Origin of the sequence: Anabaena azotica SJ-1 (assembly GCF_047275885.1) — a bacterium.
GTDB classification, from domain to species: domain Bacteria; phylum Cyanobacteriota; class Cyanobacteriia; order Cyanobacteriales; family Nostocaceae; genus Trichormus_B; species Trichormus_B azotica_A.
This window is the reverse complement of record NZ_CP178454.1, coordinates 1,498,290-1,728,975: the sequence shown is the minus strand read 5'-3', so window position 1 is coordinate 1,728,975 and position 230,686 is coordinate 1,498,290. Positions and strand designations below refer to the sequence as shown.

207 protein-coding genes, 1 tRNA gene and 6 pseudogenes (2 of these 214 only partly in view) are annotated in these 230,686 nt (G+C 38.7%); 105 read left to right on the top strand and 109 right to left on the bottom strand.

Annotation, left to right across the window (positions count from 1 at the left end):
* Window positions 1-504: the start of a glutamate-1-semialdehyde 2,1-aminomutase gene (gene hemL / locus ACLLO5_RS07520; protein ID WP_413174852.1), read on the bottom strand. Its footprint begins 795 nt before the window's first position; the window shows 504 of its 1,299 coding nt (coding positions 1-504); its start codon is at window positions 502-504; its stop codon lies off the left edge, out of view.
* A gap of 194 nt (window positions 505-698) precedes the next feature.
* On the opposite strand from hemL, the gene hisIE reads away from it, so the two are divergent.
* Window positions 699-1,370, top strand: coding sequence for a bifunctional phosphoribosyl-AMP cyclohydrolase/phosphoribosyl-ATP diphosphatase HisIE (gene hisIE / locus ACLLO5_RS07515; RefSeq protein WP_413174851.1), 672 nt, complete (start codon window positions 699-701; stop codon window positions 1,368-1,370).
* A gap of 138 nt (window positions 1,371-1,508) precedes the next feature.
* Here the strand turns inward: hisIE and ACLLO5_RS07510 are convergent, their stop codons facing one another.
* Window positions 1,509-3,248, bottom strand: coding sequence for an iron uptake porin (locus ACLLO5_RS07510; protein WP_413174850.1), 1,740 nt, complete (start codon window positions 3,246-3,248; stop codon window positions 1,509-1,511).
* 919 nt (window positions 3,249-4,167) lie between these two features.
* Here ACLLO5_RS07510 and ACLLO5_RS07505 point away from each other — a divergent pair.
* Window positions 4,168-4,365, top strand: coding sequence for a DUF2811 domain-containing protein (locus ACLLO5_RS07505; RefSeq protein ID WP_413174849.1), 198 nt, complete (start codon window positions 4,168-4,170; stop codon window positions 4,363-4,365).
* Between the two features lie 627 nt (window positions 4,366-4,992).
* Here ACLLO5_RS07505 and ACLLO5_RS07500 read toward each other — a convergent pair.
* Entirely contained in the window at window positions 4,993-5,709 is a 717-nt protein-coding gene (locus tag ACLLO5_RS07500; protein ID WP_413176027.1) for a response regulator transcription factor, read from the bottom strand.
* 700 nt (window positions 5,710-6,409) lie between these two features.
* On the opposite strand from ACLLO5_RS07500, the gene ACLLO5_RS07495 reads away from it, so the two are divergent.
* The 6 genes from ACLLO5_RS07495 to ACLLO5_RS07470 all read left to right on the top strand — a co-directional run bounded on the left by ACLLO5_RS07495 (window position 6,410) and on the right by ACLLO5_RS07470 (window position 9,455).
* On the top strand, window positions 6,410-7,036 hold the full coding sequence (locus ACLLO5_RS07495) for a CPP1-like family protein (RefSeq protein ID WP_413174848.1): 627 nt from the start codon (window positions 6,410-6,412) through the stop codon (window positions 7,034-7,036).
* A gap of 305 nt (window positions 7,037-7,341) precedes the next feature.
* Window positions 7,342-7,635: a hypothetical protein gene (locus ACLLO5_RS07490; RefSeq protein WP_413174847.1), complete on the top strand. Its 294-nt coding sequence runs from the start codon at window positions 7,342-7,344 to the stop codon at window positions 7,633-7,635.
* 381 nt (window positions 7,636-8,016) lie between these two features.
* On the top strand, window positions 8,017-8,253 hold the full coding sequence (locus ACLLO5_RS07485) for a DNA-directed RNA polymerase subunit omega (protein WP_013191574.1): 237 nt from the start codon (window positions 8,017-8,019) through the stop codon (window positions 8,251-8,253).
* Between the two features lie 82 nt (window positions 8,254-8,335).
* The gene (locus ACLLO5_RS07480; protein WP_413174846.1) at window positions 8,336-8,827 is read left to right on the top strand and encodes a hypothetical protein; all 492 of its coding nucleotides are present in this window, start codon (window positions 8,336-8,338) and stop codon (window positions 8,825-8,827) included.
* Between the two features lie 48 nt (window positions 8,828-8,875).
* Window positions 8,876-9,241: a DUF1818 family protein gene (locus ACLLO5_RS07475; RefSeq protein WP_413174845.1), complete on the top strand. Its 366-nt coding sequence runs from the start codon at window positions 8,876-8,878 to the stop codon at window positions 9,239-9,241.
* A 140-nt stretch (window positions 9,242-9,381) separates the two neighbouring features.
* Window positions 9,382-9,455: transfer RNA gene (locus tag ACLLO5_RS07470), tRNA-Pro, on the top strand.
* Between the two features lie 12 nt (window positions 9,456-9,467).
* On the opposite strand, the gene ACLLO5_RS07465 is transcribed toward ACLLO5_RS07470, so the two are convergent.
* The 5 genes from ACLLO5_RS07465 to ACLLO5_RS07445 form a co-directional block, all read right to left on the bottom strand.
* The gene (locus ACLLO5_RS07465) at window positions 9,468-10,061 is read right to left on the bottom strand and encodes a 5-formyltetrahydrofolate cyclo-ligase (protein WP_413174844.1); all 594 of its coding nucleotides are present in this window, start codon (window positions 10,059-10,061) and stop codon (window positions 9,468-9,470) included.
* 144 nt (window positions 10,062-10,205) lie between these two features.
* Window positions 10,206-11,150 (bottom strand): GDP-L-fucose synthase family protein, encoded by a 945-nt coding sequence (locus ACLLO5_RS07460; RefSeq protein WP_413174843.1) that lies wholly within the window; start codon window positions 11,148-11,150, stop codon window positions 10,206-10,208.
* 92 nt (window positions 11,151-11,242) lie between these two features.
* Window positions 11,243-12,322 carry a GDP-mannose 4,6-dehydratase gene (gene gmd, locus ACLLO5_RS07455; RefSeq protein ID WP_413174842.1) on the bottom strand — a complete coding sequence of 360 codons (1,080 nt, stop codon included), beginning with the start codon at window positions 12,320-12,322 and terminating at the stop codon, window positions 11,243-11,245.
* A 460-nt stretch (window positions 12,323-12,782) separates the two neighbouring features.
* Window positions 12,783-13,541, bottom strand: a complete 759-nt coding sequence (locus ACLLO5_RS07450) for a sugar transferase (RefSeq protein ID WP_413176026.1) — start codon at window positions 13,539-13,541, stop codon at window positions 12,783-12,785.
* Window positions 13,542-13,658: 117 nt separating this feature from the next.
* Window positions 13,659-14,795, bottom strand: coding sequence for a glycosyltransferase (locus ACLLO5_RS07445; RefSeq protein ID WP_413174841.1), 1,137 nt, complete (start codon window positions 14,793-14,795; stop codon window positions 13,659-13,661).
* A 160-nt stretch (window positions 14,796-14,955) separates the two neighbouring features.
* Here ACLLO5_RS07445 and ACLLO5_RS07440 point away from each other — a divergent pair, with 160 nt between their 5' ends.
* Complete coding sequence (locus ACLLO5_RS07440; RefSeq protein WP_413174840.1) at window positions 14,956-15,888, top strand: NAD-dependent epimerase/dehydratase family protein; 933 nt, start codon at window positions 14,956-14,958, stop codon at window positions 15,886-15,888.
* A 168-nt stretch (window positions 15,889-16,056) separates the two neighbouring features.
* Here the strand turns inward: ACLLO5_RS07440 and pgsA are convergent, their stop codons facing one another.
* The 4 genes from pgsA to ACLLO5_RS07420 all read right to left on the bottom strand — a co-directional run bounded on the left by pgsA (window position 16,057) and on the right by ACLLO5_RS07420 (window position 17,670).
* On the bottom strand, window positions 16,057-16,566 hold the full coding sequence (gene pgsA, locus ACLLO5_RS07435) for a CDP-diacylglycerol--glycerol-3-phosphate 3-phosphatidyltransferase (protein WP_413174839.1): 510 nt from the start codon (window positions 16,564-16,566) through the stop codon (window positions 16,057-16,059).
* 33 nt (window positions 16,567-16,599) lie between these two features.
* Window positions 16,600-16,758 carry a hypothetical protein gene (locus ACLLO5_RS07430; protein ID WP_413174838.1) on the bottom strand — a complete coding sequence of 53 codons (159 nt, stop codon included), beginning with the start codon at window positions 16,756-16,758 and terminating at the stop codon, window positions 16,600-16,602.
* Between the two features lie 409 nt (window positions 16,759-17,167).
* Entirely contained in the window at window positions 17,168-17,383 is a 216-nt protein-coding gene (locus tag ACLLO5_RS07425; protein WP_413174837.1) for a DUF86 domain-containing protein, read from the bottom strand.
* Window positions 17,380-17,670, bottom strand: a complete 291-nt coding sequence (locus tag ACLLO5_RS07420) for a nucleotidyltransferase family protein (RefSeq protein ID WP_413174836.1) — start codon at window positions 17,668-17,670, stop codon at window positions 17,380-17,382. The genes ACLLO5_RS07425 and ACLLO5_RS07420 overlap by 4 nt, the downstream gene beginning before the upstream one ends.
* 359 nt (window positions 17,671-18,029) lie before the next feature.
* Here ACLLO5_RS07420 and ACLLO5_RS07415 point away from each other — a divergent pair, with 359 nt between their 5' ends.
* The gene (locus ACLLO5_RS07415) at window positions 18,030-19,439 is read left to right on the top strand and encodes an aspartate ammonia-lyase (protein ID WP_413174835.1); all 1,410 of its coding nucleotides are present in this window, start codon (window positions 18,030-18,032) and stop codon (window positions 19,437-19,439) included.
* Between the two features lie 157 nt (window positions 19,440-19,596).
* On the opposite strand, the gene ACLLO5_RS07410 is transcribed toward ACLLO5_RS07415, so the two are convergent.
* Both ACLLO5_RS07410 and ACLLO5_RS07405 read right to left on the bottom strand, forming a co-directional pair.
* Window positions 19,597-22,266 carry a cation-translocating P-type ATPase gene (locus ACLLO5_RS07410; RefSeq protein ID WP_413174834.1) on the bottom strand — a complete coding sequence of 890 codons (2,670 nt, stop codon included), beginning with the start codon at window positions 22,264-22,266 and terminating at the stop codon, window positions 19,597-19,599.
* Between the two features lie 46 nt (window positions 22,267-22,312).
* Window positions 22,313-22,762 carry a pyridoxamine 5'-phosphate oxidase family protein gene (locus ACLLO5_RS07405; protein WP_413174833.1) on the bottom strand — a complete coding sequence of 150 codons (450 nt, stop codon included), beginning with the start codon at window positions 22,760-22,762 and terminating at the stop codon, window positions 22,313-22,315.
* Between the two features lie 456 nt (window positions 22,763-23,218).
* Here ACLLO5_RS07405 and ACLLO5_RS07400 point away from each other — a divergent pair.
* From ACLLO5_RS07400 to ACLLO5_RS07375, 6 genes and pseudogenes are all read left to right on the top strand, one after another.
* Window positions 23,219-23,338 (top strand): annotated as a pseudogene (locus ACLLO5_RS07400) (DUF29 family protein); the annotation flags it as partial.
* Window positions 23,339-23,378: 40 nt separating this feature from the next.
* Entirely contained in the window at window positions 23,379-24,350 is a 972-nt protein-coding gene (locus tag ACLLO5_RS07395) for a DUF362 domain-containing protein (protein ID WP_413174832.1), read from the top strand.
* A gap of 839 nt (window positions 24,351-25,189) precedes the next feature.
* The gene (locus ACLLO5_RS07390; protein WP_413174831.1) at window positions 25,190-25,378 is read left to right on the top strand and encodes a hypothetical protein; all 189 of its coding nucleotides are present in this window, start codon (window positions 25,190-25,192) and stop codon (window positions 25,376-25,378) included.
* A 235-nt stretch (window positions 25,379-25,613) separates the two neighbouring features.
* The gene (locus tag ACLLO5_RS07385; protein WP_413174830.1) at window positions 25,614-26,123 is read left to right on the top strand and encodes an inorganic diphosphatase; all 510 of its coding nucleotides are present in this window, start codon (window positions 25,614-25,616) and stop codon (window positions 26,121-26,123) included.
* Between the two features lie 221 nt (window positions 26,124-26,344).
* Window positions 26,345-26,728 (top strand): aspartate 1-decarboxylase, encoded by a 384-nt coding sequence (gene panD / locus ACLLO5_RS07380; RefSeq protein WP_413174829.1) that lies wholly within the window; start codon window positions 26,345-26,347, stop codon window positions 26,726-26,728.
* Between the two features lie 12 nt (window positions 26,729-26,740).
* On the top strand, window positions 26,741-27,646 hold the full coding sequence (locus tag ACLLO5_RS07375; protein ID WP_413174828.1) for an MBL fold metallo-hydrolase: 906 nt from the start codon (window positions 26,741-26,743) through the stop codon (window positions 27,644-27,646).
* A 69-nt stretch (window positions 27,647-27,715) separates the two neighbouring features.
* Here ACLLO5_RS07375 and ACLLO5_RS07370 read toward each other — a convergent pair whose 3' ends face one another.
* The 3 genes from ACLLO5_RS07370 to ACLLO5_RS07360 form a co-directional block, all read right to left on the bottom strand.
* Complete coding sequence (locus tag ACLLO5_RS07370) at window positions 27,716-28,744, bottom strand: anthranilate phosphoribosyltransferase family protein (RefSeq protein ID WP_413174827.1); 1,029 nt, start codon at window positions 28,742-28,744, stop codon at window positions 27,716-27,718.
* Window positions 28,745-28,788: 44 nt separating this feature from the next.
* Window positions 28,789-29,727, bottom strand: coding sequence for a LysR family transcriptional regulator (locus ACLLO5_RS07365; protein WP_413174826.1), 939 nt, complete (start codon window positions 29,725-29,727; stop codon window positions 28,789-28,791).
* A 142-nt stretch (window positions 29,728-29,869) separates the two neighbouring features.
* Window positions 29,870-30,310: a ubiquinol-cytochrome c reductase iron-sulfur subunit gene (locus tag ACLLO5_RS07360; RefSeq protein WP_413174825.1), complete on the bottom strand. Its 441-nt coding sequence runs from the start codon at window positions 30,308-30,310 to the stop codon at window positions 29,870-29,872.
* A gap of 158 nt (window positions 30,311-30,468) precedes the next feature.
* Here ACLLO5_RS07360 and ACLLO5_RS07355 point away from each other — a divergent pair.
* Window positions 30,469-30,651 (top strand): annotated as a pseudogene (locus tag ACLLO5_RS07355) (DUF433 domain-containing protein); the annotation flags it as partial.
* Window positions 30,652-30,731: 80 nt separating this feature from the next.
* Here ACLLO5_RS07355 and ACLLO5_RS07350 read toward each other — a convergent pair.
* The 5 genes from ACLLO5_RS07350 to ACLLO5_RS07330 form a co-directional block, all read right to left on the bottom strand.
* The gene (locus ACLLO5_RS07350) at window positions 30,732-31,643 is read right to left on the bottom strand and encodes a leucine-rich repeat domain-containing protein (protein ID WP_413174824.1); all 912 of its coding nucleotides are present in this window, start codon (window positions 31,641-31,643) and stop codon (window positions 30,732-30,734) included.
* Window positions 31,644-31,687: 44 nt separating this feature from the next.
* Window positions 31,688-32,680, bottom strand: coding sequence for a WD40 repeat domain-containing protein (locus ACLLO5_RS07345; RefSeq protein WP_413174823.1), 993 nt, complete (start codon window positions 32,678-32,680; stop codon window positions 31,688-31,690).
* Between the two features lie 153 nt (window positions 32,681-32,833).
* Complete coding sequence (locus ACLLO5_RS07340; RefSeq protein ID WP_413174822.1) at window positions 32,834-32,992, bottom strand: hypothetical protein; 159 nt, start codon at window positions 32,990-32,992, stop codon at window positions 32,834-32,836.
* A 77-nt stretch (window positions 32,993-33,069) separates the two neighbouring features.
* Window positions 33,070-33,474 (bottom strand): type II toxin-antitoxin system VapC family toxin, encoded by a 405-nt coding sequence (locus ACLLO5_RS07335; RefSeq protein ID WP_413174821.1) that lies wholly within the window; start codon window positions 33,472-33,474, stop codon window positions 33,070-33,072.
* 4 nt (window positions 33,475-33,478) lie between these two features.
* The gene (locus tag ACLLO5_RS07330) at window positions 33,479-33,775 is read right to left on the bottom strand and encodes a hypothetical protein (protein WP_413174820.1); all 297 of its coding nucleotides are present in this window, start codon (window positions 33,773-33,775) and stop codon (window positions 33,479-33,481) included.
* A gap of 320 nt (window positions 33,776-34,095) precedes the next feature.
* On the opposite strand from ACLLO5_RS07330, the gene ACLLO5_RS07325 reads away from it, so the two are divergent.
* The 10 genes from ACLLO5_RS07325 to ACLLO5_RS07280 all read left to right on the top strand — a co-directional run bounded on the left by ACLLO5_RS07325 (window position 34,096) and on the right by ACLLO5_RS07280 (window position 48,258).
* Window positions 34,096-35,646: a ferredoxin--nitrite reductase gene (locus ACLLO5_RS07325; RefSeq protein WP_413174819.1), complete on the top strand. Its 1,551-nt coding sequence runs from the start codon at window positions 34,096-34,098 to the stop codon at window positions 35,644-35,646.
* A 61-nt stretch (window positions 35,647-35,707) separates the two neighbouring features.
* Complete coding sequence (locus tag ACLLO5_RS07320; RefSeq protein WP_413174818.1) at window positions 35,708-37,033, top strand: CmpA/NrtA family ABC transporter substrate-binding protein; 1,326 nt, start codon at window positions 35,708-35,710, stop codon at window positions 37,031-37,033.
* 101 nt (window positions 37,034-37,134) lie between these two features.
* Window positions 37,135-37,977 (top strand): nitrate ABC transporter permease, encoded by an 843-nt coding sequence (ntrB, locus tag ACLLO5_RS07315; RefSeq protein ID WP_413174817.1) that lies wholly within the window; start codon window positions 37,135-37,137, stop codon window positions 37,975-37,977.
* 49 nt (window positions 37,978-38,026) lie between these two features.
* Window positions 38,027-40,000, top strand: a complete 1,974-nt coding sequence (locus tag ACLLO5_RS07310) for a nitrate ABC transporter ATP-binding protein (RefSeq protein ID WP_413174816.1) — start codon at window positions 38,027-38,029, stop codon at window positions 39,998-40,000.
* Window positions 40,001-40,351: 351 nt separating this feature from the next.
* Entirely contained in the window at window positions 40,352-41,197 is an 846-nt protein-coding gene (locus ACLLO5_RS07305; RefSeq protein ID WP_413174815.1) for a nitrate ABC transporter ATP-binding protein, read from the top strand.
* Between the two features lie 100 nt (window positions 41,198-41,297).
* Complete coding sequence (locus ACLLO5_RS07300; RefSeq protein ID WP_413174814.1) at window positions 41,298-42,797, top strand: NarK family nitrate/nitrite MFS transporter; 1,500 nt, start codon at window positions 41,298-41,300, stop codon at window positions 42,795-42,797.
* Between the two features lie 94 nt (window positions 42,798-42,891).
* Entirely contained in the window at window positions 42,892-45,084 is a 2,193-nt protein-coding gene (locus tag ACLLO5_RS07295) for a molybdopterin oxidoreductase family protein (RefSeq protein WP_413174813.1), read from the top strand.
* Between the two features lie 525 nt (window positions 45,085-45,609).
* Window positions 45,610-46,071 (top strand): phosphate-starvation-inducible PsiE family protein, encoded by a 462-nt coding sequence (locus ACLLO5_RS07290; RefSeq protein WP_413174812.1) that lies wholly within the window; start codon window positions 45,610-45,612, stop codon window positions 46,069-46,071.
* 130 nt (window positions 46,072-46,201) lie between these two features.
* Window positions 46,202-46,654: a nitrate reductase associated protein gene (locus ACLLO5_RS07285; RefSeq protein WP_413174811.1), complete on the top strand. Its 453-nt coding sequence runs from the start codon at window positions 46,202-46,204 to the stop codon at window positions 46,652-46,654.
* A gap of 233 nt (window positions 46,655-46,887) precedes the next feature.
* The gene (locus ACLLO5_RS07280) at window positions 46,888-48,258 is read left to right on the top strand and encodes a PrsW family glutamic-type intramembrane protease (protein WP_413174810.1); all 1,371 of its coding nucleotides are present in this window, start codon (window positions 46,888-46,890) and stop codon (window positions 48,256-48,258) included.
* Between the two features lie 485 nt (window positions 48,259-48,743).
* Here the strand turns inward: ACLLO5_RS07280 and ACLLO5_RS07275 are convergent, their stop codons facing one another.
* From ACLLO5_RS07275 to ACLLO5_RS07255, 5 genes are all read right to left on the bottom strand, one after another.
* Window positions 48,744-49,385 (bottom strand): hypothetical protein, encoded by a 642-nt coding sequence (locus ACLLO5_RS07275; protein WP_413174809.1) that lies wholly within the window; start codon window positions 49,383-49,385, stop codon window positions 48,744-48,746.
* A 144-nt stretch (window positions 49,386-49,529) separates the two neighbouring features.
* Entirely contained in the window at window positions 49,530-51,107 is a 1,578-nt protein-coding gene (locus ACLLO5_RS07270) for a CHAT domain-containing protein (RefSeq protein WP_413174808.1), read from the bottom strand.
* Window positions 51,108-51,216: 109 nt separating this feature from the next.
* Window positions 51,217-53,193, bottom strand: a complete 1,977-nt coding sequence (locus ACLLO5_RS07265; protein WP_413174807.1) for a protein phosphatase 2C domain-containing protein — start codon at window positions 53,191-53,193, stop codon at window positions 51,217-51,219.
* 157 nt (window positions 53,194-53,350) lie between these two features.
* Complete coding sequence (locus ACLLO5_RS07260) at window positions 53,351-53,701, bottom strand: hypothetical protein (RefSeq protein ID WP_413174806.1); 351 nt, start codon at window positions 53,699-53,701, stop codon at window positions 53,351-53,353.
* Between the two features lie 125 nt (window positions 53,702-53,826).
* Window positions 53,827-54,183 carry an NAD(P)H-quinone oxidoreductase subunit M gene (locus tag ACLLO5_RS07255; RefSeq protein WP_413174805.1) on the bottom strand — a complete coding sequence of 119 codons (357 nt, stop codon included), beginning with the start codon at window positions 54,181-54,183 and terminating at the stop codon, window positions 53,827-53,829.
* Between the two features lie 1,015 nt (window positions 54,184-55,198).
* Between ACLLO5_RS07255 and ACLLO5_RS07250 the strand changes: the two genes are divergently transcribed.
* Window positions 55,199-55,480, top strand: a complete 282-nt coding sequence (locus tag ACLLO5_RS07250; protein ID WP_413174804.1) for an Npun_R1517 family heterocyst differentiation transcriptional regulator — start codon at window positions 55,199-55,201, stop codon at window positions 55,478-55,480.
* Between the two features lie 814 nt (window positions 55,481-56,294).
* On the opposite strand, the gene ACLLO5_RS07245 is transcribed toward ACLLO5_RS07250, so the two are convergent.
* Window positions 56,295-57,929, bottom strand: coding sequence for an alpha/beta hydrolase (locus ACLLO5_RS07245; RefSeq protein WP_413174803.1), 1,635 nt, complete (start codon window positions 57,927-57,929; stop codon window positions 56,295-56,297).
* 269 nt (window positions 57,930-58,198) lie between these two features.
* Here ACLLO5_RS07245 and ACLLO5_RS07240 point away from each other — a divergent pair, with 269 nt between their 5' ends.
* Complete coding sequence (locus tag ACLLO5_RS07240; protein WP_413174802.1) at window positions 58,199-58,639, top strand: hypothetical protein; 441 nt, start codon at window positions 58,199-58,201, stop codon at window positions 58,637-58,639.
* On the opposite strand, the gene ACLLO5_RS07235 is transcribed toward ACLLO5_RS07240, so the two are convergent.
* From ACLLO5_RS07235 to def, 7 genes are all read right to left on the bottom strand, one after another.
* Entirely contained in the window at window positions 58,636-59,658 is a 1,023-nt protein-coding gene (locus tag ACLLO5_RS07235) for a M20/M25/M40 family metallo-hydrolase (protein ID WP_413174801.1), read from the bottom strand. The two genes, ACLLO5_RS07240 and ACLLO5_RS07235, sit on opposite strands and share 4 nt — an antisense overlap.
* Window positions 59,659-59,675: 17 nt before the next feature.
* Window positions 59,676-61,985 carry a single-stranded-DNA-specific exonuclease RecJ gene (gene recJ, locus ACLLO5_RS07230; protein ID WP_413174800.1) on the bottom strand — a complete coding sequence of 770 codons (2,310 nt, stop codon included), beginning with the start codon at window positions 61,983-61,985 and terminating at the stop codon, window positions 59,676-59,678.
* Between the two features lie 51 nt (window positions 61,986-62,036).
* Window positions 62,037-62,843: a PD-(D/E)XK nuclease family protein gene (locus ACLLO5_RS07225; RefSeq protein ID WP_413174799.1), complete on the bottom strand. Its 807-nt coding sequence runs from the start codon at window positions 62,841-62,843 to the stop codon at window positions 62,037-62,039.
* Between the two features lie 32 nt (window positions 62,844-62,875).
* Window positions 62,876-67,204 carry a CHASE2 domain-containing protein gene (locus tag ACLLO5_RS07220; RefSeq protein WP_413174798.1) on the bottom strand — a complete coding sequence of 1,443 codons (4,329 nt, stop codon included), beginning with the start codon at window positions 67,202-67,204 and terminating at the stop codon, window positions 62,876-62,878.
* Window positions 67,201-68,625, bottom strand: a complete 1,425-nt coding sequence (locus ACLLO5_RS07215; protein ID WP_413174797.1) for a P-loop NTPase fold protein — start codon at window positions 68,623-68,625, stop codon at window positions 67,201-67,203. The genes ACLLO5_RS07220 and ACLLO5_RS07215 overlap by 4 nt, the downstream gene beginning before the upstream one ends.
* 338 nt (window positions 68,626-68,963) lie before the next feature.
* Complete coding sequence (locus tag ACLLO5_RS07210; RefSeq protein WP_413174796.1) at window positions 68,964-69,167, bottom strand: hypothetical protein; 204 nt, start codon at window positions 69,165-69,167, stop codon at window positions 68,964-68,966.
* Window positions 69,168-69,179: 12 nt separating this feature from the next.
* A complete protein-coding gene (def, locus tag ACLLO5_RS07205; RefSeq protein ID WP_413174795.1) occupies window positions 69,180-69,743 on the bottom strand; it encodes a peptide deformylase in 564 nt (187 codons plus the stop codon).
* Window positions 69,744-69,982: 239 nt separating this feature from the next.
* Between def and ACLLO5_RS07200 the strand changes: the two genes are divergently transcribed.
* Window positions 69,983-70,882 (top strand): cell division protein FtsX, encoded by a 900-nt coding sequence (locus tag ACLLO5_RS07200; protein ID WP_413174794.1) that lies wholly within the window; start codon window positions 69,983-69,985, stop codon window positions 70,880-70,882.
* An 85-nt stretch (window positions 70,883-70,967) separates the two neighbouring features.
* Here the strand turns inward: ACLLO5_RS07200 and aat are convergent, their stop codons facing one another.
* On the bottom strand, window positions 70,968-71,546 hold the full coding sequence (gene aat, locus ACLLO5_RS07195) for a leucyl/phenylalanyl-tRNA--protein transferase (protein ID WP_413174793.1): 579 nt from the start codon (window positions 71,544-71,546) through the stop codon (window positions 70,968-70,970).
* Window positions 71,547-71,762: 216 nt separating this feature from the next.
* Between aat and ACLLO5_RS07190 the strand changes: the two genes are divergently transcribed.
* Window positions 71,763-72,092: a hypothetical protein gene (locus ACLLO5_RS07190; RefSeq protein ID WP_413174792.1), complete on the top strand. Its 330-nt coding sequence runs from the start codon at window positions 71,763-71,765 to the stop codon at window positions 72,090-72,092.
* A 95-nt stretch (window positions 72,093-72,187) separates the two neighbouring features.
* On the opposite strand, the gene rpsN is transcribed toward ACLLO5_RS07190, so the two are convergent.
* The 9 genes from rpsN to ACLLO5_RS07145 all read right to left on the bottom strand — a co-directional run bounded on the left by rpsN (window position 72,188) and on the right by ACLLO5_RS07145 (window position 79,133).
* On the bottom strand, window positions 72,188-72,490 hold the full coding sequence (gene rpsN / locus ACLLO5_RS07185; RefSeq protein WP_413174791.1) for a 30S ribosomal protein S14: 303 nt from the start codon (window positions 72,488-72,490) through the stop codon (window positions 72,188-72,190).
* A gap of 77 nt (window positions 72,491-72,567) precedes the next feature.
* Complete coding sequence (gene nth / locus ACLLO5_RS07180) at window positions 72,568-73,227, bottom strand: endonuclease III (RefSeq protein ID WP_413174790.1); 660 nt, start codon at window positions 73,225-73,227, stop codon at window positions 72,568-72,570.
* A 220-nt stretch (window positions 73,228-73,447) separates the two neighbouring features.
* Window positions 73,448-74,536 (bottom strand): RIP metalloprotease RseP, encoded by a 1,089-nt coding sequence (rseP, locus tag ACLLO5_RS07175; RefSeq protein WP_413174789.1) that lies wholly within the window; start codon window positions 74,534-74,536, stop codon window positions 73,448-73,450.
* A 305-nt stretch (window positions 74,537-74,841) separates the two neighbouring features.
* Window positions 74,842-75,225 (bottom strand): PIN domain-containing protein, encoded by a 384-nt coding sequence (locus tag ACLLO5_RS07170; RefSeq protein WP_413174788.1) that lies wholly within the window; start codon window positions 75,223-75,225, stop codon window positions 74,842-74,844.
* On the bottom strand, window positions 75,218-75,460 hold the full coding sequence (locus ACLLO5_RS07165; RefSeq protein ID WP_413174787.1) for a hypothetical protein: 243 nt from the start codon (window positions 75,458-75,460) through the stop codon (window positions 75,218-75,220). The genes ACLLO5_RS07170 and ACLLO5_RS07165 overlap by 8 nt, the downstream gene beginning before the upstream one ends.
* Before the next feature lie 154 nt (window positions 75,461-75,614).
* On the bottom strand, window positions 75,615-75,935 hold the full coding sequence (locus ACLLO5_RS07160; protein ID WP_413174786.1) for a hypothetical protein: 321 nt from the start codon (window positions 75,933-75,935) through the stop codon (window positions 75,615-75,617).
* A 122-nt stretch (window positions 75,936-76,057) separates the two neighbouring features.
* Entirely contained in the window at window positions 76,058-76,867 is an 810-nt protein-coding gene (locus tag ACLLO5_RS07155; RefSeq protein ID WP_413174785.1) for a DUF6615 family protein, read from the bottom strand.
* A gap of 336 nt (window positions 76,868-77,203) precedes the next feature.
* Window positions 77,204-78,484 (bottom strand): serine--tRNA ligase, encoded by a 1,281-nt coding sequence (gene serS / locus ACLLO5_RS07150; protein ID WP_413174784.1) that lies wholly within the window; start codon window positions 78,482-78,484, stop codon window positions 77,204-77,206.
* A gap of 79 nt (window positions 78,485-78,563) precedes the next feature.
* Window positions 78,564-79,133: a DUF3611 family protein gene (locus ACLLO5_RS07145; RefSeq protein ID WP_413174783.1), complete on the bottom strand. Its 570-nt coding sequence runs from the start codon at window positions 79,131-79,133 to the stop codon at window positions 78,564-78,566.
* Between the two features lie 132 nt (window positions 79,134-79,265).
* Between ACLLO5_RS07145 and ACLLO5_RS07140 the strand changes: the two genes are divergently transcribed.
* On the top strand, window positions 79,266-79,796 hold the full coding sequence (locus ACLLO5_RS07140) for a cofactor assembly of complex C subunit B (protein ID WP_413174782.1): 531 nt from the start codon (window positions 79,266-79,268) through the stop codon (window positions 79,794-79,796).
* A gap of 530 nt (window positions 79,797-80,326) precedes the next feature.
* On the opposite strand, the gene ACLLO5_RS07135 is transcribed toward ACLLO5_RS07140, so the two are convergent.
* The gene (locus tag ACLLO5_RS07135) at window positions 80,327-80,644 is read right to left on the bottom strand and encodes a DUF3155 domain-containing protein (RefSeq protein ID WP_013191616.1); all 318 of its coding nucleotides are present in this window, start codon (window positions 80,642-80,644) and stop codon (window positions 80,327-80,329) included.
* Between the two features lie 559 nt (window positions 80,645-81,203).
* Between ACLLO5_RS07135 and ACLLO5_RS07130 the strand changes: the two genes are divergently transcribed.
* A complete protein-coding gene (locus ACLLO5_RS07130) occupies window positions 81,204-82,553 on the top strand; it encodes a sensor histidine kinase (protein WP_413174781.1) in 1,350 nt (449 codons plus the stop codon).
* Window positions 82,554-82,656: 103 nt separating this feature from the next.
* Here ACLLO5_RS07130 and ACLLO5_RS07125 read toward each other — a convergent pair whose 3' ends face one another.
* The 7 genes from ACLLO5_RS07125 to ACLLO5_RS07095 all read right to left on the bottom strand — a co-directional run bounded on the left by ACLLO5_RS07125 (window position 82,657) and on the right by ACLLO5_RS07095 (window position 90,901).
* Window positions 82,657-83,898: an S-layer homology domain-containing protein gene (locus ACLLO5_RS07125; protein WP_413174780.1), complete on the bottom strand. Its 1,242-nt coding sequence runs from the start codon at window positions 83,896-83,898 to the stop codon at window positions 82,657-82,659.
* A gap of 282 nt (window positions 83,899-84,180) precedes the next feature.
* On the bottom strand, window positions 84,181-84,861 hold the full coding sequence (locus ACLLO5_RS07120) for a conjugal transfer protein TrbI (RefSeq protein ID WP_413174779.1): 681 nt from the start codon (window positions 84,859-84,861) through the stop codon (window positions 84,181-84,183).
* 388 nt (window positions 84,862-85,249) lie between these two features.
* A complete protein-coding gene (locus ACLLO5_RS07115) occupies window positions 85,250-86,887 on the bottom strand; it encodes an iron uptake porin (RefSeq protein WP_413174778.1) in 1,638 nt (545 codons plus the stop codon).
* 154 nt (window positions 86,888-87,041) lie between these two features.
* Complete coding sequence (locus tag ACLLO5_RS07110) at window positions 87,042-87,632, bottom strand: Crp/Fnr family transcriptional regulator (protein WP_413174777.1); 591 nt, start codon at window positions 87,630-87,632, stop codon at window positions 87,042-87,044.
* A gap of 436 nt (window positions 87,633-88,068) precedes the next feature.
* Window positions 88,069-88,734 carry a phosphate signaling complex protein PhoU gene (gene phoU, locus ACLLO5_RS07105; protein WP_413174776.1) on the bottom strand — a complete coding sequence of 222 codons (666 nt, stop codon included), beginning with the start codon at window positions 88,732-88,734 and terminating at the stop codon, window positions 88,069-88,071.
* Window positions 88,735-88,763: 29 nt separating this feature from the next.
* Window positions 88,764-90,095 carry a sensor histidine kinase gene (locus ACLLO5_RS07100; RefSeq protein WP_413174775.1) on the bottom strand — a complete coding sequence of 444 codons (1,332 nt, stop codon included), beginning with the start codon at window positions 90,093-90,095 and terminating at the stop codon, window positions 88,764-88,766.
* Window positions 90,096-90,148: 53 nt separating this feature from the next.
* On the bottom strand, window positions 90,149-90,901 hold the full coding sequence (locus tag ACLLO5_RS07095; protein WP_413174774.1) for a winged helix-turn-helix domain-containing protein: 753 nt from the start codon (window positions 90,899-90,901) through the stop codon (window positions 90,149-90,151).
* A 449-nt stretch (window positions 90,902-91,350) separates the two neighbouring features.
* Here ACLLO5_RS07095 and ACLLO5_RS07090 point away from each other — a divergent pair, with 449 nt between their 5' ends.
* Both ACLLO5_RS07090 and ACLLO5_RS07085 read left to right on the top strand, forming a co-directional pair.
* Window positions 91,351-92,340: a hypothetical protein gene (locus tag ACLLO5_RS07090; protein ID WP_413174773.1), complete on the top strand. Its 990-nt coding sequence runs from the start codon at window positions 91,351-91,353 to the stop codon at window positions 92,338-92,340.
* Window positions 92,341-92,434: 94 nt separating this feature from the next.
* Window positions 92,435-93,538 carry a hypothetical protein gene (locus ACLLO5_RS07085; protein WP_413174772.1) on the top strand — a complete coding sequence of 368 codons (1,104 nt, stop codon included), beginning with the start codon at window positions 92,435-92,437 and terminating at the stop codon, window positions 93,536-93,538.
* Window positions 93,539-93,919: 381 nt separating this feature from the next.
* Here ACLLO5_RS07085 and hisA read toward each other — a convergent pair whose 3' ends face one another.
* From hisA to ACLLO5_RS07070, 3 genes are all read right to left on the bottom strand, one after another.
* Window positions 93,920-94,693, bottom strand: coding sequence for a 1-(5-phosphoribosyl)-5-[(5-phosphoribosylamino)methylideneamino]imidazole-4-carboxamide isomerase (hisA, locus tag ACLLO5_RS07080; RefSeq protein ID WP_413176025.1), 774 nt, complete (start codon window positions 94,691-94,693; stop codon window positions 93,920-93,922).
* Between the two features lie 123 nt (window positions 94,694-94,816).
* Entirely contained in the window at window positions 94,817-95,107 is a 291-nt protein-coding gene (locus ACLLO5_RS07075) for a DUF3593 domain-containing protein (protein WP_413174771.1), read from the bottom strand.
* Complete coding sequence (locus ACLLO5_RS07070) at window positions 95,104-95,439, bottom strand: DUF2499 domain-containing protein (RefSeq protein WP_013191627.1); 336 nt, start codon at window positions 95,437-95,439, stop codon at window positions 95,104-95,106. Before ACLLO5_RS07070 ends, ACLLO5_RS07075 begins: the two co-directional genes overlap by 4 nt.
* Before the next feature lie 33 nt (window positions 95,440-95,472).
* Here ACLLO5_RS07070 and csaB point away from each other — a divergent pair, with 33 nt between their 5' ends.
* From csaB to ACLLO5_RS07050, 4 genes are all read left to right on the top strand, one after another.
* Window positions 95,473-96,519, top strand: a complete 1,047-nt coding sequence (gene csaB, locus ACLLO5_RS07065; RefSeq protein ID WP_413174770.1) for a polysaccharide pyruvyl transferase CsaB — start codon at window positions 95,473-95,475, stop codon at window positions 96,517-96,519.
* Window positions 96,520-96,609: 90 nt separating this feature from the next.
* On the top strand, window positions 96,610-97,065 hold the full coding sequence (locus tag ACLLO5_RS07060) for a hypothetical protein (RefSeq protein WP_413174769.1): 456 nt from the start codon (window positions 96,610-96,612) through the stop codon (window positions 97,063-97,065).
* Window positions 97,066-97,070: 5 nt separating this feature from the next.
* The gene (locus ACLLO5_RS07055; protein WP_413174768.1) at window positions 97,071-97,682 is read left to right on the top strand and encodes a PIN domain-containing protein; all 612 of its coding nucleotides are present in this window, start codon (window positions 97,071-97,073) and stop codon (window positions 97,680-97,682) included.
* 80 nt (window positions 97,683-97,762) lie between these two features.
* The gene (locus ACLLO5_RS07050; protein ID WP_413174767.1) at window positions 97,763-98,341 is read left to right on the top strand and encodes a Uma2 family endonuclease; all 579 of its coding nucleotides are present in this window, start codon (window positions 97,763-97,765) and stop codon (window positions 98,339-98,341) included.
* A 46-nt stretch (window positions 98,342-98,387) separates the two neighbouring features.
* Here the strand turns inward: ACLLO5_RS07050 and ACLLO5_RS07045 are convergent, their stop codons facing one another.
* Window positions 98,388-100,181 carry a WD40 repeat domain-containing protein gene (locus tag ACLLO5_RS07045; RefSeq protein WP_413174766.1) on the bottom strand — a complete coding sequence of 598 codons (1,794 nt, stop codon included), beginning with the start codon at window positions 100,179-100,181 and terminating at the stop codon, window positions 98,388-98,390.
* A 496-nt stretch (window positions 100,182-100,677) separates the two neighbouring features.
* Between ACLLO5_RS07045 and ACLLO5_RS07040 the strand changes: the two genes are divergently transcribed.
* Window positions 100,678-101,364 carry an SDR family oxidoreductase gene (locus tag ACLLO5_RS07040; RefSeq protein WP_413174765.1) on the top strand — a complete coding sequence of 229 codons (687 nt, stop codon included), beginning with the start codon at window positions 100,678-100,680 and terminating at the stop codon, window positions 101,362-101,364.
* A 56-nt stretch (window positions 101,365-101,420) separates the two neighbouring features.
* Here the strand turns inward: ACLLO5_RS07040 and ACLLO5_RS07035 are convergent, their stop codons facing one another.
* Window positions 101,421-101,879 carry a secondary thiamine-phosphate synthase enzyme YjbQ gene (locus tag ACLLO5_RS07035; RefSeq protein WP_413176024.1) on the bottom strand — a complete coding sequence of 153 codons (459 nt, stop codon included), beginning with the start codon at window positions 101,877-101,879 and terminating at the stop codon, window positions 101,421-101,423.
* A 5-nt stretch (window positions 101,880-101,884) separates the two neighbouring features.
* Between ACLLO5_RS07035 and tnpC the strand changes: the two genes are divergently transcribed.
* Window positions 101,885-103,357 (top strand): IS66 family transposase, encoded by a 1,473-nt coding sequence (tnpC, locus tag ACLLO5_RS07030; protein ID WP_413174764.1) that lies wholly within the window; start codon window positions 101,885-101,887, stop codon window positions 103,355-103,357.
* A 114-nt stretch (window positions 103,358-103,471) separates the two neighbouring features.
* On the opposite strand, the gene ACLLO5_RS07025 is transcribed toward tnpC, so the two are convergent.
* Window positions 103,472-104,638, bottom strand: coding sequence for a pyridoxal phosphate-dependent aminotransferase (locus ACLLO5_RS07025; RefSeq protein ID WP_413174762.1), 1,167 nt, complete (start codon window positions 104,636-104,638; stop codon window positions 103,472-103,474).
* A 494-nt stretch (window positions 104,639-105,132) separates the two neighbouring features.
* Between ACLLO5_RS07025 and ACLLO5_RS07020 the strand changes: the two genes are divergently transcribed.
* The 4 genes from ACLLO5_RS07020 (at window position 105,133) to rppB (ending at window position 108,592) form a co-directional block, all read left to right on the top strand.
* Window positions 105,133-105,567, top strand: a complete 435-nt coding sequence (locus tag ACLLO5_RS07020; RefSeq protein ID WP_413174761.1) for a DUF1830 domain-containing protein — start codon at window positions 105,133-105,135, stop codon at window positions 105,565-105,567.
* Window positions 105,568-105,890: 323 nt separating this feature from the next.
* Window positions 105,891-106,352, top strand: coding sequence for a DUF4079 domain-containing protein (locus tag ACLLO5_RS07015; protein WP_413174760.1), 462 nt, complete (start codon window positions 105,891-105,893; stop codon window positions 106,350-106,352).
* A gap of 93 nt (window positions 106,353-106,445) precedes the next feature.
* Entirely contained in the window at window positions 106,446-107,147 is a 702-nt protein-coding gene (gene rppA / locus ACLLO5_RS07010; RefSeq protein WP_413174759.1) for a two-component system response regulator RppA, read from the top strand.
* A gap of 125 nt (window positions 107,148-107,272) precedes the next feature.
* Window positions 107,273-108,592: a two-component system sensor histidine kinase RppB gene (gene rppB / locus ACLLO5_RS07005; RefSeq protein WP_413174758.1), complete on the top strand. Its 1,320-nt coding sequence runs from the start codon at window positions 107,273-107,275 to the stop codon at window positions 108,590-108,592.
* On the opposite strand, the gene ACLLO5_RS07000 is transcribed toward rppB, so the two are convergent.
* On the bottom strand, window positions 108,552-109,853 hold the full coding sequence (locus tag ACLLO5_RS07000; protein WP_413174757.1) for a hypothetical protein: 1,302 nt from the start codon (window positions 109,851-109,853) through the stop codon (window positions 108,552-108,554). The two genes, rppB and ACLLO5_RS07000, sit on opposite strands and share 41 nt — an antisense overlap.
* Before the next feature lies 1 nt (window position 109,854).
* Window positions 109,855-110,940, bottom strand: a complete 1,086-nt coding sequence (locus ACLLO5_RS06995; protein ID WP_413174756.1) for a PLP-dependent cysteine synthase family protein — start codon at window positions 110,938-110,940, stop codon at window positions 109,855-109,857.
* Between the two features lie 135 nt (window positions 110,941-111,075).
* Here ACLLO5_RS06995 and ACLLO5_RS06990 point away from each other — a divergent pair, with 135 nt between their 5' ends.
* Entirely contained in the window at window positions 111,076-111,636 is a 561-nt protein-coding gene (locus ACLLO5_RS06990; RefSeq protein WP_413174755.1) for a hypothetical protein, read from the top strand.
* Window positions 111,637-111,720: 84 nt separating this feature from the next.
* Window positions 111,721-112,476, top strand: a complete 756-nt coding sequence (locus ACLLO5_RS06985) for an ATP-binding cassette domain-containing protein (RefSeq protein ID WP_413174754.1) — start codon at window positions 111,721-111,723, stop codon at window positions 112,474-112,476.
* A gap of 136 nt (window positions 112,477-112,612) precedes the next feature.
* Here the strand turns inward: ACLLO5_RS06985 and ACLLO5_RS06980 are convergent, their stop codons facing one another.
* Window positions 112,613-113,383, bottom strand: a complete 771-nt coding sequence (locus tag ACLLO5_RS06980) for a response regulator transcription factor (protein ID WP_413174753.1) — start codon at window positions 113,381-113,383, stop codon at window positions 112,613-112,615.
* 511 nt (window positions 113,384-113,894) lie between these two features.
* Between ACLLO5_RS06980 and ACLLO5_RS06975 the strand changes: the two genes are divergently transcribed.
* From ACLLO5_RS06975 to ACLLO5_RS06965, 3 genes are all read left to right on the top strand, one after another.
* On the top strand, window positions 113,895-114,149 hold the full coding sequence (locus tag ACLLO5_RS06975) for a DUF6761 family protein (protein WP_413174752.1): 255 nt from the start codon (window positions 113,895-113,897) through the stop codon (window positions 114,147-114,149).
* Between the two features lie 462 nt (window positions 114,150-114,611).
* Window positions 114,612-115,796 (top strand): LeuA family protein, encoded by a 1,185-nt coding sequence (locus ACLLO5_RS06970; protein ID WP_413174751.1) that lies wholly within the window; start codon window positions 114,612-114,614, stop codon window positions 115,794-115,796.
* A 198-nt stretch (window positions 115,797-115,994) separates the two neighbouring features.
* Window positions 115,995-117,497, top strand: a complete 1,503-nt coding sequence (locus ACLLO5_RS06965) for an MFS transporter (RefSeq protein ID WP_413174749.1) — start codon at window positions 115,995-115,997, stop codon at window positions 117,495-117,497.
* Window positions 117,498-117,554: 57 nt separating this feature from the next.
* Here ACLLO5_RS06965 and grxD read toward each other — a convergent pair whose 3' ends face one another.
* The 3 genes from grxD to ACLLO5_RS06950 all read right to left on the bottom strand — a co-directional run bounded on the left by grxD (window position 117,555) and on the right by ACLLO5_RS06950 (window position 119,018).
* The gene (gene grxD, locus ACLLO5_RS06960; protein WP_413174748.1) at window positions 117,555-117,878 is read right to left on the bottom strand and encodes a Grx4 family monothiol glutaredoxin; all 324 of its coding nucleotides are present in this window, start codon (window positions 117,876-117,878) and stop codon (window positions 117,555-117,557) included.
* Between the two features lie 131 nt (window positions 117,879-118,009).
* Entirely contained in the window at window positions 118,010-118,249 is a 240-nt protein-coding gene (locus ACLLO5_RS06955; protein WP_413174747.1) for a BolA family protein, read from the bottom strand.
* 205 nt (window positions 118,250-118,454) lie between these two features.
* On the bottom strand, window positions 118,455-119,018 hold the full coding sequence (locus ACLLO5_RS06950) for a hypothetical protein (protein ID WP_413174746.1): 564 nt from the start codon (window positions 119,016-119,018) through the stop codon (window positions 118,455-118,457).
* A gap of 267 nt (window positions 119,019-119,285) precedes the next feature.
* Between ACLLO5_RS06950 and ACLLO5_RS06945 the strand changes: the two genes are divergently transcribed.
* The gene (locus ACLLO5_RS06945) at window positions 119,286-121,397 is read left to right on the top strand and encodes a S8 family serine peptidase (protein ID WP_413174745.1); all 2,112 of its coding nucleotides are present in this window, start codon (window positions 119,286-119,288) and stop codon (window positions 121,395-121,397) included.
* A gap of 335 nt (window positions 121,398-121,732) precedes the next feature.
* On the opposite strand, the gene ACLLO5_RS06940 is transcribed toward ACLLO5_RS06945, so the two are convergent.
* From ACLLO5_RS06940 to grxC, 3 genes are all read right to left on the bottom strand, one after another.
* Window positions 121,733-122,503, bottom strand: a complete 771-nt coding sequence (locus tag ACLLO5_RS06940) for a lysophospholipid acyltransferase family protein (protein WP_413174743.1) — start codon at window positions 122,501-122,503, stop codon at window positions 121,733-121,735.
* Between the two features lie 111 nt (window positions 122,504-122,614).
* Window positions 122,615-123,097: a tRNA adenosine(34) deaminase TadA gene (gene tadA / locus ACLLO5_RS06935; protein WP_413174742.1), complete on the bottom strand. Its 483-nt coding sequence runs from the start codon at window positions 123,095-123,097 to the stop codon at window positions 122,615-122,617.
* Between the two features lie 202 nt (window positions 123,098-123,299).
* Window positions 123,300-123,620 carry a glutaredoxin 3 gene (gene grxC / locus ACLLO5_RS06930; protein ID WP_413174741.1) on the bottom strand — a complete coding sequence of 107 codons (321 nt, stop codon included), beginning with the start codon at window positions 123,618-123,620 and terminating at the stop codon, window positions 123,300-123,302.
* A gap of 222 nt (window positions 123,621-123,842) precedes the next feature.
* Here grxC and glpX point away from each other — a divergent pair, with 222 nt between their 5' ends.
* Both glpX and ACLLO5_RS06920 read left to right on the top strand, forming a co-directional pair.
* On the top strand, window positions 123,843-124,880 hold the full coding sequence (gene glpX, locus ACLLO5_RS06925; protein WP_413174740.1) for a class II fructose-bisphosphatase: 1,038 nt from the start codon (window positions 123,843-123,845) through the stop codon (window positions 124,878-124,880).
* Between the two features lie 126 nt (window positions 124,881-125,006).
* Window positions 125,007-126,293, top strand: a complete 1,287-nt coding sequence (locus tag ACLLO5_RS06920; protein ID WP_413174739.1) for a glutamyl-tRNA reductase — start codon at window positions 125,007-125,009, stop codon at window positions 126,291-126,293.
* Window positions 126,294-126,426: 133 nt separating this feature from the next.
* Here ACLLO5_RS06920 and ACLLO5_RS06915 read toward each other — a convergent pair whose 3' ends face one another.
* The 3 genes from ACLLO5_RS06915 to ACLLO5_RS06905 form a co-directional block, all read right to left on the bottom strand.
* Complete coding sequence (locus ACLLO5_RS06915; RefSeq protein WP_413174738.1) at window positions 126,427-127,212, bottom strand: ABC transporter ATP-binding protein; 786 nt, start codon at window positions 127,210-127,212, stop codon at window positions 126,427-126,429.
* 99 nt (window positions 127,213-127,311) lie between these two features.
* The gene (locus ACLLO5_RS06910) at window positions 127,312-127,881 is read right to left on the bottom strand and encodes a Uma2 family endonuclease (protein WP_413174737.1); all 570 of its coding nucleotides are present in this window, start codon (window positions 127,879-127,881) and stop codon (window positions 127,312-127,314) included.
* A gap of 124 nt (window positions 127,882-128,005) precedes the next feature.
* Complete coding sequence (locus ACLLO5_RS06905; RefSeq protein WP_413174736.1) at window positions 128,006-129,121, bottom strand: branched-chain amino acid ABC transporter permease; 1,116 nt, start codon at window positions 129,119-129,121, stop codon at window positions 128,006-128,008.
* A 207-nt stretch (window positions 129,122-129,328) separates the two neighbouring features.
* On the opposite strand from ACLLO5_RS06905, the gene ACLLO5_RS06900 reads away from it, so the two are divergent.
* From ACLLO5_RS06900 to ACLLO5_RS06880, 5 genes are all read left to right on the top strand, one after another.
* Entirely contained in the window at window positions 129,329-129,526 is a 198-nt protein-coding gene (locus ACLLO5_RS06900; RefSeq protein ID WP_413174735.1) for a hypothetical protein, read from the top strand.
* A gap of 44 nt (window positions 129,527-129,570) precedes the next feature.
* Window positions 129,571-129,831, top strand: coding sequence for a cytotoxic translational repressor of toxin-antitoxin stability system (locus ACLLO5_RS06895; protein ID WP_413174734.1), 261 nt, complete (start codon window positions 129,571-129,573; stop codon window positions 129,829-129,831).
* Between the two features lie 265 nt (window positions 129,832-130,096).
* Window positions 130,097-131,680, top strand: coding sequence for a glucose-6-phosphate isomerase (locus ACLLO5_RS06890; RefSeq protein ID WP_413176023.1), 1,584 nt, complete (start codon window positions 130,097-130,099; stop codon window positions 131,678-131,680).
* Window positions 131,681-131,888: 208 nt separating this feature from the next.
* Window positions 131,889-132,206, top strand: a complete 318-nt coding sequence (locus ACLLO5_RS06885) for a hypothetical protein (protein ID WP_413174733.1) — start codon at window positions 131,889-131,891, stop codon at window positions 132,204-132,206.
* Window positions 132,203-132,565 (top strand): aspartyl protease, encoded by a 363-nt coding sequence (locus ACLLO5_RS06880; protein ID WP_413174732.1) that lies wholly within the window; start codon window positions 132,203-132,205, stop codon window positions 132,563-132,565. Before ACLLO5_RS06885 ends, ACLLO5_RS06880 begins: the two co-directional genes overlap by 4 nt.
* A 31-nt stretch (window positions 132,566-132,596) precedes the next feature.
* Here the strand turns inward: ACLLO5_RS06880 and ACLLO5_RS06875 are convergent.
* The 6 genes and pseudogenes from ACLLO5_RS06875 to ACLLO5_RS06850 all read right to left on the bottom strand — a co-directional run.
* A pseudogene (locus tag ACLLO5_RS06875) lies at window positions 132,597-132,944 on the bottom strand (DUF1802 domain-containing protein); the annotation flags it as partial.
* Window positions 132,945-132,985: 41 nt separating this feature from the next.
* Complete coding sequence (locus ACLLO5_RS06870) at window positions 132,986-134,080, bottom strand: reverse transcriptase domain-containing protein (RefSeq protein ID WP_413174731.1); 1,095 nt, start codon at window positions 134,078-134,080, stop codon at window positions 132,986-132,988.
* A 223-nt stretch (window positions 134,081-134,303) separates the two neighbouring features.
* Window positions 134,304-135,371 carry an RNA-binding domain-containing protein gene (locus ACLLO5_RS06865; RefSeq protein WP_413174730.1) on the bottom strand — a complete coding sequence of 356 codons (1,068 nt, stop codon included), beginning with the start codon at window positions 135,369-135,371 and terminating at the stop codon, window positions 134,304-134,306.
* Window positions 135,372-135,439: 68 nt separating this feature from the next.
* Window positions 135,440-135,751: pseudogene (locus tag ACLLO5_RS06860) on the bottom strand (hypothetical protein); the annotation flags it as partial.
* 1,064 nt (window positions 135,752-136,815) lie between these two features.
* On the bottom strand, window positions 136,816-137,946 hold the full coding sequence (locus ACLLO5_RS06855) for an aldo/keto reductase (RefSeq protein WP_413176021.1): 1,131 nt from the start codon (window positions 137,944-137,946) through the stop codon (window positions 136,816-136,818).
* 121 nt (window positions 137,947-138,067) lie between these two features.
* Complete coding sequence (locus ACLLO5_RS06850) at window positions 138,068-138,565, bottom strand: bifunctional nuclease family protein (protein WP_413174729.1); 498 nt, start codon at window positions 138,563-138,565, stop codon at window positions 138,068-138,070.
* A 573-nt stretch (window positions 138,566-139,138) separates the two neighbouring features.
* Here ACLLO5_RS06850 and ACLLO5_RS06845 point away from each other — a divergent pair.
* Window positions 139,139-139,816 carry a riboflavin synthase gene (locus ACLLO5_RS06845; RefSeq protein ID WP_413174728.1) on the top strand — a complete coding sequence of 226 codons (678 nt, stop codon included), beginning with the start codon at window positions 139,139-139,141 and terminating at the stop codon, window positions 139,814-139,816.
* A 179-nt stretch (window positions 139,817-139,995) separates the two neighbouring features.
* Here ACLLO5_RS06845 and ACLLO5_RS06840 read toward each other — a convergent pair whose 3' ends face one another.
* Together ACLLO5_RS06840 and ACLLO5_RS06835 are read right to left on the bottom strand one after the other, a co-directional pair.
* Window positions 139,996-141,645 carry a peptidoglycan DD-metalloendopeptidase family protein gene (locus tag ACLLO5_RS06840; RefSeq protein ID WP_413174727.1) on the bottom strand — a complete coding sequence of 550 codons (1,650 nt, stop codon included), beginning with the start codon at window positions 141,643-141,645 and terminating at the stop codon, window positions 139,996-139,998.
* A 44-nt stretch (window positions 141,646-141,689) separates the two neighbouring features.
* Window positions 141,690-142,502, bottom strand: a complete 813-nt coding sequence (locus ACLLO5_RS06835) for a biotin--[acetyl-CoA-carboxylase] ligase (protein ID WP_413174726.1) — start codon at window positions 142,500-142,502, stop codon at window positions 141,690-141,692.
* Window positions 142,503-142,579: 77 nt separating this feature from the next.
* Between ACLLO5_RS06835 and pgeF the strand changes: the two genes are divergently transcribed.
* The 3 genes from pgeF to ACLLO5_RS06820 all read left to right on the top strand — a co-directional run bounded on the left by pgeF (window position 142,580) and on the right by ACLLO5_RS06820 (window position 146,377).
* The gene (gene pgeF, locus ACLLO5_RS06830) at window positions 142,580-143,356 is read left to right on the top strand and encodes a peptidoglycan editing factor PgeF (protein ID WP_413174725.1); all 777 of its coding nucleotides are present in this window, start codon (window positions 142,580-142,582) and stop codon (window positions 143,354-143,356) included.
* A gap of 394 nt (window positions 143,357-143,750) precedes the next feature.
* Window positions 143,751-145,610 carry a DUF3365 domain-containing protein gene (locus tag ACLLO5_RS06825; protein ID WP_413174724.1) on the top strand — a complete coding sequence of 620 codons (1,860 nt, stop codon included), beginning with the start codon at window positions 143,751-143,753 and terminating at the stop codon, window positions 145,608-145,610.
* A 185-nt stretch (window positions 145,611-145,795) separates the two neighbouring features.
* On the top strand, window positions 145,796-146,377 hold the full coding sequence (locus ACLLO5_RS06820) for a Uma2 family endonuclease (RefSeq protein WP_413174723.1): 582 nt from the start codon (window positions 145,796-145,798) through the stop codon (window positions 146,375-146,377).
* Between the two features lie 72 nt (window positions 146,378-146,449).
* On the opposite strand, the gene ftsH is transcribed toward ACLLO5_RS06820, so the two are convergent.
* Window positions 146,450-148,387 carry an ATP-dependent zinc metalloprotease FtsH gene (gene ftsH, locus ACLLO5_RS06815; protein ID WP_413174722.1) on the bottom strand — a complete coding sequence of 646 codons (1,938 nt, stop codon included), beginning with the start codon at window positions 148,385-148,387 and terminating at the stop codon, window positions 146,450-146,452.
* 172 nt (window positions 148,388-148,559) lie between these two features.
* Window positions 148,560-149,228 (bottom strand): DUF1614 domain-containing protein, encoded by a 669-nt coding sequence (locus tag ACLLO5_RS06810; protein WP_413174721.1) that lies wholly within the window; start codon window positions 149,226-149,228, stop codon window positions 148,560-148,562.
* A gap of 521 nt (window positions 149,229-149,749) precedes the next feature.
* On the opposite strand from ACLLO5_RS06810, the gene ACLLO5_RS06805 reads away from it, so the two are divergent.
* Together ACLLO5_RS06805 and ACLLO5_RS06800 are read left to right on the top strand one after the other, a co-directional pair.
* Window positions 149,750-150,868, top strand: a complete 1,119-nt coding sequence (locus tag ACLLO5_RS06805; protein WP_413174720.1) for an AI-2E family transporter — start codon at window positions 149,750-149,752, stop codon at window positions 150,866-150,868.
* A 137-nt stretch (window positions 150,869-151,005) separates the two neighbouring features.
* Entirely contained in the window at window positions 151,006-151,752 is a 747-nt protein-coding gene (locus tag ACLLO5_RS06800; RefSeq protein ID WP_413174719.1) for a hypothetical protein, read from the top strand.
* A 385-nt stretch (window positions 151,753-152,137) separates the two neighbouring features.
* Here the strand turns inward: ACLLO5_RS06800 and ACLLO5_RS06795 are convergent, their stop codons facing one another.
* Complete coding sequence (locus ACLLO5_RS06795) at window positions 152,138-152,314, bottom strand: hypothetical protein (RefSeq protein ID WP_413174718.1); 177 nt, start codon at window positions 152,312-152,314, stop codon at window positions 152,138-152,140.
* 150 nt (window positions 152,315-152,464) lie between these two features.
* On the opposite strand from ACLLO5_RS06795, the gene ACLLO5_RS06790 reads away from it, so the two are divergent.
* Entirely contained in the window at window positions 152,465-153,634 is a 1,170-nt protein-coding gene (locus ACLLO5_RS06790) for a homocysteine biosynthesis protein (protein ID WP_413174717.1), read from the top strand.
* A 93-nt stretch (window positions 153,635-153,727) separates the two neighbouring features.
* Here ACLLO5_RS06790 and ACLLO5_RS06785 read toward each other — a convergent pair whose 3' ends face one another.
* Window positions 153,728-154,747, bottom strand: coding sequence for a hypothetical protein (locus ACLLO5_RS06785; RefSeq protein WP_413174716.1), 1,020 nt, complete (start codon window positions 154,745-154,747; stop codon window positions 153,728-153,730).
* Between the two features lie 382 nt (window positions 154,748-155,129).
* Between ACLLO5_RS06785 and ACLLO5_RS06780 the strand changes: the two genes are divergently transcribed.
* Window positions 155,130-156,035, top strand: coding sequence for a tetratricopeptide repeat protein (locus ACLLO5_RS06780; RefSeq protein WP_413174715.1), 906 nt, complete (start codon window positions 155,130-155,132; stop codon window positions 156,033-156,035).
* A 120-nt stretch (window positions 156,036-156,155) separates the two neighbouring features.
* Here the strand turns inward: ACLLO5_RS06780 and ACLLO5_RS06775 are convergent.
* Window positions 156,156-156,272 (bottom strand): annotated as a pseudogene (locus ACLLO5_RS06775) (UPF0016 domain-containing protein); the annotation flags it as partial.
* Between the two features lie 157 nt (window positions 156,273-156,429).
* On the opposite strand from ACLLO5_RS06775, the gene ACLLO5_RS06770 reads away from it, so the two are divergent.
* Complete coding sequence (locus ACLLO5_RS06770; protein WP_413174714.1) at window positions 156,430-157,026, top strand: type IV toxin-antitoxin system AbiEi family antitoxin domain-containing protein; 597 nt, start codon at window positions 156,430-156,432, stop codon at window positions 157,024-157,026.
* Window positions 157,023-157,964: a nucleotidyl transferase AbiEii/AbiGii toxin family protein gene (locus ACLLO5_RS06765; RefSeq protein WP_413174713.1), complete on the top strand. Its 942-nt coding sequence runs from the start codon at window positions 157,023-157,025 to the stop codon at window positions 157,962-157,964. Before ACLLO5_RS06770 ends, ACLLO5_RS06765 begins: the two co-directional genes overlap by 4 nt.
* 58 nt (window positions 157,965-158,022) lie before the next feature.
* On the opposite strand, the gene ACLLO5_RS06760 is transcribed toward ACLLO5_RS06765, so the two are convergent.
* The gene (locus ACLLO5_RS06760) at window positions 158,023-158,646 is read right to left on the bottom strand and encodes a TMEM165/GDT1 family protein (RefSeq protein WP_413174712.1); all 624 of its coding nucleotides are present in this window, start codon (window positions 158,644-158,646) and stop codon (window positions 158,023-158,025) included.
* A gap of 634 nt (window positions 158,647-159,280) precedes the next feature.
* Between ACLLO5_RS06760 and ACLLO5_RS06755 the strand changes: the two genes are divergently transcribed.
* From ACLLO5_RS06755 to ACLLO5_RS06745, 3 genes are all read left to right on the top strand, one after another.
* Window positions 159,281-159,580, top strand: a complete 300-nt coding sequence (locus ACLLO5_RS06755) for a type II toxin-antitoxin system HigB family toxin (protein WP_413174711.1) — start codon at window positions 159,281-159,283, stop codon at window positions 159,578-159,580.
* Window positions 159,564-159,965, top strand: a complete 402-nt coding sequence (locus ACLLO5_RS06750; protein ID WP_413174710.1) for a helix-turn-helix domain-containing protein — start codon at window positions 159,564-159,566, stop codon at window positions 159,963-159,965. The genes ACLLO5_RS06755 and ACLLO5_RS06750 overlap by 17 nt, the downstream gene beginning before the upstream one ends.
* A gap of 128 nt (window positions 159,966-160,093) precedes the next feature.
* Window positions 160,094-160,387 (top strand): antibiotic biosynthesis monooxygenase family protein, encoded by a 294-nt coding sequence (locus ACLLO5_RS06745; protein WP_413174709.1) that lies wholly within the window; start codon window positions 160,094-160,096, stop codon window positions 160,385-160,387.
* Between the two features lie 28 nt (window positions 160,388-160,415).
* Here ACLLO5_RS06745 and miaA read toward each other — a convergent pair whose 3' ends face one another.
* Complete coding sequence (miaA, locus tag ACLLO5_RS06740; protein WP_413174708.1) at window positions 160,416-161,315, bottom strand: tRNA (adenosine(37)-N6)-dimethylallyltransferase MiaA; 900 nt, start codon at window positions 161,313-161,315, stop codon at window positions 160,416-160,418.
* A gap of 178 nt (window positions 161,316-161,493) precedes the next feature.
* On the opposite strand from miaA, the gene gyrB reads away from it, so the two are divergent.
* Together gyrB and rpoD are read left to right on the top strand one after the other, a co-directional pair.
* Entirely contained in the window at window positions 161,494-164,736 is a 3,243-nt protein-coding gene (gyrB, locus tag ACLLO5_RS06735) for a DNA topoisomerase (ATP-hydrolyzing) subunit B (protein WP_413174707.1), read from the top strand.
* A gap of 1,000 nt (window positions 164,737-165,736) precedes the next feature.
* Complete coding sequence (gene rpoD, locus ACLLO5_RS06730; protein WP_413174706.1) at window positions 165,737-166,909, top strand: RNA polymerase sigma factor RpoD; 1,173 nt, start codon at window positions 165,737-165,739, stop codon at window positions 166,907-166,909.
* Window positions 166,910-167,128: 219 nt separating this feature from the next.
* Here the strand turns inward: rpoD and ACLLO5_RS06725 are convergent, their stop codons facing one another.
* Together ACLLO5_RS06725 and gyrA are read right to left on the bottom strand one after the other, a co-directional pair.
* Window positions 167,129-167,308, bottom strand: coding sequence for a chlorophyll a/b-binding protein (locus ACLLO5_RS06725; protein ID WP_413174705.1), 180 nt, complete (start codon window positions 167,306-167,308; stop codon window positions 167,129-167,131).
* A gap of 256 nt (window positions 167,309-167,564) precedes the next feature.
* Complete coding sequence (gene gyrA, locus ACLLO5_RS06720) at window positions 167,565-170,072, bottom strand: DNA gyrase subunit A (RefSeq protein WP_413174704.1); 2,508 nt, start codon at window positions 170,070-170,072, stop codon at window positions 167,565-167,567.
* 374 nt (window positions 170,073-170,446) lie between these two features.
* Here gyrA and ACLLO5_RS06715 point away from each other — a divergent pair, with 374 nt between their 5' ends.
* Window positions 170,447-170,851, top strand: coding sequence for a response regulator (locus ACLLO5_RS06715; RefSeq protein WP_413174703.1), 405 nt, complete (start codon window positions 170,447-170,449; stop codon window positions 170,849-170,851).
* A gap of 165 nt (window positions 170,852-171,016) precedes the next feature.
* Here the strand turns inward: ACLLO5_RS06715 and ACLLO5_RS06710 are convergent, their stop codons facing one another.
* Entirely contained in the window at window positions 171,017-171,901 is an 885-nt protein-coding gene (locus tag ACLLO5_RS06710; protein ID WP_413174702.1) for a tetratricopeptide repeat protein, read from the bottom strand.
* A 331-nt stretch (window positions 171,902-172,232) separates the two neighbouring features.
* Between ACLLO5_RS06710 and ACLLO5_RS06705 the strand changes: the two genes are divergently transcribed.
* The 9 genes from ACLLO5_RS06705 to arfB all read left to right on the top strand — a co-directional run bounded on the left by ACLLO5_RS06705 (window position 172,233) and on the right by arfB (window position 180,609).
* Window positions 172,233-172,496 (top strand): hypothetical protein, encoded by a 264-nt coding sequence (locus ACLLO5_RS06705; protein ID WP_413174701.1) that lies wholly within the window; start codon window positions 172,233-172,235, stop codon window positions 172,494-172,496.
* Window positions 172,497-172,522: 26 nt separating this feature from the next.
* Window positions 172,523-173,116 carry a TetR/AcrR family transcriptional regulator gene (locus ACLLO5_RS06700; RefSeq protein WP_413174700.1) on the top strand — a complete coding sequence of 198 codons (594 nt, stop codon included), beginning with the start codon at window positions 172,523-172,525 and terminating at the stop codon, window positions 173,114-173,116.
* Between the two features lie 270 nt (window positions 173,117-173,386).
* Window positions 173,387-174,856, top strand: coding sequence for an efflux RND transporter periplasmic adaptor subunit (locus ACLLO5_RS06695; RefSeq protein WP_413174699.1), 1,470 nt, complete (start codon window positions 173,387-173,389; stop codon window positions 174,854-174,856).
* Window positions 174,856-176,073 carry an ABC transporter permease gene (locus ACLLO5_RS06690; protein ID WP_413174698.1) on the top strand — a complete coding sequence of 406 codons (1,218 nt, stop codon included), beginning with the start codon at window positions 174,856-174,858 and terminating at the stop codon, window positions 176,071-176,073. Before ACLLO5_RS06695 ends, ACLLO5_RS06690 begins: the two co-directional genes overlap by 1 nt.
* Window positions 176,074-176,210: 137 nt before the next feature.
* Window positions 176,211-178,670 (top strand): filamentous hemagglutinin N-terminal domain-containing protein, encoded by a 2,460-nt coding sequence (locus tag ACLLO5_RS06685; protein WP_413174697.1) that lies wholly within the window; start codon window positions 176,211-176,213, stop codon window positions 178,668-178,670.
* Between the two features lie 171 nt (window positions 178,671-178,841).
* Window positions 178,842-179,606 carry an ABC transporter ATP-binding protein gene (locus tag ACLLO5_RS06680; protein ID WP_413174696.1) on the top strand — a complete coding sequence of 255 codons (765 nt, stop codon included), beginning with the start codon at window positions 178,842-178,844 and terminating at the stop codon, window positions 179,604-179,606.
* Between the two features lie 78 nt (window positions 179,607-179,684).
* The gene (locus ACLLO5_RS06675; RefSeq protein ID WP_413174695.1) at window positions 179,685-179,942 is read left to right on the top strand and encodes a hypothetical protein; all 258 of its coding nucleotides are present in this window, start codon (window positions 179,685-179,687) and stop codon (window positions 179,940-179,942) included.
* A 2-nt stretch (window positions 179,943-179,944) separates the two neighbouring features.
* Window positions 179,945-180,100 (top strand): hypothetical protein, encoded by a 156-nt coding sequence (locus tag ACLLO5_RS06670; protein WP_413174694.1) that lies wholly within the window; start codon window positions 179,945-179,947, stop codon window positions 180,098-180,100.
* 95 nt (window positions 180,101-180,195) lie between these two features.
* Window positions 180,196-180,609 (top strand): alternative ribosome rescue aminoacyl-tRNA hydrolase ArfB, encoded by a 414-nt coding sequence (gene arfB / locus ACLLO5_RS06665; protein WP_413174693.1) that lies wholly within the window; start codon window positions 180,196-180,198, stop codon window positions 180,607-180,609.
* 186 nt (window positions 180,610-180,795) lie between these two features.
* On the opposite strand, the gene ACLLO5_RS06660 is transcribed toward arfB, so the two are convergent.
* Window positions 180,796-181,431: an HAD-IA family hydrolase gene (locus tag ACLLO5_RS06660; RefSeq protein WP_413174692.1), complete on the bottom strand. Its 636-nt coding sequence runs from the start codon at window positions 181,429-181,431 to the stop codon at window positions 180,796-180,798.
* Window positions 181,406-182,377: a tRNA epoxyqueuosine(34) reductase QueG gene (gene queG / locus ACLLO5_RS06655; protein ID WP_413174691.1), complete on the bottom strand. Its 972-nt coding sequence runs from the start codon at window positions 182,375-182,377 to the stop codon at window positions 181,406-181,408. Before queG ends, ACLLO5_RS06660 begins: the two co-directional genes overlap by 26 nt.
* Before the next feature lie 268 nt (window positions 182,378-182,645).
* On the opposite strand from queG, the gene ACLLO5_RS06650 reads away from it, so the two are divergent.
* Both ACLLO5_RS06650 and ACLLO5_RS06645 read left to right on the top strand, forming a co-directional pair.
* Complete coding sequence (locus ACLLO5_RS06650; RefSeq protein ID WP_413174690.1) at window positions 182,646-183,167, top strand: orange carotenoid protein N-terminal domain-containing protein; 522 nt, start codon at window positions 182,646-182,648, stop codon at window positions 183,165-183,167.
* A gap of 114 nt (window positions 183,168-183,281) precedes the next feature.
* Window positions 183,282-183,701 carry a nuclear transport factor 2 family protein gene (locus ACLLO5_RS06645; protein WP_413174689.1) on the top strand — a complete coding sequence of 140 codons (420 nt, stop codon included), beginning with the start codon at window positions 183,282-183,284 and terminating at the stop codon, window positions 183,699-183,701.
* Window positions 183,702-183,760: 59 nt separating this feature from the next.
* Here the strand turns inward: ACLLO5_RS06645 and ACLLO5_RS06640 are convergent, their stop codons facing one another.
* The 6 genes from ACLLO5_RS06640 to thrS all read right to left on the bottom strand — a co-directional run bounded on the left by ACLLO5_RS06640 (window position 183,761) and on the right by thrS (window position 192,790).
* Entirely contained in the window at window positions 183,761-186,427 is a 2,667-nt protein-coding gene (locus ACLLO5_RS06640; RefSeq protein ID WP_413174688.1) for a Calx-beta domain-containing protein, read from the bottom strand.
* A 617-nt stretch (window positions 186,428-187,044) separates the two neighbouring features.
* On the bottom strand, window positions 187,045-187,485 hold the full coding sequence (locus tag ACLLO5_RS06635; protein WP_413174687.1) for a hypothetical protein: 441 nt from the start codon (window positions 187,483-187,485) through the stop codon (window positions 187,045-187,047).
* A gap of 182 nt (window positions 187,486-187,667) precedes the next feature.
* Window positions 187,668-188,111, bottom strand: coding sequence for an ATP-binding protein (locus tag ACLLO5_RS06630; RefSeq protein ID WP_413174686.1), 444 nt, complete (start codon window positions 188,109-188,111; stop codon window positions 187,668-187,670).
* A gap of 3 nt (window positions 188,112-188,114) precedes the next feature.
* Window positions 188,115-189,788, bottom strand: a complete 1,674-nt coding sequence (locus tag ACLLO5_RS06625; RefSeq protein WP_413174685.1) for a SpoIIE family protein phosphatase — start codon at window positions 189,786-189,788, stop codon at window positions 188,115-188,117.
* 42 nt (window positions 189,789-189,830) lie between these two features.
* Complete coding sequence (locus tag ACLLO5_RS06620; protein ID WP_413174684.1) at window positions 189,831-190,547, bottom strand: response regulator; 717 nt, start codon at window positions 190,545-190,547, stop codon at window positions 189,831-189,833.
* A gap of 422 nt (window positions 190,548-190,969) precedes the next feature.
* Window positions 190,970-192,790 carry a threonine--tRNA ligase gene (gene thrS, locus ACLLO5_RS06615; RefSeq protein WP_413174683.1) on the bottom strand — a complete coding sequence of 607 codons (1,821 nt, stop codon included), beginning with the start codon at window positions 192,788-192,790 and terminating at the stop codon, window positions 190,970-190,972.
* A 406-nt stretch (window positions 192,791-193,196) separates the two neighbouring features.
* Here thrS and ACLLO5_RS06610 point away from each other — a divergent pair, with 406 nt between their 5' ends.
* From ACLLO5_RS06610 to ACLLO5_RS06600, 3 genes are all read left to right on the top strand, one after another.
* Window positions 193,197-193,514 (top strand): DUF2605 domain-containing protein, encoded by a 318-nt coding sequence (locus ACLLO5_RS06610; RefSeq protein WP_413174682.1) that lies wholly within the window; start codon window positions 193,197-193,199, stop codon window positions 193,512-193,514.
* A gap of 320 nt (window positions 193,515-193,834) precedes the next feature.
* Complete coding sequence (locus ACLLO5_RS06605; protein WP_413174681.1) at window positions 193,835-194,164, top strand: DUF2973 domain-containing protein; 330 nt, start codon at window positions 193,835-193,837, stop codon at window positions 194,162-194,164.
* A gap of 119 nt (window positions 194,165-194,283) precedes the next feature.
* Complete coding sequence (locus ACLLO5_RS06600) at window positions 194,284-194,511, top strand: hypothetical protein (protein ID WP_413174680.1); 228 nt, start codon at window positions 194,284-194,286, stop codon at window positions 194,509-194,511.
* 41 nt (window positions 194,512-194,552) lie between these two features.
* On the opposite strand, the gene ACLLO5_RS06595 is transcribed toward ACLLO5_RS06600, so the two are convergent.
* The 6 genes from ACLLO5_RS06595 to ACLLO5_RS06570 all read right to left on the bottom strand — a co-directional run bounded on the left by ACLLO5_RS06595 (window position 194,553) and on the right by ACLLO5_RS06570 (window position 196,833).
* Window positions 194,553-195,065 (bottom strand): hypothetical protein, encoded by a 513-nt coding sequence (locus tag ACLLO5_RS06595; protein WP_413174679.1) that lies wholly within the window; start codon window positions 195,063-195,065, stop codon window positions 194,553-194,555.
* Between the two features lie 178 nt (window positions 195,066-195,243).
* On the bottom strand, window positions 195,244-195,474 hold the full coding sequence (locus tag ACLLO5_RS06590) for a hypothetical protein (RefSeq protein ID WP_413174678.1): 231 nt from the start codon (window positions 195,472-195,474) through the stop codon (window positions 195,244-195,246).
* Between the two features lie 292 nt (window positions 195,475-195,766).
* Entirely contained in the window at window positions 195,767-196,033 is a 267-nt protein-coding gene (locus ACLLO5_RS06585) for a BrnA antitoxin family protein (protein ID WP_190715717.1), read from the bottom strand.
* The gene (locus ACLLO5_RS06580; RefSeq protein WP_413174677.1) at window positions 196,017-196,292 is read right to left on the bottom strand and encodes a BrnT family toxin; all 276 of its coding nucleotides are present in this window, start codon (window positions 196,290-196,292) and stop codon (window positions 196,017-196,019) included. Before ACLLO5_RS06580 ends, ACLLO5_RS06585 begins: the two co-directional genes overlap by 17 nt.
* Before the next feature lie 95 nt (window positions 196,293-196,387).
* On the bottom strand, window positions 196,388-196,543 hold the full coding sequence (locus ACLLO5_RS06575; RefSeq protein ID WP_413174676.1) for a type II toxin-antitoxin system RelE/ParE family toxin: 156 nt from the start codon (window positions 196,541-196,543) through the stop codon (window positions 196,388-196,390).
* Window positions 196,544-196,548: 5 nt separating this feature from the next.
* Window positions 196,549-196,833, bottom strand: a complete 285-nt coding sequence (locus ACLLO5_RS06570) for a hypothetical protein (RefSeq protein ID WP_413174675.1) — start codon at window positions 196,831-196,833, stop codon at window positions 196,549-196,551.
* A 267-nt stretch (window positions 196,834-197,100) separates the two neighbouring features.
* Between ACLLO5_RS06570 and ACLLO5_RS06565 the strand changes: the two genes are divergently transcribed.
* Window positions 197,101-197,466: a papain fold toxin domain-containing protein gene (locus tag ACLLO5_RS06565; RefSeq protein WP_413174674.1), complete on the top strand. Its 366-nt coding sequence runs from the start codon at window positions 197,101-197,103 to the stop codon at window positions 197,464-197,466.
* 14 nt (window positions 197,467-197,480) lie between these two features.
* Window positions 197,481-197,843 (top strand): hypothetical protein, encoded by a 363-nt coding sequence (locus ACLLO5_RS06560; protein WP_413174673.1) that lies wholly within the window; start codon window positions 197,481-197,483, stop codon window positions 197,841-197,843.
* Window positions 197,844-198,126: 283 nt separating this feature from the next.
* On the opposite strand, the gene ACLLO5_RS06555 is transcribed toward ACLLO5_RS06560, so the two are convergent.
* Entirely contained in the window at window positions 198,127-200,400 is a 2,274-nt protein-coding gene (locus tag ACLLO5_RS06555; protein ID WP_413174672.1) for a glycogen debranching N-terminal domain-containing protein, read from the bottom strand.
* A gap of 490 nt (window positions 200,401-200,890) precedes the next feature.
* On the opposite strand from ACLLO5_RS06555, the gene ACLLO5_RS06550 reads away from it, so the two are divergent.
* From ACLLO5_RS06550 to ACLLO5_RS06540, 3 genes are all read left to right on the top strand, one after another.
* The gene (locus ACLLO5_RS06550) at window positions 200,891-202,891 is read left to right on the top strand and encodes a DICT sensory domain-containing protein (protein WP_413174671.1); all 2,001 of its coding nucleotides are present in this window, start codon (window positions 200,891-200,893) and stop codon (window positions 202,889-202,891) included.
* Window positions 202,892-203,405: 514 nt separating this feature from the next.
* Window positions 203,406-203,726 (top strand): hypothetical protein, encoded by a 321-nt coding sequence (locus tag ACLLO5_RS06545; RefSeq protein ID WP_413174670.1) that lies wholly within the window; start codon window positions 203,406-203,408, stop codon window positions 203,724-203,726.
* A gap of 3 nt (window positions 203,727-203,729) precedes the next feature.
* Window positions 203,730-204,206 (top strand): type II toxin-antitoxin system YhaV family toxin, encoded by a 477-nt coding sequence (locus ACLLO5_RS06540; RefSeq protein ID WP_413174669.1) that lies wholly within the window; start codon window positions 203,730-203,732, stop codon window positions 204,204-204,206.
* A 150-nt stretch (window positions 204,207-204,356) separates the two neighbouring features.
* On the opposite strand, the gene ACLLO5_RS06535 is transcribed toward ACLLO5_RS06540, so the two are convergent.
* Complete coding sequence (locus ACLLO5_RS06535; protein WP_413174668.1) at window positions 204,357-205,073, bottom strand: heme oxygenase (biliverdin-producing); 717 nt, start codon at window positions 205,071-205,073, stop codon at window positions 204,357-204,359.
* 381 nt (window positions 205,074-205,454) lie between these two features.
* On the opposite strand from ACLLO5_RS06535, the gene glmM reads away from it, so the two are divergent.
* The 11 genes from glmM to ACLLO5_RS06480 all read left to right on the top strand — a co-directional run bounded on the left by glmM (window position 205,455) and on the right by ACLLO5_RS06480 (window position 220,427).
* Window positions 205,455-206,930, top strand: coding sequence for a phosphoglucosamine mutase (gene glmM, locus ACLLO5_RS06530; protein WP_413174667.1), 1,476 nt, complete (start codon window positions 205,455-205,457; stop codon window positions 206,928-206,930).
* 114 nt (window positions 206,931-207,044) lie between these two features.
* The gene (gene hpsL, locus ACLLO5_RS06525) at window positions 207,045-208,670 is read left to right on the top strand and encodes a hormogonium polysaccharide biosynthesis protein HpsL (protein ID WP_413174666.1); all 1,626 of its coding nucleotides are present in this window, start codon (window positions 207,045-207,047) and stop codon (window positions 208,668-208,670) included.
* Window positions 208,671-208,763: 93 nt separating this feature from the next.
* A complete protein-coding gene (locus tag ACLLO5_RS06520) occupies window positions 208,764-209,918 on the top strand; it encodes a glycosyltransferase family 4 protein (protein WP_413174665.1) in 1,155 nt (384 codons plus the stop codon).
* A gap of 43 nt (window positions 209,919-209,961) precedes the next feature.
* Window positions 209,962-210,942, top strand: a complete 981-nt coding sequence (gene hpsN, locus ACLLO5_RS06515; protein ID WP_413174664.1) for a hormogonium polysaccharide biosynthesis glycosyltransferase HpsN — start codon at window positions 209,962-209,964, stop codon at window positions 210,940-210,942.
* Window positions 210,943-211,078: 136 nt separating this feature from the next.
* Window positions 211,079-212,254: a hormogonium polysaccharide biosynthesis glycosyltransferase HpsO gene (hpsO, locus tag ACLLO5_RS06510; RefSeq protein ID WP_413174663.1), complete on the top strand. Its 1,176-nt coding sequence runs from the start codon at window positions 211,079-211,081 to the stop codon at window positions 212,252-212,254.
* 2 nt (window positions 212,255-212,256) lie between these two features.
* Window positions 212,257-213,423 (top strand): hormogonium polysaccharide biosynthesis glycosyltransferase HpsP, encoded by a 1,167-nt coding sequence (hpsP, locus tag ACLLO5_RS06505; RefSeq protein ID WP_413174662.1) that lies wholly within the window; start codon window positions 212,257-212,259, stop codon window positions 213,421-213,423.
* Between the two features lie 140 nt (window positions 213,424-213,563).
* Window positions 213,564-214,202 (top strand): peroxiredoxin, encoded by a 639-nt coding sequence (locus ACLLO5_RS06500; RefSeq protein WP_413174661.1) that lies wholly within the window; start codon window positions 213,564-213,566, stop codon window positions 214,200-214,202.
* A gap of 437 nt (window positions 214,203-214,639) precedes the next feature.
* On the top strand, window positions 214,640-215,824 hold the full coding sequence (locus ACLLO5_RS06495) for a sigma-70 family RNA polymerase sigma factor (RefSeq protein ID WP_413174660.1): 1,185 nt from the start codon (window positions 214,640-214,642) through the stop codon (window positions 215,822-215,824).
* Between the two features lie 2 nt (window positions 215,825-215,826).
* Window positions 215,827-216,972 (top strand): DUF1822 family protein, encoded by a 1,146-nt coding sequence (locus tag ACLLO5_RS06490; protein WP_413174659.1) that lies wholly within the window; start codon window positions 215,827-215,829, stop codon window positions 216,970-216,972.
* Window positions 216,973-217,167: 195 nt separating this feature from the next.
* Window positions 217,168-219,510 (top strand): CHASE2 domain-containing protein, encoded by a 2,343-nt coding sequence (locus ACLLO5_RS06485; RefSeq protein ID WP_413174658.1) that lies wholly within the window; start codon window positions 217,168-217,170, stop codon window positions 219,508-219,510.
* Window positions 219,511-219,641: 131 nt separating this feature from the next.
* Window positions 219,642-220,427 carry a DUF928 domain-containing protein gene (locus ACLLO5_RS06480; protein ID WP_413174657.1) on the top strand — a complete coding sequence of 262 codons (786 nt, stop codon included), beginning with the start codon at window positions 219,642-219,644 and terminating at the stop codon, window positions 220,425-220,427.
* 134 nt (window positions 220,428-220,561) lie between these two features.
* On the opposite strand, the gene ACLLO5_RS06475 is transcribed toward ACLLO5_RS06480, so the two are convergent.
* The 3 genes from ACLLO5_RS06475 to ACLLO5_RS06465 form a co-directional block, all read right to left on the bottom strand.
* Window positions 220,562-222,853, bottom strand: coding sequence for a calcium-binding protein (locus tag ACLLO5_RS06475; protein WP_413174656.1), 2,292 nt, complete (start codon window positions 222,851-222,853; stop codon window positions 220,562-220,564).
* Between the two features lie 141 nt (window positions 222,854-222,994).
* Window positions 222,995-225,565, bottom strand: a complete 2,571-nt coding sequence (locus ACLLO5_RS06470) for a CHAT domain-containing protein (protein ID WP_413174655.1) — start codon at window positions 225,563-225,565, stop codon at window positions 222,995-222,997.
* Window positions 225,566-225,699: 134 nt separating this feature from the next.
* Window positions 225,700-228,054: a filamentous hemagglutinin N-terminal domain-containing protein gene (locus ACLLO5_RS06465; protein WP_413174654.1), complete on the bottom strand. Its 2,355-nt coding sequence runs from the start codon at window positions 228,052-228,054 to the stop codon at window positions 225,700-225,702.
* 489 nt (window positions 228,055-228,543) lie between these two features.
* Between ACLLO5_RS06465 and ACLLO5_RS06460 the strand changes: the two are divergent.
* Window positions 228,544-228,694: pseudogene (locus tag ACLLO5_RS06460) on the top strand (Uma2 family endonuclease); the annotation flags it as partial.
* A 142-nt stretch (window positions 228,695-228,836) separates the two neighbouring features.
* Here ACLLO5_RS06460 and ACLLO5_RS06455 read toward each other — a convergent pair.
* Window positions 228,837-230,686 carry the 3' portion of a dynamin family protein gene (locus ACLLO5_RS06455; protein ID WP_413174653.1) on the bottom strand. 430 nt of this gene lie beyond the right edge of the window, so only the last 1,850 of its 2,280 coding nucleotides appear in the window; its start codon lies off the right edge, out of view; it ends in the stop codon at window positions 228,837-228,839.

Sequence of the window (230,686 nt, the reverse complement as noted above, 5' to 3'; positions counted from 1 at the left end):
ACCCAGTGTAGCGACACCAGAACCCGCTTTAACGAGGAACATATCAGCGTGTCCGTGATAGCAACCTTCAAATTTGATGATTTTATCTCGTTTGGTAAAAGCTCGCATTAACCGCAGTACGGCCATACAAGCTTCAGTTCCAGAGTTTACAAATCTGACCATTTCGATGCTAGGAACAGCATCTATGACCATTTCAGCTAAGACATTTTCTAGTACACAGGGTGCGCCGAAGCTAGTACCTTTTTCCAAGGCCGTATGTAGTGCTGTGATCACTTCTGGATGGGCATGACCGCAAATAGCCGGTCCCCAAGTACCCACGTAGTCGATGTATTGGTTACCGTCTACATCCCAAATGTATGCTCCGTTAACGCGATCAAATACGATGGGTTGTCCACCCACGGATTTAAATGCACGGACGGGAGAACTAACTCCTCCTGGCATCAAGTTTTGAGCAGCTGCAAAAATTTCTTGTGATTTTGTGGTTTTAATGGTGGTGTTTACCAAGGGTTATCTCCTATAAGTGGTGACTAAATCGGGCTTCTATCTGAGGATAGGGCGAAAAAATGCTTAGAATTTCTATAGTAATAGAATTGATTAAACCAAAAAAAATGACAATATCAATATTATTATTCTTTCTGGTAAACTCCTGTTAGCACCTTGAATTCATTGATTATTGTTAATTTACAAAAATTTTTGGTATGTCTTCTCCCGAACTGCGATACCTTCAGTCAACTTCGCTAACGCTACAATCTGCCATCCCTGTTGAAAAAATCCGCTACGATGACAAGGGTTTAGTACCGGCGATTATCCAAGATTATCTGGATGGTACTGTCTTAATGATGGCCTGGATGAATCGGGAGTCTTTAAATAAGACCCTAGAAACTGGAGAAACTTGGTTTTGGAGTCGTTCTCGTCAGGAGTTTTGGCATAAAGGAGCTACTTCTGGACATATTCAGAAGGTGCAAAGTATTCGTTATGACTGTGACAGTGATGCTTTACTGATTGGAGTTGAACAGCTGGGAGATATTGCTTGTCATACTGGGGAGCGTAGTTGTTTTCACCAAGTCGATGGGAAAATCGTCCCTCCACCAGCGGATATGTTATCGCAGCTTTTCCAGATAATATGCGATCGCCGGGATCATCCCAATGAATCTTCCTACACTTGTAAGTTATTGGCAGGTGGAGATAATAAAATTTTGAAAAAGATTGGTGAGGAAAGCGCCGAGGTAGTTATGGCCTGTAAAGATGATGATGCAGATGCGATCGCAGGTGAAGTTGCCGACCTGTTTTATCATACCCTGGTGGCGATCGCACATCATCAAGTTGATTTAAAAGCTGTATATCGTAAATTGCAAGAACGCAGAAAATAGGCAAGGGAGCGGAGGAGCGGAGGAGCAGGGGAGCAGGGGTGCAGGGGTGCAGGGGAGCAGAGGAGAATAATGTATTGATCACCTATTCCCTATTCCCTATTCCCTTCTTACTGTCACCTGTCACCTGTCACCTGTCACCTAAAAAGTAAAGGTAGTACGCACTAGACCTACAGTTGTAGTTTCGTTAGTGCTGTCTCCTTCAGGATTAAACAACACAAACGCACCAGGGGTAATACTTACATTGTCGTTAATCCGAAAACGATAATAACCTTCTAGATGGTAAGGCGTTGCTCTATTTGTACCTAGTGTAGCTGCACCACTAGCCTCAGTACGATAAAGAGGCTGTCCAAAAATCAAACCTGCATTATTCCCTTTTTTGAGTAAATCATTAAAATGCAAGCCTACCATCCAGCTAGTAAAAGTGGTGGAAGCATCAACAGCCGAAGAAGAATCATCTACAAAAATTGCTGCACCATAACCAGATAAAGCCACCTTTGGAGAAAATCTCCAGGTTGCAGTCCCACCAAAAGAGTTCATTTTTACAGGTGTTCCCAAATCCAGTCCAGGCAAAGCACCAATATCACTACTAGTTAAACCTGTGCCTAAAATATTAATCTGGTGATAACTATTCGAGTAGTTTAATCCCACATCTATGGACTTGGTGGGTTTAAAAGTTAATTGGGTTGCAATTACGCTACTACCATTAAATACACCAGCACCTAAAGGTGTACCTGGAAAACCTTGGTTTTGAGGCAAGTTAGCGTTCACACTACCATACAAAGCCCGCAAATCTAAGCTGGGTGAAAAACTATAAATAAAACCAGCCGCAGAAGCTAAACCAGAACCAGAAGTACCACCAGAAACGCGGAGAACAGGGTTTAAATTACCAAAACGGGAAATAGATTCTTGTCCTTCTCCATAAAAGGGAGTAATAGCAGGAAAAGCATCAGAAACTTCCGCCGCAGTTCCCGCAAACAAAGTTAATTTCTCTGCTACAGGGAAAATATACAGCAGTTTATACAATTCCAGTGAGTTGGCACCAACAGCATTTAAAGTTTTTACGTCAACTCCAGGAAATTGGGGTTCAAAGCTAGTCCGCGCACTACTAGCACTTAATCCTGATGATAATCCCAAACCATCCTGGAGACTATTACCACTACCCAAGAAATTATGTGCTTGTAACCCGGTAATGAGTAAGTCTTTACCTGTGAAACTGGTGGTCAGGTTTAAGCGGACTCTGTTAGTCAGGATGATATTAGGATTATCCTCATCAGGATCGCCTCCAGTAGCACCAATAGCGGCGATAATGGCTTCACCACTTAATTTGGTTGTTGTGGAAAATCTATTGGCTTCTAGTTCTGCTGTACGAGCTTCTAAAGCATCAACTCTACCTCTAAGTGTTGCCAGTTCTGCTGAAAATTCTTCTTGCAGTTTTTGGAGAGTAGCTAAATCTTGTTTTGTTAATAAATCACGTGTACCAGAAGCAATTAACTCATTAACTCTATCTAAACAAGCATTTAAACCAGCTGCAAATTCATAGCGACTCAACGCCCGATTGCCGCGAAAAGTACCATTTGGATACCCAGCAATACAACCATATCGCTCAACTAACGATTGCAATGCACCAAAAGCCCAATCTTTAGGTTGTACATCGGATAATTGGGACACGGAATTTACCTGTTCCATCTCATCTGATGCAATTTCATCTGATGCAACTACTGGGGTCGCAGATACAGATAAATCATCACTTTGTTGAGTTTGGTTGACACCAAGTGAATCCTGTAGTGGCCTATCAGCACCCATTACTTGTACAGGAAATAATCCAGAAAGTAAGCAGAGTAAACCCACTCCACCCAAATTAAGCAAATTTACCTTCATTTGACTCCTCACAGTTAAATTTTTATCGAAATATTTTCAGAGCAAGAGTTAAGATGGCTCTAGGATTGCCAATCAAAAGAATTAGGTATCAAAAATTTATCCTATGGTTTTTTTCCACAAGAAATACTTAGTTAAGTCTGGAGAGTCTTAACATCAAATCTTTGAATTAAACAAAGTATCTTTCTGTCTTTTTCCAGAAATTAGGCGCTGAATATAACTTACTTTTGGTGGTTGCGACCAGTGAAAAGTAAGATTTTCACAGCTACTATTAGTTATATTAAATACTAGTTGTGTCACAAATAGATACAAAGTCTTATTAAATTTTTCTATACTAAACCAAGTTTCTAGTTATCTGGTTGTGAATGGCAATTTGTAATTATTCCCTTCCACACTTATTAAAATTTTTACAACTAGAAGTTATGTCACTAATATACCAAGTCCTGTACTGTGATTAAGTTAAATTGTTACCAAACCTTGATATTTTTGTAATTCTTATCATTAGCTGCAATTATCCTCATTAATTCCACAGAGTTTCCACAGGAACTTTACCAGTTTTCCACAGAAGCTTGACGAGCCAATCAAGTCTTGCTGACTTACTGGGGATTTTATGCTTTGGTCACTAAACAACATTCATAACTGAGATTTTATTAAGATAAGTAACAAAAATATAGCTACAACCTGGATTATTCCGTCATGATTTATTTTTTAGCTACTAATTTTTAACATTTCGCAGCATTGACAAACCCACCCCCTCTTAGCGCACAATGATTCGGCTTGCTTTTTTAATCCGTCCCACCGTTAGCATCCAGTTTGGAAATTTACTTCAGATATGAGTGAGGATTGTCAACCAGGCGAACAATTGCTGAAAACTCTTAACGCAAGCAAAATCTCTTGATAGCCTTTATAGAAGGAAAATCTTATGAACACAAAAGTTAGTATCTTTACTGAAATCCCTGAAACACTTCACGAATCCCTAAAAAACTATTTAGAAACTCACCCTGATTGGGATCAAACCCGAGTATTAACCGCGGCGGTATCGCTGTTTTTGCTCCAAAATGGAGATAGCGATCGCAGTGCAGCTCGTATCTACTTAGAAACTTTATTTCATCAGTGCTAAGTCAAAATATAGCAGGAGTCAGGAGTCAGAATTCAGAAGTAAAACCATTTCTTAGTCTGAGTTTCACCATTAATTCATGTCCTAATCACCCTGTCTAGTGCTATACATACACTATTGATTGCGCCATAAATTATACATACTTACATTGGAAATACTGCCATAAAAGCTATCATTCTGATTTATAGCAGATAGCATGATGCCTAGCCGCAGGATAGTCCAACAGCTTTTGATAACTCTGGTCAAATCAGGATTTGCTCAATTGAGCTTGTCTGTAATGATTCTATAAATGCTGTATATCCTTGATGGATTAAACCATCAAGGGCTATATAGTTGAAATTGAGCATAGCAATAACTTTCATCACACCAGTAAAAATACAGTTGTTCGCCTGAGTGAACTCGCCAAGAAACAGCATTGGTTTAAAAATAAGTGCTAAAAGCAGCCAGAACTACAATTCAAAATACTCATTAGCACAGACTCTTTTAATATCCAAGTAAGTGTTTTGCTCAAAAGTTCATTGGTCAGAAATTCACAAACTTTATAATCTACTGAAAATGTAAGCATTCAGCTAATGCCTAACCAATTTCTTAAATATTCTGACTCCTGAATCTGGAATTCTTACCTGAAGATTAGGATTTAACCTCCGACTGCGGTTGAGTAGGACATTCAAATTTGTACCCTACACCCCGTACAGTTTGGATTAATGCCGGTTGACCAACATCAATTTCAATCTTCTTGCGAATTTGACCGATGTGGACATCGACAACTCGCTGGTCTCCCACATATTCATAGTCCCAGACCTCTTGAATAAGTTCTGCTCGCCGCCAAACTCGACCTGGATGACTAGCTAAAAAATGCAACAAATCGAATTCTAAAGCAGTTAATGGCACTGGTTGGTTATTAAGTGATACTTCCCTCCGTACCGGATCAATCATTAATTTTTCAAAAATTAGGCGTTTTTGTTCTGCGGTCGTCACAACCCGCTGGCGTCTCAGAATAGCCGCTACTCTGACTTCTAATTCTCCTAAACCAAATGGTTTGGTGAGATAGTCATCAGCACCTTTAGAAAAACCACGAATTTTGTCGGATTCATCTGTCCGGCTAGTCAGCATGAGTACAAAAACCCCATTACGGCTTTGCATCTCTTGGCACAGGTTAAACCCGATGGCATCTGGTAAATTTACATCTAGAATTACCAAGTCTGGGTTAAACTGCTCAAATAGAGCTAGGGCTGCCTTGCCATCTTCGGCAGCTTCTACTTGATAGTTCTGTCTAATCAAAAAGCGTTGGATTAAATTCCGAACCGCTGGGTCGTCATCAACTACAAGAATCTTGGCAGCAGCCATGACCATCACTTTACACAAAACTTCATTATCATTAACAAGGTCATCGCGTAAAAACACAATTTCCACTTTGGCATTTATTAAGAATCTACAAAGGCCAGCTAGGAGTATCCTGATTGTTCAAATAAACTGTAATCAGAATTATGAAGGATTTAGGCATCAATCTTATGGTAATCAGGTCTGCACTTCAGTATATCTACTAAATGGTTGTTCTGACACTACCTGTGAAGCCAGATATTCATAGTAGCGGGGTTAATAAAAGCATCAACATAAACTTTCCAACCTTTTGGAGTGAAATGCGACATCATGATATTTGCGTTGATCAGCTAATTAGCATTGAAATTGCATTATTCCAATTTTGATGTTTAATGTACAAAGTTGTAAACACCCCATATTCGCATAAAGTGCCATAAAAATAGCTCCTGAGGCATCTGCCTGCGTCAATATGCGATTTGGGAGTTTAGCAAGCAAAACAGTATTTTTGCTGTTCTATCCAACAGGCGATGGGATTATGCACTGTACGATGACAATATGTTAAAGTAACTATAGTTAAAATTCGTGGGTCAAACAAACTAACCCGTGCTAATATCCTGTTAAAGGATAAGAATAGGTTGGAACAACTGTTTCGATCACAATAAAAATTAAGGTTGTTTTTTATTCCACAAAAGACTACCGCTTACCAAGGCTGAATTTACAAACTGCCATGAGCGATCAAAATCCCTACGAAAAACTTGGGGTATCAGAAGATGCTAGCTTCGATGAAATTCAGGATGCTCGCAATCGCCTGTTAGAGCAACATGGTGGTGATGTGAAGTATTTAGAATTGATTGAAGCAGCATATGATGCGATTCTAATGGAACGCTTACGGATGCGCCAAGAAGGAAAAATTAAAGTACCTGAGCGTATTCGTTTTCCAGAAATGCGAGTCCAATTTCCTCAAAAAGACAGTCCTGCTCCTCGTGAACAGTCACCTATGTGGCTGCAAAGAATGTTGGATCAACCCAGTTTGCCAGAGGTCCTGATACAAGGGTCTTGTTATTTGGGTTTAAGTGCTATGACTGTGTTTTTCCCTGCGGCAAGTGATCAGATTTTGCAGTTAGCATTAGTGGTAGGCGTAGGAATCAGTATTTATTTTCTTAATCGCAAAGAAAACAAATTTGGTCGAGCAGTCTTGTTAACGTTGGCCGGACTAATTGTTGGTTTAATAGCTGGGGGATTAATCGCTACCTGGGTATTACAGCAAATGCCATTTATCAGTGTGACAAAAAATCAGTTCTCTACGGTACTGACTTTTATCTTGATGTGGCTAATTAGCAGCTTTTTGCGTTAGTTAAGATTGGATACTCAAATGTCATTCCAGTTAAAATATACCAAGTCCCCGGTCTAAAGACGCGGGGATTCTTGCTACAAGGAGCAACCTTGGCTAAAGTTGTTACCAAATTTGGGTAGAGGGTCATCTTTCCACAAGCGTAGGAAGTTCTATTAAGTACCTGAGCAAATAAGCGGTGGCATAGTAATATTAAGTGCTGAAAATAACATTAAATTCAAATTAAATATTCCGTATATTTACAATTGCAATATTCTTTTATAACAGCATACTATGTAGCCCAATAACTTTTAATTATCTTAGGTATTATGAAATCTATTCTACAAACCTACGTAGATCAAGAAATATGGTTATTGATGAGAGATAAATGGTTTTTTGGCACAATTATCAGAGTTTCTGATGAATTGTTGTGGTTTAAACACAGAACTCACAATAAAGAGACAGAAGAAGATACTTTGTGGGAAAGGGTTGTAAAAATCAGTGAAGTAGTTGCTATTGATAAAGTCATCTCTGTGATTAGTAGAAAGCCTGATGTATTTATGTCTAAGTTATTGGAAGTCGATAATCACATAAATAATCATCAACAAGAACATGAAAAATAAAGCTAGTTGGTGATGCTAGTACCGCTTCGCGGAAGTCAAAAGTCAAAAGTCAAAATGAAGATAGCATAGGATGCTCGGAGATTTAGAATGGTTAGTTTATTTACGCCGTGCTGTACTAGAGGCTGTATAAATAAGATAGTAATCTCTGTGGTAGTTGCTGTTAGATATAGTTTTATTTTCATTGGCGAATTTGGGCGAACTTGGGATGGACTAAGGTAGCAATGCCTATAGCAAGGAGAGCGATCGCACTCAATTGAGAAAATTATGCCCGATATATAGAAACACTTAGTCTGCATTGCCGTTTTTGTAACAGAAATACAGTTACGATTAACCCCTACTGACTGGTGCTACACTGGGATAGAATCCCAACAACCACTAATTATGCTCAAGCGTTCCAAGTTCGAGACAACCCAGTCTCAGATTATGCACCGGGCTGAGGAGCTTATTAGCGCCGCCTCAAATCGCTATCGGATCACAGTTCAAGTGGCAAATCGTGCCAAGCGTCGGCGTTATGAAGACTTTGAGAATAATGAAGATGCAATGATGAAACCCGTACTCAGAGCAATTATTGAGATGTCTGATGAAATGACTCAGCCAGAGATTATTGGCGAATTATAACTACTGATAGGGTATTGGAGATGAGGAAGAGTTTTGTCTCTATTCTCAGTTTCCAGTTCCCTGTCTGTACTCCGAAAATAATATGAAAAAGAAAAAACATTTATTTTTACGGTTTAACTTAGGACTGATCATTGCTTTAATCACAGTGAGTGTGATCACTTTAGGTTCAGGAAGTGCAAATTTTTCCACTATTTCACCTGCGGTAGCTCAGAGAATCAGTCCTAGTGATGTTTGGCAACTGGTGTATACACAATTACCAGATATGCCAAAAGAAAACCAATACAAAAATAAAGATACGGGAAAAATTGCTGAAAATAACACCTTAGCAAGTCGTTTGATTCGCTATCACATTTATGTCAAAGGCAGATCCCCCATATATCGTTTAGATTGGAAACTCACCTTAGCTGATTACCTTGATGCCAATGAAACAATATATGAAGCATCATATCCGGGTAATGATTCGTTAAAGCAAAATCCCTTAGAGGGCGATCGCATCGCCATAGCCAAACTCACCCGCAAACAACGCAACAGCCTAGTCCAAGTCCTTGTAAATATCTTTAACCCGGCATCTTAATATCTCTATCTCTCTGCGTCGTCGTCCCTCTGCGTTGAAAAAATAATCATGCAAAGAGTCATCAAAAGCGGAATGGGTTGGCGTATAGGCTGGAATCCTGACGCACCAGAATTTAAAGGCTTAGTTGGTACAGACGACTGGGCGATAGAATTCACCGAACTTGAATTAAACGACTTTTGCCGCTTATTCAATCAGCTTGCGGACACAATGAAGCATTTAGCAGCAGAATTAATGGATGAAGAAAAAATCGCCTGTGAAGCAGAAAGCGATTTATTATGGATGGAGGTAGAAGGCTATCCCCACTCCTATAGTTTGCGCTTCATCCTCAATACAGGGCGGTGTGTAGAAGGAAAATGGGATGCTGACGCTGTACCAGGATTGCTACAAGCTACAGAAATGCTGAAAGTTTTTTAATTTTTTTTGAATAAAAGGCTTGCTATTTTCTTGAAACTTGTGTTATTCTCGTAAGAGTGACTTAATTAAGTTTAGATTCACAAATTTGGAATAAACCCCCAATCCAAAATTTAAAATTGAGAATCTAAAAATTAAGTAACCGGGGCGTAGCGCAGCTTGGTAGCGCGCCACTTTGGGGTAGTGGAGGTCGTGGGTTCGAATCCCGCCGCTCCGATTTGTATTCAAATTAATATACAATTGTTTCTGTTACAACGCCTTGTAAAGGTTTGTCCCAATTATCAAATGGTAGTTGGGAGAAATAAGCGAAATCAAAAACGATGCCTATGGTGGGTATTTTCGCCCAAGCTGGAGAACTCAACAAACGGTCATAATATCCACCACCATAACCTAAACGGTATCCTTGGCGATCGCAAGCTACGCTGGGGACGAGAATTAAATCTACTTCAGCAGGATTGATGATAGGCGCTTCTGAGTGTGGTTCAGTAATTCCATAATTGCCCATTTGCAGCATATCATCCGGTTGCCATAGGTGCCAAAATAGGGACTTACCAACACAACGGGGAAAACCCCAACGGCGTTGAGAATCGCTAAAAAGTGGGCTAATATCAGGTTCTTGACGAAAGCTGAAATAAGCCAGGATAGTAGTTGCTTGGTTAAAAATAACAGATGTTTGGAGTTGGGAAGAAATGCGATCGCTCTTTTCTCTCCACTCTGGAACAGTCATAGATTGACGAGTTTTCAGCAAACTACGGCGGAGTTCTGTTTTATTTAGCGGTGAATCAATTTTTTGCAATGTGCAGTTTTCAATATTTTGGATCAAATTTATATCGTTCTCTTGTTCCCATACTCTGTATGGGAATGAATTCTAAAGGCTCTGCCTTTAATAGTACCAGGATAATACCAGAGTCAGAGCCTCTGTGATGGCATTCCCAGTCAGAGACTGGGAACGAGATATATTATGGAACTATGCGGCGTTCTGACGATACCACTCAATGGTATTTTTTAGACCTTCCCCAAAGCCTACCTGAGCAGTAAATCCAAAAGCTTCCTTCGCTTTTTCCGTATCTAAACAGCGTCGTGGTTGTCCGTTGGGTTTATCGGTTTCCCAAACAATTTCCCCTTCATATTCCATTAATTCACAAATCAGATTAATTAAATCGCGAATGGAGATTTCATAACCCGTACCCAAATTAATTGGTTCCGAGTCATTGAAAAACTGAGTCCCCATAACAATACCCCGTGCTGCATCTTCTGAATACAGAAACTCACGGGTAGGAGAACCATCACCCCAAACAGGAAGATGCTTTTCTCCCTGAATTTGGGCTTCATGAACTTTGCGAATTAAGGCCGGAATAACATGAGAACTATTAGGGTTGAAATTATCTTCAGGCCCATATAAATTGACCGGTAGCAAGTAAATACCATTAAAGCCGTACTGCTGACGGTAGGATTGCAGTTGCACTAAAAGGGCTTTCTTGGCTACTCCATAGGGGGCGTTAGTTTCTTCTGGATACCCATTCCACAAATCTTCTTCTTTAAAGGGGACTGGGGTGAATTTAGGATAAGCACAGATTGTACCAACACAAACGAATTTTTCTAAACCCACTTGATAAGCAGCATGAATTAGCTGGGTGCCCATGATCAAGTTATCGTAGAACAACTCTGCGGGTTTTTCACGGTTTAGACCAATACCACCAACATGGGCAGCTAAGTGAATGACAATATCCTGTTGGTCAACTGCACGTTGGCAATTTTCCCATACTCGTAAATCACAATCGTGCGATCGCGTAACTTTAATCTTCTCACGGTCAGCCCCAGCTTTGCACAGTTGATCTATCACTTGACGACCTAGAAAACCCGAACCACCAGTGACAAGAATACGTTTATTTGTTAGTTCTAAGGCAGTCATTCGATTTTGGATTTTAGATTTTGGATTGATGCAGATAAATCTGGAGTTTTTCCTTCAAGGAACTATTACTCATATATCCTTGATGGTATCTATTAAAAATGGAGAGCGCCTAGTTCTTGACGAATAGTAGCAATATCTGGGGGTTGTTGTGAACCATTACCATTAGGGGAGGTATAACCCAGTGCCTGTAAATCAGCTTCTACCATCAAAGAAACCAGTTCTTCAAAAGTAACAGAAGGTTTCCAACCTAATATCTGCTGTGCCTTAGTAGGATCACCAATTAACAAATCTACTTCCGCTGGTCTTAAATACCGTTGATCAAACTCCACATAATCTTCCCAATTGAGATTCACATAACCAAATGCTAATTCCAAAAACTCCCGCACTGAGTGAGTTTCACCGGTAGCAATAACATAATCATCTGGCTGTTCTTTTTGCAACATCAGCCACATTGCCTTCACGTAATCTTTAGCATAACCCCAATCACGTTTAGCATCCAAATTGCCCATATATATGCTTTTCTGTTTGCCAGCCACTATGCGAGCAACTGCTCTTGTAATTTTACGAGTGACAAAAGTTTCACCACGCCGGGGTGATTCGTGGTTAAAAAGAATACCATTACAAGCAAATAAATTGTAAGATTCTCGATAATTTACTGTTTGCCAATGGGCATAAACTTTAGCACAAGCATAGGGACTACGGGGATAAAAAGGTGTAGTTTCATTTTGGGGTACTGCTTGCACCAAGCCATACATTTCTGAAGAACCAGCTTGGTAGAAACGTACTTGAATCCCTGTGCGTTGTTGATAGTCACGGATAGCTTCCAACAAACGTAGAGTTCCCATTCCTACCGCATCTACTGTATATTCTGGCGAATCAAAACTAACTCTGACATGAGATTGAGCGCCTAAATTATAAATTTCTGTAGGTTTGACTTCTTCTAAAATCCGGCGCAGAGTAGTACCATCTGTCAAGTCACCATAGTGAAGTAATAATTTTACCCCAGCTTTGTGGGGGTCTTCATAAATATGATCAATGCGGTCTGTGTTAAAGGTGGAAGTACGACGAATAATCCCATGAACTTCATAACCTTGTTCTAGTAAAAATTCGCTCAAATAAGAACCATCTTGACCTGTGATACCAGTAATCAACGCCCGTTTTTGTTGCGTCATGCCCAATTATTCCTTGTTTTTGAAGTTGTAAAAGTAACAGACAATATGATAGTAAATTAGCAAGTAATTGCTAAGACTGCCTGATGATAAACATATAAGTTTTAGTTGGATCAAAACTTAAATGTCAATCAATATACTTAATAAAAAGCACTTTAACAACTCAGTTTCTCACTATCGTCGTCAAAGTTCTTAGTATAATTTAATTATTTATATGATCTTAGCCAAAACTTAACGAATTATTGTTTTATGTAAATTTTTAATAAAATTAATAGCAAAAGGCAGTAGTCCGTAGGCAATAGAGAGGTGAAGCGGAAGAAAAAACTTAATTCTTCCTCCTGATAGCGGAGCGTGGCATAAGCCATACTCCTGAATTCTTGATAGCATTCACGCATTGTGCCGTAGGCATAGCGTGGCGTAAGCCATACTCCTGATAGCGGAGCGTGGCGTAAGCCATACTCCTTTAATATGCCCCGTTATTTTTAGGCATGATGACTACATCAATGGTTTTCAGAATGATCCATAAATCTAGCCAAAAATTCCTATATTTGACGTAATGCAGGTCAATTTGAACTCGTTGGGGGTAAGGAATATCATTCCGCCCAGACACTTGCCATAATCCAGTAATTCCCGGACGGATGGTTAAAATCTGCTCGATGTGACAGCCATATTTTGGTAATTCTTGGGCTACTAAAGGGCGTGGTCCAACAACACTCATATCCCCTTTTAAAACGTTCCAAAATTGGGGAAATTCGTCTAAACTGGTAATTCGCAGGAAGTGTCCGATTTTGGTAATTCGGGGGTCTTGTTTGAGTTTAAAGGTGCTGGTAAATTCCTGGCGCAACTCTGGCGATGTTTCCATGATTTGGGCAAGCATTTCATCTGCATTGCTCACCATAGTGCGGAATTTAATACATTTAAATCGGCGATAGTTTTTACCAACCCGTTCTTGGACATAAAAGATTGGACCTTTTGAGCTGACAGCAATCAGTAAGGCCAAGATTATATATATTGGGAAAAACAAGATCAAAACCAACAGCGAAAATGCAATATCAAACAGTCGTTTGGCAAACTCTCCGTTTAAACCCTGAAAAACCAAACCTCTAGGTTGTACCTTGGGGGGTTTAGTTTTTTGACCACGTTTTGCTAAAGTACGCATTGAGGCACTGGCATCTTTACGTGGGTATCGCTTGCCGGAGAGGAGTGAGCTCTGGGCAGTCATCATACTCCTTAATAATCCACACCACACATAGTCCCGATCTTAAAGCTAAAAGGCAGTGATTCTGGGATTAAATTCCCAAAAGCCTAAAAAATAAATACAAAAATCTTGACCATCACTTCAGGGCAGGATTTTTTCTTGACACTGGTTGAGAAAATCTAGATAGCGATTTGCAAAAACTTGTCGAGAAAATTGAGTCGAGTGTAATCTTATATACTCATATTTTAAAAAATCCTGATAGGCTTCAAATTTTTCTACTGCCTCCACTAAAGCTGTTATTGTTTGTTCTTTGAAAAATATACCTGTTCCTGTGTCCATACAGGTACGAATATCTCTGACTGTTTCTAGCGCCCCTCCTGCACCATAAGCAATAACTGGAGTTCCACAAGCTTGCGCTTCTACTAAGGCAATACCAAAATCCTCACAAGCTGCATAAACAAAGGCTTTAGCACGAGCCATATATGTTTTTACCACATTCTCTGGTTGCCATCCCAGTATTTGGATATGAGGATTTGCTATCTCTTGCAGCTGTTTCATTTCTGGTCCTGTACCAATCACCACCAATGGTCGTTTTAGCTGATTAAAAGCCTGAACAATCAAGGATACTTGTTTGTAGCTGACTAATCGGGAAACGATCAGATAAAAATCTTCTTTGTCAGATGAAAAGGGACAGTTTTCGATGTTTACTGGTGGGTAAATGACTTTTGCTTCTCGTCGATAACAACGCCAAATCCGTCGGGCTGTATGTTGAGAGTTGGCAATGAAATAATCTACGCGGTTGGCGCTCAATACATCCCATTGACGTAAACTATGCAACAAATATCTGGTGATCCATCCAATGCCGCCTTTTCCTAATTTGCTTTGGTTGAGATAATCAAAGGTCAAGTCCCAAGCATAGCGCATTGGGCTATGACAGTAACAAATATGCAGCTGATCGGGGGTTGTGAGGATGCCTTTGGCTACAGCGTGGGATGAAGACAAAATTACGTCATATTGCCGCAAATCCAATTGTTCGATGGCCAATGGTAACAAAGGCAGATATTTTTGTACACCTTTGCTAGCTAATGGCAAGTGCTGGAGAAAGGTTTTACCAATTTGACGTTTGTGGAGATAACTTTCAGGGTTGCTGGATTCAAAGTCAATCAGGGCATATAAATCAGCATTTATGTGATTCAATATTTCCCTGACTACGAGTTCTGAACCGCCTGTGGCTTTAGGTGTTAGCCACTCATGAACTAAAGCATATTTCAAAGGCACAGCTAAGTTTATGGGGTGGATAGGTTATGTATGGGGGCAGGGGCAAATTAATTAACTTTTGAGTTTTGACTTTTAAATAGTTTCCTATTCGCTATTCCCTCTGATAACCTCAATGACAGGGGTGATTTTGCCACCTAAGTTACTAAGGAATTGGGATTTTATGCGTATTCTGGTTATTGGTGGGACTCGGTTCATTGGTGTCTACTTGAGGGGGCTGTTGGTGGAAGTTGGACATGAGGTGGTTTTGTTTAATCGTGGTAATCATCCAATGCCTGATGGTGTAGGACAAATTATAGGCGATCGCACTGACCCAACCCAGCTTAAAGAAAAATTAGCACAAGAAGAGTTTGATGTCATTTTTGACAATAATGGTCGGGAACTTGCTGATACTCAACCGTTGGCGGAAATTTTCCAAGGACGGGTCAAACATTTTGTGTATATGAGTTCTGCGGGGGTATATCTGAAATCTGATCAAATGCCTCATGTTGAAGGTGATACTGTTGATCCGAAGAGTCGTCACAAGGGTAAGCATGAGACGGAAGCTTACTTGCAGCAATTGGGTATTCCTTTTACTTCGATTCGTCCGACTTATATTTACGGACCGCAGAATTATAATCCTTTGGAAAGCTGGTTTTTTGATAGAATTGTGCGCGATCGCCCGATTCCGATTCCTGGCAATGGGATGCACATTACTCAGTTAGGTCATGTTCAGGATCTAGCACAGGCGATGTTGCAGGTGATTGGTAATGAAAAGGCAATTGGACAGATTTATAATATATCAGGCGATCGCTTTGTGACTTTCGATGGTTTAGCCCGTGCTTGCGCTGTTGCTGCTGGCAAATCTGCTGATGATATTAAAATTGTGCATTACGATCCGAAAAAGTTTGATTTTGGCAAACGTAAAGCTTTCCCAATGCGTGTACAACACTTCTTTGCATCGGTAAACAAAGCAATTACAGAATTAAATTGGCAACCGAAATTTGATTTAGTTTCTGGTTTGCAAGATTCTTTGCATAATGATTATTTAGCCAGTGGTGCAGATAAAGCAGAGATAGATTTTTCTGTTGATGATGAGATTTTGAAAGCTGTTTAATTCAGAGTCAGGAGTTCAGGAGTTCAGGAGTCAGAAGAAAGAATTAATTTTCCTCTTCTGCTCCTCTGCTCCTCTGCTCCCTTGCTCCCCTGCTCCCCTGCTCCTCTGCTTCCCTGCTCCCTTGCTCCTCTGCTCCCTTGCTCCCCTGCTCCTTGTCATTACACATAATTATGCTTGTTTTGCTGGTAATAGATAAATAATTCCTGAAATTACAGTTAACATTACGGAACTCCAAAAGGCAATTAAAGCTGGAAGTTGCCAGGCTGGTGATAAAGGTGCTATGAGTAGAGCGATCGCCATGATTTGACTGACTGTTTTTAACTTACCCCAGATGTTTGCACCAGTGATGCTAGTTTGATTAACACGCCAACCTGCGATCGCTAATTCTCGTGCTAAAATTACAAATACTCCCCAAGCTGGTATTTTTCCTAATTCAACTAACACTAATAATGGCGCAAGTACCAATAATTTATCTACTAAAGGATCAAGAAATTTTCCTAAATCAGTAATTTGGTTAAGTTTCCTCGCTAAATATCCATCTAACCAATCAGTTAAGGCTGCAATTAAAAATATAGTTAAACATATCCATTGAGCTTGGGAAGTAGGAATATATAAACCGTAAAGTAAAAAAGGTATTCCCAAAAGTCTGGAAAAAGTAATCGTGTTGGGTAGATTCATATAGTTGGGATGAGATATGCATTTGATGATTGTTTACAACTTCAGCCAATCAAATAATTGTCCCAAAGTCAAATTTAAATCACTAACTAGTTCTGGAACTGGTAATATATCTGATGCATTTTCTAAAAATATTGGTTGTTGGTTTTGTGGATAAATTAAAATATTATCTTCTTCTGGACAGGACTTACGCAACTGGCATATTAGTAGGGTGCGTCAGACTTCATAAATCCTGCAAATAAACATATATTTGATATCTGACGCACCATAAAATAGATGTTTGGTGTGACACTTGCGTAAGTCCTAATATTTTCTAAATGCTCTGCCAAGTTAGTAATAGTATAGTTGATTTGGCTACTTAGCAGATATTGGCAATAATCTAACTTAGTAAATTTCATATTAAATCAGAATTGATAATTTATGGTATTCATTATTTTACCACTTCCGGAATCATCGTATTTTTATTATTTGTGATGTTTGTAATTAAAAATCTATTTTAATAATTGCAAAATTCGCTTTTTACTGGAGTTTGGTTTTTTTAAACCTAGTTGATATCGAAGGCACAGAACCACCGCGCCGAGACTGATTTTGCCAGTTGCGTCACTTATTTCAGTACAAAAATACTATGATATAGCGATCGCCTGTGCCAGTTGCGTAAGTCCTGTCTTTTTGTTGCTTCCCCAATAATTTCAAAATTGCGAATTACAGCATCTTGAATCATTTTGGTTTGCATAAATTCCTCCTTACCACCTTTCGTATATTCTTCTATTCTTTCAATACATTCTTGAATATTACTTAAATATAAACGTTCATCTTTCATAAAGGTACAGCCTCACTTAATACTTTATCTCTAATTAACTCATGTAAATTACCAGGTTCAGCAATATCCACTTTTCGTCCCAATAATGCTGCTAAATCCTGCATTAAACCAATATAATCAAATAAGCTGGTTTGGGGTTGTAATTCTACCAAAAAATCTATATCACTATCTGGTGTTGCTTCACCTCTAGCAACAGAACCAAAAACCCGCAGATTATCAGCACCATATTTACTAGCAATTTTTAATATTTGTTCTCGAAATGGTAGTAATAATTCTTCAATTCCCATAAGTTTTTTTGAAAAAATTAACTTTCTCTATTCTATTGGATAACATCAGTATTTGTAAATAAAGACAATGAGTAAATTCAGTAATGGATAAACTAATCAATGTGGCTTAATATTCAATGATATTATAGAAGTTGAGCATTGCTAAAACCCTACATTTAGGGTTAAATAAAAATATAAAAAACACTGAATTTGCAAATAATAAAAAAGATTGATCGCAACATCCGCGTATATCCGCGTTTATCTGCGTTAAACTAACAATGATTACCGATTTTCATCAATCAAAAATAAAACATTGCTAAATTAGACGTTTAGCATCCTAGCATGGGATGATCTTTATTTTGAGATTATCCATACAGACGATGACTAACAATACAGATTTTCGCATTGAACGGGACTCGATGGGCGATCGCACAATCCCCAATAACGTTTACTATGGCATCCAAACTCAACGCGCTATCGAAAACTTCCCTATCAGTGGTTTAAAGCCATTATCCACTTACATAGAAGCAGGGCTATATATTAAAAAAGCTACTGCAATTATCAATGGTGAACTCGGTTGTATTCCCGCAGACATTAGCCAAGCCATTATCCAAGCCACTGATGAGATATTAGCAGGGAAACTACGTGATCAATTCGTCGTTGATGTCTACCAAGCCGGTGCAGGAACTTCTCACCACATGAACATTAACGAAGTTCTCGCTAACCGCGCTTTAGAAATTCTTGGAGACGAAAAAGGCAATTACAAACACGTTAGTCCCAACGATCATGTCAACTACGGACAGTCTACCAACGATGTCATCCCTACCGCTATCCGTATCGGTGGTTTATTAGCACTTTCCCAAACTTTACACCCCTCTTTAGAAACAGCAATTTCTGTCCTAGAAGCCAAAGCAGTAGAATTTCAAGATATTGTCAAATCCGGGAGAACCCACTTACAGGATGCCGTACCTGTGCGCTTAGGCGAAAACTTCCGGGCTTGGGCGCAAATTCTCACCGAACATCAAAACCGATTATACATTGCTTCCGGGGATTTAATGGTACTCGGTTTAGGTGGTAGTGCCGCCGGTACAGGAATGAATACCCATCCCCAATATCGTCAACGAGTGGTAGAAGTGCTTTCCCAGTTGTTAGAAATGCCCTTAGAACCAGCACCCCATTTAATGGCCGCCATGCAAAGTATGGGTGCATTTGTGAACGTTTCCGGGGCAGTCAGAAATTTAGCCCAAGACCTAGTTAAAATCTCCCATGACCTGCGGTTAATGGACTCAGGCCCCAAAACCGGGTTTAAGGAAATTCAACTCCCTCCAGTCCAACCAGGTTCTTCCATTATGCCAGGGAAATATAACCCAGTTATGGCAGAGATGACATCAATGGTATGTTTTCAGGTAATGGGATACGATAATGCGATCGCACTAGCGGCACAAGCAGGACAATTAGAATTAAATGTGATGATGCCCCTCATCGCCTACAATTTAATTCACAGCATCGAGATTTTAGGGAATACAATTTCCGCCTTAACTAACAATTGTATTCAAGGAATTACCGCCAACAAAGAAAGATGTTTAGCCTACGCTGAAGGTAGTTTAGCATTAGTTACGGCCTTAAATCCCCACATTGGTTATCTTAATGCTGCGGCTGTCGCTAAGGAATCTTTAGAAACCGGAAAATCACTGCGGCAAATAGTTCTGGAAAAAGGCTTAATGACAGAAGCAGAATTAGCAACTGTCTTAGATTTAGAACAAATGAGCGCAATTGTTCCTTTAACATAATACAATCTCCCCGGCTTCTTTAAGAAATCGGGGTTCTGATTCATAAACAATCGAGTTTAGTGAACTAAAAATCTGCGTTTATCTGAGCTATATTGACATAATTATATCTAAGTTGCCCTAGAAGGGCGAAGAACCTCAAACTCATTTTTTTGGTAAATCAAAGATTTTCTGGGATAGGTTTTCTTGATGTGGATTGAATAACTCTTTGGAGTCGATTGAGAAACTTTAACTTTTCAAACCAAAGCAGTGTGATCGCTCCACCACCCAAACAAATTGCCAGGTCAATGGGGTGTAAGAAGGAGAAGCTGAACAATTGACGCAAAAATGGGACATACAACACGAACACTAGAAAAGCCAGTCCCCCACCAATCACCCACCAAAGGGCATTATTGGGAGATTTCAAGATTTTGAGACTGAGACGAGATGAAGAACTTTCACTCAAAATTAGTCCTAAATTTGCCAAAATTAACGTCGTAAAAGTTAAAGCACGGGCATCAAGTTCGCCTTGTCTGCGATATAGTGCAACCACAAAGATGACGAGAGCGATCGCTAAAATTCCTACCCCTTGTAGCACTGCCAAAGCCAAAGTCTTCTTACCAAATAATGGTTCTTTGGGGTTGCGGGGAGGGCGCTGCATCACCGTTGCTTCTGCGGGTTCGGCTTCTAAAACGATTGAGCAAGCTGGATCAATAATTAAATGTAGAAAGGCAACGTGAACGGGAAGTAAGACTAACGGCAACTTAAACAACACTGGAATTAAAGACATCCCAGCAATGGGAATGTGAATCGCTAGCAAATATGCCATTGCTTTGCGGAGATTATCAAAAATTCGCCGTCCCATTTTCACCGCTTGCACAATGGACGAAAAATCATCATCTAATAACACTAAAGCCGCCGACTCACGAGCCACATCTGTACCTCGTTGTCCCATTGCAACCCCAATTTGGGCAGATTTGAGAGCAGGGGCATCATTCACACCATCCCCAGTCATGGCGACGACTTCACCCTGGGATTTCAAAGCATTAACCAACCGCAATTTTTGTTCAGGAACAGCGCGTGCAAAGATATTGGTACTTTGAATACGCTCCTGGAGTTCAAGGTCACTCATGAGATCCAATTCTGAGCCTGTGAGAATTGCTCCCATTTGCATCAATCCAATCTGACGGGCAATAGTTTGAGCCGTTCCGGGATAATCACCCGTAATCATCACCACTCGAATACCTGCGGTGTAACATTCTTGAATCGCCGCCGCCACATTTGGACGCACTGGATCAGACAATCCCACTAATCCGAGAAATTGAAAAGGAAAGTCATGTTGCTCGTCGGGTAAATGATGCGGATTGAGCGAGGGATGAGGTGGTAAAAATGGGGGCGGTGCATCAACAAGAGAGGCTTTGGCAACGCCTAATACACGCAATCCTTGATCTGCCATTTCACTGATTTGGGCTGCCATAATTTTCTGCTGTTGGGGGGTGAAATGACAGAGATCCGCGATCGCTTCCGGCGCTCCTTTGGCAGCGATTTCATACTGTTGTCCATCGGCTGACTGCCAAACGTGAGACATTGCCAATAGCTGGGGTGAAAGCGGATATTCTCGTAACAGTATCCAATCGTTATGCAAATGTTCAGTATGTGCCAGATAGCGATCGCCTAATTCCTTAAATGCTTTCTCCATCGGATCAAAGGGATCTCGCTGACTTGCCAAAATGCAAAACTCGACTAATTCATGAAATGCTTCGGGGAGCAACTCGCGTAAATGCAATTCCAAATTATATGGGTGAGAATTTTCTGCATGGTTATATGCAAATAGCTGTTGTACAGCCATCTGATTTAAAGTCAGCGTCCCAGTTTTATCCACACACAAAACCGTTGCGGAACCCAAGGTTTCCACGGCGGAAGCACGACGAGCTAAGACGTGTTTCTGAGAAATTCGCCATGCTCCCAATGCTAAGAAAATCGTCACGACAACCGGAAATTCATTCGGCAAAATTGCCATCGCTAAGGTAATACCCGCAAGGAATCCTTTGAGCCAATTTCCTCGCGTCAGTCCATAAATCACTACAATCGCCACACACAACAATAAAGCGATACCAAACAAACGGCTCACCAACCGAGTCATTTCCTGTTGTAAGGGAGTCGGTTCTGGCTTGACTTTTTGTAAAGCCTTACCAATCTTACCCATCTCCGTTTGAGCGCCCACCGCTTGGACTTGAGCAATTCCCTGTCCTTGAACTACCAAGGTTCCAGAATACACAAACGGCAACTCATCGCCCCCTGGACGCGCCATTTCCACGGTACCGGCGGCAGCAATTTTACGTACTGGTAGGGATTCCCCAGTTAATAATGACTCATCAGTTGAAAGATTTGTGCAAGATAGTACCATTGCATCGGCAGGTACGCGATCGCCTTCTGCTAGAACTAAGATATCTCCCCGAACAACTTCTCGCCCCGCAATCCGTTTTCGCTCACCATCCCGAATCACCAAAGCACGAGGACTGGAAAGATCGCGCAAGGCTTCTAGGGCGTGTTCGGTTTTACCTTCTTGGTAAAGACTGATCCCTGTGATGAAGAAGACAAAACCCAGTAAAATCAGGGCTTCCTGTAGGTCGCCTAAAATCCAATAAATGATACCACCACCGACCAATAACAGGAAGATCGGATCTTGAACGGTTTCCCAAGCGAACGATAAAATAGTGCGAGAGCGAGCCGAGGGGAGTTCATTGTAGCCTTCATCTTTGAGCCGAGCGTTTGCTGTCGCAGACGGCAAGCCGTACGCTTCAAGCTCAGATAAGCCAGCTACAGTATTGATATCGACCGTCGAAACCATAATTCTGCTTTTTCCTAATAAAACATCAAAAACAGTATTTCGGTTCTTAGCGACTGCTGATTCCATCAGTGGTTCGTCCACTTATTTCACTCTGGTGGATGCGGTAGATGGCGATGGCTTCTGAACGTCCCTCAGCATCAGTCCAAGTTCGATTGATGGCAGGTGACAGTGTTGGATTACACTCTTTGATCCAGTGCATTGCGCGATCGATGTCTGATTGTTCGGTGAGGCGTGAGGCTCGACCATTCACAATCACACTGCGCCAATGCAGAGTCCCGTTAATTTCTTCAACCTGTAGGCAGATTTCTGGATTCGCGTCTATGTCATGAGTCTTCATCCCGACCGTTGTAAACAGATAAATATCCGAATTTTCGAGATAATAATACATTGGCATCACGTAGGGTTTGCCTTCATGTATGCAGCCCAAATGACCATATCCTACTTTGTGTAGCAATTCATGTATTTCTTTTGAACTCATTTCATCAATATCTAACATGACTCTTTTTCTCAATATTCAGTTACTTGGTTTATCGTTCAGATAATTGGATTTTATTGTCCCAACTTACTTTTTGTTGATTAACTCTCAATCTCTGCAAAATTACTGATTAATAAACTGATTTTTCAATAAAACATAAAATAGCAAATATTTTTTCTATCTTGCTAGGTAAATAAGTTAATTTTTATCTACTACTTTTGAATGTTTTATTGAGAATTGTATATTTTATACAGAACTCAAACATTCAATCAAATGAGACTGACCAGTTCTTTTTTCAATAATTCTCTCAAAGCCTGTTGGCAAAAGGCTTACAAGCTTAACTTGTAACCAATGTCTTGGATAAGTGAATATAAAAATAATTCAGTTCACTGGCAAGGAGGAATTTATAATTTTAGAACTCAATTAAACTACAGAATTAATACCACCTTGCGTAATTATTGAGAATCTGAATTAGACTCTATTTACAAAGATGCTTTAGGGTTTGTGAAAATAAAAACTCAAAATTCTATTATTTTTCCTATAGAATGCCCTTACTCACTTGAGCAATCACTTGATATTGAGTGGTTTCCTGGTTAAATTTCGTCTATATTATCTTAATATAACGCAATTATTAATTATGCAGACACCAAAATCATCCGTTAGTTTAATCCGGGCTAAATCCTACGAACAAGATGCTTTAAAAGAATCTTTAGAAACGCTGCTAGAACCATTAGGAGGAATAGCCGCTTTTGTGAAAAGGGGCGATCGCGTCTTGCTTAAACCCAATTTACTCACAGGTTCACGTCCTACTAAAGAGTGTACCACACGCCCCGAATTAGTCCGCGCTGTTGCCCAAATGGTGATAGCCGCAGGTGGTAAGCCATTTTTAGGAGATAGTCCCGCTTTTGGTAGTGCTAAAGGTGTGGCCATAGCAAATGGGTTATTACCAATTTTAGCAGAATTAAATATTCCCATTGTTGAATTTAACGGGAAACGTTATCAAACGGTTAATGAGAATTTTAATCACCTGTTACTTTCTAAAGAAGCAATGGAAGCAGATGTGATTATTAACCTACCTAAAGTTAAATCTCATGCCCAATTAACTCTAACATTAGGAGTTAAAAATCTCTTTGGTTGTGTTCCTGGTAAAATGAAAGCCTGGTGGCATTTTGAAGCTGGTAAAGATGCGAACAGATTTGGAGAAATGTTAGTAGAAACTGCCAGAGCAATTAATCCCAGTTTAACTATTTTAGATGGGATTATTGGTCATGAAGGAAATGGCCCAAGTGGTGGCGAACCTCGTAATTTGTATGTTTTAGCAGCATCAGCAAATGTATTTGCTTTAGATCGGGCAATGTTGGAAGTTCTGCAAGTTGCACCTGAACAAGTTCCTACGGTTGCTGCTTCTCAAAGATTAGGAATTTGCCCAGAATTAACAGATATTGAATTTCCCAATCTATCACCAGATTTATTGCAAATTACTGATTGGCAACTACCAGCAACATTAATGCCCATTGATTTTGCCATGCCTCGCGTCATTAAATCTACCTTTAGGCATCTTTACATTCGGTTTATTAAAGAACCTATGAGTGCCTATAACAAAGGCTAAAAAAATGCCAACTGGGATACAGCATTTTAAAAATGAATTAAGTAAGCTGTAATCACCCTCCGATTGCTTAACCATACCGCCGCTAGAGGCGGTTTTTTCATTGTTTGTTATGGTTAACCATTTGTTAACCAAAAATTATATATATTCAAATCATCAACTATTTATATTTCAGATTTGAGGAAATCTCTACCTATATATAGATTTACACAAATGCTGTGATCTAACTCACAGCGATAAAGTTTATTTACAGAGATTATGGAATAGTATTTACGGTGCATAAATTTAGGTTGCTGCCTAAATCAGTAACTGTATTAATACGGTGAACATATCTGATACTAAAAACATTTTACTGCTAATTTTGCGGAATCGTCAAGACTCGGAGTGTATGTATAGTTAAACCATTAAGGACACCCTAATGCTTTCAGTGGCTTTAATTAAAATAATTATGTATTGAGTTTTCCTGAAAAAGTTCAAACACTTGTACACATAGCATTTCGAGCGTTTTGATTAAACAAAATCATGCCGATGAACTTTGTTGATTTAACCTCAATTTCATTAAAAAGGTAAAGAATCATGCAGAAAATATAATTTTGATGTCAATGATTGATGACTTTGATTCAGTGATCATGGCAAATCATTAGTTACAAGATCAAAATCTGAGTATTTGATATCTAATTTGTAATAAAGTTGTTGCCAACAAAAATTTAGTATGCCACTTTTGAAACTGGATAAAATTAATGATCAATACCAAGTTAATTCAATAAAGATAGCTAAAATAGAAATTAAGACTCTCTCATCGAGAGTAAACCTACCAGTGATCAGAAAAACTGCAATTTTGTATGAATTCAAATAGCCCGTCTGCCAATTCTTCCGATACATATTCCCAACGTTTGGCAGACATTGTGGGAACGGCGATCGCACTCATAACCCTTACCCTACCTGTATTTATCATTTCCCACTATTCTTCACCTGATGTTCAGAACAATCAGCAGAACCTGAGTTACCACTTAGTAAGAAGCAATAAATAAATGTTCCTAACCCAAATTTAGTAATTCTAAAGTAATCCTAAAGTAATCCTAAATTCTTCGTTATAGCGCAGCGTGGCGCTAGCCATGCAACAAGAACCCTGATTTCTCACAGAAGTCGGGGTTCTGTGTCTTTTGTGCAAAGACCTTGGGAAGAGATGCACAATTGTCCTAAAATCTTACACGGGGAACCAAACTGCGTTCTACTTAGATTAACTGTTAGCGAAGGAGTTTTGTTGTGGATTTATCTCTTATTCCTGCCCAACCAAAACCGGGTGTGATTAATGTTCTGATTGAAATTCCAGGCGGGAGTAAAAATAAATACGAGTACGATAAGGAATTACAAGCTTTTGCTCTAGACAGGGTGCTTTATTCTTCGGTAAAATACCCTTATGACTATGGTTTTATACCCAATACCTTAGCTGATGATGGTGATCCTCTGGATGGAATGGTAATAATGGATGAACCAACCTTTCCCGGTTGTGTCATTGCTGCAAGACCTATTGGTTATTTGGAAATGATTGACGGTGGCGATCGCGATGAAAAAATTCTTTGTGTTCCCGACAAAGATCCACGCTACGCCCATGTCAAATCATTGAAAGATGTACCTCCCCACCGTTTAGACGAAATTGCTGAATTTTTCCGTTCTTATAAAAATTTGGAAAAAAAGGTGACAGAAATTCTCGGCTGGCAAGATGTAGACAGGGTTGCACCCTTAGTAGAAAAGTTCATCAAAGCTGCTAAATAATAATAGATGATGGGTAATGGGGAGATGGGGAGCAGAGGAGCAGGGGAGCAGAGGAGCAGAGGAGCAGGGGGAAAGATTATTTCCTTCTTTCTTCTTCCTTAACTCCTGACTCTTGACTCCTGACTCCTGACTCCTGCCTTTTTCCAATCACCCATTACCAACTAAAACCTGCTTAATAGACTTAAACTACTCCTACTGGTGGCGGAAAACCCCAAAACGAAATGCAGCGGACTCTACTTTTGGCTAAAATTCATAACTGTACCCTCACAGGGGCAAATATTAACTACGTGGGTAGTATCAGTATCGACCAAGTTCTTTTAGATAAAGCTGGTATTTTACCTTATGAGCAAGTACAAGTAGTGAATAGTGCTAATGGTCAGCGTTTTATTACTTACGCTATTCCTGCTCCGGGTAACTCAGGGATCATTGAATTAAATGGGGCGGCCGCACGTTTAGGCATTATTGGCGATCGCTTGATTATAATGACTTACGGGCAATTTACACTAGAAGAGTTACAACATTACTCTCCTACAGTTGTTATCGTGGATGAAAAAAACCAGATGTTAGAAGTGCGAAACTACGATGATCTGCTCAGTAAGCTCTAATTTCAAAAAAAAATGTCAAATTTTGAGCTATCTAATTCCAAAGACTACGTTAATGAACAAGCGACTCCCATGCACAATCACCTTGCTGGGGAGTTTTGGGTTAAATTTTGGGGTGTAAGAGGTTTAATTCCTACCCCGAACAGTCACACCTGCCGCTATGGTAGTAATACTGCTTGTGTAGAAATATATGTAGCAGGACAACACTTAATTTTTGATGGGGGTACTGGGTTACGCATCTTGGGGAAAATGTGGCAGCAGCACCAAGAACCCTTAGAAGCTCATTTATTTTTTACCAACTCCCAATCAAATCGAATCCAAGGATTTCCCTTTTTTGCACCAGCATTTATTGCAGGTAATTGCTTTCATATTTACGGGACAGCTGCCTCAAATGGTGCATCAATTAAACAATGTTTGTGCGACCAGATGCTACAGCCTCACTTTCCTTACCCTTTACAGGTGATGGAGTCAGATTTGAATTTTTATAATTTGACTCCTGGCAATGTAGTAGAGTTAGGTGACGTGAAAATAACGATAGCAATCATCAATAAAAATCAGAAGTCAATTGGCTACCGGGTGACTTGGGGAGAGCATAGCATTGCCTACGCGACAGATTTACATAAAAGTCTTGATATAGAAGAGCAGAAGCAGATTTTACAGATTATTCAAGGTGCTGATTTACTCATTAGCAATGCTACTTACACTCCACCAACTGATAAAAACCATGAGTATGCTGAATTACTTTGGAAAACTCCTGTTGATTTAGCTCAAAGTGCTGATGTAAAAAGATTAGTGATCTCCCACCATCACCCCGATGATGATGATACTTTTCTTGATAAAATTCAAGACCAAGTTAAATCTGCTTTTCCCAATGTTTTACTGGCTTGTGAGGGTATGTTATTGTCTGTGGGGAACTCTTAAAAGGTGACAGGTGACAGGTGACAGGTGACAGGTGACAGAAAAGAGTTTTTCTTAGTTACCAATTACGAATTACCAAATTAATTCTCGGAGTTTAGCAGCTACTAAACCACTGCTAAATAATTCTCTTGCTTTAGTTATACCTGCTTGGATATCTGGACAAATGCCACTGTGCCATAGATAAAAACCGCCATTCCATAAAGCTGTTTGCATAAATTCGCTCTCGTCTCCAGCTAGAACAGACTGCATATCCTGGATGAGTTCTGCCCTTGTCCCAAGGGGAACATTTTTGCTGGTAAAGCCATATTCACGGGGTGCTAAGTGTAGCCTTTCTAATTCTTGTGTTTTGGATGATGAGAAGCCGATAATGGCAGTGCGATCGCGCGGTAAATCACAACTGCCTTCTAATCCTTTGACAAAGGTATATTTTTTCACTTGCAGCAGTTCTAAAGCAACTTGAAACATTGATTCGGTCGGTGGATGGACAAAACCTGCAATAATATGGGCATCACCAGTATATGGACACCAAATTAATTCCATGGTTGCTAATGGTGGACGTTTACCCAGCTGATCCCGGTATTCCCACAGGGCTTGAGTGAGAGGAAAATGTGTTGGTGTGTGAATAAAACCAATTCCAGTTTTTTCAAATACCTGCTGAATTTTGTCCAGAGGGAAATTAGTCCAATCTACTCCTAAACCTTGCCAAATCTCGATTAAAGGCAAACCGTATTTTGTCGGATAGCGATCGCCCCCGTGCATAATCACAGGTTGTCCCGCCGCAGCTAATAATAAAGCCGTAATAATATTAATTGGAGCAGTACGAGTTCTGCCATCATAGGGTATACCCAAAACAATTACAGGTTGGGATATTGGTTGCAACTTAGGACCGAGTTCATTATAAGCATCCAACATTCCCGCTAACTCTTCACCTGTGGGACGTTTGATGCGATGGGCGATTAAAAACGCGCCGATTTGTGCTGGTGTTGCTTCGGCTAATAACATCATTTTCATTGCCATAGCAGCTTCAGCACGGGTGAGGTTTTCTGAAGTGTGACTACCACTACCGACTTTTTGGATAAATTCTCTAAATATATTGGACATTGGGAACAGGGAACAGGGAGGAGTTTTTTAATTTTTAATTTTTATTAAGCTGAACGCTGTTGGTTTAGTTGAGGGGGAATATTCTCTCTAACTAGTTGCCAAAAATGCTGAATTGGAGGAATTTGGAGACGGTCTTGAGTTGTTACCATGACTACGCGACGAGTCAAAGCTGAATTATCAGGTAAATTACTATTGTTGGCTAGGGGACGAACTGCAAGAGTGGGATCAAATCTAGCTTCTAGCAATGCTGATTGGGGTAGTAAAGCTATTAGTTCTCCTTGACGGACGACTCCGCGAAAGGCATCTAAGGTATTTACTTCTAATGCTGCTTGGAGTTTTGCTTCTAATTTGTCAAAGCAATCTTGAATTAAACGTTGCATTCCATATCCATCTTTAAATACCACTTGAGGATAAAGAATTAACTCTGACCAAGGGATAGATTCAAACTTGGCGAGGGGATGATTAGGTGCTATTAATACTTCTATAGGTTCATCATATAATATTTGGACGACCATTTCTTTGCCAGTAATTAGAAACCGATTGTGCATAACAATTGCTAAATCGACTAAGCCATCTTTGAGGACTTTGAGAGAGCGATCGCTTCCTAAAGATGTTACTCGTAGTTGCACATCTGGATAATCATGACAAAATTTTTGTAGAACTGGTGGTAGGTAAGAAGCACAGACAGAATGAATTGCGGCAATACACAATTCTGGCTGCTTCCCGTCCATTAAATCTGTTAATTCTTGCGTGGCTGATTCCCATTCCTGACAGATTTTACGGACACGGGGTAGTAACCTTTCTCCCCCTAAAGTGAGTTTGGCATGAGTGGTTCTGTGAAAGAGTTCTACCCCCAAATCTGCTTCTAGTGCTTGGATTTGCCTACTGATTGTCGATTGGGTAACACCACATTTTTTTGCTGCTTGTTGAAAACTGCCAGTTTGGGCGATCGCTAAAAAAGCTTGCAACTGCTCTAGACGCATTTTAAGTAGTAGCCTGAATTAAATTTAAGGCTGTCATTCCCTAAATGAATTTATCTCCTCAGTTTAGTAGATTTTGATACAAATTTGAGAAATCCAGGACAGAGGGGTGTAGGGGAGTAGATAAATAATTACGAATTACAAATCAAGCTATTTTAACAAATACAGAATCGCTTTCAATCTTAGCGATGTAGGTTTTTAATGGTTTTTCGGCTGGGCCTTCTTGCACTTTGCCATCACGAGCAAATTCTGCATCGTGACAAGGACAGACAAACAGATTTTTCTTTGTTTTCCATGCAACTGTACAACCTTTATGAGTACAGGTAGGGTTAACAGCACTCAAATCTTTGGCTGCTTTGGATGTACCCACTACTAAAACCGCACCCACTGGGGAATCTGCTAACAATAATTGTCCAGTCTTGTCTAAATCGGCCACAGTACCCACTTTTTGCCATTTCTGATTAGCTGCACCAGATGTAGAAGATGCTGATGTGGTGGTTTCGGTAGAACAGGCTGCGATCGCTACAGGTAAGGAACTTGCCAATAAACCCAAACCTACCCAATTAAAGAATTCACGACGTTTCATAGATGCTGTAATTTATGTGTGATTTTTCACCATCACTCATTATTACTCATCAACTTGGATACTGTCATTATCGAGTATTAAAAAACTTGATTTTTAGAGATATAATTACTGTAAATAATTGAATTAATAATATGTCCATCAACATCATCAAATAACATATCGAAATCACTCCTGGTATTTGTGGAGGAAACCCTCGTATTGCTGGACATCTTATCCGAGTTCAGGATATTGTGATTTGGCATGAACAAATGGGAATGTCTCCTGATGAAATCATTTATCATTACCCTAGTATTACTTTATCGGATATTTATGCTGCTTTAGCATACTACCATGAGCATCGCATTGACAAGCAGTAAAACCTACTAATTGAAATAAGGTAATTTTAGTAAAATTATTATATCTTAAAATCTCCCTATAATCATCAATAATCTACTTCTACTGGCAAATTAAAAATACTATCTGGAAGAGAATTTAGAGGATTTTCATAAATAAGTATACTATCTTTAAGTCCAATTAAGTTGCCAATACTGTCTGGTAGTCCAGTTAGCTTATTTTTCATAACTTCCAACCTTTCTAAGTTAGTCAAATTGCCTATGCTATCCGGGAATTGAGTTAGCTGGTTATCATTAACAATTAGTTCTTGAAGGTTTATCAGTTCACCAATACTTTCTGGCAAAGAAGTTAAAAATCCCCTTTCCAGCATCAAAATTTTTAATTTATGCAAATTTCCAATCGTATCTGGTAACTGATGTAAGTTTGTATTGTTGCTAATTTCTAAATAATTTAAATTACTAAGATTGCCTATAGTATCAGGTAATGAGTATATAGCTGTGGACTTAATTATCAGTTCTCTCAAAGAACTAAGTTGTCCAATAGTATCAGGCAAACTCTCCAAATTAGCTAGTGGTTTCATACATTCCATTAATTCTAACCGCCTCATATTTTTGAGGTTATCAATACTATTTGGTAATGTTTTCAATTGGGAACAATCAGCAATATGCAAATATTCTAAATTTGTAAGATTTCCTAAACTTTCAGGTAAATATTTTAATTCACACAAATCATAAATCTTAAGAATTTTTAGATGTGATAATTTACCAATAGTTTTAGGTATTTCTTCAATATAAACTGTATTCAAATCTTTGTTATAAATTGTTAGTTCTTGCAGACTTGATAGATTGCCAATAGAATCAGGAATAATAGAAGATTTATACCGATGAGAAAAACTCAAGTCTAGTCTTGTGACTTTAGCTCTAAAAGCACTTGCAATTAATGCTTCAGCTTCTTCTACAGTTTCTATTTCTAAACCTCTAATCCATGCTTCAGTATCCATAATTATACTCTTCTAATATGCGTTATGAATTACTTCAAATTGAATCAGAATAAACCCCAGATTTTAATGGATCTATCTAGGCTGTAACTAGCAATAAATTGGCGATCGCTACTCATGGTAATATAAACAATTGGTGCAGTGTGTCCTGATAGTTTACATCGTTCTTGATTCTCCACCAAATCCCAAACAACTATCTCAAACTCTTTCGTACAATGAATCAAAATTCGACCATCTGCACTCATTAAACAAGGAGAAACTTCAGTGGATTGATATAGAATTTTATCACTGATTAATTCCCACACACAAACCTGAGATTCTCGCGTCCCACAAGCGAAGATATTTCCATCAGCAGAAATTGCCAATGCATTCATAATGCTTATAGGCAGATCATCTAAAGTTTGCAGTAATTCCCCAGTTTCTAAATCCCAAATTTGTAGCTTTCTTTTATTAGGTTTTTTAAAAGTTACAACCAAAATTTTACCGTCTGGTGTGAACAAAAAGGGTGTTAACTGATCAATTAGTGCCTCTGGTTTTGAAGAGCTAAAAGATGTTCCTTGAGCAGTTAAACCTACACCTTCAAATTGATGATGTAGATGACGAGAATATGTTTCATAATTCCAAACTTCAAACTCTCCTCTATTACCAACAGAGTTACCAACTACGAATAAAGTTTGTGTAGAACAAATGGCAAAACAACGAGGATTTGACATACTGATAGACATGATATTATTAGCATGATTACCAATAAGTTCTTGTGTTTCTATATCTAATTTCCACACGAAATCTTGAAAATTGACAACACAAACTTTGCCATTTTTCCCTAAACCGAATTCATGGGCTTGAGCTAATTCAAAATCTCTCTTATGTTCACCCGTCTCTAAGTCCCAAATACTTAATTGGGAGGCTTTATAAGATAAATCCCAGTAGCAAACAAGGGTATTATTATAGTCAGCGATCGCAAAATAGTATGGATGATGAACCTGAGTATCACTGCAATTGAGTTTAAATTCTTTTATCGTATATAGACAATTAACCATGACTTTGGCTTATGAAGTTTTAAAAAGTGCGGAAAAACAAAAAGAAGTGAAAGCTAGTCAAATTGAGTTATTTGATATTTAATTAGTTGGGTTGAGTAACAGAACTCGACATTTACTATATTTGTGTAATTTGCAAATTTTATAAGTTTTTATTTAGAGATTGTTTAATTTTTTTATTGGAATTTCATCTGCTTCTAGTAAAAGAATTATTACTTTGACAGTAGTAACTTTATCAATTTCTAAAGCATGATCTAAAATTAATTTTCCTTCTTGAATTTTTCCCGTAACTTCAAAAGCTTTCCTTGCTTTCATTACTTCACCTCATCTCAGATAATAAACAAGTACAATAAAAGCAATCTAATTATAGCAATTGATGGTGATTAAAAGCTTTAATTCTCTAACCAATTCTCAAGCATTAAACCCTCAACCCTCAATAAATCACTATCATTAGAAACGACAATAAACCCCTTAACAATAGCAGTCGCAGCAATTAAAATATCTTCCGTTTGTATGGGTAAACCTCTTGATCTGAGATTAGCATGAATTTCTGCTGCTTTTTCCACAATTGCTAAATCATCCAAAAAAATGATTTGATAATCTTGACAAAAAATATCAAATATTTCTAACTTTTTAGTTGCTTTCGCTGCAAATAAACCTCTTTTTACTTCAAAGTAAGTAATGCAACTCATGGATACTAATTCTTTTTGAGATCGTAATTTTTCTAATCTTTCCTTAATTATTAGATTATTTTTAATAGCAAAAGAAACAATGTTTGTATCTAATAGATAGCTCATTTCTTTATTTCCTTTTCACAGCTTCATCAAAAATAGCGATTTGTTCAGGAGTTAAATCATCTAACAAACCTGACAGCATTTGTACAGACAAAATACCACTACATCTGTTCTTCAAGTCTTCTTGTTCCATACTTTTAAACTCCTCAAATGATACATTTTTATGAAATGTGTTACATAAATGCTGAACCATTTCCTCTGCGTTAAGTTCATCTTTAAATAAAGGACGTTCTTCCATCAAAATATTCACGATTTTCTCAATTCTTGTTTTCATAGATTCTTGTTGATTTTCGATTAATAACATAATATTTCCTCCATTTAAACAATCATTTATTCCTATTCTATCAAATTTTTAAATATTACTTTCTATCCTCGCTTGCGCCCATAAAAACCCATTAGCTATGCAAAAAGCGCAACCATCATATCCGGTTTCTGCATAATTAATAAAATTTCGTAACAAGCTATACGAATTGTTATAAAAATTCACCTTAACGTATCAATATCGAAATTGTTACAACCACCAACCAGGAAACTACCATCAGTTGTATTCCTAAAGGTGGAAAGTACAGCACCGATAAGAACACGGATACACGGTTAATCAAGTCCTGTTCCCAAAAAAAGCCCATGACAGAAACAGCAACTACCACCGAAAAACTCAATAAATTTGAGAAATTAAAAGCCAAAAAAGACGGACTTGCAGTTAAAGAAGAAATCGACGAATTTGCCAAAATCGGTTGGGAAGCAATGGACGAAGAAGACCTCAACCATCGCCTAAAATGGTTAGGTGTATTTTTTCGCCCAGTGACTCCCGGTAAATTTATGATGCGGATGCGGATACCTAACGGTATTCTCAACAGCAGTCAATTGTCAGTTTTAGCAGAAGTTATTCAGCGTTACGGTGACGACGGCAGCGCAGATATAACTACTAGACAAAATATACAACTGCGCGGGATCAAAATTGAAGATATTCCCGAAATATTTAATAAATTTCACACAGTTGGACTAACTACTATCCAATCCGGCATGGATAATATTCGCAATATCACAGGTGATTCTGTAGCCGGATTAGATGCCAATGAGTTTTATGATACTAGAGAATTAGTGCAGCAAATTCAAGATATGCTCACTAATAATGGTGAAGGAAACCCAGAATTTAGCAATCTTCCCCGTAAATTCAACATTGCTATTACAGGGGGAAGAGATAATTCAGTTCACGCAGAAATTAATGATTTAGCTTTTGTACCAGCATTTAAAGAAGGTTTTGGGTTTAACGTTCTTGTTGGTGGTTTCTTCTCCGGTAAGCGTTGTGAAGCAGCAATTCCCCTGAATGTGTGGGTAAAACCTGATGAAGTAGTAAGCTTATGTAGAGCCATTGTAGAGATTTTCCGAGATCACGGTTTACGCGCTAACCGTCAAAAAGCCCGGTTAATGTGGTTAATTGATGAATGGGGTTTAGAAAAATTCCGCACCGAAGTAGAAAAACGCTGGGGAAAAATATTTAAAACCGCAGCACCAAAAGATGAAATTGATTGGGAAAAACGTGATCATATTGGCATTTATCCCCAAAAACAACCAGGATTAAATTATGTGGGTTTAAACATTCCTGTAGGTAGATTGTATGCAGATGATATGTTTGAACTGGCGCGGTTAGCAGAAGTTTATGGTAGTGGAGAAATTCGGTTTACAGTCGAACAAAACGCTATTATTCCGAATATTGCTGATTCAGCATTAACAACATTTTTAACAGAACCATTGTTAAATAAATTTGGAGTTAATCCTGGGTTATTAATGCGAAGCCTAGTATCTTGCACTGGCGCACAATTTTGTAATTTCGCCTTAATAGAAACCAAAAATCAGGGATTAGCCATGACTAAATCCCTAGAAGCTACATTAATATTATCAAAACCCGTCCGTATTCATTGGACTGGATGCCCTAATTCCTGTGGACAACCCCAAGTAGCAGACATCGGTTTAATGGGAACAAAAGTCCGTAAAGATGGCAAAACTGTAGAAGGTGTTGACATTTATATGGGTGGGAAAGTGGGCAAAGATGCCAAATTAGGAACTTGTGTTCAAAAAAGTGTTCCTTGTGAAGATTTACAACCCATATTAAAACAAATACTCATTCAACACTTCGGTGCAAAAGTTAGGGAAGAAGCGTTAACTTCCCATTAAATCAATTGCAAAAATCCAGACATAACTGCAAACCACAATTAAAACTGATTAAGAGTTGACAATGAGCAATATTTCTCGCAGAAAATTCATTATTACCTCCAGTGTAGCGGCAGCAACATCTATCTTGGTACATGGTTGTTCATCCAGTAATTCTAAGTCAGCAACAACAGATACTGCTGCTTCTTCTAATACCAAACTGGCTAATAATTCCACCGTTAGTAATGCCCCAAAAGTTGAAACAACCAAGGCTAAATTAGGATTTATTGCTTTAACAGATTCCGCACCTGTAATTATTGCCAAAGAAAAAGGTTTCTTTGCTAAATATGGTATGACTGATGTCGAGGTCAGCAAACAAAAATCTTGGGCTGTTACTCGTGATAACCTGAAAATTGGCTCATCTGGTGATGGTATAGATGGCGCACATATTCTTAGCCCTATGCCTTATCTTCTCACTCTCAATGATAAAGTACCAATGTATCTCTTGGCGAGATTAAATACTAATGGTCAAGCTATATCAGTGGCTGAAAAATTCAAAGATTTAAAAATTGGCTTACAAAGTAAATCACTGAAAGAGTCTGTAATTAAAGCTAAAGCTGATAAAAAATCTATAAAAGTTGCCATGACTTTTCCTGGTGGTACTCATGATTTATGGATGCGTTATTGGTTAGCGGCTGGGGGTATTAATCCTGATCAAGATGTAATTTTGGAAGCTGTACCACCACCACAAATGGTGGCCAATATGAAAGTTGGTACTGTTGATGCTTTTTGTGTAGGTGAACCTTGGAACGCTCAATTAGTTAGCGAAAAATTAGGTTATACAGCTTTATCTACGGGTGAATTATGGAACAATCATCCAGAAAAAGCCTTTGCGATGCGTAAAGATTGGGTTGATAAAAATCCCAATGCTACACAAGCATTGTTAATGGGAATCATGGAAGCACAACAATGGTGTGATCAGGCAGAAAATAAAGAAGAAATGTGTAAAATCTGCGCTGATAGAAAATACTTTAATGTGGCTGTGGCTGATATTTTAGAACGGTCGAAGGGTAATATTGATTATGGTGATGGACGTAAAGAGCAAAACTTCCCATATCTGATGAAATATTGGGCTGATAATGCTTCCTATCCATATAAGAGTCATGATACTTGGTTTTTAACTGAAGAAATTCGTTGGGGTTATTTACCTAAAGATACGAAAGTGAAGGAAATTGTTGATCAGGTAAATAGAGAAGATTTATGGAAACAAGCAGCTAAGGCTTTGGGTGTAGCTGCTGCGGAAATTCCTGCTAGTTCTTCCCGTGGTGTGGAAACATTTTTTGATGGGGTGAAATTTGACCCAGAAAAACCAGAGGAATATTTAAAGAGTTTGCAAATTAAGAAAGTGTAATTCTAGCTTGGGTTATCAATTTCAACATTTTTAAGATTTTGTTGGGTTGCGCTGTTGCTTAACCCAACCTACTAAATATTTTATCAAAGCAGGAGAAATAAATGGCAGCTATTGTGGGCAGTCGGAAAGTTAGTAATAAACGACAGAAAGCTATTAATAAGTTTGTTGTCAATAAGGTGATACCACCATTGATGGCTTTAACTATTTTTCTGGTGATTTGGCAACTGTTATGTTTAAACCCTAATTTCAAATTACCAGGACCAATAGAGACAATTTCTGAAACTTGGAATCCATTTATCATTCATCCATTTTTTGATAATGGTGAAAGTGATAAAGGTTTGGGTTGGCAAATATTGAATAGTTTGGGTAGAGTTGGTTTAGGATTTTCTTTAGCAGCAATTGTCGGAGTTATTTTAGGAATATTTATTGGTGTTAATACTCTTTTGTATAATGCTGTAGATCCAATTTTTCAAGTATTAAGAACTATTCCTCCTTTAGCTTGGTTGCCGATTTCTTTAGCGGCTTTTCAACAAGCGAATCCTTCGGCAATTTTTGTGATTTTTATTACTTCGATTTGGCCAATTTTAATTAATACAACAGTGGGTGTACAAAATATTCCCCAGGATTATGTAAATGTGGCTCGTGTTTTACGGTTGAAAGGGATTAAATTTTATTTAAAAATTGTATTTCCCGCAACTGTTCCTTATATTTTTACGGGTTTGAGAATTGGCATCGGTTTATCTTGGTTGGCAATTGTTGCAGCGGAAATGTTAGTTGGTGGTGTGGGTATTGGTTCATTTATTTGGGATGCCTATAATACGACTACTGAAACTAATATGAGTGAGATTATTATCGCGTTGGTATATGTCGGTTTGGTGGGATTAATTCTGGATAGAATGGTGGCTTTTGTGGCGGAAAAGGTCGTAACAACAGAACAAAAATAATTCGTAATTATTTGAATACCTCTTCCCTGTTCCCTATTCCCTATTCCCTATGAAGACTTTTTTAGAAATTGATCATGTAGACAAAATATTTAACCTCCCTAATGGTGGTAAATATATCGCTTTAAAAAATATTGAGTTAAAAATTTCTCAAGGTGAATTTATTTCTTTAATTGGACATTCTGGTTGTGGTAAATCTACTTTACTTAATATTGTTGCTGGGTTAGATAAAGCCAGTATTGGTGGTGTAACTTTAGAAGGTCGGGAAGTAAGAGAACCTGGGCCTGATCGGATGGTAATTTTTCAAAATTATTCCTTACTTCCTTGGTTAACTGTGCGGGAAAATATCGCTTTAGCTGTGGATGAAGTACATCAAAATTTACCTCAAGGAGAACGTCGGGGAATAATAGAAGAACATATTGATATGGTGGGTTTGCGTCGTGCAGCGAACAAACGCCCCAGTGAGTTATCGGGGGGGATGAAACAGCGAGTTGCGATCGCCCGTGCTTTAGCTACCCGTCCTAAATTATTGTTGCTGGATGAGCCTTTTGGCGCTTTGGATGCCCTGACCAGGGGTAATTTACAAGCACAATTAATGCAAATCTGTAACGAACACAAAATTACCTGTGTGATGGTGACACACGATGTTGATGAAGCTTTATTATTGAGCGATCGCATTGTCATGTTAACCAACGGACCAGAAGCACACATTGGGCAAATTCTGGAAGTTCCTATTCCCCGTCCCCGTCAACGTTTGGAAGTAGTTAACCATCCCAGTTATTACAACTTGCGGAATCAAATGATCTACTTCCTCAACCAACAAAAACAAGCAAAAAAACGCCAACAACAACCCACCGCACCAGCAATTATTTCCAACAACAACCTAGAAAAAACTCATTTAGAAATTGGTTATCTTCCCCTCACCCAAGCCGCACCTTTAATAATTGCTAAAGAAAAAGGTTTCTTTGCTAAATATGGTTTAGAAGTCAACCTCAACCCGGAAACTAGCTGGAAAGAAATCGCTAAAGGTGTAGCCACAGGCAAACTTGATGCCGCCCAAATGGTCGCAGGAATGCCCCTAGCCATGACATTAGGCGCAAATGGCAAAACTCCGGTGTCTATGGTGACAGCCATGACCCTTTCCCGTAACGGTAGCGCCATCACCTTTAGCCAAGAATTATTCAACACAGGAGTCAAAAACCTAGCCGACTTTCAAGCTACCATCAACGCTGACCTAGACAAAACCCACACCTTGGGAGTTGTCCATCCTGCATCCATGCAAAACCTATTATTACGTTATTGGTTAGCCGCAAGTGGCATTCAACCTGATGTAGATGTCAGTTTGATGGTAATTCCACCAGAAGAAATGGTAACAGCCCTCCAAGACGGAAAAATTGATGGTTACTGTGTAGGTGAACCGTGGAACTCCCATGCAGTTGATCAAAATTCGGGTTTTATTATTGCCATCACATCAGAACTTTGGACTGGACATCCAGATAAAGTATTAGGAGTAAGAGAAGACTGGGCTTTAGAAAATACTCAAACACATTTAGCATTAGTAAAAGCCCTATTAGCAGCTTGTGAATATTGCGACGACATCCGCAACCGAGAAGAAGTTCTCAAATTAATTTCTCAACCTGAATACCTTGGTAGCAATTCTCTGCATTTACGACCAGGTTTAATAGATGCTTACCAAAATGGTAATCACAACCCAATTCAAACTTCTCATCAGTTTTATCTTGACAAAGCCAACTATCCAGACCGTAACGAAATGCTATGGATTTTAACTCAACTAGCCCGTTGGGGCTTAGTAGCTTTCCCAAAAAACTGGATAGAAGTAATTGACAGAGTTTGTCGTCCAGATATATTTGGTGCAGCCGCACGAGAAATGGGTTTATTAGATATTGGACGAGAAGAACCAATCAAATTATTTGATGGCAAAATCTTTAATCCATCAGAACCAATAGAGTATCTTAACCGTTTGGAAATTAAACGTCAGCTTCGTATTGAAGAAGTGTTTATCTAGTAGGGGCGAAGCATTCGGGCGATAAATTCTCGGTTTTAACCAAAGACTATTCTCCGAATGCTTCGCCCTTGCATTAGCGATAAATTCTATTCTCCGAATGCTTCGCCCTTGCATTAGCGATAAATTCTCGGTTTTAACCAAAGACTATTCTCCGAATGCTTCGCCCTTGCATTAGCGATAAATTCTCGGTTTTAACCAAAGACTATTCTCCGAATGCTTCGCCCTTACATTAGCGATAAATTATCGGGTTTTAACCAAAGACTATTCTCCGAATGCTTCGCCCTTACATTAGTCATTAGTCAAGGGAACATAATAAACTCCCAATTACTCATTACCCATTACCAAAAAATCATGACAACATTAAACTTCAATAATCAAACCAAAAGCCAACAATTCCCAACTCAGAAAAGAGAAGACTTCCTAGTAATTGATGGTGTCAACAAAATTTATCCCACCTCCGAAGGTCCATACACCGTACTCGATGACATTAACCTCAAAGTTTGTGAAGGAGAATTTATTTGTTTAATTGGACATTCCGGTTGTGGAAAATCAACACTCCTGAACATGGTTTCTGGATTTAATCAACCTACCAACGGTGTCGTATGGTTACAAGGTCAACCCATCACCGAACCAGGGCCAGACCGGATGATGGTATTTCAAAACTATTGTTTACTACCTTGGCTAAACGTTTTTGATAATGTTTATCTTGCCGTTGATTCCGTATTTCCCCACAAAAGCCAAGCTGAAAAACGGGCAATAGTCAGAGAAAATTTAGCAATGGTAGGACTAACAGAAGCAGCGCAAAAGAAACCCAGTCAAATATCTGGAGGGATGAAACAACGAGTAGCCATAGCCCGTGCTTTAGCCATTCGTCCTCAACTCCTGATTTTAGATGAACCCTTCGGCGCTTTAGATGCCATTACCAAAGAAGAATTACAGGAAGAATTACTACAAATTTGGTCAGATCATCAAGTCACAGTTTTAATGATTACCCATGACATAGATGAAGCACTTTTCCTAGCAGACAAATTAGTCATGATGACAAACGGCCCCGCAGCAAATATTGGCGAAGTCTTAGAAATACCCTTCTCTCGTCCTCGCAATCGTCGCCGCATTATGGAAAATCCAGAATATTATAACCTGCGAAACCATGCTCTAGACTTCCTCTATCGTCGTTGCCTTCATGTTGATGAATAACCAAGAAATTCCAAATTTAAACACTCCTGTACAAACATTAAGCCGGAATGTTTCTATTCCTAACTAGCCAGTTACATTAATAAATCCAGAGGAAAATTTAATGTTAAAAGGATTATTTTCATTACAGGGTCGTTATCGAATTTTACATCAGACCTGGTTTGCATTCTTCCTCACCTTTGTCTGTTGGTTTAATTTTGCTCCCTTCGCTACAACCATAGGTAAAGAATTAAATTTAGCACCAGAACAAGTTAAAACATTGGGTATTTGTAACCTAGCGTTAACAATTCCTGCGCGGATCATTATTGGGATGTTATTGGATAAATTTGGACCAAGAATAACATACTCAATACTACTAATATTTGCCGCCATTCCCTGTTTAGTAACAGCACTTGCACAAGACTTTAATCAATTAGTAATTAGTCGATTATTAATGGGAATTGTCGGTGCAGGTTTTGTTGTTGGTATCCGCATGGTTTCTGAATGGTTTCCATCCAAAGAAATAGGAATTGCCCAAGGAATTTATGGTGGTTGGGGTAATTTTGGAGCATTTGGAGCAGAATTTACTTTACCCATGATAGCAGTTGCTACTAGCTTTTTAACTGGTGGTGCATCTAACTGGCGATTAGCTATTGCTTCCACAGGAATTATCGCCGCTATTTATGGCGTAATTTACTATAACAGCGTTCAAAATACACCCCCAGGTAAACCCTACAAAAAACCTAATAAAAATGGTGCTTTAGAAGTAACATCAATTAAAAGCTTTTGGGCAATGATTGTTTCTAATTTTGGTTTAATATTTGCCTTGGGTTTATTAGCTTGGCGACTAGAACAGAAAAACATTCATTTCCTCACACTCAGCCAAATGTATTTAGTTTGGCTTGTGTTAGCAGGATTATTTATTTACCAAACATACAAAGCATATCAAGTTAATCAAGAACTACTAACAGGACGAAAAATCTACCCACCAGAACAACGTTATAAATTCAGCCAAGTTGCATTATTAGAATTTACCTACATTACAAATTTTGGTTCTGAACTTGCCGCAGTATCCATGCTACCTTACTTTTTTGAAAAAACCTTTGGCTTAGAACACATTGTTGCCGGCATGATAGCAGCAATCTATCCATTTTTAAACCTAGTTTCGCGTCCCAGTGGTGGATTAATTTCCGATAAATTAGGTTCTCGCAAATGGACAATGACAATTATTTCTGCGGCAATTGCTTTAGGTTATTTCATGGCACATTTTATTAACAAAGATTGGCCAATACCACTAGCGATCGCAGTGACAATGTTTGCTGCTTATTTTGCACAAGCTGGATGTGGTGCAACTTACGGAATTGTGCCTTTAATCAAAAAAGAAGCCACTGGACAAATAGCTGGTAATGTCGGTGCTTACGGTAACTTTGGAGGCGTAGTTTATCTGACAATTTTTAGCTTAACTGACGCATCAACCCTATTTAGCACAATGGGAATAGCAGCCATAATTTGTGCATTTTTATGTGGTTTCTTTCTCAAAGAACCAAAAGATTCTTTTGCTTCTAATGGTGAAGATGAAGAAGAAACAATAAATGATCAACCCATTTTTATAATCGAAAAATAATTACTTCACACAGAAAAACAACCAAAAATTACGCAAATTCCATATTATTAGGGTGGATCATTGCAATAAAAATATCCAAAATAACCAAAATATTATGAATGAATTTACAAAAACACTTTGCCCTTATTGCGGTGTTGGTTGCGGTTTAGAAGTTTCTGCACCAGCACAACATGGAAAAGCTACCAATAGAGACAGTGACGGAACTCCAACTTGGCGAGTACGTGGCGATAAATCCCATCCTTCTAGCCAAGGAATGGTATGTGTTAAAGGTGCAACCATTGGGGAATCTATTAATAAGAATAGATTGCATTATCCTATGTTCAGAGAATCGTTGCATCAAGATTTTCGTCGCATTAGTTGGGATGAAGCTTTTGATATTATTACCCAACGCATTCAAACATTACGCTTGCATGAAGAAACAGATTCTATCTGTATGTATGGTTCTGGTCAATTTCAAACTGAAGATTATTATATTGCTCAAAAATTACTCAAAGGTTGTTTAGGAACTAATAATTTCGATGCTAATTCACGGTTGTGTATGTCTAGTGCGGTGTCTGGGTATATTCAGAGTTTTGGTGCTGATGGTCCTCCTTGTTGTTACGATGATTTGGAATTAACTGATTGTGCTTTTTTAATTGGGACAAATACCGCAGAATGTCACCCTATAGTTTTTAATAGATTGGCAAAATACCATAAAAAAAATCGTCATGTCAAAATGGTAGTTGTTGACCCCCGTCGCACTCCCACCGCAGAAGTTGCAGATTTACATTTAGCTATTCGTCCCGGTACAGATATTGATTTATTCAATGGTATTGCCTATTTATTAATGAAATGGAATTATATAGATACAGCTTTTATGGATGATTGCACTAGTAATTTTCCAGCTTATGCAGAAGTAATTCGTCATTATTCTCCTGATGTAGTAGCGCGTCAATGTGGAATTAGTATTCAAGATTTAGAAACAGCGGCTAAATATTGGGGGAAGGCAAAATCTGTTCTTTCTATGTGGTCAATGGGGGTTAATCAATCTTCTGAAGGTACTGCAAAAGTTAGAACTATTATTAATTTACATTTGATGACTGGACAAATCGGTAAACCTGGTGCTGGCCCTTTTTCTTTAACTGGTCAACCTAATGCTATGGGAGGAAGGGAAGCTGGAGGTTTATCACATTTGTTACCGGGATATCGGTTAATAAAAAATGACCAACATCGGGCAGAAGTTGAAGATTTTTGGGGTGTGGAAAGGGGTAAAATTTCACCTGTTCCAGGTTTAACTGCTTGGGATATGATTACTGGTTTAGAATCTGATCATGTTAAGTTATTATGGATTGCAGCAACTAATCCTGCTGTCAGTATGCCAGATTTAGAAAGGACTAAAAAAGCATTGTTAAAATCGCCTTTTACGATTTATCAAGATGCTTATTATCCTACTGAAACTGCTGCTTATGCTCATCTTTTACTTCCTGCTGCACAATGGGGTGAAAAAACTGGAATTATGACTAATTCTGAACGTCGTGTAACTCTATGTCAGAGTTTTCATCAACCACCAAGGGAAGCAAAAGTTGACTGGGAAATTTTTGCAGAAGTGGGAAGAAGATTAGGTTTTGCTGATAAGTTTGCTTTTAATAATTCTGCGGAAGTTTATGCTGAGTTTGTCCAATTAACTCGTCAGCGTCCTTGTGATATGTCGGGTTTAAGTCATGAATTTTTAGCAGCACAAGGTCCGACTCATTGGCCATATTCCCAAGGTAGTAGTTCAGAAACTAAACGTTTATATACCAATTTACGCTTTCATACCTCAGATGGACGCGCTAAGTTTGGTGCATTTTATTCTCAAGGACTTGCAGAACCACCTGATCCTGATTATCCTTTTGTATTAACTACTGGACGATTATATGGACATTGGCACACCCAAACCCGCACAGGTAGGATTGATAAAATTCGCCAAATGCACCCAGAACCGTTTATGGAAATTCATCCCCGTGATGCGGCAAAGTTAAATATTATTGATCATCAATTGGTGGAGGTGCGATCGCGTCGCGGTTTAGGCAAGTTTCCTGCTAAAATCACTAAGGCCATTTCTCCTGGGACAGTGTTTGTACCCATGCACTGGGGTGCGTTATGGGCTGATAATGCAGAAGCTAATGCTCTTACTCACCCACAATCTTGTCCTGATTCTCTCCAACCGGAATTAAAAGCTTGTGCTGTACAGCTAATACCGATTAATGTAGAAACTACTACCAAAAGTTATCAGCTTTTGTCCTCTTTTTGTTCAAAAATCAAATAAGTCGGTGGGTGCAAATAAACATAACTATGTGAAGAAAAATTAACGAGGCTAAAACCCTCTTCCCTTCAGCCTCCTGTCCTATCTTAATGATAAATATTCCTGCCTACCTACTTAGGCATCCTATATTTATTGAGTTTTGACTCTGAATCATCAACTATTAAGGTTGAAAAATTAAATTTTTCTCTAGTCGCAAAGTTTGTTAAATTAGGAAATATTGTCATCTTTTCTATCCTGTAGATTTATCTATGAGGATTTTTCTTTTTTTATTGTTGTAGTTTTTAACTTACAGCATCTGCCAGGTTGCAGAAAGTACAAAATTTAGTTACTTTCTCCATCTAAAAAAAGTAAGAATTCAGTTAGGGCGATAAGATCCCCGACTTCTTTTGTTTATTGTGTCCACAAATGATCAATTCATGTCAGAAGTCGCGGATCTGGATATGAACGAGTTCTACAGATGAATACTTACTAAAAAAAGATTTTTACTGCTGATTTCTGTCGTAACTTAAAATGGGGTCTACCAAGCAAATGAAAAAACTAATCAAACAGTTTATACAAGCTACCAGTGATGAAAGTTTTAGGCATTTGATAGAAAATGTAGAAGTAGTAGTATCAAAATTGTTATCTCTGCTGATGCTGATAGTAATTTTTGCAGCTTTAGCCGATTTAGCTATATTTATAGCCAAGGAAATACTTTCCCCATCAGACGGAAGTTTTAGTCAGAATTTATTTAAAGTATTTGGTTTATTTCTCAATGTTTTGATCGCTTTGGAAATTTTAGAAAACATCAATGGTTATCTAAAAAAGCACGTTCTCCAAGTTGAATTAGTTATTGTAACTTCGTTAATTGCTATTGCCAGAAAAATCATTATCCTTGATTTAAAAGTAACTGAGGGAATAGAAATTATCGGTTTAGGAATTGCTATTCTTGCCCTATCAATTAGTTATTTTATAATTCGTAGTAGCAATAATTCCTCAAAAGAAAATTAAACTAGAATAGTTTTGAATCGGATGTTCCATAATTCCTTGATGCTAAACACCACTTGATTTATTCTTAGAATCAATCCCAAATAGTTCGACTAAAACTCACGAAAATCCAAAATTCCAAATCCAAAATCAGATGACAGAATTATTTGCATTTGAAGCTGACTTTGTTGATAATTTACGTTGCATACCGATGCTGGTACGTTATAAATTAGATACCTGTGGAATCAAGCTGCGATTGTCTGATTGGAATCAAATGAATCTATCAGAACGTGCTAATTTAGTTAAATTACCTTGTTCGACCGCAACAGAGATTCAATCTTATCAAGAGTATCTACAAAACTTAATTTTGGAACTTACAGGGACACCAGCTACCAAATTACCTGTTGAATCTCTTCCCCCTTGGATGAATACTACAACTCTACCACCTAGCCTTGAGGAGAAACTACAAGAAATAGGTGTCACCATTACCCTGCAACAGTGGGGAATGTTAACTCCATTACAACGGTTTGTCCTAATTAAACTTAGTCGTTCAGGTCACGAAAACAAAAACTTTCCCAAAGCAATGGCAGAATTTAATCTGCTTTAGTCAGTAGGGGTTTACCATTGTGCTTTATCCATAAGGTCTTCAGTGGTAAAACCACTAAAAATTGATGAATTTAGGATTTTGTATTTTGAATTGGAGCAAAGCTACAGTTGGTGAAGTTATAGTGTATTTATCAATGGTGCTGCTGTTAATAAGGCTAAAGTTAAGTCTACTACCAAAACATTTGATAACGTGGCGTAAGCCAAAGAATTTGTTTAGACACATTCACTAACTCGATGACAGGCAAAAACGCAAGACATAATGCATTTCTGCGGCTAGTGTCTAGTAAGGTCGTAGCTTCTGGGTCAGAATCTCGCTACTCGCTGCTTCCCAATCAAGAAATGGTCATTGGACGCGACCCCAGCTGCCAAGTTGTCTTGGATGCCATGATGTACCGGATGGTATCTCGTCGTCATGCGGTGGTTCGTCCCCTCTCTTTATCTCCAGATAGTAGATTCAGTTGGGTAATTTGCGATTTGAATAGTGCCAATGGCACTTTTTTAAATGGACAATTGTTACAAGGTTCTCAAGAATTGCACCAAGGCGATCGCATTTCTTTGGGTGCTGATGGACCACTATTCATCTTTGAGTATGAATTCGTCCCGCAACCAACAGTCATGACTATTAACCAAGGCACAGTCATAGCATCTGCCAAAAATCAGCAACGGCAATCTCAGCATGACTCAGTTAGCTTCACACAACTATTTCCAATTATTTCCACTGGTAAAGATTTAACTCGCAAAGCTTACCTTGTACCGGGAATATTAACAGTTATCTTTGTAGTGCTGATGTTCGGTACCGTAGGCAATCCCCAAGCAAATCAAGTGATTGTGGGGTCTTATATAGCCTCCGCCGCTTACTATTTTGTCTACCAACTTTGCGGTAAACAGAAGCCTTGGTGGATACTTATTGCTATGGCATTGAGTACAATGCTAATTTTGCTCAGTCCTTTATTAGATTTTTTTATCTTTGTATTTCGTGTAGTTCTTCCTGGTAATTTACCTTCATCTCAAGAGTCAATTACCTTCACAGAATTACTAGTAAGAATGTTTTTTGGCGCTGGTTTAATGGAGGAATTTCTCAAGGCTTTACCCGTTTTAGGTGCATATTTTATCGGTAACTCCTTGCCATCACCTTGGCGAGAACGGATAGGTGTGTGGGAACCTCTAGATGGTATTTTGCTGGGAACTGCTTCGGCTGTCGGTTTCACTTTGCTGGAAACTCTTGGTCAATATGTACCAGTCATTACGCAAAATGTCACCCAACAATCAGGGGTAGGGGCGGGTCAATTAGTGGGTTTACAACTACTAATTCCCCGAATTTTAGGTTCTGTAGCTGGACACATGGCTTACAGCGGCTATTTGGGTTATTTTATCGGGTTAGCAGTTCTGAAGCCGTTGATGGGTTGGCAGATTCTCGCGGTTGGTTATTTGAGTGCTTCTGCCCTCCATGCTTTGTGGAATGCGACAGGTTCTATTAATGCCTTGCTATTGGTTATTGTCGGCGTTTTATCTTACGCTTTCTTGATGGCTGCTATCCTCAAAGCACGAGTCCTATCACCAACGCGATCGCAAAATTTTGCTACTCGTTTTCTCGAACCAAAATAAAACATTGATGGGGAATTGGTAATACAGGAGTTCAGGAGTATGGCTTACGCCACGCTTCGCTATCAGGAGTTCAGGAGTTCAGGAGTCAGAAGTCAGGAGTATGGCTAACGCCACGCTATGCCTACGGCACACTACGTGAACGCTATCAGGAGTTCAGGAGTTCAGAAGAATAAGAAGAAATTTCCCCTCTGCTCCCCTGCTCCCCTGCTCCCCTGCTCCCCTGCTCCCCTGCTCCCCTGCTCCTCTGCTCCTCTGCTTCCCTGCTCCTCTGCTCCCCATCAGTTGCGGCTTGAATCACATTCTATATCTTAGGATAGATGAATACTTATTCCAATTCGTCTATATCTAGATTAAGATGGAAAAATTATGAATAAAAGATGAAAATTGAGCGCAAAAATATTTTAGACACAGGAGAATAGCGCCACATAGAATTGCAGATTATAACCATCTGAATTTAATCAAAACCCGTTATTTAGGGGATAATTTCAGGCTTCATTTTCGGAGTCAGAAATTTCTTTGAAGGCATATTGAGCGATCGCAAAGGCGGCTTTTGCTTGCTCTATTTCTGATAAGCCTGTCCACCCTCGATTTTCAATATTGCTGATTATAACGGCCAATTTGTTTTGGTCATAACTCCGCATTGCGGGTTCAACATGACGGACTAACACAAATAAATCTTCGGTTCCGAAATTTGGCAGTAAAGCTTGAACACATTCTACTAATTGTTCAGTTGCCGATAGTTCTAATTTGATAATTTCCATTGCTTTGTCAGCGATGGTATTTAGCCAATTTGAGGGGACAAAAGCAGCAAAAGCACTGTTTAATCTTGCTTGTAGCCCCTTAGCAGGCTGTTCATCATGATCAGTTTTAGAATGGTAGACTTGAGACCAGATGGTATCTAAATTATGATAAAAATCTTGCGATCGCCTAGTCAAGTCTTCCTCTAGTAAATCATCACATCCAAATTGTTGCTCTAGTTCATTAAAATAAGCTTCAGATTGCTCATCTGCCAAATTCCAGGGATAAGTCCCATCTTCTGGCTGTAGTAGTGCTTCTAATATCTCTAAATTCATTGGAGATGGTAAAAAGTTACAAGTATCTAAACCATTAATTTTATTAATCATCATCTCACCTCATAATTCATTAGCCCTATTGACAGCTACAACTGGAAAAATCAAATTTCCGCAAAAAACAATTCAGTTGTCAGTTGTCTGTTGTTAGTTATTATTCTCCCTAATCTCCCTCATCACCCCCCAGTTCCCAATCCCCAATCAGTTATCACCTTCAATCAGAAATTCCCATGTTTCCCCTTTGGCACTGCCAAATTTTAACTGCATTCCCGACAACAGAGGTACTTCTTCACGGAGGATTTGTTGCCAACCATTGGCGCTCAAACACCATGTTGTACCATAAGTAGAGAAATCTTGCAGATAATAAGTGGTGATAGATTGACCACCAATAAAAATATTTCGGCAGAGGATTTCCGCGTGACGTTTGGAAACATAGAGTTCAGGAATAACAATATCATTGTCTTTGGTGCGACCAATACGGGTGACACCTGAACGCAATAACCAAGTTTTACCTGCTGGTGAAAGTGACCTTAAAGATGCTGTCGGTTTGGGTGAATTAATACCTGAGATAGCAGTATCTGGTAATTCCGTAATTCCCTCATCAACACTTTTGATCAAATCACCATGAAAATCGGGATGTAGGTAAAGAACTGGTAATGTCCAAGCAGGTTGATTGAACTTATATATTGTTAACAGTTCTTGCCTGGCTGCTGCAACTGCTTCATCAATTGGTTTACGCGATCGCAATGCTTCTGTAAAAGCTTGAATAAAACTTTGACTTTCTTGGTCAGCAATTTCATCCCGCATCGCTAGTACCGCAGGTACACCATGACGGATTAGCACTTCTGCCAAACTACTAGCAGGTATAACTTGTTGATTAATTGCCGCTGGCTGCGCTCCCCAACAAGCATTAAAAACCCCCAATTTTACACCTGTACGGGTTAAAACTTGTGCTAATTCTATCCCATTTAGGGACATATTTGCACCCAAAAATAATAAACCACCATCAGCAGCAGGTAAACCGTGTCCTGCAAAGAAAAAGACATTGTATGATTTTGTTTCTAACTCTTGAATTAACTGTTGTGGAGTAGGCTGCAAGAGTGTTTTTACCTTACAATCCGCTACAGAATTTGTCCCAGATGGACTAGATTCTGACAAAATTTTTTCTAGAATAGCGGCTTCTTTTTCTAATTGTAGATTGTCATCATGTCCTAACACTAATAAGACATTTAAAGTCGGGTCTGTTCGCAAATTAGGCAGGGGTTCAACTTCACTAATAGTCCGACTAAATAAAATATCTTGGGAAAGAGATATTGCCGATTGGCCGGGTTCGCGTTGCATAATCTCCCAAGGCAGAGCAATCAGATCAGGGTCACGAATTTCTAATCGAAAGCGCAGACGCTTATTTTGACCCATAGCCATACCGCGACTGCGTTCTAGACTACCAAGAATTGCCCCATCGAAGACCCAACGCCATAAACTTATACCCAGAGATTGCATCAACCGACTACTGTAAGGACTAGTAGTTTGACCGGTCGGCGAACTCATCTCAATAGGTAATGTATTTACACCTGGTATTGTCGAAACCGAAGCAATATCTAGGGGACTATGACCAGCAAACATCTGCTGCCATTCTTGCCAAATTTGGCCAAGTTCAGGGGAAAAAACACAGTCACGCAAAACATAACCACTGGGATAGGGAGCTTTGACCACCCAAATAGCGAAGTTATCAGTGCCAGTATTTACCAGACGAGCGATCGCCACATTCAGGCAGGACATGGATTCAGGAAACTAAACTCTAAGAACCAACAAACAAATTTTGTTCAGAAAGTGAATTTTTGATTTTGTTCTTCACCTGAATTATCATATCCCATGACGGTGATGAGAATCACTGGGAATCAGGTGTTTGAATTACTGGTGATGGCAAATCATCTGGTGTTTCCAAGGGTATTGGTCTTGGTGTTATCGTTGTGTCTAGCTGTGGACTAGGAGATGGAGTTGCTGGCTCAACTATTGTAGATGGTAGCTGTCGTTGCATTTTCAACCAATATCCCAGTGAACCAGCGGCTAACAACACTCCTAAAAGAATTAGTAACTGTAGCGGTAGTTGAGAAGTGCGGGCTGGCTTGGCTTCCTGAATGACCTGAGTTTGCTGATGGGAATCACCTAAATCGATCCCATTGGCCACTTTTGGGGTTAAATCTACTGTTTTTCTGGCTGAAATAGTAGGAATTGTTGCTGTGAGAATAATATCTGGTTCTGAATAGTTGATTTGATAATGTACTAAAGCAATGGTTACATTATCATGTCCATTCTTCGTATTCGCAATTTCTATGAGCCGAGAGGCAACATTTTCGATATTTGTCTCACCAGAAAGAATTGGTAATATCTCTGTTTCCCAACACTCTTCAACTCGGTCAAAATCGCTCAAGCCATCGGATGTGAGTAAGAATACTGCATCTTCGTCAATGATAAATCGTTGCGAAGTGGGATGCAATGAAGCACTTTTACTCATGCCTAAAGCTTGGACTAAAGAGCCAGAACCACTATGTTGTAATGCTTCACGATAAATTGCATAACCTAAGCGGACTTCACGGGAAGCCACATCATCATCCAGAGTCACTTGATAACAGCCGTGGCGGGTAATCCAATAGGCACGGCTATCACCAATATGGGTAATATACATTTCATGGGCAATAGGCAAAGCCATCACTAAGGTAGTTCCCATGCGTTGACGACCTTGACGATGCTCAGTGTCATTGCGGTGGCTGATTTTATCATTGACAAGAGATACTGCTTGTTCTAGGTCGTTTAGCAGTAGTAAGGGGTCGATATTTTCATAAGGAACAGATGTTAATTGGATAATTTGTTGCTGAATGGTTTCAATGGCTAAATTTGATGCTATGTTGCCGCCTTCATGTCCACCTATACCATCACAAACAATAGCTAAAGCCGTTTGCTGGGGCGGTTTGCTGACGAGTAGGCCACGAGGAGGGTAACAGGCATCTTCGTTGCGTTGACGACTAGGGCCTGTATCAGTTTGGGTAATAATTTTAATGGTGGTGCTTTGGGTAGGCGCATTTCTTCCAGATGAGGCTGTCCCTAATGCTGCCAGTCCTTGATCTAAAACGGCAATTAATTGCTCAGATGAACTGATTTCTCCGTGAATTAGACCATCGCTGATTTGCTTGAGGAATTGAGCGATCGCAGGTTTGGCATCTTTGATGAGTTGTTCCCAAAATGCACCTAATTGTGACAATGTTGGTACTGTTGGAGAATCAAAATGCAATTCTAGCAACCTGACTAAAGCCCCTTCTACTCTCAGTAAATGGGGATCTAATAAACTAGAAGCGACTCCTTCCGTTAACAGGGGTTGCCACAAATGAGCTATCTGCCAGAGCCAATTAATTTGCCGCATTGATGAGGCTTCACCCCAATCCGTAGTTAACTTTCTACACAGATATACCTGAGAGTCGGTGCTATCAACGAAGATAGGTGGTTTTTCCAAAAGTAATATTTTTGACTGAGATTGTCTCTCATCGAGAGAGAGCATTCCATATACTTGGGGTATGTTTAAGCGATAAGGGATTAGCTTTAGATAAGCTCTAATTTGATCTAAATTATCTAATTCCGGGATTTGGGGTACTAAACCAGGCTTGAGATCAAAAATAATTGATTGACCAATAACCAAATAGCGATCGGCTAAAATTTCTCCAGGACTACCCAGATTCAAACTATCTCCCACCACCCATAGATAACGCTTGGGTAAGGGAGTGGAACATCGCTGGCAAAACTTGTGGGTCAACGGGTTGGCAGCTTGACAATATTCATTTGGGCAGGAGAGCGTTGCCGCGTCATTTTCCATATTTGTCGCACCGATCAGCGATTGGCAATTTATTTAACAGCATGGGTAGCGGCAATTTCAACCGCCCATATTTTTATACTCAATATATCCAACTTTGGATCGTGATTTTAGCTGATGATTACCAGCAGAGGCTCAAATTCATATCCTGCCTGCTTATTCAAAAAACATTCTCCTGAGTCAATCCTACAGCCTCATCATAGCTTCTCTTGTCCTGAGACTCCATATCATAAAAGCAACTAATTCCCACCCTGTTACCAAAGTTTAACTTGGAAATTGGGGTTGGGGAGTTGGGGAGGATGGGGAAGATGGGGAGTTGGGGAGGATGGGGAGGATGGGGAGGATGGGGAGGATGGGGAGGATGGGGAGGATGGGGAGGATGGGGAGGATGGGGAGTTGGGGAGTTGGGGAGTTGGGGGAGAATAAATAGTTCCCTATTCCCTGTTCCCTGTTCCCTGTCACCTGTTCCCTGTTCCCTATTCCCTGTTCCCTGTTCCCTGTTCCCTGTCACCTGTCACCTGTCACCTGTCACCTGTCACCTGTCACCTGTTCCCTGTCACCTGTCACCTGTCACCTGTCACCTGTCACCTGTTCCCTATTCCCTGTTCCCTTACTCACCAACAATAGCTCTTAACCTTATGGATTTGCGTTAGCGGCTACTTGGGGTAATCCCATACTGTAGTTATTAACGCGGCTGGAGAGATTGTAGCTAATTTCACCTTTTTGCAGGAGCGATCGCAGATAATGTTCTAGATCTGACCCAATCCGGCGCAAGTTATAATCTGTTAGGTCTGCACCACTATAAGCTTCTACTAGTTCATCAAACTTGCGATAAACTTTCTGTAGCGTGTCTTCATTCCAATTAAATTCGTTGTCTGGGTCAATGTCTAAAGTTAAGACATGATTACTAGGAACTAAATCATCCTTGTCCATTTCCGCTGCAAAAATGCGAATATGACGGGTTGTGGACTTGAGCAGCATCGGGTTATCCATAAAAATGTGTAAGATTCTGGTTAATTACACTGCAATCATTTTAACTGCTATGCCTGAGCTTAATTCTCTCAACTTACAAGCTTTAAGCCTAGCTTTAACTTTATAACGAAAATACAGCAGGAATCAGGAGTCAGTAGTAAAACTCTATTGCTGTCTAGGTCTCAATTTAGATTTTGTACCTCATTGATCTGCAATCTGCTGTATTTTTTGAGATAAACCTTCAGCCGTTAGTTATCAGCAAGAGGTCTAATGGCAAGTTGCGCCAACAGCATTATTCTAAAATCCTGTGTTGACATCCTCTCCACCTTACTTCCTTGAAGGTGGAGATTCCAAAGATTCCTCTTTGGACTTCCTCTTTCCAATTTTGGACTCCGTCGTGAGCGATTCAGTCGAACGATTTTGGATTGATTCCACAGATAAATGCCAAAGCTTGTCCCATCAAGGAATTATTGATCAAATTCTGGGCTAAAATAGTCAGGTTCTGTCTGTATGTGATTCTCCAGAAGACTATTTTACAGTTCATCTGTTTCTGAATTCACTCCTCCTAAATCTACTGAAAAAAAAGCTCACATCTAGTAGTTTTACTGAATCTGTCAACATTCTTATTCAGCTTGAATTACAGCACAATTCATAGTATTTTTTCTTACGAAATATTACTGAGGGTTTTGTAAAATCTTGAACAGTTATTGACGTTTAGATAAAGTTGATGTAAAAACTTTTAAAAAGGTGTGGCAACTTCTTACAAAAACTTTATTGAATGGAATCTGAAAAACTGAATAATAGTTTAGGACTTAGATATGCCATAACTAGCACAGGCTCAGCAAAAACTCGACAGTAAAAATCCAGTTGAAACCAAAATAGGGGGGAGAAAGAAATGGAATGCAAATATGATGGATGAGGAAACTCTCTTACATTCAAAGACTTCTTTGTATTCATAAAGAGATATGAAGAATTTTTTTTCTGGATATCTGGCTTCTCATCGGCATGAACACCAAGTAAAGGAATCCTCAAGACTATGAACTCCAAAGCATTACCGCGCCAAATCAATAATCTCGAAGTGGGTGTTTATGAGTGCGAAATTCATCTTAAATTCCGTTTGATTGAGGAAAAGAGTCTATTGAGCGATCGCGAACAACTTTTACAGGTGCTACTAGATGCACTAACTGAAGGATCTGATGACTTTTTGGAAACATTGCAAGCATCTGTGAAAGCACAGGAGGTTTCTGAGTTCAAAGCCTCTCCGCAAATGAGACGACAGCTGATGCGCTTACGGAACTTTGCTGATAACAGCCAATAATTAAGGGAGTGGTTTTGAGTAGCAGCAAATTCTGTTTCGGGCATCAAATAACTAATTTATTTACATTTGCGCCTAACCGTTTGCTCTGATTATAACTTAACCTGTATAATCTGACTCTATAACTACAGGTGTAAATATCACCTCAATCGAAGTTCAAGTAAGCATCTACATTATTATCTACCTCTTGCACTACCAATTATCTAGAGTCTACTCAATCCATTCATCTCTTCCTATTAAATATGGGTTAGGGTTGTTTGAAACTTATACTCAGGGGAATTTAAAACTTTTAGGGTTTCGTTTCTATTACCAGAACCCACGTAGTTCGTTTTTGTAACAAACTAAACCAGGTGCATTTTACCAACTATTGTATTCAATATCTCAAAACATTAGACCTGACTTCTGACTCCTGAATTCTTACGCTTTCAGAAAGCAAAATTTCTTCGGCACTGTCAGGAAAGTTATCCTATGCAAACCAAGTTATAATCCACATTCATACTGGCTTGCTAGATTGTAGATTCATCCTTAAGGAGGATGTGAAAATTGCTGAAAATTTATAAACTATAGGTATATTTTACCCTGAGTGAAGTCTGGGCTTGGTTTCCCTTCCAAGCCTTTTTATTTTTTTAACCAATTTGTCATCAACCGTTTCAGAAAAATAGGACAAATTTACTATTATCAGTAAATTAGACTAAGTTCCGGGACTTTGATCAATAATTCCTCAATAGTTCAAGCCTCCAGCTTTATTTGTGGGGTGAATCCTTCTGTTAAGAGTTCCCTGCCCTCACGGACAAATTTTTCAGCAAACCCTAACTATTTATTTCAACCCTGGCATAAAACCCAATGCAGTCGGTGGTACTTCGGTAAGTAGACGAAATGGGAAAACAGAAGTTGAAGCTATTTGAGCATATTCAGGGGTCAGAAAAACAGCATATTTACTCGCTTCTGAAGTTGACTGTGCTGCCATTGCTAAAGTAACAGCTTTGACATATTTGCGAACATCAGCCGATTTTTCACCCACTACTTCCCGACTGGAAATGGATGGGTTTGTTTTTCCTTGTGAATCAGAAGTAACGCTAGGATCTACCACACTGAGATGAGTACCACCAACCGCAGCTACCAACCATTTAGGAGAGGGAATTTTTGCAAAACTGATAATTTGTTCACTGAAAGCTGGAGTGATGTCATCAGCTGAACCAGTCAAAACTAAAGTCGGTACTTTGACTTTTGTTAACCCGGTGTCGCCAAATAATAAAGAAGTTGCAGGATTTAAAGCTACTACTTGTTGTATTCTCTCATCTCGGAATTGGTAGCTATTCTCTGGTAATTTTTTAGCTACACATAAAAACCCCTCTACCAAAGTTAATTTAGCTGCTTTTTGGTCACAGCTTTGCTTAAGATTGGCAATTTGAAACTCACCACCGGCTAATGCTAAAGCTGTAGTCCCACCAAAAGAAAAACCTACAACCATGACCTTATTAGTGGCCAATTTTCCTTGTAATGGATTATCCGTGGTTTTGTTAAGTTTTTCTAATTCATCAATCACAAAACTAATATCTTGGGGACGGGCTAAAAATTCCTGGGGATTTAAAGAATTTATACCTTTGTTAGCTTGCAGATTACTACCAGGATGTTCTGGGGCTGCGACTACATAACCATAGGATGCGAGATGTTCTGCTAAATAGCGTAAATCTGTGCGAACTAGACCAAAACCATGAGAAAGGACAATTACTGGTTTTTCAGTATTGGCAGAATTTGACCAGTAAATGTCGAGGGGGATTTTACGTTGGCGCTTTTCATCATTTAAATTTACGTTTAATATTTGTACCTGGCTGCTTCCCGGTTGTGTAGGGTCTAGGGAATAAGCAAGTTTTAGTTTGCTAGGGTCTATTCGGGGAGTCATAGCCAGCATAAACTGCTGAGTCCGCCAAAAAGCCATATTTAAACTTCGCGCCACTGTTAAAGCTTGTGGTACGTTAATTTCTAGGTTTTGGCTGGGGTAAGCAGCAATAAAACTGAGTACGGATAGACCTTGGGGTGAGTTAGCACCTAAAATCAAACCTCCTCTGAGTGCTTGAACTCCGGCTTTATCTTCGCGGACTAAAGCCTTGGAGATGTCATTGAGAATGGTTTTACCAAGTTGAGTATTGAGTAAGCGATTGAGGGTGACAACATTCACTGGTACTCTGATTTTTAAACCGCGCACCAGGAAGTTGCGTTGTTGTTCAGTTAATCTTTTGGTGTAAGTTCCTAAACTAGCGGGTAATTCTCCAGTCTCCGCAGCTTTTTTTAAATCTACAAGGGAAGCCGATTCTTCTAATGCACCATAGCGCACAACCAGTTTCTCTGCCGCTTGTGCGGAAGTATTTGCTCCCAAAAAATTTGTAACTGCAATGGTACTCAGTACACCTGCAACTATCTTCAAATTCTTCCAGCTTTTTTCTGTGAACATCTTTAAACTGCACCTCAACTTAGGGGATTGTAGCTGGTTTTGGTGTCTTTGACTACTATAAGTAAATGAACATACAATAGCGAAGAGGTGTCAGGATTTAGGGAACAGGGTTGAAAGTCTCTTGGAATAAGACTTTGTTCTTAATTTTTGTACTGACTTTACTGAAAATCTGCTGTAATTAAACATCAAACACTCAGGAGATAGATCACCAAGTTGTTGAAGAATTTGGTGTTCTCAATCCATTTTCATAAATCAGATAGGATTTTGATATGCGCCGTACCATTATTTATGGTTTAATTTTTCTGTTTTCGTTACTGATTATTATTATTTGGTGGCCTGTGAATGATTCTAATTGTAGTCTTGTAAATTTACTAAGATTAAAAAAACAAAATTTCCAAATCCAAGCTACCCAAGTAGTTGTTAAGCCTTGGCTGGGTGAACATCATGTATATGGAATATTTAGAGTTCCTGATCAATATAAAGAAACTCAATTTATGATGTTAACAGTTCCAGATAATCGTAAATACTGTTCTCTTCCTTTTGGATACAGCCAAAATTATGATGATGTATTTGCTGAACCGGGAACGCATTTAATCAAGCATTATATCAGAAGTCGTATTGCTGTAAAAATGATTTTTCAAGGTTTTTATTTTCAGCTTAATAATCCCAAAAACTGGACTTTGATATTTCCTAAACAACCAAGTCGTTAGGTAGGTAATTTTGTTGTTAATACATTATTTTGTTCTAACAAATTAGTAGCAGCATTAACTATAATTTGTGCTGCACCTGTGAAAAAAGAAGGTTCAATATTTTTAGGCAAATCACTGGGTTGATGGTAATTAGGACTACGTAAGTTAGCGGTATCTGTCACCAAGACAGCACCTACTCCTTGATACCAAAAGGGAGCATGATCACTTCTTAAGGTGTCTGGTGTTAATAATCCTTTAAAGGGTATGGGTAACTTCAATACTGGGGGTAAATTTTGATGAATGTTGTTAAAAGTATTTAATAAAGGTAAATGTTCTGTATCACCTACTACTGCTAAAAAATCACCTTTATCGCTAGGTGGACTTACAGGCAGTCCAGCGGGATATTTTTGACACCCTATAGTGTAACAAGCATAACCGACCATATCCATAACAATCACACCCCGGATGTTTTGTAAACGTGCTGTTTGTTTGACGAAGGCTTGACTACCTAAAAGTCCTGCTTCTTCTTGGTCAAAAAAAGCTAATTGCAATGTTTTGGGTGTGGGATGGTCAGCGAAAAGCCTAGCCACTTCTAAGACTACAGCTACACCTGTGGCGTTGTCGTCTGCACCGGGAGATAAATCAACAGTATCATAATGGGCAGCAATGAGAATTGCACCAGCGTCTTTGTCTGTTCCCTGTTTTTGGGCAAAAATATTTACTCCTGTGGGAAATTTTTCGATTTGAGGTTTCCAGCCGAATTTTTGTAGTTCTTTTGTGATATACCTACGGCTATGCGATCGCTCTTTTGCTGTATATCGCTGAAAATTCAATTTTTGAATGTGTGCCAAAAGTCTATCAGTAGACACTAATAGGGTATAAGTATTTTTATTTTGAGGTTGTGGTTGAAGCTGTTGTGTAGGAGTAGTGGCTACGATAGGTAAAGTTTCTGGGTGTCGAAAAAAACCAGTAATCCCCATCAAGGCTATTGTTGTACCTAACATTAACAATATTAGCCAAAGCCATTTTTTGATGCTCATTCTCTGTCTCGTCTTCTTTATAGATTCTGGTGACAAGCGATCGCTTGAATAATAGATATGGGAACTGTGTTAAAATATTCTTGTTGAAATTGTTCTTCCTGTACTGCGGCTAAAAATTGATTAATTGCATTATCAGCACTATTTTCATTACTAATAACAGCATTCCAAGTCATTTGTAAATAACGATCTTGACTATGAATTGTAAAACCTAGATATTTTAAAGCCTTAAATCCTAAATATAAACTCAAGTCGCTGATACCCAATTTATGTAAAAGCTGCACGCGGGTAACTTGTTCATTTGTACGCTGCAAGTATTTAGCAATTCCTACTAACATCAACCAAATTTCTTTGGGCTTTGGTTGTTCGGTTTTTGACCAAGCTAAGGCTAGTTGTTGTTGATTATAAATCGACTTTCTTAACCATGCCCTTAAATCATTCCAACTCTTAGGACAAGATTCAATTAGCAATATTTCGTTTTTCTTATTTAGTTCTGAGGATTCCTGATTTCGCCAATCTAAAATCAATGCTGTATGCTGAGTTGTGAGTTCTGATTCTACACAGGAACGCACAGCAATTAATCTAATTTCATAGCGTTTTTTAAAGCTATTGTAGTCTATTTCTGCAATACAATCACATCTACCCATAGGCAATTCTTCTTTATAATGTCCCCACCAAATTCCAGGAAAAGAGTTTTTAGTTGAATCATCCCGAATATCAAACTCAGTTTTAATATACTGGATTTTTTTTCCTTGCAAGTCCTGTTGATTACGATGCCAAGAATTTTCAAACCAGCAGTTTTTAATTAATAGTTTAGGAATTGGGTTTCCCATTCCACAAGGTTCTAAAAGTTTGAGTTCTAAAAATAAGTCTTTCCCCAAATCTGCAACTGTCACCACCACATCTGCTTGTACTGTGGGTATCAGATCAATTCCTCCTAAAGATTGCCGTAATTTTTGATTAATTGCATCTGTAAATAAAGGAATATTTTCCACCAACAAACTTAAACCTGCTGCAAAAGGATGTCCACCAAAACGATGTAATAAATGTGCTTGTTCTTTAACTAGTTGATATAAATCAACAGAATTAATGGAACGTGCAGAACCTCTTGCAAAAATTGGTTCAGATTCTCCACTTTCTGTACTCAATAAAATCGCCGGACGACCTGTTTCTTGTGCTACCTGTCCAGCAACTAAACCCAACACACCTACAGCCCATTGTGGATCTTCTAAAACGATGACGCTGGTAGTTGATAAATCTAATTGAGAGAGTTTTTGTAATACTTGATTTTGGACATCTTTTTGTAATGACTTGCGACGAGTGTTAGCTAATTCTGTTTCTTCTGCGAGTTGATGACAACGTTTAATATCTCTACTTGTTAGTAATTCTACGCAAAATCTAGCGTCACCATGTATGCGACTAACGGCGTTAATACGTGGGCCTAAACCAAAGGAAATATCTGTGGGGCGATCGCCACTTTTTTGGCATAATTCTAATAATTTCCCTACTCCTGGTCGTCTGCGTTCTGCAACTGGTTTTTTATAATCTGCTTGGAGTTGTTGAATCCCCAACTGTGCTAAATAGCGACAATCACCACTCAATTGTACCAAATCGGCAATTAAACCCACCGCGACTAAATCTAATAAATCACTTAAGGGATTTTGCGGCACATCTGGCAAAGTTTGATATAGTGCTTCCACTAATTTATAAGCTACTGCTACTCCAGAAAGATTAAATAATGGATGTTCTTTTGCTAAATAACGAGGGTTGATAATTGCAACAACTGGTGGACGTTCGGAGGGTAAGGTATGATGATCTGTAACGATGACATCTATTCCTAATTGTTGTGCATAAATAATCTCATCTATATTTGTACTTCCTGTGTCACAAGTAACAATTAATGTACAACCTTGTTTAGCTAAGTTGTCAATTCCTGCTAAATTAAGTCCGTGAGATTCGGTTAAACGATTAGGTATGTAATAAATTAACTGCTGATGTTGAATAAAAAATTGTCCTAGACCATCCCATAAAACGGCAGTGGAGGTAATCCCATCAGCGTCAAAATCTCCCCAAATAGCAACTTTTTCTTGTTCTTCACCAGCCTTTTTTAACCGTTGCGTTGCTAAGTCCATTTCTGTCTCAAATTCAAATGGACTTGCTGGTTGATAAGCTTGAAAATCAACAAATGTTGTTAGTTTTTCTACATCTTTGATTCCCCGTTGCCAAAGTAATTGAGCCGCAAACATTCCACTTGATAGAGGTGTGTATTGTTTCACTGCTTCGATAAACGACTTAGGAGGTTGTTCTGTTTCTGCTAAAATCCACTGCATTGAATTATTTAAGAATTAAGAATAATAAAAAATAATAAATTTTCTGATGTTTTATGAAAATGAAATTTCTGGAATATTATCAAGATTGGGTAATAAATTTGAATTTATTTCCACTAAATTACTTGATTTAGGGTAACAACGAAAAGCATATTGACAAGATTCACAATATTTTTTAACTGCTGGTATTTGAGGGAAGGGTTGATTGTTTTGATATCCTTCTAACCATTTATTTAAGTTAACAAGTATGTTATTTAAGTCCTGTTCTGTTTGTTGATGTTGTTGAATAGTATAATTAAATGGAATACTTTTAGTTTTGCCCTTAGCTTGGACAAACCAGTAAGTCATAGATATGTTTTCCGGTAAATAGTTGCTAGTTTCTGCCAGAACATACATATAAAGCCGTGTTTGCCAATTTTTCGCTAAAATGCTTTTATTTGGCGGTTGGGGATAGGTTTTCCAATCCAGAATTTGTGCTTTTTGATCATCTGCAATTAATAAATCATAGATGACTGTGAGTAAGTAATCTTGAATTTGCAAAGTTCGATAGTGTTCGCTTTCACGGAAAGTTTCTTCATCAGTGTTAGGTGCTAATATTTCCGGTGCAACTTTAGCAAAGGATGTCATCCATTTTTGCAGTTGAGCATCTGTTTGCAGAAAACTATTAATTGGTAAACCCATTTCTTGCTGTTGCATGAGCAAATGAAAGCGACTACCTAACGTCTGATATTCTTCCTGTTGGGGATCTGTGGGTGCGGTGAGTTGTTCTAGATAGGTGTGCTGGAATTTACGGGGACAAGCTGTAAGTAAGTTGAGATGTCCTTGAGAAAGTCTAAATAGTTGAGTAGATGTTAATAGCATAATTCTATTGTAGAAGCTATGGCCATCCTAAATTATTTGTCCTCAATCTGGGGTAAAGAGTTGCTAAAAGCAATTAAAATCACTAGCCATTGATCAATGATAGCTCTGAATGTTGCCACTTGGCGACTTTTAGGATCATTATCTATGCTTATAAGCATATCTTTTAAAATAGCTATTGAACTTTCTATTAATTCATAGTGAGAACTGTTTGAGTTGGTCTTGAGAATTGTATGTAAATTACCACTAATATCTATAAATTTAGCAATGAATGTTAAATCACTCGCTTTAATTTCAGATAAAGGAATCCATACCCTCGTTAAATGCTCAAATAAATCAGCAATATCATTAACATTTTGGCAAGATTTTAAGGTATATATAACGATATTAATAATATTTTTTTGGGCGACTTTAGTGCCTTGATTAGAAATAATAAAATATTCAAGGGCGCGGTGACTAGCTTCTGGATTCTGATTGTAAGGTTCTAAAATTAACTCTATTGTACGACTAAGCTGTTTTTTGTCTAACTGCTTTTCATTGAATGAAATCATACTTATTATTGAACTCATTAAAGCTAATAAAACAGGAATAACTGGCAACCACCAAGCAAATATAAAAGCTATATAAAAAGTACCAATAATAATAGAACTCATGACAAAAGAACCAGTTATAGATGTTTGCCAAGAAGGAAATTTCCAGGCTAACAAAACCCCAATTCCAGCCCCAAACAAAATCAACATAATCTCCATCTGTTCAGATAAATATTGAATTAAGGGGCGACCTTCTAAAGCAGAACTAATAATTTGGCTGGTGATATGACCATGAATCTCTACCCCACTCATTGTTTCTGGGGTGTTGATCAGATCGATGCTATAGGGTGTAAAAAATGAGTCTTTAAAGCTTTCTCCTATATACCCGATCAAAATAATGCGATCGCGTCCCCAATCTGCTGGTACTTTGTCTTCCAAAATATCCGTCATGGAAACGGTATCAAAGGAACCTGCTTTTCTTCGGTAGTTAATTAATATCTGGTAGCCTCCAGCATCTGCTCGGACATAACCGCCATCATTACTTTCAAAGGGTGTAAATTTTGTTTTTCCTATCTGCCAATCTTTGCTGGCAATGATTCCTTCTTTTTCCAGATAATGCAAAGCCAAATGTAAGTTGAAACTGTAGACTGTTTCTTCTGGTGTGGGGTTTACGGACATTATGCCTCGTCGCACTTTGTTGTCTGCATCAATTATGAGGTCATTTGCACCGACTTGACCTAGCTTTTTCAGTACAGGGTGGGGATCTACTCGTTCATATTTGTTTTCTCCCACTACTTTCTGGATGCCGACTAGATTAGGGGTAGATTTAAATACCTGGTCTAATTCTGAAGTACCCGGTGGTAGGGGCAAGTTTCGATATACATCGAGTCCTATGGCTCTTGGTTGTTTGGCTTTGAGTTTGTTGAGTAATTTGGCTAAGACTTGATCTGTGATGGTTGCCTGTTTAAGATTATCAAAATCTTTTTCATTAATCCCAACAATGACAACTCTATGATCACGAGGTTCAGAGGGTCGCCAGCGCATATATTGATCAAAAGCTCCCCATTCCCAAGGTTGTAATAATCCAAGAAAACGTAATAAAGTTACAAAACCTGCAATGCCCACAGATACTAACAACATTTGTAATTTGAGCCAATTATTGAGTTTTAGTCTTTCTCTTTTCGCTTTTTGTTGAGCATCAACGAAAAGTTTATTTGCCTTTTCTAAAATTCTCAGTTGTTCTTCACTTTGTTGACGTTGCTGTTTCTCTGTTTCTATTTTTAGAAGTAACTTACTTAATTGTGATTGTTGTTGACGACGAATAAAAGTAACTAAATAATCATGTACTAGTTGATAACGATTAGAAGGATGTTCAGGCAGTAAAAATACAAAACCTGACTTCACAAAAATTTCTAAAACTAAACCTATTTTTTGTGATTGTGTGTCTAAATCGGCAGCTAATGATTTTAAATCTTTTTCTAATTCTGCTAGAGTTTTCAGAGGACGAGTATTATTTTCATCAGTTAGTAAATATAAAAGAATTTGCGCTACTTGTTCATTTTCAGCACCGCAATCTTGAATAATTTCTTCTAGATATCTTTGCACTAATTTTTCTTTTGGCCCTAGTTGCTGATATTGAGCTAGGGTACTAATGCCTTCAGTTTGCATTTGTGCGCCCACAATTTGTAATTCCACAGGGCGTACTTCTCCCAATTTGCTGGCTAAATCTTTCACTACTTCATCAATTAAGGCAGGTTCTAAGTGTAATTGATAAAGCCCAGTGATAAATTCTTTAGCATCTGCTGGTAAAAAATTTCCTAAAGGATAAAGAACATTTTTACTAAGAATATCGTTATTAATTGCTGCCATTTGCGGCATTTTATTAGCAATTAACAAATAATGTAGATAATCTTCCCGCATGGAAATAACTATCTTCACATCTGGAATGTTTAAACAATCACCTAAAAATTCAAAAAACTCTATTCGTTGATACAGTTCTTTGCACACAAAGAAAAATTCTTCAAATTGGTCAAAGATTAAAACTGTTAAGAGATTTGATTCTGAATTTTGATTTAACTGCTCGATAATATTAGCTGTTGATTCTAAAGGTAAACTAGAGTTATTGGTATTTGTTTCTGCTAATAATTGACCTAACTCCCTAATCCAATCAGTATAGACTCGCAATGCTAAAGGTACAAGATCACGAGTACCTATAGTTTGTAGTTTTAATGCGGGAAATAAACCTGCATTCACTAAAGAACTTTTGCCTACTCCTGATTGGCCATGAATCACAGTTAGCTTATGTTGTGTACTACCAATTCTTTCAATTAAACGAGTAATGTCTCTTTGTCTTCCTGATGCAATAATTTCTTCAGCAATACTTTCCTGATGATCAGCATGAGTCAGGGTCTTGCTAAATTTTCTTTGTGCTTGTAACCTTCCTGCACCGATAAAAGCCCGAAAACCAAATTGTTGTTCTAGAGAACGTTGAGTTTGTTTAATTTCAAAAGCTTTTAAATATTGACGTTTTTCAAAGTAAAGTGATCTTAGTTCTTCTAATATTTTAATATAAAGCCGAGGGTTATAGTTGAGGTCTTCCTGTTTGGCTATTTCTAGATTTTTAACAGCTTCCTCAAGTTTTTCTAACTGGCGTAAACTACGAGCTAAAATAAATAGATATAATCCCTTTTGTCTGGATTGTGCAGGATTTTTTGCTAAAATTTCTAAAGCTGCTTCAGACATTTCTTTAGCCGATGCTGGTTGTTCTTGAGACAGATAAACTTCAGCTAAGAACCCATAATCCTGAGCTAGTTGGGTTTCTGTTCCATAACTTTTATGCAGTTCTAAGGATTGTCTTGCTAACTCATCTAATGCTTGCCAATCCTGAATTTGTCTTAGCACTTCACACCAGGGACTAATAAATTTAGATACTAAATCTGGTCTTTGTTCCAATTTTAAGATTTGAATACATTGCTGAAAATAAGACCTAGCTAAATGCCAATAGTTGTGGTTATCTGTACGATCTAAATAGGCTTTGCGAAAATAACACCAACCAAAGTTAAACAATAACACTGCTTGATGTAAAGTTTGATGACTTTCTTGCCAGAAATTGAGACTTTGCTGATAATGAATTAAGGCATTATCTATCTTGTCTCTAACATAATCTTCTCGACCTAAAGCAAATTCTAAACTGGCTCGTAAAGCAGGACTTAATTTTTGTTCCTGTTTTTGTAATTCTCGCCAAGCTGCTTGTAACTCCAAATTTTCTTCAAAGTCTAAAATATTACCATTTTGTAAAAATTGACTAGTTCCTAATTCTAAACTGTTAGTGAATAAAATATCTGTTTGTTGTTGTAAGCGATCGCTTAAAATTTCCGCAGAAATTTCAAATACATTCAATGTTGCCCAACTGTAAATATCTGGGGCTAATCTAATCAATTTTTGTGATATCTCATCATTAATCCACAACACTAAGGGAAAAAGACAATTTTTTCGGAATTCTTCCCTAGCTACGTTCATAGAAGTTAGCAATTGGTTTATGTCATGAACTGACTCTAAACCTAAAACCATCACTGCTGCTGGTTGTCTACCTGCCAAGTTATTGCGAATAGTCGTGTAAATTCTTTTTGCCGAAGCTTCTAAAACAATCTCATGAATTTCTACAGGGCAGATTTCTTTTAGTCTTGTTGTTAGCTCTTGCCGCAGGTAAATATAATTACAACGAGCCAAAATTAGGGAAAATTGCCCTTGGCTCATATCAATTGCCCATGCTAAATCCTGCAAAGACTCTTCATTATGAGCTATACTTTCTGCACCTGAATTTTCTTGATTCATGACTGTAATTCCTGGGCATCTGCTAATAGTGGATTAATATCAAACCAAGTCTCTTGGGAGTCCCGATATTCATAAACAAACATACTCCGAATTAGTGTTTGATATCCTTCATTTCCCACAACTTTTTTTTGTTGTACTACTTGACGGAGTAAATTCCATTCATCATCTGTAATTGCTAGGCGTTGTTCGTTCCGATAACCTTGAATAACAGTATCTAAAACTGTGCGGGTAATGGGTAAACCCCGTTGTTTTTTTACTGAGTCGTTGAGAAGTCGGAGTAAATTCCTGACGTGACCACCACTAATACGACATAAATGATCTAAGGTTTCTGGTTGATCAAAAATGTCTGTAATCTTTTCTAGCCGCTGCTGGGTATTCAAATCAGGAAATGCCCTTGCTAGTACCATTTGTCTTAATAATGCCATCCCTTCCGTAGCTGGACTACCATCCCGTGACATAATTGGTACCATTGGCAGCACTTCTGGGTTAACTAAAAATCTCTGAGTCAGGGTGCTAAAGTCATTGGAAAATCTCAAGGCTATGGGCATGGTATAAACTAAATGACAGTTTAGCCCTCGTAACTGTTCACCCCGGTCGATAAATAAATATTCTTGTTGCGGTCTTCCCCAAGGTTTGGGTGAACTATCTACTTTATCTAAGTTATCAACAATTACTACTAATCCTTGTTTTCCGTGATTTTTTAATTTCTCTTTGGCAGGGTTGAGTAATTCCTGATTCATGGCTTCTAAAATGCCATTGGTTCGAGGTTCTAAATAGCCTCTTAATTTACTCCGTAGTTCTGGACTAGCTTTAGTTTTAGCGGTAATTCTCCCTATTCCTGCTGCTACTAAAGAAAAGCCTTCTTGATCACTGGCTTTCACTTGACCAATACCAGGAATACCAACTTCCGCAGAAAATTTACCTCCAGTGCTGGCATTCACTTTACCAAGACCCAGGACATTAGCTTCAGCAGAAATTTCCATTTCTCCTAATAGCTTGGCTGTTCCTTGGAGTAGGTTCATCAGTCCTTTGGGTTCTTCGATCTGAACTTCTTTGAGTTGTTCTAGACTTTCACTCACTCGTCGAGCGATCGCCAGTAAAATATCACCAACATCTACATCTCCCATTTCTAGGTCTTGGGAAGATTCAAAGTAAATTACATGAAATCCTTCTTTTTCTAACTCTGCTTTCAAACGCAGTAATTCTGTAGATTTTCCGCAACCAATATGTCCTGTAAATAACTGACAGGTTGGTTCATCAGGAGACCATAGGCTAATGTTGTCTCTGAGGTTCTCAATTATCTGACCACCCCGCACAGAGGAAAAGTCAATATAATACTTTTGATCTTCTTCAGCGTTTTCTGCAAATAAGGTTTTACCTGGGTTAGTAGCCTGAAAAAATTTGCGTAAATCTATAGCCATAAAAACTGCACCCTGAATCAAATTCTTGAATTTTCTCAGGTATTTAGTTTACAGCACAAGCTTGCTTAATTTTTCTTACTAAGTAAGTTGGCTCAAAAAAACCAAGGTATGTTGCAGAATATAAAATCGCTGAAAGTCTTTCCCCTCTTGCCTTTTGCCTTGCCACAACAATAAATTTTAATGCTTACATACTTACAGCGTTTTCCAGTCTAATGAAGCATACACCAATATTATTAGGAAAATTTTCTACACCAACTTACTGAAGAAAAAAATAAAAGGCAAAAGGTTGAATTTTTCATTTCTCTTTCATCCTTTTACCTTTTTTATTTACCTGATGCTTATTTTAAGTTAGCCCGTGCATCCCTGACTGCAACAATAAAAAATAATACGGTGAGGGGAATGCTCAAGGCTAGGATAATGGCAGTGTTTTGGACACCTAAATCCGGTTGTCCAGAACTGAGTTCAAATACTGAACCGACAGCAGCGATCGCTGTTACACAGGAACTGCCTAAGAATAAACCGCTTTTTGGAGTTAAATACACGCTCTAGATCACCTATGCTACTGGTTTCACTGCTTGATACGAGAAGCCATTTTTAGATAGCTCCTGTGCCAAAGTCAAGGAATTTTCTACACGGTCTACAAATACCACACCGTTGAGGTGATCCATTTCATGTAAAATACATCTTCCGAGTAAGTCGCCAGCTTTTAATGTCTTAGGACGACCATATTCATCTTTATAGGCGATTTCTACTACTTGGGGGCGTTTGACATCTAAATAAACTTTAGGGATGCTTAAACAACCTTCTTGAGCAACACAAAGTTCACTGCTAACCTGTTTAATTACGGGGTTGATTAATACCAGTGGAGGTGCTTCTGGTTTGTCTGGTTCGCAGTCGATGACAATAAGTTGTTTATTAATTCCCACCTGGGGTGCAGCCAAACCGATGCCATCCTCGCTGTACATAGTTTGCAGCATTTCCCGCACCAGTAGGCGAAGTTCATCATCTATTTTGGTAACGCGCTTTGCGGGTTGACGCAGGACGCGATCGCCCAAATAATGAAGCTTCAAAGGTGGATTTTTTAATTTTTTCTTTTCTACAGCAATATCAGAGGGCATGATTCTCGTGGCTTAATGGTGAATGTCTTACTCATTTAATTCTATCGTCAGTTGGCAGGAGTTAAGGTGACAGGTGACAGGTGACAGGTGACAGGAAAAGAAGCAGGGGAGCAGGGAGCAGGGAGCAGGGGGAGAATAATGAGTGACCAATTACCAATTACCAATCACCCATTACCAATTACCAATTACCAATTACCAATTACCAATTACCAATCACCAATTACTATTTTAAATTTTCAATGTTGAAATTTTTTACCAAACTAGATTATCTGCTGAAAGAAACTTTCCTGGGTTTGTTGCGGGGAGGGTGGATGAATTGGGCTGCTGTCAGTACGGTGACGGTGTTATTATTTTTGTTTGGATTAAGTCTGCAAACTTCTTGGCAAGTAGAAAGACTTCTCAACCAGTTCGGTAGTCAGTTGGAATTATCTGTTTATCTGGAATCGGGTATTCAAGCTGTCAATATTGAACCATTGGTGGCAAATATGCCGGAAGTAGCTTCTGTGGAAGTAATTACTAAAGAACAAGCTTGGACAAAGTTGGTTAAAGAATTGGGTTTGACTGATATTGAAGGTGCGAACCAACAACTAGGGGGTAATCCTCTGGTGGATGAGATGAAGGTAAAGGCTTTGAATCCCCAAGTTGTGCCTAATTTAGCGACGAGGTTAGCTAAATTGACAGGTGTGGATGTGGTGCAGTATGTAGATGAAGCGGTAAAACGTATTGCTCAGTTGCATCGGGGTTTAAGTTGGATGACTTTAACGATTACCATTATTTTGACTTCCACTGCGATCGCAGTGACAACGACAACTATTCGCTTGATTGTGATGGCACGTCGTCGGGAAATTGAAATTATGCAACTGGTGGGAGCAACTTCCGCTTGGATTTACCTACCATTTATTTTACAAGGAATTTCCTTTGGTTTGGTTGGTGGTGCGATCGCTTGGAGTTTCATTTCTCTAACTCAACAATTCCTCAACCGCTTACTAGCTAACCAACCCGATTTTATCCAATTTATCAGCAATGGTTTACAACTCACTGCCTACCAAACTTTATTGCTGCCTCTAATTCTCTTAGGATTCGGTGCAGTAGTAGGATTAATGGGTAGCTTATTCGCTGTCCGCAAATTCGCTAGGTAATTCGTAATTCATAATTAATTATTTACTATCACCTATCACCTGCTCCTCTGCACCCCTGCACCCCAAACCCTACACCCCTACACCCTTAATCTTCTAGAGAATAGGGAAGCTGTAAAGCCTGTTGGAGTAATTTTTCATATTCTTGATTACTGACAGGATAAGCACCAAATCTAGCGAGATGGGGATTCATCATTTGTGCATCAAACAGTATAAATTTTTTTTGGCGCAGCCTTTCTACAAGTTTTACCATTGCCACCTTAGAACCTTCAGGAATGTTGTAAAACATTGATTCACCTATAAAAGCGCCACCAATAACAATTCCTAAAATTCCCCCTGCAAGTTTATTACCTTGCCAAGTTTCAAAACTATAAGCGTAACCAGTCTGGTAAAGTAACCAGTAAATCTTTTTTAATTCCGGGGAAATCCAAGTTGTTTCGCGGTTAGCGCAGCCAGCAACCACACCGAAGAAGTCACGGTTAATTGCTACTGTAAATTTTTCTTGGTTGAGGACTCGCTGGAGGGACTTGGGGTAGCGAAATCTATCATCTAAGGGAATTAAAGTATGTTCTTTACTTCCATACCATCCCAGGCGATCGCTCTCATCAGCCATGAGAAAATAACCTTGTGCATAACCTCGAATAATAGCGGCGACATCATATTGCATAGTTTAGAAAATCATGAAAAACCCTCCCAAAGCAACGCATTTGGCTTTTATCGGCTTTCCTGCGTTCTTCTGATACCAAGTTGAAAAATGATTGTGACAGATGGAAAGAGCAAAGTCTTGTGCAGCAAGGCTTTTACAATCCAAATTCCCAAGTTCAAAATTTAAAATGGTATGAGATTACCCTTGGTAAACAAAATCTATTTAATATATACAAACATGACTCAGCCAATTCCACCCATTACTTTACCTCCGTCTGAAAATCCTCTGTTAGAAGGTGAATGGTTGCAAAAACGCCTACTACTGTGGCTGGATACAGAATTTATTCCCGAAATAGTGAATCAAAAAATTGCTCAACGTGCAGCGCAGATTTTTATGCGGCAGAGGATGGAAGGTGAAAATGACTTAGGATCTTTGGTAATTGCCATTGTCACAGAGATGCAAGCATTTGATTTTTCTAAAAGTTTTTATGGAGAGTTTGCGATCGCCAACGCCGTTAGCGATCTACTCTTAGAAAGCCTGGGAATTGATCGGTGTTGTGGTCAATAATACTTTGGTCATTGGGCATGGGGTATAGGTATAAATTTTGGACTTTTGCCTTTTGCCTTTCTCTATTCCCTATTCCCTATTCCCTTCACCAATGATTACCAGCTAGACTTAACAACGCCAGGTAATAAACCTTGGTGCGCCCATTCCCGGAGAACGTTCCGAGATAGCCCAAAGTCACGGTATACGCCTCTAGGACGACCAGTTAACCAGCAACGGTTTTGCCTACGATTAGGCGCACTGTTGCGGGGTAGTTGTTGAATTTTGCGGTGAATTTCCAGCTTATCCAGGGGAGATTCTGCTTGTCTGAAATCTTCTAACAAGGCTTCCCGCTTTGCAGCATACTTTTCCACCAACTTAGCGCGTTTTTTCTCGCGCTCGATCATGCTCTTCTTTGCCATAAAATCCCTAATGTACTAAAAGGCAGCGTTTTTAATTGTACTATAGCTATTGGTCATTAGTCATTAGTGATTAAATTTTATCTCTCTGTATGAGACAACTTCATATCACACAAATCAGCTAATTTACAAACATCACAACCAGGAGAACGGGCTTTACACACAGCCCGACCATGATAAATTAAACGAATAGACCAATTTTCCCAATCTGGTTGGGGTAACAACTTCATTAAATCTTTTTCAATACCAATTGGTTCTGTATTTTTCGTCAACCCCAAACGCTGACTCAATCGCTTAACGTGAGTATCTACAGTTACACCTGCATTAATACCATAGGCATGAGCTAAAACCACATTTGCCGTTTTTCTAGCAACTCCTGGAAGTTTTAATAATTCTGGCATTTCATTAGGAACAACAGAATTAAAATCATTCACAATCATTCGGCAAGCGGCTTTAATATTCTTGGCTTTATTGCGATAAAAACCTGTTGAACGAACTAATTCTTCTAATTCTAATATATCCGCATTTGCTAAACCTTCCGCATCAGGAAAACGGCTAAATAAAGCTGGTGTCACCTTATTCACACGCTCATCTGTACATTGAGCAGAAAGAATTGTCGCCACTAATAATTGTACAGGAGTTGTATAATTTAAAGAACAAGTCGCGTCAGGATAAAGAAACTGGAGACGGGAAAGGATTTCTAAAGCCCGTTGTTTTTTAGTTAATGATTTACGATTCAATCAATTTTTGATGTTGAAATTTACTATGGGGGATTTATTTACTGAAAAATATTTTTATTTAGATTGAGGATTTCGATTTTTTTTATATTCAATCTAAAATCCCAAATCTAAAATTCGGTTATCCTGAGAGCCAAGGTGGTTAAAACATCCACAGATGATAAAACTTAGAAAGTAAAATACTTTTCAATCTGTCACCTGTCACCTGTCACCTACTCTACACTTACTGCAACAGATGTTGTACCCATTCTAATTGAGTAGTTTCTTTGACAATCAAGAAAATACCTAATCCTAAGAGTAGCACTAAACCAGTTTGCATGACACCTTCTTGAATTTTCGCTGGTAAGGGCTTACCAAATAAACCTTCAATGAGGAGAAAGGCCAGTTGTCCACCATCCAAAGCAGGAAGAGGTAAAATATTGATAATCGCCAAATTAATACTGATAATTGCCGCAAAAGACAACAAATTAGCACTATTATCAGCAGCTAATTTAGCCCCAATTTTGACAATATTAACTGGTCCAGAAACCTGACTAGCTGTTGCTTGAAAGTTAGTTACTAGTTGTCCAAAGCCTTTAACTGTAGCAACAACTAATTGTTGAAATCTGTTAGCTGCAACTGTGAAAATTTCCACAGGATTTTGGGGACGACGATAAACTGCTTTACCATTTGGTGCTAGTTCAACGCCTACTAAACCTTTACCATCAGCACTTTGTGTAGGTGTTAATTTCAAGGGTATTTGTTCGTTTTGGCGCTGAATTTTCAGGTCAAGTTGCTGATTAGGATGAGTTTGAATTTCTTTGGTCAGCAATAAGGTAGAATCGTTACTAGCTTTGAGTTCTTGACCATTGACACTCAGGATAATATCACCTTCTCGAATACCAGCTTGGTAAGCGATAGATTGTTCGTTAACAGGTTTGACAATTACACCTGGTTGATATTTAAATTCTTGGGGAATACCAACGATACCTAATTGTAGAACTAACACCAAATAGGCAAATATTAAGTTTGCTATCACTCCGGCGCTAATGACGATCGCTCGATCTAAAATAGGGCGATTCCGCAGCAGATTCGGGTCATTGGGGGGAATGTCGCTATCTGGGTCGTCATCGGGAAAGCCAACAAAGCCACCCAAAGGGAAAGCACGGATGGTATATTCCGTTTGTGATCCTTGGTACTTTAACAGGATGGGACCAAAACCCAGGGAAAAGCGGTTAGCATAAATGCCTTGGGAACGTGCGGCTACAAAATGCCCCAACTCGTGTACTAAGATTAAAGTAGCCAAGACTGCGATCGCTGCTAAAACTGACATAGAGCAAATTAGTCAAAATATTTAGGATATATATCCCTATTGTAGTTTGGGAAAAGACATAGAAACAAAATCTGCTGCTGTTTGTCGCAACCAAGCACGAAAGAAAACAGCCAATCATAGGATTTTCGCCAATTTACAGACTTTAAACTAAAAAATAAGGTAATTGTAAGATTATAAGCAAGCTTGCAAAGGTAGTGAACCCATCACTGGGGATATAAACCTAATCCATACATTTCACAATATCAATATCAAATATAATCCTGTTAATCCTTTAATCCTGGTTATCCTGATTATGACATTGGAATCTAACGCAATATTCTAACTTCAACTCCTATACTAATATTACTCCATAAACGGTCAGTAGTTAAAACAGGTTGATTGAGGAAAATAGCTAATGCTAAACAAGCTCTATCACCAAATGAAAGTCCCATTGATTTAGTAATTGGGCGTAAAATTCCCGCTTTTAATGCTTGTTCTTCATTAAAATCAATGACTTCTATATTCAGATTATTTATGATTAAAATAATATCATTTTCTGGTATTCCTGCATCGGCTAATTTGGCTATTACTTCAGATAAATTAACCGTGCTAATTGCAGCTTTACCAATAAATTTTAAAACTTCTTCGCTTCCAGGTTCTTCATTGAGTAAAGCTAAAATTGCGGAAGCATCTAAAACAACTTCACTCATTTAAACTTTCCTCTCTCCGTTCCTGAACTAATTCTTCAGAAAGTTTTCTAGTAGGTGGAATATATTGTCTAAAAATAGCTTGGGCATTTTTTACAGAATCATGTAAATCATCACTTATTGGTTTATCTTCTAGTACAATAACTGCTTTATATTCTCCTTTTGGAATGTCTACGGGAGAATTAACTAACAATTTTCCGTCACTGGTTATAGTTACTGTTACACCTAATGTAATCATAGTAAAATCTATTAGTTAATCGTTTGATATATTATATCAAATATAATCCTGTTAATCCTTGAATCCTGGTTATCCTGATTCAGACAGTTAAATCTTTATAAAAAACGGTGCATTACATTTTATTAACGCACCCTACGAGATGAGCGATCGCACTTTATCTATAATGATAATTCAATGGAGGTTGAAGGTATTGTATTAACATTTTCTCTAAGATATCTCTCCGACGTTGCTGAGGAATAACAACTGCATGAATATGAGTTGCACCTCTTTGTATAGCTTGAGGAAGTCTCTCATGGTTTGGAAGTCGAGAACTAAAATCATCTGTTTGTCCAACGTATAGTGGATACCACATATTTCCCTGCTGATATGCGAAAATATATAACCCAGCAACTTTGTTCCATCCAATGTTACGTGCAAAAACGTCAAATGTTAGGGATTCTCCATTACCTAAATCCCAATCCCATTTCTCTGTCATTATTAAACTCCGTATACTGAACTATACGAAATTATAAATCACACCTTAGTACAAATGCACTAAAAGCTATGTGTGGATAACCGTGCTTAATTTTAGCTAGGAGCAGATTTAATCCAACTTGTTTAGATATCTTCACCTAAATATTGTGCAACAAGAATTCTTTTAGGATAAATATCTATATCTCGACTATAAAACTCAGATGAAAATTCTTCCAAATAACCAGTTTCAAGCACAAAAGATAAATCAAATGGTAAATCTGGGTAAATAACAACGTTTTCAAACCCCAACGAAGTATCTCTAGCTGAACCAGTTTGATAAACTTGAAGCAATAGAGGACAACGCACTAAGCAACGCCAAGGTTTTGTATTATCAAATTTATGGAGAAAATTAAACTTTCTCGCACCCCTTTCTGAAAGTGCTGCACGAACATTCTTGGATGGAGTGACTGTACATCCAAATTGATTAATTTCGTAGGACAAATTACAGTGCCAATAGTCATCTAGTCCGCTATTTTCAACATAGTTGTAAAAACAATACATAGGAATAGCATTACGTATCCTAGCATATTGCTCTAAAATATCAATTTGTTCAGTTTCACCTACTTTATTACGATGTTCATCGTACAGAGGAACTGTATGCTTAAGTGCATCATATCTAGATGTATTTGGATTAATCTTTTTAGCCTGAACTGCATAGCGCAGCCAACCTAAACGATTATTTCCAATCCACCATTCCCAATCTGTACCTTGACTTTTTTCTACTGTTTTAGGTGTTTTGATAATGTTCACTTCTGGACATTTAGCCATAGCTATTTCCAAAAGATTATAATCTGTAATAGTTTCTTCTCCTTGACAAACCTTATAGGCTTCTCCCAAATGAATACGTTCCCAAGTTGATGACGCAAGATTTTCAAATACATCAATAGCTTTCATAGATGTACAAATGATATTGATATATGTTCAATATTTTAGATTATTCTTTAACTATATAGGGTTTGCTGAAAAAGTCTTTCCGTGGAGGCAGGCAAAAGGCAAGAGGCAAGAGTTTGGGCTATCTTTAACAACCAATTTTTTCCTTTTATCAGACCCAAAATGCACGCTTTTGATGGTACATCCTTCAAAATCCTTGCACCTATTTTTCTGTTTATCAGCCTCAAACCTTTGATTTCTCTAGATTTCACATTTATTCAGCAAGCCCTATATAGGCTAAAACTTCCAAATATACAAGTAGAGACGCACCCCAAAAACGCCTCTACAAAAACCCCTAAACTACAAAACCTCCCTACCCAAATAAACCTGCAAAACCTCCGGTACTTTAATCGTTCCATCTGGTTGCTGATAATTCTCTAAAATAGCTGCCATAGTCCTTCCCACAGCTAAACCAGAACCATTTAAAGTATGCACAAACTGCGTCCCCTTCTTCCCTGCTTCCTTAAACCTAATATCCGCTCTTCTTGCTTGAAAATCAACACAATTAGAACAACTAGAAATCTCTCGATACTTCCCAGAAGATGGCAACCAAACCTCTAAATCATAGGTCTTTGTTGCCCCAAAACCTATATCAGCAGTACATAAATTAATCACTCGATAAGGCAACTTTAAAGCCTGTAAAATTGATTCTGCACTTCCAACTAATTTCTCTAATTCCTCAAAAGAATCTTCCGGTTTTACAAGTTTCACCAACTCCACTTTATTGAATTGATGCAACCGAATTAAACCCCGCATATCTCGTCCATAACTTCCCGCTTCTCGACGAAAACAAGGAGTATAAGCACAGTGATAAATTGGTAATTCTTCTGCGTTGATAATTTCTCCCCGATAAAAATTTGTTACCGGAACTTCCGCAGTGGGAATTAACCATAATTCATCATCTGCACATTTAAAACTCTCTTCTGCAAACTTCGGTAACTGTCCTGTTCCGGTTAAAGAATCTGTATTTACTAACAACGGGGGACTAACTTCTATATACCCAGCTTGAATATTTTTACTGAGCATAAACTGAATTAATGCTCTTTCTAAAGCTGCACCCGCACCAATAAGACTCACAAATCGACTTTGGGCAATTTTTACGGCTCTTTCAAAGTTTAAAATTCCCAATTTCTCACCAATTTCCCAATGAGGTAAAATCTTTGGGTTTTCGGGTTTATATTCATCTCCCCATCTTCTCACTTCTGGGTTATCGTCTTCGCTTGCACCTATGGGGGTAGAATCACTGGGTAAGTTAGGAAGTGCTAAGAGTAATTCTTGAATTTGGGCTTTTAATTCTTTTTCCTGGGGTTCTAATGCGCTTAATGTGGTTTTGAGGGTGTTTCCTTCTTCCTTTAAAGCGAGAATTTCAGGATCTTGAGGATTAACACCAGATTTTACCTTTTGTCCGACTAGTTTACCAATTTCATTACTACGGGCTTGCAGTTCGTTCCGTTTTGCTTCTAGTTCCCGCTGTTTTTGGCTCAAATCTAATATAGGTTGAATGTCGTATTTACCACTACGAGTATTCAACTTTTCTTGTACGAGTTGGGGATTTTCTCTAATTTGTTTAATATCTAGCATTTGTCAGTTGTTAATTGTCGGTTGTCAATTGTTAAAGGGAAAGGGAACAGCTAATCATTTTACCAATGCCCAATACCCATTACTTAGTAATGCGATTCAACAGGAATAGTGAAGCTACAAGCCCTGAGAAATGCGCTGATACAGTATTTGTGTTTGCCTGAACTACTAGCATATCTAAACCGCTAATAATCCGAGTGGGGTCAAAGAGTTGGGTTGTTACAGCTTGTGGAGATATTGACCTAGCTACTAGTGTACCAACGATCGCTTGCGCTCCCAAAAGTGTCACTAGTATTCCTGCTAAATTCACCCATAATCCCAATCTTAATACCTGTAAGGTTTCCAATTTGCGGGGGCGATTGGTAGGATTGGAGGAATCTAGTTGTTTGCCAATTCTGGTGTAACGGTAGGCTAGGTAAATTCCTGCACCTAAAACAACTAGTCCGCAAATGGCTAGAAATACACCAAATCCTGTTCCAGGATTGTTATTTGGACTTCCTGATCTTTGACTGAAGATGGCAAATAATAAAACTATTATCCCAGAAATGACACCTAGTACAAGTTGAATCCAGAAACTAATCCAACCTGCCAAGCGAAAATTTTGGGCAATTACCCGAAGATTAGAGGATGGGGTTTCGGAGTTTTGTGACATAAGGGATTGGGGATTAATTAAAAATTAAAAATTCCACAGAATTTCTATTTGCAGGTTTCTGTTTATTGTTCGTAAATTCCAGAATAATTGATAATGAATACATCCGATCCAGTAAAACATTAACAATTAATTATGGATACTGCTATTGTTCCATCTACTTTCCTGCTAACTTTGTTGTTATCGGTTGGGCTGTTGTTCTTTATTCGTGCTTCGACTAAAGACCGCATAGAAAAAGCACAATTGGTATCTGAGCAAGATGAGGCTGCTTTGATGACCCAACTGAGGGAGTATTTTCGCTCACGGTCTTACCGAGTCATATCTGTTGATAAAGATAAGAATCAAGTATCTTTTGAAGGATTTGTCCGACCTAGCTGGTTTTTAGCTGTATTTTTGACTTTTTTAGCGGCTGTTGGCCTTGCTTGTCTATCTCTAGTTTTATCCCAGCTTTTTTCTAGCCAGAGTCCGTTTTTGCTGGCTTTAGTGTTGTTATCACCATTAAGTGGTATATTTTATTGGCAAAAAGCTGGAAGACTTGAGAAGGTGTCACTCAAAATGGAAGCAATCCAAAACGAACAACTCTCCTCAAGTAAAATCACTGTTATTGCTCATCGAGATGAACTTGCTGAGTTACAGAGGGCTTTACAGTTAAAGATGGTTGATTGAACTTTGCTTGCTAGTCCCACGTTGCTATTTGCTTCATTGGGAACAAGAAAGTTTTTAGGCATCAACAAATTTGTGCTTTTTGTATAAATGCTAAAGCACAGTATAATAAACCAGAATTTATCACTTCACGTGCGAAATTCAGGATGGTTGTGTATTGGCTCTCTGGGTTGTTTGTGATGATCACAAACAAGTCGGTAGGAAGTTTTGCGGATTTTTTTGGTTTTGGCACAAATTTCAATCCGCTGACATATATTGTTGGCAATAGAAATCAGGATATTCAAAGTAAGACGCATTTTTATGTGCTTGATTTTGTAGCTATTACCGGATGTATCAGCATAGTAGATATCAACTCCTGCAACCGTTGGCCGCAAGGGAGTTGATGTTCTAATTTTGATAATCTCTACTGGCAGTTCAGCTACAAACTTAAAAAAAATTGAATTTTTGCATAAACTGATCAATTTTGCCAGTTAATTAATGTCAGAGTCAGAAGTAAGAAGTAACATTCAATGCGTAAGAGATCATTTTAGATGTTAACGACTAGCCACAGTCACTAATTCTTGACCAGCAGGAGCTTCCAAGACCCGTAAGCTGGGGAACAAGAAATGATTTTCTTCTACGTATTGAGCGCCAAACAGACCTTTTTCAGCCCAGAAATAACGGTCTGTGGTGTGTTCATTCCGTTTTACAAGTAGCAAGGCAGGAGGCAAGATACCTTCAGCTTGAATGAATTTTCTCGCTGCTGTCACCGGTTTATCTTCGCCACTTTCGATGCTGTACTGAGGCACGTGTTCTAGGATGCGTCGTCCTTCTTGGCGACGACGACTTTTCCGTTTACGTCTCCTTGCCAACCTATTGTCCTCCTCTTTCAAGCTATAAGATTGTAGTCATAGCTACAAAACCCGTCGTAATTATATAAGTTATAGTTTAAAAAATCAATGGTTTTTAATGTTTTGATACAAGATGATTCAGGAGGCTGGATTAAGGAGGCTGGAGGCTGCAAATTAGTAGTTATCAGGGGTTGCGTATTGCTTAACCTCTACAGGATTGAGGAGAAAGAAGCTTGTTTGATCAGGTTCTTACGAGTTTTTTCACTGGATAGTGATTTTGGTTTTTCTGGGAATTGGTAAATATCATTCCCCAGAATAAAGCATTAATGAGAAAATATAGTTAAGCTGTAAGAATTCAGGAGTCAGGAGTCAGGAGTCAGAATGCTTATGAAATCAAGAATAGAAAAAAGTGAGATTTGATCACAATTATCAAAGTTGATTAAAAAAGCCTTTATTCTCCTGACTTGGAGTATTCTCTATCCTGAATACTTACGTTAAGCTTTATAAATAAGTGAGTAAAAAACTTAGTGTTTTTTGTATTTAATCCTGGTAGTCCATGATCCTGAGCAAGAGTTAAAAAATGTTAATGTCTGCCAGTTCAGATTTTATTGCTCTGTGTCGAGAGCAAATTGCGCTGTTGACTCAAGGACTGGGAGCGTCTTTGAGTGTTGTATATTTAACACAAGATTTTGTAGATACGTCTACAGGTGAGGCACAATTTATTCCTGTGTTGGTTTACCCAGAAACGGCAGTATTAAGGCAGGGGGATCAGCTAAATCAGGTGATGGTCAATAAGCAAACACCATTTGGTCATGTTTTGGCATTACCAAATCAAGGGGGAAAGTTGTTGACAGCAGGATCTGCTACTTCTGAGTCGTCAGCGAAATCTGGCAGCACCAATACAGCACAACCCCATCTAGAAAGTGAGGATATTTTTAGTGGTAATCAAATTGTTTCGCCTTTGATTTATGAAGGGATGATGATGGGGTTGTTGGTGACAGGAAGGGATGATCGAGCTTGGAATGAAAGGGAAGAAAATGAAATTCAGCGTATAGCCAAAATTTTAGCGATCGCCTGTATTTTAGATCAGCGTCGGGCATGGTTGCAACAACAGCTACATCAACAGCAAGTTCTGCAAGAAGAACAACGGGATTTACTAGATAATCTGTTGCACCAGTTTCGCAACCCTTTGACGGCTATCCGTACTTTTGGTAAATTGCTCTTCAAGCGACTGCGACCAGCAGACCAAAATCGAGATGTGGCTACTAGTATTGTACGAGAGAGCGATCGCCTCCAAGAATTGCTGCAACAGTTTGATCAAGTCATTGATTTAACTAGTTCAGATTTAACACCCCTTCCCCTGCCAGAATCTCAGGTTGTGGTCGAAGCATCTGTGCAGAAAGATGCCAAGCCACCGCTATTATTGCCAGGAACAGGGGAAGATGTTACTGATTGTGTATTAACAGATTTATTATTACCATTATTAATATCGGCTCAAGCTATTGCCCAAGAGCGAAATCTGGAATTGATAGCTGATATTCCTGACAATTTACCCTTAGTAAAAGCTAATATCAAAGCCTTAAGAGAAGTTTTAAGTAATATTATTGATAATGCTCTCAAATATACGCCTGCTGGTGGTTCAATTTCGATTCAAGCAGGACAAAAAAAAGCTAATTTTCAAGGCATAGCAATTAGTGATACTGGCCCTGGTATTCCAGCAGAAGATTTACAGCATTTGGGTGAAAGACGTTACCGTGGTGTCCAGGCACAAACAGCAATTCCTGGTACTGGTTTGGGAATTGCGATCGCTAAACAACTAATAGCACAAATGCAGGGAGAAATAGAAGTTTTTAGCCCTGCATTTAACTCAAATATCTCTTCAATTCAGCATCCAGGAACTACATTTATTATTTGGTTGCCTGAAGTATGACAGGTAACAGGTGACAGGTGACAGGTGACAGGTGACAGTAAGAAGGGAGCAGGGGAGCAGGGGAGAATAAATAACCTTCTGCCTTCTGCCTCCTGCCTTCTTCCTACTGCAAAGAGACTATCAAGCTTTGATTAATTGTCATTTCTAAATCTGTATTAGGTTCAATGGCAATTAAATCAACGCTATTTCTACCAAAGAAAAGACCGATTAGCGCCCCAATACCAGCGCCTCCAAGGACTTCTTCTGTGGCGATCGCGCGATCGCCTGTCACCGCAGACACCGCTGCTGCTGCACCTGCACCCAATACAGTATTTTTGATAATTGAACTGGTGCTAATTCCTTTTTTCACAGTTTCAGTTTTGCTGATCACATCAGAACTAGCAACCAGATTATATTCTTTTCCTGTCGTCAAAATTAATTTTTGAGCAATAAATTGAGAACCACCTTGAGCAGGTCTAAGTTCACCGATTACCTCACTACCAGCAGGAATTACCACAGTACCATCTTGAGTAATGACGTTTTGTGATGTTGTCAAAGTTAAAGGTGCAGTTTCATCTTTGGTAACAAGAATTTTGCCAGCCTTTTCATACTTCACAGGAATAATAGTTCCTTGAGGAATGGTGACAGATAGGGGTGGTGGTGGAGTTGTCACCAGAGAAACAATATAAGGTGAATTAATCGCAGAAGCTTGATTAGAACTAACCAATGCTTGATAAATAAAAGCCGCTACCTGCGCCCTAGTAGCAGTCACACCAGGATTGAGAAACTTAACATTAGGATAGTTAACAACAATTTTTCTATCAGTTGCTGCTGCGATCGGACTGCGAGCATAACCAGAGATACTACCAGAATCATTATAGTATTGTAGAGTAGATTCCACATTACTAGTAGCAACATAGTCTAAACCATTAGCGAGAGAAACTAAAACTTGTTCACGGGGAATAGCTTGGTTAGGTTTAAAGACATTACCTGGATATCCAGATAAGAAACCGATAGTATAAGCCTGTCTAATGGCGCTATATGCCCAATAATTACTGGGTACATCGTTAAAATTGATTGGTTGCCGCTGTGCAGACTTGCTAAAAGCTTTATTAATCATCGCAGCAAATTGTGCGCGTGTCACAGGCTCTTCTGGACGGAATGTACCATCTGGAAATCCCGCAATTACACCCCGTTGTGATAACTGTTGTATAAATTGTGATGCCCAGTAGTTAGATGAAACATCAGAAAAACTAGTTTGAGCAAAAGAAGGTGCAACAGTCATCAAAGGTGCTACAGCACCTACTGTGATACTTACAGCCATGAATAAGGCTGTTTTGGATTGCAAGCGATTTAAAGTAAACATTGATTTTACTCCTGTAAAAATTATTTGTTCTTTTTGTTAACTACTTTGTTAACTACCTAGACAATTTTGACATTAAACAGTTCCTGTGTTGTTTATAATTTGCCAATAGTTTTAACTGTAAGTTTTTCTCTCACTGTTCCAGATGTATTTAGTGTTAATAATATAGCAGTTATAGCAGTAGATACCCTCATTCTTAAAACAGAGATCCCCGACTTCTTCCAGAAGTCGGGGATATGTGAAAATATATTGGTAATTAAAGTCACAAATTAAATTAAGTTAAATCTAGTTACGCGAAAGTACCAAATTTGACTGAAGTATGATATCCAAATCATCTTCTGGTCGCAGGACAAAAACATCAACTTGTTTTTTCCGCAACAGCACACTGGCTAAAGCACCGGCAGCAGCACCACCAACTGGTTCTAAAACTTCAATTTTCTTGTTACCTGTCAATAGTGAAATTACACTAGCAGCACCAGCACCAATGGCAGCATCTGTTAATACCTGCCCAGTATCAGTTCCCTTGGAAATTCTTTGGGTTTCACTAATAGTTCTAGAATTAGCATAAATCTGTTGCCGTTTTCCAGAAGCAAAGATTAATTCTCGTGCTACAAAGCGTACACCTTTTTTATTTTTATTGTAGTAACCACTATCTATATTGACTGGTTCTAACTCTCCTACCACTTCAGTTCTGGCAGGAATTAAAACATTTCTGTTACTGTCGATAACATCGTTAGCTATTCTCAGAGTCAGAGGTAATCTTTCTCCAGGATTAACAATTACCTTCTCTTTCTCATAAGTAACAGGTAAGGTAACATTTGCCGGAATAGTAATTGTTCGGGGTTGGTTGATATTAAATTGTGCCTGAGCAGGGTCAAAGGTTAATAAGGGAGTAACTGCACCTGTAGTAATGGCTATAGCCATCAGTGCAGCCGTGCTTGATTTCCAACGCATAATACTACTCATATATGATATTGCCAATGATGTGTGATAGGTGTGATGACGTGGCTTTATTAGGATAGTTTCTTCTGACTAGAGTTATTGTCAAAAGAGCGATGATCGCCCAGAAAAAACAAAACAGTCAACAACAATAAGTTTAGACAGCAAATATACAATAGCTTAGGCGATCGCCTACGGCTAGTTACCAAAGGTCAGTTCTAACCCCCATTCCGCATCCTCCGGTGTCACAATCGGTAGGTTTTAATCCTGTTCATGCTTTAATCCTGGAAATCCTGTTCGCGGAGTGTGGCGTAAGCCATTTCTGACAATTTCCCAAACAAAAACCCGCCCAAAGGCGGGTTAAATATTGTAGGTTTTATGAAACGCCTACTATGCTACTAACTCATCAATCAATTTAGAAACTGAATGTAGTACGCAGAGTACCTACGTAAATTGTATCATTGTCATCGTTATGATTAGGATTCAAGATTACCAACAAACCAGGGGTAATTAGAATATTGTCAGAAAGCTTCATCTTGTACAGACCTTCTATATGATAGGAAGTACCGTTGCTATCTGGATTGCTAGCAATATTGCTGGTATCGGTAACTTTGGGCGGTTGTCCGAAAATTAGACCTAAAGTGTTACCTTCTCTACCGAAGTCTTTAATACCAAGGGTAGTACCCCAGTAAAACATATTTGCATCTCTGCTGGTGTCACCAGTTAGAGCATTAGCAGTGGTGTAACCAACCCAACCACCTAATGTGATCTTAGCATTGGGGTTAAAGGTAAATTGTAAACCGTAGTTGTCGGCTTCAGTTTTAGAACCACCGAAAGGATTGTTAGCAAAGCTGCTTCCAGTGCCGCCAAACAAGTTTATACCATCAGCATTAGCGGTATTTTGATAGGTGCGAGCGTAGGCTAAACCAACGTTGAAAGCTTTATTGGGCTTGAATGCTAACTGCGCGAAAATAGTGTTATCACCATCAAATAAACCGCTGCCATCTGTAGGCTGAGAAGCATTAGTAACTCCACCAGAAGTTCTACCTGCTCCAAAATAAGCCGCACTCAAGGTAAATTTATCACTAGGATTGATGTTAACAGTGATACCAGCACCATCTCTAGCTTGACGGTAGATGGGGCTGAAACGTCCATAACGGGAGAGCGCACCTGAACCGCTGCTTCTAAAATCAGGGTTAAAGACGTTAACGTTTTCATTCAACTCAGCACCAACAGCGTCAATTTTAACGCGGATTTTTTCGCCCAGGTTGAAAGCATAGTTGAGTTTATCTATGCTAACAGAGTTGCTAGTATCACCATCATAGCCCAAGCGGGTCATGTTAGTGTTTGTACCACCAGTAGCAGCACTGCTGTTATTTTGGACAATATTCCCAGCATTCAACCGGGTTTGCAACATATCTGTACCCATGAAGCTGCTTTCTAAGGACAACCGCACACGGTCAGAGAAAGTTGCGTTGGTGTTTAAATCAGCACCACCTGCGGCTTTATCACCAAATGCCTGAGACACGCTGAAAATTGCTTCACCCTTCAGCTTGGTGGTGGTGGAAAACTGATTAGCTTCTAATTCAGAGGTACGCGCTTCTAGGGCATCTACGCGACCGCGCAGAGTTGCCAATTCAGCGGAAAATTCTTCTTGTAAACGCTGTAAGGTAGCTAAATCTTCTTTATTTACCAGGTCAGCGGTAGCTGTCGCAATCAATTCATTAACTCGGTCTAAACAGGCATTCAAACCTGCTGCAAATTCATACCGGGTTAAAGCACGATTACCACGGTATGTACCATTGGGATAACCTGCAATACAGCCGTAACGCTCAACTAAAGACTGCAAAGCTTGGAAAGCCCAGTCTGTGGGTTGCACGTCGGAAAATTGAGATACGGATGTTACTTGACCGATGTTGTTCGATTCTTTGGACAACTGAGCAACACTTGTTGCTTGTTCGTTAACTTCAGCAGCTAATGCACCATTAGCAGACAGAAAAGTAGCTGCAATAACTGGACTTACTTTCAGAACATTCCAAAATAGTTTTGTCATGTTTTTAATCTCTCTCTCACTCACACACACTTCAACGAATTCAAAAGTTATGAGCAAATCCCTATCTGTAACCAGGGGATTTACATATAACTTATCTGCAATCACTATACATTATTTATGCTAGTTAGCACAACCCCCAAATTAATTTTTGATACTAAATGATAGTTAATTTGCCAGGTAAATTTAGCACAATACTGCGTTTATAACGCCATATTTTCCCTTCTTCTTCAAATTGCTGTAATATTCGTGTAACTGTGACTCTAGTTGTGTTTAGCACTTCTGATATATCCTGATGAGTAATATTTAAATCAATTAATTTACCTTGCTCTAAATCCCGACCAAATTTTTCACTCAACCATACTAGAAATTGCCACAATTTTAGTGAAGTAGGTTTTCGATGCAATATGCTTATGAGTTCTTCCCCTTGTTGGATGTGGTATAGTAATGCCTTGATATCTTCATGCCAGAGTTGCGGTGGGGTAATGATTGCTTCCACACTAGTCAAGCATTCAATTTGGTAAGGGTTGACTTTGGTTAAAGGATAGCCAACTATATCTCCTGGTCCCCAATAACCCAAGGTGATGCATGTTCCGTCTTCATTCCAAGTTAAGGTACGAACTATACCTCGTTGAATACGCCATAAAACATCATGTTTTATTGGGATTATTGACCGACGAGTAAATAAATTTTGGGTTAACTGTTTATTTGCAGTAGATGTTAGGGTGTCGGTTGTAGAAAACGTCATGTTCTGGTTAGATGGGTGGGAATTTGAGAGTCATTATGCTGAACTAAAAAGTATCTATTAGTATAATTAATGATAATGTTCAACTAACATCTATACATCTGGGTTAGCTATAGGTGCTAATTAATGATTTTGTTCAGTTTTGTTCATTGCCAAGCTAATTTTTCTGATTTTTATCATTTTTCCAAAAATAAAGACGTTATTGCAGATATGTTTAATCAAGTAAATTTATGGTTAATAGGTTTTAGATAGCAGATATTTGTCAGCTATCTTCCATTTACTCTAATAGTCGAAGTTTAAGAACAGGTAAGCTTTTGGTGAAATATACGGAAGAAGAGGTGATGGGGAGGATGGGGATGATGAGGGTGATGGGGAGGATGAGGGAAAATATTTATTTTTTCTTTTTAGCCTTCTGCCTCCTGCCTTCTGCCTGCTAATACTACCGTTGTCCTGTGACGATATACGCTACTCGTTGACCAATATTGGTTGCGTGATCTGCCATTCGTTCTAAACAGCGAATTGCTAATGTTAGGAGTAAAATTGGCTCAATTACTCCTGGAATATCTTTTTGGTGTGCCAGGGTATGGTATAATTGATCATAAGCATTATCTACGTCATCATCTAAATACTTGAGTCGGCGACCATTTATTTCATCTAAATCTGCTAAAGCTACTAAGCTGGTTGCTAACATTGCTTGGGCATTGTTAGACATGAGTGCGATTTCTGGCAAGGAAGCGTGGGGTGGGTAAGGAAATATTTTAATGGCAATTTCGGCTAAATCTTTGGCATAATCCCCAATTCTTTCCAAATCCCGGACTAATTGCATAAATGCGCTCAAGCATCGCAGGTCTTGAGCCGTAGGTGCTTGCAATGTCATGATTGATGTACAGTCTGATTCTATTTGTCTATAAAAGCGATCTATTTTCTTATCTAGTCTGGGAAGTTCTTCAGCTGCTGTTAAGTCACGGGCAAATAAGGCTTGGTGACTAAGCCGGAATGACTGTTCCACCAAAGCTCCCATGCGTAATACATCACGTTCTAATCGCTTAATAGCTCGTGTATTCGGAGGGTTTTCAGGATTTGTATGATTAATGACAGCTTTCACATTTTTAATCTCAAAGTTGAATATATTTTTTAACTATAATCTTGCCTTGGCGAGTTTGCCATGACTTCAGGGAGTTGAATTTGTATCCAAGCGCCTCCTGTGTCTGGATGGTTCATGGCCTTGATCATACCGCCATGGGCGATGATTATTTGCTGGACAATTGCTAAACCCAAACCACTACCTGTAATTGCTGTTGTTGTTTTACCTTCGGGAAGTGAGTCATGATGTCTGGCTTTATCTCCTCGGTAAAATCGCTCAAAGACATGGGGTAAATCTGTGGTTGCGAAACCCATACCAGAATCTATGATATTAATTTCTAGAGCTTGAGAGTGGCGATCGCTCATAATAACTTCATTGACTGATATCACTTTCATTTCAATGAAGATCGTGGTATGGGGAGGGCTGTATTTAATGCTGTTATCCAATAAGTTGACAAATACCTGGTACATCCGGGATTTATCGGCTTGAATGCAAATATTTTCTGTTCCAGAATAGGAAATACTTAAATGCTGATTTTGTGCTAATGGTTCTAATGTTTCCCAAACCGATGTAATGAGCGATCGCACATCCACCGATTCGAGATTCAGCAGCATTGTCGAATTAGTTTCTATTTGCGTCAGTTCTAACCAGCTTTGCACCAAATTAATCAGCCGATCAACTTCCTGCATCAAGCGGTTAACCCAACGGTCTAAGGGTGGTTCTAAGCGTGTTTGCAGAGTTTCCGCTACTAACCGAATGGAAGTTAAAGGTGTTCTCAGTTCATGGGCTAGATCAGAAAAAGAGCGATCGCGCTGCTGATTCATATCCAGCAATGGTTGACGATTTTCTAAAAAGACTCCCACCTGTTTTTGAGGCAAAGGGAAGCTAAAAGCCTGTAAAGCTAAAGGTTTTAACTCCAACATCGCCTTAGCATTATCAAGAGAAGGATGAAAAATCCATTCTCGCACTTGGGGCTTTTGCCAATCGCGAGTTTGTTCAATTAACTGATCCAATTCATAGGATCTTACCAACTCCAGCAACAAACGCACCTGTCCCGGTTGCCACCTGTAAAGATGCAATATTTCCCTAGCTTGCTGATTACACCACAATAGTTGGTTTTCTTCATCCACTTGCAAATATCCCAACGGAGCAAAATCTAGCAGTTCCTTATAGGTTTGCAATGATAACTGCAAATCTTGGTGCTGTTGCTTCACAGTAGACATTTCCTGTCGCAAGCGCGTCAGCAGCGGCAACCCCAGCTTACCAGAATGAGAACCCAGAGGCTGGAGAACTCGCTCCAAATAGCTGTTGAGTTGAATTTGTTGCCAAAGCCAAAAACCAAAACCCACTGCCAAACCCAGCAGAAATCCCAATAAAAGCATTTGAGTCGTTAGTTATTTTGTAATTACTAAAAACTAACAACTATATTTACCAATTAGCCAAATCTATAGCCAAAACCTCTCACAGTCACAATATATTCTGGATGGCTGGGGTCTTGCTCTAACTTTTCCCGCAACCAGCGGATATGAACATCTACAGTTTTACTATCACCTACAAAATCTGGACCCCAAACCTGATCTAGCAGTTGCTCCCGTGACCATACCCGACGAGCATAACTCATAAACAGTTCCAGTAAGCGGAATTCTTTCGGTGATAAATTTACCTCTTTACCGCGAACCAACACACGACACTCTTGAGGATTTAAACTAATCTCTTTATACTTGAGTACCGGTATCAGCGGTACATTACTTAACCGTTGACGACGCAGTAAAGCACGACAACGAGCCACCAATTCCCGCATACTAAAAGGTTTAGTTAAGTAATCATCTGCACCTACTTCTAAACCTAGAACCCTGTCAGTTTCACTACCCTTAGCACTAAGCATCAAAATCGGTACAGCATTACCTTGATGACGCAGCAAGCGGCAAATATCCAGTCCATTAATCTGCGGTAGCATTAAATCCAAAACCACCAAATCAAAAGGTGATTCCCCGGAATTAGATTCGCAATTTTTGAGAACTTCCACCGCTGTGCGGCCATCAACAGCAGTAATAATCTCATAACCCTCTCCTTCCAAAGCCACAACTAGCATTTCCCGGATGAGTTCTTCATCTTCAACTACTAGAATGCGGCTAGTTTGACCAAGATCCGCTTTGGCAGAATATTTAGTTAATTCAGTGGTATACATTGATAACACAAGAGTTGGAGACTGTGCTTGTATTGAAAATTCCGTAACTGCCCATCATCCACATTGATTCCAGAGGAGCTATTTTTGGCAGATTGTATTGAATATGACAAACTGAGTATATCATAAATTACATTTCCTACCAGCGGACAAGTATTTCTCACGACTTTGCGTATTTATCCCCGATAAGTGAGATTTTCTCTTGACAATCACAAACTACTTGAGTAAAATTTTAGTACAAAAATACTAGCATACAGGAAACAGGGAACAGGGAACAGGCAAGAGATAATACATTATTCTCCTCTGCCTTGTACCCATGCACCTCTACCTGTTCTCCATCTTCTTCAGTATTTCTACCATAGAGAAATGCTTAATTAAAGGCTACCCTGATATCTGCACAGGGTATGTCTTTTGACATTGTTGAAACACCACTTTTCAAGGAATTTAAATTTATGACTACAGGTGCAATCAAAGACAGCAAACAACAATTAGTACAAGCATTTGAACAAATTCGTGCAGACAGGAAAAAACTAGAATCCAAAATAGCTACAAAACAAGAAGAAGCTGAAAAAGCCAAAAACCAAGAAATTTTAACAACAGCTTCTACATACACCGTTGACAGCATTGTTAAAGGTCTAGCTGATTTACAATTAGAATTTGGTAGTATTGTTAATGCACTTGCAGAAAAATTAGCTCAAGAAAATTCTAAATTAGATGAACTTAATCAAGCAATAGAAATTGAAACCCAACGATTACAAGAATTACAGCAAATTAGAATAGTTGCCGATACATTAGATATTTTTACTCAAGAACATCAAGAGAAATTAAGAATTTTAGAACAAAATACAACTAATACACGGGAAGCAATAGAAAAAGAAATTGCTCAACGGCGGAAAGAATGGCAAAAAGAACAGGCTGAATTCACAGAAAAGTTGCAAACTTATAATGAGTTATTGCTTAAAGAACGCCAACAAGAACAAGAAGAATATCAATATAAATTAGAAACAACACGCAAACTTAATACAGATGCTTATCAATCTAGAAAACGCAAATTAGAACTAGAAATACAAGAAACCACACAACAAAAAAATAAAGACTGGACAGAACGAGAAAAAATTATTACAGAAAGACAGCCTCTATTTACAGAGTATCAACAGAAGGTGGCAGCATTTCCGGCAGAATTGGAAGAAGCGATTAAAAAAGCCAGGGAAGAAGCTATCAAAGATACCAGCCAAAGAGCGAAAGTTGACGCTGATTTATTTGAAAAAGAATGGGAGTCTACTAAACAGAGTTATGAAGCTAAAATTCAATCTCTGGATGAAACAATTCAGAAGCAACTTCAGCAAATTGAAGGTATTTCCACTCAACTACAAACTGCACTCAACCAAGCCCAAGATTTAGCAATGAGAGCTTTTAATAGCAGTTCTAATAATGCTAAATAAGGTTTTTGACATTAATTTTGCATGATGTTGTGCATTACACAAGACAATTAGCTGATTTATAGCTTAAGTATTTTGAATTTTTCACGGGTTAATTATGCCAGCTAAAAAACCAACTGATAAAAACACAAAAGCCGAAATTCTTCAAGCTTATGAAGAATTATTAAAAGAACAGACTTCTTTGAAAAATCAACTGGAACAAGCACAAAAAGAGCCTCAAACTGTATCGAAAGAAAAGCCCAAAGCCGAACCGAAAATAGAACCTAAAGTAGAACCGAAAATAGCTATGACACAGCCTACTAGTATTCAACAAAAAATGAATAATACCATTGAAAGCTTGGTAAAAATTCAACTTGGTTTTGGTAGTGCTGCTAATGAATTATCGGAACAGTTAAGTACAAAAGCTTCTCGATTAGCAGAAATTGGAGAATCTGTAACTAATGAAATTCAACAATTAGCTCAATTGCATAATTTAGAGATATCTGAAGATATTTTAGATACTCTCATTGAGTCTTATGATAATAATGAAAAGGCTTATCAGGAAGAGTATAACGAACGTTATGAAGTTTTATCGCAAGAAATATTAGAACTTAAGAATACTTGGACAAAGGAACAAGAAGAACATCAACGGGCGATAAAAGAACGCAACGATAATCTTAACAGAACTAGACAACGGGATGCGGCGGAGTATAAATATGATTTGGAACTTCAGCGGAAGTTAGCCAGTGATGAATATGCACAACAGGAAAAGTTATTATATCAAGAATTGGAAGAGTTACAACAAGAAACGGAAAAACAATGGACTGCAAGAGAAAAAGCGATTTCTGAGCGAGAAAAACAATTTGAAGAGTTAAAAACTAAGGTAGAAGCTTTTCCGAAAGAGAAAGAAACAGCTATTAAAAAAGCAACGGAAGAAGGTAAAGGTATTGCCAGTTATCAGGCTAAGGTTAAATCTGATTTGTATGCTAAAGAAGTGGAAGGTCAAAAGCGTTTTTATGAACAAAGGTTGCAATCTTTAGAACTGACTATTACTAATCAGGAAACACGATTACAAAATCTATCAAAACAATTAGAATCGGCATTAAAACAAGTTCAGGATTTGGCTGTTAAAGCCATTGAAGGAACTTCTAATGTCAATTCTTATCAGGCTATTAAGGAAATTGCTTTAGAACAGGCTAAGAGTCAGGTGAAGAATAAATAAGGATGCAGAACTCCTATAAGGGCGGGGAAACCCCGCCCCTACGGAACGCCTTATTAGTAAGTATTCAGGATAGAGAATACTCAATGTCAGGAAAATAAAGGCTTTTTTAGTCAAACTTGATGATTTTGATTTAAAAATCTCACTTCTCTCTATTCTTCATTTCTTACCCTTATTATTCTGTTTTTGGTTTTCCTAGTCCGTTGGGTGGTTGTGGTCTTCTGCTTTTGGCGTTTTTGTTTATTTGTGCTTTTTGGGAATTTTGGTTGGAGTTGACTTTCTGGTTAGGCATTAGATTTATCTGTTAAGTTATTAACTATTTTACCTACACCAGGGAGATAAATCTTTCCAGAAATTTATGAGATATTACTGATGACACTAAGCTCAAGCGAAGCTAGAAAAATTTAGATTGGGTGGAATATCTTGAATGCGTCCTGATCCGATCGCACGTAATGCTTCTTTCAGGTCAATATCTCCAGTATACAAGGCTTTACCAACAATTACACCGATGACATCTTGGGGTTCTAGGGCTAATAAACTCAACAAGTCGGTGACAGAACTAACACCACCAGAAGCGATGACAGGTATAGAAATTGCCGCAGCGAGTTCTCGTAATGCGTCTAAGTTGGGACCTTCTAGGGTACCATCACGGTTGATATCGGTGTAAATGATGGCTGCTGCACCTAATTCTTGCATTTGGGTAGCTAGTTGGGTGGCTAAAACGGTTGAGGTTTCTAACCAACCGCGAGTTGCAACTAGTCCATTACGGGCATCTATGCCGATGATAATCTGTTGGGGAAATTCTTGACAGAGTTCTTGGACTAGCTGGGGTTGTTCTACAGCGACGGTTCCCAGGATTGCCCACTGGACACCGAGATTAAATAATTGTTGCACACTGGAGCGATCGCGCAATCCCCCACCAACTTCAATTGGTACTGAAACTGCATTACTAATGGCTTCAATTGCTGCTAGGTTAACAATTTTACCCGCTTTTGCACCATCTAAATCGACTAAGTGTAATCTTGTCGCACCTTGGTCTGCCCACATTTTCGCAACTTCCACAGGATTTTCGCTAAATACTTGCGATTGTGCGTAGTCGCCTTTATATAGTCGTACACAACGACCTGCTAATAAATCAATTGCTGGTATTACTTCCATAATTGGTAATTCGTAAGTAGATGGGCGTGAATATTTACCGTTAGGATAAGGCATTAGGCAGGGGTGCCGGGGAATATTAATAACTCTATTCCCTATTCTCTTCTTACTGTCACCTGTCACCTGTCACCTATTCCTTAACTCCTGCAATGCTTTACTAAAACCCAAGACTAGTAAAATATTGGAAAGGGTTAAAAATACTTCTGCACCACCATGTAACCAGTCTATATTGGCTAAAGCTTCTCCATAAGCAACTTTGGCATAGATACCGGCGGGAATGGTAATGCCGACAAACACCAAAGTACCGTAAAATCCATATAGGGCTAAACGAGGCATTTGTGGACTGCGGCTGATAAACCACAAGAAACCCAAGTAGGGAAATAGAGAAAGGGCGAAAAGGGTTTCTTTTGATATCATTGCTCTGATTTGATAGTTTTTGCCTCAACTGTGTTTGCAGACTTGGTAGAACGCCAAATCCATACGGCTGCTGCCCAAAGGGTAAAATTACCCACTAATGTCATGGTAGCTTGTAGGGTGACTAGCCATTCTAAAGACTCTGCATTGTCGAAATAATGCCAGGTGCAAGCACACATAGCACTGATTAAAGCTGGTAACATGGCAAAGGACAATCCCCACCAGCTGCGGTTTTTTGTCAGTTCACCATAAATCCAGATTAACCAAATAGCGGCTATCCACTCAATGACGCTAGAAACGTGAATAATCCAGGTGGGAATAGAAAGGGCGTGCATAAGCAATTCAAAATTCAAAATTCAAAATTCAAAATGGTGAAGATGCGTGTTTTGTTGTCTGGGTATTACGGTAAGGGTAATGGTGGTGATGAGGCTTTGTTAGCCACACTTCTGCAAATGCTACCACCTGATGTCACCCCTGTTGTGCTTTCTGGAAATCCTGAAGAAACTCATCGGCGTTATGGTGTAGAAAGTTATAACCGGATGGAGTTATTACAGGTAATCACAACTTTGCGTTCTTGTGATGCGTTCATTTGGGGTGGTGGCAGTTTAATGCAGGATACGACTAGTGCCATTAGCCCTTTTTATTATGGCGGATTAATGGCGATCGCTCAAGTCATGGGCTTAAAAACTGTGGCTTGGGGACAGGGAATAGGTCCTTTGTTACGTCCCCAAACTCGTTGGTTAGCAAAGCGGAATTTTGCTGGCTGTAGTCAAGTTAGTGTGCGCGATCGCAATAGTGCTGCTTTATTATCAGAATGGGGCATACCTCATATCCTTGCACCAGATCCCGTTTGGGCATTAGAGTCTAAGCCAGTACCGGAATTAGCAGAGTTACCACAACCAAGAATTGCCGTTACCTTAAGAAATCATCCCCAACTAACAGAAACACGGTTAGCTAACTTAATTGATGCTTTGGTTGATTTACAACAAGCTACACAAGCCTTTATTTTATTATTACCATTTCAAAAAAGTGAAGATCTAGGAATTTCCGAAAAAATTCAATCGCAATTAAAAGACGTTAGTAAAATTATTTGTGCCGAAGATCCACAAATTTTAAAAGGTGCATTTCGGGGTGTAGATATGGTAATAGGAATGCGTTTACACAGTTTAATTATGGCAGCTAGTGAAGGTTGTCGTTGTTTTGCTTTGAGTTATGACCCCAAAGTAAACCGTTTAATGGAAGATTTAGAAATACCTGGGTGGGATGTAAAGGATTTACCAGATGATGTAAATATAATTAGTAAAGCTTGGATTGATTTTTATCAAAATGGTGAATTTTTGTCCTCCGAGAAAATCCAATCTTTAATGGATGGGGCGTTTTTGCATCGGGAATTGTTGCAGGAAGCGTTAAAGTGAAAACCAAAAAGTTGTATAATATAAAAATTGCTCCTAAAAAATAGGTAAAAATTAGTGAGACATTCCCTGTTTATGAGGTGATAGAAATGTATGTATTATGCAGACATTGCCGTACATGGAAAAGATAGAAATTTACAACTTTTAGTGGAAGCTAAAAATAAACGTGGTGCATCTAAAATTTGGGCTGCTAAAATGCGACGTAATATGTATGCCCATGGTTTACTACCAGAAGCACCTTTTTTTCTATTAGCACTCCCAGATAAATTTTATTTGTGGAAAAATAAAGGCTCGTTTACTGATTTGATAGACGCAGATTATGAAATCAATCCTGAACCTTTTCTCCAACCATATTATCCTCCAGAGTATATCTCAAAATATGATATTAGTAGCGAAGGTTTTGAGCTAATCATTTCTGCTTGGCTTCATCAATTATTAACAGTCCCATCTATTGATTTACTACCAAAAAATAATATGGATTGGTTAATGACTTCAGGTTTATTTGATGCTATTCATCATGGGGAGCTAAAATTGGAGGAATTGGTTTAATTGAAATGGATGTTTATGTAGAAACTAATTTTGTTTTAGAACTAGCACTGCTTCAGGAGCAACAGGAGAGTTGCCGAGAACTGCTAAACTTAGCAGAAGCGGGAAAAATAAATTTGGTTTTACCTGCATTCAGTCTGACAGAACCTTATGAAAAACTGATTCGCAGTAAAAATACCCGCAAAAAATTATCAGATGATTTACGACGAGAGCTTTCTCAGCTTGGCCGTTCTTTACCTTATCAAGAGCAAGCTAATACTTTTCAAGAGATTACCAAATTTTTAGTTAATAGTGGCACTGAAGAAAATCAAAGATTCCAAAGAGTTCTAGAAAAGTTATTATTAGTTAGCGAAGTTATCCCTTTGACGGTGGACATACTAATAGCAGCTATAAAATATCAATCTGAGCTTAATTTTGCACCCCAAGATGCTATTGTTTATGCTTCTATTGTAAAGCATTTAAATATGTCACTTAAACAGCAACGGTGCTTTATTAATAGAAATTCTAAAGATTTCGATAATCCAGATATTGAAGAAGCTTTAGACAGATATAATTGCAAAATATTATTTAGGTTTGATGCTGGATTGGGTTATGTTAGAAATCAAATCGGGTTTGTCTAATTAACTTCAGTTGTAAACACAAAACTTACAACTTATCTGATAATTTAGTTAAAGTTGATATTATCCCCAACGAGATTACTATGACAGCTATCACCGTCAACTTAAACCCCATTATTAAACTTACCGACAATCAATTTTATCAATTGTGTCGAGAAAACCCTGAAGTCAAATTTGAACGCAATGCAGATGGAAAATTATTGATAATATCAACAACGGGAGGAATAACAGGAAATCAAAATGCTGAAATTGCAACAGATTTTGCTATTTGGAATCGTCAAACTAAACTAGGAGTTTGTTTCGATTCTTCCACCTGTTTTAAACTTCCCAATGGTGCAAATCGTTCTCCTGATGTAGCTTGGATAAAGAAAGAAAGATGGGATGCACTCACACCTGAAGAACAGGAAAAATTCTCACCAATTGCACCAGATTTTGTTTTAGAGTTAATGTCACCCAGCGATAGTTTGCAGGAAACCCAAGCAAAAATGCAGGAGTATATAAATAACGGAGTTCAATTAGGTTGGTTAATTAATCGGAAAATGCGTCAAGTTGAAATTTATCGTTCTGGTAAACCATTGGAAATATTAGAATTTCCCCAAGAATTATCAGGAGAAGATGTTTTACCAGGATTTATTTTGAACTTGCAAATAGTCTGGGGATAAATATCGCAAATACAAAATCCCAAATCGAGTGATCCAATCTTTATATCTAACTCCTTTGCCAAATTTTAATAGTTTTATCTAAACTTCCACTGACCAACATTTCACCAGATGCAGTAAATACCAAAGCCGTAACTGTGTTACCATGACCTGTAAATGTAGCTAACAGTTCTCCCGTTTCTAAATGCCACAATTTGATAGTTTTATCAGCACTGCCACTAGCGATAATTTGTTGATTAGGACTGAGTGCAACTGCATAAACTCCATCTCTATGACTTTTGAGAGTGTGAATTAACTGACCAGTAACTAAATTCCAAACTCTAATTGTTTGATCTTGACTCCCACTAATTAAAAATTCACCATTAGCACTCATAGCTAGGGAATTAACAATATGAGAATGACCCATTAAGGTATGTATTGGTTTAATTTCTTGCTGGTTTTTTTTATTATAATAAGATGTTAACTCCCAAACTTTGATTTTCCGATAACTACCTGTAATCAAAATTTTTCCATCTGGACTTACTAGCATGGAATGGGCAGCTGTATCATCTAAAGATAAGGTATTTTCTACTTGGCGATCGCGCAAATTCCAAAATAAAACTTTTCTGTCATCTCCACCAGTAGCTAACGTTTTTCCATCTGCTGTAAAAGCAACACAACGCACACTACCATTATGCTTGTGCAGGATATCAATTAAATCCAATGCACCAGTATGCCAAATTTTAATTGTCGAATCTGCACCGACACTAACTAATGTTTGTCCATCTGCACTCAAAGCCAAGGAATTAACTTCATCTACTAATCCTGATAATACCCAAGGATATTCTGATAAAGTCTCAATTAATTCACCTTTACTTAAATCCCATAATTTAGTCTCACCACGACTACCACTAGCTAATATCGGCACAGTTTGACTATCTTTACAACCAAAACCTTTAACTGTTAAAGTTTTCACAGCATAAGCTAAACAATTAATACCTCTGGTATGTCCTTTTAACGTTTGCCAGCATTCCCAATCACCAATAATACTCTTTTGGGGATGATCTGATGGTAAGGTTTGAATTGTCTCTACCATCATCACTTCATCAACTAAAGTTAAATTATCTTTTTTACCAATTAGTGATTCTAAATACCAAGTTAAACCTCCTGCATATAACAAGCTACTGGGAGTTAAGTTGATTTTAGGTTCAGAAAATTCAAGTTGATTTGTGGGTAAAAAACCAGTGATAACAGTTTGTTTTTCGTAGCCTAATTTAGTATTTCCTGGATAAAACAAACATAAAAAAATTAAGACTTGATAGTTCTTTACATCTTCTTGGGTAACTGACCACCGAATTTTGTCTTTTTTAATACCATTAAAACTTTCTCCATCTGCCACGTGAACTTGAATACTAATTTTTGGATTATTAGTCAACCAATAAGTAAACTTACTTTCACTACATAAATTCCCTTCATCATCTAACACCATATTTTTTAAAGTGTCATGATGAGATTTTTTCACCAGTTTTCCTAATCTTTCTGTAATTACCCGATCTACAATTTGTTCACGCACCAGATAATCTTCTGCTTGACTCTGAAAATATATAGGAAAGGGAATTGTCCAATCAGGAGGTTCTGGATATTCAGGTGGTATCGGTGGAGGATTTTTGGCCAAAATTTCCGCTTGTTGACGGGAACATTCGAGAATTTTCGCCAATGGTTCACCCCAAAATGCCATAATTTCACTGTGGCAACCTTTGACTTGACCTTCTAGGAGAGATAAATCAGTGGTCTTAGGTTTTTTCACTCTTTGGAGGAAGTCAGTTTGTTGAGCTTTTAGTAGACTAATCCAATCAATCTGCATGATAGTGGCACACTATTGCATATTTACGATAACTTATACCAAGGCGTTTAGCCAGTTTTATAACCTTTAATTAAAGGTAATTTAAGTGATTCCTACAGTCTTATAAAAAACCAAATTGTGTTTATTCTCATGGTTAAAGATGCTTCTTCATAATTATTAGACATTTACAAAAGGGATTTAGTGGTATCTATATATTTCAATGATGTCCATAAATTCTAACTAACTTAGGCGACAATTTACTGTTTCTAGAGAAACAGTTATAGGAATAAATGAAGTGTATTATTTACCAGACAAGCATTTTTTGTAGTAATCTGATTTCTCAAATTGAGCAAACTAAGATATATTAATTATTTACGGCAGATTGCAGATCAATGAGATACAGAATCTAAATTGAAACCTAGACAGCAAGAGAGTTTTACTCCTGACTACTGACTTCTGACTCCTGACTCCTGACTCCTGCTGTATGTAACCAAAGCATCTATCTGAGAAAATATCTATGTCAAGTACATCTTACATTTTTGTAGCTGGTGCAAGTCGCGGTGTTGGTCAAGAAATTGCCAAATATTTAATAGCCCAAGATATGAAAGTAAAAGCACTCTTCAGGACTGAAATTGCTGCTAAGGAATTAGAAGCTACAGGTGTTCTGACAGTGATGGGAGATGCTTTGAATACGAGTGATGTTGAACGGGCAATTTTAGGAGATGAACCTATCCAAGCAGTGATCACTACCCTTGGTGGTTTACCTACAAACGATGTCAAACCGGATTTTATTGGTAATAAAAACTTAATTGATGCCGCAGTTAAAGCAGGAGTACAAAAGTTTATTCTTGTAACTTCCATTGGTGCTGGTGATAGTGTCATTGCTATGCCTCCTCAAGCATTAGAGGCACTCAAACCAGTGTTAATTCTCAAAGAACAAGCTGAACAATATTTGATGAATAGCGGACTGAATTATACAATTATTCGTCCTGGTGGTTTAAAGTCAGAACCAGCAACAGGAAATGGCATTTTAACAGCAGATCCGCGTATTGTTGGTAGTATTCATCGTGCTGATGTTGCCCAATTAGTTTGTCGCTGCTTAAATTCTACCAATGCTAATCATCAAGTTTTGTCAGCCTTAGACAAAAACATGATTTATCCAGGTTTACCAGAATTTGTAGAATTTGATTTGGGTAATTGGTAATTGGTAATTGGTAATTGGTAATTGGGAAAAATTATCACCCACTCACCAGTCACCAGTCACCAGTCACCAGAGATTTGTAACAATACTGTTCTTTTTCGCGCACCATCTAATTCAAAAAATAATACAGATTGCCACGTTCCTAATGCTAATTTTCCATCAACAATGGGAATTACTTCACTGGTCGTTAACATCATTGCCATGAGGTGAGAATGGGCATTTATGGGTTCATCTTCAGGAACATCTCTTAAATGCAGATCATTGTGTAAATATTTATCTGTTTCCGGTGCTAATTTATATAAAAATGCTTTCACATCTTCCAATAATCTCACTTCATTTTCGTTGATAGCTAACGCTGTTGTGGTGTGTCGAGAAAATACTAAGACTTGACCATTTCTAATTGTGGTTGCATCAATAACTTCTTGGATTTGTGGGGTAATATTATGAATATTTATTCCCGGTTCGTAAGGATTCAGGTCGGGGGTATTGACAAGTGTGAGATGGGAAGCAGAATATATCAATTATGGAAAAAAACCTGCCCCCAAAACTAGACAGTGAAACCTTGAGACAGTTGGCGACAGAGCAACTGGTAGGGATAATCATGGAGCAGGCGCTCGCCATAGAAGCACTAAAAACCAGAGTAATAGAACTAGAAATTGTAATAGAGAAACTCAAAGCTAGCAGAGATTTAGACAGCACAACATCATCGAAACCACCATCAGGAGACATTCTCAAAAAAACCGAGAACAAACAAGAAGAGAACTCAGAAGAGAGCGAGACACCAAAACGGAAACCAGGCGGACAACCAGGGCATCCAGGAAAAACGAGAAAGGGGTTTGGCAGAGTCGATAGGTTTGAGATATTAAGGCCGCAAGTGTGTAGTTGCTGTGGTCAGAGGGAATTGTTTGGCGAACCCATAAAAATAGAAACGCAGCAAGTAGCACAGTTGGTAGACAGACCAATAGAAATAGTAGAATATCAAAGATATAGCTGTATTTGCAGCCAGTGTGGAGAAACACAAACAGCAGACTGGTCACCAGAGATAGTACCAGGACAAGATATAGGAATTAGACTGCAAGCTTTTTTGGGATGGATAAATAACTACGGACATTTACCCTACGAAAAACAACAAGAATTGTTGTGGGAACTAGGTCAAATAGAAATTGGGGTAGGAACATTAGTCGCCACAAATGAACGAATAGATAGTGCAGTGGCTCAAAGTATTGACCAACTGAAAGAGTGGATAAAACTTACCCAGCCCAATATCCATGCAGATGAAACACCCTGGGTAGTAAAAGGGGTAAAAGAATGGTTATGGATTTTTGCTAATACCGACTTCGCTCTATTTCATGCGGCGGATACTCGTTCTCGTGCGGAATTGGAATCTATCCTGGGTTCAAGTTATGAGGGTGTACTCAGTTCTGATGATTTTAGTGCCTATAACGGTTATCCAGTCAAAGCTCAACAGAAATGTCAGGCACATTTACGTCGTCATTTCAAGAAACTCATTAAGCTTCCTGGATTGAATAACCAAGAGATTGGGTCAGCATTCATCAGCCTTATAGATGAAGGTTTTAAACACTACGCTTTATTCCAACAAACCCGAAACCTTGATGAATTCTTGAGTTGGGCATCCGAGTTTAAACAAAAAGTTGAAGGAGCTATTCATTTCTGGATTGATAAAGCTGGAGGGGAAGCTGGTAAACTTTTACGCTCCTTACGCAATAAAGCTCATCAATGGTGGTATTTTTTAGACCACCCGCACATACCCCCTGATAATAATTTAGCCGAGCGAACGTTACGTTTAGCCGTGACAAAACGAAAAGTCAGTGGCGGTTCTCGTTCTATGGAGCGGTTTCAAGATACTGCCAATTTATTGACGGTTATTCAAACCTGTCGTCGTCAAGGACGTTCTGTAATTGAGTTTTTTGACCAAGCTATTAAAGCTATGGTTAATCCTTATGTCCAGACCCCGAATTTAATCCCTCAAATTTAGACCTGAATCCTTACCCCGGTTCGGTGGTAATTTCTAGTAGTTTGTTAATAATTGGCATGGTTTTGAATTTGGTTTTTGAAATATTAATCAGCCTGTACCCGATTTTATCTGTGGTTATGATAAGATGATTTGTAGTCCTTTGACTAATCTTTCTATTCCTGCCTTGGCTGTATCTTGCTGCAATGCACCATAAGCCACGCGCAAATAACAACCGTTTTCCATGCCAAAGGTTTTACCAGGTATGACTGCTACTTGATGTTCTTGAATTAATCTTTTCACTAATTCAAAATCATTGATTTGTGTATGCACTTTCAAGAAAAAGTAAAATGCTCCATTTGCTGGTGTAATAGTACATAAACCTTGGAGTTGATGAAGTGCATCAATAACTATTTGCCTAGTTTGAAAAATTGTTTTGATATTATCTCTTAAATAATCCTCTTTTGCCTGTAATGCCCCCAATACAGCATACTGGGAAATAACAGGAGGACAAATTAAAATCGTATCTTGCACTTTTTTGACTGCATTTAATAAATGTTGAGGAATTACCATATAGCCAATACGCCAACTAGCAAAACCATAAGCTTTTGAAAGGCTATAAAGCGAAATTGTATATTCACTACTTCCGATAAATGCACCAGGAGAAGTGTGCTTTATTCCTTCATAAGTAAAATATTCATAAGCCTCATCGCTAATGTGATAAATTCCTCTTTCTCGACAAATTTCATTAACTTGCTTTAATGTGGTTTCTGAATAAACTACACCTGTGGGATTATTAGGCGAAATTGTGACAATGGCACGGGTTTTAGGTGTAATTGCTTTAGCTATTAATTCAGGAATTAGTTGATAATTTTCGTTTGTTCCTACTAATACTGGATGACAACCCGCCATTGTAATCGCCATTTCATGATTGAAATAGTAGGGGATATTTAATATAATTTCGTCACCAGGAGAAGTAATTGCTAAGATGGCGTTCATAAAGCCCATATTGCTGCCGGCTGTGACAACAATACAATTGTCTCCGTTAATGTCAATACCGTTAAAATTGGCTAACTTTGCTGTTAATACTGTTAATAATTCGGGAATTCCTGTAACGGCTTTATAAAGATTATTTGTGGAGTTATTAAGGAACTTAGGTAATATTTCTATTGCTTCTGGTGGTGGGCTATAATGAACTACACCTTGTCCTAAAGAAATTGTACCGGGAGAGTTTTTGATGAGTTCTCCGACTACAGGAATAATTGGTGATTGTACCGCCTCCATGCGGGAAAATTCAGAATTCATAATTTATAATGTGTAATTCGTAATTTGTATTAATTAAATATTACAGGTATATTTTTATCTTAACCAGACTAGTACCGCTTCGCGGAAGTCAAAAGTCAAAAGTCAAAATGAAGACAGCATAGGATGCTCGGAGATTGAGAATGGTTAGTTTATTTACGCCGTGCTGTACTAGAACGTGATTCCAATTAAATATACACAAGCTTGTATAGGTTTAATAGATATGGGGGATTGACAAAAAATATAAAATATGTTACGACAAATAAAAAAATATAAATAATATTTATCAAAGTATATAATATCCAGATCCTAGTTTTTTACAAGAAGTCGGGCATCTATTCTTTTTGTCAGGGAATTTTTATAAAAAAAACATAACTTTAGATAGAAATAATGCAGAAAATACTAGTTGGTAGTCGGAGTTACAGCAAGTGGGGATCAGGCGATGTTAGTTTTGCTTATGTAATGTAGAATTGTGGCGTAAAAGCTCCTCAGCAGTTATGGCTCAAATATTAGATCCTCTACCACCGGAGCAATCGGGGAAAATTCTCTGCTGCTACGTCAATGCCACGAGTAAAATGCAGGTGGCTCGCATCTCCAATATTCCTAACTGGTACTTTGAAAGGGTCGTGTTTCCTGGACAAAGGCTAGTTTTTGAAGCCCCGAAAGAAGCTCAGATGGAGATTCATACCGGAATGATGGCCAGTTCCATTTTATCGGATACGATTCCATGCGATCGCCTGGCACTCAGAGAACCCACCAGTGATGATGGTGATCAAGACTCAACACCAGGAAAAGAAACTACAAGCACCAATGTCATGGTGTCCGAAATTCGTACAAAAATTGAAGATACCACAAAACCTTTACTAAATATCACCGCCAGTATGAAAACCCACCAGTCACAGTATGAGTTTTTATTGAACCTGGGAGTGTGACCTCTGGGAAGGTTTGAAATGGCAAAATTTCAAAAATTGCTGGATTAGCATGAGTTGATAAAAAAATAATGTTTCTGAATTTACAGGTTGCTGAACTCAGCAGCCTTTTTTTATGATGTTCACAGAATGATTGCTATGGAATGGGTTAGGGTTGTAACCGTATAGGTAAAATATTTCTGGCTTTTTGGGTATTATTTAAAGTTTGTAAGCTTAAAAAAGGATTTTTGTCAGAAAATTGACAAGAAATCGTGGGATGTTTGAAAGCCCACCAGTAACAATCTCAAAATTCCTGAATTTTCAATCAAAACAACACAAAAACTCTTATGCATCTACCTTCTTTCTTATGGTTGTGGAAAATAGCCGCTTGGTCTATGGGGTTGTCAATCTTAGCTTATACTTGTTTAGGTATGACAGGTTTCTGGCTATGGCAAGTCAGAAACACAGGACGTTCTCCCATTGGTGTTGTATTACCAAGGGTCAATAGTATAGTAAAGACTTTTCATTATACCATAGGTATAACTATGGTTAGTTTAGTGCTGCTACTTTTAGCAATCGGCATTGTTGGCACTTTAGGACATTTTGGTTCTTTAGGTCACTCTTCACATCTAGTTGCTGGCTTGATAGTAGTAGCCTTGGTTTTAGTGTCCGCTTTTAGTGCAACTCAAATTAGTCTAGGAAAAATTTGGGCTAGACCTTTACATATAAGTTTGAATGTGGTTTTATTTATAGGTTTTGCTTGGGTATCTTTCACTGGTTGGACTGTGGTGCAGAAGTATTTACCATAATTGGTTAATGGGTCAGAAATTCATTGATATTTCCCAAAATTATTGAATTCCTGACTCCTTGAATTACTTGAACTTCTTTTTAAATTTTTACTTATGCGTTTGTTATTAGTTGAAGATGAAAAAGATTTAGGAATGAGTATTCATAATGCTCTTACTAAGCGAGATTATATAGTAGATTGGGTAGAAGATGGAGCAACAGCTTGGGATTATTTACATATAGTACCTCAAAGATATGAAATTGCCATTTTAGATTGGATGATTCCCAAGATATCAGGATTAGAATTATGTAAAAAATTAAGATTAGAAAAAAATCAATTGCCAGTTATGCTATTAACAGCTAGAGATACTATGAATGATCGAGTAACTGGTTTAGATGCAGGTGCAGATGATTATCTTGTCAAACCTTTTGGAATGGAGGAATTATTAGCAAGAATTAGAGCATTACAAAGAAGATTACCCAACTTTCAACCACCACAATTACAAATAGGTTCTTTAATGTTAGATTATGGTAATTTTTCAGTGGTGAATTTAGATTCTAAGAATTATCCACCAATTATCCTGACAGCTAAAGAATTTCAACTTTTAGAATATTTTATGCAACATCCCCAACAAATATTAACTCATGATCAAATTCGCGCTCGACTTTGGGATTTTGAAAGTGATACGGTGAGTAATGTTGTGGCTGCACAAATAAGATTATTAAGACGCAAATTATTAGAATGCGGTTTTCCTACAGCAATTGAAACTATCCGTGGTTTTGGTTATCGTTTTTCTGTTTCAGGAAATAGGGAATAATAATTGTTGTCAGTTGGGTTAAAAACCTTAATATTATCAGATTTTTTTATTTTATAAATATAAATTTTTGCTGCGCTATCGCTTAACCCAAACTACATTTTTACTATTATAAAATCTCAATTCTCATGAATAATAATTCACTATTTAATAATTCTCGTTTTAAATTAGCTATTACCTATGCTGGGGTTATGGGTGCGACTTTATTAATATGTGGTTATATCGCTCATTTTGTCATGCTAAAAGCTTTTACTCGCACTATTGATCGAGAATTAGAAGTTTTGGGAAAGGTATTTGAAGATAAGCTAAAAACTCAATTAAAAACTCCAGGAATTTTACCTCCTAATATTAGAAAATCTTTTCCAGAAATTTGTTTTAAAAAACAATCTTGTGTAAAAATAAAATCTGAATCAGCAGTAATGAGTTTATTATCACAAGGTCATTATGTTAGGTTATTAAATTCCCAAGGTGAAGCTATTGCTGCTATTAATCATCGTCCTGATGAGTTTACTGATAATATCACACTTCATCATTCTTATGATATCAGAAATCGCCATGGTGAACTATATCATTTACATCTAATGCCTTTAAAAATCAATAATAATCAATTGTGGGGATATTTACAAGTTGGCAGATCCATACAACGATTAAATGATTATATGAATAGTCTACATTTGTTGTTATTATTGGGTATTCCTACTGCTATGATTATTATTGGTGGTGGGGGTTGGTGGTTAGCTGGTTTAGCTATGTTCCCTATTAAAAAATCATATCAAAAATTAGAACAATTTACGGCTGATGCTGCTCATGAGTTACGCACTCCTATTTCATCTTTACAAACAATTATTGAATCTAATTATATTCCCCCAGAAACCCAAGCAGCACTGGGAAGACAAATTAAAAGATTGGTCACTTTAACCCAAGATTTGTTATTATTATCAAGGTTGAAAAGTGGTTTACAGGAAGTAAAAATACAACAAATTTATTTAAATGATCTAGTTGCAGATGTGGAAGAAGAATTGTTGCCGTTGGCTATGATTTCTCAAGTTTTCTTATCTTTGAATATTCCTGAAAGTTATCATCTTTATATTCAAGGCAATGAAGATCAAATTTATAGAATGTTGTTGAATTTAGTGAATAATGCTATTAAATACACCCCTGTAGGTGGGGAGGTAAAAATTAATATTTCAGCAAATAATCATCTAGGTTTTATTACTATTGAAGATACAGGTTTTGGTATTCCTGCTGCTGATATTCCCCACATTTTTGATCGCTTTTATCGAGTTAATCTAGATCGTTCTCGCAATACCGGAGGATCGGGTTTAGGTTTAGCTATTGCTTTGGCTATTGTCCAAGCGCACAAAGGTAAATTAGAAGTACAAAGTCAGGTTGATAAAGGTAGTAAGTTTACTGTGATTTTGCCCCTCGTTTCCAAAGTAAATAACTAACTTCAACTAACATAGATGTAATCATGGCCATAGCGGCGGCCATTGCCCCATTCATGCCGTTGTTAATTGCAAAAGTGACAATTATTAATAAAGTTCCTGTTCCTAACCATGTAGATAAATTTACGTGACCTGTACGATTTTCACTCACCAAAAAACCCTGAGTTGCATTTTGTAAAGCTACAAATAATGGCACAATGGTACAGATTAAAAGAACTGGTTTAATGTTGTTGGCGAGGGTGAGATCATTACCAATAAAACTTTGAACAATGCGATCGCCTATTGGTGTTAAACTCATCAGTAATAGAATGCTAGAACAAGCACCACCAACACTGATAGCAAAAGTCAGTAATTGGCGATCGCTCACTTGATGACGATATTTAATCACCATTTGCTGTACCATACGGGTAGAATTGGCAATTACCAAAACTAAACCCCAAGCCGCAGACCAAGCAGCAATGGCAATTGTCGCATCTTCAGCACGAGCAAGAATGCTAATTAATATCGCCCTTCCACCCCAAACAACCATCATAGAATTAGCCAAGGGTAAATAGAACTTCCATACCTGTGCTAAATTCCGAGGTAAATTAGGTTGTTCTATTTGTGGTGGTAAAGTTGCCCCACTACGACTAGCAAAAATTGTTACAGCGATGGCTTCCACTATCACCCCACTAATGAGGGCAAATCCAGCAAGTATACCCCCAGATATTTGTAATAAAAATCCGGCGGTGAGGACTATTGCTAATGTAAATAACCTGAAAATACTAGCTGTGGCAACAGCGCGGGACTGACCATGATAAATTAATAATCCTTGAAAATAACGCCGCCATGCGATCGCCAACGGCCAACCGCCCATTAGTAATAATACTTGACTAACTGTAACTAACATTGCTGAGGGAATCCCCAACAGACTTACACCCACAAAGTTAAATATAATCGGTAGTCCCAACAAACTTAATAAAAAAGTTAGTCCACCACCTACTAATAATGTAAACCGCCACAATGCCTTGCGTGAATCTTGAGAACCAGCTAAAGCGTTAGCAGCGTGCAGAATCATAATAATCGGACTTTCAAAAAATATCGCCAAAGATTTGGCAATACCTACAGCCGCTAGGTTAATTTGAGCATCAGGAAGATGAGCTAATGTAGTGGTCATCATCGGATCACCGCAGGCCATAGTCACATCACTGAGGGATAAAGGCAAAAATTCCCGCCATAAAGTCCCTAAACTAACTTTTTTAGATGAAGATTCTTCTAATTTCACTTTAATTCTTAGTTACGATATTCAAGGGTACAGGTGACAGATTAGCAACTGCTTCTGTAAGATATGAATTTTGCAGGATATTGATATTGTTTGCAGTTAACCAATCGGCATTGTAAACAGTTTCTAAATAGCGATCGCCCCGGTCAGGATTAAGTAGTAACATAGTTTGAGGCTGAGTAAAACTTTGGGCATCCGCTAAAGCTGCGGCCACAATTGCACCAGTGGAAGCACCTAAAAGCATACCTTCTTGTTTAGCCATAGCATGACACACTGAAAACGCCAAACCATCATCAACGCTATAAGCCGCGTCTAACACTTGCGGGTCAAAATTGGGGGGAACGAAGGATAAACCCAGTCCAGTCATCTTATAGGGGTGTCTGGGTGTACCAAAAATAGCTGATCCTGCTACATCTACACCTATAATTCTCGTTTGGGGATAATACTTTTTAAAGTAGCGACTGATACCACCTAATTGTCCCGCTGTACTGACTCCAATAGCGATCGCATCCGGCGCACCACCAAAAGCGGCTTCAATTTCCCCCGCAGTCCAGATTGCATGGGCATCAGTATTACTAGGGTTTTTATGTTGGCAGGGATACCAAGCACCAGGAATATTTGTAGCTAATTCCTGAGCTTTTGCCATTCTTGCTACCTGCATCGAACCTTGAGCATCAGCAGCACTCAAAGGGACTTCAACCAGTTCCGCACCATAAGCAGTGAGCATTCTTCGCATGGTTACAGGAGTCTTAGCATCAATCACAATCATCACCCTGTAACCCTTGGTTGCACCCACAATTGCTAACCCAATCCCAAAGTTACCAGAACTCGACTCGACAATTGTACCTCCTGGCAATAATAAACCTTGTTTTTCAGCTTCATTCACCAGATAAGCAGCATTTTTTTCTTTAATACTTCCACCAGGATTACAAGATTCTAATTTGAGATATAAATGATGATGTTGACAAACTGAATGAATTTTATTTAACCGGACAATGGGAACTTTACCTAATGCTTCTGTCACATTTTCAAACAGAAGTGATGATGGTAAGCTGTTTGTGAGGGTTGCTTCTGGAGAGTAAGTAAGCATTTGTATTAGCTCCATACTGTTCATCTCTCAAGATGCCAACCTTAGATGAAATGAAGATGAAATTGATAATGGGTAATTTGGTTATGAATATTATTTTTGTTTAGAATAAGAAAGAAAAAGTATGAAAATCGAGCCGTGACAGCAAATTTAACCGATACTTCAACTTCTATTTTTCGTCTGTCTCCCTTGATTAGAATTACTCTGTTAACTCTATATGTAGCCTTGACAGTCCCCTTACCCTTTTTAGCGGAATTTACCAAAGCACCTACACCACCAGAATTATTATGGGTAGGAATTAGCATCGGTTTTGTGGGATTATATGCAGTGTTGACCCAAAGAGTAATGGTAGATGACCAGGGAATTCAAGTTTCTTACCCCGTTTGGATTCCGCGCTTTTTTCGCAAAGGTTGGTCTTTAGCTTGGTCAGATGTCAAAAGCTTAAAACCCCGCACGACAGGTCAAGGCGGTTTAGTTTATTATTTTCTCAGTCAAGACGGAAAAGCCTATTTACTACCCATGCGTGTAGCTGGTTTTAATCGTTTGGTCAAGATTGTTCAAGCAAAAACAGGCATTGATACTACAGATGTTCGTCCTTTAGCCCAACCTTGGATGTATGTGATTTTATTTTGTTGTACTCTTTTATTGTTATTGGTAGATGCCTGGACTATTAATACTGCTATTTTGGGTAATGGGTAATTGGTCATTTGTCATTAGTTAATCTCCCCAGCACCCCTGCTCCTCTGCTCCTCTGCTCCCCATCACCCCACAACTTTATTTTCTATGCTCAGGCTAGAGCAAGTTAATCTGTTTACGAGGCTGAAAAGTCAGGCTCAAAATAATCTGCCAGGATATCCAATTTTACAGGATATTTCTTTTGTGGTCTTTCCTGGCGATCGCATCTCAATTGTCGGTTCTGCTGGTGCTGGCAAAACTTCTTTGCTGCGTCTCATTAATCGTTTAAATGAACCTACCAGCGGTAAAATTTATCTAGAAAATCAAGAGTATCACCAAATTCCTGTGATTCAGCTACGTCAAGAGGTAACACTTGTACAGCAAGAATCTAGGTTGTTGGGGATGACAGTTCGAGAAGCCCTGGCTTATCCTTTAGTTTTGCGTGGCTGGTCTAAGCAGAAAATTCAGGAACGAGTGAGTTATTGGCAAGAACAACTGCAAATTCCTGATCAATGGTTAGGACGCACTGAAGTACAGCTTTCAGCCGGACAGAGACAATTAGTGGCGATCGCACGCGCCTTAGTCATCCAACCAAAAATTCTCCTGCTAGACGAGCCAACTTTCGCCCTAGACCCTGGTAACGCTTCCCGCTTGCTCATCATCCTCAACCAACTGACTCAAATTCATAAAACCACGATTCTGATGGTAAATCACCAACTTGACCTAGCCCAACAATTTTGTAATCGGTTATTACACCTCCAACAAGGTCAAATATTAGCAAATCAACAAAGTTCTGAGATCAACTGGGAAGAATTCAAAACCACCTTGATGCAAGCACAATATCAAGCATCTGAGGAATGGTAATTGGTAATTGGCATTGGGCATTGGGCATTGGGCATTGGGCATTGGTCACTCATTATTCTCCCCCTGCTCCCCTGCTCCCCTGCTCCCCTGCTCCCCTGCTCCCCTGCTTCTTCTTCCTGTCACCTGTCACCTACTCCTAAGAACTTTGAGTAGCAAGGGTAGAACGTGGATTACTGAATCTCTCTTTCGCTAACTTTGTTTGTGATTGTGGAACATTCGCATTCAAAATTTCCATATTAAATCTATATCCCACATTGCGGATAGTTTGGATTAAACTGGGTTGACGCGGATCAAGTTCCACTTTTTTCCGCAGTGACAAAACATGAGTATCAATAGTACGCGGATTATCAATAGCGTCAGGCCAAGCACGACGCAATAATTCCGATCTACTCAAAGGTACTCCCCCAGCTTGCGCCAAAACATACAGCAAACTGAATTCTTGAGGTGTTAAATCAATAAACTCCCCTTGAAAACGGACACGGCGCTGTACCAAATCAATTTGTAAAGCGCCATAATCCAAGTAAGCTGGTGCAGTGGGTGTCCGCTTGCGACGAATTAACGCCTCTACTCTAGCCAGAAATTCTTGCATCCCAAAAGGTTTGCTTAAATAGTCATCTGACCCAGCTTTTAAACCAGCAACCACATCCGCTTCATTGTTTCGAGCAGATAGCATGAGAATCAAAGGCTGTTGCTGACGATGTAACCAACGACAAAATTCAATACCATCACCATCTGACAAATCCGCATCTAGAATGACTAAAGTTGGTTGATGGCTTAAAAACACTTCCCTTGCTTGATATATACTGGCGGCTTGATGTACTCGGTATTCCAGTTGTTGCAAGTGCCAACCTAGCAACGACCTCAGATGGGGATTCCCCTCAACGATTTCAATACAAACCGATCCCACAGTGGCAAGACCCCTTAGCGTCGATGACTTTCAAATTAACAATCTCAAGCTCAAGGTTTTGTAGTCTTTGTTACTTCAACTGCTATGATCTTTACAATTGCCCATATAAAACCTTGCAATAAATTTAATTTTGGTAATTTTGGCTTTGCTGATTTCTAAATTCGTGATTTTTTGGGAGTGAGGCCAGCAATTTTTTGTTCGCTGGTTTTACATCTTCCTAAAGAGGTATAATAAAACTTCGCTCAGTCTATGGCCAAATAGGCAATAGGCAACAAGAGCTAATTAAAAACCTCAAAAACAGATTTTGGCAAGCAAAATCATAAAAATAGTTTACCAAATTCTCAGATTTCGAGGTTTCTAGAATAGGATCTAATTAGGTTTTTAGCTGCTGGGGGGTCAGACCCAACGTCAAAATCTTAACTTTGGGTTAATACTTAAGAAAGAAGTTCTACTTCACTTTCGAGCGTGAATCATTTACAATTCTCATTCCCAAGAGATTAACACAGCAGTTATGCTCCAAGACACACAAACCATCCGTTATTACCAAAGACTTACTGACGCCTTCGTCGAGTTATGGAATCGCGGTTATCGTATGGATGATATGCGGATGTATTTGGATGGGTATCTAGCCGCGCTGCGACAAAGTAACGCCATTGAGCCTTATCTGATTCATCGTTTAGAAGAGGAAGCAAGCCGCTACTTGTACGACGGATCAAACTTTGCCATGACACAACCAGAACCAGAACGACAGCACGGCTACTACTAAAGATATTTCACTAGGCTGTTGGTTACTACCATTGTATCGCCGCAGATGATCATAGCACACTTTTTGTATTGGTCAACTGTATCCAACGGTATGAAATTTTGGAAATACTGTTTTGAAAAAGAGCATCCCCTCAGTGTTATGCGACTGGGGGGATTTTTGGCTAAATATTAGGATTACTATGTGATTTATAAAAAAATTAGGTATTCAGGACTTACGTAAAACAGAACGAAAGTAGCGGTAATTCATGAATTACTCCTACCAAAGAATAAGGTGTTCAACCATATCTTTGGTAATCTTATGTTGATTTGATTGATCAAGTAAGCAAAAACTTAATCTCTATAGAGAAGTGATTAATTAATCCTATCTTAACCATCATTTCCTTTTGAAGATATAAGATTTGGATAAACTTAATCTAAGTATTAGTAAAAATGTGGTGCTGAATTTTATCAATTTATAGTAGATATGATTCAAATTCTTGATTCTACCTTGAGAGAAGGTGAACAAACTCCAGGTGTTTATTTTTCTCCCGAAACAAAGTTAGTGATTGCCCAGTATTTAGACCGCATCGGAATTGATATTATTGAAGTTGGTAATCCGGCTGTAGACAGCGATATAGCATTAGCTATTAGCCAAATTGCCCATGCTGGACTTAAAGCTAAAATTGGCGCTCATTCCCTTTGTAGAATAGACTGTGTACAGAAAGCTCTAGATTGTGACGTAGATTTTTTAGGAATATTTTTTAGTGTTTCCCCACAAAGATTGTATCGTGACTATAACATTTGTTTAGAGAAAGCTATAGATAAAATTGTCGAAGTTATATCTTATGCTAGAACACAGAAAAATGATTTATTAATTCGCTATACACCAGAAGATACTGTGCGCTCACCTATAGAAAATGTAATTGCAGCAACAAAGGCAGCAGTAAAGGCAGGGGCGAATATCATTAGCATTGCTGATACAACTGGATATACAAATCCTTTTCATCCCCAGCGGAGTATTTATTATTATGTAAAAACAGTGAAAGAAGAACTAGGAAAAGAAGGATTATATCCACAAATAGAAGTGCATTGTCATAATGATAAAGGGTTGGCTGTAGCAAATGCCCTAGATGCCTATAGAGCAGGTGCAGATATTATTGATGTTGCTGTGATGGGATTAGGTGAAAGAGCAGGGATTGTAGATTTAGCTGAATTATTAATAAATTTAATAGATATGGATGAGGAAGAAAATTTTTGGCAACTTAGCTATTTAAAAGATTTATACGATTTTGTTAGTGAACAGTCTCATATCTCAATTCCTCCTCATCAAGCTGTAACAGGAAAAAATGCCTTTACTCACTATGCTGGTGTTCATGTCAAAGCTGTAGCAAAAGATGAGAGGCTCTATCAAAGTTTAAATCCCGAAATTCTAGGGATAAAAAGTAGCGTAGCTTTAGGTATGCAGTCGGGGTACGCTGCTGTGGAACTAGCTATTAAACAGATTGGTAGGGAAGATTTGGTTAGAAACAAAGATTTAATAGCTAAAATTCTTAAAGAGATTAAAGAAATTTCTAAAAGAGGAACACCAATCGACATTGAAAAAGAACTGCCAGAAATTATAGAACGTTGTACTATTAAACAACTTATGACTAAGATGATTTCAGGTTAATGAAAAAATTTTAATATTTCGGTTGAAAGATTGAAATCAAAGAGATATCTGAAAATTTTTTCTTACCCCGACTTTGATGAATTTATTCACCTCTTGTGAAGCAGTAAGGGTGGCTCTCGATAAAACCTGATTCTTCTCATATATCCACTAAAATAACAAAATTTAACAATAGATCAGCATATTAGTTAACTAGCAGACATGATAGTAATAGCAAAAGACCAAGAAGAGCAGTCTGAAAATACAGGAGAAGAAAAAAAAGCATCTAGCAAATGGTGGTCAATACTAGGGATTAGTATCGGTGTATTCATTTTTGCACTGGATGTTTATATAGTTAATTTAGCTCTGCCGATTATGGTGGAATCACTGCATACTAACTTTGCGACTATACAATGGGTAGTTTTAAGTTATCTATTAGCGATCGCAATTTTTGTACTGAGTGCAGCAAAATTAGGAGATATGTGGAGCAAAAAGCAGCTTTACATCATGGGACTCATAGTTTTTACCCTCAGTTCCCTCTTGTGTGGACTTGCACCAAATGTTGGCTTTTTAATAGCCTTTCGCGCCCTTCAAGGACTGGGAGCAGCATTTATTTCAGGACTGGGAACGGCAATGATTGTAGAAGTATTTCCAGCCAAGGAGAGAGGACTCGGCTTAGGTATTAGAGCCGGAGTATTTGGACTAGGAATTATGTTAGGGCCAACAGTAGGAGGACTACTAATTACGTTAGGAGACTGGCCTTTAATATTTTTAATTAATGTGCCAATTGGCATTATCGCTTGTTTAATTGTTTCTTATCTTGTACCACCTACTGCAATTAATTTCACCAAACCAAGTTTTGATGTCATTGGTACATTAATTCTGACTCTAAGTTTGACTTGTTTTACACTTGGTATCACTTTATTACAAAGCGAAGGATTTGGTTCTCATACAGCTTTAAGTTTACTGATTATATCTGCCATCAGCTTGGCTTGTTTCTTAATAGTTGAAGCACAGTTAGCAGAACCCATGCTAGATTTGAGAATTTTTCAATCTATGGAGTTTAGCATTGGTTTATCGCTGAGGTTTTTAGGAAACTTCGTAATGGCAGGAGTTATCTTTATGCTGCCTTTTTTCTTGAAATTGGTTAAGCATTATCCTACTGAACAAGCAGGTTTATTGTTAGCAGTACCACCAATTGTTATTGTCTTGACAGCACCGATTGCAGGGATACTTTCTGATCGATTTGGTTCACGTATTATTAGCTTAATTGGACTAGTATTAATGGCAATTGGGTGCTTAGTTGTCAGCACTTTTGATACTCAATTAACTATAATCAGTTATGTTCTAGGAATTATTCCCTATGGCTTAGGAGTAGGAATGTTTCAATCTCCCAATAATAGTGCCATTATGGGGGCTGCACCCAAACATAGTTTAGGTATTGCTTCAGGATTGTTGTCTTTATCGAGAATTTTGGGACAAACAGCAGGAGTCCCACTAGTGGGGGCTGTGTTTTCTTTTGTGACTGTTACCAATGCTAATTTGACCATGAATATTGACGTTACGAATGCACCGATTGAATCATTAGTTTTTGGTACACAAATTACCTTTCGTGTTGTCGCTATTTTGTTGTTAATATCTACAATGCTTACCGTTAGTTTATGGCGGCTAGAAAAAAATAATTGGATATTATCCTACTCCAATTTTAATAAAAAAAGCCCTTGAAAATTGGATATTCCTCCTAGTTTTCAAGGACAATCAAAACAGACAGAAGTTAATATTTTAGGAAGCTAGTGCTACTTCCACTAATTGTTGTAATGAACCTTTTTGATACATTTCAATCAAAATATCAGAACCACCAATAAATTCACCATCAATGTAAACTTGAGGAATAGTTGGCCACTCAGAATATTCTTTGATTCCTTGACGAATTTCCGAATCAGAGAGAACATCAACTGTCTCAAAAGGAACTCCCAATGTATTGAGAATCTGAACAACATTGTTAGAGAAACCACATTGAGGCATCAACTTGTTTCCTTTCATGAAAACCATAATCTTGTTCTGTTTTACCAAGTTATCAATTTTCTCTTTGAGTTCTGGAGTCATGGTTTTTTAGTTCCTGATTGCTAAGATGGGAAAGTCAATAGTTAATAATGCAATTCTAGATTTTGATTTGTGAACTGGAGGTATTTTATTCTCAATTCAAAATCTAAAATTTAAAATTATTTTGTTGCTTGTCAAGCTTCGTCGGGAGTGGAAGTTTTGAGAGCTAAGGCATGAATTGCTTCAGTAGACATAGCTTGTTGCAACGCACCATATACTAACTTGTGTTGTTTTACCAGTCCCTTGCCTGCAAACTGCGATGAAACTACTGTTACCTGATAGTGATCACCGCCTCCGGTCAAGTCTTGCACCTGAACTTGTGCGTCTGGCAGTTCCGCCTTGATCATTTCCTCAACTTGCTGCGGAGTAATCATCGCAATTCCTGAAAAAAACTTACTTCTCTATTATTAACGCAAGTTGCTAGTTAGGATAGAAGGCTGGAGTCAGAAGTCAGGAGTCAGGAGTCAGGAGTCAGGAGTCAGGAGTCAGGAGTCAGGAGTCAGAAGGCAGAAGGCAGAAGGCAGAAGGCAGAAGGCAGAAGGTTATTGATTTTCCCCCTGCTCCCCTGCTCCCCAGTCCCTATTTTCCCCCTTGTCGCGGATAGGCTGTATCCACAAAACCTAATTCAAGAAGTTGTTGATAGGCTTTTTTGCCTAATTCGCGTGTGGGGTTTTGACTCTTAATAATTTGAATCAATAACGGTATAGCTAGTTCTGGCTGATTTAAGGCTCGATGTACCAATGCTAACTGATAGGTGGCTTCGTCTCGTTTTTGGGCAGTGTCTAGGGCTTTTTTCCTTTGAGAATCGGATACTCTGATATCAATGCCGGAAAAACTGGCATTTAAATCTTGGTAAAAATTAGATAGCTGATTATAAACTTGGCGTGCTTCTTGGAGTTTTTTAGCAGCTAAGGTATAGTTTTGACCAGAAACTGCTTGTTCTGCATCTTTCATCAAGCGATCGCCCCCTTGCATGCTCAAAAAGCTGTTATTTTGGCTAGTAGGACGCAGAGTGTTCGGGTCATTACCATCTATAGGTTGTGCTTGGTTATTAGTTCCGGGTAACTGTGTTACCTGAGCCTGTACAGGTGATAGCAGACCAAGGACTGCTAGGAGCGATAAGGATGTAGCAGTAAGGTTCATGGGATGAGTTAGTGTAACAAGTCTATAAAAAATTTAAGCAAACTTCAGGTATCTTAACTCGGTTTGTCTCCGATACAGCACAGCTGACTTGAAAAAGCAAAGGATATAAAATCAATGTTTTATGTTGGTGTATTCCCTACCCTATTTTCGGTCAGTTTCAGATGCAAGGGTTTTGAGCCTATCTCCTATAATTAATTTCTCTGGTTTAGACTGTAAAGCGGTTGAATAGAGTTCCCAGTTTTTCTGCATATTTCCTTGATTAACATTATGAGCGATAGTCTTAATTCCTCTGATTTACAAAAAACCACAAATGAGCTTGTAAACAGTGTGGATGTGGTTTTACAACGTGGTGGGGAAGAGTTGATTTTAGAAAAAGTTTTATATCGTTTTACCATCCGTTTAGCTGCGGAGTTTCCCCGTGAACAATTATCTAATATAACTTGGGGTGTTTGGCAACGCACTATACCCAAAGCCCAACTGGAATTATTCACTGTTAAACCTGAGCAATTAGAAACAGCTATGTCTCAGGCACGGGATCACAAAAATGTAGTTTTTGCTAGTCATGTTTACAAGTTCAAAGATAATCCTGGAACTTTTGTTTATCTGAGTGATCAAATCACAATTCAATTTGCTACTTGGGTTGATACAGCAAAAATTAAGTCTATAGCTACTACTTTCAAGTTAGTTGAAAATAAACCAATATTAGGACTACCCAATACTTTTGTATTTTTCGTTAATAAACAAGCTACGGACAATCCTATTAAAATTACAAATCAATTGCAATCACTTCCTGAAGTTTTAGCGGCTGAACCAAATATTTTTATTCAACAAGAACCACATTATAAACCTGCTGATTCTCTTTACCCTGAACAATGGTATCTCAACCACAATAGCGGTAATTTGTTAGGAATTGGTTCTCATATTTCTGTAGAACAAGCTTGGGATATTACTCGCGGCTTGCGTTCTGTAGTTGTGGCAGTTGTGGATGATTCTTTTGATTTGAATCACCCAGATTTTCAAGGTATGGGTAAAGTTGTTGCTCCTAGAGATTTGAAAGAAAATGATTTTTTACCTTTGCCTGGAGAAAAAGAAACTAGTCACGGTACTGCTTGTGCAGGGATAGCAGTGGCAGAAGAGAATGGTACAGGAATTGTGGGAGTTGCTCCTGGTTGTGCATTGATGCCAATTCGGACAACGGGATATTTAGATGATGAATCTATTGAAGATATCTTTAACTGGGCAATTGATAAAGGTGCTAGTGTAATTTCTTGTAGTTGGGGTGCATCTGCCGTTTATTTTCCTTTATCTTTACGTCAAAAAGCTGCTATTACCCGTGCTGCTACTCAGGGAAGAAATGGGAAAGGATGTGTAATTGTGTTCGCGGCTGGTAATGCTAACCGCCCCATTGATGGTGTTATAAATGAGCAAAATTGGCCGAAGAATATTTTACAAGGTAAGACGGCTTGGTTAAGTGGTTTTGCTCTTCATCCAGATGTAATTGCTGTTGCTGCTTCTACTAGTTTGAATAAAAAAGCTGCTTATAGTAATTGGGGTGCAAATATTTCTGTTTGCGCTCCTAGTAATAATGCTCCTCCAGGGATGTGGTTTCAGGAAACGGGGTTTGTTTACACACAACCAACAATTACTACTGCTATTTCTGGGTTGGGGATGTTGACTACAGATCAGTTGGGGGCGGCTGGTTATAATCCTGGTAATTTTACTAATAATTTTGGTGGTACTTCTAGTGCAACTCCGGTTGTTGCTGGTGTAGCGGCGTTAATTTTGTCAGCTAATCCTAATTTAACGGCGCAAGAAGTGAATCGGATTTTACAAGAAACTACAGATAAAATTGTTGATCCTGATCCTGATTCACAGTTAGGTTTACGTGGGGGTAGTTATGATAGTAATGGTCATTGTATCTGGTTTGGTTATGGTAAAGTAAATGCTGCTAAGGCTGTACGTGCAGCAGAGCAGTTGCGGATAGTGGCATTAAATCCTAGTCAAGAAATAAGGGTTGAAAATAAAAAAGAAATCATGATTCCTGATTTTGATAAGCTAGGAATTAGGAGTGCGATCGCTATTAATCAAAATGTTACTGTTGCAGATATTCAGGTAACAATTAATATTGTTCACGATTTTTTAGGAGATTTAGAAATTTATTTGATTGCTCCTAATAATCAACAAGTTTTATTACAAAGTCGGACTCTGGGGAGACAGACTCAGTTACAAAGGACTTATACTGTGCGATCGCATCCTGTTCTTAAACAATTACTGTCCTTAGCTGCCAAGGGACTTTGGCAATTACAAGTTATTGATTATTCTCCTCAAGATATGGGTAAATTGAATAGTTGGGAATTATTGCTAGGGTATGGCGGTTAAACTCGGAGGTAAGCGGGGGAGCAGGGGGGCAGAGGAGCAGGGGAGCAGAGGAGCAGGGGGGCAGAGGAGCAGGGGAGCAGAGGAGAAGGGGAGCAGAGGAGCAGAGGAGCAGGGGAGCAGAGGAGAAGGGGAGAAGGATTCACGGTTTTTCCGTAAAATTAAAAATATGCAAATTAAAGGTTTTTGACTAGGGAAGTACCAAAAAGCTAGATTTTGCTAAAAAAGTATCAAAAAATTGAACTATACTCAAAAGTTAAAAATGTTCCCTGTTCCCTGCCCTCACGGACAACTTTTATGGCTTACGCTTGGCGTTAGCTATCAGCAAGCCCTACTGATTAGGAATTTGGCATTTCTGCGAAAGCATGAGACTTTATTTCTAAACCTTGACGGCTTAATTGTTGCAACTGATGTGTTAAATCTGCTGTCAGACGTTTAGCTTCTTTTTTTAAACAACCGTTGATGTAATCTGTAACTTTTATAGGTTTACCAATGTGAATGTTTACATCAGTTCCCCAATTAGGATAAGGTTGGCTGTAATTAATGCCTACTGGTAAAATTTTGATTTCTAAACCTGGGTGAACAGATTCAGCACTTAAGGCTAAACGAGAAATTCCCGATTTTAAAGCGTGAACTTTTCCATCTCGATAAATACCGCCTTCGGGATAAATAACGAGCATTTCTCCCTGTACCATTAACTCTACTGTATGACGTAAAGTGGCGATCGCCGGACGTTGAGTATCAACAGGAAACCCCCCCATTCGTCTGACAAACCAGCCTTGTAGCCCTTTACATTCACTACTTGTCACCATAAATCGCATATCTCGACCAGTCACACAACGACCCGTAGCGTAGGGTAACAGCAAAGAATCCCAACGAGAACGGTGGGTAGGTGCAAGAATCATTGGACCACTGGTAGGTATATTCTCTTGTCCAGTAATGTGAATGTTACCAAAAAATAACGGTAAAACTATGTTCTGTCCTAAAAGATACGCCAAAGGAGTTAACCAAGGAGAAACCCGTGAGGTACTAGAAGCCACCTTGGTATTAACTAACGTATTTGTTAATTCGGATTGAGGTTTGGTAGAAGCAGAGTAAAATTCCATCATGACGGTGGCTACTAGTTAACGGGTAAAATGAGACGCAAACTTAATTATGTCCACCGTAGATTTTCTTGAGTAACTTGTGTTTTGCTATCTGGACAGTTTCACCTCTGTCCGTTATTTTCGCTGTTGGCGTTTAGCAGCAAACCAAGCCTGTAATTGATGACGACAAGCCGATTCTATAATACCTCCTACCACTTGTAAACGGTGATTAGAGGCAGGGCTATTAGGTATGTTGATAACAGTGCGAATTGCGCCAGTTTTGGTATCGTCTACTCCATAAACAAGCGTCGCTAAACGTGCATGGACTATTGCACCAGCACACATCGGACAAGGTTCTAAAGTTACGTAGAGGGTGCATTTATCCAAACGCCAACTTTGTAGAGATTGACTAGCAGCCCGAATCGCTATAATTTCTGCGTGTCCTGTTGGGTCTTGGTCGCGTTCTTTGCGATTTTCCCCTGTGGCAATTAAATTATCCGCAGCATCAACAATCACAGCACCCACAGGAACTTCTCCAGCATCACCAGCTACCTGTGCTAATTCAAGGGCGTGATTCATCCATTTTTGATGTTTTAGATATTCTTGGTCATTGGTCATTGGTGATTGGTGATGGGTGATTGCTCATTGAACTATTAACTTCCCCTGCTCCCCCTGCTCCCCTGCTCCCCTGCTCCCCCTGCTCCCCTGCTCCCCTGCTCCTCTGCTCCCCTGCTCCCCATCTCCCCTGCTCCCCTGCTCCCCTGCTCCCCTGCTCCCCTGCTCCCCATCTCCCCTGCTCCCCATCTCCCCCTCCTCCGTGTCACCTATCACCTGTTACCTGAATTAACAGCGGATCTAGTTGACCTTTTGTATCCAGGGCGTACAGGTCATCACAACCGCCAATATGTTGATTATTGATAAAGATTTGGGGGACGCTGCGGCGACCGTGGGCGCGTTCTGCCATATTTGCTCTGGCTGTTTCGTCACCGTCAATTTTGTATTCGGTGAATTTTACACCCTTCCATTTCAGTAGCAGTTTGGCTCGGATGCAATAAGGACAGGTTTGCCAAGTGTAAACTTCTACGTTAGCTTTGTTACGCTCTGGGTGACGACCTAAAAGCGAGTTAAGGAGGTTTAGCATACTCTGACTCTTAGAGATTTTTTTTAATTTTATTTATTTTTAGCTTAGATCATTCACCGCATTAATACAAATGCACTGTCATTTTCTTTGATCTGGGCAATATTCGATATAAATAGCAGTAAAACTTAACTTTTTTCTATATGTAACCGCACTTTGGTAGACTTGAAAACTGAAATGGCCAGATACAACGACGCTAAGATAAGCAATTGAGAGGGCAGTCCTGTGGAAAATACACTTGGGTTAGAGATTATTGAGGTAGTAGAGCAAGCAGCGATCGCCTCTTCAAAGTGGATGGGTAAAGGCGAAAAGAACACTGCTGACGAAGTAGCAGTGGAAGCTATGCGGGAACGGATGAATAAAATCCATATGCGTGGTCGCATCGTTATCGGTGAAGGCGAACGCGACGAAGCCCCCATGCTTTACATTGGTGAAGAAGTCGGTATCTGTACGCAACCAGATGCTAAAAATTTCTGTAACCCTGATGAATTAGTAGAAATTGACATTGCTGTTGACCCTTGCGAAGGTACTAACCTTGTGGCTTATGGTCAAAATGGCTCAATGGCAGTTTTGGCAATTTCCGAAAAAGGCGGTTTATTTGCTGCTCCTGACTTTTACATGAAGAAGCTCGCAGCACCAGCAGCTGCTAGAGGTCATGTAGATATCAACAAGTCTGCTACAGAAAACCTCAAAATCCTTTCTGAGTGCCTAAACCGTGCTGTTGAAGAATTGGTAGTCGTAGTGATGGATCGTCCTCGTCACAAAGAACTAATTCAAGAAATTCGCACCGCTGGTGCAAGAGTAAGATTGATTAGCGATGGCGACGTTTCTGCGGCTATCTCTTGTGCTTTTGCTGGTACTAACATCCATGCCTTAATGGGTATCGGTGCTGCTCCAGAAGGTGTAATTTCAGCTGCGGCTTTACGTTGCTTGGGTGGACACTTCCAAGGACAATTGATCTACGATCCAGAAGTGGTACAAACAGGTTTAATTGGCGAAAGCAGAGAAGGTAATCTTGCCCGTTTGAAAGAAATGGGTATTACTGACGGAGACCGAGTTTACAACTCTGATGAATTAGCTTCTGGTGAAACAGTGCTATTCGCTGCTTGCGGTATCACTCCCGGAACTCTAATGGATGGTGTGCGCTTCTTCCACGGTGGTGCTAGAACCCAAAGCTTGGTTATTTCCAGCCAATCTAAAACTGCTCGGTTTGTAGATACAGTTCACTTGTGGGATGAACCCAAGGTTATTCAACTCCGTTAGAAACTAGTGATTGGGGAACCAGAAGGGCAGAGGAACAGAAGAGAAAAATAACTCATCAGCTGTTCCCTGTTCCCTGTTCCCTTTCACCTGTTACCCATTACCCATTACCAATTACCAATTTAAGAAATGAATATTGCAGTGGTGGGGTTAAGCCATAAAACAGCCCCTGTAGAAGTTAGAGAAAAACTCAGTATTCCCGAATCCCAAACCGAAGGTGCGATCGCTCATCTCCTCAGCTATCCTCATATTGATGAAGTCGCTATCCTCAGCACCTGTAACCGTTTGGAAATCTACATCGTCAGCAGTCAAATTACCCAAGGTCTTCAGGAAGTTACTCAGTTTTTGGCAGAACATAGCAAATTACCTGTCATCTCTCTGCGACAACACCTGTTTATGTTAATGCACAGTGACTCGGTAATGCATATTATGCGGGTGTCGGCTGGGTTGGATAGTCTTGTACTCGGTGAAGGTCAAATTTTGGCTCAGGTGAAAAATACTCACAAACTGGGACAGCAATTTAACGGTATAAAAACAATTTTGAATCGTTTATTTAAACAGGCGTTGACAGCAGGTAAACGAGTTCGTACTGAAACAAGTATCGGTACTGGTGCAGTCTCCATTAGTTCGGCGGCTGTAGAATTAGCACAGATAAAAGTAGAAAATTTAGCTCCTTACCGTGTAGCTATTTTGGGGGCTGGAAAAATGTCCCGGCTACTTGTACAACACCTCATTTCTAAAGGTGCAACTCAAATTAGTATTGTTAATCGTTCCCGTGAACGTGCGGAAGAATTAGCAAAGCAATTCCCAGAACAACCTATTCAAATTCATTTACTCCCGGAAATGATGTCAGTGGTTGCCCATAGTGATTTAGTGTTTACAAGCACTTCAGCAACCGAACCAATTCTTGACCGCGCTAAGTTAGAAATGGTTTTAGACCCTAATCATTCATTAATGTTATTTGATATTTCCGTACCTCGTAACGTAGATGCAGATGTGAATGATTTGGCAAATGTGCAAGCATTTAATGTGGATGATTTGAAGGCGGTTGTGGCACAAAATTATGAAAGCCGCCGTAAAATGGCACAGGAAGCTGAAAAAATCCTAGATGAAGAAGTGGATGCTTTTGATGTGTGGTGGCGGAGTCTAGAAACTGTATCTACCATCAGTTCTTTGCGGAATAAAATTGAAAGCATCCGCGAACAAGAACTAGAAAAAGCTTTATCTCGCTTGGGTTCAGAATTTGGTGAAAAACACCAAGAAGTGATTGAGGCTTTAACAAGAGGAATCGTTAATAAAATCCTACATGACCCAATGGTACAATTACGGGCGCAACAGGATGTTGAAGCTAGACGTAACTGTATGCAGACTCTGCAAATGTTATTTAACTTAGATACAGGTGAGCAATTTAGCTGAAATTCTCAGGTGCTAGGAGTCAGGAGTCAGGAGTTCTAGAATTTTAACTTTTGACTTTTGACTCTATTATGAGTTTTTTACTCTTTATTACAGTTGTTAACTGATAATTTTTTTAGGCATATTGAGTATTTCTTTATTGTCCTAAATATGCCTCTAAAACCTTGGTATTACGTTGAATTTCTGTAGGAGTACCAACGGCTAAATTTTGTCCTTCGGCTAATACCCAGACGCGATCGCACAAGGACATAATCACGTCCATATTATGTTCAATAATCAAAAAAGTCAATCCGTCTTCACTGTTCCATTTGAGAATGCGATCGCATATATCATCAATCAATCTCGGATTCACCCCCGCAGCAGGTTCATCTAATAATATTAACTTAGGATTAGTCATTAAAGCCCTGCCCATTTCTAGGAGTTTGCGTTGTCCACCAGACAAACCACCAGCATAGTCATTTGCTTTTTTTTCCAACCCTACAGACTCTAACAAAAACATTGCCCTTTCTTTCAGTTGTTTCTCTTCTTTTGCCACAATATGAGGTTGAAATTGAACTTGCCAAAAGTTCTCACCAGTTTGTTTTTGTGCTGCTAACAACACATTTTCTAACACCGATAATCGCGAAAGAGTCCGCGCTACTTGAAAGGTGCGGATTAAACCTTGTTGGGCGATTTTGTATGGTTGTAGATTATGAATAGGTTCACCATCAAAAATCACCCTTCCCTGATCTGGGTGAATGAAATTAGAAAGTAAATTAAATAAAGTAGTTTTACCAGCACCATTAGGACCAATCAAACCTGTAATGCTACCTTTAGCAACTTCTATATTGGCATCTTTAACAGCTTGGATACCACCAAAGCTTTTACAAAGTCCAGTAGCAGCTAATAAGGGAAGTTGGGGTTTTTCAATACTATTTACCATGATAATTTTATGCTCAACTTAATTTTTAATGATTATGAATTATTTTTTTGACAAAATACCTAATATCTAGTTTTATCAACATTTTTAATTAATTATATTTTATCCTTGTAAAACCTCAGCCACTTTCAAATTCAGATCCGCAAATAAAGGAGAAGAAATTGTCTGATCTAGTGTAAAAACTTGCTCCTCATAAAAACCTTCTACCCACTCTAAGACTGTTACTTTTTGCTGCATTGGATCAACAATCCAATATTCAGCAATACCTCGTGCTGCATACTCAGAACGCTTGTAACGATAATCTCGATTTTCCTGATTTGGACTGACTATCTCGACTACTAACAATGGTGGTGGCATATCCATTAAAATGAGAGAGCGTGTAGCGCCTTGCATTGCTTGAGCTAATTCTTCAGAAAACACGATCAAATCAGGAACACGCACCCCTACCAGGCGACTATATACAGCCATTTCTGTTTTCATTCTTAACCGATAATATGGAATACCTAATTTCAGAAAATAGGCAACTAGAAACATCGCTATCCGACAATTTAGCTCACTTTCAGAAGGCATAGAAATTAATTCTCCATTCTCCAATTCATATAAAGTATCAGTACCGTCATCAAATTGCAGAAATTCTGCAAAGGTCATTTTTTTAGCAGTAGCGACTGTCATAGCTATTTATACCCTAAACTGCTTGTATTAACTATTTTAACAATTCCTGGAATTTATCTATCTCTTTTTTTATTCCCGATTCAAAATTAATAACTTCCGTTCCCAACCACCAATCACCAATCACCTATTTGCCAAGAGTAAGTTCTTCTTTTTTACCTAGAATACCTTGAGGTCGCCAAATCATTAGTACCATGAGAAGTAGACCGATAAACATAACGCGAAAAGCGCCAATACGTTCTACATCTAAAGGAACTATTTTCGGTAAAAATTCTCGTGTTAAGGCATCATAAGCAAAGTAAATTACTGCCCCTAAAATTGTGCCAATATTATTTCCAGAGCCGCCTAAAATTACCATAATCCAAGCGTCAAAGGTAAGTTGGGGCTGAAAATTATCGGGATAAATGGCGCTGAGTTGCCAAGCGAAGAAAGCACCGGCAATTCCTGCGATCGCACCGCCTAACATTAAAGATTGTAGTTTATACCAAAAGACATTTTTACCTAATGCTTTGGGAATTTCTTCATCTTCGCGGATAGCTTTGAGAATTCTACCCCAAGGAGATTTTACTAAAAATTCTAACCGCCAAAAAACAAATGCTAATACTAACAAAGCCAATAACATCAAACCAGCTTTAGGGTTGTAGTTATATAGTCCCATTACACCAGCGACATAAATTGTTACTGACAGCACACCTAAAATTATTCCCACTATTAAACGTGAAAAGAATTCTTGTTTGTGGCGATCGCTCGGAGATTTTTGAGCAGTTTTGATCCATCGCCATAAGCAAAAGACAGTGATGACTGTTAGCAGAGTAAGTACGCCAATCATCAGCAATCGAAAAAATAAATTTGGCGTTGTATTCAAGGGTATAACATAACTTTGTACACCGAACGCCCCAGATACCCAAGTATCAGCCACTGGTAACTCTTGGTTATTTATGACCAACCGAATTAGTTCTCCTGTGCCGATAGTGACAATACCCAGATAATCTTCCCGTAAGCGTAAAGTTGCAAAACCAATTACTAAACCCAGCAAAGCAGCGACAATAGCCCCTGCTAGACTGGAAAACAATAAAGGTACTCCCTTTAAACTTAATAAAACTGTTGTATACGCTCCCAAGGTCATAAAAGCAATATGACCAAAGTTGATTAACCCTGTAAAACCCCACTGTAAATTAAGTCCCAGTCCGAACAGGGCAAAGGTAGCGGTAGAAATAGCCAGAAAAATAAGATATTCATTCATAATTAGTTATTGGGTATGGCGCATGGGGGATGGGGCATGGGAGACGGGGCATAGGGCATGGGATTTTACCTTTTACACCCTGACACTCCTAAACCATGCTCCCAATATCCGAATGTAACAGGCTGAATGTAGTGTACCTTGGGTATTGTCAAGTGTTAACTTGAACTAGGGCTGTTTTTACTAGGGCATGGATAGTTATCAACTATTATGAATTTACTACGGATTAGAATGCATCACCTGATCGAGCAAATAGCCGATGAGGATATGCAAAGTGTTTGGGAGATTGTCCAAGCTTTGCATTTTGACTCTTATATGGTCAATGCTATGGAACAAGTTAAGCGATCGCAGCATCCGTGGGACATACTAACCCATGATGAGGCAGTACGATTGTTAATGTTCCTATAAATCTCAAAAGTGAACGTTAACAAACAAGAATTGGGTGAGCTAGAGTGAATCTGGAAGTGCGTTATGCAAGGTCTTTTTTAGTAGACCTGAAAAGTTTAGAACCCGTTGCTTATGAACGGGTGTATGATTTTGTATTTGTTGAATGTGCTGCTGAGAGGTGGCATTTACATAGCCTTCCCGAATTACGACAGCTGGATAAGGAAGGTATTTTTTATCGCTTTACCATAGATAACTATCTGATAGGGATAGAAATTACGGGAGAAATAGTCAAATTTTTGCGCGTCGTTCCTAAGCCTGACGTTTAAAAAACTCAAAATGCCTCTTTCAGAAGAGCTACGCTAATAAAATTCAATAAAATATCAAATATTTGTGTAAAAGCATTTGCAGCTTTTGATCTGGTTGACTAGGGTTTGCGCTCAAAATTACCAGACAAATTGCCCAAGGTTAAGATGATATCATCAATCTTGCTCCCCTGCCTCTTGATTACAAACTGTATAAGACAAAGCAGGGATCGCCAAAACCATACATTAAACTGGAGTTTGACCAAATATATGTGAGAATTCCCTCATGATGGATGCTAAGGCACTTTGGCAACGATACCAAGATTGGTTATATTACCACGAGGGATTAGGACTGTATCTAGATATCAGCCGGATGCGGTTTGATGATGCCTTTGTGGAGTCGTTGCAGTCGAAGTTTGACAAGGCGTTTGCGGATATGGCAGCTTTGGAAAAGGGAGCGATCGCCAACCCCGACGAAAACCGCATGGTAGGTCACTACTGGCTAAGAAACCCCGATTTAGCCCCCTCCCCAGAACTGACCCAAGAAATTGTCCAAACCTTAGAACAAATAGAAGCTTTTGCTGACCAAGTACACACCGGGGCAGTTCATCCCCCCAAAGAAAGCCGCTTCACTGATGTCATCTCCATCGGTATTGGTGGTTCTGCCTTGGGACCCCAATTTGTCGCTGAAGCCCTTTCCCCAGACTCCCCACCCCTTAACATTCATTTTATCGACAATACCGACCCCACAGGCATTGACAGGGTTCTCTCCCAAATCAAAAACCTAGCCAGCACTTTAGTATTAGTCATTTCCAAATCTGGCGGTACCCCCGAACCCCGCAACGGCATGATTGAGGTGAAAAAAGCCTACACCGCCAAAAATTTAGACTTTTCTAAATATGCAGTAGCTGTGACTGGCCCAGATAGCAACCTGGATAAAGTCGCAAAATCTGAAAATTGGTTAGCCCGGTTTTCAATGTATGACTGGGTAGGTGGACGTACCTCAGAAATGTCCGCTGTAGGGCTAGTACCTGCCGCTTTACAGGGTATTGATGTCCGCGCCATGTTAGAAGGTGCCAAAGAAATGGATGACGCTACCCGCGTCCCTGAATTGAAAAATAACCCCGCCGCACTTTTAGCTTTGGCTTGGTACTATTCCGGTAACGGTAAAGGCGAAAAAGACATGGTTGTCTTACCCTACAAAGACAGCTTGTTATTATTTAGCCGTTACCTGCAACAATTGGTCATGGAATCCTTGGGTAAAGAAAAAGACCTAGACGGTAAAACCGTGTATCAAGGTATTGCCGTTTATGGTAACAAAGGTTCTACCGACCAACACGCCTATGTACAACAATTGCGTGAAGGCGTGCCTAATTTCTTTGCTACCTTAATTGAAGTATTGGAAGACCGTCCAGGAACATCTCCAGAAATTGATCCTGGTGTCACATCAGGTGATTATCTCTGCGGTTTCTTGTTAGGAACTCGTCAAGCATTGTTTGAGAATAATCGTGATTCAATCACAGTCACAATTCCTCAAGTTAATCCCCGCACCGTTGGCGCGTTAATTGCATTGTATGAACGGGCTGTAGGTTTATATGCCAGTTTGGTAAATGTCAATGCTTATCACCAACCAGGTGTAGAAGCTGGTAAAAAAGCTGCGGCTGTAATTCTCGATTTACAACAAAAAGTAATGACAGTATTGCAAACAGAAAAGAAAGCACTTTCTATTACTGAAATCGCTGATAAAGCTGGTGCTTCAGCAGAAGTAGAAGCAATTTACAAAATTCTCCGTCATCTCCATGCTAATAATCGCGGTGTGGTGTTAACCGGTGATTTAGCTAAACCAGGAAGTTTAACTGTTTCTCTCGGTTAAATAGAATTATCTTTGTTAATTATTAAATCCTCGATTTCTTCACGAAGTCGGGGATTTAAATTTTTTAATCTCACGCAAAGACACAAAGTAAAAAAGACTAGATAGTTATTCTTAGGAATTTAATTTACAAAAAATCATCCAGGGTGATTTTGGCAGCAAAAGATAATATGTTACAATTTTCTTAGTTTGAATAATTGAGTTAAAAACTATGACACAATTAACATCACAACAACCAAGAAGAAGAGGCAGAATTTTTCCTGAACTGACTTTATCACCGGAAGAATTAGCTAAACGTAAAGCCGAAGATGAACTATTTTATCAACGTTGTTGGGCGATTTTTGAACAATTGCGTCCTGAGTTGATGAAAGAACATTATGGTTGGTATATTGCTATCGAACCAGATAGCGGTGATTATTTCATTGATCAAAACAAAGAAACTGCTAGTAAGAAAGCTAGAGAGAAACATCCTAATGTGATACATTTTTTATTTGGTATCAATGAAACTGGAGTAACTGGCAGAATATGATCCAGGGTTATTTTGGTGATGGGGGGCGGTTATTTTTTGAAATTGAATTAATTACTGCTGATGCCTTAAATCTGCCTGTGGATGCTTTGTTTGATACTGGTTTCACAGGCTTTATGGCTATCAATAAACAAGATTTACAAGGTCTAAATTGGTCATTTATATCTAAGGAAAAGCTACGCACTGCACAGGGAGAGTCAAGGTTTGATCTTTATTTAGGTAAGGTGATCTTGGATAACCAAGAGTATGAGATTCCTGTTTATGCTGGGGATGAATTAACGGAGATTTTATTGGGATCGGAGTGGTTGGAGTTTTTACCTTTAGTGGTGAATTTTCAAGTCGGTGTTTTGACTTTGGGATAGATTTTTTCTCACGCAGAGAGAAGAGTTATTTTTAATTTTGTGGTAAGTTGCGTAAATAATAGAATTTATCGTTTTTCCAGTCGTTGCCTTTTTCTCTTCCTAAGTAACCTGTTAATGGTGATGATAGTTCTATCAATAAATTATGAGCTATTTCATCTGTTAGTTTTGGGTTATGAGTTACATTATAATGAACACGAATTTCTGTAACTGTAACCTGTTGATGAGTTGTTGGTAAATTTTCGTGATTTTGTTCGGAGAGTTCTTTGACAGTTTTGATAATCTCGGAACGCAATTTTATTTCTTGTTCTATTTTATCTATATATTCGTTAATTTTATCATCAATTTGTCCCGGTTCTAAATATTCTTTTAATTCTAAAATAGCTCGATTTCTCAATCAGGATTTTTTTAGACCACTAAACTTTATACTTCACTAATACTTTCTGCATTAACTTCTTTATTTTTTAAATCATTAAAAATACTAAGTAATTTTTGATATAAATCATCATTTTTACCTCTTACACTTCCTACAAATTCAATTTTTCCACGCAAAGAATCTAGGAATGTTGGCACATCTTTTTCTGGTAAAACTGGTTTTTTTGCATATTTAGATTTATAAATTTCTACTACTTTTTCTAACCCATATTTTTCCCAAGAGTGAAGAGTACCATAAATATTACGTATATATTTACGATTAACATTGAGTGATTTATTAACTATCAAACCCGTAACTTCCTGTCTCTGTGTTCTATAAGCCAGTCTAACTTTTGCGTCATTTACTTCAAATCCATTTGTTTCTATAATTGACCGCACTTCTTTCCCTAAAACTACTTTAGGTAATCCTTTCTTATAACAGGCAACTAATTCAGGAGGTAACTCATCTCTAGTTATAGAAAATGTTATATCATCAGCATATCGTGTGTAAAATAAACCATATTTTTCAGCAAATCTTTGTAATTCACTATCCATTTTTGCACAAATAAGATTTGAAATAATTGGTGACGTTGGCGCTCCTTGAGGCAATTTATTATTAAAACAGCAAATTTGAGCTAATATAGTGGCAACTTGTTCGTTTAATCCGTAAGGTTTTCCAATAAATACACCTCTAACTCTACCAAAGTTAATCGCATCAAAAAAATCTTTGATATCTAGATTTAGAATAAATTTCTTCTTAGTATGAGCTTTAGCATTAGTAATTATACTTCGTTTAGCAGCGAATCCATGAACAGAGGCTCTAGGACGATAAACAGAATATAAAACTTGACTTAATTTCCTCTGAATAATTGCTAATGATGTATGAGGAGAATAGATAGTTCGAGAACCACCAGATTTTTTAGGAACTATAAAAGTTTTATATCGTGAATCTTCTGATTTTCTGTAAAGATAATAGTTTAAATCCCCAAAGGGAACTTCTAACAGTCTTGCAACATCTCGTGGAGATTTTAATTCTTTAAACTTTTCAGATAGTTTTTCGCAACTATCATATAGCAATACAGAATAGGAGATATTTTGACTCATAGCTGAACTACTAGCTTTATTAAATAATACCTGCTATGGACATTCACGCTTAATTAATCACGAGTCGCTCAGTAGAGCAAGTTGGTTACGTAAGGCTAACATGAAATACACCGTTGCAGTATCGTCAACGGAAATAAATGCCCATCAAGCAGGTATATTTTATATTCTAACATAATCTATACAGCATTTTTACATGTATTCAAAAAAAGAGGGTTGTGATTTTTTAGTAAGTTTTATTAATTCCTGTACCTCCTTGAAACATCTTGGAGTATGTTTTTTTCTTTTCATATTTTGCAGCCCTATAATTAGGAGCTTTTGAAAGAGCGGAGTTTAAAAAATAAAGAGACTCTTTGTAGTTACCTAATTCTCTCAGTGTAATACCTATTTGAGTTAAAATGGTATAATCATCAGGATTAATATCCAGTGCAGCTTTAAAAGCGTTAATAGCATCACTTTGTCTATCTGAGGAAAAAAGTATTTCTCCCAATTTTTTTAAATAGTGTTGATTATTATTATCTAGCTTTACACCATCATTAATAATCGCTAAAGCACTTTCGGAATCACCAAATTTTTCCTGTGCAGAAGCATAAGCAATTCGTATTTTAGGATTATTAGGTATTATGGTGAGCATCTTCTCATAAGTTTCTCTAACCATTTGTACGTCGGACATATATTCAGCTATTTTAGCCTTCTCTTTTAAAAGTAAAATATTTTTTGGGTCTCTCAAAAGTTTATTATCTATTTTTTCTAAATCTTTTCTTAAATGCTTTTGATAACGCATTTTAGACTCTTTGTTAATTTCTTCACCACTGAGTTTAAAGCAGCTTGATGCTTTTTTCATATAAACACTATCTTCCGCTGTTTTATACATCCAATATTCACGTTCTGAAGTTCTATATAGATCATCTTCTTCTACTCTTAAAGTATGTAATTGTACAACATATATATTCTCTATTTTTTGTTCTTCCATATCATAAATATCATGTATTTCAATATCATAATAAGTTGGAGAAATTACTGGATCTATATTCCTGAGTTTATCAGTTATATTTTTTTGAATTTCATCTTTTTGACTTCGATTAAGAGCAATACCTAAAATTGTTCCAGAATCATCTATACCTAAATAAATATCTCCTTCTACTGAGGCATTGAGAAATCCTATTATGTATTGCTCTGCATAATCTACGATTTTCTTAACAGGTTTTTGAGATTCAATTGACTTAAATTCAACATACTTTCCCTCTTCTCGATGAAAAATTTGTCCTTGGATAAATTTAGTTTCCTGTATCATATAAAATATGGAATCTACTCTAAGTTACGATCTGTTTAAAATATCTTCTGCTAGGGTCAATATTTTGACGCATTAGCAGCCCAAGTACCAACAATAGTCCCCTCAAATTTAAACTCACCACTACGCAAACCCGCACCCAACACTTCTAAACCTATTGGTGACACGAGAGTATAACCAGTCCGAGAAACATTAACCGCCCCCTGCATTTGCAAATCCTCTAAAATCTCCTTATAGTCGGCCATCTTTTGACCCTTAGCCACTATCCGCTTCGTCAATAAACCTTTTTTCACTTCCTGTTCATTTGCTCCCAAATCCCACAACGCCAGCAGCAAGCGAGTTTTAGCGTAACTCGCCTGTAAATCCTTGGTTTTTGAACTCATGATGATGTATGTTAAATAACTAAAATCATTATAATAATGATTGTTATTTTTATTTCACTACAGCCAAAATATTGTTTATTTTCTCGATATTGCTTATCAATCGCTCAATTTATCGACATAAAAAGCAATAGAGAATTTACGTAAGTTATAAATTAAGCAGTTACCCGACACTGAATATAAAAGTGTTATAATAGTTGTTTAAGCAATTACTCAATTTTTAATTGTCTGAATCAGGATGTCCATGATGAAAGGATTTTCAGGATTTTTATTTGGATGATACTGGATATGATTAGTAGATTTTAATTGTCTGAATCAGGATATCCAGGATGAAAGGATTTTCAGGATTTTTATTTTGATGATGCTGGATATGATTAGTAGATTTTAATTGTCTGAATCAGGATATCCAGGATGAAAGGATTTTCAGGATTTTTATTTGGATGATGCTGGATATGATTAGTAGATTTTAATTGTCTGAATCAGGATGTCCATGATGAAAGGATTTTCAGGATTTTTATTTGGATGATGCTGGATATGATTAGTAGATTTTAATTGTCTGAATCAGGATGTCCATGATGAAAGGATTTTCAGGATTTTTATTTTGATGTTGTTAGAGATGATTTGCAGATTGTAATAATATAGTATTTATCAAGAAATTTTTCAAAAGCGTTATATTGAAAGTAATATAATCATATTTTAACAATATTAAATATCTCCATCCTGTACATCCTCAAATCCTGGACATCCTGATTCAGACAAAATATTGAATATCGCTATCCTGTACATCCTCAAATCCTGGACATCCTGATTCAGACAAAATATTGAATATTGCTATCCTGAACATCCTCAAATCCTGAATATCCTGATTCAGACAAAATATTGAAAATCGCCATCCTGAACATCCTCAAATCCTGGACATCCTGATTCAGACAAAAATAGATTGAATATCTTCATCCTGTACATCCTAAAATCCTGGACATCCTGATTCAGACAATAAAATATTCAATATCTCCATCCTGTACATCCTAAAATCCTGGACATCCTGATTCAGACAAATTCCTACTATATCATCCCCACAATCTTCTCCCAGCTTTCCCACTTAATCTTTCATGGGTATCTGCTAACAAAGCCGGAATATTTAAATTTTCAGGACATTTAGGTAAACAATCTCCACATTCTGTACAACGATTTCCCTTCATTCCTGGAAACCAATGACCAGCATTTTCAAACATTCCATAACGATATTTGCCATAATCGTTCATATCATAAGCTACGGCTAAATTTCTCAGTCTTAAAACTTCGGGAATATTGATATTTTCAGGACAAGGTAAACAAGCATAACACTGACTACATTTATCAGTTTCTAAAACTTGATTTTGCAGATTTTCTAATCTTTCAAAAACAGTAATTTCATCTGTTGTTAACTCACCAATATTATCAGCAACTGCTAAAGGTGCAATTAATTCTTCTGGAGTTGCAGCACCTACACTCAATGTTGTAATGCGGTTATCGCTCAACAAAAACCGATAATTTAATTCTAAAGGTGTAAATGGTTGACACAGTTCTTTTAATTTATCAGGTGGTGTATAAAGTCTTCCTCCCTTATCAGCAGGAGAGATTATAAACACGCCCATATCTTTTTCCGTTGCTGCTTGAATAGCTGAAGCATGACGTTGGAAAAAATAATAATAATGGAGGTTAACAAATTCAAAATAATCTGTATTAATTGCTGCCAAAATTATCTCTAAAGCACCATGTGTAGAAAATCCAATATGCTTAACTCTGCCATCATTTACGGCTTCTTGTACAGCTTGCATACAACCGTTTTTAGATTGTACCCATTCCAGATGTTCTTTAGTATTTAAACCATGTATACCCAAACAATCTAAATAATCTAAATTTAAACGTTTTAAAGATTCATCAATATACCGACGCATGGAGTCAGCATCAGCACAGGGGGGAATTTTGGTGGTGATATATAACTGATTTCGTGGTATGGATAAACCAGCTTTTATTGCTGCACCTAAATATTCTTCACTTTTGCCATAACCTCTAGCTGTTTCTATGTGATTAATGCCTAAAGATAAAGCTTTTTTAATAGTTTTATGGGCGTTTTCTGGGTTAGCTAAATAACGCATTGTTCCCAAAGAAAAAACCGATAAGTGTAAATTAGTTTTACCAAAACGTCGATATTGCATAACTGGTAATGGGTAATGGGTAATTGGTAATTGGTAATTGGTAATTGGTGATTGGTAAAAACTCTTAACTGTCACCTGTCACCTGTCACCTGTACCCAGTCCCCAATCCCCAGTCCCCTATTTAATCGTCACCATTACCAAATCGCTTGATCAAGTCTTCAGGACGAAGATTAGAAATAAATTCGCGGAAGGCTTGTTGTTCAGCTTCATCAGCATCACGATCTACTGGTATTGAGGCATCGGCTACTACTTCTTCCATGACCCAAATAGGGGTATTTGTACGCAAAGCAATAGCGATCGCATCACTAGGACGAGAATCAATTTCTTTTTTTACCTCGCCATGTTGAACAATCAAAGCTGCGTAGAATGTATCCTTTTGCAAAGAATGAATAATCACCTTTTCTAAGGTCATATTCCACGCTTCCAAGATATTCACCATCAGGTCATGGGTTAAAGGTCTAGGTGGTTTCTGATGCTCCATAGCACCCATAATAGCTCTCGCTTGTTCCTGACCTATATAAATTGGTAAAGCCCGACGATCTGAACTATCTTTCAGGAGTACAATCGGACTGCGGGTTATGGCATCTAATGCTATACCAGCGACTTTCATTTCAATCATTGGCTAACCCTCAAAAATCCTTTAATCGCTTGAGTGCTATGTGGCAAATAATACCTTTGAACAGGTTTATTTGGGACAGAAGTAAACATAGGGCTGTTCTTCTCTATAATTGCTTCTATTAAACTCTGAACTTGTAGTGAACACCAGATTATGTCAAATTCACTAAATAGAAAAGTTTTCGGTGAAGACTGGAAAAAGGGTTTAAGGAAGACATTTCTAAGTTTTTGGGCTTATCAAAAGATATTTAGGTAAATAGTGACTTTTTTGTGATCAAAGATTCACTTTGGTCTGTCTAAATAACTTTTGAGTGTCAATCACAAAAGCTGACTCCCCATACACTACACTCGAAACCTTAACTAAACAGATAACTTTATCATCTACTAAAATTGCTCTCCGAATATAATAAGCATCTTATCCAAGTATGCCTTGAGATTGATGTGAATGTGTGACTGTTCATCTACCAAAAAAAACAGTTTATAAATTATCTGCAAAGGTTTTACATTTTTGGTCGTAATTATCAGTTAATTTCAGCCAAAATTAAGCAATAAATAAAGTTAGCTTGGCAGAAAAACCGTGTTTACAGGATTAATTCAAGGATTAGGAACAATCAAACCCCTATCGAAGGATTGTTGGCAGATAAATTTTATCAGCCACTCGGATGCAATTATGCAGGATTTAACTTATGGTGACAGTGTAGCGGTAGATGGGGTATGTTTGACAGTCGAAGAAATTTTAAAAGATGGCTTTATCGCCACCGCTTCGCCAGAAACCCTGCGACGTACAACTTTAGGTAGAGAAGAAACCCAAGCCAGATATGTCAACCTAGAAACATCGCTGCGAGTGGGTGGAAAAGTCGGCGGCCATTTTGTTATGGGTCATGTAGATGGGATTGGTCAATTAATCTCAGCAGCACAAACAGCTACTTCTTGGGAAATGACCTTTGCTGCACCGGATGCGATCGCTCGCTATATCGTCCCTAAAGGTAGCATCGCCATCAATGGTATTAGCCTCACTGTAGCCACATATCAACCCGAACACTCCCAGTTTACAACAGCAGTCATTCCCCTCACATACTCCGAGACAAATCTCAGCCATTTAGTCCCTGGTAGTTGGGTGAACCTAGAAGCAGATATCTTGGGTAAATATGTCGAAAAATTCCTTTATCCTAGCAACCAACACCATCAAGATCCAGATCAAGCTGAATTAGATGTAATTACACCCGCATTCTTAACAGAACACGGGTATTTATAAGAGGCAGGAGGCAGGAGTCAGGAGTCAGGAGTCAGGAGTCAGGAGTCAGGAGTCAGGAGTCAGGAGTCAGGAGTCAGGAGTCAGGAGGATAAGAAGAAAATATTTCCCTCTACTCCCCTGCTCCCTGCTCCCTGCTCCTTTTCTTCTTCTCTGTCACCTGTCACCTGTCACCTGTCACCCTAACGTGCTTGCGCTGTCCTTGTGTTTTGTACCAAATTGCTGAGGCCAGCTTGTAGTTGTACACCAGGGTCAACAGCAACCCAACCGTTTTGGGTCAGGTGACGAACTTCAAAGTGCAGGTGGGGACCTGTCGAATTGCCAGTGCTACCGACTCGGCCAATTACAGTTCCTGGTTCAACCAACTGACCAGGACTGACAAAAATTTCCGACATATGCCCGTAGAGGGTTTGTTGAGCAGAACTGTGATTAATAGTTACTGCTAAACCATAACCACCCATCCAGTTAGCAGTCTCCACTTGACCTTTAGCCGCTGCCAAAATTGGTGTCCCTGTGGGCGCACCCAAGTCTGTACCAGCGTGGAAACGTCTATCCCCGGTAATGGGATGAACCCGCCAACCAAATACAGAAGTAATAGGTGCAGCAAAAGACAAGGGGAACATCATTCCCGACCCGCTACGGTAAGCGAAGGTGTTGCTATAAGGTATTTGTGGCAAAACCGATGCCAGGGCAAAATCATAGGCAACAGTGCTGACACGGGGTGCCACATTATCCTCCGCCATTGGTGGTGGTAAAGTACCAAAACTGGGGGCGATAGGTGTCGCACTCACTGTTGTAGTCGGTGAAAATTCGCTGGGATTAGGAATAAACCGATTAGGGCGGTATGCAGCTTTTGTATGACTGCTAGAACCAATGTTGGTATTACCCCAACTAGTATTATTATTCACAGCACTAGCAACAGTCTTAACCACACTTGGAGTTGCTGTTTTGGACTCAGCCGCTACTCTCTCTAATCTGGATGCTTTTTCCAAACTAGCAGTTTCGCTTTTTTGAATCCAACTCGGTGCTGTTTTCTTGGGAGAATTAGCCACAGCAGGAGCATCAGTAGCTTTTCTACCGCAAGCACCACCAGCAATTTCTTTTTGTGAGAAAACTGCTTGACAGCCACCAGCACGTTCTGTAACGACTACAGAACTGGGAGGTTCATACTTACCAGTTGGTGTATTGTTGTAATCTGTAGGGTCAACTAAGGCATTATTGTAATCTTTGTTTTTCCCTGCGGTTGTCCTGCTACCAGTATCATTGGAGTTATTCGCTGGTTGAGACACTTCTGAAGGTTTTTCAGGTGCTGAATTAGCAGGAGTTTCTACTTTGGGTTCAGAAGTTCTCTCTGTGACTTTAGATTCAGAATTCTCTACTTTGGGTTTAGAAGTTCTGACAGTAACTTTAGGTTCAGAATTCTCTACTTTAGGTTTGGAGATAATCACAGTTACAGCACGTTCAGAATTTTCCACTTTGGGTTTGGAAGTTCTGACTGGTTCTGCTGATTGAGAAACTTCTTCTCGATTGAGTCTCTTTTTTAGTCTGACTCGTCTTTGGGCAAAATCTGGCTGTGATGGTGTAGCTTCAGTAGCAGTCTCTTTTTTGGCTGTATTTTGAACAACTATTGGCTGGGAATTCTCAATAGTGGGAACAATGTTATCTACTGATGATTCCGTTTGAGCAAATACAAAGCCACCACTAAGGAGGCTAAAACTACTCAACCAACCAAGGCTCTGTGCTGATAATGTAGACGCAAAGCGTCTTTTTATTAAACCTTGAGTCCGCAAATCATCCAAGCGGTTATGGGCAGATTTATGGCGCTGCGTCATTTGTTCTCTCAGTTGTGTGTAATTTGTAATTAAGTCTAAAAAAGTTAAACAGAAGATTTACAGTAGCCCAAACTGATTGTACCGGGTTCGACAGAAATTTCTGGTGTTATCAGTTCCTTCGTATCATATCCAGCCATTCTTAAGCGGAGATTGCCTTCGGGTGATACCCCGATTATGGTTCCTAAAAGATTATTCACATACACTTCATCACCCATGTTTATCAGTAAATCAATATAACGAGACAACAGTATGCCTATTCCTTCGATGTTCAAACACTCTAGACCGGATTCTATTCCTAGTAAAACTGTGGCTGTGAGCATTTCTAGGTTAGGAATAGGCTGAAAATCCTGGGACTCTTGCCACAATTTTAGATTGATACCTGTTTCGGGTACTGGGTTAGCCCAGTTAATACCAACACCAATCACTGCTTGGGTAATTTGTCCTTTGTGGATTTTAGTTTCAGTTAAAATGCCACCTAGTTTGCGGCCATCCAATACTAAATCATTCGGCCATTTTATCCCTACACTCACATTACACTTTTGTAATTGTGACGCAATTCCCCAAGCACTGGCTAAGGTTAATTGGTAGCTTTTAGTAGCTTCTAGTTTAGGAGTGATGGCCACCGACAGATATAGACCACCAGTAGGAGATAACCACTGTCTTCCCCATTGTCCCTTACCTGCGGTTTGTTGGGTGGCAATAACGACAGTTCCTGATTTTTTTCCTTGGTTAAGCAGATTCCACGCAGTTTGATTAGTTGAGGTTAAGCTGTCAAAAATATGTAGAGAAAATGGTAAATATGGATATTCTCGCCCTGCTTTGAGGACATTTACCACGAGTTGTTGATCAAATTCCACAGCCGTTCCCCTAAATGCGGTTGTTCAAGTTAACATTGATTGGCGGTTTTCAATTTTTTGTTGAGGTTAGGTGAAAGATGCACACTTGGCATTGGCACAATTGGGAAGGTCTACCTTACCTTACTTGTAATCTCTTAGAAGTTTGGCCTCACGGTTTTTTTACACAACAGTTTTGGCCACGTCTACCGCACGAGTTGACAAAGGTTTTGCAACCAGAGGCTTTAGCTTATCGTTTAAAACAGGTGCATGGCAATACTGTTTTAACTCCCCAGGAGGTAGATAAGCATTTACTAAATAGTGATGATGATTTGGCTTTGGCAGATGGTTTGATGAGTGAGCGACCTTTACAAGCGATTTGGGTAGCAAGTGCCGATTGTACACCTGTGCTGATTGGTGATGTTGAAATCGGTCAGGTAGCAGCTTTACACGCAGGGTGGAGGGGTACAGCAGCAAAGATTGTCCCGCAAGCTATTAATAGAATGCAGTCCCAAGGCAGCAAGCTGGAAAATTTGCGAATTGCTATGGGTCCAGCGATAGCCGGAGAAGTTTACCAAGTTTCCGTGGAAGTGGCTGCGGAAATTGGAAGCACTATTATACCATATAATGAGTCAGAAAAAATAGTTAATGCTTTACACGATTTACCTGATTCGCCTTTATTTGCAGATCCAGAACCAGGCAAGGTACGTTTAGATGTGCGTCGGGTGAATGCTTTACAGTTGGAAAAATTGGGAATTGGTGCAGAACAAATTGCGATCGCACCCTATTGTACTTATCAAACTCCTGAACATTTCTTCTCTTACCGTCGGGAAAAGGAGAAAAAAGTACAATGGTCAGGAATTGTGAGTTTATCTTAATATAATCAAATAACAAGTATCAGGGTTAAAAATTTTTTGTTTCTGAGTTTTATTAATACCTAAGATAGATTGACAGATTGGCGTTAGCCGTGCTTTAACACTACGGTTAATGTTCCAATTGCTATATCTGATTGCCATTGATATAGCAGTCCTATTTGATCGTTGAACAAATTACATACACATCTACCCTATTTTTTGCTTCAACGAATAAATTTACAAATCAAATTTGGATGACTATATTTTGTTCAATATGCTACCTTGTTTTATGAAGTAGCATTAACATTCCTATTTAATTGGTAGGTGAAAATTTGAGTCGGGTAAGCAATTTCTACCTGAGAATACTTGATTTTTTACAAATTATGGTGGGTAGCACTAGTTATTTTGGTAGGAGAAAATGCGGTACAAAAAAGTTGAAGAAATGCCAACTCAAGTATTTACAACTCTGGCAAAATCTCAGCCTAAAATTCCGATTAAATTGAAGTTTATAATAGCAGTAATTATATCATTAATACTTGTCATGGGGGCTGGGGTATGGAATTTAAATAGAATCCAAGAAAAATCCTTTGAAAAAGAAGCTCGGAATCGTAGTGAATTAGTATTAAATTTTGGTCAAGCTAGTCGTAATTATGTGATTAAAAAACTAGCTCCAGCAGTAGAAAAACATACAAAAGAAATGATTTTTGAAGCTAAATCTAATGCTTTCGCTACCCGAAGTATTTTTGAGCTTTTTAATGAACAAATGCCTGAATATATTTATAAACAACCTGCATTAAATCCCATGAATCCTGTTGATAAAGCAGATGCTTTTGAAGCAGAAATAATTGATGATTTTCAGGTTAATCAAAATAAACAGGAAAAAAATGGATATAGAACAAATAAAAATGCAGAATTTTTTTATGTAGCACAACCAATTAAAATGGAAACTAGCTGCTTACAATGTCATGGTAGACCAGAGGATGCACCTCAATCAATTAGAGATAACTATGGGACAAGTAACGGTTTTAATTGGCCTGTTGGAGATATTGTCAGTGCGCTGATGATTTATGTTCCGACCAAAGATTTACGTGCTAATCAAGCCTCTATGATTAACACGGTTTTATATACATTTATCGGGTTAAGCATAGTATTAATTAGTCTGATATATATTCTGTTTGATAAATTAGTAGGTAAGAGAATTTATCAAGTTTCTCAGGCTATGAATCAAACTGGATTAACTCCTGGAGTAACAATCAAGATTGATGATCAGGGAAGTGATGAACTAGCGAGAATGGCGAAGATATTTAATATTATGGCTGATTCTCTTGATGATGCTTACTGTAATTTAGAACAGAAAGTAGCGGTAAGAACTTCAGAATTAGAACAGACGTTACAAGAATTAAAAATTGCCCAAACACAATTAATTCAAACTGAAAAAATGTCTAGTTTAGGACAGCTAGTAGCGGGTATTGCCCATGAAATTAATAATCCTCTCAGCTTTATTAATGGAAATATTGATCATGCGGAACAGTATATTCATGATTTATTAAAACTTGTAGATCTTTTTCAACAGACCTATCCTCATAAAGATTCTAATATTCAAAAATATCTTCAGGAAATTGATTTTGATTTTCTTTCTGAAGATTTGCCTAAGTTATGGAATTCGATGAAAATAGGGAGTAATCGCATCACCCAAATAGTCATAACTTTAAGAAACTTTTCTCGCTTAGACCAAGCAGAAATGAAGTCTGTTAATCTTCATGAAGGAATTGATAGCACTTTAGTAATTTTGCAGCATCGTTTAAAAGCTAACTCAGATCATCCAGAAATTGTCTTAACTAAAAAATATGGTAATTTGCCTCTAGTTGAATGTTATCCGGGACAACTCAATCAAGTATTTATGAATTTGCTTAGTAATGCCATAGATGCTGTTGTGTCTCAGTTTGAAAACAATATGACCAATTATGTAACAGGAGCAAATTTTCAGCCTCAAATTTTAATTCACACGAAAATTGTCAATTCTAATTCTGTAATAGTTAAAATTTCCGATAATGGTGCTGGTATAAATGAACAGGTAAAATCACAAATATTTGATCCCTTTTTTACAACCAAACCCATTGGTAAAGGAACAGGTTTAGGATTATCTATTAGTTATAAAATTGTCGTGGAAAGACATCAAGGATTGATTTGGTGTGAATCAGAATTAGGAAAAGGGACAACATTTTGTCTTCAGATTCCAGTTAGACAACTAGTAGAAGCGAAGCATTCGGGTAATTAACTATCGGTTTTTGCCAAAGGCTATTTTCCAAATGCTGATGCTTCCAGCACGCTGACACAAACACCCGTACAGGAATCAGACTGTTTGAGAAATTGGTTAATTACATTAACAAATATCATTTTAGCAAAAGCTCATATCATCACTGATAATATATCTAATATATCTATGCTTTATCATCCTCCACTATGACTATAACCAGCGATAGCGAAACGCTCCGAAGAAATCGCCAAATGTCCTTAGATGACTTTCTCAAGTTACCAGAAACTGAGCCAGCATCAGAATTTATCAACGGGGAAATAACACAAAAACCTATGCCACAGGGTGAACACAGCTTACTTCAGGCTAATTTAATTGAAGTTATCAACGCCAAAGCTAGAACTCAAAAAATTGCTTATGCCTTCCCAGAACTACGTTGTACTTTCGGTGGTGACACTATTGTACCTGATATAGCGGTGTTCCGTTGGGAAAGAATTCCCAAAACTGCATCAGGAAAAATCAGCAACCGGTTTGAAATTCATCCTGACTGGGTAATTGAAATTCTTTCCCCAGACCAACAACAGAAAAAAGTGCTAACTAAATTATTACATTGTTCCCGCAATGGCACAGAATTAGGATGGTTGATGAATCCAGAAGAAGAAAGTGTATTAGCTGTATTTCCTGGGCAAAAAATCGAATTATATGAAAGTGATGATAAATTACCCATAATTGAAGGTATTAATTTAGAATTGACAGTTTCCGAAGTTTTTAGTTGGTTGAATTTTGATTAAAAAAAAGAAACACAGAAGCAATTCTCCGCGAACCTCCGCGTTACCTCCGTGTTCCTCTGCGTTTCAAAAACTTTAAACTAAAAGCGTTTGCAGTAAAGGTTTATCAGCATCTAACTTACCAGTCCGCAACCATTCATCCATTTCATTTGGTGCTTGGGCTTGAGTTAACTTTTCTCGTAAATAACCACCTTCGAGAATTTCTTTTTGCAGTAGTTCCTGGGCAATCTCTTCTAGTAAATCGCGGTTATTTTGCAGGATACTTAATGCAATATGGTGAGCATTATCAACTATTTCCTTCACTTCCCGGTCAATTTCTTGCGTCATTTGGGGACTAATTGAACGTCGAGGATTGCCATAACCTTCGATGAACTGCTGTTGGACTTTTTCAAAAGCAACAGGGCCAAGTTTATCGCTCATGCCATAAATTGTAATGGCTCGTTCTGCTAAATCTGTGGCTTTTTGAATATCGTCAGAAGCACCAGTAGAAACTTTACCAAAAACTATTTCTTCGGAAGAACGTCCACCTAATAAAGTGGCAATGCGTCCACGAATTTCATCTTCTACCATTAAGAAACGGTCTTCTTCTGGCATTTGAATGGTATAACCCAATGCACCTACACCACGAGGAACAACAGAAATTTTTTCAACTTTACCCGCACCAGGCATTAATGCACCGATGATAGCGTGTCCGACTTCGTGATAAGCAACGGTTTTTTTCTCGATTTCATTTAACACACGAGAACGTTTTTCTAAACCTGCTATTAAACGTTCAATGGCTTCATTAAAATCTGCCATGAGTACCGCTTGACGATTATTTCTTGCTGCTAATAATGCAGCTTCATTGACTAAGTTGGCTAAATCTGCACCAGCAAAACCAGGTGTGCGAGTGGCAATAATTCCTAAATCCACATCTTCTGCTAGTTTGACATTTCTAGCGTGGACTTTGAGAATTGCTTCTCGACCGATTTTATCTGGTCTATCTACCACAATTTGACGGTCAAAACGTCCGGGACGACGTAATGCGGGATCGAGAACTTCGGGACGGTTAGTAGCAGCGATGATAATTACACCGGTGTTGGCATCAAAACCATCCATTTCTGTTAGTAATTGGTTGAGGGTTTGTTCCCGTTCGTCGTTACCACCGACAAAACCACCTGCACCACCGCGAGATTTACCCAAAGCGTCTAATTCATCAATGAAGACGATACAGGGTGCTTGTTGTTTGGCTTGTTCAAATAAGTCGCGGACTCGTGCTGCACCGACACCAACGAATAATTCGATAAATTCAGACCCGGAGATACTGAAGAAGGGAACACCAGCTTCACCTGCGATCGCTTTTGCTAGTAATGTTTTACCAGTACCAGGAGGGCCAACTAACAATACTCCTTTGGGAATTTTCGCTCCTAAGTTGGTGTATTTGGTCGCATTTTTGAGAAAATCAACGATTTCTTCTAATTCGGCTTTAGCTTCATCTACACCAGCTACATCCAGGAATTTTACCCCGGTGCTACCTTCAGAATAAATCCGTGCTTTGCTTTTACCTACTGTTAACGCAGCGGGTCCACCACCTTGACGATTCATTAAAAATGCCCAAATTCCAAAGAAAATTAACGGGGGTGCAACCCAACTCAATACAGTGCCAATCCAAGCATTTTCGTTTGGTGGTGGTGCAGCAAATTCTACATTATTGTCACGGAGAATTTTTGGTAAATCTAAGTCAATGGCTACAGGTGTGGTTCTAAATACCTGTTCCACGGTCTTACCTTCTGGTGTTTGGGTTGTGATTGCATATTCAATGCGATCGCTCCCCACAACAGCTTTATCCACTTTACCCGCTTCTACCTGAGCAATAAAATCGCTATAAGGAACTTGCTGTAAACGTTGTCCAAAAAAACTAGGAACTATCAAGTTCAACAACAACAACAAACTCAGTAAAATTAAAAAACTACCACCAAACTGCCGAATCTTCGGCGTTTTCATCTGGTTCTTATTATTAGTTTCTACAGGCATGATGATTTACCTCAATAAAATTTAGTAATGGATAATGGGTGATGCAATGAAAGGATTTTGGATTTTGGATTTTATGTAACCAAATACAATCTAAAATCTAAAATTTTCTGTCCTATTCCCTCTTATACTCACTGTCACCTGTCACCTGTCACCTGTTCTCTGTCACCTATTCTCAACTTAATAACAAAGCAAATAATCCACACAAAGCAATCCCATCAAACACACCCGCACCCCCAATACTCAATACCCCCGCACTCATCCCTTGAATATCTTTGAGATGTAATAAATCAGCACCAATGAGAGTACCAAGAACACCACCAGCAAAGGCTACAGGTGCAGCATGAGGTGAAGCTATTAGCATTGCAGATACAGCCGCAGTCAAAGGTGCAAGTAACGGATTCATCTGAATACCAATCCCTGGTACTACTCGTGCGGCAAAGTAGCTGACAATGGAGACAATGGCAGTAACTAACACAATTGCCAACCCATTTCCATGGGAAAATTGGTATAATGCCAAAGCCACAGGTATTAATCCCCCACCAATATTCAGAGCTATTACGGTGGAACGCTGCACTTTACTTAATGGAATACCCCAAAATTCTCTTAACCACAGTGCTGCAAATTCATCCGCTAATTGGACGGGAGTTTCTTGACGGTAGAGAGGAATATTGATAGTGCTGGTAATAATTACTAGCAACAACAATAAAAAAGCAATACTAGGCGAAAAACCTAACTTTGCCACTGCAATTTCCACCACATCTACTGCGACAGCAAACCAAATAAATGGCAGCAACAGTAACAAAGCCAGAAATAAAAGTAATGAAACTGGTAAATAGATCATGGGGATAAGAAAATAGAAAGACAATGACTTTGGAACTAGCACAAATCCAGCCCTGGGAAAATTTCCAAGTAACTAGAAAATGCGGTTATTCCCCCATTTTCAAGAAATTAATTTTGTGTATGTTTACAGGTGCAGATGTGGTCAAGTAAAGTTTTGTATCTGATATCCATTGTAGATACTAGACAGAAAAGTCTAAATTCGTGTATACCCCACCAAAAAAATGTGTAAAGCCGTACTTTTATGAAAAATCAACTATTTCTCTTGATTAAACTACTTCTGCTGTCAACTCTAATCTCGGTTTTGATCAAGTATGTCGGTCCAATGTTTTTGATTCCAGGAACGTCAACAAACGCTCTCATTCTAGTTATGTTACCTACTATAATTATGATAACTGTCCTACTTTCGAGAATTCCAGCACAGAAACAAAATTAACGAAATATATCTGCTGGAAGCCCTAAAAATCAGCTAACCTATCTGCATAGCTAGAAAATTTCGTCTCACCAAGCTTTGGGAGTCAGTCAGTGAAACTTGGCCAATGGATCGGTTTAATCGCCTTAGTTCTATCGTTATATATATTGTGGCAACTGCGAGAAGTGCTACTACTGATATTTGCTGCTGTTGTCTTAGCAACTACCTTAAATCGGTTAGCACGTAGTTTCCAAAGCTTGGGGATGAAACGTGGATTAGCTGTTTTTTTGTCAGTGACTATCTTTTTCGCTGGTGTGATCGGCTTTTTCTGGTTGATTGTTCCACCTTTTACCCAGCAATTTCAAGAACTCACCTTACGAGTTCCCCAAGGTTTTGAACGCATTAATATTTGGATTGACGAACAAAGAACTCACATTCCTGAGCCATTAGCACCATTTATACCGGATCTTAACGGCTTGATTGCAGAAGCACAACCTTTATTTAATCGTGTATTAGGAAACTCTTTTGCTTTTGTTTCTGGATCTTTAGTAATAGTCCTCAATATTTTATTAGTCCTAGTTTTGACGGGGATGTTTTTAGCTAATCCTAATGCTTATCGAAAAGTATTTGTGCGGCTATTTCCGTCATTTTATCGACGCAGAGTAGAGGGAATTTTAAGTCAGTGTGAAGTTTCCTTAGAAAGATGGGTAACAGGGGCTTTTATTGCTGTATTGGTAGTAGGTTTGCTGAGTTTGATTGGCTTGTCAATCTTGGGTGTCAAGGCAGCTTTAGCACTGGGAGTTTTGGCAGGATTCATGAATTTAATTCCCAACTTAGGACCAACAATGAGTGTAGTTCCAGCCATGGCGATCGCACTCTTAGATTCTCCCTGGAAACCTATTTTTGTCTTGATTCTCTACTTTTTCATTCAGCAAACGGAAAGTAATTTCATCACACCTGTAGTCATGGCACATCAGGTATCTTTACTACCAGCAGTCACCTTAATTTCTCAATTATTTTTTGTTACCTTCTTTGGCTTTTTAGGGTTATTTTTGGCATTACCTCTAACTGTTGTCGCCAAAATTTGGGTACAAGAAGTCTTAGTTAAAGATGTATTAGACCAATGGGTGTGTAATCATCAACAAGATACTGAATTGGTCATGATTCCAGAATCTGCTGGTAATAGTCATGTAGAGGAAGTGAATGCGATCGCCACGGATGAAGAAGAATAACAACTCATATACCCCTCACTCACCATAGAAAGCCTTACTCAGAGCGAATTCAGGGATGCAAACTTGACAACTTGCCCACTCATGTATTATTCTGTAATCTACAATAATACAAAATTATATATGAGGAGCATCTAAAATTGAAATTAAATCAAGTCATAGCAGTTCTCCAAACCGTTAAAGCTAACGCCACCAAAGCCAAAACAGCTATTTATCAACTAATTCAAAAAACCCCCATGTTTCAGGGGATTTCCCGCACATTTGCACCAGTAGCTGAAGATGGCTATGTTTATCCTCCAGAAAACCAAACATTGCAAATGAAAGCAGAAGACTTGCTCAGTCAATATGAACAAGCTTGTGCAGAATTGTTTAACTTGTGTGCTACCCAAGATTGGGCTAATGCTCAAGCCAAAGCAGATATAGTAGTTGATGGAACTACAATTTTAAGAGAAGTTCCTGTTTCCTATTTGCTATTTTTAGAAAAGCAATTAGTTGACATCAAAACCTTTATTTCCACATTACCAGTTTTGGATAATAGTGATTTTTGGGTTTATGATCAACAGCAAGAATGCTTTGCGACAGAACCAAAATTAACCACCAAAACCAAAAGAATAGTTAAACCTGTGGTGCTGTATGAAGCAACGAAAGAACACCCTGCACAGGTAAAAGAATCCTCGGAAGATGTACCAGAAGGAACTTGGCGAACAGTGAAGTTTTCCGGGGCGATTTCCCAAGCTAGACAAAATGAATTATTGCGGAGAGTAGACCGACTCATGCAAGAAGTAATTTTTGCCAGAGAACAGGCTAACAGTTTAGAAGTCACCCAACAAAATCAAGTTGCTAGATCAATTTTTGGCTACTTGTTTGCACCATCAAATTTCAGGTAGAATAGATTTGGAGCGCAAATTTAGTTTCAGTGTCTATAGGAGAATTTGTAGGTTCGAGTCCTACTCCCTCGAATTAATTTCACCGGGGGATAGCCAAATGGGAAAGGCGCTCCTGACACAGTTAGTATCAAAATTAAGATTTAGATTATTGCTCCAAGCTCAATTTCAAACTTCACCGTCTGCTTCAAACCCTGTAAATTAATGTTTGCGGGACACAAGTTCAAATCTTGTCCGGGGATTTTCAATTCATTCCCCGGTAGTTTAGCGGTAAAACACCACGATTTAAAGAATAAATTTGCAGGAACTGGAAATTAATTTAAGCGGAAGTCGTGAAACACAACACTGAAAATTGATAACTTTCAGTTACCACCCCCAGGTAGGGATATTACCTGGGGGATTTTAAATTTAATTCAGCTTTTTCAGAACGTTTGGCGATATACTGCTCAATAGTTAAATAATCTTCTGTATCATATTCATTTCGAGCCTCTTCTATCTCTGATTGAACAGTGGGATATTGTTCTAATAAATCTTCTTCATCTTGGTCAATTTCTTCTTGGGTCATGGAATTATTCTAGAATGTGATCGAACTTATTATTTTATATATCTAGTATAAACCAATTCACCTAAAATTTTATTAGAGCAAGTTGTCTCTCAATGTAGATATGATCGCAATATCACCCGATAATTAAAAGGTCAATCCGCTACTTTAAAAATGCGAACTATTGCGGAAATTAACGAAAAAATCAACCAGAAACGCGCCGTAGTGTGGACGGTTGAAGAATTAAAAACACGAGTAGCAGAAATCGGTATCACCAAAGCTGCTAAAGAAGTTGATGTCATTACCACCGGCACTTTTGAACCAATGGAGTCAAGCGGTGCAATTATTAATCTCGGACACACAGACCCACCCATCAAAATCCGCCGTTGCTGGATAGACGGAGTACCAGCTTACTCTGGTTTTGGTGCGGTAGATTTATATTTGGGTGCTAGTTGTGCGGTAGAAGCGATGGACGGGGAAGAACTGCGAGAACGTGGTGGTGGCCATGTCATCCAAGATTTAATTGCAGGTAAACCTGTACACATACGCGCATTAGGACAAGTTACCGATTGTTACCCAAGGGCAACATTTGAAACCACCGTCACCCGTGAAACTATCAATCAGTTTTATTTATTTAATCCGCGCAACCTTTATCAAAATTTTATTATTGGCGTAAATGGAGGCGATCGCCCACTTCACACTTATTTGGGTCCCCTCCAACCGCGTTTAGGCAATGCCGTATACTCAAACCCTGGCGCAATTTCCCCACTACTCAATGATCCCGATTTGCAACTTGTGGGGATTGGGACGCGAATATTTTTAGGTGGTGGAATAGGTTATGTGGCTTGGGAAGGCACCCAGCACTTCCCCTTACAAAAGCGATTAGCTAATCGTACACCCATTGGTCCATCAGCCACTTTAGCCCTCATTGGTGATGCCAAACAAATGGATGTTCGTTGGGTGCGGGGTTGTTACTTCAAAAGTTACGGACCTTCTTTAATGTTGGGAGTAGGCGTTCCACTTCCCGTATTAAATGAAACAGTAATTGAACGCTGCGCCGTACAAGATAAAGACTTAGTAGCACCAATAGTAGACTTTTCCATTCCCCGTCGTGTTCGTCCCACCTTTGGTTTAGTGAGTTACGCTCAACTCAAATCAGGAAAAATCACCATAGAGGGTAAAGCGGTGCGAGTTGCGCCTCTAGCCAGTATGTTTCTCTCACGGCAAGTTGCCGATACATTAAAACAATGGATAGAAGCAGGCACATTTACCCTCACAGAGCCAGTTTCACCCATTCCCATGGATCGAGCTTTTTTACCCCAAGACCGTTGGACGGACTTTTAATTTTGGTAATGGGTAATGGGTAATGGGTAATGGGTGATTGGACATCAGGAAAATTACTTCCCCATCTTCCCCATCTTCCCCAGTCCTCATTACCTACTCTTCAGCGGGTTTAGGCTTCTTAACTGGCTTAGGTGCTGGCGGTTTAGTTACAGGTTTAGACACCGCAGAAGGTTCACCACCTATTTTCTTCACCGGACGTGGAGTTTCTCCATTATTGCGTCTGGGGGGGAATGGTCTTCTACCGGGTCCACCACCTGGACGGGAACCGCTTCTAGCAAATGGCGGTTTACGTTTTTTAGGCAAATCAGCGATCGCTTCCGCATTTTCTATTGCTAATGCATCAGCATCTCGCTTGACCTTGAAATCCCAAAACTTGCCCACCGCTTTAGTAGCCAGCACACCTTGGAGTTTCAACTTAAAATACTTAGGTTTGTCAGTTGGTTTACGCGGAGCTTGCTTAATCTTAACTACCAAACTCCTAGTTTCAAAAGATTGGTAAACTACCTCACCGCGCACGGAAAATTCCCCATCAGGAATTTCTGATGAGGGTTTTGGTGTTTCGGCAATTTCCTCTTTAGCTGGCTTTTGGCGACTAGATTTTTTAGTAGAACCATTTTCTGGCCTCTCTAAAACTTGTGAAGCCAAATCTGTACCATCCTCTTCTTGGGAAGTTTTAGCCAGATTTTCCGGCTCCCAAACCCCCACAATTTGGATGTGCAGAGAGTCATTTTCTTGTCTAGTGCGGGGATAAACTACCCACAGATGTTCTTTTTCCAAATCGAGGTGATTCTTGACTAAACTCATAATCCGACCTAAAAGGACGGCATTGAGTTCTACACCATCAGCAGTTACCAAGCTTCCTTGGGTAAACTGATCACTGGTGGCACAATAGCGACCCCTGACTAAGCCAATGGCTCGATACTGCATTGGTTCACTGGGAGGTGGAATCGGTTGTTGCCGATTGACTACATTCCCATTGCTATCAGTATCGCCAAGGTTAGCAAGTGAGTTATCAGGTTTTGAAGACTTAATAACTAAGTCAATTTTAGCTGGGGCCTGGTTAGAGGCAGTAGAACTTGAAGATTCAGGAGACGGCATCAGGTCGGAATTCATAAAAACTCCTTGCGGCGGAGACACATCCCATTGTGGGATTTAATAAAGGCATCTGGAAAGAGCGTTGGCTCGGCTGATGATAAAAGTATATTTCCTTTTAATCTAGCCATCCTAAAGCGCCCAGTTCGAGCAGAAAGGCGCGAAATTTTGCATTTAGAGACTAAATGTGTAATTTAGCGCCTTGACACTAGTTTCGGAAGCATAGCATAGCTACAATTCTGAATGCTCCTCCTAAAGTCATCACTTACTTTAGCAGTGTAGATAGTTATTTGTTATAAAATTCACAGTGAAATAACCGTATTCCGCAAAGTTTTGGAAAAACTTAACTTTGCGATTTGTGTAAATATTAATTTCGTTCAAATTCACCATAAGGAAAAAAATTGTGTCTCAACCCCGTAATCGGTGGATCATTCAAATCGTGTTAGTTTTAGCAGTTGCCGCTTTTATTGGGGTTTCTGTAATTCCCATTATTGGTGCTTTGAATAATCCCCAATCAGTATCTGGAAATACTACCAGCAGCCCTACTAATTCTCCAGCATCTAACCAAAAATCACAACTTGCTGATGAGGTTCGGGGTTATGAACTGGTTTTACAACGGGAACCAGAAAATCAAACTGCTCTCAAAGGACTTGTACAAGCACGACTACAATTACTTAGTCAAAAAGCCAGAGGTGAAGTAAAACCTGCTGATATTCAAGCTGTAATAGAACCTTTAGAAAAGTTGGCTAAATTAAATCCACAACAGTCTGAGTATGGTGTACTGCTGGCACAAGCAAAGCAGCAAATTGGTGATAATGAAGGTGCAGCCCAAACTTATCGCTCGATCTTAGCCACAAAACCTGGTGATCTCAAAGCTTTACAGGGTATGGTTAATTTGCAAATCAGTCAACAACGTCCTGAAGCTGCTATTGGCTTGCTGCAAGATACTTTATCTGCTGCTACTCAAGCAAATACCATTCAGCCGGGAAGTGTTGATGTGGTTGCGGTACAGGTGCTTTTGGGTAGTGTTTATGCTTTCCAGAAAAATGATACTCAAGCTATCTCAATATACGAGCAAGCTATCAAGAAAGATCCCCAAGATTTTCGTCCTGTGTTAGCAAAGGCTATGTTGCTCAAGGAACAGGGCAAAGTTGACGAAGCAAAACCTTTGTTTGAAAGCGCCACATCTTTAGCACCTGCTCAGTATAAAGATGAAATTAATAAGGCAGCAGGAATACCAACTCCTTCCGCGTCTGCTTCCCCGTCTGCTTCCCTCGCACCATCACCGGAAAGCACACCCAGTCCATGAAGATGGGGAGATGGGGCGCAGGGGAGCAGGGGAGATGAGGGAGATGGGGGAAATATTTTCTTCTTATCCTCCTGACTCCTGACTCCTGACTCCTGACTCCTGTCACATGTCACCTGTCACTTAATTTCCTTCTATGGCGGCGATGATACCGAAGATAATAAACAGAAGGCCGCCAATGAAGGTAATTTGCCGTTCGGATATTTTACCTGCAATTAATCTACCACCGATGACGGCGAGCTTCGTGCTGCGCGATCGCTTTTTTTACTGACTCTTTTTAATTTTAATGATGCGTTAAAGAAAAATTTGTGATAAAATGTAGGCAATTGTTAACTACTGCTGGCACTTTATCACATTTGATGACAAAAGTGTTGGAGTTAAGTCCATTGGTTTAATTATGTCAAAAACACAACAAGTGCTAGATTATGCTCGTGAAAAAGGCATAATTACAGCTAAAGACATAGAAGCACAAGGTATTCACCGAGAGTATCTTAAACGCCTTGAACAGCAAGGGATACTCATACGTTCTGCTCGTGGTATTTATACTTTTGCAGATGCTGAAATTACAGAAAGTCACACTTTGGTTGAAACTGCTAAACGAGTTCCTCGTGGGGTAGTTTGTCTTCTATCATCACTCAGTTTTTATGAACTAACTACGCAATCACCTTTTGAAGTATGGCTTGCTATTCCTCACAAACATCGTTCCCCAAAAGATAATCTTCTACCTCTAAGAATTGTTTATATGTCCGGTCAATCTCTAGAGGAAGGTATTGAAAACCATCAAATAGAGGGTGTTAATGTACGGGTATATTCTTTGGCTAAAACAGTTGTGGATTGTTTTAAATTTCGCAACAAAATTGGTCTAGATGTAGCACTTGAAGCACTAAGAGAATGTTGGAGAGAAAGAAGATGCTCAATGGATGAACTATGGCATTACGCTAAAATTTGTCGAGTCAATAATGTAATGCGCCCTTATCTAGAATCACTCACATGACATCGAAAAAGCCTACTAATATAGCAGCGTCTATCCGTTCTAGATTATTAAATTTATCTAAAGAAAGAGGGGAAGACTATAATTATTTACTAACCCTTTATGCTGGTGAAAGACTGTTATATAGGCTTAGTCAATCTCCATATCAACAACAATTTATTTTGAAAGGAGCTACACTTTTTAAGGTATGGAATGGTGAACCACATAGAGCGACAAGAGATTTAGATTTCCTAAGTTTTGGCAATAATGAAGTCGAACATATAGAAAAAGTTTTTCAAGAAATTTGCTTGATAGAGTGTGAAGAAGATGGAATTATTTTCGTACCAGAATCTATCAAAGCACAAGTAATAAAAGAAGACCATCAATATGAAGGAGTAAGAGTTAAAATCATAGGAAAATTAAATAATATTCCCCGTCCGCTTCAAGTTGATATTGGATTTGGTGACGTTGTTACACCCGATGCGAAAGAAGAGATAGTTAATACCATTCTCAATGTTCCCAAGCCAATATTGAAAATATATCCTCGTGAAACAGTAATAGCTGAGAAATTTCAAGCTATGGTTGATTTAGGGATAAAAAATAGTCGTATGAAAGATTTTTATGATATTTGGTTTCTTTGTAAAGATTTTGAATTTCAAGGGGATTTACTTTGCGAAGCTATAACAAAAACTTTTACCCGACGTAAAACAGATATCCCAGTAAAAGAACCTTTAGCTTTAACCCAAGAATTTACTAATGATCCAAATAAACAAAACCAATGGACAGCCTTTTTAAATAATTTAAATAAACATAAAACTAAAAAGGTAAATCCGCAACTTACCTTTGATGAAGTTGTCACTGTTATTAAAAGTTTTATAATGCCACCTTGTATAGCATCTGCTAAAAATGAAAGCTTTGATAAAGTTTGGAATGTCGGAGGGTTTTGGCAAGATATTGAATAAACGTCAAACTCAACCCTCACCGACAGGAAAAGCTATTTTCACCTCAGTAGTGTAGAGTTTAATTTCCTTCTACAGCAGCGACGATACCGAAGATAATAAACAGAAGGCCGCCAATGAAGGTAATTTGCCGTTCGGATATTTTACCTGCAATTAATCTACCACCGATGACGGCGATCGCAGCACAAATTGCGTGTCCTAATATTGCTCCCGCTGTCACACCAATGGGGTTATTTCCAGCAGCTAAAGCTATGGTGGCTATTTGTGTGCGATCGCCCCATTCTGCTATAAATGTTAATACAAAGGATTTCAGTAAAATTCTCCAGAAGGTTTTTTGCTCACTGTCTAACTCTGCCTTTTCTACTGCTTCTTTTGCTTCTTCTATGACTTCTGTATCACAAGCCACAGGCATTTTACTGGCATCGTAGAGCAGTTTTAAGCCAAAAGCTATAAACAAAAATATTTCTGCATAATGAACATAAATTTTTGAGCCTTGTGTTAAAGCAGACAGCAATTGTCCAAATATCACTGATAAAATCGTCATTGCTGCTAATGCTGCTGTCACACCAGCAAATACTACCCGTCGTGGGTGCTGCATTGACAAAATTACAGCGATAAAAAAGGTTTTATCACCTAATTCGGAAATGGTAATTAATAATAAACCTGCTGTAAATGCTGTTAACACTCTCTAATGCTCCTGTAGGATTTTTTACCTGTGTGGAGCTTCTAATGAGTGTTTAATGACCTCACTGAAGCTCACACACTTGTTTGGTGTGAACTCAGTGAAGGTCTCGCTTTCAAATACTTTGTTATTCGCCATCTGAACCAGGCTCATCGCCAGTATGTTGATTCAAATGTACTGGCTTTTTATGTCGCGCCAGCAGCTACTCCCCTTCTATTCGATATGAATTATACCTTGATGTTCGTTGGGTGTCAAGAAATCAAAGAGATATTGAACCGCGTTCACGTAGTGTCCCGTAGGGATAGACGCGAAGGACGCGAAGGTAAGAGGGTTTTAGAGAGATTTTGCGTTAGTCGTGATTAGGGCTTGACAATTTACTCTCATTTTGAGAGAATAATATTAATTCAAATTGGTAAAAATATCATTGTCGTTATGAGAGTAACGAACTGTAATGCAGAATTTCAATTCTACATTTATTTATTGAATGTATTGAGATACTTCATTAAGCTATTGTTACTTTCATAATGACAGTAATATTTTTACCAATTTGAATATATTTTGTTTTAGTTTGTTTCGTTTAGCGAAAGGATAAAACCAATGATTGATATAAATCACTATCGTTTCAAACCCAAAATTTATGCACCTAATTTCTATTTGCAACCTCCGCGAAGAAACAGCTAAGTATCCCAATATCAAAAAACAAATTGATAGCTGGTATGAAATTGTTAAAAAGGCAGAATGGCAAAATTTAGAGGATGTGCGGAAAATTTACCGAGATGCTGAAGCAGTTGGTGATTTTACTGTTTTTAATATCAAAGGTAATGATTACCGTTTAATTGTAGGGATTAATTATGAAACTAAAAAGGTTTATTACAAATACTTGCTAACTCACGCGGAATACAATAAAGAGAAATGGAAAAATGACGATTACTTTTGATAATAAAAGTTATAGTCAATTACTAGCAGAAATCGCTCCTCAAGTAATTGAAACAGAGGAAGAGTATGAACGTCTTTTAAAAGTTGCAGAATTTCTAACTTTTAAAAAAAATCTGACTCCAGAGGAGCAAAAATTAGATAAATTGCTTGTGAAACTAATTGAAGATTATGAGGAAGAAAATTATCCAATGGATAAGTCTACTCCGCATGAAATTTTACAACACATCATGGAATCTAGCGGAATTCGTCAAGCTGACTTAGTACGTATTCTTGGTTCTAGCAGCGGTGTGGTTTCAGAAGTTGTAAATGGTAAACGTTCCATTAGTAAAGCACAAGCAAAAGCCTTGGGAGAATATTTTAAGGTTTCTCCTAGTTTGTTTATTTGAAGTTTGGTTTTTATTAAGTTCTATAAAAATCAAATCAACTATCAACACTTCTACTTCTGTCTAAGAAACTCTCCCTAACTCTCTTCTATGAGAAGAGGGAAAATTTAAAATCTTTAGGAGAAAATATTATGATTCTTGAGGCAGTAATATTGTATATTAAGCCTGGACTAGAAAAGGATTTTGAATCTACTTTCAAAAAGGCTTCTAGTATTATTTCTGCAATGAATGGATATCTGTCCCATGAACTTCATCAATGTATAGAAGTCCAAGGTAAATACTTATTACTTGTCAAATGGGAAAATCTGGAAGCGCATACTGTAGGTTTTAGAGGTTCAGTTGAGTACCAAGAGTGGAAGAAATTGCTCCACCATTTTTATGAGCCATTTCCCACTGTTGAACACTTTGAAGAAGTAGAAATATAGTCGCGCACTTGTAATCTGCTGTATTTTGTTATGGGTTTATAATAAAATTATTTATTCGCTGTAAAACCTGTTCTAATAAATCAGGGTTATCCATGTCAAAATATTCAAGATTAGCACATTGTCTAAACCAAGTTCGTTGACGTTTGGCAAATTGTCTTGTGTGCAAAGCAATTAAATTTGTAGCTTCATCTAAAGTAATTTCACTAGCTAAATATTGCCTGATTTCTTGATAACCTAAAGTATTCAATAAAGGTAAATCAGTACCATATTTTTGAGATAAATATTCAACTTCAGCAACTAAACCGTCTGCTATCATTTTTTCAGTACGTCTGCGAATTCTGATATCTAAATGTTCTGCTTCACAATCTAAACATATTTGCAAAATCGGATATTTGGGTGGATTTTCTCTCTGTTGCTCAGAAATTGGGACTCCAGTGACATAATATACTTCTAATGCTCTTAAAGTCCGCACTAAGTCGTTAGCATGAATTTTTTGAGCTGCGATCGCATCAACTTGTTGCAACATCGGGTAAAGTTGATATTGTCCAAGTGATTCTAATTGCGATCGCAATTCCGGTTGTGGTGATACTCTGGGAATTTTCATCCCCTGGACAATAGAACGTATATATAAACCAGTTCCACCAACCAACAACAATGGGGAAACATCCAAATTAGCAATTAAATTTTGTGCTTGTTCCTGGTAATCTGCTAATGTCATAATTTCAGTTGGCTCACAGATATCAACCAGATAATGTGGTACTAATTTCTGTTCGTCCACACTTGGTTTAGCTGTACCAATGTCAAACTCGCGGTATACTTGACGGGAATCGGCGCTCAGAATCACTGAACCCAACCGTTGAGCTAAACTCAAAGCTAAACCAGACTTCCCCGTTGCTGTCGCACCACAAATTACAATTAATTTAGTCATTATTCAGTGATTATTTTTATTTTTAAATTTTTAATTGATAAAGGGTTGCTATCCTTATATAAACTTCTCATTAAATTGCGCTACAGACGGCAGCAAGGCTTTTGTGTTATAATTTTGGGGTGATTTGACTTTTTTGGCCTAAAGGCCAAGTTCAACCCCAAGCATCAGGAGAATTTTCATGACGAGCAGTTACAGTGCCGATCAGATTCAAGTTCTGGAAGGTCTGGAAGCCGTCCGCAAACGACCAGGGATGTACATCGGTACTACAGGTCCGCGAGGACTCCATCATTTAGTTTACGAGGTAGTGGACAACTCTGTTGATGAAGCTTTGGCGGGTCATTGTACCCATGTTGAGGTGGATATCAATGCTGATGGTTCCGTGACTGTAACAGATGATGGTCGGGGTATTCCTGTTGATATTCACCCAAAAACCGGGAAATCGGCTTTAGAAACCGTATTAACTGTACTCCACGCTGGCGGTAAGTTTGGCGGTGGTGGCTACAAGGTATCTGGAGGTTTACACGGGGTTGGTATTTCTGTTGTTAACGCCCTGTCTGAGTTTGTGGAAGTTACAGTTTGGCGAGATAATAAGGAGCATATTCAGCGATATGAACGGAGTTTTCCGGTTACTGAACTGCAAGTAAAGCCTTACAAAGAAGCTAGAACTGGAACTTCTATCACTTTCAAGCCGGATACACAAATCTTTACAACCAGTATTGAATTTGATTACATTACTTTATCAGGTCGCTTGCGCGAGTTGGCGTATTTGAATGCTGGTGTCAAAATTATTTTCACCGATCATCGTCTCGAACTCCTCAAGAGCGACACACCAAGGATAGAAGTTTACGAATACAAAGGTGGTATTAAAGAGTATATCGCCTACATGAATCGGGAGAAGCAACCTTTACACGAAGAAATTATTTATGTACAGGGGGAACGTAATAACGTTCAGGTAGAAGTTTCTTTACAGTGGTGTACTGATGCTTACACTGATAATGTGCTAGGTTTTGCTAATAATATTCGTACTATTGATGGTGGTACTCACTTAGAAGGTTTAAAAGCAGTTTTAACTCGGACATTAAATGCGATCGCTCGCAAACGGAATAAAATTAAAGAAAATGAATCGAACCTCAGTGGTGAACACGTCCGAGAAGGTTTAACAGCTGTCATTTCCGTTAAAGTCCCTGATCCTGAATTTGAAGGACAAACTAAAACTAAACTTGGTAATACGGAAGTTCGCGGTATCGTTGATTCCTTTGTCGGTGAAGTTCTCACTGAATACCTAGAATTTCACCCAGCTATAGCAGATTCGATTTTAGATAAGGCTATTCAAGCCTTTAAAGCCGCTGAAGCTGCCCGCCATGCACGGGAGTTAGTGAGACGGAAATCAGTCCTAGAATCCTCTCCTTTGCCCGGTAAATTAGCTGATTGCAGTTCCCGTGACCCCTCAGAATCAGAGATTTTTATCGTAGAAGGAGATTCTGCGGGTGGCTGTTTTCATGGTGATACATTAGTAGCATTAGTTGATGGGCGATCGCTCAGTTTTAAAGAAATTGTCGCCGAACAAGCAATAGGAAAAGAGCATTTCTGCTACACCATTCGTAATGATGGCACTATTGGGGTAGAACGTATTATTAACCCCCGCATGACTAAAGCCAATGCTGAAGTCATAAAAGTGACATTAGATAACGGGGAAACCATTATTTGCACACCCGATCATCGTTTCATGTTACGCGATGGTAGTTATAAGCAAGCTGCATTTTTAACCCCTCATGATTCCCTCATGCCTCTGTATCGGCAAATATCTGATATGAGCAGCCCAGGGATTACCATTGATGGTTATGAAATGGTTTGGAATCCCCGTTCTGATTCTTGGTTGTTCACCCATGTCTTAGGGGATTGGTATAACCGTTCTCTAGGTGCTTACAAACTAACAGATGGAGAACATTGTCATCATCTTGACTTCAACAAGCGCAATAACAACCCCACCAATTTACAGCGTTTATCGGCTGAGGCACACTTAGCTTTACACCGCGCTCATGTTGAAAAAACATTACATCGTCAAGATGCAATTGACAAGAGCCGGAAAACTCGTCAAAGTCACGAATTCCGTGCCAAGATGAGCCAAAGAATGCAGCAGCCAGCAACACGACAGATTTTGTCAGAACAAGCCAAGGAACAATGGGCTTCTGAAACTTATAAAAGCTATATGCTTGGACAGTGGCGTGAGTTTTATGACAATAACGAAACTTATCGTCAGCAAAACCATGAACGTCTCAATCAAGCACAGCAAGACTATTGGAGTGATGAAGCCAACCGTTTAGCCCAAGCCCAAAGAGTTAGCAACTATTTTGCAAATAATCCCCAAGCCCGTGAAACTCAATCACTTTTGGCTAAGGAAGAATGGCAAGATGAAGCTTTGTTAGCATGGCGGCGAGAAAAAACACAACAGCAATGGACACCTGAATTTCGCGCCCAACGTCATGCGACTTTGCAGCAAACCTACTATCGCAAAACTATTGCTGTTCTCAAGCAGATTGAAATTGAGCAAGGGAAGCTTGATTTAGAGGCTTATAACGCCTACCGTCAACAGACAAAAGACAAGTCTTTATTACGGTTTGATAGTTTCTGTGAACGCTACTTTGATGGTAATCAAGCGTCAGCTTATGAAGCTGTTGCTCATTACAACCACCGCATTGTGAGTATTGAACGTTTAACCGAACAGGTAGACGTTTACGATATCGAAGTTCCTGAAACACATAACTTCGCCTTGGCCTGTGGTGTATTTGTCCACAATAGCGCCAAACAAGGACGCGATCGCCGGACGCAAGCAATTCTTCCTCTGCGTGGTAAAATATTAAACATTGAAAAAACCGACGACGCAAAAATTTACAAGAACAATGAAGTTCAATCCTTAATTACAGCCTTGGGTTTGGGCGTTAAAGGTGAAGAATTTGATTCAGCACAATTACGATATCACCGTATAGTCATAATGACTGATGCGGACGTAGATGGAGCGCACATCCGTACCTTGTTGTTAACTTTCTTTTATCGGTATCAAAGGGCATTAATTGAGCAAGGCTTCATTTATATTGCTTGTCCACCACTCTACAAAGTGGAACGAGGCAAAAATCATGAATACTGTTATAGCGATCGCGAACTACAACAGCATCTTGCAACCTTACCCAGCAACGCGAACTACAATATTCAACGCTTCAAAGGTTTGGGTGAAATGATGCCAGAACAACTCTGGACAACAACAATGAACCCAGAAACCCGTAAAATGAAGCAAGTAGAAATTGAAGACGCAGCCGAAGCCGATCGGATTTTCACCATCTTAATGGGCGATCGCGTCGCACCCAGAAGGGAATTCATCGAAACCTATGGTTCTAAACTGAACCTCACTGACTTAGATATCTAATTGGGGTAATGGGGTAATGGGGTGATGGGGTGAATAAATAAATTATCTTTTTCCTGTTCCCTATTCCCTGTTCCCTACCTCCAGTGACAAAATATTTCTCGACTGATTAAAATAACGTTGTATACAATAAAAACAGTTTGTCAAGTTGCATAAGGTAGAAATCTCAGCATTGCGCTAATGTGTGAATAAGGCCGAAATCACAGAAACCTAAATTCATCTGTCAATCGGCTGATTCAGCCACAACCTTAACTCCTTAGTTCAGGTTATCGGCATAGCATATACAAGGCTTAGTGCCTAGAAACAAGCACCACCGCTGAACTATTTACCCTATCTACCTAGCGGTTAGCCTAGCTTTGCTATCTCAAATAAGCAATTTATAAACGAATTGTAAAAACGGGTGCATTAGTACTGCTAACTTGAGTTAACATCTAATCTTCTGTTGCCGTGAAAACTATTGTTGTACTTAAAACCTAGAATCTCTCAGGGGCAAGTGTGCCTACCTTTTAATCTAATGAGAATGCCACTGCAAAACCAAAAAGTTTTCGACAAGATTTAATGGTGTGACTACCGTTTTTAATGTCTTTTTGATAAAAGTGGCTTCACCTTGCTGAATGAGTTCGTAATTAAGACACAAAAATAGTGCAATTTCTGTGAAACAGGCTACAATCGGAACAGTCTTGACAAGTAAATCTGCCAGCAGTCATATCTATAATGTCTGAAGTGGTTAATTTATTGATTAAGGTGCGTCTGGTTTTCAGCCAGCCAATCAGAAGTTGTGTACAACGGCGACAGCGATGAATTTTACTTTAATTGAGCAAATTACATCACAGTGATCGTTGCTACTAAAGTAAAAACTCCGCCTCCATGTAGAGGCAAAATCACCGGAAAAATTATAGGTAAATTAGCCAAAAGCCTATTTCCGGTAAACAAATAGCTCGATCAAAAGAGCAGTAACCACATCTTGAGTAATTGATTCTGCAAGGAGCATGAGGAACGCGGCATGAACCAGGCTAACAACGTACTCGACAGCATTTATCAGCCTGACCTAGAAATGATAAATCCGCCTGAGATCGAAGAAGAACTCTTATTGATTGAGGATGAAGAGGACTTATTGCTTACCGATGATGGCGAAATTGATGATTTTTTAGAGCCTCAGCCTGATGAGGACGACGCAAAGTCTGGAAAAGCCGCTAAATCGCGTCGTCGGACACAAAGCAAGAAAAAGCACTACACTGAAGACTCGATTCGTCTTTATCTGCAAGAAATTGGTCGTATTCGTCTATTACGAGCAGATGAAGAAATCGAATTGGCGCGGAAAATTGCGGATTTACTGGAATTGGAAAGGGTGCGGGATCGACTGTACGAACAGTTAGAACGCGAACCCCAATTTAAGGAATGGGCAGAAGCGGTACAATTGCCATTACCTACCTTCCGTTATCGCCTGCACGTAGGTCGCAGAGCGAAAGATAAAATGGTGCAATCGAACCTACGTCTTGTAGTTTCCATTGCCAAAAAATATATGAATCGTGGCTTGTCTTTCCAAGACTTGATTCAAGAAGGAAGTCTAGGTTTGATTCGCGCGGCTGAAAAGTTCGACCACGAAAAAGGTTATAAGTTTTCTACCTACGCTACATGGTGGATTCGTCAGGCAATTACAAGAGCGATCGCTGATCAATCTCGCACCATTCGTCTACCTGTTCACCTCTACGAAACCATATCACGAATCAAGAAAACTACCAAGCTATTATCTCAAGAAATGGGTCGCAAACCCACAGAAGAGGAAATTGCAACTCGTATGGAAATGACCATCGAGAAACTGCGGTTTATTGCTAAATCTGCCCAGTTGCCAATTTCACTAGAAACACCTATTGGTAAAGAAGAAGATTCCCGTTTGGGTGATTTTATTGAATCTGATGGAGAAACACCAGAAGATCAAGTTTCTAAAAATCTTCTCCGTGAAGACCTAGAAAAAGTCCTCGATAGTCTCAGCCCCCGTGAACGAGATGTTCTTAGACTCCGCTACGGTCTAGATGATGGACGAATGAAAACCCTTGAAGAAATCGGTCAGATTTTCAACGTTACCCGCGAAAGAATCCGCCAAATTGAGGCTAAAGCACTACGCAAATTACGCCACCCCAATCGTAACAGCGTCCTCAAGGAATATATTCGGTAGGATAACAGGTGACAGGTGACAGGTGACAGGTGACAGGTGACAGTGAAGAGGGAATAGGGATATGGATGATCAATATATTATTCTCATCTGCACCCCTGCACCCCGCCCCCCTGCTTCTTCTGCCTCCTTCTTTAACTGATAAATGAAAGAAACCTGGTAGTTTTGATTAACTACCAGGTTTTTTAGTTTACAGAGAATTTTAATTTTGTGTCTCAAAATTTACAGAATACCCCAGAAGTGTAGGAAGCCTTGGCCAGAGAACAACTCGATTAAAGCAGCTGCTAAAAAGCCAATCATAGCCAAGCGACCATTCCAAATTTCTGCTTGTGGGGTGAATCCCCAACGCCAGCCGTTACGGTCTTCAGGTACGGAAGTAATAGTTTTTGTTGCGTTAGTCATGGTTCGCACTCCAATTAAGATTTACTAAACTTTATTGCTCTATGTAAACTAATATAACAAATATTTTCAATAATGCAAGATTGATTGATACTTTTGTATTTTTTTATAAAGTTATGTTTACACATCTCATAAATCAGCTAGTAAAACACCTCAATGGATAGATAAAGCAAATTTTTTCAAATCGTCAGGACTTGAAATATTTTTTGAGTTAATTTCTGAAAAGCCCCGTCCCTTTACAGAACGGGGTTATTGATCTCTACACTCGCACTTCAACAACAGTAAGGATTTTCTCATCTCGGTTGAGTTGCAAGACACTTTCACCTTTAGCATCTCTGTCTAAAATTGGTACTGTGTCTACAGGTATTCGCACTACTCGCTCCTTATTGGTGACTAGCGCCACTTCTACACCTGGGGTAGCACGCAACATACCAGCTAAGTTGTCAGTTTTGTTATGGAATTTCAGCATTTGGATACCCAAATCACCGCGATTCGCTGCTCTTAGATTACTGGCAGGTATGCGTTTGGCATATCCTTCTTGAGTAACTAGCAATAACTGGTCATCTTTGCCAACAGTTGCACAGCCAACCATTTGCTGATTTTTCAATAGCCGGAATGCTTGTAAACCCATTGCTGCCCGACCCATAATCGGCAATTGTTCTTCATTGACTACAAATCTCAATAGACGACCGCTAGAACTAGCTAAAATCAGATGCTGACCTGTGGTGATGAACTGAGTAAAAGATAATTCATCGTCATCTTTAAGTTTTAAAATCGTGATCCCGCGCCGACTGAGGTTTGCAAATTCTTCCATAGATAGGCGCTTAATCCGCCCTTGCTTAGTCAGGAGAACCATCTGAGACGCTTCTGGTGTTTCTGGCAGCACAAAGCGGTTGACAACACCCTCTACATTGCCTTGTGCGGTACTAGTAAGCATGGTGATTAATGGAGTTCCCCGTGGAGAACGTCCAGTGACGGCGGGAATATCTCCTACTTTGACTGGGTAAACTTTGCCTCCTGTATTCAGGATTAGCAAATCTTTCTCGGTGTTAGTTGACTCGGTTTGAATAATGAAGTCGTTTTCATGCAAACCGTTTTCTGCTTTTGGCTTTTTCCCGGTGGGGGAGAGACGACGCACATAACCACGCTGGGTAAATTCGAGAATTGCTTCTTCTGGAGGCTGTTCCGATTTTAGATTTTGGATTTTGGATTTTGGATTTTCCTCTGTTTCTGTTGTTCCCTTTTCTGATTTGATGGGGGTTTCGTTGATCGCTAAAATTTTGGTGCGTCGAGGGTCGCTGTATTTACGTTTGAGACTTCGTAAGTCTTTTTTTAATGCTTTTAGTAATTCCCGTCTGTCTTCCAGTAATCTCCGCAATGAGGTAATTTGCTCGTTGAGGTCGTCAAACTCTTGCTGCAAATTTTGCTGTTCTAAGCTGGTGAGGCGGCGTAATGGCATGGACAAAATTGCATCCGCTTGCACTTCGCTCAAATTGAGTTGGCGACAAAGGTTCATTTTGGCTGTACTGCCATCGGCTGCTTGGCGTAAAATGGCTATTACTTCATCTAGCTGAGATAAGGCTTTCAATAAGCCAGCAACGACGGTTACTCGATTTTCAGCTTTGCCTAGTTCGTAGCTGTAGCGACGGTTGAGGGTATGTTCTCGGAAGTTGAGAAATTCTTGCAACGTCTGTCGCAGGCTTAACTGACGGGGTTGTCCTTCTACTAAGGCCAAGAGAATCGCCCCAAAGGTTGTTTGTAAGGCGGTTTGATGATACAAGTGCTGGAGAATTTCTTGGGGGTTGGTGTCGCGTTTGAGTTCAATGACTACTCGCATTCCTTCGCGATCGCTCTCATCCCGCAAATCAGAAATTCCTTGTAAACGCCCTTGATTGACTAAATCCGCTACTTTTTCAATCCAACCCGCTTTATTCACCTGATAGGGCAGTTCTGTAATAATAATTGCTGTCCGGCGCTTACTTCCCTTAGTGGGCAGCATTTCTTCTAGAGTTGCCACACCCCGCAATACAATTCCGCCTTTTCCGGTGGTATATGCTTCCCGAATCCCTGAATTACCGACGATTTCCCCACCTGTGGGAAAGTCTGGACCGGGAATGATCTCGAATAACTTTTCATCCGTCAAATCTGGGTTGTCAATTAAAGCTATTAAGCCATCAACAACTTCTCCTAAGTTGTGTGGTGGAATATTGGTCGCCATCCCTACAGCAATACCAGCACAGCCATTGAGTAAGAGGAATGGTAACTGAGCAGGTAATACTGTTGGTTCTTGCTGGGAGTTATCGAAGTTACCGATAAATTCCACAGTTTCTTCACCAATTTCTGTCAACATTCCTTCATGACCAACTGGAGCAAGGCGCGTTTCTGTATAACGCATTGCTGCTGGTGGGTCATTATCAACGCTGCCAAAGTTACCATGTCCTGCCAATAAGGGGTAACGACTGGAAAACTCCTGCACGAGTCTGACTAGGGCATCGTAAACTGACTGATCTCCGTGAGGATGGTACTTACCTAATACGTCGCCAACTACACGGGCGCATTTTCTATAGGGTCTGTCTGGTGTTAAGCCGAGTTCGTGCATGGCATATAAAATCCGCCGATGCACGGGCTTTAAGCCATCGCGCACGTCTGGTAAGGCTCGCCCGACTATCACACTCATGGCATATTCTAGGTAAGACCGTTGCATCTCGGTGTGCAGGGCTGTTGTGATGACCTGTCCTGTTGAGAGCAGGTTTAACTGTTTTGCCATGAAGCTCTTTTCCCTGAATTTTAACTACACAAAAGTCTCTGAAACTTAACACTGTAGCAACCACAGCTTAACGAATGAAATAGCATTACTTACACAATTTTGATCCTTGGAGGATAAAAAACAGTATCCTTAATGCTGAGGATTTATAATTGATCATTCAATCCAAAATTTAGATGACCGTTTTGATCAATCGCTAATCTGTTATACATTTAATTTACATACACTCCTCGTTTATGATGATGTTCTTTATTAGTTTTTTTATCTGGAATTGAGGATTTTCCAGTGTTCATGCACAAATAATACATGAGCATCGTGTTCTTTAGGTATGTTTTAAATTACTTGATTTCCCTCACACTTATTTAAGTTAAATTCTCATGAGAACTGTTTTAATTGTCGAAGATGATCTGATTAATGCTCGTGTTTTCTCCAAGATTCTGACCAAACGCGGGGGCTTGGGGGTAAAACACACGGAGGATGTGGAAGAAGTCATCAAAATTGCCCAAGCGGGAGAAGCTGACTTGATTTTAATGGATGTTTCTCTGTCACGCAGTATGTATCACGGTAAGTCTGTTGATGGCATAAAAATTACACAAATGTTAAAATCTGATCCGCAAACAGCTGATTTACCTGTGATTTTAGTAACTGCACACGCAATGGAAGGCGATCGCGAGAACTTTCTTAAGCAAAGTGGTGCTGATGGCTACATCTCAAAACCAGTTGTTGATCATCAACTATTTGTTGACCAGATCGTGGCACTTCTACCCAAAAATGAACCCTGAGAATTGACGACTGATGTCAACAAAGCCCACCCAATAAATATGTTCAATATTTGGGGCTACTTATTATGACTATACAGAATATATGTACTATAGAAGGGTGAAATTAGGCAAATATTTGAGTAGGAAACTGGTAATGGTAAATTTAATTACCAATTACCAATGCTCCTACTGTGCAGGTTTTTGACTGGGGATTAATACACCTTCTTGGGGATCTAGGGCTGATTGAATGCGGGGCAATTCTAGGAATTTTTTTGTGTCCACCAGCAAGCGTGTACCCCAGAGGTTTTGTTTAAGAAACTCTAAGTCTGCATAGCGTTGGTCTATGCGAATTGCTGCTTCTCCCATTGCTAAACCTTCTTTTTGGTTGCCAGTAGTATAAAGTGCTACAGCAAGTGCTAATAAAGGTTCTGCGGCTTGTTTATCAATAGCTACTGATTCCTGCCATTGCTTAATCGCACCTTGAACATCACCCTGTTCATATTTGATTAAACCAATGTTGTTAATTGCAGGCCAGAATTTTTTATCTTGGGAAATGGCTTGATTAAATTTAGCGATCGCATCTGGTAGGCGACCTAACATATAATAAGCATTACCCAAATCGAACAAGCCTTCTGGGTCATTGGGTTTTAACTTCAACCCTGTTTGGTAATGTTCTGCTGAAGCCTGGTAATTTTGCTTTTGGAAATTAGCTGAACCCAACGCAAACAAAATATCAGCATTTTTGGGATTAAGCGTCTGGGCTTTTTGCAATGCGGTAATTGCCGCATCAAACTCTTTAGTTTGTAAATGTAATCCACCTAACAGCAACCATACTTTATCATTTTGAGGAGCTAGTTGAGTAGCCAGTCTCGCTCTTGGCAAAGCTAAATCAATTTGTTGAAACTGCGCTAATTGAGCCGCTTCTTGCGCCAAGCTTAACCCCTGCTTCTCCAACTTTGCTGTATCAAGTTGCAGTGTATAAGGTATAAGCGCCTGCGCGTGAACTGCTTTTGGCAGATTCCACAAACTACAGACAACCAGAAGAGAAATTAAATGAAGGTGTTTTGGCACACTACCGCCTCTTAACCACAAATCGAAGAATCTTTCAGATAGCTTAAACCATCTCTGCTGAAGACGAAACTTGACGTTCTCACCGCCCTAAAAGTGCGGTGATTCTAAAAATTGCTTTTTAGGTTTTCTGTTTCAGCGACAAACCTTAAAATCAACTATCCATTGCTGGCAATGCTTAAACCAATTAACCGTTCAATAGAACCAATCAACGAGTCTAACTTAGCTGATCCCAGAGGGCTGTATCTCCTCCAGACTTACTAGGATACTAAGCCTAGCGTTATCGTGCGCCCCACGATACGTTTACTGACAATAATATTTTGTTTTCTGGTGGATGGTACGAAAGTTGATTTATCTAGCTTTGATTAGACTCGTTTTCGCCACCGAGTGGTCTTTATTGTTTTCCGACCTGTCGTGTTTCACTCTTTTGAGTCGTCCTGTATCGGCGGTTATTCTACCTGAAACATTTGAATTATACCAAAAAGCCGTCCTCGAAGGACGGGGCTTTAAACCCAGTTTTTTGGTAACCTCTACAAGTAGTTATTGGTTGCTACGCCAACTACCCCTAATCCTTGACAATAGCATCAACAATGAGTAAATTAATAAGTGAATACACACTTATTTATGGCACGCACACCAAAAATCACTAATGAGCAAATTTTAGATGCAGCCCGTGAAATCTTTCTCCAACAGGGTTTTGGTGCTTCCACTTTAGACATCGCTCAAAAGGCTGGAATTTCAGAAGCGTCGATTTTCAAACGCTTTACCACCAAAGAAGAACTTTTCTTTGCGTCAATGGGAATTCCGGAAAAATCTCCATTAGTTAAGGAACTAGAGGCTATATCTGGGAAAGGAAATCTGAAACAAAATCTGATTAAATTATGTCTTCAGATTTTAGAGTTTAATCGTCAAGTTGTACCACGCTTGATGATGTTGCGTTCCCGTGGTAATGCCATGCCAGAAATGAAAAATAAACGAGATTCTAGACCTATCCGGGATTTGAAGGTATTCACAAATTTTCTAGAAAAGGAAATAGAGCAAGGACGACTGCGGCCATCTGATCCCCAAACTATTGCTATGATATTGTTAGGTTCACTGATGAATTTTGTTTTCTTAGAACAAATGCACCCCTTAGACGATATACCCACAAATGAGTTGATGTTTGTTGAGCAGCTGGTGGATATTGTCTGGGAAGGAATTGCACCTATTCAAGACTAATTGCACAACACAAATTAAATCAAACTTTTTTTTGGATTATTAATAAGTGATTACTTACATTTTATTTTTGGGTGATGCGAAATAAAGAGTTTTTCCAGTCACCAAGCACTATTGGTTCAGCACAACTCACAAAATTAACCCAATCAGCTGATGGCGCACTCAATTGAGAAGTAGTAGTATAAAAGAAGATTTAATAAATAATTCTCTAGTTATTTTTACTGAATTAAACCGATTTTTAGTTGTTAGTACAAACCTCACCAAATAATTAAGATGACTACGTACATACAAATTCCGTTAATTGGCAAAAAAGTTAAGCATCCATTACGCTGGTTGATGGGCTTAATGACTGCTGGTGTTTTAGTTGTTGGAACAACAACAGCCCTGAAAGTTACACATCAGAACACAAATAAACAAGACATTAGTAAACTCACTGTTCCAGTTGCAGCAAAAAGCGTGACTGTGAGGATTACAGCCAGCGGGAAAGTGCAACCAGTCCAAAGCGTGAATATTAGTCCTAAAAATCCGGGAATTATCACCGAGTTGGATATTGAACAGGGGGAAAAAGTCCAGAAGGGGCAAATTATTGCTCGCATGGATAATTCCGAGATTAAAATGCGAATTCTCCAATATCAAGCCAATTTAGAGCAAGCCAAAGCGCAATTAGCAGAGAGTCAAGCAGGAAGCCGTCCTGAAGAAATAGCCCAAGCTAAAGCCCGTGTAGCCCAAGCTAAAGCTCAGTTAGCTATCATTCGTGGGGGGAATCGTTCTCAGGAAATTGATCAAGCTAGAGCCGCTGTAGATTCAGCTAAAGCGCAAGTAGAACTTACCCAAGCCAGGGTAAGACGTTATCAGGGTTTAACTAAAGAAGGGGCTATTTCCCAAGATTCCCTAGAACAATATATTAGTGAAGATAAAAGAGCAAAAGCTAGTTTAGAAGAAGCTCAACGCCGACTATCACTGCAAAAAGCTGGCAACCGCAACGAAGATATTAAAAGTCAGGAAGCGGTAGTTGCTCAAGAACAAGAAGCACTGCGAAAGTTAGAAAATGGCAACCGTCCTGAAGAAATTGCTCGACTTAAAGCGTCTGTAGCTGCTGCTGTAGCTCAGTTAAAACAGCAGCAAGTCCAGTTGGAAGATACCATTATTCGCGCTCCTTTTACAGGGATTGTGACTCAAAAATACGCCAATATAGGGGCTTTCGTGACGCCTACAACCTCGGCTTCTACGAGTACGTCAGCAACTTCTAGTTCAATTGTGGCTTTAGCGACGGGTTTGGAAGTTTTAGCTCAAGTTCCAGAAGCTGATATTGGGAGAATTAAGCAGGGACAGCAGGTGGAAATTGTTGCTGATGCTTTTCCAGATCAAGTATTTAAAGGTCGTGTACGCTTGATTGCACCTGAAGCGGTGGTGGAACAAGGTGTGACATCTTTTCAGGTGCGGGTGGTGATTGATAGCGGTGCAGATAAACTGCGTTCTGGCTTAAATGTGGATTTAACGTTTTTAGGCGATCGCATTAATGAGGCGTTAACCTTACCAACCGTAGCAATTTTGACTGAAAATGGTAAAACTGGCGTACTAATACCAGATGCAAATAATAAACCCCAGTTTCGAGAAATCACGATTGGAACGCAGATAAAAGACGAAACTCAGGTTTTAGAGGGAGTAAAACAGGGTGATTTGATATTTGTGAACCCGCCCAAAGATTACAAAATTCAAAAAGCCAAAGAAGAGAAAAAATAATGAACTTCCTAGAAAGCATTCAAATGGCGGGTAAAACCTTGCTAGCCAATAAGTTACGTAGCGCCCTGACCATGTTGGGTATTATTATCGGTAATGGCTCAGTAATTGCCATGATTGGGATTGGGGAAGGGGGACAAAAGTTTGTAGCTAATCAACTCAATTCCTTGGGGCCAAACGTTGTATTTGTGATTCCCGGTAACGAGGAAACTCAGCGGGTTTCTAGAGATGTTACCAGAACTCTGGTTTTAGAAGATGCCAAAGCGATCGCTACTCAAGTACCCACAATAGCAGCAACCACAGCAGAATTGAATAGTAGACAAGTAGTTACTTATAAAAACCGAAATACCGATGTCAATATTATTGGTACAACTCCCAGTTTTTTGAAAGTGCGGGATTTTGAAGTAGCGACAGGAAGATTTTTCACCGATATAGATATGAAGCGCAGCAATCAAGTTGTGGTGTTAGGTGCAAAATTGAAAGAAAAATTGTTTGGTAATACTAATCCAGTCAGTCAGCAGATACGGATTAAAAACGCCAGTTTTCAAGTAATTGGAGTGCTAACAGATAAAGGTTCAAATCTGGGTGTGGATTACGATGAATCAGCATTAGTCCCCATTCTCACATCAGCAAATCGGTTGGTGGGAAGAACCTCTCCCTATGGATTAGAAGTAACCTATATTGTGGCTTCTGCAAAAGATGCAGATAGCGTGGATGCAGCAGAATTTCAAATTACCAATTTACTCAGACAAAGACATAAATTAGTCGGTGAAAATGACTTTACTATTCGTACTCAAAAGGATGCTTTGCAAACAGTAGGTCAGATTTCCGGTGCTTTGACCATCATGTTAACAGGAATTGCGGCTATTTCTTTGTTTGTCGGTGGTATTGGCATTATGAATATAATGCTGGTTTCTGTTACTGAACGCACCCAAGAAATTGGTTTAAGAAAAGCGATAGGTGCTACCCAACAGGATATTTTACTTCAGTTCATAATTGAAGCAGTAATTGTTTCAGTAATTGGCGGTGTAGTAGGAACTACTGTTGGTGTTGGTGGCATACTTTTAATTGCAGCTATCAGTCCTTTAGAAGCAAGTATTTCGATTGCGTCTATTACAATGGCAGTTGGAATTTCTGGCGGAATTGGATTATTTTTTGGCGTAGTTCCTGCGCGTCGTGCGGCTCAACTTGATCCTATTGTGGCATTAAGGAGCGCCTAATTAATACAGCAGTTTGCGTGGTTAGGAGGTACAATATCTAAATTCAAACCTATACACAAAGCCTGTTTTACTCCTGATTCCTGATAGCGTAGCATGGCGTAAGCCATATTCTGCTGTAATATATTAGGTATAGTTTCATGAAATTAACTTTTATTGGGTTTGCTGTTCTTGGTGCAATTTGCATCTGTGCCGTTGACAACAATGGTGTTCACGCCCAAGTCACTGTCGATAACACTCTCAACACGGCTGTCATCAGTGGTAGTAATAATTACTTCATTATCAACGGCACTCGTGTAGGCAACAATTTATTTCATAGCTTTAGCCAATTTTCCTTACCTAGTGGCGTTTCTGCATCATTTGATAATGCTACTGATATTCAAAATATTTTTAGTCGGGTGACTGGTGGCAAGATTTCCAACATTGATGGTGAAATTAGTACCAAGGGTACTGCCAACTTATTCTTACTCAACCCCACCGGAATTATTTTTGGGCAAAATGCCAGCTTAAATATAGGTGGTTCATTTATCGGGACTACAGCAAACAGCATTAAATTTGCTGATGGTGCAGAATTTAGTGCTGTTCAAAGTTCGGGTACAGCCTTGCTAACAATGAGTGTACCTGTGGGTTTGCAAATGGGGCAAAATCCGGGGGGAATTGCTGTGGAAAATACTGGACATCGCTTAATCGGGGGCATTTTTACTCCCGTAGATCGCAGTAATAATCCTATCGGGTTACAAGTAGGGACAGGCAATACCCTGATGCTAATCGGCGGTGAGGTGAAGTTTTCCGGTGGTATTGCTGCTGTTAATGGAGGTGGACACCTGGAAATTGGAAGTGTCAGTGATGGGCAAGTGGGACTCAATACCACTGTTTCTGGGTGGGTGGGGGATTACTCAACGGTAAGGCAATTCAACGATATCCATCTCGCCCAGCAGTCGCTGCTGGATAGCAGTGGGACTAGCGGCTCAATCCAATTACAAGGCCGAAATATCAACTTGACCGATGGTTCTGCTATTTTAATCCAGAATCTGGGTGCAACAGCCTCGGAGGGTATTAAAATCAAGGCAACTGAGTCCTTGAATCTCATCGGTAATGTCAGCGATGGAAGCATTGGCAGTTCTATCCAAACTGACAATTTAGGAACTGCTCAAGCAGGTGATATTACCATATCTGCCGGACAACTATCGATCCAAAATGGTGGACTAATCTTGACTCGGATGTTTACCCAAGCATCTGGGGGCAATATGTCAGTCAATGTAGCAGGTTCAATTGATATCAGTGGCTTTGCCCCTAACAATGCAATCAGATTGTCCTCCATTTCAACTACCACAGTTAACTCCGCCAATGCAGGTAATCTTACAGTCACAACTGGCAACTTAAGGCTTTTAAATGGTGCTGGATTATCCTCTACAACTATAGGATTTGGACAGGCTGGAACGGTACGAGTTAATGCAGCAGACTTAATCGAAATTGCTGGTAACAACTCGATGATCTTATCACCGAGCGCCTTGACTTCAACAACTCTCGGTCCTGGAAATGCCAATAACGCCTTCATTAACACATCCAGATTAGTGGTTCGAGACGGTGGATTTTTAGGGTCTAATACTGTTGCTACAGGTTCATCTGGTAGTGTAATAATTAATGCTTCTGAATTCGTGGATATTAAAGGTAGAGGTGCCGGATCGATTACGCCTACTCGCATCGTTTCTACCGCAGAGATTCTCGATCCAATCACTCAAGCTGCCTTTGGACTTCCTCCGATTCCTACAGGTGATGCAGGTTCCCTAATCATTAACACACCTTTATTAAGGATCACAGATGGGGCATACATAACTGTGAGAAACGATGGACCCGGTAAGGCTGGGGATTTACAGATTAACGCCAACTCTATTCTTCTAGATAAACAAGGTAACATCACTGCATCCACTGCTTCTGGTAATGGAGGGGATGTCAAATTAAACTTACAAGATTATTTGCTGATGCGTCAGCATAGCTTGATTTCTGCCACCGCTGGCGGTAATGGTAATGGAGGCAATATTACCATTAATTCACCGATCATTTTTGGCAGAGAAAACAGTGATATCGTTGCCAATGCCATTCAAGGCAAAGGTGGTAATGTTAACATTAATACTCGAGGGATTTTAGGATTAGAATATCGTTCACAACTAACACCAGAAAATGATATTACTGCCAGTTCACAGTCTGGGGTAAACGGTACAGTTGATATTCATAATTTTGGGCTTAACCCCAATTTTAGCTTAGTTGAACTACCAGCAAATGTGAGTGATCCATCGCAGCAAATCGCTAATAGCTGTTCCGTAAATACTGGTAGTAGTTTTGTCGCCATTGGTAGAGGTGGCATACCGCAAAATCCGATACAGGAAGTGAGGAGCGATCGCACTTGGTCTGATATTCGTGATCTCTCTGGATTCCCCAAAACACAATCAGTACAAGCCCAAATACCAAAATATCCAGAAACTCCTGTCCAAGCAACTAGCTGGCGACGTAATGCTCAAGGCAAAATTGAATTAATCGCCAATCTATCTCCTACTCAGGTACAACCAGCCTTAACCTGTGCGGCTATACCTCAAAATTAATTTGACTAAATAAGTGGTATAAAAATTACTAAAAGGGGAAGAATATATGCAGGATAAAATAACCTTTTTAACTAATGAATTAAAATATCTAATGCTCTATAGCTGTTAATTGTATTTTGTACAATGTGTTTGTTAGACAAAAAATTACTGGTTGATCAAGGATAAATATTTGTGGCAAATCCTCTAACTATCACTGATTCAAATATTCCTAATTCAGCACCAAAATCAGGAATTATTCGTTTAGAGAACATCTTTAAAGTTTATGGTAGTGGCGAAACAGAAGTAAAAGCACTAAATGATATCAACTTAATGATAGAAGAGGGTGAATATTGTGCAATTATGGGACCATCTGGTTCTGGTAAATCCACAGCCATGAATATTATCGGTTGTTTAGATCGTCCTAGTTCGGGAAATTATTACTTAGATAATCTGAATGTAGCGCAAATCGGTGATACAGAATTGGCGCATATTCGCAATAAAAAGCTAGGATTTGTATTTCAACAATTCCATTTATTAAACCAATTGACAGCTATGGAAAATGTGATGCTGCCAATGGTGTATGCTGGTGTTAAGCCAGGGGAAAGAAAAGAACGGGCAATTGAAGCATTGATCAAAGTAGGTTTAGAAAAACGTCTCAATAATAAACCTACCCAATTATCAGGGGGACAACAACAAAGAGTAGCGATCGCCCGCGCCATTGTCAACCGTCCCGTTGTTCTCCTTGCTGATGAACCCACAGGCGCACTTGATTCTCGTACCACTCAAGAAGTTTTAGATATTTTCGGTGAATTAAATGCTAGTGGTATCACCGTTGTCATGGTGACGCATGAAACAGAAGTTGCGCGTCAAACTAAACGCATTGTTTGGTTTCGTGATGGTGAAGTGGTACATTCTCACCTCACTCCAGCAGAGTTAAATCAACTTGTGGTATCTTGATGATAGGTAGTGAAAAGCCTTTGTATTTTGTTTTTTACTACCCGAATCAAAAATCATCCTTGCATCCTTGCTAGTTTTATGACACAAGCACAAATCATTGATTTAGAACAGGGACTTTTGATCACACAAAACTGGTTAAAAGAAGCAGGTTTAGGCGATCGTGTCCAAGTCGTCATTCAACAGGGAGAAATTCGCATTTCATCCGTAGACAAGGAGGAATGGACAGAATCTCAAGAAGATGCTTGGAATGTTTTCTTATCTTTAGAACAAGACGCGCCATCAGGTCAAGTTGCTGATGTTTCCACTAATCACGACCAATACCTCTATCAAAAATAGTGATGCAAGAATTATTTGTGGATACCAGCGCGTGGTATGCAATTGCTGATCCTGGGGATACCAATCATCAATCTGCCTTAATCTATCGTAATCAAATTGCTAGAAAATGCCGTTTAGTTAGCAGTAACTATATTTTAGATGAACTTTATACACTTTAATGAATAAATATAATATTAAGCAAGTCTTTACATTTGATCATCATTTTCTACAAATGGGATTTATTTGTTATCCTTTACAAGGACTTTAAACCACCATGTTGCAAATTACCAATAGAACCTCTATCCCTCTTAGCGAGATTAGTATTAGTGCAATTCGTTCTCAAGGTGCAGGTGGTCAAAATGTTAATAAAGTTGCCACAGCCATTCATCTGCGCTTCGACATCAACGCCTCTTCTCTATCACCACTTTACAAAGAACGCTTGCTTAATTTGGGAGACCAACGCATCACCAAAGACGGGATAATTGTCATCAAAGCCCAGCAACATCGGACTCAAGAACAAAATAAAGAAGATGCTCTCAACCGTCTCCAAACCTTAATCCAAAGCGTCACCATTACCCCTGCAAAACGCAAACCCACAAAACCCACACGCCGCGCTCAAAATAAACGTATTGACAACAAAACCAAGCGCGGCGAAATTAAAGCTTTACGAAGTAAAATTACAGATTGATATCTTGAGTTATTTTAAAATGAGTTATTTTAAAAACTCGAAGTTTTACCTGTTTCTGCTTGCGTCGCAATCGGCTAGTTATTCCTCATCCGATAATTGTAAATAGTCTCCTAATTTTAGCTTTATTAAGCAAGCCCTAAACAAAATAGAGCTATGACCATGCTCAACTATAAAAGAGTTGGGCTTTTAGCAATGTTTCACTACATCTAATAATTCACTGGGATGATGAATCAAAAAATCTGGATTTTGTTTAGCTAGTGCTTCTGAAGAATTGAAACCCCAACTCACTGCAATTACTTTGATATTCGCTTTTTTTGCAGCTTCTATATCTCTGGTTTCATCTCCCACGTAAATAACTGTTTGAGGTTTAAGTTGTTTTTGCCTTAATACATTGTTAATTATTGTGGTTTTGCCAAAAATCGTTACTCCTGAATATATAAATTCAAAGAGATAATTTAAGTTATGAAATTTCAGGAATTCAGTGACATTTTCCTGAGAATTAGAAGTGATAACTCCCAGCCTATATCCTTGTTGATTAAGCTCTATTAATGCTTCTTTCACTCCAGAGATAGGTTCTAATTCCGTGATTTTATTTTTTAACTCTGATTTCACTTTTTTGACTAAAAAAGGTATTTTTAACAGAGATACACCTGAATATCTAATAATTTCTCTAGAGGTTAAATTCCTTAAAAGTGTAAGTTCATTGGGAGTAATTTGTATATAACCAAACTCTATAGCTAAACGATTAGCAATACTGACAAGAGCCTCTACTGTGTCTGCAATTGTCCCATCAAAATCAAATATTATTACTTTCTGGGTCATTCTTTAGCCTAGATGCATCAAGATTAGCACGAGCATTTCTTCTGAACATTTCTGGTTTAATGCGCCGTAAGGCCGATGCTGGAAATCGTTTATCCCACTCCTCTTCTGAGATTTGCGCTAATTCTACCAGCTTAGGTGCTAAATTCCCATTATAAGGGTGGAAATCTGTTACATCAGTTACTTGAGCAAAACGCTGATTCCAGGGACATACATCTTGACAAATATCACAACCTGCTACCCAGCCTTGTAAATGGGGTGTAAGAGTTGGTGGTAATGTATCTGCCCTATTTTCAATGGTATGATAGGCAATGCATTTGTTAGCGTCTACTACAAAGGGCTGGGTAATTGCACCAGTAGGACAAGCCTGTATACATTGTGTACAAGTTCCACAATGTTGTGTAGCTTGGCGATCGCTCTCCAATTCTATATTAGTTAATACTTCTCCCAAAAATACCCAAGAACCATACTCTCTAGTAATTACATTCCCATTTTTGGCAATCCAACCAATACCTGCTCTTTCAGCCCAGACTTTATCTTGCACAGGCCCAGTATCTGCATAGTATCTGGCTTTAATACCTTCACTCCAGGATTCTAGCCATATAGCTAGTTGCTTGAGCTTTTTGTGCATGATTTTATGATAATCCCGTCCCCAACCATAGCGAGAAATTTTCGCGTATTCTTCACCTTCAGGACGTTGATCTGGTGTGTAATAGTTCAGCGCCACACAAACAAGCGATCGCACATCAGGCATCACTAACCGAATATCCTGACGCTGGGGATTCTTCATCCATTCCATCTGTGCGTGATAACCCAGTTGAGTCCATGCTTGCAACCTTTGAGCATCTTTCTCCTCTATCCCTTCTATAGCAGCAATCCCAACTTTGTGAAAACCTAACTCCTGAGCTTTCTCTTTAACCAAGCTGCTGTTTAAAGCACATTGATTCATTTTTTTTATCTGCCATTTTGCCAGACACACCCTGATTCAATACTACAGTGTCTTGTGCATCTTTAACTTACAACTTAACTAAGCCGCATATTATACACTATATCCTGGATATATACATTTGATCTTGCTACTCAATCTATATGTAAATATTATTTGCAATTTGTTAAGAAATAATGCAGAATAATTTACAAGAGGTCAAGCAACCCAGAGTGATGCCAACCTCCCACTAATTAACAGACTATTTAGTTAATAAACTGTGGTGAACATAATGACTTTCACTTCTGATTCAGCTTCAACTCGCTTTTCTAGCAGCTTCAACTACAACAACCAAACAGCTGATGCTGTTACCTCCACCATTGCTGTATTCAAAGCCCTCAGCGTAGATGACCAACTAGCCGTGCTTTGGTATGCTTACACAGAAATGGGTAAATCCATCACCCCAGCCGCTACAGGTGCTGCTAGATTACAGTTAGCAGAAGGTTTGTTGAATCAAATCAAAAAAATGTCTCATTTAGAGCAGTTGGAAGCCATGCGTGACTTAGCTGCTCAAAAAAATACTCAAATCTCTCGTTCTTACGGAATTCTTAGTGGTAACACCAAATTAGCTTTCTGGTACGAATTAGCAGAATTAATGGCTAAGGGTTTTGTAGTACCTGTACCAGCAGGTTATCAGATTTCTCGTGATGGCGCACAAGTATTAGAAACACTCAAAGAATTGGATTTTGGACAACAAATCACCGTTTTCCGCAAAGTAGTTATAGAAATGGGCGTTGACCCCTTAGCTGACTAATCTTTGATACTCTCCCAACCTCAATGTCTTTTAAAATTTTTGTTCCCAGGTAATTATCTGGGAATATTTTTTTATAAGTAAAATTAAATCAAAACCTATAACAAACCTAACAACATGAATATTACTATCGAAGGAATTACAGACTTAACAATCCTGAATTATTTTACCACCTTAAACGCAGGTGATTTTACAGCCACAGTTAAATTATTTGCTGAAGATGGTGTGATGTATCCACCATTAGAATCTGCGGTTGTTGGCAGAGAAACTATTCTCACCTATCTTAACAGGGAAGCCCAGGACATCAAAGCCGAACCCCAGCAAGGAATTACTGAAAATTTACCAGACCACCACATCCAAACTCAAGTTACAGGTAAAGCACATACTTCTTGGTGCAGTGTTAATGTTTCGTGGTTATTTATCCTCAACCCACAACGGGAAATCATCGAAGCCACAATTAAACTTTTAGCCTCACCCCAAGACTTACTTTCTTTGCGTCCACCTCATAAGGAATATGCACTAATCCCTTCAGAATAAAAGTAGTATTAGGGTGGGCAATGCCCACCACATTTTGACTCACATTCCAGGACTAAATATTAAGCAATCACCAGAAAATCACTACTACTGAGAGTAAGACTAGGATTACTTAAATAAGCAAATTCAAAAACTGAAGCTGCATTCAAAACATTACCATTTTGGTTATAGAAAAGACTACCAGTTTCTTGACTATAAACAATGCGGGCATTACTAGCATCTACCAAATCATCATTTGCCACCACTGCAAAGTCAGTTAAAGCTTGTCCAACCGAGTTAGTAATGGCATTGAATGTAGCTTTACTAAGTGCAATCTTATCTTGTCCAACTGCAAAATCAGCAATCAAATCAACACCTAAATTAGCGTTAAAAACTCCATTTCCTTGGAAGCGAAATTCATCATTACCAACTCCTCCAATCAAGACATCATCACCCGATCCTCCCCAGAGGATATCATTACCTGATAAGCCTTGCAGTTGATCATTTCCATCACCACCAATCAGCAGGTTATTTAATGAATTACCTGTGAGACGGTCATTACCTGTACCACCCGTGGCGTTTTCAATGACATTGTTAGCAGAAAGGATCAATTTCAGATTGCTATTGACCGTCTGTGTAGTAGTTACTCCAAGATTGGCTTTAACAGCAGCAGTAGTACCAGTAAAGTCGAGAGTATCATTACCACCTGTTGCAGTTTCTGTAATTCTGTCAGTTCCTAAAGCAGTATTAGCTAGGAAAGCATAAGTATCATTACCATTTAAACCTGCAAGAGTGTTATTGGCACTATTACCTCTGAGGACGTTATTATTGGCGTTACCTGTACCATTAATAGCTGTTGCACCTGTGAGAGTCAGGTTTTCTACACCTGCGGGTAAAGTAGTGGTAACAGAAGCACTCAAGGTATCAGTAATGGTTGTGGTAGCAGTGGTTTTAGTTCCTAAACTGGCATTAGTAGGAGAACTGAGGGTGACAGTAAAGGTTTCATTCGGTTCATTATTATTGTCATTGATAATGGGGATATCAATAACTTGACTGATAGTACCAGGTGTAAAAGTCAAAGTTCCTGTAGTGCTGGTGTAGTCTGAACCGGCTATAGCTGTACCATTACTGGTTGTGTATTGAACGGTAATAGTTTGGCTACTAGAAGCAGAAAGAGTAACTGTATACCGGACATTCTGTGGACTAGCTGCACCTTCAACTATTGTCTGGTCAGCATTGATGCTAATACTTACAGCCGAAGAAGTATCATCATTAGTAATAGTTCCTGTTACCGCAGTAGTTGTACCAATGGTGTAACCTGTACCTGAAAGCAAGGTTAAAGCTACGGTTTCGTTAGCTTCAACAGTGGTATCTGCGGTGGGGTCTATTATTAAAGTTGCGGTACTCGAACCAGCCGCAAAGGTGATGGTTTTTCCTGTTCCCGGTGTTGCACCTGTGTAGTCGGTACTAGCTGCTGTACCAGCGATACTGTAGTTGACTGTGAGGGCGTTGGTGGTATTACCTGTGCGAGTGAAAGTGTAAATTAGGTTGCCAGTTCCATCTTCAGCGACGCTGCTAGGAGATACAGCTAGGGTGACTGTAGTGGTGGGATTTGGATTCGTAATATTAACTAAGGTGAGGGAATAGTTGCTGTTGTCGTTAGTTGAGTCTTGGAAAATGCCAATGTAGTAATTCCCTGCTTGTAATGTTTGAGTGGTTTGAGCGTTGCGACTCGAACCTGCGTAATCAGAGTAAATCTGTTCTCCACTATCAATTAAGCCATTATTATTGCTATCGTAATAAATTCTGGCATAGAGAAAGTTATCAGTCAGTCCACTCAACTGTAAAGAGACTTCATTTGTACCTGTGAGGGAGAATTTGTAGTAATCTACTGGGTCTACACTACCAACAAATTCTGTAATCGTCTGCGTCCCTGCTAAAGTACCAAGATTGTAAGCAGTGCTGGTTGTATTTCCAGGATTAGAAGCGATCGAAGCAGGTGCAGATGTGGCTGATAATTGTAGCGAATAGTTGGAGTTGTCGTTAGTTGAGTCTTGGAAAATGCCAATGTAGTAATTCCCTGCTCCTAATGTTTGGGTAATTTGAGCGTTGCGACTCGAACCTGCATAATCAGAGTAAAGTAAATCGCCACTATCAATTAAGCCATTATTATTGCTATCGTAATAAATTCTGGCATAAAGATAGTTGTCAGTCAGTCCACTCAACTGTAAAGAAATATTGTTTGTACCTGTCAGGGAGAATTTGTAGTAATCTATTGGGTCTACACTACCAACAAATTCTGTGATTGTCTGATTACCTGCTAAAGTCCCAAGATTGTAAGCAGTGCTGAGTGTGTTGCCCGGATTAGAAGCGATCGAACCTGGTGCAGATGTGGCTAATAGTTGTAGGGAATAGTTGCTGTTAACGGTGCCGGAGGATTGGGAAATCTCTACATAGTAATTCCCTGCTCCTAATGTGGTATTTAGAACTGGACTGGTACGACTAGGACCCCAGTAATCATTGTAAATTTTATCTCCACTATCAATTAAGCCATTGTTATTGCTGTCGTAAATGATTGTGGCATAAAGATAGTTTTGTGTGACTCCAGTCAACTTTAAGGAAATATTATTTGTGCTGGTCAGGGAGAATTTGTAATAGTCTAATGGACTTGTACTGCTGATAGAGTCATTGTAGTTATATGATGTGAGAATACCAATGTTTTCAGCAGTTAACAATGTACTTCCGGGCATACTTTTCCTGTTGATAAATTTGATAACGCATTCTTACTGAATGTTTGCGTACATCTTAGCTCTAATTAATTTTTATAACCATAAGCAGTATTTATTTTTTATCAAGTATAGAAATTATCCGCTTGACAATTTATTTTATTTATGCATATCACGGAATTGCGTCGTTTCAGGCTGTTAACCCTGAAGTTTATATAATTAGAGACCGCGCCTCTCACCGCAGACATTGCTCAAAATTCTGCAAAAAATCACGTTGAAATGCCTGAACTACATACTAAATATTTGGTATATCTTGTCAAAACCTAATTTATTAACGGATATGCTTTAGCAAATATTATATTTGCAAATGTAAACTTTATATACTACAAATATATTTTTATATTATAGATAAATCTCAATACTGCTTGGTTAAGAGTTTTCGTAGGTTGGGTCTAAAGAAAGCGCAACCCAACAAAAACCCGTCAATGTTGGGTTTCCTAACGTCAAACGCCATTCTCCACAAGCCGGGAAACCCGTCCTATCATCTGACCTCAAGTGCTTAAAATCCCCAATTTCTTAGAGAGATTGGGGATATATGTCTTTGTTGATGTAATATATCGAAAATTTGAAATTTTGAATACTTAGCTCTTGCTCGCAGTTGGTTGAGCTAAAGAACGCAGTAATAGGTTTCTACCTAATTCAATATCTGATGGCGCACATTGCCAATCAGGGTGTGCTGTCATTAACAAGCTTTCTAAAGTTTCTTGATCAAAAAGGTGACATACAGGGGCATTATTGACTTCTGCTTCTACTGCATAGCAGTTATTGGTAACGCAGCGAATTATACAACGGCTGGAAATTCTAGCCAGATTCAAGATTTCGCCTGGTTGTAGGGAACGAAACTTGCGAATTACCTGTTTGAACTCTTCAATAGAAGACACTATTAAGCCTGGAAGGGCAAATGTCACCTTTTTCTCTCCATTTACCGCAATCCAGTAATGACGACTGGGGTCGATACCTTCTAACCAAGGTGATTCATCATCAAGACGATAGCGGGGGGATAGGCAGAAGAAAGGTGTCATAAGCTTAGGTGTAAATTTGGTATTTAATATTGGTATTTTTTGGTATTTTAAAGTCAGGCTCTTTTCATATCACTGAAAGTAGCCTTTATATATTAAGTATTTGATAACTATCGCTAATAAATCAAATAAATTTAGTAAAAGTTATTAAATTGGTTACATTTCTTAATGAAGCACGTTTTGTGTTATGGTCTGCCTTCTGTCTCTTCCATCAGTTCTGGGATTGTGGTTTCCAGCTTGAGACAATTGGCACCATTCACCTGTAACCGATATTCAACTTTATCCATGAGACGATTCATAATCAGCCACCCATAACCACCTTCTTGTTTTTGGGTAGGATGAGGAGGAAAGTAAGTAGACATATCAAAGCCTTTACCGTAGTCCCAAATTTCGATCACTAAATTGCGATCTTGTAGTTCTAAACGCAGTAGGATTGGCAAACTGGGCTGATCTTTGTGAGCATGACGTACAGCGTTGGAATACGCTTCAACCAACGCCAGACGCAAACGTCCAGATTGTTCTGACCAATCCACAGAGTCCCCCAGATGGATTTTCAAGCATCCCAACAACCAAGTTTCCACAATATTGACAAAACTTAAGTCACTTGGTACGTGAAGCTCACTTTTCATTAGTTACAGAACCTCCAGGGAGAGTATAGTTTGGTCATCTTCTTGGACATGGTTGTCTGCTTGAATACGATTTAGCAAATTTTCCAGAGATAATGGTTGAGGTTGTTCTTGTATAAGTTGCCAAAGTCCTTCTTGGTTGAGCATGGAACTGTGTGTTCGCTGAGGGATATTATCGTTTTTTTGATGCAAGTCAATATTTTTTGATATATTAGCTTCCGTAATTCCATCACTAGCTAGTAGTAATGTGTCTCCGGATACAAGAGTACATCGACCAGTGTTGGCGTACCATTTTGGTAAAATTCCTAGCGGGATGCTACGTTCTTTGAGGTAATGAGGTTGAGTAACTAAAGTTGCTGGATGTGACCATAATAAGGGATAGATGTGTCCAGCATTAGCATAAACAAGTTCTTTGGTGACTTTGTTGTAAGATGCAATCACAAGAGTAATAAAGTAATTGTTACTCATTAAGTCATCAGCTAGAGCATAGTTGAGATTCTGCATGACAATATTCGGCTCTGCTGGTGATTCTTGAGATAATTCCCGACGCAATAGGGAAATAGCACTGGCCATAAATAAAGCAGCTGGTACTCCTTTACCAGAAACATCACCGACTGCTAACCATAAGTCACCTTTAGGATGAACAAAGACTTCAAAAAAGTCTCCTCCTACTTCTCGTGCAGGGTAACAGCAGGCTTGTATTTTTACACCATCAATTTCTGGTAGGGTTTGACGGAGTAGATTATTTTGAATTTGGCGGGCTACTTGCAATTCTATGCGGATTTGCTGTTGTTTTTCTTGCAGGCTTTGGTAGAGTTTTGCTTGGGAGAGTGCTAAGGCTGCTTGTTCTGCTACACCTGTAATCAGTTGGATATCTTCATCTTGCCAAATATTTTCACTTCCCCATTTATAGAGGGTCATGACAGCTAGTAGGTGTTGTTGGTAGGTAAATGGTACTACTAGACTGTGGAAAGAATGGTGATGATGTGTATCTTGGGTTAATTGATATTTTTGGGTGTGGAGGACTTCTTCAAGTAAAGGGTTGGAATCTAAGGGGAGTGTGATGTCGGAGAATTTGGGATCATGATAGAAAAACTGGTTTGATGTCAAGCGATCGCCTTCGACCAATCTTAATACACAACTTGTAGCTGTAAATGTTTGTCCAATGGTAACTACTATCTTTTGCAAGATGCTGTTATAGTCCAAGGATTCCCGAATTGTCGTTGTGACGGCGTTAAATAAAGATTCTCGTCGCAGGGCATGACGTAGTTCTTTTGTCCGTTTTTTTACTAATTTATATGTGTCCTTGCCTTGCTCGACTAGTGCTTTGAGTTGGTCAGGTTTCCAAGGTTTGGTGATGTATTTGAATACCTGACCTGAGTTGATTGCGTCTACCAAATCTTCGACATCGGTAAAACCTGTCAGTAAAATCCGAATTGTATCGGGAAAACGTTCTACTGTGCGACTGAACAATTCTGTGCCGTTCATCTCTGGCATTCTTTGGTCAGAAATGATCACAGCCATTTCTCCGACTTGATCTAAAATAGCCAAAGCTTCATGGGCATCATTAGCTTTGTATACTTTAAAACTGCGCCAAAAGGTGCGGTAGAGTAAATCTAAGTTATCTGGCTCGTCATCTACCACCATGAGTTTGAGCTTTTCTACCTCTGTTTCAGTCATATTTGACTACATTTTTCACCTGATCTACACTCTACAAACTGATTATCCTACGATGCCAGAACGTAAAGCGCGGACTGCTGCTTGGGTACGGTCATCAGCACAGAGTTTATTCAGAATATTACGAACGTGAGTTTTTACTGTTCCAATTGTGATAAAAAGTCTTTGAGCGATGACTGCATTGCTACAACCTTCGACTATTAATTGTAATACTTCTAACTCCCTTTCTGTGAGGGAATAAGGTTCTATAGGCTGTTCATTTTCTCCTAATTCTGCATCAATATCTGTGTGTTCCCTAAAGGATATGGGTTTTGGGTTGATGGGATTTTGTTGGGCTTGTTGCAAAACGATGCGTGCGATCGCTGGATCAATCCACGCATTGCCATTGTAAGTGACTCGCACCGCGTCCAGCAAATTATCAAATCTGATATCTTTCATACAATAGGAGTCTGCACCAGCTGCAAAAGCTGCTAATACTGCCTCTCTATTATCGCGCAGTGTCAAAATTAATACTTTAGTATCTAAGTCTTCATCTTCAGCCGTAGCTTTTAGCTCCCTGGTTAGTTCTATACCGTCCTTATCTGGTAAACCGATATCGACAATTGCAATATCTGGTTGTAATTTTTTTAACATTTTTAAGCCTTCAGCAGCATTGATGGCTTCCCCGACAACTTCAATATCTTTTTTTTGTAAGAGTGCTGTACGAATGCCCACACGAGTGAGATCATGATCTTCAATTAGCGCGATGCGAATTTTGCTCATAGTCAACTTACACAGTGATACTAGTGATACTCAGTTTTACATTTCATGAGCTTAAACAAGTTTAATACCGTTTCACTTTAATGTTGATACAAATAGGTAGCCGGGGGAAAGAATTAAAAACCAATGGTTTGCATCGGGCTTTTTGTGAAATGGTATAATAACTTTGCTCAAGTCCTTTGTCCGTAGTGTAGCGGTAATTTTCGCATTGAAGTAGATTGTTTGGTTGTCAGGTAAATGAAGACACCGCAAGGGATCTAGTCCAAGTGGACTCGCTGAACCAAGAATCACCGTACCTTTCGGTCGGTGAGTGTCAAAGAAAATAGGCTGAAAACCCCGTAATAAAACCCTAAAAACCCAAAAAGTTTTTAGAGTTTGAAAACAAGAGTTCTAAAAATTCGATGCAGCCTCACAAAAAAATGGTATTAGAAGTTGCTAAAGTTGTTAATCGCTCCCTGTATTTTATCCATAACCTGATCTACAGTGATAACTCCCAACTCTCCAGATGCACGGGTACGAATGCTTAAAGAATTGGTTTCTACTTCTTTGGCTCCTACTACGGCCATGACTGGGATTTTATCTTTTTCGGCGTTGCGAATCAATTTACCCAAGCGATCGCCACTTAAATCAACTTCGGCGCGAATCCCCAAAGCTACCATCTTGGCAACTACTTCTTTGGTAAAATCAATTTGTGCTTCTCCCACAGGCAGCAATCTAATTTGCACAGGTGCTAACCACAGGGGAAAATCACCCGCATACTCTTCAATTAAAATCCCAATTAATCTTTCTAAAGAACCAAAAGGTGCGCGGTGAATCATCACCGGACGCTTACGCGCACCATCTTCAGCAACATATTCCAAATCAAAACGTTCAGGCAAATTATAATCTACCTGCACCGTACCTAATTGCCATTCCCTATCTAACGCATCACTGAAGATAAAATCAAGTTTGGGACCATAAAAAGCCGCTTCCCCAACACCTTCAAAATGATCCATTCCCAATTGTTGCACAGCACGACGAATCGCACCTTCAGCTTTATCCCAAACTTCATCCCCACCAATATATTTATCACTGGCTGGATCACGGAAACTCAATCTAGCTTTAAAATTCTTTAGTTGCAGACTTCTAAATACTGTCAAAATCAAATCTACAACACTCAGGAATTCATTATCTAACTGTTCGGGAGTGACAAACAGGTGAGAATCATCAACCGTAAAACCACGTACTCTCGTTAAACCGCCTAATTCTCCCGATTGTTCATAGCGGTAAACAGTACCAAATTCCGCCAACCGCATCGGTAATTCCCGATAAGAGCGTAATTCACTCTTGTATATTTGGATGTGAAATGGGCAGTTCATCGGCTTGAGAACAAAACCCTGTTCTAAAGCTTTTGCTTCCTCATCTTCAGCCATTAAAGGAAACATATCTTCCTTGTATTTTTGCCAGTGTCCAGATGTTTTAAATAAATCTACTCTGGCAATGTGAGGAGTAACTACAGGTAGATAACCCCGTTTTAACTGTTCTTTTTTGAGGAAGTCTTCTAAAATCGTTCTCAGTAAAGTTCCCTTGGGAGTCCAAAGCGGTAAACCAGGTCCCACAGGATCAGCGAAAATAAACAAACCTAGTTCTTTACCCAGTTTACGATGGTCACGCCTTAATGCTTCTGCTTTGCGGCGTTTGTACTCAGCTAGTTGTTCGGGAGTTTCCCAAGCAGTCGCGTAAATACGTTGTAGCTGGGCTTTGGTTTCATCTCCCCGCCAATATGCACCAGCAACGCTTTCTAATTCTATAGCTTTGGGATTAATATCTTTAGTATTTTCAACGTGGGGACCAGCGCACAAATCCCACCATTCTTCACCTAAATGATAAATTGTGATCGGCTCTTGTTTGATATCTGCGAGAATTTCTAATTTATACGGTTCTTTAATTGCTTCAATCCGTTTTTGTGCTTCCTCACGACTGACTTCTTCCCGCACTACTGAAAGTTTGCGGTTAATAATCTTCACCATCTCTTTTTGGATGGCTTTTAAATCCTTATCACTAAATGGTTCTGGGTTATCGAAGTCATAATAAAACCCGTTCTCAATCCAAGGACCGATGGTAACTTGCGCCTTGGGAAACAGCTTTTGTACAGCCATGGCCATGACGTGGGAAGCCGTATGACGAATCTTTTTCAGCGTTTCTGATTCGCTGGTACGCGGTAAATAAATTTTCTCTACTGGTTGGATTTCTTGATTTGGCGACATCGGCTGTTAAACTTTTGGCGAAGTGTTTAAAAATAAAGTTGACAAAAAATATCTTTACAGATAATAAGTCACAGACTATAGATTCTCCTAATTTAGCCCAACCACAGACTTCTGGCAAAACTAAATAGAGCTTCGGGGGTGGAGATAAACAATCATTATCTATTCCTATTCCTTGTCACCTGTCACCTGTCACCTGTCACCTGTCACCTCTTCCCTGAGACAGATCCTCCTATACACCACAGGGATCAAGACAAATCCTAGTTCCAAGCTATATGATGAACAGAGTTTTGTATCTCATTTTACTGATTTTATTTTAAAAATAAGATAAATGAAAAAATTAGAGTATTGTTAAGAATCGTAAATAGCGTTAATATTAAAGAGAGATTTAGAAATATGCTTCTCATATATGGGAGACCCCAGTTCACCAACTCCTGAATTGCTCCAATCCATCCTAGAGCCATTGTTAGAGGATTTTGATTATTGGTTTGCGCGATCGCACGAATTATTACAAAATGAGAAAATCTCATTTATGAGTGACCATGAGCAATCTGATTTACTCAACCGAGTCAACCAAGCACAAGCAGAACTAAGTACATCTAAGATGCTGTTTGCTGCAACTGGTAAACAAATTGGGATTGATATGGCAACATTAATGCCTTGGCATCAATTATTAGGCGAATGTTGGAAAGTAAGTATCCGCTACCGTCAATCCAAGCAAGACTAACTTACAGCAGGGAACAGGAAACAGGGGTGAAAGCCTCTTAATATATGGCTTTGTTCCTAAAATTTGTACCTCATTTACTTGAAGTCGGCTGTAACTGTTCAACACAACAGTATATAAGTCGCAACGATAGGAAAAAAACCTTAACATTATTTTCATAAAAAAATAATGTATCCCATGTTACCGTAGTCTTAATAGGATTACAAAATATCACATCACAAATAGCTAATTTAGCATTCGCCACCACCGTAAATAACGGTTTAGCGAAAGTTAAGCACTACGATATAAAGTTTTAAAACTTGTTACCCTTGGAGGATAATTATATGCTACACCTACTTTACATATTAGCTTTCACTGTTCTTGCATTCATCGCTGTGGGTAATTTAATTCGCAACCTGGTCATGTTTAGTTTTGATAGGGAGCGTCCTTATCCAGCGAATTCCTCTGCAATGGGTAATCAAGGTGGTTTTGGCTATTATGCAGCTAAAAGACAATCCATACCCCATCCAGAATTATTAGATAGTGCAGGTAATTTAATTAAAGAACCTCTGTTGGTAATGCGTTCAATTAATGTCGAAGATGCACGTCAACAGTTGGATGCTCTTTATGAATCTTCTCCTGGACAAAAAATGGAGCGTTCAGAAGAAGCTTAATTTATTATTTTTATAATTTGGGAATCTGTAGGGGTTTAGCAATGTGCTTGACCCCTAATTTTGGTATAATAGTGATATTAGTTATTTACTAAAGTTTACAGCTAAGAAAAGGTTAAGATATGGCAGGTAAGGTAATAGATGTAACCGGATTAAGTAACGATCAAATTGCCATGATTGAAGACATTGTTAATGCACTCAAAAAAATGAGTGAATCAGGACGAGATTCTCAAGTTATGGTTTCTAGTTCAGAAGAGGAAAAGGAAAAAATATCAGGTGATTTTAAGTGGTTAGTTGCTGATATAGGTGTTAAAGAACCGATAAATCGAAGTAGTATTTATGGTATTTAATCATCCTATGCAGCAATTTATTGATACTAAATTTAACATCTTCAATCCCACCAATAAGCAATAACTACACCATCTCGCTGTTGCCAAAGCGACTCACCTTCTAAACAATCTTCCAACCTCATTCGCAAATGGCGCTGAAGTCGCAAACCATACTCTTCATTATTACCATCAGTAATATCCACTGAGTCTGCACGCCACTTTTTACCGAAATCTAAAAGCTGAGAAACTATAGTATCTTGGTTTTCTGTCAAAATGTACAGAGTATCCCCAGGATAAGCGACAAAGTGAATTATACTTGATTCTGGCATGGGGCGATAATTTGCCATTGCTAATAAAGTATCCACCAAACCACCAAAACTTAAACCATGTTCATCTGGTGCAAAAATCGGTTTGGTAAACAGAAAACTCGCCCATAGATGGGCATTTTGACTAAGATCCTGAATAACTTCTTCCCCGTTAAACTCATTAAAGCGACGTTGCCATACTAATGCTGCAAAAAGTTCCTGAGGACTATATTCTTGAGCTAGGGTTTGAATTTTAGAGATGTTTAACATAGAAAATTAATTACAATTTGAAATTTTAATTGTGTATCTATTACATCGTTTTAAAGTGATTCTGCTGCTAATTTTTTTTCTTCTTTAGCTATATAAAAAATCCATTCAATTTCTTTTAATGCTTGTTGATAATCTGTTTGAGTTTGAATAGGTTTCAAATTCATAATATTAAACCTCCTCAAATAAGATCAGATGTTTTATCAGCAGATTCTTGATATTTTTTGATTTTCTCATATAAACTATCAACGGTTTCTTGAGAAAATAGGCTATCTTTCAATTGTAAATAATCACCTTCACCTAGTTTACAAGCAGCCCAAAATTTCATTACTTTTGCGGGTTCTAAGTGAGTGAGTAAAATCTGCATCACTTCTTGTAAATTTTGCTGGTCGTTAATAACTTTAATTTTCATCTTCATCTTCTCTTTCCAAAATTAAATCTGTTGGGTTAATTACTTGCAATGATAAATCTTGACAACGATTAATTAATCTTTTATCACAAGTGATAAAACCGCACCAAAAGAGATACTAAAGCGATCACTCTCCATTCTCTATAATTCTAGAAAAGCAATCGCACTTCATTCTCCATAACTAGAGAACAGCGATACCTTCCGTAAGCTACACTAACTCTATTTATTTTCTATAAAGAAAGAAAAGCGATTCCTACGCAGAAATTTACTATCGCTTTTGTTTCCAGGAAAAAAGTTATGACACAAGTTTTAGTAATGCTTCATTAATAATTGTTTGATATCCAACTCCTTGTTTTTCGGCTTCAGATTTTGCCCAAGCAATCACTTGAGGATGTAATCTAATAGAAACAGATTGATATTTTTCTGTTTCACTTTTTGCAGGTCTTCCACGTCGAGTATAATTAATCCCAAATTGTTCTTGAATAGCTTGTTCAGCAGCTATTACTTCTGATGGAGTAATTCTTCTGGCATGATTAAAAGGAAATTCAGCCTTCTTCTTCATATTGTTGACGCTCCCATTTTGTTGCAGGTCTAGCACTGATAATTCTAATTGTCTCGTTTCTCATTGTATAAACAACAACTAATAACCGATTGTTATAAGATTCTCCAATAATCCATTCTCTTTCTTCTTCTATGGAATGTTCTGGATCTGGTGCAATTAAGGCTAATGGATCAGTCCAAACTGTTGCAGCTTCTTCAAAAGAAACTTTGTGTTTTTGCTGATTCCGATGTTGTTTGTTTGCATCCCATTCAAATTTCATATTTTCAGTATATACTAAAAATATAAAGTTAAAAATTAAGTTTTTTATACAAAAGGCGATACCTACGGTAAGCTACCGCGATCGCTCTCTATTCTCTATAACTCCAGAAAAGCGATACCTTTGGTGATTTCACAAGAAGAAACAATTGTTTGTACTGCGCGTACTGCTGCATCAGGATTATTGGTTGATAGAAAATCGTAATGACGATTTAAGTCATTAGTTGCTGTTTCTGTCCAAACTATCTCAGACATTAGTGTTATTGTTGATTTCCTAAATTATTTGCCCATTTTTTAACTTTTTCATGTTTGACTCCTGAACCTGTACGCAGGTAGGTTTCTAAAGCAGATTTACTTTGTTCAATCATTTCTGTTTCAGTGAGAGGTTGAAAATTTAATTCTGTATTTATTTCTCCATATTCAAGTGATTCTGTTGTTAAATTTTCTTCTTCTTTAGCTAATTCTGTGGCTAGAAATTGAATGGCTTTAATTTTTTCTTGATGAGATAATTTTTGCAGTGATGGTAAAATTTCTGTTAATGTCATAAAAATATGGGGTAAAAGCTACTTACATTATACTGTGATACCCTTGGTAAGCTACCGCTAACGCTCTCCATTCTCCATAACTTCTCAGTAATTTGCCGGAATTTATATGAATTATTGATAAAGTTATATTTTTTATCTTTTTGTCAGAATTAGGATGTCTACGATTAAAGGATGAACAGGATTCTTTTAACCGCTAATTTCATAATATTTTTATCCTGATTAGAACCTTACACCTTTTTTCTGATCTGGTGAAAAATATCCTACCTCATGACCAACACTGACATTCACTGTCAACTTAGTAATATAGCCCAGCAATTCCAAATTTTTGAATGTGTTTCCTGCGCTATTGCGTTGCGCCAATTTCTAATTAATCTGAAAATTCCTGGCAGAGAGATTTGTTTGTTTACAGGGAGTACAGAATATCCCTTCTGTAATATTTACCATGAAGTTCTACAACAAAACATCTCAATTAACGGTAGACATTTTGCGATCGCAGTAGAAATTAATGGACAAGAACTCATATTTGACAACATTCACCCCGAAGGAATTTCCAGGGTAAACTGGATAAATAACCTCTATTGTGCTGCACAAGACTTAGGTGGAGAATTTCAAATTACTGAAACAGAATTTTAAGCTGGAGGAATATCATGGTTGATTTGTATGATTTAATTCGTAATATTCAGAAACGTCCAGCTATGTATTTAGGACGAGCAAATATAACTAATCTCCGTACTTTTATAGCTGGTTACTGTTTTGCACGTCGCCAAATGGGAATACATCAAACAGCACAAGAACAAAAATTTTCAGAATTCCAAAGTTGGATTGAACAGAAATTTAGTATTGTTTCTCATCAAACGTGGGATCAAATTATTCTGTTTTTTTCCAAAGATGAACACAGTGCTTTAGAGAGATTTTTTCAACTATTTGAAGAATTTACTCAATCTGAGGTTGTTTTTGAACAGCAAGCTCGTCTACAGGAAAGCTCAGTCAATACATCACTTTGCAAGTAACTGTCAGAATCAGGATATCCAGGATTAAAGGATGAACAGGATTAAGATTGACAATATTTTTTACTCATCCTGTAAGTAAATCATTAAATGTGAGAAACAGGATTAATAAGATTAAAGGATTAAGAGGATGAAAAATTAACATAATTATTGATTATGTATTTTCTAACCATCCTGTAAATTCTCAAATCCTGGACATCCTGATATGGCTTGCGCCACGCTCCGCTATCAGACAAAATCATCATCCTGAAAATCCTAAAATCCTGAAAATCCTGATTCTGACAAATTACGCTTCAATCACCACGCGCAAATTACCGCGCTTATTAGCAACCCGACAGGAAGTAGTGCTACCAACTCGCTCAAATTCCAAATCGAGAACAGTCCCACCAACACGCAAATTATGTAACGATAAACGATTGATTGATTGTGGCAAAGCAGGGTCAATAATTCGCAAACAATTATTTTGTGCGTCTGGAACTAAATTCACCATCATTTGCAATAATTGAAAAATACTACCTGTAGCCCAAGCTTGGGGTGTACAAGCGACGGGATACTGTACAGGTGAATTATCCCCGTTAAGTTCATAACCACAAAACAGTTCTGGTGGTCGTTGATAAGATTGCTGGGAAGTCATGTTAAACAAACCTTGAAATAATTCCAAAGCTTGATCTATTAATCCGAGCGATCGCAATCCCATAGCAATGAGAGAATTATCATGTGGCCACACAGAACCAATGTGATAACCCATTGGGTTATAAGCTGGTGACAAACTGCTCAAAGTTCTAATCCCCCAACCATTAAACATATCAGGCGCTCGCAACCTTTCCGCCACACTATAGGCTTTTTCTGGTGTAAAAATTCCCAAAGATAAACAATGACCAGGATTAGAAGTAATACTATCTACTTGATTTCCTTCTCCATCTAAAGCCAAAGCGCAGAAATCCTGATCTTCTATCCAAAAATCTTTGTTAAATCTAATTCGCAGATTTCTAGCTTCGTCTTGCCAACGTTCTGCCAAATCTAGGCGCTTTTTCATCTTAGCAATTTCTGCTAATTTAATTTTGGCAGCATAGACATAAGCTTGTACTTCACAAAGAGAAATTGAACCTTTAGCTAATTCCCCTTTGCGGTTCACAATACAATCACCAGAGTCTTTCCAGCCTTGGTTAACCAAACCACCTTTTGATTTACGATTATAGCTGAGATAGCCCGTTTCTTGGAGATTTCTATCAATCCAATCCATTGCTGCGATCGCATTTCGCCAAAGTTGCTCTAAAGTTTCTTGATCATGAGTCCAAGCATAGTAATCAGCATACAACATCAACCATAACGGAGTTGCATCAACTGTTCCGTAATAAGGTGTATGGGGAATTTCCTGACAACGTGCTAACTCTCCCATTCGTAACTCATGTAAAATTTTGCCTGGTTCCTCTTCCCGCCACTCGTCTTCTTTTTTACCCTGATATGCTGCTAATAACATCAAAGTTTCTTTAGCAATTTGGGAATTTAACATCAAAGTTTGGGAAGCAGTAATAATAGAATCCCGTCCAAATAACGTTGAAAACCAAGGTACACCAGCCGAAACAGTTTTATACTTCCCAAAAGATTGGCGTAACAAATACAGATCTTCTTCAGCCCTTTCAAGGACACGATTGAAAAGGCTTTTATCCGAGCTAATACGGGTAATCTGTTGTACCCAATTTTGCTCCTCCATCAACTCAGAAGCTTTAGCTTGTGCCAAAGTGGTAGCAGCATTCACACCAGAACTGGGTTGATTATTGGTTAACTTCTGCAACCGATAACCCAGCTTTTTAGTTTCGTGAGAAGCTAATTCTAACTGCCAAATCGCAGTGTAACCTTGAAAATAATCTGGTTGTTGATGGTGAAATTGTATCCGGGATTCCATCACCGCACCATCTAAACCTTGATAAGCCAATGTCAAAGACTCTTCCCGATTTGGTTGAGTTGGAGGTACGAGACCATCACCTGTTTCGTCTAAGTTTGTTGGCTCTGCTAACCGTAATAATCTACCCCGTTGTTTGCGGCTATGACCCCGGACTTCAAATAAATCCACAAAATCCGCATCAAAGCTGAGACTAATTTCACAAGTGATGCTGGTGGTGCTGTAGTTAGCAACTTCTATTTCTTCAAATAATGCACCGTTGAGTACCAATTCCCGACGAATACCAATAGTATCAGCCTTCAGGTGATCATCAATTTTGGGATTAGTACACAAAACTGAAAGTGCAAAGCCTTTGTCAGCAGTGCTACTCAGTAAAACAGGCGATCGCCCATTAATCTGCAACTCCAAACGACTCAAAAACCGGGTATCAGCACAAAATAGCCCCATACTGGGATTCCCATCCTGAAGGGAACAACCGGAAATGTTCCCTATCGTATCTGTCACCAAGAACAAATCATCATCTTTAACCGTTAAAGTTGGCTGTGGTCTTTCACTGATAACACAAGGCCATTCTGGGATAGGCGCTTGTTCAGCAGGAATAAAAGTTTTTCCATCGAGGACAATTTTCTCTGGGGTTATCAACGTATCTGGTGTCATGAGCCAAATTTTCCTATACAGGACTGGGTATGGAGTGGGGAGATGAGGAGGATGAGGGAGATGAGGAGGATAGGGAAGTAATTTTCCCAATCACCAATCACCAATTCCCAATCACCAAGATCCCTATAAATCTATACGTTCTGAATTTGAAGTCAAGGCTGGAAACTGGGAATTTTCAAGGGTTTTATTCTTTCATCAGCATTGAGAGATACTAGACCTGGAAAATACTCAAGAATATGTTTAGTTCAAAATTTTTTGAGTTTTGTCAAGCATCAGCAGTACCCAAACTTACCGGGGTGTGTTTTGGGTTAATATCTGGACAGGTGCTTTCTAACGCCTACCAATTGGGAAATGGTAATAGGTAATGGGTGATAGGTAAAAATTTTTTCTCTTCACCAATGACCAATGACCAATGACCAATGACCAGTTTGAATTTGTACAATCCTTCTGTGAAGTGGATCTTGTCTAGATTGGGCGTTTAACGATATTCATGAGCATTTCGACTTCTGTATTGAGTGATTTGCTACAGTCACTACCCTACCTGCGTCCTCAGTTATATTTCAAGGCTTCACTAACGGCGCTCTCCCATGCAATGGAAGATCAGGTTTTAGCAGCCACCTTGGATCAGCCCCTGATTATTGCTAGTTTCCAACGAGAGCGATTCTACCGCCAAGAAGCGCATCGCTATCAACGACTTTCCCAGCGTAGTAATCAAATATACGTATTATCCGCGCCGGAAACAGAGTTCGTTAATAGCTCGGAATACTATGAAAAGGTAGCTTTTGAACCGGATGATGCTTTAAGTCAAGAGTGGCATTTAGTGGTAGTAGCTAATAATTATGCTACCTGTTTGGTGTGTCGAGAAAACCTCGGTTCGATCGCCAAAAATCAGGAGTTACGAAATATGATCCCCAGTTTAGATATGGACACGGCGCGAAGATTCGAGGGGATTTGGACTTCCGAAAGAGGAGTCAGTCTCAAAGCCGCAGAGTTGATATTAAGCAGGATCCTAGTTTACAGACCAGAATTGGCGGATAAAGTTGCTCAGGTATGCCAGAGATTTGGCATCGGGGAATCAAAAAGAGGATTGGGAGCAGCAATTCAAAATGAATATGCTTGTGATATTGATACTGACCCTTTTGTACAGCGATTAGTAACTTATTTACAAGCTAGTCAATATAAATTACATAAAGCCTACCGTTCGATTACAGCCCAAGCCAGAAAAGAAAGGCTAGTAAATTCAATCAGTACGGCAATTAGGCGATCGCTTGACCCCCAGGAAATTTTACAGGTAGCGGCTCAAGAATTAGGTCAACATTTAGAAGCTGGTCGTTGTCTAATTTATCGCGCTCAAGCTACCGATGCCACAGCCACAATTGAACATGAGTTCTTAAATAAGGGTTTACCATCTGTCCTCGGTCAAACCTGGGATTTACAACTCAATCCTCTATTTCAAGAAATACTGCAAAAACTTGAGGGAGTCTGTGTTGCAGATACTGTCGCTGACCATCGCGTTAAAAATTCGCCAGCTTTATCGTTAATAGTCAAGCAATTTGGCGTGCGCTCTTGGTTGATGGAACCAGTATTATTCCAGGGACGACTGCTAGGAATTGTTGAGTTGCATTACTGTTATTTTCCCAGCCATGAGTGGCAACCCGGAGAGTTAGATTTAGTCAAAGCGATCGCCACCCAAATCGGAGCAGCCCTCATTCAAGCAGAAGCCTTTGCCAATTTAGAAAAACTCAATCAGCAACTAGAAGCCCTAGACCGCACCCGCAGCAACCTGATAGCCATTACCGGTCATGAACTACGTACCCCCCTATCTACTATTCAAGTTTGTCTAGAAAGCCTCGCTACTGAACCAGATATGCCCTGGGAATTACAACAAGTAATGCTCAGTACAGCCCTCTCTGACTCAGAACGGATGCGAAAACTAGTGCAAGATTTCCTCACCCTTTCCAATTTAGAAAGCGGTCGTGTGGAATGGCATCCAGAATCTTTAACTTTACAAGAATGTGTAGATTTAGCCCTCAGCCGTCTACGTACACGCTCGTCAACAGAAAAAATCCCGCAAATTAAAACGCAAATTGGTAAAAATCTGCCTCTGATTAGGGCTGATGGTGATTGGTTAGTAGAGGTACTAGCAAAACTCATAGATAATGCTTGTAAATTTACACCAGCCGAAGGAGAAATTTCCATTAAAGCTACTCGCAGCCGCAATCAAATGGTGGAAGTCACAGTAGCCGATACTGGACGTGGCATCGAACCCAATCGGTTAGAAATAGTATTTGACCGCTTTTATCAAGAAGAAGGAGCGTTACGAAGAACTGCTGGTGGTACAGGTTTAGGTTTGGCCATTTGTCGGCAAATAGTCACCGGCTGGAACGGAAAAATTTGGGCAGAGTCTAATGGTAAAGACCAAGGTAGTAAGTTCCACTTTACAATTCCTATTGTTGTAAGTAGTCAGGAAGCAGAGAAGATAGGAAGATAACAATACAGGGGAAACAGGGAAGATGCAGAAAATGTTGGTAATTTTCGTAACTTCTCTCACCTGTAATTTTTGATGCGGCTTTGTTGTAGATACTTAGATATTGACCAGATAGAAATATCCGTTCTTCAGAACACTTGTAGAGACTTTCCATGCAACTTCTCTACATCTTTGTTTAGCAGATGTCTATTGTAAATATTGTCAACATCATCCTTAAAAACTTAACCCTATCCTGACATTGTGAGCGATCGCCATCTCCGGCTATATTTAAATCTTGACTCGCACATCTTTAGGTGGAAAAACCTTTCGTCGTTAAATCAAAAACTTCGTAGGGGCGAAGTTCCATGTTCATAGAAATGCAGCAAATGGTGGCAGGATAAAGCTATGGAAGATAATCTTGATAATAAACCTTACAGTCAAATGATGGTAATTGGAATTGGCATAAGTTATAACTTATGTTATAATAAAAATATGTATTTTGGAAAAACTTAGTCAAAACCAGTAACATAAAAACATTATGGCTGATAAAATTTATCCTATTAATCCTGCAAAGATTGGTAATCAAAAAGGATTTCGTCTCCCGCAATCTTTTTTTAAAGATTATCCCCATTTAGCCAATGCTTCAGGTTATTTACAGGTATTATCTGATAACACATTGTTAGTAAAATTAGATACGGATGATATTAATAATGATGAAGATGAAAGTGTGATATTAAGTTTATTTTTAGATTTTCTTATGCAAGATGCTATTAAAAATCCTGATAAATTGGTGATGTACACCCAGGAAATGAGCGAAGAAATAGATGATTTAGTAGCAGATGTAGAAATTGAGGAATAGACAATGGGAAATAACACATCTGCATTTACTTGTAATGGTTGGCAAATATTTTTCTACCCACTATTTAACACTCAATGGATAGAATTGCGTGAAAAGGTTAAAAAATTAAAAGATGAATTACCCAAAGAAGAATTTATCAAACATCTAGACGCGAAATTATTAAAAGCCTTAAATATTGGGATTAAAGAAAAAATTTCCCAAGACCCTTTTGCATCATATTTCGTTTTACAGAAACCTTTACAAAAATATGGTCGTCTGAAAAAAATGGGACTACCAGAAAGATATAGATTGTTTTTTAGAGTTTTTAAAGAACAAAAGATAATTATTATTCTGTGGTTAGGTTTTCCGCGCAAGGAGGGAGATAAAAAAGATTGTTACCAAGTGTTTACTAAAAAAGTTGAAAATGGTGATTTTCCTGAAAGCATAGAACAATTTATGATTGAATGTATGAGTGAAGATAATTTAGATAATTCTGAATAGAGATTTGGTAATAAAATTTCCCATCTAAAATCCAAAATCCAAAATCGGATAACATTTAGGGGTAATCTCCCTCCGGTTGCTTTCATCAACAGAAAACAATCACAGGGAAATTACCCCTAGATTTTTTGAGTTAAAAATACTTAACAAAGATTATTCAGCAGTAGCCAATTCAGTGCTGCCTCTTGTTCGCTTCCGTGTCAAAGTGTTGTATAGCATGACACCGATAGCTTTAATTAAGTTACCTTCTAATTCTTGGAACATTTTCATGTTCACACCAAAAGCAGCATTGGCTTCTTCCACAATGCGATCGCCTGTTGTATCATCAATGGGCATAGCATCCAAATTTTGGCGATATTCAGCTTTAAATCCCTTCTCATCGGTAATGTCGGCGAACTCATAAAAAGCAGTACCTTCACCTTCACCCAAGTTCATTGCTGTTTGGGCAATACCTTTGAGAATTTGTCCCCCAGATAAATCTCCCATATAACGAGTATAGGAATGAGCAACTAACAATTCTGGTTCTGTTGCTGAAATTTCCCGAATACGCTGTACATAAGCTTCACCTGCGGAGGATAATTTAATCTGCTCTCGCCAGTTGTAACCGTAGTAGAAAGTTAAATCTTGTTCTAAGGTATGCTTGCGGTTGAGTTGGGGAAAATAAATTTTGCCGACAACGGGGTGATCCTTGTGTTTTTCCATCTCCTCTTCCATAGCCGAGTAGATGAAGTAAAAGTTAGCAACCAATTTCCGGTAGGAGCTTTTTTCCACGACTCCTTTTAGGAAACACTTGACAAAACCTACGTTTTCTGCCATAGTGTGTGCTTTTTTTGTCCCTATTCGTAATTTGGAGGCTAAATTGCTGCTCATGTTAAATTTCTCAACTTTAAAAAGTTAACTGCTGGAGTTTTGTTTTACGAATGACTAAAAAATGCCATTAAAACGTTACATTAGAACTATTTGATGAGAATTTATATTAATATTTTTTAAGTTGTAGCTATTTTGTATAATTTTATACTTGTGAAACAAGAGATAAAATAGGGTATCTTCATAGGAAAGCAAATATACATCAAAGATTCATAATTAACAATGATTAACCATCTGTATTTTTACTTAAAATAGATTTGTTAAAATAAATAGTCATTAAGAAAAATGATTAAGCACTGATTGTTGAACAAGAATTTCCCCAGAATTGTTGAAAACAAAGTAAAGTGCTATTCTCCTGTGTGATTGTGTGGAGTGTTTAAAAATATGGTTTCATCAATAGCTCGGACTAACGGCCGCATTTCGGATGGTTCTATTAATGAAGAATCTGAAGGGATGAAAAAAGGTATTGGCATCAGTTCAGCGATTAATCTCATTCCCTTACCAGCTAATTCTTTATTTGGTACAGATGGCATTCGCGGCAGAGTGGGAGAATTACTGAGTGCGCCTTTAGCCTTGCAAATTGGTTTTTGGGCAGGAATTGTCTTGCGTACTCATGCACCTCAATCGGGTCCAATTATTTTGGGACAAGACTCCAGAAACTCTAGTGATATGTTGGCAATGGCTTTGAGTGCCGGGTTAACCGCAGCCGGGTTGGAAGTTTGGTATTTAGGATTATGCCCAACTCCCTGTGTGGCTTATCTTGTCAGCATTACTGATGCTATTGGTGGAGTCATGATTTCAGCTAGTCACAATCCACCGGAAGACAATGGTATTAAACTTTTTGGTGCAAATGGTACGAAGCTATCACCAGGATTACAAGCAGAAATTGAAGCTGGACTGCGGGGGAATATTTCACCGAGTTCTGGTGCGAATAATTGCGGTAGGCATTACTCCCGGACAGAGTTAGTAGGGCATTATAGTCAAGCATTGCAAGAACCTTTACAACCTGCGGTCAATCTGCGGGGGATGAAGATTGTTTTAGATTTAGCTTGGGGTGCGGCGGTGGGGTTAGCACCTGCGGTCTTTACCCAAATGGGGGCTGAGGTAATCTGTCTGCATAATGAAGCAGATGGCGATCGCATAAATGTTAACTGCGGTTCTACACATCTGGATATTCTCCAAACAGCAGTTAAAGAACATAATGCTGATATGGGTTTTGCCTTTGATGGTGATGCAGACCGGGTTTTAGCTGTAGATAATACTGGTAGGCCAGTTAACGGCGACTATATTCTTTACCTCTGGGGTCGTCATCTCCAACAAAAGCAACAACTGCCAGACAATCTAATTATTTCTACTGTCATGGCTAACTTAGGTTTTGAAAAAGCTTGGCAGCAATTGGATGGTAAATTGGTGCGTACTGCCGTAGGTGATCAGTATGTACAAGCAGAAATGCTACGAACTGGGGGAATGCTAGGCGGTGAACAATCAGGTCATATTCTTTGCCGTCATTATGGTATTACTGGCGATGGTTTATTAACCGCTCTGCACATAGCTACCGTAGTCCAAGAAGCTGGTGTTTCCTTGGGAGAAATGGTGGATCAAAGTTTCCAAACCTATCCCCAATTGTTGCGGAACGTGCGAGTAACAGATAGAGAACGGCGTTTAGGATGGCAAGATTGTCAACCAATGCAGAATGCGATCGCCCAAGCTGAAGCAGCAATGGGAGATAGTGGGAGAATCCTAGTCCGCGCTTCTGGCACAGAACCAGTGATCCGAGTCATGGTAGAAGCTGCTAATGCTGAATTGGCTAACTATTGGACCAATGAATTAGTAGCGCAAGTGCAAATACACATCGCTTGAAGAATACAGGAGTTCAGTAGGGACAGGGGGAGAAAATTCTTCACCTACACCCTTACACCCTATTCTTTTCTGTCACCTGTCACCTGTCACCTGTCACCTGTCAACTAAACAGTCATGGCAAAAACAAAGCAGAAATCTCTGCGTGGAAAAAAGCAATCTTCACCAGAGAAAACCCGCCTGAGCTTGAAAGAAGAGTTAGCCCAAAAGCGCAAAGCTACTCTAGCACGGAAAGAGTTTACCAGCTTGGTGAGCAAATTGGTAGGAAGCGGAATATTTTTAGGAATGCTGCTGTTTTTCGTCGGTGGAATTAAATTAGCAGTTCCTGGTGCATTAGGTATCATAGTCATTACCCTTTGTTACAAATACCCGCAACCGGCTCTATTTGCCTTTGTCATATATGTACCATTCGCGGGTACTATTATTTACATATTGGGTAACAGTCCCATACTCCAACTAGCTAAAGATGCTTTTTATGTTCCAGCTGCGATCGCTCTGTGGCAAACTTGCAAAAAGCAAAAACAACCGTTTATTATTCCTCAATCCATCAAAACCCCATTTTTGATTCTCTTTAGCTGCTGTATGCTCACCCTAGTGATGATCAATGGTGGACAGCAGTTAAATCCATCTGGTGGTGACATACCTATAGGTATAGGAATTCTGGGATTAAAAGTATTTCTAGGTTATTTTCCCTTAATTACTTGCGTCTATTACCTAATTCGTAATCAGCAGCATTTTTGGTTGTTATCCCGTCTTCAAATTCTCCTCATACTGGTCTGCTGCATCTTGGGAGTTATCCAATATATAATGCTCACTAAAGGAATATGTAAAGGAACGATAGGCGTTGAAGGAGAAGCTTTATTTAAGGCTACACTAGATGCTCGGTGTTTAGTTGGTGGGGCGCTATTATACACACCAGAACAAGGGGTAATTCGCTTACCAGGCACATTTGTAGCCCCTTGGCAGTGGGCATGGTTCCTAATTTCCAGCACCTTTTTTACATTTGCCACAACTTTTAGCGACAAATCTATTATTTGGCGGCTGATCAGTTTGGTTACTTTAGCGTTAGTCTTTTTTAACGCAGTTATCTCTGGACAAAGAATAGCCTTAGCTTTAGTACCAGTATGTTTTGCACTTTTGTTGTTGTTAACTGGTCAATTGGTCAACCTCAAAAAATTTATCCCCTTGGGAGGAGCTTTCGCTGTAATTTTGGTAATTGCCATGGCAGCTAATCCCACTATCGTACAAGACAGAATGGACAGTTTTATTAGTCGATGGAATGCATCACCACCGCATAAATTTATAGTTGAACAATTTCAAGAAAACTGGAAAAGTGTTGATACTCCTATAGGTAGTGGCTTAGGTCGAGCTACGAACTCTGCCCGTGTATTTGGTTCAACTAAGTTGGTAGAAACCTACTATCCTAAAGTGCTGTATGAAGTTGGAATTGTCGGAGTTTTGGCTTTTTTAGCCTTTGTCACCAGTTTAACCGTTGCTACTTTTAAGACATATCGCACAATAAAAAACCGTAATTTACGAACTTATGGTGCTAGTATGTGGGTGTTCATACTATTTATCAGTTACAATACTTACTACTACCCCCTAGATGTCGATCCAGTCGCTGTTTATTATTGGTTGTGTGCAGGAATAATATTCAATTTACCAATACTGGATAAACAAGAAATGCTAGAAGAAACAACCATCAACACCAAAGGTCAGAAAAAACGTCTGCATAAAAAATAATCTGAATACAAAAATATTTGAAGATAAATTATCAGCAAGAACACAAATTAAAAAATCTAAATTTAACTCTTGATAAAATTAGAGGAAATGAAAATGGTCAAAGTAATTATCACAGGTACACAACATATCAGCACTCCCAATTTGCCCAGAAACTCTCGACATACTTTCATTAAAACCAAAAATTTTCCTACAGGCAGATATCCAATAGAAAAACTATGGAAACCTTTATCTAGCTTTATCCCTTGGCAACCAATATGGAATAGCTACGAAGTAATTCACTCTTTTAATAGAATTATCTATACCAATAAACCTTGGTTTCTTACAGTTGAAGACCATCTATCTTTATATAGCAATCCCAAAAATCAATTAGAATCTACTGTCTACCCTATTTTAAACAATCGGTTAGCATTAGACAACTGCAAAAAAATCATTGCCATGTCAAATTTTGCTAAATTCCGCATCACTCAAAAGATAAAAAATTGGGACATAGCAGAAAAAATCCAGCAAAAGTTAACCGTGATTCATCCCAATTTCCCTATCAGGGTTAACCATGCTAAAATTTACGACGAAAAACAACCTCTCCAATTAATTTTTATAGGTCATCATCTGGCTAGAAAAGGCGGAATTGTGGCTTTAAGGGTTGCTAAAAAAGCCAAAGCATTAAATTTAAATATCAAAATAAATATTATATCAGGTCTGGGTATTGGTGCAGGTAAACCTACCGATTTTCCTGATATAAAAAAGTATGCAGAAGATTTAAAATTATTGGATTTAGATAATGTTAATTACTACAAAAGTCTTCCTAATCAACAAGTGATTGATTTACTATCAAAAAGTCATTTTCAATTCATGCCGACTTTACAAGATAGTTATGGATTTAGCATTGTTGAAGGATTTTCTGTAGCCACACCAGCAATTACCACTAATATATGTGCATTACCAGAATTAATTACTCCAGGAGAAAATGGATTCTTGTTAGAATTACCCCTAAATGAATCTAGAGAATGGAAGAATTGGCTACATGGGGAAAAATTGCAAACAGAGGAATATTGGGAAATTTTAAATGGTACTTACGAGTATTTAGCAGAGGCAGCTTTAGACCAAATTATCAAATTTTTGGATAGGTCAGATAAACGAGAACATTATGAATATTTAAGTGCCGGGGCTTTAGCCCAAGCCCAAAATGTCAATAACGCAGAAAAACAAAATGAATTATTTGATCTTCTCTATACAGCAGCAGCCAACTAACATTGAAATCCAATAAATTAATACAAGTAAATCAACAAACTTTATGAATAATTACCCGTTAATTTCCGTAGTTATCCCTACATACCGAAGAGAAAAATTGCTACGGGATAGTATTCTAGATGTCTTAAAACAAGATTATCCCTATTTTGAAGTTTTGGTAGTGGATCAAACCCAAACCCACGAACCAGAAACTCAAGCTTTCCTGGCAGATATGGCAGCATCTGGTAAAATTAAATTGTTTAGCCTGGATTGGGCGAGTTTACCTGGGGCGCGAAACTATGCTGTACGCAGGTCATCAGGTGAGATTATTTTATTTATTGATGATGATGTACAGTTAACACCGGGTTTTTTAGCTGCCCATGCCAAGAATTATGTGGAAAACCCGGAAATAGGGGCGGTTGCAGGTAGGGTATTTGACAGAATGAAATTGGGGGACTCTGGGGGAGAATTAGAAATTGAATATTTACCCCCGGAAGCAATGGATCCTGGTATTGCTTGGTATCATATTGATTTAGTGCATACTACCAAACCTCAGCAAGTTTTAACTGCTAGAGGTTGCAATATGTCTTTCCGTCGGGAAGTTTTTACTAAGTACGGAATTAAGTTTGATGAAAGGTTTCGGGGTAGTGCAGTACGGGAAGAATCCGATTTTTGTTTACGGTTTCGGCAAACTGGGTATAAAATTTGGTATGACCCGGAAGCTTATTTGGTGCATTTAGGGGAGGAAACTGGCGGTTGTCATGATATTAGTATGCGATCGCTCCAATATCAACTTACTTTTTATCACAATCATTTTTTACTGGGTCTCAAAAACCTGACTTTTACCCAAGCTTTACGACTTTACGGACGTTTATTTGATTGTCACGTTCTCGGACATCCCCCTTGTTATAAAAGTGGTTCTCCCATTAAAGTTGCCACTCGCGGTATTTTCTATTTTTTAGGTTTTCTCAAAGCTGTGGGTACTATGATTCAATCAGCATGGAATGATGGACAAATTTACAGTCGTTTAGATCAACAAGTTTAAGGTTTTGACCGCAGATGGACGCAGATGAACACAGAGAAATTAAATAATAAAAATAATGATTACGTCTGTGTTTATCTATATTTTTATATTTCAAGTTGGACAAAAAAAATTTGTAAATTTATCCTCAAATCCTACCATGAGAATTTTAGTTGCTAGTCATACCTATATTGTAGACCTGAACTGTGAAAAATTACGGGCTTTAGCCAAACTAGAACCAGGAATTGAAGTTACAGTTGTAGTTCCCAAAAAATGGAAACCTGGAGGTGTACAAAATAGAATTGTTGAAACTGAATATCGTGATGAAGGTGCATTTAAAATAGTACCAATATCTAATTTTAGCCAAAATCACCAAGGACTGCTCACCTTTGGTGCAGATTTAATTGGATTATTACAAAAATTTCGTCCCCAAATTATTCATGTAGAACAAGGTTCTAGGGGTTTGGCTTATACACAAATGATTATCTTAAATCAGTTATTAGGATTAAAAGCTAAAAATGTATTTTTTACTTGGTGGAATTTACCCTACCATTTAAAATTACCAATTGCTTTATTAGAAAAATTTAATCTCAATTGTAGTCATGGCATTATCTCTGGTAATCAAGATGGGGCAGCAATTTTACGCCAACGAGGATATCAAGGTACTATTAAAGTTTTACCCCAATTGGGTGTAGATGAAACACTCTTTACTCCTCATCCACAACCAGAATTAGCTGCTAAATTAGGTATTTCTAGCAACGATTTTGTCGTGGGATTTGTCGGTAGATTTGTACCAGAAAAAGGATTATTAACTCTGTTACAAGCTTTGATAAATATACAAGATAAATCTTGGAAGTTGCTACTATTAGGTAGAGGTGATTTGCATGATGAATTACTCAAAATAGCTGTTGAAAATAACATTCAAGATAGGGTAATCATAGTAGAAAGTGTCCCTCATCATGAAGTTGCCAGCTACATTAATTTAATGAATACTTTAGTTCTTCCTTCTGAAACTACGTATAAATTTAAAACCCTCACTGCTTTAGGTTGGAAAGAACAATTTGGTCATGTTTTAATTGAAGCAATGGCTTGTAAAGTGCCTGTTATTGGTTCTGATTCTGGAGAAATTCCTCATGTTATTGGTGATGATGGTTTAATTTTCTCTGAAGGTGATGATCGGGATTTATCTAATTGTTTATCACAGTTAATAGAAAATCCAGATTTAGTCCATGATTTGGGAGAAAGGGGTTATCGAAAAGCAATGGTAAATTATACTAACAAAGCTGTAGCTAAACAACAATTAGAATTTTATCAACAATTAATAAACAACAATTAATAATGAAAATATTACAAATTGTCCCCTCTATTTCTCTAATTTATGGTGGTCCTAGTCAAATGGTATTAGGACTAGCACCAGCATTAGCAAAAGCGGGTGTAGAAGTTACTATTTTGACGACTGATAGTAATGGTGATAATGGTCAAAAACCTCTGGATGTTCCTTTAAATAGTGCCATCAAACAAGATGGTTATGAAATAATTTATTTTCGTTGTGCGCCATTTCGTAGATATAAATTTTCCCTAGATTTATTAATATGGTTAAAAGATAACGCTAAATCTTTTGATATAGCCCATATTCATGCTTTATTTTCTCCTATTAGTAGTGCTGCGGCTATTGTCTGTCGTCAGCAAAATTTACCTTATATTTTACGTCCTTTGGGAACACTTGATCCGGCTGATTTAAGGAAGAAAAAACAATTAAAGCAGATTTATGTCGCACTTTTAGAACGTCGGAATTTAGCAGGTGCATCGGCAATTCATTTTACTAGTGAACAAGAGGCGAAAATCTCATCAAGATTTGGAGTCATTACAACAGATTTGGTCATTCCTTTGGGTGTTATTCCTCCAAAAAATACTACTGAAAATATTAGAAATAAGTTTGGTATTGATAATGATAAACCTGTAATTTTATTTATGTCGCGTATTGATCCAAAAAAGGGTTTGGAATTATTAATTCCAGCATTAGAAAAATTATTAATACAGGGTTTGGATTTTCATTTTGTTTTAGCGGGTACAAATCCCCAAGATCCAATATATGAGCAAAAAATTAAGTCTGAGATTGAAAATTCCCAGTTAAAATCACATACTACTATAACTGGATTTGTGACTGGTGAAGCAAAAATCAGTTTATTGCAAACTGCTGATTTATTTGTTTTACCTTCATACTATGAAAATTTTGGTATTGCTGTTGCAGAAGCAATGGTAGCAGGAACACCTGTGGTTATTTCTGATCAAGTGCATATTTATCAACAGGTGTTAGATAGTGAGTCTGGTTGGGTGGGGACAACGGATGTAGAATCAATAGTGAGGTTATTAACAACAGCGTTGTCAAATCTCCAAGAATGTCAACGTCGGGGATTAAATGCCCAAAAATACGCCTTACAACATTTTAGTTGGGATGCGATCGCACAACAAGTAATTCAAGCTTACCGAGAAATTGTGGGTTGAAATACTATATTTTAATGTCACCAATAGTTAAAAAATTTAAAATTTTGTTGCAAACAGCGCAATCTCGATGGGATAATAGTTGTTTTGTGTCATGATGGCACAGTAAAATAATTATCTTATCTAATTACAGGGAATCTAGCATGGCTCTCCGTCTTGGTGATACAGTACCCAACTTTACTCAAGCCTCTACACACGGCGACATAAACTTTTACGAATGGGCGGGTGACAGCTGGGTAGTGCTGTTTTCTCACCCTGCTGACTTTACACCTGTTTGCACCACAGAATTAGGCACCGTTGCAAAGTTAAAACCAGAATTTGACAAACGCAACGTCAAAGCGATCGCACTCAGCGTTGATGATGTAGACTCTCATAATGGCTGGGTGGGAGATATTGAAGAAACTCAAAGCACCACCCTCAATTACCCAATTTTGGCAGATGCTGACAAAAAGGTTTCTGACCTTTATGACATGATTCACCCCAACGCAGCTGCTAACATCACAGTGCGTTCTGTATTTGTCATCGACCCCAACAAAAAACTGCGTCTTTCTTTCACCTACCCCCCCAGCACCGGACGCAATTTTGATGAACTATTGCGAGTAATTGACTCTTTGCAATTAACAGATAACTACAGCGTTGCTACACCAGCAGACTGGAAAGATGGTGACGACTGTGTAATTGTTCCATCCTTGAAAGATCCCGAAGTTCTGAAAGAGAAATTCCCCAAAGGTTATCAAGTAATTAAACCTTATTTGCGGATGACTCCCCAACCTAACAAATAATTTTCATTGACATACTCTCCGCACTGTTAGGGCGGAGATTCTTTCTCTCAAACAACAGTTGCAGTTTCATACGGTTTTACACTATCTCCCCTAACAGACAATGCCCTGCCTGTTTGCACTATTGTATCAGAAAGCCGTCTCCGGACGGAGAATCTCAAACCCATTTTTTCGGTAACATTAATATTCATTTTGTAGGGTGGGTTATGCTATCGCTAACCCACCATTTTTATATATAGCAGGAGTCAGGAGTAAAACCCTCTTGCTGTACAGGTTTTAATTTAGATTCTGTACTTCATTGATCTGCAAAATACTTAATTAGATCTGTTGCCTTACCTTTTTAATGAGCCATAATAAAATGATAAAGATACTTGATTTCAACATCTAAACTCTACTTGGCAACCTATTAATTCATGCGCGCTCGGCAAAGTATACTGGAAATGTTTACGACTTTTTTGCAATTTGAGGCTGAACGCTTTAACGGTTGGGTATATGATGCAAAATTACGCCGCAACATCCAGAATCTTTTATTACAGATACCACAAACGCAAAATTCAGAAAATTTTTGGGCTACTTACTGGCATAAGGCTTGGCAAATTCAGCCAAATTCCTTAGCACTTAGTCATCTGTCTGCTTACTTACAAGAAACCTGTTATTGGGCTGTAAAAAGAACAATTCCCCAATTTACCAGCTTACAGAGTAGTTTATCAGATTGTTTTCAAATAGCGATCGCTCAAGTACCCAAAATCCTCAAAGGTTGTGACCCCAACCAAAAAGCTAGTCTCAAAAGTTACAGTAATGTCGCCTTTGGTAATATTATCCGCGATGCCTTGCGTCAGCAACAAGAAATAGATTATGCCAATGATTGGGCATTACTGCTGAAATTAAGCCGCAAGCGACTCCAAGAAGCTTTACAAAATGCCGGAGTGACAGATGAGATTATTACTCATTATCTGTTGGCTTGGAAAAGTTTTACAGATGGTTATATTTTGAGCAAATCACCAGGTGTCCGCAAGTTACAAAAACCTGACCAGGATACTTGGGATACCATAACTCAACTCTACAACCGTGAACGTCTAACCCTGAAAAATCCTGGAATAGAATGCAATGCGGAAACTCTAGAAAAATGGCTGGTTTTTTGTGCTAAACAGGTGCGTTCTTATCTTTATCCAGTGGTTTCTTCCCTCAACTTACCCAAGCTAGGACAAACAGAAGGGGAATTGCAAGATGATTTACCAGATAATACTCATGAATCTTTACTAGCTAGTTTAATTGACCAGGAAGAAGCGGAAACGCAAAAAAATCAACAAATAGAAATACACAACCTGTTAATCACTGCCCTAGCAAAACTGACTCCACAATCACAGCAGTTATTACAGCTATATTATCAACAAGGACTCACCCAACAACAAATTGCCCAACAGCAACAAATCCAACAATATCAAGTTTCACGCCAATTAGCTAAAGCCAGAGAATCCCTACTGCTGGCCATTACCAAATGGAGTCAGGAGAAAATGCATATTTCTCCAACTTCCAACGTGGTGAAATATATTAGTTCTGTGTTGGAGGAGTGGTTACAGAATTATTTCAGTAATCTAGAATCTCACTCCTCAAAGGAGAAATAGTTATGTCTCTGTTCTGTGTCCCCCCGACTCAACTGTGCTTAGAGGTGTCTTTAGAGGTACAAAACCAATCTTGGCAACAAAGCCAGTCTTTTGTGAGTCCTCTCGGTCGTTGGAATGCCTTTCTTAATCAAGTATGCCTCAGTACCTTTCTACCCTGGTTGCAAACAGAATATGCACCAGAAGCTACTGTAGAAACCCTTCCCCAAATTTGGGAAGTAGTCAGCGGTACGGCGATAAATCTGGATACAAAGCGCCTGATTCTGATTCCAGATAAAAATTTAGAAACTAGAGAATTTCATGTTCCCCAAGAATGGATAGATATTCCTAAGTTAGCTGGAGATTATTATCTAGCAGTACAAGTTAATCCTGATGGTGAATGGCTGCGAATTTGGGGTTATACTACCCATGAACAATTAAAAAATCAAGGTAGCTACGATCCTCAAGAGAGGACTTACTCTCTGGAAGCCAACCAGATGATTGAGGATTTGAATGTACTGTGGGTCGTGCGTCAATTATATCCTGAAGAACAAACACAAACAGTAATTTCTGCATTACCGATTTTATCAACGACCCAAGCAGAAAACCTCAAGCAGAGATTAGCAAATCCCACAATTACTAATCCCCGCTTAGAATTGCCCTTTGAAATTTGGGGAGCATTATTAGAAAGGGAAGACTTTTTACAACCAACACAGAATTCAACAATTGTTAATTTGCGTCAGTGGTTTGAGAATGTAGTTACAAATAGCTGGCAAACAATAGAAACGTTATTTGGTGCAGAACCAAATTTAGCCTTTAGCTTTCGTCAAACTAATGATGTTGTTGAAGAATCAATTCGACGGGTAAAGCTAATTGATTTACCTACTCAAGATAGTAGTCAAGCAGTTGTACTGATGTTGGACTTGACAGCAGAAACAGATAACAGAGTAGGAATTCGCGCTCAATTATATCCGAGCGATCGCAATTCTTATTTACCAACTAATGTTAGACTAGCGTTGATTTCTGCATCAGGCGAAGTTGTACAATCAGTAGCAGCAAGGGAAGCAGATAACTCTATGCAACTGAAAAGGTTTCGATGTCCAGTAAATACAAGATTTAGTATTCAAGTTATTCTTGATGATTTCAGTTTTGTAGAAGAATTTGAATGTTAGTTGTCAGAATCAGGATTTTCAGGATTGAAGGATGAACAAGATTTATCTCGTTCCTATACTCTGTATAGGAATGAATTATAGAAGGCTCTGCCTTTAATGTATAGTTGAGGCAGAGCCTCTGTGATATTATTCCCAGTCTGAGACTGGGAACTAGAAAATTACCAATCACCAATTACAAATTACAAATCACCAACCATGAGTAAATTGATCGTCCTAAATTTAGGAAAAGGAAACTTATACCAAGGGTTTCCCACGGTCATAGCTCAACTTTGGCAAACAGATACTCCTAATCCCATGCAATTTACAGGTGGATTACCTGCTGCACCACAATTAGAGCATCTTTATCAACGTTGGCAAAAATTGTATACAGCATTGTATGCCAGTTTAGGATGGCGTAGTCATAACATTTCTGAATTTGAAATTGATGAAGAAGACGTTACCCATATTTCTCAAACTGAGTTTGAAAATGTTTGCCAAGAATTACAAAAATGTCTGAATATATGGCTGAATAGTTTAGCATTTCTAAATATTGACCGCAAACTACGTACCCAACTTTTACCTACAGATGAAATTCGCTGTGTTATTACGGCTGAATGTGATCAGGTTTTAAAATTGCCTTGGTGTTTATGGCATTTTTTTAATGATTACCCATTAGCAGAAATAGCCCTCAGTCCTCCTGAATATGCCCGTGCAATTAAAACCAATCCCAGAAAGACTAATGGTAAGGTGAGAATTTTAGCTATTTTGGGAGATAGCCACCACATTGATATCGAAAAAGACCAAAATTTACTTCAACAATTACCTAATGCTGAACTTAAGTTTTTAGTTGAACCCAACCGTTCCCAACTTACAGAACAACTATGGGGATCTGGTTGGGATATTCTCTTTTTTGCGGGGCATAGTTCCAGTCAAGGTAAAGGGAGAATGGTACTAAATTCTGATGAAACTTTGACTATTGATCAATTAAAGTATGGGTTACAAAAAGCGATCGCACAAGGTTTGCAGTTAGCAATTTTTAACTCTTGTGATGGTTTGGGAATCGCAGAAGATTTAGCTGATTTGCATTTACCGCAAGTAATTGTCATGCGGGAACCTGTCCCAGACCGGGTTGCACAGGAATTTTTAAAGCATTTTCTCGCCGCTTTTTCACAAGGACAAACCTTGTATACAGCAGTTAGGGAAGCTAGGGAGAGGTTACAGTCTCTAGAAAATGATTTTCCCTGCGCTACTTGGTTGCCTGTTATTTGCCAAAATCCATCGGAAATATCCCCAACTTGGCAGGATTTGTGTGGCCAGCAATTGGGTCTAAAGTTTTCACCTCCCAATTTACGCCAGTTACCGATTGTTTTTATTGGTAGTTCAATAGTTGCTTTATCTATCGTATTAATACGACTAATAGGGGGACTGCAAGCCCTAGAATTGGCAGCATTTGACCAATTAATGCGATCGCGCCCTAAAGAACAATCAGACCCCCGACTATTGGTTGTAACTGTCACAGACCAAGACATTCAAGCACAGGGACAAGAACCTAGACAAGGTTCACTTTCAGATAAATATTTGAACTTATTACTCACAAAACTAGAACAATATCAGCCAGCGGCCATAGGTTTAGATATATACCGGGATTTTCCAGTGAGTGCAAACCAACCAGAACTAGCCAAACGGATGCAAAAAAGCGATCGCTTGATTGCTATTTGTAAACGTGCTGATCCAGAATATGACCCCACAGGCATTTCACCTCCACCGGAAATCCCAGAAGCAAGGTTAGGTTTTAGCGATTTTGTCCAAGACAACGACAGCATACTGCGCCGTCATTTGATGGCCATGACCCCAAATCCCATCTCCTCTACTTGTACTCCCACCTACGCCTTCAGCACTCGGTTAGCATTCTTATATCTGCAATCACGAGGAATTACCGCCAAATTTACACCAAATTGGGATTTACAACTAGGGAATAAAACCTTCGGACGTTTGCACAAACGAAGTGGTAGTTATCAGTCGATAGATGCCCAAGGCAGTCAAATCTTGCTGAACTATCGTTTTTCGCCCTCTGTGCCAGCAATCGCACCACAAGTTACCATGAGCCAAGTATTAAATGGACAAATCAACCCCAATGCCCTCAAAAACCGAATTATTCTTATCGGTGTCACCAGTAATAGCAGTAGTGATTATTGGTCTACACCCTATAGTAAAAGCCCTTTAGAAGTTGTACCAGGCATATTCATTCAAGCACAGATGGTTAGCCAGATTATCAGTGCTGCTTTAGACAACCGACCCTTGTTATGGACATGGACGCAATGGTGGGAAATCGGCTGGATTTGGTATTGGTCTTTGACAGGAGGATTACTAGCTTGGTTTTTTAGAAAAAGCACTTATTTAATTATAGTCTTAGCGATCGCAATAGTCACACTATTTGGACTCTGCCTCATCATACTCATTCAGGGCGGTTGGATACCCTTAGTACCACCTATCATTTCCTTGCTAGTTTCCAGCATTCAAATTACCTGTATCAGAACAAAAATAGCAAGTGACAGGTAATAGGCGACCAAAACCAGGCATTTTTGAATTTGGAATTGACATATTCCCTATTAAAAATCACGAATTATGAATTAGTAATTTGTATAACAAATTATCAACATTATTTTGTAATTTAAAAATTAATTATTCCCATGAAAAAACTACTTTGGTTTCATACTCTCACCCTCATCTCTGCAATAAATTTGAGCATTTTAAATTTGCCAGCAAATGGGCAAAATCAGGTTCAGACTTTAACATCAACTACCAAAATCAAGTATATTGCACCAGTAGTACAAGAACAGCCAGGAGAACCAAAAGGACGACGTAGAGGTGGGGGCAGTCGTGGACTATGTAAGCAATATGAAACCCTGACAGCATTAGTACCTGTAACTAAAACCGAAAATAAAAATATAGTTTGGGGAAACTCAGCATCTCAAACCCCAACATTTTGGTTTTTTGTACCTGAAAAATTAACCCCCAAAGTTCCTATAGAGTTTGTAATTCAAGACGAAGCAGATAATTATGTCTATCAAACAAAATTTAATTCCCCAGAAACACCAGCCGGCATCATTAGCCTAGCTGTAAAACCAACAGTACCCTTAGAAACAGGTAAATCTTATCATTGGACTTTTTCCATTGCTTGTGATCCAGATAAACCTTCTGCTTCCGTTTATGTTCGAGGTTCAATGACACAAACAGCCATTAATTCCACACTGCAAAAACAACTAGAAACAGCTAAAACCCCTTTAGAAAAAGCTGTAATTTTTGCAGAAAATGGTATTTGGCAAGATGCCTTAACAACATTGGGTGAGCAACTGTTAAATAATCAACCAATAGATACAGAAATTAAATCTGCTTGGAATGATTTACTCAAACAAGTTAATTTAGATAACGCTGTTTCCACCTCTATTATCTCATGCTGTAAACTCAAAGAATAGACATATAGTAAGTGATACTGGTAAAAGCCTGGAAATGTCTAAGTTGCTGCATCTGTAACGAGTCTCGTTATTAACAAAAAAACCCAGTCCTAGACTGGGCAAAATTGGTAATTAACATCGAAGTCCTGGAATTTCTAGACAATAATAATGTCAAGAGAAGGCATAAAACTATCTGCATTTTCTAGAACTGCAAACTGCTGTCCGTTACAGGATAAAGCACCTGTACTAAAGTTGAAGTTAAACTGGCTGGTTGAAGTTGCACCAAAACTAGAACCAATAATTTTTATCTGATCTCCCTGCTGCCAGTTAAAATCTTTAATGACATCAATTCCTTCGGAAACCGAGTTGAAGAGAAATTCATCAGCCCCAATTCCACCTGTAAGAATATCATTGCCAAGTCCACCTATGAGGACATCATTACCAGCACCACCAGTCAGGACATCATTTCCACCACTACCATTGAGAGTGTCGTTACCAGCACCACCCCGCAGTTTATCTGCATATTGTGTACCAATGATATTACACTGCTCAATATCACTGTATGCAAGCAAGAGAGAAGCGTTATAGCCTAAAGAACTACCAAGAGGTATGGAATTGTCATTGCTGTAGATGGCGTTTTCTCCGTTGTAGCCCACTTCAATGCCAACACCATTATTAAACTGTTTGTAGTCTGCTATGAGAGTGTCGTTACCAGCACCACCATCGACAGTTCCATCTATGTCACCTAAAATATCGTCACCATCTCCACCGAAGAGGTAATCATAACCCCATCCACCGCCAATACCATCATTACCAGCACCACCATAGAGGGTATCATTGCGATCGCCACCAATCAGCAAGTCTGCATACTGTGTACCAGCAACATTAAATTGTTCAATACTGGTGTAATCAAGTAGAGGAATTGTGCTTGAGTTGCTGTAAATTTCAGTCCGATGCCAAAAGTTAAGATTAATACCAACACCATTATCCAACTGACTGTAATTAGCAATCAGAGTATCAATACCAGCACCACCATCAACAGTTCCATCTATATCAATTAAAATGTCATTACCATCACCACCATTTAAGGTATCAAAACCAGCCCCACCAAAGATTTCATCATCACCAGCACCACCATTCAGGTTGTCATTATAATCCCCACCCCGCAAGATATCGTTATATTGTGTACCCGTAATTTCAAACTTCTCAATATTGCTATATCTCAGCAAAACAGAAGAAGAGTATAAGTAATCGTTACCAGAATTACTATCACTAGGACTGCTGTTGTACTTACTATAAATAGCACTTTCTCCGTTATATCCCACTTCAATACCAACACCATTATTAAATAGGCTATAGTCAGCTTTTAAAGTGTCAGAACCAGCACCACCATCAATAATTCCCTGAATATCAGTTAAATTATCATTACCATCTCCACCATCAATAGTATCGAAGCCAAAGCCCCCATCAAGGTAATCATTACCATCTCCACCACGCAGGTAGTCATCACCAAAACCACCAGTGATGGAGTCGTTACCAGCACCACCGTCAAGAGCATTATTCACGCTACTGCCAAAGATGCTATCGTTGCCCGCTGTGCCAGTTAAATTCTCAATGCTAATTAAGGTATCTGTCAAAGTCCCGTTACCGGGAAATTGTACGATCCCAGTTTCTAAATTGGCATCAATTGGTCCGGCAAAGAAAGCATAAGAAGTTGTATCAACTCCCGTACCACCATCAATAGTATCGAAGCCAAAGCCCCCATCAAGGTAATCATTACCATCACCACCACGTAGGTAGTCATCACCATCACCACCAGAGATACTGTCATTACCAGCACCACCGTCAATTGAGTCGTTGCCAATTCCACCAGTGATAGAGTCGTTGCCAGCACCGCCGTTGAGGGTATCGTTACCAGTGCCACCATCTAGGGTATCATTGCCAGTGCCACTACTGATTTCATCATTACCTGCACCACCTTTTAGGGTGTCATTACTAGCGCCACCTTGCAAAACATCATCATATTTTGTACCTGTGATTTCAAACTTCTCAATATTGCTGTAATTGAGTAAACCACTAGCACCGAGGCGACTAAAGATAGTGTTGTATCCCAAATATCCGACATGAATACCAGCACCATTATCGAACAGGCTATAGTCCGCTCTGAGAGTGTCAGTACCAGCACCACCGTCGACACTACCTTGAGTATCAATCAAGATATCATCACCATCTCCACCATTGAGGTAGTCATAACCAGTGCCACCAGTGAGGATGTCGTTACCAGCACCGCCATTAAGGGTATCGTTATCAGCACCACCATCTATTTTGTCGTTTTTAACTCCACCAGTTAGAGAGTCATTACCTCCGTTTCCAGAAATCACCCAAGCTAAACCGTCATTAGGAGCAGTAAAGACATTATTGTTATTGTCACCAGTGTATGTAGGCATTTTAGTTTGTCCTTTATTTTTTCAAAGTTTTTGTGTAATGGAGGCGTTAGCTTTTCAACTCCTTGCTGAGTTACACGGTTCACTTTTGAGGTTTATGCAAAGTTAAAGGAACAAATCTAAAAAATTTTTTTAGACAACCTATTACAGCCAATTTCCCAGCAATACATAAGATGCCCAATGCACAGGATGGCGATAATCAGGGTCTTTTAATAGTGAAAGTTGCGCCAGTCGCAGTGCTTCTGCTTTTGTCACTTGCTTAGTTGCGAGTTCTTTATAAAATTGACCAATGAGACGAGCGCCAGATTCATCATCTAGACTCCATAAAGAAGCTAAGGTACTGCGTGCGCCAGCTTGAATTGCTATCCCAGCCAGTCCTAAAGCCGCTCGTTTGTCTCCTTCGGCAGTTTCGCAAGCACTCAAAACCAGTAATTCAATGGGTTCAGGTCTAGTTTTTTCTCGACTGCGAAGCAAATATTTTAATTCATTAACTTTGACTGGTTTATCCCAAGCCAAGACAAAGGTTTCATCAGCATTGGAACTAAATTGACCATGAGTTGCTAAATGCACCACAGAAAAGGGGAGAGAGTCAATTTGTTTGCGTAATGCTGCACTTGTAAATGTCTGATTCAAAAGAACTTCACTAGGTACTTCTGATTCAACTGCTTTTAATTCTTCATTGACATTAGGTAAAGAACTAAATCCATGTCTGGCTTCTGTCAGTCCAGCTACTAAAGTTTTCAGCTTAGTTTGCTGTAAAGGACGAGGACCCAATAATTCTAAACCGGGCGTAAGTGCCACACTGTATTTTTCTAATAAATATTGTTTGCCATCATACAGTGCAGCCATTGGGATATTTCGCAGAGAACCATCCAAAATAAAAACTAATGTTTTTACCTGACTTTGAGCAAGTTCTGTTTGTACAGGGCGAATCAACCAATCATAGACCTTGGCAGATAATAATTTTCCTTCGGGAGTTGTATAAGGTTTTTCTAAATTAAATCTGAGTTTTTCTACAATTTCTTCAAGTTCAATTTGAGAAACTTGAGCAGTGTAGTGACGTAATCCTTGCTGTGGTAAACTCAGAATTACTTCTAGTTTGTCTTTGAGAATAATTGGATAAATTACTGCTGCCTGTGATTGTTGAATCTGCTCAATTGGTACTATCTGTCCTTCTAGACAAGCGGAACGAAAAAAGTTATCAAGTTCTGCTAATTGTAATGATTCAATAACTTGACGGGCTTGTTTTAGCTGCTCTTGACTAGGTTCTTTACTTGTGCCTGGATTTAAAAGAAGTTCTACATATTCACGATATACAGGTTCTACCGTTTCCCGAAAAGAAAATTGAATATCAGTGTTAACTGCAACTAAATCACTCCGCAGAGATTTTAACGTAGTAAAGGCGACTTGATAAGCGTCTGTCGCTGATTTGATTGCCCCTTGAGCTTTTAAAATCCTTCCTAATTGCCACTGCCATTGATAGGCAATATCTGGTGCATTAATAGCTTGGGCTATTTGTAAAGCTTGTTCAGTTAATTCTTGAGCATTTGACCATTGCTGAGTTTTTTCATATAGTCCACCTAAATAACCTAAAGCATAAGATTGGGCTTTTTGGTCATTTAAACTTTTAGCTTGTTGCAATGCCGTTACTAATAATTTGGCAGATTCGGTTTTTTGATTTCCCAATTTTACCAAACTTTTCGCTAGATTAATATGAGCGTAAATTGTGGAACGACTAGGAGATAATTTAGCTAAATTTAGCTGTAACTGTAACCAGATATTTTCTGCATCTACTAATTTGTCAGCATTTATTAATATATATATTTGATTAATTTGTGCTTGAATTTGTGTAATGTTTATAGGTGAGTTTGTAGCAGCCTGTTCATAATATTTTAATGCAGATTCTTTATCTCCTTGGGCATAAACTGTGTTACCCAAACTGAGTAAAGTTGCGTTTATTTCTGGTGTGGTTAAATTATCTGAATTCTGCAATAATTGTAAACTTTGTTGTAATATTTTCCGAGAATCTTCAAAAGCCCCTACTAATCTGAGAACATTACCTAAACTACGTAACCCTATACTTTTTAATTGTGGGTCTGACTGATTTTCTAGTGCTTTTTCTACATCTGTAAGGGTTTTACGAGCTTGGAGGTAAAGTCCTAAAGCTTGTTGGGCTTGTGCTTGATTTATTAAACTACCAATTTTTCCCTGTATGTAGCCAGTTTCAGTATAAATAATAGTTGCTTGTTGCCAAGTATTTAAAGCTTTTTCTGCTTGACCTTGTGCTAATTCTAAACTTCCTTGATTGTTGAGAGTTTGAGCTAGAATTAGTTTTGTTTGTGTGGTTGTCTGTTTGAAATTTCCTAGTAGCTCAAGACTAGAAGTAATTGCTTTTTTTGCTTGTTGCCACTGTCCCAATTTTTGATAAGCTAAAGCAAGATAATTTAGCACCATTGCTTGAGATGATAAATCATTTTGCGTCTTTTCTGCTTTAAGTGCCTGTTGCCAAATATTTACAGCTTCAGCATATCTTTCTGTTTGATACAGTTCTCTACCTTGTTGAATTAAATTTGAGTTTTCCTGTGTTTGTAGAATGTGAATATTTGAGGCTATAACTGTTTTGAATTCAAGTATCAATGTTAGGCTTATTCCTGTTAGTATACAAAGCAGAAAAGCTATAACTTTACGCCAAAAATGCTGCTGTTTTTTTACCATTGAGAAATTATAATGTTTGAGTGGTGTTACTAATTTAAAATATGAATTAGCCTCACGCATAGACGCAGAGAGTAAGAGTTTGAGAGATAGAATTTTTGATTTTGATACTCTGATTCAGCAACGCTTCACGATATTTAGTCTTGGGCAATTGGACAACTAACAGGTGTAAGTGAGGAATTATGAGAGGTAGTAGTGGGTGCTTGAGCTACCAGTGTGATACTACCATCGGGACTAATTACCCAGCCTTGAGCTTCTACAATTGCAGTAGGTGATTGAGAAAGCTTTTTCTCTTCTTTTTGAGAGTTATTTAGTTTTTCATTCAGCAAAGCATGGGGTTGTAAATCTTGCCAAACTGCATCACTGCTTAAAAGTTCACTGGGATTAGATGGTAAACCACCCCGTCCAGTAATTATAAATTCACTTTGTTGACTGGCTGTTGTTTCTCCATTACCTCGACAGCTTTGGGTAATTAATTTGGAAGCGTCTACTAAATTATTGGGTAATGCTATTAATCCGTTACTGGGGTCAGTATCAGGTTTGTTAATTTCTATAACTCCATCAATACCAAGTTGGGAACTAGCAGAGATGACACTCTCTGGAGAAACAAAAAATCCTTGCACACGAATATTGATGTTCCCTCCTTGACCTTTGACTGCATAGGCAGTAATTGAGCTATTGTTAGCCAGGACTAAGTTATCTGCGTTGATAGTCGTGTTGCCTCCGTTTGCTGTACTGTCAATAGTAATATCTGGTTTTGGAAAAGCTTTGGCGCTAGGGTCTGCGTCACTTTCAATGACACCACTGTGATTCAAAAGCACTGTGTCGGCGTTAATGAAAATGTTACCACCCTGTCCTGATATGGTGGAAGCACTAATTCTGGCTCGATCATCAACTAAAAGGAAAGGGGTTGTAATGATTAAATCACCTGCTCCTCCTTTTCCTAGTCCATCAACTTGTAAATAAGTGGGGTAGTCAACTAAGAATGAGACACCTGTAACGGCAACAGATTTTGTGGCAATTATTTCTAATTTACCTCCTGGTCCTTGTCCACGATTAGAGGCGGAAACAAATGCTCCATCTTTAATCACTAAACTTTGGGTTTGAATTGTTAAATTACCACCTAATCCTGTGGCTGTCTGGTCACTTTGAGTTGCTAAAACGCTGCTAAATAGATCACTGGGATTGACACCACTTACTTCTACTGAATCAGCAGCGATAACAGTCAGATTTCCCCCATTTCCTGTGCCAAAGGTGCTAGAACTTACTTGACCACCATCACGGATAATTAACTTTCCTGTGGTAATGTTGACGTTACCTGCATTGCCTGTTGAGTTGGGTTGAGTACCAGCACCTAACGAACTAACTGTAGTATCGTTGCTTCCAGACACTTCCACAGATTCAGAAGCATTAACTGTGATATCACCTGCATTCCCAGCATTAAAAGTGGCAGTGGAAATATTTGCTGTGTCGCCCACTTTTAATCGCTGGGTATTGATATAAATATCTCCTGCATTGCCTGTACCGCCAGTTCTAGCTATTAAACCACTGGGAAACTGCCTATCTGCTGATCTGCCAGTCAGTTCAACGGACTCAGAGGCATTAACTGTTATATTTCCTCCTGGTGCTGACCCTGTGGTATTGGCATCCAGTTGAGCGCCGGTGCTTAAAAACAAGTTTCTTGCTTGCACTTGGATGGCATTACCTCCATTTCCGGCAATACTAGCTCGCGCACCTTGAGATAAGTTAATATCACGGAAATTGCTTACACCTGAGTAATCTAAAGCCCATCCATAAGCATTTGGGTTAATACTTACAAAACTGTTACTAGCAACACTACCCAATTCAATGCGTCCATTTTCGGCTGTGATGTATCCTCCCTCAAGTGTAATATCCCCGCCTACGAGTGCTAAGGTTTGGGCTTGAGGTACTTGTAAACCAACTATTTTCCCGCTGGTATCGGTGGTGATAGAGCGATCGCTAATTGTTCCTGGTGCAGCCCCAAATTGTAGTCCCAAGGGAACGTTAATGGTTAGTAGCGGTACTGGTTGGGGATTTTTGGCACTGAATACTAAACCATCACTAAACACAAAACTATCTGCTGTACTTGCGACAAACGAACCTCCAATATCTAATTTGGCATTTTGTCCAAATACTATGCCGTTGGGGTTAATAAAAAATAGATTGGCATTACCCAAAACTCCTAGCGTCCCCAAAATATCAGAACGGCTGTTCCCGGTGACTCTTGTGAGGATATTTTCTACTCCTGTGGGGTTGGAGAAGTAGACTCGTTGCCCATCACCAATGCTAAATTCACGAAAGCTGTGAAAGAGGTATGCTCCCCGCACTGCACCCCCATTAATCAGATCACCTGTTGCTCCTTTAATATCAACATTTTGTTTTATTAAAGATGGTTCATTGCCCAATTTAGTATCAGGTTTAATTTCAGCAAGAACAACAGTTTCTCCCACAATAATGGGACTTAGTGTCAAGAGTGCTAACCCAAAAAACAAAAACTCGTTTGACCACCTAACCAAAATTTTGCTCACAAAAAATATTACTAAAAATTTATTCTTTATAATCACATATTTTAAATTTCATTTCATCACTCACTACTCTAAACACTTTTTTACAGTTTTGTATACCTTACAGGAAAAGCTAAAGCAGTATTTATTTATCTTTAAATCAAACCCAAAAATGAACGCAAAAATCCTTAATCCCAGAGGAGTTATCTAAATTTTGACAAAATAAATATACCCTAATTAGGTTTTTAGTATTGTTAATTATAAATATACCAGATTGGTTCACTATTTGCGGTCTTTAAAATAGTATTACAACAGGTTTTTGCCAACAACAATATCGTCTTTGCCAGAAGAATAAGTGAATGAAAGTAATATGTCAATACTCTTTTAGATAGAGATTTATCTATAAAACAGTAGTTGGATTGCCAATTTCCCTTTTTCTTAACTTGTCACCAATGTTCCAGCACAGGATTTAAACTTTCCACCGGTGCAGAACGTTCTCCTGATGCTTCCTGTCTAAAATTATACAGATAAAATACTTATTTATCCTGATTTTGTCATTGAATTGCGATCGCCTTCTGATAACCTACAACCATTACAAGAGAAGATGACGATTTAACAATCACAGGACTGACGCAACTGGCATATTAGTAGGGTGCGTCAGACTTCATAAATCCTGCAAATAAACAGATATTTGATATCTGACGCACCATAAAATAGATGTTTGGTGTGACACTTGCGTAAGTCCTAAATCAATTATTATCATCTAAAATATTATAAGCTTCATTAACTAGCCGGATCTTTTCCTGTACCTGTTTTTGCATTTGTGGTTGATTTACAAATAAATCAGGATGCCATTTTTTTACCAAAGTTTTATATGCTTGTTTCACTTCAGCAAAGGAAGCAGTAGGTTGTAATCCTAAAATTTTATAAGCACGAATAATCTGATCTTTATCAGCTTGTCTTTTTGGCGGCTTTTGTGTTTGTTGACTTGCATTTGTTTGTTGCTGTTTACCAGCATAATTCATATTAGCTTTCATTTGTGCTATTTCTTCATCCAGTTCCCAAGCGCGAAATTTTGCATCTAATTCTGCGGGTTTTGGTGGAGGTGTAGAAACATTTTGACGTGGTAATTCCACTTTTGGTTGATTAGTATTTGGTTGTGGTGGAGGTGTAGAGACTTTTTGACGTGGTGGTTCTACTTTTTTAGTAGCTTCCTGACGCGGAGGTGGTGGAGGTGTAGAAACCTGTTGACGTGGTGGTTCTACTTTTTTTCCTGTATATGTATTTTTGGTGCTATTTCCTGGAAATGATGTCTGAGGATTTGCAGATTTAGGAATTTCTTTATAGGGTTGATATTTAGTTTTGATATCAACTTTTTCCAACTCAGTTAATAATTGATTAAACCCATTTTGTAATTGTTGAATGTTTTCACGTTTTTGAATAATTTCTCTTGGTTCTTGACCAACTTGAAAGTTAATTACTTTCACAGCTTTTTGTTCATATTCATTCAAAATAGATAAACCTTGAATACTGAAATCAGATAAATATTTTTCAGCCGCGACTATACAAATTTGTGCTACCTGTTGATGGTAAGAATCTTTAGCTGATTGTTCTTCAGTTTTTTGAATATTTTTATTTAATAAATAAGAAATACTACCCACCACAGCCGCACCAACTGGCCCTCCTAATAACCAACCGATACCACCACCCACAGCAATTGAACCTGGTTCAGTCAAATCATTAATATTAGTTGGTTTTGGGGGTAAGTTTAACTGAGGTGTATTAGGAAAGGGAATTTTTAAATCTTCTGGTCGTTCTTCTTTGAAAAAATCATAAGCTTGATACAACCATTTCATTATTGATAGTTGTAATTCTGTCAAGTCTTTTTTTAAAGTACCTGTTTGCCAAGAATGTAAATTATTTTCTGCTAGTGCAACTGCAATATCTCCTTGATATTTAGCCAATAGTTTAGGTAAAGATAACCAATCTTGAAATTCATATATGCTAACTTTAAAACCTTGAACAATGAGATTTTTAGCTTTTTGTTTAATTTCTATTTTGGCAGCTTCTTTATCATCAAAAGTTTTAATTTCCTTGCTAATTTGATAAATTTTATCTACTAATAAAGGTTGAATTTGAGAAGTGATTGCTTGTATTCTCGGTAAACGGACACCACCGCTATTTCGTTGTAAAATTTCAACTATATTCTGTAAAGCTGTTTCAAAAGCGGCTAAACCGCTACTATTTGCTGCTGCTACATCACCTTTTAATCTAGCACGTAAAGCGGGTAAAGCATCAACTCTATACAAGTTACTAAAACCTGGAGGTAAGTCAGACCGGAAACTTTCAGCAACAAACAACAAACGATTATAAACTTGTTTTTGTTCTTCTGGTTCGAGTAAATTTAAGAAATTAGCAACAAAAATAACGGTTTTAATCCCCCGTTCTAATAACCAATCGCGTAAATTTTCCCGTTCACCTAAAGTCATCAATTTACGAGCATCTAATAATTGTATAACTAAATCTGTTTCTAGTAAGCGATCGCGCACTAAATCATCCTGTGCTTCTCTGTCATTGGTTCCTGGTAAATCTACAAATT

Excerpts from the sequence above, each read along its gene's own strand:
- ACLLO5_RS06810 (WP_413174721.1), bottom strand. The coding sequence starts at position 149,228 with ATGATCTATTTACCAGTTTCATTACTTTTATTTCTGGCTTTGTTACTG.
- ACLLO5_RS07490 (WP_413174847.1), top strand. The coding sequence starts at position 7,342 with ATGAAATCTATTCTACAAACCTACGTAGATCAAGAAATATGGTTATTG.
- ACLLO5_RS07255 (WP_413174805.1), bottom strand. The coding sequence starts at position 54,183 with ATGGATAACCCGATGCTGCTCAAGTCCACAACCCGTCATATTCGCATT.
- ACLLO5_RS06995 (WP_413174756.1), bottom strand. The coding sequence starts at position 110,940 with ATGCTTACTTACTCTCCAGAAGCAACCCTCACAAACAGCTTACCATCA.
- ACLLO5_RS07425 (WP_413174837.1), bottom strand. The coding sequence starts at position 17,383 with ATGAAAGATGAACGTTTATATTTAAGTAATATTCAAGAATGTATTGAA.
- ACLLO5_RS06550 (WP_413174671.1), top strand. The coding sequence starts at position 200,891 with ATGAGCATTTCGACTTCTGTATTGAGTGATTTGCTACAGTCACTACCC.
- ACLLO5_RS07475 (WP_413174845.1), top strand. The coding sequence starts at position 8,876 with ATGCAAAGAGTCATCAAAAGCGGAATGGGTTGGCGTATAGGCTGGAAT.
- ACLLO5_RS07510 (WP_413174850.1), bottom strand. The coding sequence starts at position 3,248 with ATGAAGGTAAATTTGCTTAATTTGGGTGGAGTGGGTTTACTCTGCTTA.
- ACLLO5_RS07330 (WP_413174820.1), bottom strand. The coding sequence starts at position 33,775 with ATGTTATTAATCGAAAATCAACAAGAATCTATGAAAACAAGAATTGAG.
- ACLLO5_RS07305 (WP_413174815.1), top strand. The coding sequence starts at position 40,352 with ATGACAACATTAAACTTCAATAATCAAACCAAAAGCCAACAATTCCCA.
- ACLLO5_RS06470 (WP_413174655.1), bottom strand. The coding sequence starts at position 225,565 with ATGGTAAAAAAACAGCAGCATTTTTGGCGTAAAGTTATAGCTTTTCTG.
- ACLLO5_RS06625 (WP_413174685.1), bottom strand. The coding sequence starts at position 189,788 with ATGACTGAAACAGAGGTAGAAAAGCTCAAACTCATGGTGGTAGATGAC.
- pgsA (WP_413174839.1), bottom strand. The coding sequence starts at position 16,566 with ATGAATCTACCCAACACGATTACTTTTTCCAGACTTTTGGGAATACCT.
- rpsN (WP_413174791.1), bottom strand. The coding sequence starts at position 72,490 with ATGGCAAAGAAGAGCATGATCGAGCGCGAGAAAAAACGCGCTAAGTTG.
- queG (WP_413174691.1), bottom strand. The coding sequence starts at position 182,377 with ATGAATCAATGTGCTTTAAACAGCAGCTTGGTTAAAGAGAAAGCTCAG.
- ACLLO5_RS07040 (WP_413174765.1), top strand. The coding sequence starts at position 100,678 with ATGTCAAGTACATCTTACATTTTTGTAGCTGGTGCAAGTCGCGGTGTT.
- hpsP (WP_413174662.1), top strand. The coding sequence starts at position 212,257 with ATGAAAATATTACAAATTGTCCCCTCTATTTCTCTAATTTATGGTGGT.
- recJ (WP_413174800.1), bottom strand. The coding sequence starts at position 61,985 with ATGCAGTGGATTTTAGCAGAAACAGAACAACCTCCTAAGTCGTTTATC.
- ACLLO5_RS06745 (WP_413174709.1), top strand. The coding sequence starts at position 160,094 with ATGATTCTTGAGGCAGTAATATTGTATATTAAGCCTGGACTAGAAAAG.
- ACLLO5_RS07480 (WP_413174846.1), top strand. The coding sequence starts at position 8,336 with ATGAAAAAGAAAAAACATTTATTTTTACGGTTTAACTTAGGACTGATC.
- ACLLO5_RS07265 (WP_413174807.1), bottom strand. The coding sequence starts at position 53,193 with ATGGAAAATGACGCGGCAACGCTCTCCTGCCCAAATGAATATTGTCAA.
- ACLLO5_RS07280 (WP_413174810.1), top strand. The coding sequence starts at position 46,888 with ATGACAGGCAAAAACGCAAGACATAATGCATTTCTGCGGCTAGTGTCT.
- ACLLO5_RS06880 (WP_413174732.1), top strand. The coding sequence starts at position 132,203 with ATGATCCAGGGTTATTTTGGTGATGGGGGGCGGTTATTTTTTGAAATT.
- hpsL (WP_413174666.1), top strand. The coding sequence starts at position 207,045 with ATGGCAAAAACAAAGCAGAAATCTCTGCGTGGAAAAAAGCAATCTTCA.
- hpsO (WP_413174663.1), top strand. The coding sequence starts at position 211,079 with ATGAGAATTTTAGTTGCTAGTCATACCTATATTGTAGACCTGAACTGT.
- ACLLO5_RS07360 (WP_413174825.1), bottom strand. The coding sequence starts at position 30,310 with ATGAAACGTCGTGAATTCTTTAATTGGGTAGGTTTGGGTTTATTGGCA.
- ACLLO5_RS07125 (WP_413174780.1), bottom strand. The coding sequence starts at position 83,898 with ATGTTTACTTTAAATCGCTTGCAATCCAAAACAGCCTTATTCATGGCT.
- ACLLO5_RS07270 (WP_413174808.1), bottom strand. The coding sequence starts at position 51,107 with ATGTCCTGCCTGAATGTGGCGATCGCTCGTCTGGTAAATACTGGCACT.
- hpsN (WP_413174664.1), top strand. The coding sequence starts at position 209,962 with ATGAATAATTACCCGTTAATTTCCGTAGTTATCCCTACATACCGAAGA.
- tnpC (WP_413174764.1), top strand. The coding sequence starts at position 101,885 with ATGGAAAAAAACCTGCCCCCAAAACTAGACAGTGAAACCTTGAGACAG.
- ACLLO5_RS06820 (WP_413174723.1), top strand. The coding sequence starts at position 145,796 with ATGACTATAACCAGCGATAGCGAAACGCTCCGAAGAAATCGCCAAATG.
- rpoD (WP_413174706.1), top strand. The coding sequence starts at position 165,737 with ATGAACCAGGCTAACAACGTACTCGACAGCATTTATCAGCCTGACCTA.
- ACLLO5_RS06705 (WP_413174701.1), top strand. The coding sequence starts at position 172,233 with ATGGTACGAAAGTTGATTTATCTAGCTTTGATTAGACTCGTTTTCGCC.
- ACLLO5_RS07250 (WP_413174804.1), top strand. The coding sequence starts at position 55,199 with ATGAACTCCAAAGCATTACCGCGCCAAATCAATAATCTCGAAGTGGGT.
- arfB (WP_413174693.1), top strand. The coding sequence starts at position 180,196 with ATGTTGCAAATTACCAATAGAACCTCTATCCCTCTTAGCGAGATTAGT.
- ACLLO5_RS07130 (WP_413174781.1), top strand. The coding sequence starts at position 81,204 with ATGTTAATGTCTGCCAGTTCAGATTTTATTGCTCTGTGTCGAGAGCAA.
- ACLLO5_RS06850 (WP_413174729.1), bottom strand. The coding sequence starts at position 138,565 with ATGATTGAAATGAAAGTCGCTGGTATAGCATTAGATGCCATAACCCGC.
- serS (WP_413174784.1), bottom strand. The coding sequence starts at position 78,484 with ATGCTAGATATTAAACAAATTAGAGAAAATCCCCAACTCGTACAAGAA.
- ACLLO5_RS06870 (WP_413174731.1), bottom strand. The coding sequence starts at position 134,080 with ATGAGTCAAAATATCTCCTATTCTGTATTGCTATATGATAGTTGCGAA.
- ACLLO5_RS07460 (WP_413174843.1), bottom strand. The coding sequence starts at position 11,150 with ATGACTGCCTTAGAACTAACAAATAAACGTATTCTTGTCACTGGTGGT.
- ACLLO5_RS07420 (WP_413174836.1), bottom strand. The coding sequence starts at position 17,670 with ATGGGAATTGAAGAATTATTACTACCATTTCGAGAACAAATATTAAAA.
- tadA (WP_413174742.1), bottom strand. The coding sequence starts at position 123,097 with ATGACCAATGACCAAGAATATCTAAAACATCAAAAATGGATGAATCAC.
- ACLLO5_RS07090 (WP_413174773.1), top strand. The coding sequence starts at position 91,351 with ATGACTACAGGTGCAATCAAAGACAGCAAACAACAATTAGTACAAGCA.
- ACLLO5_RS06480 (WP_413174657.1), top strand. The coding sequence starts at position 219,642 with ATGAAAAAACTACTTTGGTTTCATACTCTCACCCTCATCTCTGCAATA.
- ACLLO5_RS06675 (WP_413174695.1), top strand. The coding sequence starts at position 179,685 with ATGACACAAGCACAAATCATTGATTTAGAACAGGGACTTTTGATCACA.
- ACLLO5_RS07390 (WP_413174831.1), top strand. The coding sequence starts at position 25,190 with ATGAATTCAAATAGCCCGTCTGCCAATTCTTCCGATACATATTCCCAA.
- ACLLO5_RS06500 (WP_413174661.1), top strand. The coding sequence starts at position 213,564 with ATGGCTCTCCGTCTTGGTGATACAGTACCCAACTTTACTCAAGCCTCT.
- ACLLO5_RS07075 (WP_413174771.1), bottom strand. The coding sequence starts at position 95,107 with ATGATATCAAAAGAAACCCTTTTCGCCCTTTCTCTATTTCCCTACTTG.
- ACLLO5_RS06750 (WP_413174710.1), top strand. The coding sequence starts at position 159,564 with ATGACGATTACTTTTGATAATAAAAGTTATAGTCAATTACTAGCAGAA.
- thrS (WP_413174683.1), bottom strand. The coding sequence starts at position 192,790 with ATGTCGCCAAATCAAGAAATCCAACCAGTAGAGAAAATTTATTTACCG.
- ACLLO5_RS07160 (WP_413174786.1), bottom strand. The coding sequence starts at position 75,935 with ATGACAGAGAAATGGGATTGGGATTTAGGTAATGGAGAATCCCTAACA.
- ACLLO5_RS06945 (WP_413174745.1), top strand. The coding sequence starts at position 119,286 with ATGAGCGATAGTCTTAATTCCTCTGATTTACAAAAAACCACAAATGAG.
- ACLLO5_RS07505 (WP_413174849.1), top strand. The coding sequence starts at position 4,168 with ATGAACACAAAAGTTAGTATCTTTACTGAAATCCCTGAAACACTTCAC.
- ACLLO5_RS06520 (WP_413174665.1), top strand. The coding sequence starts at position 208,764 with ATGGTCAAAGTAATTATCACAGGTACACAACATATCAGCACTCCCAAT.
- ACLLO5_RS07120 (WP_413174779.1), bottom strand. The coding sequence starts at position 84,861 with ATGAGTAGTATTATGCGTTGGAAATCAAGCACGGCTGCACTGATGGCT.
- ACLLO5_RS07015 (WP_413174760.1), top strand. The coding sequence starts at position 105,891 with ATGCATCTACCTTCTTTCTTATGGTTGTGGAAAATAGCCGCTTGGTCT.
- ACLLO5_RS07155 (WP_413174785.1), bottom strand. The coding sequence starts at position 76,867 with ATGAAAGCTATTGATGTATTTGAAAATCTTGCGTCATCAACTTGGGAA.
- miaA (WP_413174708.1), bottom strand. The coding sequence starts at position 161,315 with ATGACTAAATTAATTGTAATTTGTGGTGCGACAGCAACGGGGAAGTCT.
- ftsH (WP_413174722.1), bottom strand. The coding sequence starts at position 148,387 with ATGCCTGTAGAAACTAATAATAAGAACCAGATGAAAACGCCGAAGATT.
- aat (WP_413174793.1), bottom strand. The coding sequence starts at position 71,546 with ATGCAATATGATGTCGCCGCTATTATTCGAGGTTATGCACAAGGTTAT.
- ACLLO5_RS07060 (WP_413174769.1), top strand. The coding sequence starts at position 96,610 with ATGTATTATGCAGACATTGCCGTACATGGAAAAGATAGAAATTTACAA.
- ACLLO5_RS06695 (WP_413174699.1), top strand. The coding sequence starts at position 173,387 with ATGACTACGTACATACAAATTCCGTTAATTGGCAAAAAAGTTAAGCAT.
- ACLLO5_RS06565 (WP_413174674.1), top strand. The coding sequence starts at position 197,101 with ATGACCAACACTGACATTCACTGTCAACTTAGTAATATAGCCCAGCAA.
- ACLLO5_RS06825 (WP_413174724.1), top strand. The coding sequence starts at position 143,751 with ATGCGGTACAAAAAAGTTGAAGAAATGCCAACTCAAGTATTTACAACT.
- ACLLO5_RS07275 (WP_413174809.1), bottom strand. The coding sequence starts at position 49,385 with ATGATGATTAATAAAATTAATGGTTTAGATACTTGTAACTTTTTACCA.
- ACLLO5_RS06685 (WP_413174697.1), top strand. The coding sequence starts at position 176,211 with ATGAAATTAACTTTTATTGGGTTTGCTGTTCTTGGTGCAATTTGCATC.
- ACLLO5_RS06535 (WP_413174668.1), bottom strand. The coding sequence starts at position 205,073 with ATGAGCAGCAATTTAGCCTCCAAATTACGAATAGGGACAAAAAAAGCA.
- ACLLO5_RS06475 (WP_413174656.1), bottom strand. The coding sequence starts at position 222,853 with ATGCCTACATACACTGGTGACAATAACAATAATGTCTTTACTGCTCCT.
- ACLLO5_RS06700 (WP_413174700.1), top strand. The coding sequence starts at position 172,523 with ATGGCACGCACACCAAAAATCACTAATGAGCAAATTTTAGATGCAGCC.
- gyrB (WP_413174707.1), top strand. The coding sequence starts at position 161,494 with ATGACGAGCAGTTACAGTGCCGATCAGATTCAAGTTCTGGAAGGTCTG.
- pgeF (WP_413174725.1), top strand. The coding sequence starts at position 142,580 with ATGCACACTTGGCATTGGCACAATTGGGAAGGTCTACCTTACCTTACT.
- ACLLO5_RS07495 (WP_413174848.1), top strand. The coding sequence starts at position 6,410 with ATGAGCGATCAAAATCCCTACGAAAAACTTGGGGTATCAGAAGATGCT.
- ACLLO5_RS07405 (WP_413174833.1), bottom strand. The coding sequence starts at position 22,762 with ATGTTAGATATTGATGAAATGAGTTCAAAAGAAATACATGAATTGCTA.
- def (WP_413174795.1), bottom strand. The coding sequence starts at position 69,743 with ATGCCCTCTGATATTGCTGTAGAAAAGAAAAAATTAAAAAATCCACCT.
- ACLLO5_RS07225 (WP_413174799.1), bottom strand. The coding sequence starts at position 62,843 with ATGCTATTAACATCTACTCAACTATTTAGACTTTCTCAAGGACATCTC.
- csaB (WP_413174770.1), top strand. The coding sequence starts at position 95,473 with ATGGTGAAGATGCGTGTTTTGTTGTCTGGGTATTACGGTAAGGGTAAT.
- ACLLO5_RS06855 (WP_413176021.1), bottom strand. The coding sequence starts at position 137,946 with ATGCAATATCGACGTTTTGGTAAAACTAATTTACACTTATCGGTTTTT.
- rppA (WP_413174759.1), top strand. The coding sequence starts at position 106,446 with ATGCGTTTGTTATTAGTTGAAGATGAAAAAGATTTAGGAATGAGTATT.
- ACLLO5_RS06650 (WP_413174690.1), top strand. The coding sequence starts at position 182,646 with ATGACTTTCACTTCTGATTCAGCTTCAACTCGCTTTTCTAGCAGCTTC.
- ACLLO5_RS06865 (WP_413174730.1), bottom strand. The coding sequence starts at position 135,371 with ATGATACAGGAAACTAAATTTATCCAAGGACAAATTTTTCATCGAGAA.
- ACLLO5_RS06715 (WP_413174703.1), top strand. The coding sequence starts at position 170,447 with ATGAGAACTGTTTTAATTGTCGAAGATGATCTGATTAATGCTCGTGTT.
- glmM (WP_413174667.1), top strand. The coding sequence starts at position 205,455 with ATGGTTTCATCAATAGCTCGGACTAACGGCCGCATTTCGGATGGTTCT.
- ACLLO5_RS07325 (WP_413174819.1), top strand. The coding sequence starts at position 34,096 with ATGACAGAAACAGCAACTACCACCGAAAAACTCAATAAATTTGAGAAA.
- ACLLO5_RS06580 (WP_413174677.1), bottom strand. The coding sequence starts at position 196,292 with ATGAAATTTGAATGGGATGCAAACAAACAACATCGGAATCAGCAAAAA.
- ACLLO5_RS07200 (WP_413174794.1), top strand. The coding sequence starts at position 69,983 with ATGTTGAAATTTTTTACCAAACTAGATTATCTGCTGAAAGAAACTTTC.
- ACLLO5_RS06920 (WP_413174739.1), top strand. The coding sequence starts at position 125,007 with ATGAATATTGCAGTGGTGGGGTTAAGCCATAAAACAGCCCCTGTAGAA.
- ACLLO5_RS07100 (WP_413174775.1), bottom strand. The coding sequence starts at position 90,095 with ATGCTTTTATTGGGATTTCTGCTGGGTTTGGCAGTGGGTTTTGGTTTT.
- ACLLO5_RS06755 (WP_413174711.1), top strand. The coding sequence starts at position 159,281 with ATGCACCTAATTTCTATTTGCAACCTCCGCGAAGAAACAGCTAAGTAT.
- gyrA (WP_413174704.1), bottom strand. The coding sequence starts at position 170,072 with ATGGCAAAACAGTTAAACCTGCTCTCAACAGGACAGGTCATCACAACA.
- ACLLO5_RS07115 (WP_413174778.1), bottom strand. The coding sequence starts at position 86,887 with ATGACAAAACTATTTTGGAATGTTCTGAAAGTAAGTCCAGTTATTGCA.
- ACLLO5_RS07440 (WP_413174840.1), top strand. The coding sequence starts at position 14,956 with ATGCGTATTCTGGTTATTGGTGGGACTCGGTTCATTGGTGTCTACTTG.
- panD (WP_413174829.1), top strand. The coding sequence starts at position 26,345 with ATGCAGCGGACTCTACTTTTGGCTAAAATTCATAACTGTACCCTCACA.
- gmd (WP_413174842.1), bottom strand. The coding sequence starts at position 12,322 with ATGACGCAACAAAAACGGGCGTTGATTACTGGTATCACAGGTCAAGAT.
- ACLLO5_RS06670 (WP_413174694.1), top strand. The coding sequence starts at position 179,945 with ATGCAAGAATTATTTGTGGATACCAGCGCGTGGTATGCAATTGCTGAT.
- ACLLO5_RS06910 (WP_413174737.1), bottom strand. The coding sequence starts at position 127,881 with ATGACAGTCGCTACTGCTAAAAAAATGACCTTTGCAGAATTTCTGCAA.
- rseP (WP_413174789.1), bottom strand. The coding sequence starts at position 74,536 with ATGTCAGTTTTAGCAGCGATCGCAGTCTTGGCTACTTTAATCTTAGTA.
- ACLLO5_RS06965 (WP_413174749.1), top strand. The coding sequence starts at position 115,995 with ATGATAGTAATAGCAAAAGACCAAGAAGAGCAGTCTGAAAATACAGGA.
- ACLLO5_RS06490 (WP_413174659.1), top strand. The coding sequence starts at position 215,827 with ATGTCTCTGTTCTGTGTCCCCCCGACTCAACTGTGCTTAGAGGTGTCT.
- ACLLO5_RS07500 (WP_413176027.1), bottom strand. The coding sequence starts at position 5,709 with ATGGCTGCTGCCAAGATTCTTGTAGTTGATGACGACCCAGCGGTTCGG.
- ACLLO5_RS06560 (WP_413174673.1), top strand. The coding sequence starts at position 197,481 with ATGGTTGATTTGTATGATTTAATTCGTAATATTCAGAAACGTCCAGCT.
- ACLLO5_RS06610 (WP_413174682.1), top strand. The coding sequence starts at position 193,197 with ATGGGAGACCCCAGTTCACCAACTCCTGAATTGCTCCAATCCATCCTA.
- ACLLO5_RS06645 (WP_413174689.1), top strand. The coding sequence starts at position 183,282 with ATGAATATTACTATCGAAGGAATTACAGACTTAACAATCCTGAATTAT.
- rppB (WP_413174758.1), top strand. The coding sequence starts at position 107,273 with ATGAATAATAATTCACTATTTAATAATTCTCGTTTTAAATTAGCTATT.
- ACLLO5_RS07145 (WP_413174783.1), bottom strand. The coding sequence starts at position 79,133 with ATGTCACAAAACTCCGAAACCCCATCCTCTAATCTTCGGGTAATTGCC.
- ACLLO5_RS07050 (WP_413174767.1), top strand. The coding sequence starts at position 97,763 with ATGACAGCTATCACCGTCAACTTAAACCCCATTATTAAACTTACCGAC.
- ACLLO5_RS07170 (WP_413174788.1), bottom strand. The coding sequence starts at position 75,225 with ATGAGTGAAGTTGTTTTAGATGCTTCCGCAATTTTAGCTTTACTCAAT.
- ACLLO5_RS06905 (WP_413174736.1), bottom strand. The coding sequence starts at position 129,121 with ATGAATGAATATCTTATTTTTCTGGCTATTTCTACCGCTACCTTTGCC.
- grxC (WP_413174741.1), bottom strand. The coding sequence starts at position 123,620 with ATGCTAAACCTCCTTAACTCGCTTTTAGGTCGTCACCCAGAGCGTAAC.
- ACLLO5_RS06590 (WP_413174678.1), bottom strand. The coding sequence starts at position 195,474 with ATGAAAATTAAAGTTATTAACGACCAGCAAAATTTACAAGAAGTGATG.
- ACLLO5_RS07055 (WP_413174768.1), top strand. The coding sequence starts at position 97,071 with ATGGATGTTTATGTAGAAACTAATTTTGTTTTAGAACTAGCACTGCTT.
- ACLLO5_RS06950 (WP_413174746.1), bottom strand. The coding sequence starts at position 119,018 with ATGAACCTTACTGCTACATCCTTATCGCTCCTAGCAGTCCTTGGTCTG.
- ACLLO5_RS07110 (WP_413174777.1), bottom strand. The coding sequence starts at position 87,632 with ATGACGTTTTCTACAACCGACACCCTAACATCTACTGCAAATAAACAG.
- ACLLO5_RS07370 (WP_413174827.1), bottom strand. The coding sequence starts at position 28,744 with ATGTCCAATATATTTAGAGAATTTATCCAAAAAGTCGGTAGTGGTAGT.
- ACLLO5_RS06900 (WP_413174735.1), top strand. The coding sequence starts at position 129,329 with ATGAATTTACTACGGATTAGAATGCATCACCTGATCGAGCAAATAGCC.
- ACLLO5_RS06765 (WP_413174713.1), top strand. The coding sequence starts at position 157,023 with ATGACATCGAAAAAGCCTACTAATATAGCAGCGTCTATCCGTTCTAGA.
- ACLLO5_RS06585 (WP_190715717.1), bottom strand. The coding sequence starts at position 196,033 with ATGAAGAAGAAGGCTGAATTTCCTTTTAATCATGCCAGAAGAATTACT.
- ACLLO5_RS07240 (WP_413174802.1), top strand. The coding sequence starts at position 58,199 with ATGCGCCGTACCATTATTTATGGTTTAATTTTTCTGTTTTCGTTACTG.
- ACLLO5_RS06620 (WP_413174684.1), bottom strand. The coding sequence starts at position 190,547 with ATGAGCAAAATTCGCATCGCGCTAATTGAAGATCATGATCTCACTCGT.
- ACLLO5_RS06575 (WP_413174676.1), bottom strand. The coding sequence starts at position 196,543 with ATGTCTGAGATAGTTTGGACAGAAACAGCAACTAATGACTTAAATCGT.
- ACLLO5_RS07045 (WP_413174766.1), bottom strand. The coding sequence starts at position 100,181 with ATGCAGATTGATTGGATTAGTCTACTAAAAGCTCAACAAACTGACTTC.
- ACLLO5_RS06840 (WP_413174727.1), bottom strand. The coding sequence starts at position 141,645 with ATGACGCAGCGCCATAAATCTGCCCATAACCGCTTGGATGATTTGCGG.
- ACLLO5_RS06790 (WP_413174717.1), top strand. The coding sequence starts at position 152,465 with ATGCGAACTATTGCGGAAATTAACGAAAAAATCAACCAGAAACGCGCC.
- ACLLO5_RS07235 (WP_413174801.1), bottom strand. The coding sequence starts at position 59,658 with ATGAGCATCAAAAAATGGCTTTGGCTAATATTGTTAATGTTAGGTACA.
- ACLLO5_RS06495 (WP_413174660.1), top strand. The coding sequence starts at position 214,640 with ATGTTTACGACTTTTTTGCAATTTGAGGCTGAACGCTTTAACGGTTGG.
- ACLLO5_RS07340 (WP_413174822.1), bottom strand. The coding sequence starts at position 32,992 with ATGAAAGCAAGGAAAGCTTTTGAAGTTACGGGAAAAATTCAAGAAGGA.
- ACLLO5_RS06915 (WP_413174738.1), bottom strand. The coding sequence starts at position 127,212 with ATGGTAAATAGTATTGAAAAACCCCAACTTCCCTTATTAGCTGCTACT.
- ACLLO5_RS07070 (WP_013191627.1), bottom strand. The coding sequence starts at position 95,439 with ATGCACGCCCTTTCTATTCCCACCTGGATTATTCACGTTTCTAGCGTC.
- ACLLO5_RS06725 (WP_413174705.1), bottom strand. The coding sequence starts at position 167,308 with ATGACTAACGCAACAAAAACTATTACTTCCGTACCTGAAGACCGTAAC.
- hisA (WP_413176025.1), bottom strand. The coding sequence starts at position 94,693 with ATGGAAGTAATACCAGCAATTGATTTATTAGCAGGTCGTTGTGTACGA.
- ACLLO5_RS07365 (WP_413174826.1), bottom strand. The coding sequence starts at position 29,727 with ATGCGTCTAGAGCAGTTGCAAGCTTTTTTAGCGATCGCCCAAACTGGC.
- ACLLO5_RS06570 (WP_413174675.1), bottom strand. The coding sequence starts at position 196,833 with ATGACATTAACAGAAATTTTACCATCACTGCAAAAATTATCTCATCAA.
- ACLLO5_RS06795 (WP_413174718.1), bottom strand. The coding sequence starts at position 152,314 with ATGACCCAAGAAGAAATTGACCAAGATGAAGAAGATTTATTAGAACAA.
- ACLLO5_RS07220 (WP_413174798.1), bottom strand. The coding sequence starts at position 67,204 with ATGAATCAAGAAAATTCAGGTGCAGAAAGTATAGCTCATAATGAAGAG.
- ACLLO5_RS06890 (WP_413176023.1), top strand. The coding sequence starts at position 130,097 with ATGGATGCTAAGGCACTTTGGCAACGATACCAAGATTGGTTATATTAC.
- ACLLO5_RS07450 (WP_413176026.1), bottom strand. The coding sequence starts at position 13,541 with ATGACTGCCCAGAGCTCACTCCTCTCCGGCAAGCGATACCCACGTAAA.
- ACLLO5_RS07345 (WP_413174823.1), bottom strand. The coding sequence starts at position 32,680 with ATGGTTAATTGTCTATATACGATAAAAGAATTTAAACTCAATTGCAGT.
- ACLLO5_RS07415 (WP_413174835.1), top strand. The coding sequence starts at position 18,030 with ATGACTAACAATACAGATTTTCGCATTGAACGGGACTCGATGGGCGAT.
- ACLLO5_RS07395 (WP_413174832.1), top strand. The coding sequence starts at position 23,379 with ATGCAGACACCAAAATCATCCGTTAGTTTAATCCGGGCTAAATCCTAC.
- ACLLO5_RS06630 (WP_413174686.1), bottom strand. The coding sequence starts at position 188,111 with ATGAAAAGTGAGCTTCACGTACCAAGTGACTTAAGTTTTGTCAATATT.
- ACLLO5_RS07335 (WP_413174821.1), bottom strand. The coding sequence starts at position 33,474 with ATGAGCTATCTATTAGATACAAACATTGTTTCTTTTGCTATTAAAAAT.
- ACLLO5_RS06785 (WP_413174716.1), bottom strand. The coding sequence starts at position 154,747 with ATGAATTCCGACCTGATGCCGTCTCCTGAATCTTCAAGTTCTACTGCC.
- ACLLO5_RS06885 (WP_413174733.1), top strand. The coding sequence starts at position 131,889 with ATGACACAATTAACATCACAACAACCAAGAAGAAGAGGCAGAATTTTT.
- ACLLO5_RS06640 (WP_413174688.1), bottom strand. The coding sequence starts at position 186,427 with ATGCCCGGAAGTACATTGTTAACTGCTGAAAACATTGGTATTCTCACA.
- ACLLO5_RS06595 (WP_413174679.1), bottom strand. The coding sequence starts at position 195,065 with ATGTTAAACATCTCTAAAATTCAAACCCTAGCTCAAGAATATAGTCCT.
- ACLLO5_RS07375 (WP_413174828.1), top strand. The coding sequence starts at position 26,741 with ATGTCAAATTTTGAGCTATCTAATTCCAAAGACTACGTTAATGAACAA.
- ACLLO5_RS07310 (WP_413174816.1), top strand. The coding sequence starts at position 38,027 with ATGAAGACTTTTTTAGAAATTGATCATGTAGACAAAATATTTAACCTC.
- ACLLO5_RS06940 (WP_413174743.1), bottom strand. The coding sequence starts at position 122,503 with ATGATGGAATTTTACTCTGCTTCTACCAAACCTCAATCCGAATTAACA.
- ACLLO5_RS07025 (WP_413174762.1), bottom strand. The coding sequence starts at position 104,638 with ATGAATTCTGAATTTTCCCGCATGGAGGCGGTACAATCACCAATTATT.
- ACLLO5_RS07215 (WP_413174797.1), bottom strand. The coding sequence starts at position 68,625 with ATGGCTATAGATTTACGCAAATTTTTTCAGGCTACTAACCCAGGTAAA.
- ACLLO5_RS06975 (WP_413174752.1), top strand. The coding sequence starts at position 113,895 with ATGCTCCAAGACACACAAACCATCCGTTATTACCAAAGACTTACTGAC.
- ACLLO5_RS07410 (WP_413174834.1), bottom strand. The coding sequence starts at position 22,266 with ATGGTTTCGACGGTCGATATCAATACTGTAGCTGGCTTATCTGAGCTT.
- ACLLO5_RS06485 (WP_413174658.1), top strand. The coding sequence starts at position 217,168 with ATGAGTAAATTGATCGTCCTAAATTTAGGAAAAGGAAACTTATACCAA.
- ACLLO5_RS07295 (WP_413174813.1), top strand. The coding sequence starts at position 42,892 with ATGAATGAATTTACAAAAACACTTTGCCCTTATTGCGGTGTTGGTTGC.
- ACLLO5_RS06555 (WP_413174672.1), bottom strand. The coding sequence starts at position 200,400 with ATGACACCAGATACGTTGATAACCCCAGAGAAAATTGTCCTCGATGGA.
- ACLLO5_RS06635 (WP_413174687.1), bottom strand. The coding sequence starts at position 187,485 with ATGACACCTTTCTTCTGCCTATCCCCCCGCTATCGTCTTGATGATGAA.
- hisIE (WP_413174851.1), top strand. The coding sequence starts at position 699 with ATGTCTTCTCCCGAACTGCGATACCTTCAGTCAACTTCGCTAACGCTA.
- ACLLO5_RS07085 (WP_413174772.1), top strand. The coding sequence starts at position 92,435 with ATGCCAGCTAAAAAACCAACTGATAAAAACACAAAAGCCGAAATTCTT.
- ACLLO5_RS06770 (WP_413174714.1), top strand. The coding sequence starts at position 156,430 with ATGTCAAAAACACAACAAGTGCTAGATTATGCTCGTGAAAAAGGCATA.
- ACLLO5_RS06540 (WP_413174669.1), top strand. The coding sequence starts at position 203,730 with ATGGGAAATAACACATCTGCATTTACTTGTAATGGTTGGCAAATATTT.
- ACLLO5_RS06600 (WP_413174680.1), top strand. The coding sequence starts at position 194,284 with ATGGCAGGTAAGGTAATAGATGTAACCGGATTAAGTAACGATCAAATT.
- grxD (WP_413174748.1), bottom strand. The coding sequence starts at position 117,878 with ATGACTCCAGAACTCAAAGAGAAAATTGATAACTTGGTAAAACAGAAC.
- ACLLO5_RS06605 (WP_413174681.1), top strand. The coding sequence starts at position 193,835 with ATGCTACACCTACTTTACATATTAGCTTTCACTGTTCTTGCATTCATC.
- ntrB (WP_413174817.1), top strand. The coding sequence starts at position 37,135 with ATGGCAGCTATTGTGGGCAGTCGGAAAGTTAGTAATAAACGACAGAAA.
- ACLLO5_RS07300 (WP_413174814.1), top strand. The coding sequence starts at position 41,298 with ATGTTAAAAGGATTATTTTCATTACAGGGTCGTTATCGAATTTTACAT.
- ACLLO5_RS07140 (WP_413174782.1), top strand. The coding sequence starts at position 79,266 with ATGGATACTGCTATTGTTCCATCTACTTTCCTGCTAACTTTGTTGTTA.
- ACLLO5_RS07350 (WP_413174824.1), bottom strand. The coding sequence starts at position 31,643 with ATGGATACTGAAGCATGGATTAGAGGTTTAGAAATAGAAACTGTAGAA.
- ACLLO5_RS07320 (WP_413174818.1), top strand. The coding sequence starts at position 35,708 with ATGAGCAATATTTCTCGCAGAAAATTCATTATTACCTCCAGTGTAGCG.
- ACLLO5_RS07190 (WP_413174792.1), top strand. The coding sequence starts at position 71,763 with ATGACTCAGCCAATTCCACCCATTACTTTACCTCCGTCTGAAAATCCT.
- ACLLO5_RS07285 (WP_413174811.1), top strand. The coding sequence starts at position 46,202 with ATGACAGAATTATTTGCATTTGAAGCTGACTTTGTTGATAATTTACGT.
- ACLLO5_RS07020 (WP_413174761.1), top strand. The coding sequence starts at position 105,133 with ATGGCTCAAATATTAGATCCTCTACCACCGGAGCAATCGGGGAAAATT.
- ACLLO5_RS07165 (WP_413174787.1), bottom strand. The coding sequence starts at position 75,460 with ATGATTACATTAGGTGTAACAGTAACTATAACCAGTGACGGAAAATTG.
- ACLLO5_RS06955 (WP_413174747.1), bottom strand. The coding sequence starts at position 118,249 with ATGATTACTCCGCAGCAAGTTGAGGAAATGATCAAGGCGGAACTGCCA.
- ACLLO5_RS06690 (WP_413174698.1), top strand. The coding sequence starts at position 174,856 with ATGAACTTCCTAGAAAGCATTCAAATGGCGGGTAAAACCTTGCTAGCC.
- ACLLO5_RS07290 (WP_413174812.1), top strand. The coding sequence starts at position 45,610 with ATGAAAAAACTAATCAAACAGTTTATACAAGCTACCAGTGATGAAAGT.
- ACLLO5_RS07485 (WP_013191574.1), top strand. The coding sequence starts at position 8,017 with ATGCTCAAGCGTTCCAAGTTCGAGACAACCCAGTCTCAGATTATGCAC.
- ACLLO5_RS06545 (WP_413174670.1), top strand. The coding sequence starts at position 203,406 with ATGGCTGATAAAATTTATCCTATTAATCCTGCAAAGATTGGTAATCAA.
- ACLLO5_RS07245 (WP_413174803.1), bottom strand. The coding sequence starts at position 57,929 with ATGTTCACAGAAAAAAGCTGGAAGAATTTGAAGATAGTTGCAGGTGTA.
- ACLLO5_RS07095 (WP_413174774.1), bottom strand. The coding sequence starts at position 90,901 with ATGTATACCACTGAATTAACTAAATATTCTGCCAAAGCGGATCTTGGT.
- ACLLO5_RS06985 (WP_413174754.1), top strand. The coding sequence starts at position 111,721 with ATGCTCAGGCTAGAGCAAGTTAATCTGTTTACGAGGCTGAAAAGTCAG.
- ACLLO5_RS06970 (WP_413174751.1), top strand. The coding sequence starts at position 114,612 with ATGATTCAAATTCTTGATTCTACCTTGAGAGAAGGTGAACAAACTCCA.
- ACLLO5_RS06660 (WP_413174692.1), bottom strand. The coding sequence starts at position 181,431 with ATGACCCAGAAAGTAATAATATTTGATTTTGATGGGACAATTGCAGAC.